The sequence below is a fragment of the Rhodanobacter denitrificans genome, from assembly GCF_000230695.2.
Classification (GTDB): domain Bacteria; phylum Pseudomonadota; class Gammaproteobacteria; order Xanthomonadales; family Rhodanobacteraceae; genus Rhodanobacter; species Rhodanobacter denitrificans.
Genome location: NC_020541.1, coordinates 111,017 through 341,702 on the forward strand (window position 1 = coordinate 111,017; position 230,686 = coordinate 341,702).

A 230,686-nucleotide genomic window follows, 5' to 3' on the forward strand; every position below is an offset into this window, starting at 1 on the left:
AACGCCGCTTCGAGGACTACGTCGGCCGCGGCGTGCCGTACGGCTTCGACGACGGCACGCTGGCGCCGTGGGTGGTGGCGGCCTCGCTGCCGTTCGCGCCGGAGATCGTTCTGCCCACCGTGCACCACTTCATCCACACGCTGCAGCTGCACGACGCGCATCCCTACGGCTTCAAGGCCAGCTTCAACCAGACCTGGGTCGACCCGTCCGGCCGGGCGCCGGGCGGCTGGGTCTCGCCGTATTTCTTCGGCCTCAACCTCGGCCCGATCGTGCTGATGGTGGAGAACCATCGCAGCGGCCTGCCGTGGCAACTGATGCGCGGCTGCCGCGCCATCGTCGACGGCCTGCGCCGCGCCGGCTTCGACGGCGGTTGGCTGGATGCCGGCCAGCAGCACGCATGAACACGACAACCTTTCCCGTTACGGAGTGAACACGATGGAACTTGGCATGGTGGGTCTCGGGCGCATGGGCGCGAACATGGCCGAACGCCTGGTGAAGGGCGGCCACAAGGTCGCGGGTTTCGACCCGAACGCGGACGCGCGCAAGGCAGCCGAAGCGAACGGCATCGCGCCGGTGGCCTCGCTGGAAGCGCTGGTCAAGGCGCTGCCGGCACCGCGCGTGCTGTGGCTGATGGTGCCGGCCGGCAAGATCACCGACGACACCGTCGACGCGCTGCTGCCGCTGCTGGCCAAGGGCGACACCGTGATCGACGGCGGCAATTCCAACTACAAGGACACGCTGCGCCGAGCGCAACGGTATGCCGAGCACGGCCTGGGCTACGTCGACTGCGGCACCAGCGGCGGCGTGTGGGGCCTCAAGGAGGGCTACAGCATGATGATCGGCGGCGACGAAAAAGCGGTCGAGGCGTTGCGGCCGATCTTCGAGGCGCTGGCGCCGGCGAAGGACCAGGGCTGGGGCCGGGTCGGCCCGGCCGGTTCCGGCCACTACACCAAGATGGTCCACAACGGCATCGAGTACGGCATGATGCAGGCCTACGCCGAAGGCTTCTCGATCCTCAAGCACAAGCAGGAGTTCGGCCTCGACCTGCACCAGGTCGGCGAGATCTGGCGCACCGGCAGCGTGGTGCGCTCGTGGCTGCTCGACCTGGCCACCGACGCGCTCGGCAAGAACCCGAACCTGGACGGCATCGCGCCCTACGTGGTCGATTCCGGCGAAGGCCGCTGGACCGTGAACGCCGCGCTGGAACTCAACGTCTCCGCCCCGGTGATCACGCTGTCGCTGATGGAGCGCTTCCGCTCGCGCGACAGCGACTCGTTCGCCGACAAGCTGCTGGCGTCGCTGCGCAACGAGTTCGGCGGGCACGCGGTCAAGAAGGAGTAGCGCGTTCCGCATCACTCCCCGCTGCCCCCGTAGGAGCCCGCTCGCGGGCGATGCCCTTGCGCCCCCCACGTCTGTGCCCGAACGGCTGACTTCCCCCACCGTTCGCACCGGCAGGCACGTCGTATCCTCACCTCGTCATGCCGCCGAAGGCAGGCCGTTCGCGCCGCATCTCCGCTCCTCGTCATGCCTGCGAAGGCAGGCATCGCACTTCATCCATCATGTCTGCGGCAGAGCCTGCAGGCAGAGCAAGAGCTGTCGCGCGCCTACGAGTCGTCTTCCTCTTGCGCTTCCCCGTGTAGGAGCGCGCTCGCGCGCGATGCTCTTGCCACTTCCACTCACATTCCCCGAACGGTCCGCCCCCGCCGATGACATCGACAAGCCTCACACTCCACTTCGTCATGCCTGCGCAGGCAGGCATCGCACTTCATCCATCATGTCTGCGACGGAGCCTGCAGGCAGAGCAAGAGCTATCGTGCGCCGTTGGTGCCCGAGTCACTTTCTCTTTGCGTGGCCACGCGCACGCAGGAAGCGTGCGCGAACAGCGAAGCTGGCCCGAAGGGCGTAGGGCAGGATGCCCGGAGTAAAGAGAAAGTAACCAAAGAGAAAGGCCACCCGCTTGGCGCTTGCCGCCCATCGGGCAACCGCTCCTGCGTTGCCTCAACTCGGGCATCCATGCCCTCGCCATGGTGCGTACTCGGTGTGCAACCGCTGCGCGGTTGCGAGAGCAAAGAGCCAAAGAGCTCTTGTTCCGGCTTTGCCGCTCTCGCCTTTCGATCTAAAGCAAACCGCCCTGCGCCGGCGCGTAGCTCAATTGGCCGTCCACGATGTGTGCTGGCGAGGTGTACGGGTGCACCGTGGCATGCGCGGCATCGATGATGTGGATCACCTCGATCCCGCGCAGCTTCAGCACGTCGGAAATGATCGAGCGGTGGCAGCGCCACCACACCGCCTCGGCGCACATCATGGCAGTACGTTTTTCGCGGGCGAGTGCCAGCAGTTCGGCGAGACCCTCGGCGAACTCTGCCGTGGCGGTGTAGTCGGCGTAGCCCTGGAACGAGGCGTTGCGCCACGCGGTGTTCGGCGAGCCGGGCTGCACCTTGCGGCGGCCGCCCAACTTGGGCATCCAGCGGTAGGCGATGCCGTGCGCGGGCAGCGTGGCGGCCAGCGCATCGCTGGCGAAATGCGGATGGCGACGCGAACCGGGAAAGCGCCGCACGTCGGCGACGGCCTCGATCCGGTAGGCGTCGAGCAGGCCGAAGAACTCCTGCAGCGTGCGGGTGGAATGGCCGATGGTCCAGAGCGTGGCAGGGTCGTCGGGCATCTCAGTCGATTTTGTGCAGCGCCGCGCCCTTGTGCATGGCGACGTGGTCGGTCTTGTCGCTCTGGATCTCGTACTGCGGATCGGCCTCGCTGCAGCGGCGCGTGTGGCCTTTGTAATCGGCGTCGCGCGTGTGCACCGCGATGATCCGGCCGGTCACGTAGCCGGCTTCCGAATTCCAGCGCACGTGGTCGCCGATCTTGTAGGGGTGGGCCATGCCGGCTCTCCTGGCGGTAGGTCAGCGGCCATTGAAGCACGCCGTTCGTTCAGCCCAGGTGGAGCGGGGCTGGCCGCATGGATTCCCAAACAAGCTAAACAAGGGTCCGGTTGCACTTTCGTGTGTGTGGCAATGGAAAGTTGACTGTGACCCTCCACTTTCAGCACGCAGCGCACTGACAGCGCGAGCAGAAATCCTAAAGGCCGCCGACTTCTGGAATCTCATTGGGAAGCAGGAGCGTGATACGTGCTTTTATTTCTCGTACTAAAAGGTGATAGTCCGCGATAATATTGAATACTTCGCGATGCGCCTCATTGGACATGCTGCCACAATTCTGTGTGTAGTTAGAAACTGAAACGAAATCGTTGTAACGAGCTACGGCGATGCGAAAGAACAGTAGCTCCTGGATGAGTTTACCCTCACGCTTGTAGCTAAGACAATTGCCTTCGATAAGTTTTTCAATGCTAGCAAATCGTAGTGTGTCTCGATGAAAAACCAGGCTTTCATCATATGTAGGAAACTCGTTCTTGACGCGACGTAGCTCGTACTTGAACATCCCAATTAGCAAATTACGCCGGGACCGGCTTTCCTGCCAACTTGAGAGTTTCGTTGCGACAAAACCCAATATCGCGCCGAGCACAACAAGTGATACGCTACCGACGACTTCCATGGTGCTCCTCGGTTACCCCGCTGTGATTGAACTTTCGAACGCACTCCAAGTCGGGTGCTTACACTAGAGTTAAGCGGCGGCGCAGCCGTCCGCCTCGAACGATTGGTCAACGCTCATTTGCGATCTCCCGTAGCGCCGGGCTGACGCCAGTTTTTGTACGACCGCACTGTGTACGAGCAAAGGCACACTTAATCTTGCGGCCTGTACTGGAGCGTGGAAGCTCGCTGTAAATTGACACAGAGCTGCGAGGCTCTAGACGCCGAGGCCAAGGGCCATGGTCTGCGAACACGGGATTGACGATGCTGCCTCGCTTGTTTGTACCCTGAAAGAACACGCCAGCGTCGTCAAGCGTTACGGCGAACTGGCTTAGGTTTGTGACTTGCACACAGAAGCGAATGTTTTGAGGTGCGCCACCATACGGAATGGCGTGAGCCGGAATAACCCTTAGCTTGACGCAATTCTGGTCGATTGCGCGCCATGTGTTGATGATACCGAGCACCGCACCAACAGCCGCGATAGCCAGTGTCACTGCTTGGAATACTGTGATGTCGGGCATGAGTGTTAACTCTTAGTAAGCCCCGGATCGGAACATATACGTCGGATATTCAGCTTTCGACCCTCGGTCGTCAAGCAAGCAAAACTGCATGGTTTCAATGCGTTGGTCGTAGGCGCCGGTCATGTCCGCCATGATCCTGCCAAGTTGGATATCCCACAAAGCGCAGCGCTATGTCTTATCTCCCACAAATCACGGTGATAACAATCATCGTTCCGGCTTGTTCGCGGGGTTTGGCAGCCGCGTGCATTCACCCCAGCCGCAGCAGCTTGCGCACTGCCGGCAGGTTGCGCCGGCTGATTTCGGGAGCGTGGTCGGTGCCGTCCAGCCGCGCCAGCACGCGGCCGTCGGCGAGGGTCTTGAGGCCGAGCAGGCGCGGCGGCGGGACGAGGCAGTTGCGGTGCAGGCGGATCAGCTGGTCGGGGTAGGCTTCTTCCAACTGGCGCAGTGAATCCTCGATCAGCAGCTCGCCGCGGCGGTGCTGCACGACTACGTATTTCTCGTCGGCGAGCAGGCAGATCACTTCGTCCAGTGCGATGCGTACCTGCTCGCCGCGCAGGCGGCCGTACAGGTAGGCGGCCGGTTCGCGCGGGGCGTCGGCGAAGCGGCGTTGCGCGCGCTGCAGCGCCTCGCGCAGGCGGTCGAGCCGCACCGGTTTCAGCAGGTAGTCGGCCGCGCCCAGCTCGAACGCCTTCAGCGCATGCGCCTCGTAGGCGGTGCAGAAGATCACCTGCGGCCGCGCGCGGCCGGCCAGGCGCTGCGCCAGCGCCACGCCGTCGATCCCGGGCATGTTGATGTCCAGCAGCAGCGCGTCCGGCTGCAGTTCGCCGAGCGCGGCCAGCGCGGCTTCGCCGTCGCCGACGTTGCCGACGACTTCCACGCCGGCGCAGTCACCGAGCAGCGCGGCCAGGCGCGCGCGTGCCAGCGGCTCGTCGTCGACCACCAGCACGCGCATCAGCTTTTTCCTCCGGGCAGCTGCAGCAGCACCACGAAGTGCTCGCCCTGCGCGCCGGCCTGCACCTTCGCCTGCGGCCCGTAGCGGTAGGCGACGCGCCGGCGCACGCTGTCCAGGCCATGGCCGTTGCCGGCAGCGGGCGGGGTGGCCGGCAGCGGGTTGATGATCTCGATGCGCACGCCGCGGCCTTCGCGCCGGCCGCGCAGGATCACCTCGCCGCCTGCGCGCAGCGGCTGGATGCCGTGGCGCACCGCGTTCTCCACCAGCGGCTGCAGCAGCAGGCGCGGCAGCGGGAAATCGGCGGGCAGCTCATCCAGCTCGCGGCGCACGCGCAGGCGTTCGCCCAGGCGCAGCTGCTCGATCGCCAGGTAGCGCTCGACCAGCGCCAGCTCCTCGCCCAGCGTGCCGTCGGCGTTGTCGTGCTGGCCCAGCGCGGCGCGGAACAGTTCGGAGAGGTCCTCCACCGTGCGCTCGGCGGCATCGGGGTCGACCCGGATCAGCGCCGCCACGGTGTTCATGCTGTTGAACAGGAAGTGCGGGCGGATGCGCGCCTGCAGTGCCTCGACCTGGGCGCGGGTGACCGCCGCCAGCCGCGCCTGCCACTGCGCCAGCACGTAGAAATAGCGCAGCATCGCGGCGCCGAGCAGGGCGGCGATCAGCACGTTGTCGCGCACGAACACGGGCAGGCTGCCGCGCACCAGATGCATCTGCAGTGCGCCGTCGAACCAGTGCGCCACGATGCTGGCGAGCAGCACCAGCAGCAGGATCAGCAGCCACACGCCGACATACGGCAGGTGTCCTGGCAGGCGCTGCAGCCACGGCCGCAGCCCGCACAGCGCCACCGCCGCCACCATCCCCAGCAGGGTCACGAACAGCATGCCGACGCTGTAGGCCGACCAGTCGCGCGGATCGTCGCGCGCCAGCCACATCACGGTCACCGTCAGCGCGCCCACCACCAGCAGCGCGAACAGCGCCGGCAGCTGGCAGAAATCCGGCAGCGGACTGTGTTCGGTGCGGCCGCGCGCGGCGCGGCGGGAGGTTGGTTCACGCATGCGGCAAGTATGCCGCAGCGCGGTCGCGCTTACGCCAGCCGCTGGCCCAGCCAGCGGCGCAGGTCGTCGATCTCCTCGGCGCAGACCGCGTGGGCCATCGGGTAAGTGTGCCAGTCCACCGGATAGCCCAGCGCCTGCAGCGCATCGCGCGAGGCGGCGCCGCGCGGCAGCGCGACCACCGGGTCGGCGCTGCCGTGGCCCTGGAAGATCGGCGTGGCCGCGTTTGCGGCGCTGCGCTCGGCGGCGAGCGTGGCGGAGATGGGCAGGTAGGTCGACAGCGCGATGATGCCGGCCAGCTCTTCCGCATGGCGCAGCCCCGCGGACAGCGCGATCGCGCCGCCCTGCGAGAAGCCGGCGAGGACGATCCGCTCGCTCGGCACGCCGCGCGCGTGCTCGCGTTCGATCAGCGTCCCGACGGCGGCGATCGAGGCGCGGATGCCGGCCTCGTCCTGTGGCGCGCGCGCGTCGAAGCCGATGATGTCGTACCACGCACGCATCGACATGCCGTTGTTGATCGTCACCGGTCGCACCGGCGCATGCGGAAACACGAAACGCAGCGCCGGCCATGCCGGGTCCACCAGCTCCGGCACGATCGGCGCGAAGTCGTGGCCGTCGGCACCGAGGCCGTGCAGCCAGATGATGCTGTAGCGGGGCGAGGAGCCGGTTTCGTGTTCGACGGTGGGCAGGGTCATGGCATGGATCAACAGCGAGGCGGGTTGCCATCGTAGCAGTCGCAATCATCCGGCTGGATTCGTAGAAGCCCGCCTGCGAGCGATGCTCTTCACGGAGTTCGGGATTCGGGATGCGGCGGTCTTCGCGTAAATCTAAAGATGCATCACTATCGGATTGATGGTGCGTGCCAGTAAGACACTTGAAATCTGCGGTGACGGGAGCTTTGTCTCGATGTCGATGTCCTTGAATCCGGCTTGAAGCAGGAGTTCCTTTTCTTTTGCGCTGTATGGCGCTTTACCCGTTCGCATTGCCTGAGCGCCGGCCATGTCGCCGAGCCGAAACGTGATGTATGTGGATATCCGAGCAGCTACGGGTCGGCCCTCCATGGTTTCCGGCACGACGTTGTGATGCAGGAACCAATCCTTGGCGGCTTTCTTCAAGAGAAGTCCGCCACCGCCCTCAAGCACGCCGCGAATGTCGGTGATGACGATCTTGCCGTCTTGGTGAAGATCGCCCGTCACCACGATGACGCCAGATTCATGATTGCGTACGGCATCTGTGGGATATGCCGGTGGCAAATGACGATCCCACGTCGGCCCATGCCGTATATAGCTGATTCGCAGGGAGTACCTGCCGTTGCCGTCAGGTATCGCTTCCAACTCCGTTTCGATGAATGTATGCGCGGGCACCGCTATTCCGTCTTTCTGTGCAGGTACAAATTGCCAATGCTTGAGCGCCAGATCGAGCGCAGCAGCGATCGGCTTGCTGACGCCTGCTTCGGGTTGCGTTTGCGTCACCTCTCCTTGGGCGTTCACGTCCGCGCCGACAACGAAGGTTTGTTCACGCCTCTCGGCGGCGTGCGCCGACAAGGCACAGATCAGCAGAAGCATGGCCGTACGGAGCATGACCTTTTTCATCGTGATTCCTCCTCCCAGTCAGCGTCGGCGCCCCGCGTCGCGCAAGCGGCCATCGTGCCGCACACGCGAGATGGGTAACAGGATGTCAGGGCGCATGGATGACCGTGGTCGCGGCGTCCGGCTTCAGCGGGCTGTCCACAGCCAGCTCCTGTTCGGAGGGCAGCGGGATGCCGGGTCGCGCATCGGCAGCGGTTTCCTTGCGTGCGGCCTCGTTGAGGATGCGGGCCTGCTTCGCAGTGAAAATCGGTTCGCTGATGGTGAAGGACACCGGGATGTGCATGCGGGTTGCCACCGGCTGGCCATCGACCTGTTCCGGTATCGCGCGCCATTGTCCGGCGGCGGCCAGTACGGCCTTGATGAATGAGGGGCGCAGCTGCCAGCCCGCGAACTGGCTGTGCGCCGTCATGTCGCCGAGGCTGCCATCCGGTTGTACCGTGGCGTCCAGCATGACGAACGCGCATTCCCGCGCACGGATGCCATCCATGGGGTAGCGCGGCTGGACGTTCTGTTTCAGCAGTCGGGGACCATTGCCCTCGAAGCTGATCCGCAGGCTGTAGCCGCCATGGGTATCCGGAACGACCTTCAATTTGGTGAAGACGAAGGTGTGCGCCGACGCCGGCTTGTCGTCGTGCCGGGCCGGTACGAAGTGCCACTGCCTCACCGTCGTCGCGAGCACCGTGGCGATCGAGGCGGGCACGTCGGCGTCGAATTGGGTGGCGGTGACGTGGCCGGCGGCGTCCACGTCGGTGCCGATCCTGTAGGTCCGCTCGCGGGTTTCCGCGGCGTGCGCCGGCAAGGCACAGACCAGCGCCAGCAGCGTGGCGCAGCACATGGTGGTTTTCATGGTGCCCCCATTGAAATACCGGCGCCCCGCGCCGCGCGTGCAGGCAACGTACCGCACGCGCGAGGCGGGAAACAGTGCCGTCAGTGGGCCACGGCCAAGCCCAGTTCGTGCGCGAAGAAGGCCAGTCCGATCGCGGTGTCGCCGATGCGCTGGCTGAACGGGGTGCCGACGTCGTGGCCGGCGTTGGCGAAGTCGGTCTCGTGGCGCAGCATGTCGTAGATGCCCACGCGTACCACCACGGCGCGGTAGTCGCCGGGGTGCTGCACGATCTGCGTGCCCATCAAAGGAGCGTCGGTGCCATGGCCCGAGTCCATGCCGGCGCTCGATCAGGCCGACACGCTGATCAGAGATGCATAGTTATCGGATTGACCACGCTCGGCTGCAACACGCTAGAAATTCCTGGACGCCAGGTCCGGTTGGCTTCGATACCTACAACAAAACCCGTTTGCTCCAGAAAAGCGAGATCTGCGTTCGTCGGTGGAGCCTCATCACGGGCCTTGGCGACGCTGCACCAAATCGGTATCGAATCGGGAGGGCCTCCTTTGCAATCGGTCGTGGTGACCTTGCTGCTCTCGTTGACGCGGAACGTCATGCGGGTGCGCAGGTACGCGGGAACCGGCTTGCCGTCCAGCGTCTCCGGTGTATACCGATCTCGCAGCAGTGCATCGTCGACGGCTTTGGTCAGCAGCCGGCCGCCACGACCTGGGTTGGAAGTGCGTGATTCCTTGATGATCAACTTGCCGTCTGCCTGAAGTTTGGCGGTAGCCTCGACGCTGCCTTGTGCGTGGATCTGCAAAGCCTCCGGAGAATAAACCGGCATGCTGGAAAGTTCCCACTTTGGACCCTGGCTGACGTAGCTGATGGTCAGTGTGTACTTGCCACCTGCATCGGGTACCACCTCTAGCGTCGTTGTGATGAACGTGTGCACGGGAACAGCTCTCCCATCCTTCTGCGCGGGCACAAATCGCCAGTGCCTGAGCGCTAGGTCCAGCACGGCGGCGATGGGTTTGGTAACCCCGGACTCAGGCTCGGTCTTTGTCACTTCACCTAGCGCGCTAACGTCGGCACCGATGACATAGGTCTGTTTCTGACGGTCAGCTGCCCGTGCCGGCAACGCGCAGGCCAGCAGCATGACGCCGGCACAATACATGACGCCTTTCATCGCCATCTTCTCCCCGTGAACGCGGGTGCCACCGCACCACGTGAGCGGTCATCATGCCGCAGCGGTGGCAGGTGAGATAGCCCCTGCGCAGTCGCTGCGCTCAAGGTTTGCCATCCAGCCCCAGCTCGTGCGCGAAGAAGGTCAGCCCGATCGCGGTGTCGCCGACGCGCTGGCTGAACGGGGCGCCGATGCCGTGGCCGGCGTTCATGCGGGTCAGCAGCAGGATCGGCCGCGTCGACGAGCTGGCGTTCTGCAGCGCGGCGGCGAACTTGCGCGATTGCCACGGCGCCACCCGCGGGTCGTTTTCGCCGGTGGTGAGCAGCACCGCCGGGTAGGCGGTGTTGGTCTCGACGTGCTGCAGCGGCGAGTAGGCCAGGGTGGCCTTGAACTGCGCCGGGTCGGCGATACTGCCGTACTCGGGGATGTTGTACGGGCCGTTGGCGAAGTGGGTTTCGTGGCGCAGCATGTCGTAGATGCCCACGCGCGCCACCACGGCGCGGTAGTCGGCCGGGTGCTGCACGATCTGCGCGCCCATCAGCAGGCCGCCGTTGCTGCCGCCGAGGATGCCGAGGTGCGCGCGGTCGGTCCAGCGCGCATGGATCAGCGCCAGCGCGGCGGCGTGGAAGTCGTCGAACACGTTCTGCTTGTCGAGCTGCTGCCCCTGCGCGTGCCAGCGCTGTCCGTTCTCGTTGCCGCCGCGGATGTTGGCGTAGGCGAGCACGCCGCCGCGCTCCAGCCAGGCCAGGTTCGGGCCGATGAAGCCGGGCTTGATCGGGATGTCGAAGCCGCCGTAGCTGTAGAGGATGGTGGGCCGCTTGCCGTTCGCCGTGGTGCCGCGCAGCGACAGCACGGTCACCGGGATCTTCGTGCCGTCCTTCGAGGTGCCTTCGATGCGTCGTGCGACCACCTTCGAATAGTCGGCGGCAGGCTTGACCTCGAACACGGTCTTCAGCGCGCCACTGCGGCCGTCGTACTCGGCCCAGCGCGTGGGCGTGCTCCAGCCGCCGTAGCTCACCAGTGCCTTGTTGCTGCCGGATTCGGAGGCGATCTCGCCGATGCCGATGCCATGTTCCGGCAGCGGTAGCCGGCGCACGAAGATCGCGCCGGCGTCGTACTGCTCGACCCACCAGTCGGGACCCCGGCTGCGCACCACCAGGAAGCCGTCGCCAAGCGGGGCGATCTGCTGGATCGCGCCTTCGCGCTCGGCCAGCACCGGCGCTGCCTTGCCGTCGTCGCCGATGGCCACGACCTTGCCGCGCGGCGCATCGCGGAACGCGGCGAGGTACAGACGTCCATTCACCCAGGCCGCGGTGCGCACGTTGGCGCTGCGATCGAGCACGCGGATGAAGCGATCGCCGTGCTGCAGGAACACTTCGGCCGGGCCGCCGTCGCCGTCGTAGGCGAGCACCGCGGCCTGCGCCGTGGCCGGCGCATTCACCAGCACGTACTCGGCGGTTTTCGAGTAGCCCTTGCCGAACACCACGCGATCCGTCGCGGCGGCCCGGCCCAGCGTGTGATACACTAGGGTGGCGTGGAACTGCTCCACTTCCTGCCCCGCCGCCGGCGGCGTGAAGCGCACGTAGCTGAAGCCGCGCTCGTCGGCATCCCAGGCCAGGCCTTGCGGCGTGGTGCCTCCGCCGGCCCAGGGCAGGGTGTCGGGCAGGGTCTTGCCGCTGGCCACCTCGAGCACGCGGATGGTGGTCAGCTCGCTGCCGCCCTCGGCGCTGCCGTAGGCGAGGTAGCGCCCGCGCGGCGAGGGCCAGTAGGCGGTGATCGCGGTGCCGGCGCCGCCGTGGTCGGCGTTCGGATCCGCCAGCACCTTCGCCGTGCCGTCCGGCCACGCCTGCGCGATCAGCACCGGCTGCGGCTGCGGCGGGGTCTGCTGCAGATAGAACAAGGTGCCGCCGGCCAGCGTGGGGCCGGAGCGCATGGTCGAGGTGATCGCCAGCTGCTGCACCCGCACGGTGAGCGCCTTGCCCTGCGGCATCGCCGCCAGGGTCGCCTCGGTGTACGCGTTCTGCGCGGCTATCCACCGCCGCACCGCCGGGTCGTCCGGGTTTTCCAGCCAGCGGTACGGGTCGGCCACGCTGACGCCGTGGAAGGTGCCGGACGCGGCCTGCTGCGACGTGGGCGGCGGCAGCGGCTGCGGCTCGCCAATCAGCGCCAGCTCGCGCGGCGGCTTCGTCGTCGGATTCACGGGCGGCAGCTGGGCGGCGGCAGCGGCGCCGGCGGCGAGCAGCAGGGTGGCGGCGAAGGACGCAAGGCGCATGGCGAGGGTTCCATGGGAAGACGTGGCAGCAAGCAGGGTAGCAACGCGCCGCCGCCGCTGCAGCCGCCGGCCGCTGACTTTCGGCAGGGGTGGCCGCGGATCGCCGTTGCGCTCGGTTATGCTGGCCTTTTTGCCCGGGAAGAATCCATGCGCCGATTGCTGCTGGCCGCCCTTGTCGCCTTCACCGTCGCGCCGCTGGCCGCGCTCGCCACGCCGGCATCGACGCCGCTGGACCTGGACACCGTGATGGCCAACCCGGACTGGATCGGCCAGGCGGTGGAGTCGCCGTACTGGAGCGTGGACGGGCGCAACCTGTACTACTCGCTGAAGCGCGATGGCAGCCCGCTGCGCGACCTGTACCGGGTCGACCCGGCTACCGGGCAAGGCGCGAAGCTGGACCCGGCCGCGCTGGCGCAGGCCGACGGCCCGGCGGTGTTCGACCGCACGCACCGGCATGCCGCCTTCATCCTGCACGGCGACGTGTTCGTGGTGGATCTGCAAAGCGGCCGGCGCCGCCAACTCACCCGCACGCCGCAGGACGAATCCGCGCCGCGTTTTTCCGCCGACGGCCGCGCGCTGCAGTTTCGCGACGGCAACGACTGGTACAGCCACGACCTGGCCAGCGGCGTCACCGCGCCCGCGGCGGTGCTGAAGTTCGCCGACGACCCGCAGGCGAAGCAGCCTGACGCGCTGGGCGAACGGCAGCTGGAATTGTTCAAGACGCTGCGCCGGCTCAAGGCCGACAAGCAGGCGAAGCGCGACGAGGAGCAGGCGCTGGCCGCCGCCGACCCGGGCCGCGCGCCGCTGCCGTTCTTCCTCGGCGACAAGATCACCCCGGTCGACAGCGAACTGTCGCCGGACGGCCGCTGGCTGCTGCTGGTCACCGCGCCGAAAGGCTACGAAGCCGGCAAGGCGCCGACGCTCGCCCACTACGTCACCGACTCCGGCTACCTCGAACCGCAGGAGGCGCGCGTGTATGTGGGCCGCAACGACCCGGCCCCGCAGTCGCTGCTGCTGCTCGACCTGGCCAATCACCAGTCATACCCGCTGGCCACCGACCCGCTGCCCGGCATCCACGACGATCCGCTGAAGGACCTGCGCACGCGCGCCGTCGCCGCGCTGCAGAAGGCCGGCAAGGCCGAGCAGGCCAAGGCGCTGAAGGCGCCGGAACGGCGCGCCGTGCGCATCGTCGGCAGTGCCGACGACGGCGGTGGCGGCGGCATCGCATGGAGCGACGACGGCCGCCAGCTCGCCATCCAGCTGCGCGCGATCGACAACAAGGACCGCTGGATCGCCAGCGTGGATTTCGCCAGGCACGCGCTGGTGCCGCAGCAGCGGTTGACCGACCCGGCGTGGATCAACTGGAACTTCAACGATTTCGGCTGGCTGAAGGACGGCCGCACGCTGTGGTACCTGAGCGAGCAGACCGGCTGGTCGCAGCTCTACGTCAAGCCGCTCGACGGCAAGGCGAAAGCACTCACCACCGGCCGATTCGAGGTGAGCCACCCGCAGCTCAGCGCGGACGGCCAGTGGTTCTACCTGCGCACGAACCGGGTGGCGCCCTACAGCTACGACGTCTACCGCGTGCCGTCCGCCGGCGGCGAGCTGGCGCGCGTGACGCACTACCAGGGCATGGACGACTTCGCGCTGTCACCCGACGGCACGCAGCTCGCCGTGCTGCATTCCGCGCCCTACGTGCTGCCGCAATTGGCCGTCCAGCCGTCCGCCGGCGGCACGCCGCGCGAGCTGACCAGCACCATGAAGGCGGCGTTCAGCGCGCACGACTGGATCGCGCCGAAGATCGTCGAGGTGCCGTCCTCGCACGGCGCGGGCGGCATCTGGGCGAAGTACTACGGCCCGGCCGACGAGGGTGCGTCGCCGAAGCCGGCGGTGATCTTCGTGCACGGTGCCGGCTACCTGCAGAACGTCACGTTGTCGTGGTCGCACTATTTCCGCGAGCAGATGTTCCACAACCTGCTGGTGAGCCAAGGTTACGTGGTGCTGGACATGGACTACCGCGCCTCCGAAGGCTACGGCCGCGCCTGGCGCACCGCGATCTACCGCCAGATGGGCCACCCGGAACTGGAAGACCTGCTCGACGGCAAGGCGTGGCTGGTCAAGAACCATCACGTCGATCCGCGCCGCGTGGGCATCTACGGCGGCAGCTACGGCGGCTTCATGACCGAGATGGCGCTGCTGCGCGCGCCGGGCGAGTTCGCCGCCGGCGCCGCGCTGCGCCCGGTCAGCGACTGGACGCTGTACAACCACGAGTACACCGCCAACATCCTCAACGATCCGCAGCTCGATCCCGACGCGTTCAAGGCCAGCTCGCCGATCGAATACGCCGACCAGTTGCAGGATCCGCTGCTGATCGAACACGGCCTGATCGACGACAACGTGCTGGCCGAGGACTCGATCCGCCTGTACCAGCGCTTCATCGAGCTGCACAAGAAGAACTTCTGGATGTCGCTGTACCCGCTGGAACGCCACGGCTTCGTGCACGCCGATGCCTGGTACGACGAGTACCGGCGCATCGACGAGCTGTTCGATACGTACGTGAAGCCGGTGAAGTAGGCGGCAGCGCGTGGCGGGGCGCCACTCGGCATGGGGGTGCGCCCGCGGGGGCTCTTGACCGGTTGAACCCTGCCAGCCGAAAGTACTTCGGCTGGCAGCACGTGGCCCGAGCGTTCGGCGGCATGCCGGGACGAGGTCTCTGCCGAGGGGGAAAACATGCGCAAGTTGCTGTGGATACTCGTGGCGTGCGGCCTGTTGCTGGCCGCTTGCGCCAAGCCGTTGCCGCCGGAGAAGCTGGCGTATGCCGGGCAGTGGCGGTCGACGACGATGTCGCTGCTGATCACCACCGGCGGCAACGTGAACTACCGGCGGGTGGGCGGCGGCATGAGCAAGTCCGTCAACGGTCCGCTGCAGGCGTTCGAGGGTGACAACTTCGTGGTGGGCATTGGCCCGGTCAAGACCACCTTTGTGGTCTCGATGCCGCCGCACGAGGATGGCGGCGCGTGGAAGATGACGGTGGACGGGGTGGAGCTGACCCGGGTGCCGCCGGGCGAGTAAGCCCGGAAAAACGGTCGCAGCGGGATCGTGCGGATCCCGTTGCGACCGGGGGACCGGCAGCACTGCAAGATCGCGGTAAGACGGCCTTGCCAGCTCGGGGGAGCGAGTGCTGCTGCCGGGTTACTTGGCGACCAGGGTGCCGGTCATGCCGGGGTGGAACTTGCAGAAGAACGCGAACGAGCCGGCCTTGGCCGTGGTGCGCACGGTGGCGCCCGGCTTCAGGTCGATGTCGAAGCTGCCGTCGCGCGCGGTGGCGCTGTGTTCGAAGATGTCGTGGTTGACCCATTCGATGACGTCACCGGCGCGCACGCCGGTGGGCATCGGGCCGAACATCATCTTGTCGAGCACGATCACGTGCACCGTCTTTGCCTGTGCCGTGGCCGTGGCCGGGGCGGCCGCGAACGCCGGCGCGGCGGCCACGCCCAGGCTCAGCAGGCCGAGGAACAGAAGCGTGCTGCGGAACATGACGTGCTCCTTACTTCAGGCTGGCAGCCAGGTGCTCGGCGTGCATCTCGTGCTCGTGGAACAGCTTCGAGCCGGTTTCCAGCAGCGACTTCAGCTCGGCGTTCTGCGTGGACGGGATCAGCGTGCCGTCGAGCGCGGCCAGCACGGCCTTGTGGAAGGCCACTTCGTTCTCGGCATAGGCCTTGTCGTAGGCCGCGCCGCTCAGCGCGGCCAGCTTGGTCTGCTCGGCGGCGGCGCCCTTGGCCAGTGACTGGCTGGTGCCGTTGTCGGCCGGCGTGACGCCGAGCTTCTTGGCCAGTGCCAGCGCCTGGTCGTTCACGGCGGCGTGGTCGCGCGCCATTTCCTCGGCGAACTGACGCACCGCCTGGTTGTGCGACTTGCTCAGCGCCTGCTTGGCGGCGGTGACGTCGATCGCGCCGGCGGTATAGGCGATGTGGGCGATCTGCGCGTCGTTGATGGCCGGCGCCGGGGTGGCGGCGTGCACGCTGGTGAGCGAGCCGAGGCCGAGCGCGACGACGAGGGCGAACAGGGATTTGTTCATGAGCGGTGTCTCCTTGGATGGATGAAGGGCGAGCGAAGCTTGCCGGTGCCCATGAGATGCAGCAGCGGCGCACAGGTTCCGGCGGGTGCGCGGAGTGCAGCGGGAACCTCGGCCGCGGCGCCTGCGTCGGATCGGCTGTCACCCCAGCGAAACCTCTCCCATGCTCGAACTCGATCAATCCATCGCTTCCACCGCCGCGCCGATGCCGGTCGCGGAAACCCCCCGCCCCACGCGCGCCGAGGCGGAGGCCGCCGTGCGCACGCTGATCCGCTGGGCCGGCGACGAGCCCGCGCGCGAGGGCCTGCTGGCCACCCCGGCGCGGGTGGTACGCGCCTACGAGGAATGGTTCGCCGGCTACCGGCAGGATCCGGCCGGCCTGCTCAGCCGTACCTTCAGCGAGGTCGGCGGCTACGACGAACTGGTGCTGCTGCGCGACATCCCGCTGCAGTCCACCTGCGAACACCACCTGGCGGCGATCCGCGGCGTGGTGCACATCGCCTACCTGCCGGATCGGCGCGTGGTGGGCATCTCCAAGCTGGCGCGGCTGGTCGAGGCGTTCGGCCGGCGCCTGCAGATCCAGGAGCGGCTGACTGTGGAGATCGCCGATACCCTGGCGCAGGTGCTGCATCCGCGCGGCGTGGCGGTGGTGGTCGAGGCCAGCCACGAATGCCTGTCCTCCCGCGGGGTCCGTTTGCACGGGGTATCGATGCAGACCCGGCGCCTGCTCGGCGAATTCGCTCAGGAACCGCGGCGCGGCGAGATCCTGGCCACGCTGGCCGGCTGACCCGGGAACCTCGGGCCACCCCGCTGCATCGGATCAGGTGTAAAAGGAGAAAGCCATGTCAGCCCATGCCCATGTTGCATCCGTCGATTACGCCGCGCTGGACGACCACGCGCTGGTGGCGCAGGTTCGCGCCGGCCATCGCGAGGCGTTCCGCCACATCATGCAGCGCTGCAACCAGCGGTTGTTCCGCGTGGCGCGCGCCGTGCTCGGCGAGGATGCGGAAGCGGAAGACGTGCTGCAGGAATCGTATATGCGTGCCTACCACAAGCTGGATTCGTTCCGTGGCGACTCGACCCTGCTGACCTGGCTGACCAGCATCGTGCTGAACGAGGCGCGGGGCCGGTTGCGCAAGCGCCACATCATGGTCGGCTTGGAGCAGGTCGACGCGGCGCCGGAGGATACCCACCAGATCGTGCAATTCCCCTCGAAGTTCGGCAGCGAGGATCCGGCGGTGTCGGCTGCGCGCACGCAGATCCGCCACCTGCTCGAACACGCCATCGACAAGCTGCCGGAGGCGTTCCGCACCGTCTACATGATGCGCGAGGTGGAGGAATGCTCGGTGGAGGAAACCGCCAGCCTGCTGGCGATCAAGCCGGAGACGGTGAAGACCCGCCTGCACCGCGCGCGCCGGCTGCTGCGCACGTCGCTGCAGGGCACTTTGGCCGAGACCATGAGTGGGGCGTTCCCGTTCATGGGCCAGCGCTGCGCCCGCGTCACCGACGCGGTGATGGCGCGGCTGGAGACCGAACAATCGGCCTGACCCGTGCGGTTGGGCAGGGCGGGCAGCGCCCGCCCTGCGCCGCCGCCCATGGCGATGTGATCAGCGTGGTGCGGCGGCGGGCGGGGTGATCCGCTGCAGCCGCTCGGCCAGCGTGGCACGCGACAGTTCGCCGATGTGCATGTCGCGCAGGCGGCCGTCGGCGTCGAGGAACAAGGTGGTCGGGTAGCCGCGGGCGTTGTAGTGGTTCGACAGGTCCAGGTTGCCGTCGATCAGCACGCCGTCCAGCACGAGGCGCTGCACCCGCATGAACTGCTTCACCGCGGCCGCCGATTCGCCCTGGTCGGCGAACACGAAGCGCACCTGCGTCGTCGTCCGCTGCGCCTCGGCCAGCACCGGCATCTCGCGCCGGCACGGGCCGCACCAGGTGGCCCACAGGTTGATCACGCTGGGCTGGCCGCGCAGCGTTTGCAGTGATACCTCGCGGCCGTCCAGGTCGCGCAGCGCCAGGGCCGGCAAACCGGGATGGCTGGCCGCGGTCAGCTTGTACGCGAGCAGTCCGGCGAAGGCCCAGGCCGCGATGCCGACCGCCACGCCGGCGGCCAGCGGCCGGCGCAGCGGCGGCCGGCGCCAGCCGATCAGCATCGCTGCCGCCAGCAGCCCGAGCGCGCCGGCGATCGGGTCGAAGCCCTGGTCGCGGATGTTCAGCATGCTCAGCGGCTGCTGCACGTACTGCGGCCACCAGCCGGCGACGTAGGCGATGCGCGCGGTCAGCAGACCGACGCCGAGTGCCAGATACAACGCATTGCCGGCGTCGGCGTAACCGCGCCGGGCCAGGAAGCCGGCCACGGCGAGTGCGGCGACGACGCCGAACAGCAGTGCCAGCAGCGCCGACGAGAGTGCCAGCGGTCCGATATTCACGTGCTTCCGTCCTTGCCGGTGAGGGCTCGCGCCGATGGCGACGAGTGTGTGCAAGCGGGAACCTTACCCGGTATCGCGTGGCCGGGCGGCGCAGGCCGCGTCAGTCCGCCCGGCGCAAGCCGGCTGCCTCGCGCGCCAGTCGCTCGATGCCGGCCCAGTCGCCGGCGGCGAGCCGGTCGGTGGGAGTGAGCCAGGAGCCGCCCACGCACAGCACGTTCGGCAGGGCGAGGAAATCCGGCGCGCTGCTCAGGCCGATGCCGCCGGTGGGGCAGAAGCGGATCTGCGGCAGCGGGCTGGCCCAGGCGCCGAGCAGCTTGTGGCCGCCGGCTGGTACGGCGGGGAAGAACTTCAGGTGGCGATAGCCGCGTTCGAGCAGGGCCATCGCCTCGCTGGCGGTGGCCACGCCGGGCAGCAGCGGCAGTTCGCTGTCGTCGGCGGCGTCGAGCAGGCGCGGCGAGGTGCCGGGCGAGACGGCGAAGCGGGCGCCGGCCTGCCGCGCCGCCTGCAGGTCGCGCGCGCTCAGCGCGGTGCCGCAGCCGACCACGGCGCCTTCCACCTCGGCGGCGATCGCGCGGATCGCCTCCAGTGCCGCCGGCGTGCGCAGGGTGACCTCGATGGTCGGGATGCCGCCGGCGACCAGCGCACGCGCCATCGGCACCGCAGCCTTCGCGTCGTCGATGATCACCACCGGGATCACCGGCGCCAGCCGCATGAGGGTTTCGACTTGCTGCTGCTTTTGTTCGATCGAACTCACGTCTGGCTCCTGGGGTTTGGCCCCTCCCCCTGCAGCGCAGGGGGAGGTTGGGAGGGGGTTGCTCAGGCTGGCGTGGAAGTGAAGATCAAGAGCGAACCCCACCCCAACCCTCCCCTGCAAAGCAGGGGAGGGAGCAAGGCTACAGCACGCCGGCGCCGAGGTCGGCGTTGGCGGCGGCCTGGCGGAACAGGCCGAACAGTTCGCGGCCCATGCCGCTGTGCTCGCCGGACAGGTCGGCGACGTGCGGCAGGCGGGCATCCAGTTCGTGCGCTTCCATCAGGACGTCCAGACGTCCGTTCGCCGCGTCCAGCCGGATCATGTCGCCGTCGCGGATCTTGGCGAGGTTGCCGCCGGCAACCGCCTCCGGGGTCACATGGATCGCCGCCGGCACGCGGCCGGAGGCGCCGGACATGCGGCCGTCGGTGAGCAGGGCGATGCGGTGGCCGCGGTCCTGCAGCAGCGCCAGCGTGGGGGTGAGCTTGTGCAGTTCGGGCATGCCGTTCGCGCGCGGGCCCTGGAAGCGCACCACCGCCACGAAGTCGCGGTTGAGTTCGCCGCGCTTGAACGCGCCGGCGACCTCGTCCTGATCGTCGAACACGATCGCCGGCGCCTCGATCAGCAGGCGGTCGTCCGGCACCGAGGAGACCTTGATCACCGCGCGGCCGAGATTGCCGTCGAGCATGCGCAGGCCGCCGTCGGGGCGGAACGGTTCGTCCACGCCGCGCAGCACGCCGCGGTTGCCGCTCTGCTTCGCCACCGGCTGCCAGTGCAGCGCACCGCCCGCGTCGAGCGCCGGCACCTGCGCATAGCCGTCCAGGCCGGTGCCGAAGATGGTCTGCACGTCGGCGTGCAGCAGGCCGGCGCCGAGCAACTGGTCGATCAGGAAGGCCATGCCGCCGGCGTCGTGGAACTGGTTCACGTCGGCGTAGCCGTTCGGGTACACGCGCGCCAGCAACGGGATCACGCCGGACAGTGCGTCGAAGTCGTCCCAGCGCAACTGGATGCCGGCCGCGTGCGCGATCGCGACCAGGTGCAGCAGGTGGTTGGTGGAACCGCCGGTGGCGTGCAGGCCGATCACGCCGTTGATGATCGCGCGCTCGTCGATGATGTGGCCGAGCGGCAGGGACGCGTCGCCCAGCGCGCTGTGGGCGGCGACGCGGCGCACCACCTCGGCGGTGAGCGCGTCGCGCAGCGGGGTGTCCGGCGCGGTGAAGCTGGCGCCGGGCAGGTGCAGGCCCATGATCTCCATCAGCATCTGGTTGGAGTTGGCGGTGCCGTAGAAGGTGCAGGTGCCGGGTGCGTGGTACGAGGCCGCCTCCGCTTCCAGCAGCTCGGCTTTGCTCGCCTTGCCGTCGGCGAACGCCTGGCGCACCTTCGACTTCTGCTCGTTCGGGATGCCGCTGGGCATCGGCCCCGACGGCACGAACGCGCCCGCCAGGTGGCCGAAGCTCAGCGCGCCGATCAAGAGGCCCGGCACGATCTTGTCGCAGATGCCGAGGAACAGCGCGCCGTCGAACATGTCGTGCGACAGCGCCACCGCGGTGGCCAGCGCCACCACGTCGCGCGAGAACAGCGACAGCTGCATGCCGGGGCGACCCTGGGTGATGCCGTCGCACATCGCCGGCACGCCGCCGGCGACCTGCGCAGTGAAGCCGGCGTCGCGCGCGACCTGGCGGATCAGCGCGGGATAGCGCTCGTACGGCTGGTGCGCCGACAGCATGTCGTTGTAGGCGGTGACGATGGCCAGGTTGGCGCGTCGGCCGCTGCGCAGCGCCGCCTTGTCCTCGCTGCCGCAGGCGGCGAAGCCGTGCGCCAGGTTGCCGCAGGACAGGTGCTCGCGCTGCGGCCCGCTGCGGTCGACCGCGTCGATCCGCCGGAGGTAGGCCGCGCGCGTGTCGCGGCTGCGCTCGCGCAGGCGTTCGGTGACTTCGGCGACGACGGGGTGCAGCGTGGTCATGATTTCTTACCTTGTCTGTAGGAGCGCACGCTGTCCGCAAGGGACTTCCTGCGGTCGTGCGCGATGCTCTTGTTGATGGTTCCCCGGGCGGGTATCGCCTGCCGTTCGCGCACAGGGCGTGCTCCTGCGGGCGATGCCGTTGGTGGTGGTCACGGACACCAGTACACCGCCACCGGTACGCGCGGCTGGGCCAGTACCGCGCGCACCGGGTAGTCCCGTGCGGCGCCGAGGCCGAGCCGCGCGTCAGCGAGCAGGTCGCGCTTCTTCTCGCCGGCCACCAGCAGGTACAGCGCGCGCGTTTGCAGCAGGGTCGGCAGGGTCAGCGTGATGCGCGGCTCGCCGGCGCCGGGCGCGTGCATCGGCAGCACGCGCGCCGTGCCGTCCAGGTCCAGCGCCTCGGCCAGGTGGTCGCCGCCGGGGAAGAACGAGGCGGTGTGGCCGTCCTCGCCCATGCCCAGCACCACCGCGTCGAACGGCAACGGCAACGCCTCGATGCGCGCGTCGGCGGCAGCCAGGCCAGCCTCGGGACTGGCGTCGCCGGTGTACAGCGGCACGAAGCGCGCCGCGGCGGCGGCATGCAGCAGCAGCCGCGATTTCACCAGCCGCGCGTTCGAGCGCTCGTCGGTGTCCGCGACCCAGCGCTCGTCGACCAGGGTCACCTGCACCCGGGCCCAGTCGAGCTGCTCATGCGACAGGCGCTCGAAAAAATCCTTCGGCGTGCTGCCGCCGGAAACCGCCAGCACGGCGTGGCCGCGTTCGGCCAGCCCGCGGCGCAGGCGTTCGGCGACGCGCTCGGCCAGCGCCGTGGCCTGCGCGCGGCAATCGGTGAAACTGTGCGTGGTGACGTTCAGGTGAGTAGTCATGGCGGCGGTCGCGACGGGCACGCGGGCGTGGCCGGGCGTAGCGTGGGGAAGGGACTGCCAGTCTGCCGCCGGCCGGTGCAGCGGCAGGTGAACCGGATCATTCACTGTCTTCGTTCCAGGTGCGGCCGTCGCGCTCGATCAGCGCCACCGCGGCGCTCGGGCCCCAGCTGCCGGCGGCGTACGGCCGCGGCGGCTCGCCGCTGTCGGCCCAGGCGGCGAGGATCGGGCCGGCCCAGCGCCACGCCGCCTCCACTTCGTCGCGGCGCATGAACAAGGTGGGGTTGCCGCGCACCACGTCCAGCAGCAGGCGTTCGTACGCGTCGGGCTGCTGCACGCCGAACGCCTGGGCGAAGCTCATGTCCAGCGGCACGTGGCGCAGGCGCAGGCCGCCGGGGCCGGGATGCTTGATGGTCAGCCACAGCTTCACCCCCTCGTCCGGCTGCAGCCGCAGCACCAGCCGGTTCTGCGACAAGGTGCCGGCGTCGGGGTTGAAGATCGAATGCGGCACCGGCTTGAAGGTCACCGCGATCTCCGACACCCGGCTCGGCAGCCGCTTGCCGGTGCGCAGGTAGAACGGCACGCCGGCCCAGCGCCAGTTGGCGATCTCCGCCTTCAGGGCGACGAAGGTCTCGGTGTTCGACTTGCTGTTGCCCAGTTCCTCCGGGTAGCCCGGCACGCCAGCGCCCTCGGCCACGCCGGCGCGGTACTGGCCGCGCACGGTGAGCTGGGCGGCGTTGCTGTCGTCGATGGCTTTCAGCGAATGCAGCACCTTCAGCTTCTCGTCGCGCACCGCGTCCGGCGCCAGTGACGACGGCGGCTCCATCGCCACCATGCACAGCAGCTGCAGCATGTGGTTCTGCACCATGTCGCGCAGCGCGCCGGCGCGGTCGTAGTAGGCGCCGCGATGGCCGACGCCGAGGGTTTCGGCCACGGTGATCTGCACGTGGTCGATGTGCCCGGCGTTCCACAGCGGCTCGAACAGCGCGTTGCCGAAGCGCAGCACCAGGAGGTTCTGCACGGTCTCCTTGCCGAGGTAGTGGTCGATGCGGAAGGTCTGCGATTCGCTGAACACCTTGCCGACCGCGTCGTTGATCTGGTTCGCGCTGGCCAGGTCGCGGCCGATCGGTTTTTCCAGCACCACGCGCGAGGCGCCCTGGTTGAGCCCGTGCTGGCCCAGCCGGGTGCAGATGTCGACGAACAGTTCCGGCGAGGTGGACAGGTAGAACACGCGCACGTGCTCGGGCTGGGCGCCGATGAACGCGGTGAAGTCGTTCCAGCCCTCGTCCTTGCGCGCGTCCAGCGGACGGTAGAACACCTGCTGCAGGAACACGTCGAGCTGCGCCGCCGCGCACACCCCGATCAGCGCCTCGCGCAGCTGCGCGCGGTAGCCGGCGTCGTCCAGCGCTTCGCGGGCGATGCCGACGATGCGGCTGCTGGCCGGGATCTGGCCGTCGAGGAAGCGGTGGAACAAGGCCGGCAGCAGCTTGCGTACGGCGAGGTCGCCGGTGCCGCCGAAGATCACCAGGTCGAACGGTTCGACCGATTGGGGGGAAGCAGTCACGCGGGTCACCTCGACTCGATGCCGGATGGCGGGCGGAAGGCCTGGCGGCGCGATCGCCCGGATTTCCGTCGATGGTACCAGTGAAATACCAGATCGACCACGGGTCTGCATACGAATTCATGCGATGAGGGTGGGCGTGATACGGGCTTGCAGCCAGTGGTTCGCTATTGGTATCGTTCGCGACATGGAAGCCGCCCTCGCCCATGAATACCGCCGGATCTGCCACGACCCGGCCACGCACCAGCCGCTGGCCTACCTGCGGCTGCGCCAGGCGATCCGCAACATCATCGGGCACCGCGACATCGAGCCGGGCCAGGCGCTGCCCAGCGAGCGCGACCTGTCGCAGACGCTGAAGCTGTCGCGGGTGACCGTGCGCAAGGCGATCGCCGGCCTGGTCGAGGAGGGCCTGCTGACCCAGCGCCACGGCGCCGGCACCTTCATCGCCGAGCGCATCGTCAAGCCGATGTCGCGGCTGACCAGCTTCACCGAGGATCTGCGCGAGCGCGGGCTGTCGCCGCGTTCGGAGTTCTTCGAGCGCGGCATCGGCGAGGTGACGCCGGAAGAATCGATGGCGCTGAACCTGTCGCCCGGCTCGCTGGTGGTGCGCCTGCACCGCGTGCGTTACGGCCAGGACGAGCCGCTGGCGATCGAGCGCAGCGTGGTGCCGGCCAGCGTGTTGCCGGACCCGCACCTGGTGCGCGATTCGCTGTACGAGGCACTGGAAAAACTCAACGCCCGCCCGCGTCGCGCGCTGCAGCGGCTGCGTGCGGTGTCGCTGAACGCGCAGCAGGCGCGGCTGCTGCACGTCAGCGTGGGCAGTGCCGGGCTGAACATCGAGCGGCGCAGCTTCCTCGACGACGGCCGCGTGGTCGAGTTCACCTGCTCCTGGTACCGCGGCGACATCTACGACTTCGTCGCCGAACTGCAGACCGATTGAAGGAACGCCATGGACGCCCGCGACACCCTGATGTACCAGGAGGCGCACGAGTCGGCCGATGTAGTCGCGCGCCAGTTCGCCGCCAACGAGGCGGTGGTCGGCGCGCTGGCGCAGTCGCTGCGTGCGCAGCCGCCGCGTTTCATCGTCACCTGTGCACGCGGCAGCTCCGACCATGCCGCGGCGTATGCGAAGTACGTGTTCGAGACCCAGCTCGGCATCGTCACCGCGTCGGCGTCGCCGTCGGTGACCTCGGTCTACGCGGCCGAGCAGCAGTGGCAGGGCGCGCTGTTCATCGCGATCTCGCAGTCGGGCAAGAGCCCCGACCTGCTGCGCAATGCGCAGGCGGCGAAGCTCGCCGGCGCGCGCGTGGTGGCGCTGGTGAACGTGGAGGATTCGCCGCTGGCGGCGCTGGCCGACACGGTGATCCCGCTGCACGCCGGGCCGGAGCGCAGCGTGGCGGCGACCAAGAGCTATCTTGCCGCGCTGGCCGCGGTGCTGCACCTGTGTGCGCGCTGGCGCGGCGACGGGGAACTGGGCGCCGCACTGCGCGCCTTGCCGGATGCGCTGCGCGCCGGCTGGGACGCCGACTGGTCGGCGCTGGTCGACGGCCTGGCCGCTGCGCACAACCTGTTCGTGGTCGGTCGCGGCTACGGCCTCGGCATCGCGCTGGAGGCGGCGCTGAAGTTCAAGGAAACCTGCGGCCTGCACGCCGAGGCGTTCAGCGCGGCCGAGGTGAGGCACGGCCCGATGGCGCTGGTCGGCCCCGACTTCCCGGTGCTGTGCTTCGCCCAGGACGACGACACGCTGGACAGCACGCTGGCGGTGGCGCGCGAGTTCCGCGGCCGCGGTGCGCAGGTGTTCGTGGCCGCGCCCGGCGTGCACGGTGCCGGCACGCTGGCGGTGGCCGGCGGCCTGCCGGCGCTGTGCACGCCGCTGCTGGTCATCCAGAGTTTCTACCGCGCCGCCAGCGCACTGGCGCTGCGCCGTGGCTTCAACCCCGACGTGCCGCCGCATCTCAACAAGGTCACCGAGACGGTCTGACCATGCAGGAGCGCACCCTGTGCGCGGTGCTCTTCGTTACGTTGCACAAAAGCAGCGTGCACAAGGTGCGCGCCTACACGTCGGCCTGTGAGTATTCGCCATGATCCAATCGCTTGCCAATGCCCGCGTACTCACCCCCGACGGCTGGCGCGACGACCTCGTCGTGCTGCTGGAGGGCGAGCGCATCGCCGACCTGCTGCCGCCATCCGATCCGCGCGTGCGTGATGCGCAACAGCACGATCTTGGCGGCGCGATGCTGGTGCCCGGCTTCATCGACGTGCAGGTCAATGGCGGCGGTGGCGTGCTGTTCAACGAGGCGCCCACGGTGGAAACATTGCGCCGGATCGGCGCCGCGCATCGGCGCTTCGGCACCACCGGCTTCCTGCCGACCCTGATCAGCGACCGCGTGGAGGTGATGCGCGCAGCGCTGGCCGCGGTGGAGCAGGCGCTGGCCGAAGGCGTGCCGGGCGTGCTCGGCATCCATCTGGAAGGCCCCTACCTGGCGCCGGCGCGCAAGGGCGTGCACGACGCAAAGTATTTCCACGCGCCGAACCGCGACGAGTTGGCGCTGCTGTGCGCACCGCACCGCGGCGTGCGTCTGCTCACGCTGGCGCCGGACCAGGTGCCGACGGCCAGCATCGGTGCGCTGGTTGACGCCGGGGTGATCGTCTGCGCCGGACATACCGCAGCCGACTACGCCACCACCCGTACCGCGCTCGCGGCCGGCGTGCGCGGCTTCACCCACCTGTTCAACGCGATGACCCCGTTCGGCAGCCGCGAGCCCGGCGTGGTCGGCGCCGCGCTGGAGGATGCCGACAGCTGGTGCGGCATCATCGTCGACGGCCACCACGTGCACCCGGCCAGCCTGCGCGTGGCGCTCGCCGCCAAGCCGCGCGGCAAGCTGCTGCTGGTCACCGACGCGATGCCGCCGGTCGGTGCGGATCGTCCCGACTACGTGCTGAATGGCGAAACGATCATCGTGAAAGACGGCATCTGCCAGACCGCGCAAGGCGTGCTGGCCGGCTCCGCGCTGGACATGGCCAGCGCCGTGCGCAACGGCGTGGAAATGCTCGGCCTGCCGCTGGACGAGGCCGTGCGCATGGCCAGCAGCTACCCGGCCGAGTTTCTCGGCCTGGCTGAAAGCCATGGCCGCATCGCGGTGGGCTGCCGCGCCGACCTGGTGACGCTGGATGACGACTACCGCGTGCGGTGGCGCTGGGTTGGCGGCGTGGGAGAGTAAGGCCGGAGCGTTCGCGCGTGCCGGAACGATGATTGCCTCGCCATGCGCGAGCGCGCTCAACCCACGCCAACCCCCTGTTCGGCGAGGGCCAGCCGCAGCGGTTCGAGTTGTTTGGCGTAGCGGCGCCACTGGCCCAGGTTGCGGGAATGCACCGGCTCGCGCACCTGCACGCTGCTTGGCGTGGCCACCGGGGCCGGGTTGTGCTCGGGATGCAGGCAGGCTTCTTCCATCGCCAGCCCGCAATGGTGCAGCACGCGGCGCATGGTCGCCTCGGGCTCGTTCACCAGGGCGGCATAGGAAACCTCGAGCATGGCCCCGGGCATGCTGGCCCGCCAGTGGTTCGTCAGGCGTACATACTGGCCGTAGTAATGGGCGAGCGCCTGCTGGTCGTAGCAGTAGGGCGAAGCCTTGCCGAACATGACCTTCAGGTTGGAATAGCACACGTCCATCGGCTCACGCGCCAGGTGCAGGATGGGCGCACGGGGCAGCGCCCGGCGTATGAACGGCACCATCCGCACGTTGATCGGCAACTTGTCGATGTAGAAGCGATGCCCGTGGGCACGCCATTGGGTCTGCTGCAGGTAGCGCGCGCCGAGTTCCGCAAAATCCATCCCCGCGCTGCGCTCGATGGCCTTCTGCATGCCTTGCGCGCTTCGTGGCGCAACATCGGCCATCCAGTGAAGCTGGTGCTGGAAGTCCGGGATCTCCCCGGCGGAAATCACCTGCGAATGACTGGACAGCATCTGGTCCAGCAGGGTCGATCCCGATCGGGGCATGCCGACGATGAAGATCGGCATGGGGCCGGCAAACTCCGCCGCGGCGTCGGTTACTGCCGCCGCGAGGGACTCCGGAATGCCGACCAGTGCGTCGGTCAGTGCCGCTTCGGCCTGCGCATCGTAGGGGTTGATGTCGTACATGAGGGCATTGCTGCGTGCCAGTGCCGACCACGCCTCGTCGTGGCGCCCGCAGTCGTCGTGCACCTTGAAGATCGCGGATTCGAACTCGGCGCGGGCGAACTTGTCGCGCCCATCGGTGCTTGCTGCGGAGATTCGTCCGAGCGATTCCCGGAAAAGCTCCAGATGGTTGGCTTCCGGTGTCTGCCGGCGCAGGTTCGCCAGGATCACCGCGGCATCGCCGTAGCGCGGCCAGCGTCGCAGACAGGCCAGCAGCACCGCTTCGGCTTCGGCAAGCCTGCCCAGGAACTGGTACAGCATGGCATCCAGGTAATACTCGCTGCTGGTGTCGACGCCAAGGGCCACGGCCCGATCCATCAGCGCCCGCGCCACCGGGATCTCGCCGAGTGCCCAGCGCAGGTGGGCCTGCTCGCTGAGCACTTCCGCCGGCGGGTTTGGCGCGCGTGCCAGGTGCGCGAGACAGGCGCGCGCACCCTGGATCTCGCCGTTCGTGGACAGACGCCATGCCAGTTGCGCGATCAGGCTGGCGTCGTTTGGCAGCAACGGGATGGCCTGCAGCAGATGCCGGGTTGCGGCACGCATCCTGCCCCGACGGAGAATCACGTCGGCCAGTGCCATGTGGATGGACACGTCGTGCGGCTCGTGCTGCGCGAGCGACTCGAGTGCGGCCTGCGCCGCATCCCATTGCCCGGCATCCATGGCTTGCTGGGCCTGGCGGCGAAGACGGTCAGCTGTCATCGGGATGTCCACGATGGGGATGGGGAGCGGGTATTCGCGCATGTCTTGGCTCGACCAATGCAGCAAGGCATGGCCCGTCGGGCGGCAGCCTGGACGATGCTGCCTCGCCCCATGGAAACCCGCCAGGGCCGGCGGTGCCGGGCATGCCTGCCACCTGCGTACAAGGCGGGCTCACGCAAGGCCATGGATCTGACGCGGCGCTCGCTCGAGCGCGAGTCGCAAGGGTTCCAGCGGCCCTGCATAACGCTGCCACTCGCCGAGGGTGCGCTGATGGATCGGTTCGCGCACCTGGGCGCTGCTTGGCGTAGCCACCGGGGCCATGTTGCGTTCGGGATGCAGGCAGCCCTCTTCGACCGCCAGTCCGCAGTGCTCCAGCACCCGGCGCAGGGTCGCTGCCGGCTCGCTCACCAGCGACGCGTAGGGAACGTCGAGCATCGCCCCGGGCATGCGCGTGTGCCAGTGATTGGTCAGTCGCACGTACTGTCCGTGGTAGTGGGCCAGCGTCTGCATGTCGTAGCTGTAGGCGGAGGCGGGGCCGAGCATGGCCTTGAAGTTGGAGAAGCACACGCCCATCGGTTCGCGGACCATGTGCAGGATCGGCGCATGCGGCAGCGCGCGGCTTATGAGATGCACCATGCGGATGTTGATCGGCAACTTGTCGATGTAGAACCGGCGCCCCTGCGCACGCCATTGCGTCTGCTGCAGGTAGCGGGCGCCCAGTTCCGCGAAGTCGATGCCCACGCTGCGCCGCTGTGCGGTCAGCATGCCTTGAACGCCACCCGGGGGAACGTCCGTCATCCAGCGCAGCTGTCGGCGGAAGTCGTTGATCTCGCCGGCCGAAACCACCTGCGAGTGGCTGGAGAGCATGCGGTCGAGCAGGGTCGTGCCGGATCGGGGCAGGCCGACGATGAAGATCGGCGTGGCGTCGCCGGGGGGCGGGGCCGGCCTGGCGAGCTTCGCCGCGAGGGCCTCGGATGCGTGGATGATCGCATCGGTCACGGCCGTCTCGCCTGCCGCGTCGTAGGGGTGCAGCGCGTGCATGATGGCATTGCTGCGCGCCAGCGCCTGCCATGCCTCGTCCGGGCAGCCGAGGTCGTCCAGCTCCTTGAAAAGCGCCGACTCGAATCCGGCACGGCTGGCCAGGATTTCCGCGGCATTGCTGTCTTGCGGCATCCGCCGAAGCCGCTCGCGCAACAACCCGAGGTCGTTGGCTTCCGGCGTTTGCCTGCGCACGTTCGCCAGCGCCACCGCCGCGTCGCCGAAATCCGGCCATCGCCGCAAGCACGTTTCAAGCATGCCGCGGGCCTGGGCGATGTTCCCGGTGAACTGCGACAGCATCGCGTGCAGGTAGCAGGCATCGGGTGTTTCGACCCCCGCTGCGCTTGCGCGCTCCATCAGGGCCATCGCCGCGGGTATCTCACCCAGCATCCAGCGCAATTGCGCCTGCTCGGCCAGCAGCGGAGCCGGCGGATCGGGTGCCCGCTCGAGGCGGTCGAGGCAGCTCCGTGCGGCCACGATTTCGCCATGGAAGTACAGCCGCCGTATCGTCTGCACGAGCAGGCGAACGTTGCCGGCGGGAAGCCGGGCGATTTGCAGGAGCTGGCGGGTCGACGCCTGCAACTGGCCGCGCCCGAGCAGCAGGTTGGCCAGTTCCATGCGGGCGGGGGCATCGTCGGGCACTCGCTCGAGCAGCGCCTCCAGGGTGATCTGCGCGGCGTCCGTCAGGCCGGCGTCCAGGTACTGTCTGGCGCGGCGGCGGAGGCGGCTTTCCGCGGCGGAGATGTCATCGGCGGTCATCGGGAGTGGCGGCCCTGGCGGGGTGGCGGCAGCGCTTCCGCGCCGTGGCGCCGGTCGGCGGTGCGGGCGGGCGTCGTCACGATGGCTGCGCCTGGCCGGGAAACTCGTCCAGCGCCTGGCACAGCGGTTGCAGTTGCGCGGCGTAGTTCTTCCACTGGTCGAGGCTGCGGGTATGGATGGCCTCGCGCACCTGGCCGCTGCTCGGCGTGGCCACCGGCGAGGTATTGAGCTCCGGCTGCAGGCAGCCTTCCTCCAGTGCCAGCCCGCAATGCTCGAGCACGCCTCGCAAGGTGTTCCCGGGATCGCGCACCAGGGCGGCATAGGGAACATCGAGCATGGCGTGCGGAAGCCGGGCATGCCAGTGCCGGGTCAGGCGCGCATATTGCCCGTGGTAATGGGCCAGCGCCGGCAGGTCGTAGCTGTACGGCGAGACGTTGCCGAACATCGCCTTGAAGTTGGAGAAGCAGGTGTCGATCGGATCGCGCACCATGTGCAGGATCGGCGCCTGCGGCAAGGCCCGACGGATGAACGCGACCATCCGGAAGTTGGCGGGCAGCTTGTCGATGTAGTACGTGCGCCCCTGGGCGCGCCACTGCGTCTGCCGCAGGTAGCGTGCGCCCAGCCCGGCGTAATCGATATCCGCACTGCGCCGAATGACTTCCAGCAGTTCGCGCGACCCGGCCGGAGCCACGTCGGTGACCCAGTGCAGTTGGCGCCAGAAGTCGATGATCTCGCCGGCGGAGGCGATCTGCGAATGGCGGGACAGCATCCGATCGAGCAGGGTCGTGCCCGAGCGCGGCATGCCGACGATGAAGATGGGCGTGGGGCCCTCGAACGCTGAGGCCGACGTCGCCTGGGACCTGTCGTCCGGCGTGGGCATGCCCATCAGCGCGTCGGTGACGGCGGCCTCGGCGTCGGCGTCGTACGGATTGAGCTCGTGCATGATGGCGTTGCACCGCGCCAGCGCGGGCCACGCCTCTGCGTAGCGCTGGAGATCGTCCAGTATCTTGAATTGCGCGTACTCGAACTCGGCACGGACGAACCGTGCGGCGGGATCCGGGTCGTCGGCGGGAAGGCGGCGCAGCTGCGCCTGCACGTGGCCCAGCGGATGGCTTTCCGGCCGCTGCCTGCGCAGGTTCACCAGCGCCATCACCGCGTCGCCGAATTGCGGCCAGCGCTCCAGGCAGCCTTCCAGTACGGTGCTGGCGCGGTCGATGTCGCCGCTGAACTGAAGCAGCATGGCGTACAGATGCAGTTCGCCTGGCGCATCGGCGCCGGCCGCGAGGGCTTTCTCGATCAGCGTCTTCGCCGCGGCGATCTCGCCGAGGCCGAAGCGCAGATGTGCCTGCGCGACCAGCAGCTCAGGGGGCGGGGCGGGGGCCCGGGCGAGGAGATCGAGGCAGCTGCGGGCGGCAGGAACTTCGCCAAAGGCGATCAGGCGTTTCGCCACGCCGACGATCAGCGGGCCATTCCGTGGCAGCCGGGCCGCGACCCGCAGCATCTGTGCGCTCGCTTCACGCAACCGGCCGCGCCTGAACAGGACATCGGCCAGCTCGACCATTACCGCAGCGTCGTGCGGCAGCTGTCGGGCAAGCGACTCCAGGACAGCCTGCGCAGCGCCCCATTGTCGGCCGTCGATGTGCTGCCGGGCGAGCATGCGCAGGCGGTTTTCCGCCGTGCCGGTGTCCTGAGGATTCATTCGGGCATAGTAACTTCAGGGGCGGGAAAACGTGCGCTCCACCGCGGTGTTCCACGTGCCTTGCCGAGGTCGCGCCCGCGCTGGCCGGGTCCCGCCGGATCGTCGTGGACGCGCGCCGCCGTGGCCACCTCAAAGAAAAAGCCACCGGCCGGAGCCGGTGGCTTTCAAGACGCGAATCAGCTCGTACGATCAGTAGTCGTAGGTTACCGACAGGCGAACCGTGCGCGGCGGCTGGAAGAAGATGCCGTCGCCGTAGCTGTTGTTGATGTTGAGGGTATTGGTGGTCCGGTTGTACGAGCTGTTGCCGGCCGGATCGGTCTGCACGGCCCTCTGCTGGTCCAGCGCGTTGAAGATGTCCAGATTGATCCCGAGCTTGTTGTCGGCAAACGCCGGCGCGTAGTGGATGCCGAGGTTGAGCTGCTCGGTCCACGGCGTATGGCCGAGGGTACCCGCCGGGTAGCGCACGCCATTGCACCAGTGATAGTTGCCGCTGCCGTAGTTGTTGTAACCGGACGGATCGCCCGGCTTGCCCGGGCCATAGTAGGCCTTGCCCGAACCACCCACGCCGTAGTAACCGAGGCACTCCTTCGGATAGCCGGACTGCGCCAGCAGCGTCGCGGACACCAGCCACTCCGGGGTGATCTGGTAGGCGCCGCGGATGCGCAGCTGGTGCTTGCGGACGTTGGCGAGCTCGCCGTTCGCGCCGTCCATGAGCTGCCAGGAATCCCAGTCTTCGGTCTTGGACACGTCGGCCTGGCCGAAGTCGGAGCGCACCTGGCCCTCGGTGTTGCCGAAGCCGCGGGTGTAGGTGTAGTCCACGCGCGCCTGCCACTTGCCGTCGAACGGATGCTCCAGGTACAGGTTCAGCGAGCCGGTCTTGCGCTTCACGCCCTGCTGGTAACCCCAATCCTTCTGGCTCATCGTGACGAGAAGGTCGGGATGGGTGCTGTCGCTCGACTTCACCAGAATGTCGTTGGTCAGGCCCGGGTTGATCAGGCGGCAGTAGCTGGCACCGTACAGTGAATCGTAGTAGGCGCCGCCCAATGCGGCCGGGTCCACGCCTTGGGCCACCATCTTGTTGCCGATCCGGCCCGGCGAGCACTCGTCGTCGATGGCGGTCTTCAGGTCGCGCCACATCGCCTTGGCGCCGTAGGTCCAGCTGTCGTTGAGCTTCTTGTCGAAACCGACGATGAACTCATCCAGGTACTCGGCCTTCAGGTTGCGCGCGGTGACCTGCTGCGGGTCCTTGGGCAGACCCTTCTCGCCATCCGGCGAAGTCGTCGCCGGGTCGTCCAGCGTCGCCAGGCCGGTCGGGATGCCGTTGGCGTCGATGCCGGTGTAGCTGTAGTTGGTGGTGAGGTAGGTCGAGATGTTTGCCGCGCGTTCCGCCGCGTTATCCGGCAGCGCAAGGTAGTAGCGCCCCGCGTTGCCGTAGATCTTGAACGAGGAGTCGCCGTTCACGTCCCAGCTGGCGCCGATGCGCGGTTCCCACTGGTTCTTCTCGTCGACGAACGCCTTGCCCACATCGTTGTAGTTGGTGAAGTGGTCATTGCGCACGCCGATGTCCAGCAGCAGGTTCGGCAGCACCTGCCAGCTGTCCTGCAGGTAGTAGGCCTTCTGGGTCATCGTCATGCTGGTCTGCCAGCCGATCTCGCGCTTCTGCACGACGCCGCCTGCGAGGTAGCGCCAGTAGTAGTTGATCGACGGGTTGAACGGGTTCTGCTGGTTCGGGCCCTGGTTGCGGGCCTTGTAGGTCATGTTGTCGATGCCGACGGCAAGGTCGTGGTCACCCAGCCGGTAATCGAAGTCGACGCGCAAACCATGGGTACCGTTGGTTGCGTTGCTCGCGGACCAGCTGGTGTTGGTCTGGTTGTTGGTGATGCCGTTCGGCCCCGTGCCCGGCGGCAGGTAGGCCGGGTTCTGGTTGTAGGGGCGGGAAATGAACGGCAACGGGCTGGTGTTGCCATAGATCGTCGGGTTCTGGAAATTCGCCTTGCCGTACAGGATGCTCAGCGTGGCCGCGTCGGTGATGTAGCTGGTGAAATGGCCAAGGTAGAACTGGGCGTTGTCCTTGGTCACGTCGTTGTTGGCGACGAAGGCACCCGACTTCAGCGTGTTGTAATCGAACGCGTAGGTGGCTCCTGCGCCGCTGCGGGAACGGTTGTTCAGCGCGGTCAGCTCGAGGATGTTGCTGTCGGTGATATTCCAGTCCAACTTGCCGTAGAACTTGGTGTCCTTGTCGTTGTTGTACTGCACCTTCTGGTTGGACGCGATTTCCACGTTGTTGGACTGCGTCTCGGAGGTCTCGGCCGCCAGGAACATGAACAGCTTGTCCTGAATCAGCGGGCCACCGACGTAAGCGGAGTAGATCGTCTGCCACTGCTTGTTGTCGTTGCGGTACTGGTGCAGCGTGCCCGCCAGGGCCGGTTTTTCCAGCGCGTAGTTGACCTGGCTGGTCGACGCCGGGACGGTCGGGTGGCCGTAATAGTTGTTGACCGGGGTCCCTTCGAGGAACCTCGGCTCCCAGGCCACCTGGGCGCCGAAATGCCACTCGTTGGTGCCGCGCCTGCCGAGCTGGTTGATCACGCCACCGTCGGAGCGGCCGTACTTGGCGTTGTAGCCGCCGGTGAGCGTTTCCTGCTGGTCGATCGCGCCGTAGGGCAGCTGGAAGCCGCCCAGGTTCTTGTACGGCTCGCCGGTGTTGTAGCCGTTCACGTAGTACGCATTCTCAGTCACGCTCGAACCGCCGAACGAGACCAGCGAGTGCCCGCCCGGGCCGTTGAAGAAGTTGCTGCCACTGGTGGTGCCTGGCGCCAGCAGGGCGATGGACTCCGCGTTGCGGCTGACCGGCAGCTTGCGCAGGTCGGCGGCGGTGATGACCGTGCTGGAACTCACGCTGGAGACGTCGATGGCCGGCAGCGCATTGGCCGAGACGGTGACCGCGCTCAGCGAGGTGGTTTCGGCGCTGAAGGTGACTGCCGTGCCGGCGCCGGGCGCCAGGGACACCTTGCGCGAGTCGACGACCGCGCCATCCTTCTTCAGCGAGACCGTATAGGTACCCACCGGCACGTTGCTGATCTGGAAACGCCCGGAGCTATCGACAGCAACCTCGCGCGTCAGGCCCGAAGCGTTGGTGGCGCTGACGGTTTCGCCCGCGGCCGCCGGAGCCTGGCCGAAGATCGAGCCCGTGGTGGACTGGGCCATGGCGACGCCGCCGAGACTCATGCTCAGGGCTACGGCCAGAGCGGTGTGGCGCCACCTCGGATTATGTATTTTGTTGTGCCTGCTCATTGGTAATGATTTCCCCAGAGTGAAAGGCCCATGAGGGCCGGGTGATGCAACGCAATTGATTCATCCCAAAACAGCAGGCCGGGCATATGTCGTCGACTGCCGCCAAGTGGCCAGCCAAACCTGCCAAGGCCCGTAGCCATGCCGTTTGGGCGACCTGCCTTCTGAACATAAGGCGATGTAAATACTGCAGTCAACAAAATCTTTATGATTAATCGCCAATTAGCAAGAAGTTACGTTTCGCTATTATTTTTCCGAAAGAATCTACGGTTATCGTTTCTCGATTTCAGCTATTTGCCGGTGCGTCGCGAAGCTGTAGATGGGCACCGGAACAATCGGGTGTGGCAGGGCGGACCAGCCGTTAACGCGGCGATTCGATTGCATGTGCTCCCCGGTCGGCGCTAGAGTCGCGCCGTTCAGGTGTCCCGACGGCGCATGGCCGGAGGGATGAAACGGGAAGCCGGTGCGTGGTGTGCGAACACACTGCAAGGCCGGCGCTGCCCCCGCAACGGTAAGCGAGATCACCGGCGGCGAACGCCACTGTGCATGGCACGGGAAGGCGCCGCTCGGGGCATGCAGGTCACCGCATGCCACTCGCCAGCCCGGAGACCGGCCCGAACGCTTCCTGGTGGCTCGCGGTGGGCGAGGCCGAACCACGTGTCGGTCGTTGCCGCCTGCCCGTCGTTCCGTCTTCCTCCCTCGCTTGCCGCCAGCTCATTGAACCCATGAGCCGTGCGCGGGTGCACGGCGTAGAGGAACGAACATGAAGAAGACCCTGCTGGCCGCGGCACTGCTCGGCGGCACGCTGGCCGCCCACGCGGCCGACCAGAACGCGGCGTCGGCGCTGGCGCCGGTGATCGTCACCGCCACGCGCACCGCGATCACCGCCGACCAGGCGCTGTCGTCGGTGACGGTGATCACCCGCGCCGACATCGAGCGGCTGCAGCCGCTGTCGGTGCCGGACCTGCTGGCCGGTCTGCCCGGCCTGAGCTTCGCCAACAGCGGCGGCTACGGCCAGCAGACCTCGCTGTTCCTGCGCGGCAGCAACTCCACCCACACCCTGCTGCTGGTCGACGGCGTGCGGGTGGCCTCGGTCAGCGCCGGGCTGGCGGCGTTCGAGCAGATCCCGGTGGAGCAGATCGAGCGCATCGAGGTGGTGCGCGGCCCGCGTTCGAGCCTGTACGGCGCCGACGCGATCGGCGGGGTGATCCAGATCTTCACCCGGCGTGGTACGCCGGGCGGCGGCCTGCAACCCTCGTTCAGCGTGACCACCGGCAGCAACCGCCTGCTGCGCGGCCAGGCTGGACTGTCCGGCGGCGATGGGCACGCCTGGTACAACCTCGGCGTCGGCGCCCAGTACACCCGTGGCATCAACGCGTGCCGCATCGGCGCGGCCGAAGCGTTCGCCGGCTGCTTCACCGACGAGCCGGACCGCGACGCCTTCCGCAACAAGAACCTCAGCGCCAGTGGCGGCTATCGCTGGGACAATGGCGCCGAGCTCACCGGCACCTGGCTGCGCAGCCTCGGCGAGATCCATTTCGACGGCAGCTACCAGAACCGCAGCCGCACCCTGCAGCAGGTTGCCGGCAGCAGCTTCAGCTTCAATCCGCTCCCGGCGTGGAAGACCACGCTGAGCGTGGGCCAGAACCTGGACCGCTACGACAACTACGAGAACCGGGACTTCGTCGGCTACATCTACTCGCGGCGCAACCAGGCGGCGTGGCAGAACGACCTCAGCATGGCCGACAACCAGCTGCTGACCCTGGGTGTCGACTGGCAGGGCGAGCACATCGACAGCGACACCGGCTTCCTCGCCAGCCGCCGCAACAACACCGGCGGCTACGTGCAGTACCAGGGCACGTTCGGCCGCCACGAGGTGCAGCTGTCGGCGCGGCGCGACCACAACGGCCAGTTCGGCGACCACAACACCGGCGCCGCGGCGTGGGGCTACCACTTCGATCATGGCCTGCGCCTGTCGGCCAGCTACGGCAGTGCGTTCCATGCGCCGACCTTCAACGACCTGTACTACCCGTACGGCAGCGGCAACCCGCAGCTGAAGCCGGAGCAATCGCGCAGCGCCGAACTGGGCCTGAGCCAGCAGCAGGATGCGTGGAACTGGGCGCTGAACGCCTACCAGACCCGCATCGACCAGCTGATCGCGCTGGACGCCAACTACTTCCCGTCCAACATCAGCAAGGCGCGCATCCGGGGCGTGGAAGGCCAGCTCGGCGCGACCCTCGCCGGCTGGCAGCTGCAGGGCTACCTGACCTGGCTGCAGCCGCGCAACGACGACGGCGGCGCCAACGACGGCAAGTGGCTGCCGCGCCGGCCCGGGCGCACCGCGCGACTGGACCTGGACCGGCGCTATGGTGCGTTCGGCGTGGGCGCCAGCGTCAACGCGGCCGGACGCAGCTACGACGACGCGGCCAACCGCCACCCGCTGGCCGGCTACACCACCGCCGACCTGCGCACCAGCTGGCACTTCGCGCCGGACTGGCAGCTCGAGGCGCGGCTGGCCAACGTGTTCGACCGCCACTACGAGACCGTGTGGTACTTCAACCAGCCCGGCCGCGGTGCGTTCCTGACCTTGCGCTACAGCCCGGCGCGCTGACCCCGCCGCGACGCCGGCAGGAGCCCGGTGGCGGGTTCCTGCCGGCGGGTGGACTTCAGGCACATGCGCCAGGAGCGCGGCAGCTGGCATAAAGCGGGCATGAATGGAACTCTCGTCATGCCGCGGGTCGTGTTGCTGGCCCTCACGCCACGCCGCTGCGCCAGGGAGGCTGTCTGAATATCTTCGCGCCGCTGGTCCGCCGTCCGGTCGGCACCTCGTTGCTCGCGATCGGCCTGATGCTGGGCGGCTTGTGGGCGTACCTGCTGCTCGGCGTGGCGGCGTTCCCGTCGATCGAGTTTCCCGGCGTGGCGGTGTTCGCGCAGATGCCCGGCGCCAGCGCGCAGACCATGGCCTCCACCGTGGTGGCGCCGCTGGAACGCCATCTCGGGCGCATCCCCGGGGTGCGCATGATGGCCTCCAGCGCCAGCGAGGGCGGCGCGCAGATCCAGGTCATCTTCAACATGGACCGCGGCGCCGACAAGGCTGCGCGCGACGTGCAGGCGGCGATCAACGCGGCCGCGCCGGACCTGCCGCCCGGGCTGCCCAGCCCGCCCGGCTACGTCAAGTTCGACACCTCGCAGATTCCGGTACTGCTGGTCTCGCTGACCTCCTCCAGCCTGCCGCCGGACCAGCTGTACGATCTCGCCGACACCTTGCTGAAGCCGGCGGTGGCGCAGATCGCCGGCGTGGCCCAGGTGCAGGTGGGCGGCGGCACGCCGCATGCGGTGCGCATCGTGCTGGACACCCGTGCGCTGGTGGGCATGGGCGTCACCGCCAACGACGTGGCCAATGCGCTGCGCGCGGCCAACGTCAGCTCGCCGCAGGGCATGCTCAGCAACGGCGTCACGCGCATGACGGTGAGCGCCAGCGACGCGCTGCACACGGTGCCGGACTTCGCCGCGCTGGTGGTCGCCAGCCGCAACGGCGTGCCGGTGCGCCTGGCCGACGTGGCGACGATCAGCGGCGGCCAGGAAAACAAGTACGCCGCGGCGTGGTTCAACGGCCAGCGTGCGGTGGTGATGCAGATCAACAAGCGGTCGGAGGCGAACGCGGTGGCCACCGTGCAAGCGGTCCGCGCACGCCTGCCCGAGCTGCGCGGCCTGCTGCCGGCCGACGCCACCATCACCCCGATCTTCGACTTCACCCCGACCACGCTGTCGGCGCTGCACGAGGTGCAGGTAGCGCTGCTGATGGGCATCGTGATGGTGGCGCTGGTGATGCTGGTGTTCCTGCGCCGGCTGCGGCCCACCGTGATCGCGATGTTCAGCGTGCCGCTGTCGCTGGCCGGCGCGTTCGTGGCGATGTGGATGCTCGGCTTCACCCTGAACATCTTCTCGCTGGTGGCGCTGGTGCTGTGCGTGGGTTTCGTGGTGGACGATGCGATCGTGGTGATCGAGAACATCGTGCGTCACATGGAACGCGGCGAGCCGCCGCTGCAGGCGGCGCTGACCGGCGTGCGCGAGATCGGCTTCACCGTGCTCTCGATCACGCTGTCGCTGATCGCCGTGTTCGGGCCGATGGTGTTCGGCAACAACATGTTCACCATGCTGATGCGCGAGTTCTCGGTGACCCTGATCGCCACCATCGTGATCTCCGCACTGGTCTCGCTCACGCTGACCCCGGCGTTGTGCGGCGCCTGGCTGGCGCACGAGCCCTCCGGCGCGCGCACAGCGGGGCGGCTGGAGCGGCTGGCCGAGCGTTTCGACAGCGGCATGCTGCGCATCTACGAGCGCGCGCTGGACTGGGCGATGCGGCACCGCCGGATCATGCGCTGGCAGCCGATCATCCTGCTGGTGCTTACCATCGGCCTGGCGGTGGTGGTGGTGATGACCGCCGGCGGCGGCCTGATGCCGAAGGAGGACACCGGCTTGCTGCAGGCGAGCATCACCGCCGACGCCAACGTCTCGCCGCTGCTGCTGTCCCGGCGCACGCAGGAGGTGGCGGCGAAGGTCAAGGCCGACCCGGCGGTGCGCGACGTCTCCGCCTTCCTCGGCGGCAACAACGGCGGCGGCGCGGTCGGCAACCAGGCCAGCCTGTTCGTCGACCTGAAGCCGCCGGGCGATCGGCCCGGCGACCGCCACGTCAGCTCCCAGGCGGTGGTCGACCGGCTGGACAAGGTCTTCAGGAACGTGCCGGACCTGGACGTGTCGCTCTCGGTCAACCAGTTCATCGGCGGCGGTGGTGGCGGTGGCGGCGGCAGCGGGCAGTATGCGTTCCAGCTCGACAGCGTGGACGGCGTGCCGCTGCAGCAGCCCACCCTGAAGCTGGCGCGGGTGATGCGCGGCATGAAGCAGTTCCGCAACGTCAGCACCAGCTTCGACAGCATCGGCAAGCAGCAGATGCTGCAGGTGGACCGCAACGCCGCCGCGCGGCTGCACGTCAGCCTGGCCCAGGTCGACACGGCGCTGGCCAACGCGTTCGGGCAGACCCCGGTTTCCACCATCTATTCGGACATCAACCAGTACCGCGTGGTGATCACCGCCGAGAGTGCCGAGTCGCTGAGCCCGGCCACCCTGCTCAATACCTACGTGCGCAACACGCAGGGAAAGATGATTCCGCTGTCCGCGCTGGCACAGATCCGGCCGCACATCGCGCCGGTCAGCATCAGCCACTTCGACCAGCTCGAATCGGCCGCGATCAACTACAACCTGGCCAAGGGCGTCACCCAGGCCGAGGGCCTGAAGCTGGTGGAGCAGGCGATGTTCGCCGCGCAGTTGCCGCCCGGCGTACACAAGAAGTACAGCGGCGACAACAAGAACCTGGTCGACGCGATGAACAACGCGCTGATCATGCTGCTGGCGGTGATCCTGGTGATGTACGTGGTGCTCGGCGTCCTCTACGAGAGCCTGGTCCACCCGCTGACCATCCTTTCCACCCTGCCGGCCGCCGGCATGGGCGCGTTCCTGGCGATGCTGGTGACGCATACCCAGCTGACCCTGATGTCGGTGATCGCGGTGCTGATGCTGATCGGCATCGTCAAGAAGAACGCGATCCTGATGGTCGACTTTGCGCTGGTCGCCGAGCGCGACCACGGCATGTCGCCGCCGGCGGCGATCCGCGAGGCGGCGCTGGTGCGCTTCCGCCCGATCACCATGACCACCCTGGTGGCGATGGGCGCGGCGCTGCCGCTGGCGATCGGCTTCGGCTACGGTTCGGAGATGCGCCAGCCGCTCGGCATCGCCATCCTCGGCGGCCTGCTGGTGTCGCAGCTGCTGACCCTGCTGAGCACCCCGGCGATCTACCTGTGGCAGCACGACCACCGCGAGCGCAAGGCGGCGCGGCGGCGGCTGCGTGCCGAGATCCGGCGCCAGCGACTGGTGCAGCAGCAGATGCCGGCGCTGCCGAGGTAGGGCAGGAGGCCACCCCTGCCTTCCGGCAGGGTGTGGACTTCAGGCACATACGCCGCGGGGCGCCGAAAGGCATAAAGTGGGCATGCACGGATTGCCCGCCACCTCCCCGACCCTCTCACGCCCGCCGCGCGCGCGGGCGGAAGCGCCATGAACATCTTCGCCCCGTTGATCCGCCGCCCGGTCGGCACCTCGCTGCTCGCGCTCGGCCTGATGCTGGCCGGGCTGTGGGCGTACCTGCTGCTCGGCGTGGCGGCGCTGCCGTCGCTGGATTTCCCCGGCGTGTACGTGGTGGCCAGCCAGCCCGGCGCCAGCGCGCAGACCATGGCCAACACCGTGCTGGCGCCGCTGGAGCGGCACCTGGGGCGCATTCCCGGCGTCGACGAGATGTACGGCAACGCCAGCGAGGGCCAGGCCTCGGTGATGGTGCGCTTCACCTTCGACCGCACCGCAGACAGCGCCGCGCGCGACGTGCAGGCGGCGATCAACGCGGCCGCGGTCGACCTGCCCAGCGGCATGCCGTCGCCACCGCAGTACTTCAAGTTCGACACCGCGCAGATCCCGATCCTGTTCCTCACGCTGACCTCGACCGGGCTGCCGCAGGACCAGCTGTTCGACCTGGCCGACACTATGCTGAAGCCGGCGGTGGCGCAGATCGACGGCGTGGCCCAGGTGCAGGTGTTCGGCGGCACCCCGCATGCGGTGCGCATCGAGCTGGACAACGGTGCGCTGGCGGCCAAGGGCCTCACCACCAACGACGTGGCCAACGCGCTGCGCGCGGCCAACGTCACCTCGCCGCAGGGCACGCTGAGCGACGGCCGCACGCAGATGACGGTGAGCGCCAGCGACGGCCTGCAGACGCCGGCCGAGTTCGCCCGCCTGCTGATCTCGGTGAAGAACGGCACGCCGGTGCGGCTGTCCGACGTGGCGAAGGTCTACAGCGGCCAGCAGGATGAGTACCAGGCGGCCTGGTTCAACGACGCGCGCGCGGTCGGCCTGCAGATCAGCAAGCGGCCGGAGGCGAATGCGGTGGCCACGGTGGAGGCGATCCGCGCGCGATTGCCGCAGCTGCGCGCTTCGCTGCCGCAGAACGTGACGATGACGCCGGTGTTCGACCTCACCCAGACCACCAAGTCGGCGCTGCACGAGGTGCAGGTGGCGCTGCTGATCTCGATTGCGATGGTGGTGCTGGTGATGCTGGTGTTCCTGCGCCGGCTGCGGCCCACGCTGATCGCCACGCTGAGCGTGCCGCTGTCGCTGGCCGGCGCGTTCGTGGTGATGTGGGCGCTGGGCTACACGCTCAACACGCTGTCGTTGGTGGCGCTGGTGCTGTGCATCGGCTTCGTGGTGGACGACGCGATCGTGGTGATCGAGAACATCGTGCGCCACATGGAGCGCGGCGAGCCGCCGATGCAGGCCGCGCTCACCGGCGTGCGCGAGATCGGCTTCACGGTGATCTCGATCACCTTGTCGCTGGTGGCGGTGTTCGCGCCGCTCCTGTTCGGCAACAACATGCTGATCATGCTGCTGCGCGAGTTCTCGGTGACGCTGACCGCGGCGGTGGTGATCTCGGCGCTGGTCTCGCTCACGCTGACCCCGGCGCTGTGCGCGTGGATGCTGACCCACGAGCCGGAGCGCAGCAGGCCGCCCGGGCGGATCGAGCAGGCGGTGGAGAACTTCGACCGCAAGCTGCTGCACGTCTACCAGCGTGCGCTGGACTGGGCGATGCACCATCGCCGGATCATGCGCTGGCAGCCGCTCACGCTGCTGGTGCTGACCTTCGTGCTCGGTTTCGCGGTGGCCAAGACCGCCGGCGGCACCTTCATGCCCGACGAGGACACCGGCCAGCTGCAGGTGGACATCAGCGCCGACGCCAACATCTCGCCGGCCGAACTGACCGCGCGTGCGCTGGCGGTGGCCAAGATCATGCAGGCCGACCCCGCCGTGCTCGACCAGCTCACCATGCTCGGCCGCGACGGTGGCGGTGGCGGCGCGGTGGGCAACAACGCGCAGATGTTCGTCGACCTCAAGCCGCGCGGCAGCGGGCCGGGCCAGCGCCGCGAAGGCATCAAGCAGGTGGTCGAGCGGCTGTCCAAGCAGTACGACAAGCTGGCCAACGTGAAGGTCTCGGTCAGCGCCGCGCAGTTCCTCGGCGGCGGCGGCAGCGGCGACAAGGGCGGCCAATACGAATTCCAGCTGGTCAGCAGCAACGGCGGCGACCTGCAGCCGTGGACGCTGAAGATGGTGCGGCAGCTGCGCGGCATGCAGCAGTTCCGCGACGTCAGCAGCAGCTTCGACCAGGTCGGCAAGCAGCAGCTGCTGCGGATCGACCGCGAGGCGGCCGCTCGCCTGCACGTGGGCGTCGGCACCATCGACTCGGCGCTGTACAACGCGTTCGGCCAGCGCCAGGTCTCGCAGATCTATTCCGACATCAACCAGTACGCGGTGGTACTCAGCACCGGCGCGGCCGAGCGGGTGAGCCCGGAGTCGCTGCTGGACGTGCGCGTGCGCAACGAGCAGGGGCGGATGATTCCGCTGTCGGCGCTGGCGACGATCGAGCCGAACATGAGTCCGCTGCGCGTGCGCCACCACAACCAGCTGGAGGCGGCCACGATCAGCTACAACCTGGCCAAGGACGTCACCCAGGACGTCGGCGTGAAGCTGGTCGAGCAGGCCGCCTACGCCGCGCGCCTGCCGGCCGGCATGCGGGTGGATTTCACCGGCGCCAACCAGCGCCTGAAGCAGGCCCAGTCCAACGGCATGGTGCTGCTGCTCGGCTCGATCCTGGCGATGTACATCGTGCTGGGCATCCTCTATGAAAGCCTCGGCCATCCGCTGACCATCCTGTCCACCCTGCCGGCGGCCGGCGCCGGTGCGTTCCTGGCGATGCTGGTGACGCAGACGCAGATCTCGATGATGGCGATCATCGCGATCCTGATGCTGATCGGCATCGTCAAGAAGAACGCGATCCTGATGGTCGACTTCGCGCTGGTCGCCGAACGCGAGCGGGGATTGCCCGCACCCGAGGCGATCCGCGAGGCGGCACTGGTGCGCTTTCGCCCGATCACCATGACCACCCTGGTGGCGATGGGTGCCGCGCTGCCGCTGGCGATCGGCTTCGGCATCGGCTCGGAAATGCGCCAGCCGCTCGGCATCGCCATCGTCGGCGGTTTGCTGGTGTCGCAGTTGCTGACCCTGCTGAGCACGCCGGCGATCTACCTGTGGAATTACGACCGCAAGATCCGCAAGGCGGCGCGCAGGGAGCGCAAGGCGGAGAAGAAACGCTTGAAGACGTTGGGCAAGGTGCAGACGGCGTCCTGACCCGGCGCCGCCACGGAACGTCAACTCGCTCCCGTCGCCCGGCGCCGCGCCGGAGATCTCATGCTGGCGCTGCCCCGGGCCGCGCCGCACCGATGCTGCGCAGCGCCGGGCTGGTCATGCAGGCGAGGGCGATCGCGCTCAGTGTCAGTCCCGCCGCGGTGAACAAGGTCGCCAGTGAGGCCACCTTCAACAGGCTGCCGGCGATCGCGGCCGCCAGCGGGCCCAGCCCCATGAAGGCGAACATCAGCACGCTCATGGTACGGCCCATCATCTCCGGGGCCACGCGGTGCTGGATCCAGCTGATGATGGCAATCTGCGCGATACCGGCGAGCACGCCGGTGCAGGCCAGCAGCATGGCGCCGGCGAAGGTCGAGTGCACCAGCGCCAGCGTGGCCAGCGCCAGCCCGGCGAGGCTGTCGATGCCCAGCACCATCAGGCCGAGCCGGCCGCGTACCAGCTTCGTCGCGACACCGGAGAGGACGCTGCCCAGCAGCATGCCGCCACCGTTCGCGGTCATCAGGATGCCCAGCGACGCAGCACCCAGGTCCAGCCGGGTATCGGCCAGCACCGGCAGGCCGACCTGGATCGGGCCACCCACGAACACCGATACCACGGCGGCATAGAGGATGAATGCGCGCAGCGGCAGGTCGGCCCAGATGTTGCGGATGCCGCTGGCGACGTTCGCCAGCACGCTGCCGACCGGGGCCTTCGGGTGGTGGTCGCTGTGGATGCGGATCAGCAGCAGCGAGCCGAGCGAGAACAGGAAGCTCACCGCATCGATGCCGAACGCGAGTCCGAGCCCGGCGGCATCGGCCACGCCGTTGCCGTGGCTACCGTGCGCGCCGACGCTGATCAGCAGGCCGGCGATCGCCGGGCCGACGATCATGCTCAGCTGGCGCGTGCCCATGAACAGCGCGTTGGCCGGCTGCAGCTGCTGCGGCGGGATCAGCTGCGGCAGGATCGCCGAACCCGCCGGATAGGCAAACGCGGTGGACAGGCCGATGCCCAGCGCGAGCGCGTAGACCGTCCACATCTGGATCGCCCCGGCCAGCACCAGCACGGCGAGCAGGCTGACCAGCAGCGCATTGACCGCGCGCGCGCCGAGCAGCACCCGCCGCGGCGACATGCGATCCACCACCGCACCACCGATCAGCATGAACAGCGCCCGCGGCAGCGCCATCGCGGCCAGCACCAGGCCGAGCGCGGCCGGGTCGCCGGTGAGTTTCAGCACCAGCCACGGCAACGCCACCAGGGTGAACTGGTCGCCGATCGCCGAGATCGTGCTGCCGCCGAACAGCAAAGTGAAGTTGTGGTTGGCGAACAGCGATGATCGAGCTGTTGTAGGCATCGAACGTCCCTCGATGATGGATTGGCAGTGCGCCGGCGCAGCGCAGCGGCAGGCCTGGCGTGCGTTTTTGCGGATCGTACAGGGCAATCAATCGTGGAAGTGGTGGCGCTGGGCATGCCACCAGCGACCCCAGAACACGCCGATCACTACGGAAATGCCGCCGAACACGACTGCCGGCACGCGCGCATCGCCGAGGTCGGTGCGTACGAGCGGGCTGATGATCGAGTAGACCATGCTTGCCGCCAGCAGCACGAAGCCCGACCACCAGGCGAACAGCATGCGTCGATAGATGCCGAGGGCGACGCCGAGCATCGCGATGGAGCCCGCGCCGGCGACCATGCGCAGCGTATCGTTCGCATAGTGTGTGATCACGGCTCCGTCAGGGCCGCCGCGATAGGTCTGGATGCCGCTGATCGCCGAGATGATGCCCAGGAGCCCGAACAGGGTGAACAGCCCGGTCAGCGTGTAGATGAATACGGGTGTCTTGCCACTCGCCGCCTGGCCGGCAAGGCCTGCACCCTGGCTCGGCGTGGCGGTGTCCGGCAGTACTTGCAGAGCGGTGCGCATGACATGGGTGAGCCAGGCGGCGTCGTTCCGTGAAAACCATTGACCCAGCGCCGTCAGCCCGACGCCGAAGCCCATCATCCCGACGGCCGCCAGCGGGAACATGGCGGCTTTCGGCGATGCCACGGCGGCCACCGAGCCGGCCACCGCGAACGATGCAAGCATGCCAAGCCAGAACGCCATGAACACCTTCACCAATAGCATCATGGTGAAACGGCCGCGCAGCACCACCTTGCCCTGCCGTTGCTCGAACCTGCCGATGAAGAACGGCTTGAACGAGTTGCCGACCATCGGAATGACCCGCTGCAACGACACGCGGTTTTCCTTCACCGTGCCAGCCGCGCATTCCTGCGTGGCGAACGGAAACGACCACCGGCGCGTCGCGGCTCGCAGTCGCTCCACGGATTCGTTCATGCCGAACGCGCTCACGAATTCAACGGGCTCGGAACCCGTCCAGACGTTCTTGATCCAGCGGAACATGCCACCCCCTCACGACAGGCTCGCGTTTGCCCATCATCGCAGATCGCCCGGTTCGCCATGTGGCTCGACCTCGGACAAGTCGAGCGGTATCCGGGCATGCCTGCGCGGACAGGCGGCAAGTCACGAGCATGGCTCGGCACGACTTGCTAAGGTTGAGCCCTTTCCACCAAAGGGACCGCCCATGCATCTGCGTCCGGCTGCCTTGCTCGCCCCGCTCGTCCTGCTGGCCGCGCTGGCTTCGCCGCCGCTGCTCGCGGCCGAACTGGCCATTCCGCCGATCCAGTACCACCAGCGCACCTTGCCGAACGGCTTGCAGGTGCTCAGCGTGGAGGATCACGCCAGCCCGAACGTGGCGGTGCAGGTGTGGTACCACGTCGGCTCGAAGGACGACCCGCAGGGGCGCTCCGGCTTCGCGCATCTGTTCGAGCACCTGATGTTCAAGAGCACCAAGCACATGCACGCCGAGCAGTTCGACCGGCTCACCGAGGACGTCGGCGGCGCCAACAACGCGTCCACCGGCGACGACGTCACCAACTACTTCGAGGTGGTGCCGAGCAACCACCTGCAGACCCTGCTGTGGGCCGAGGCCGAGCGGCTGTCCAACCTCAACGTGGACGAGGCGAATTTCAAGTCCGAGCGCGCGGTGGTGCAGGAGGAATACCGCCAGAGCGTGCTGGCCAACCCGTACGGCAAGCTGTTCAACGCGATCGACCCGCACTCGTACACCGTGCATCCGTACAAGCGCCCCACCATCGGCAGCATCGAGGACCTGGAGGCGGCCTCGCTGCCGGACGTGGTCGCGTTCCACCAGACCTTCTACCGACCGGACAACGCCACCCTGATCGTCGCCGGCGACTTCGACCCGAATCAGCTCGACGCCTGGGTCGACCAGTATTTCGGCTGGATCCCGAAACCGGCCGCGCCGATCCCGCAGGTCACCGCGCAGGAACCGAAGCGCAAGAAGAACCTGCGCTACACCGTCACCAGCGAAACCGCGCCGCTGCCCGCGGTGGCGCTCACCTGGCTGCTGCCGCCGGCGTCCGACACGGCCGACCGCATCCCGCTGCAGGTCGCCGCCGCGCTGCTTTCGCAGGGCGATTCCTCGCGGTTGTACCAGTCGCTGGTGTATCGCCACCAGGTTGCCCAGCGGGTCGGTGCCGATGCCGACGGCCGGGTCGGCCCGGGCCTGTTCACCGCCTATGCGATCCTCGCCAGCGGCCACCCGCCGGCCGAGGCGGAGAAGCTGCTGCACGAGGAGATCATCTGGCTGGCGACCCAGCCGATTCCCGCCGCCGAGCTGGACAAGGTGAAGACCCAGCTGCTGACCAGCGAGTTGAAGCAGCGGCAGACCGCGCAGGGCCTGGCGTTCGCGCTGGGCCAGGCGACGCTGATCGACGGCAATCCGGAACACGTCAACACCGACCTGGCCGCGCTGCAGAAAGTCAGCGAGCAGGACGTGCACCGCGTGCTGCAGAAATACGTCACCGGCGCCCACAGCGTCACTATCGACTACCTGCCGCAGCCCGCCGGGGCGGCGACGACCTCGGGAGCAGCGAAATGAGCCGCCGCAAGAACGCCTGCCGTCTGGCCGTCTTTACGGCCATCGCGATCGCCGCCGGCAACGTGGCGGCCGCCGAGTTTCCCGCCACGCCGCCTGCGCCGGGCCCCGCGCCGCAGCTGACCGTGCCGACGCCGTCGACGCAAACCCTGGCGAACGGCCTGCAGGTGATCAGCGTGCGCCGCGCCGGCCTGCCGCTGGTCACCGCGCAGCTGGTGTTGCGCAGCGGCGGCGAGATGGACCCGCCGGCGCTGGCCGGCCTGGCCGACCTCACCGCGAGCCTGCTGACCAAGGGCGCCGCCGGCCAGAGCGCGCCACAGATCGCCGCCGCCGCCGAGGCGTTGGGCGGTTCGCTGGATGCCGATGCCGGCTGGGACGAAAGTGCGGTCGGCATCACCGTGACTACGCCGAAGTTGCCGCAGGCGCTGGGCCTGCTCGCCGAAGTGGTGCGCCAGCCGGATTTCAGCGCGGCCGAGCTGAAACGGGCGCAGGCGCAGGCGATCGACGACCTGCGCCTGCTGCTGAGCCGGCCTACCGCGCTGGCCTCGCTGGCGGCCAGCCGTGGCGTGTTCGGCGATGGCGCCTACGGCCATTCGCGCGGCGGCACGCCGGCCTCGATCGCGCGGATCGGACGCGCCGACGTGCAGCGGCTGCATGCCGCGCTGTACCGGCCGGACAACGCGATCCTGATCCTCGCCGGCGACGTCACTGCGGCGCAGGCGCTTGCGCTGGGGCAGGCCAGCTTCGGCGACTGGGCCAGGCCGGCCACGCCGCTGCCGGCGCGACCGGCGGGCAAGGCCGCCAGCCGCGTGCCGGCGATCGTGCTGATCGACCAGCGCGGCGCCGGGCAGGCCGGCGTGGTCGCGGCACATGCGGCGCCGTCGCGCGGCGATGACGGCTACTACGTGGGCACGCTCGCCAACGCGGTGCTCGGCGGCTCGTACTCGGCGCGCCTGAACGAGGAGATCCGCATCAAGCGCGGCCTGTCCTATGGCGCCAACAGCCGGCTGCAGCCGTTGCGCGACGCCGGCCTGTGGCTGGCCGCGGCACAGACCAAGAATCCGTCCGCGGCGCAGGTGGTCGAGCTGATGCTGGGCGAGTTCAAACGCCTGGGCGACAACCGCGTCGGCGACGCCGAGCTGGCCGCGCGCAAGGCCACCCTGATCGGCGCCTACGGCCGCAGCCTGGAGACCACCGCGGGGCTGGCCGAACAGGTCGGCGAGCTGGCTGTCTACGGCGTGCCGCTGGACGAGATCGGTCGCTACATCGCCAAGGTGCAGGCGGTGACGCCGAAGCAGATCGAGAAGTACGCGGACAAGCATCTGAATGCCGGCGCCAGCACGGTGGTGGTGGTCGGCGACGCCGCGCAGTTCGCCGCGGACGTCCGCAAGGCGCATCCGCAGGCCGCGCTGCTGGAATCGACCGCGCTGGACCTGGACAGCCCGACCCTGCAGCCGGTGGTCGGCAAGTAGTTTTTCTCCAGCGCGGGCGGCACCCGAACCCCGGCCATCGTGCCGGGGTTTTTACATCGCGCGGGCAACAATCCGTTGCCGAAATCGCACCAAAGGAAAGCTGCGCCGGGCGTCGGCCATTTGTATACTATGCGGTACATAAAAAGAAACCTGCCGCGAGGTTGCCCCATGTCCCTTCGTCCCCTCATCCGCAGCGCGCTCGCGCTCGCCCTGGTCACCGCCGCGCTGCCTGCGACGGCCGCCCGCTTCGAGCTGCAGGCCGGCCGCAGCTATTCGAACAGCCACGGCGCGAACACCGCCTTCGTCGAGGCCGTGTTCGCGCCGCAGCCGCTGGGCCAGACCCGCTTCACTTGGGCGCCGGATGTCTCGCTCGGCTGGATCGACGGCCGCCCCGTGGCGACCGACGACAGCCGCTACACCAATCGCGACTCGGTGGCGTTGCTGGCCGCCGGCGCGCGCTTCCACTTCGGCGAGACCGGCGATTGGTACCAGCCGCTGTTCTTCAGCGAACAGCTCGCCGTCACCAATCACGCCACCCACGCGCTCTCCAGCCACTACCAGTTCGTCAGCACGCTGGGCTGGCAGGCGAAGCATTTCAGCGTGGCGCTGCGGCACGTCTCCAATGGCGGGCTGCACCGCCCGAACACCGGCGAGACGATGGCGCTGGTCGGCGTCGCGTTCGATCTCTGAGATCGCGGCGGACGGCTCCGTGCGGAGCCGTTCGTCGGTGCCAATGCGTGCCGGCGGCTTCAGTGGCCGCCGGAGACGCTGCGCGCCTTCGGCGTGAACGGCGGCTTGGCCAGCCAGATCACCAGCACCAGCGCGAGGAAGATCCAGCCCAGCGCGTGGAACACCTCGTTGAACGAGATCTGGTAGGCCTGCTGGGTGATGATGTCGTTGAGCACGCCGGCGGCAGCCTGCTGGTCGCCCTGGCCGAGCTGATGCATCGCGGCCTGCGTGGTCGGACTGTAGGCGGTGATGTGCTCGGTCAGCTGTTCGTGGTGGGTCACCGCGCGGCGCTCCCACAGCAAGGTGGTGAGCGAGGCGGAGAAGCTGCCGCCCAGCGTGCGCAGGAAGGTGGCCAGGCCGGAGCCGGAGGCGATCTCGTTCTGCTGCAGGTCCGACAGCAGGATGGTCAGCACCGGCATGAAGAACAGCGCCACGCCCAGGCCCTGCCACAGCTGCACCATCGCCACGTGGTAGAAGTCGATGCCGATGAAGAAATCCGAGCGCATGAAGCAGGTCAGGCCCATCACCACGAACGCGGCCGCCGCCAGCAGCCGCAGATCCATGCGCGGCCCGTACTTGCCGACGACGAAGGTCAGCAGCACCGGGATGATGCCCAGCGGTGCGCTGGCGTAGCCGGCCCAGATCGAGGTGTAGCCGAGGTTGCGCTGCAGCCACAGCGGCACCATCAGTGCGATCGCGAAGAACGCCGCGTAACCGAGGATCAGCGCAATCGTGCCGACGGTGAAGTTGCGGTGGCGGAACAGTTTCAGGTCGACGATCGGGTCCTTGTCGGTCAGCTCCCAGATCAGGAACACCGCAATGCCGATCGCCGCGACGATGCTGGTGACGACGATGAAGGTGGAATTGAACCAGTCCTCGTCGTTGCCCTTGTCCAGCACGATCTGCAGCGCGCCCACGCCGATGATCAGGCTGATCAGGCCGACGTAGTCGATCTTCGGCCGCTCGGTCTTCTCCACCTTCCCGCGCAGCTGGTCGGCCACCACCATGCTGGCGAAGATGCCGATCGGCACGTTGATGAAGAAGATCCACGGCCATGAATAGTTGTCGGTGATCCAGCCGCCGAGGATCGGGCCGGCGATCGGCGCCACCACCGTCACCATCGCCAGCAGCGCCAGCGCCATGCCGCGCTTGGCCGGCGGATAGATGCCGATCAGCAGGCTCTGCGTGATCGGGTACATCGGCCCGGCCACCGCGCCCTGCAGCGCGCGGAACAGGATCAGCATGCCCATGCTCTGCGACACGCCGCACAGGAACGAGGCCAGCGCGAACAGCAGCGTGCAGGCGGTGAACAGCCGCACCTCGCCGAAGCGGCGGCTGAGGAAGCCGGTCAGCGGCAGCGCGATCGCCATGCTCACCGCGAACGAGGTGATCACCCAGGTGCTCTGGTTGCTGCTCACGCCGAGGTTGCCGGCGATGGTCGGCAGCGACACGTTGGCGATGGTGGTGTCCAGCACCTGCATGAAGGTGGCCAGCGACAGGCCGATCGTGCTGAGCGCCAGGTTGGGTGGGCGGAATTCGGTAGTCATCGGAATCGGCCGGAGGTGGAAGATCTGCTCCTCCCCCTGCAACGCAGGGGGAGGTCGGGAGGGGGTTGCTCCTGGCCTGAAAGATCAAGAGCACCCCACCCCAACCCTCCCCTGCGCAGCAGGGGAGGGAGCTGCTGGAATTACTTGGTGCGGGCCATGTTGGCGTGGACGATCTGCGTGATCGCCGCGTCGGCTTTGGCCAGTTGCTGCCGATAGACGTCGGTGCTGAAGGCGGGCTTGCTCGGCGAGCGCTGCGACAGCATCGGGCCGCTGCGGTCGTGCAGGCTCACGTCCACGTCCAGCGACATGCCGATGCGCAGCGGGTGCTGGTCGAGCTGGGCCGGATCGTCGAACACGATGCGCACCGGGATGCGCTGCACGATCTTGATCCAGTTGCCGGTGGCGTTCTGCGCCGGCAGCAGCGAGAACGCGCTGCCGGTGCCGACGCCCAGGCTCTGCACCTTGCCCTTGTATTCCACCGCGCTGCCGTAGACGTCGGACCTGATCGTCACCGGCTGGCCGATGCGCATGTCGGTGAGCTGGGTTTCCTTGAAGTTCGCATCCACCCACACGCCATGCAGCGGCACCACCGCCATCAGCGCGGCGCCCGGCTGCACGCGCTGGCCGACCTGCACCGAGCGTTTGGCCACATAGCCATCCACCGGCGCGATCAGGGTGGCGCGCACGTCGTCGAGGAAGGCGGCGCGCAGGCGGGCCGAGGCGGCCTGCACGTCCGGGTGCGAGGCGACCACGGTGTCGTCGACCAGCACCTTGCTGGTCTGGTACTGCTGCTGCGCCGCGGTCAGCGCGCTCTCGGCGCTGGTCAGCGCGTCGCTGGCATGCGCCAGCTCCTCGGCCGAGATCGCGCCGGACCTGGCCAGCGCCACGCGCCGGTGGTAGTCCGCGCGCGCCTTGTCCACCGCAGTCTGGCGCGCGGCCACGTCGGCGCGGGCACCGCTGACGCTGGAGTACAGCCCGCGCACCTTGCGCACGGTGTTGGCCAGGTTGGCCTTCGCCTCGGCCAGCGCCACGTCGGCATCGCTGGGGTCGAGCCGCACCAGCACGTCGCCGGCGTGCACCCGGTCGCCGTCATCGGCGCCGATGCTGACCACGGTGCCGGGCACCTGCGGGGTGATCTGCACCACGTTGCCGTTGACGTAGGCGTCGTCGGTGCCTTCGTACCAGCGCCCGTCGAGGAAATACCACAGCGCCCAGCCGATCACGGCGAGCAGCACCACGACGGCGAGCAGGCGCAGCAGCGGGCCGCGCGGGTTCTTCCGCGCGGACGGGGCGAGCTCGGGCGCGGTTGGATTCTGGCTGGACATGGGGCTGCCTCAGGAATGTGACGGGGTGGGAGACGGGGTGTCGGCCTGCGGCTGGAAACCGCCGCCGAGGGCCTGGATCAGCTGCACCGACAGATCGATCTGCTGCGCCGCGAGCGCGGCGCTGCCGCGTTCGGCGGCGAGCAGCTGCTGGCGCACGCTGAGCGCTTCCAGGTAGCTGCCGATGCCGGCCCGGTAGCGTTGTTCGGCAAGCTCCCAGGCCTGTTGCGCGGCATCCTGCGCGCGTTGCTGCGCGGCAATCTGCGTCTGCAGCGAGTCGCGCGCGGACAGCTCGTCGGCGACCTGGTTGAGCGCGCCGACCAGGGTCTGGTTGTACTGCGCCACGGCGAGGTCGTATTGCGCATCCTTGCCGGACAGGTTCGCGCGCCGGCGGCCGCCGTCGAAGATCGGCAGGCTGAGCGATGGCCCGACCTGGTAGAACCGTCCGGCCAGGCTGAACGGGTTGGCGCCGCCCATGCTGACCACGCCGGCCATCGCGCCGATGCTGATGTTCGGCAGGAAAGTGGTCTTCGCCGCCTTGATGTCCTTGCCCGCCGCCTCGACGCGCCAGCGCGCGGCGACCAGGTCGGCGCGGTGGCCGAGCAGGTCCAGCGGCAGATTGGACGGCACCGCCAGCACGCCCGGCTGCAGCAATCGCGGCCGGGCGATCTGCAGCCCGCGGTCGGGGCCCTTGCCCAGCAGCACCGCCAGCGACGAGCGCGCAGCCTCGACCGCGCGGCTGGCCAGCGCCACCTGCTGCTCGGCGCTGGCCACCTCGGCGTCGCCCTGCTTCAGCGCGATCTGGTTGTCGATGCCGGCGGCGACGCGCTGGCGGGTCAGCTCGCGCGACTGCTGCGCGCGCTGCAGCTCGCCGGCGGTCAGGTCCTGCTGGGTGAACGCGTAGCCGAGCTGCGCATAGGCGCGGGCCAGGTTGCCGGAAAGTTCGATGCGTGCGGCGCGGGCGTCGACCTCGGCGGCGCGCGCCTGGCCCACGGCCGCTTCCCACGCGGCGCGCTTGCCGCCCCACAGGTCCAGGTCCCACTGAAAGCTGGCGTAGCCGTACTTGGCCAGCGCGAAGTGCGCCTTGTCGCCGAGCAGCGCGGCCGGCGGCCGGGCGCCGGCGATCGCGGCGCCGCCATTCACGCTGGGCCCGCGTGCGGCACCGGCGATGCCCGCCGCGGCCTGCGCCGCGCGGGCGCGGGCGTCGGCGACGCCGAGGCCGGGGTTGTCCTGCAGCGCCTCGGCGATCAGCGCGTCGAGCTGCGGGTCGCCCAGCCCGCGCCACCAGTCGGTGGTCGGCCACGCGGCCGCGGACAGGTGGGCCAGGCTGCGTCCGGCCTTCAGCGCAGCCGGATCGATCGGCGTGCCGTCGGGGTGCAGGCCGCCGCTGCTGGCGCAGGCGGCCAGCGCAAGGGTCAGGGCGGCCGCAGCCGCAAGTCGATGCAGACGCATGGGAAGGTCCAGGGTGGAAAGGGTCAATGCTTGTCGCGCAGCGCGTGCAGCACGCGCTCCAGGTAATCGTGCAGCCGCGCCTGCTCGGCTTCGTCCAGCGAGCGCTGGGCTGCCCTGAGCACGCGATCGTTGCAGTCGGTCAGCTCCTGCCACAGCGTGGTGCCGGCCGCGGTCAGCTCGATCCGCAGGGCGCGGCGATCCTGCTCATGCCGGCGGCGGCGCAGGTAGCCCTTGCCCTCGAGATGGTCGAGCTGGCGGGTCATCGCGCCGCCGTCCAGTTCGACCGAACGGGCCAACTCGCTGGCCGACATCGGGCCGAGCCGGGCCAGCCGCTTGAGGATCAGGAACTGGGTGAAGCTCAGGTTCAGGCCCTTCGCCGCCAGTTCGGCTTCCATCGCGCGCACGATCTCGGCGCGGACGAGCCCGAGCAGGATGCCGAGACTTTCCCGGGGGGTGGCGAAAGCTAGCGATTCGGAGTTCATGGCCGCGCATTCTATTGCCTAAAGTATATTTGTCAAGGCAAATATATGCTGAATTGCATTTGCTTCGGCAAGAGGTCAGGCGGCGCGCATCCGCTGGGCCTGCAGCTCGTCGTGCACCAGCGCGCGCAGCGCCGGATCGCGGAGGGTGAACAGCTCGAACACGCCCAGCGCCTGCAGGGTCGGCAGTTGCGCCAGCAGGCGGGGTTCGGCGTCGCGGCGTACCGATTCGGGGGTGGCCGGATCCAGCATCAACTGCGCGTGCACCACGAAGTCGGTGAGCGCGTCGCTGCGTGCGGCGTGCAGCGGGGCGGGGACGGGGACGGGGAGTAACGACATGTCGATCTCCTGCATGGATGGACACAAGGACGTCTGCGCGTGGCGCGCCGTGACAGGCTGTTGCCGCACGGGCTGGCGTGGCGAGCGGGGCGGCAGGCCGCAGACCGGGTGGGGCCGCACCGCCGGCGTCACGGTCACGTGCGGGCACATGACTTGGGGGACAGGCGACGGTAGGTCGCTGCCGCTAGCATGGGAAGGCAGTCCCCACTGCTGGTACTCCCACTACCACCCGGGCATGCCCATGCGCACCTCCCTGCAACGCACCGAGCTGAAGGCTTTCCTGCGCGCGCGCCGCGCCGCGCTCGTCCCCGAGGCGGTCGGCCTGCCGCGCGGGCCGCGCCGGCTGACGCCGGGGCTGCGTCGCGAGGAGGTGGCGGCGTTGGCCCAGGTCGGCGTCAGCTGGTACACGTGGCTGGAGCAGGGCCGCGCGATCAACGTGTCGGCCGCGGCGCTGACGCGGATCGCGCGTGCGCTGGCGCTGTCGCCGACCGACGAAGCCTACCTGTTCGCGCTGATGGGGCTGACCCGCACCGACGTGCCGGAGCACCACTTCAGCCTGCCGCCGGTCATGCGCGAGGTGCTGGACCTGTACCAGGCGCCGGCCTTCGTGCTGGACACGGTGTTCAACCTGCTGGCGTGGAACCGCATGGCCGAGCGCCTGTACGATTTCGGCGAATTCAGCGGGCCGTTCGCCGACAACCACCTGTGGAACGCGTTCATGAACCCGGCGCGGCGGCGGCTGTACCCGGGTTTCGAGAACGGCGCACTGAACCTGCTCGGCATGTTCCGCATGAACCAGGCGGCGCATCCGGAAGACCCGCGCTTCCACCAGCTGATCGAGGCGCTGAACGCGGCCAGCGCGGAGTTCGTCGCGCTGTGGCAGCGCTGCCACACCGCGCCGCTGAGCGCGATCACGGTGCCGTTCTTCCATCCCGAGTTCGGCGACCTCAGCATCCACTCGATGCGCCTGCCGATCCGCGACGGCGACCACGTCGACCGCGCCACCGCGTTCTTCTTCGCGCCGGCGAATGCCGAAACCGCCGCGAGCTTCGCCCGCGTCGCCCGCCGCCTTGCTGCGCAGCAGGCCGCACCGGCGCAGGCCTGAGCGTCGCGCCGCCGGCGTGGCGGCGTGACGCTCAGCCCGCGTCGTGGCCGGGCAGGTGGCGGCCGCCGCCGCGGGACAACCAGGCGTAGTACAGCAGCGGAATCACCAGCAGGGTCAGCACGGTCGATACCAGCACGCCGAACACCAGCGACACCGCCAGGCCCTGGAAGATCGGGTCGCCGAGGATGAAGAACGCGCCGAGCATCGCCGCCAGCGCGGTGAGGATGATCGGCTTGGCGCGCACCGCGCCGGCCTCGACCACGGCGGCTTCCAGGCTCAGCCCCGCCGCCAGCGAATGGTTGATGAAGTCCACCAGCAGGATCGAGTTGCGCACGATGATGCCGGCCAGCGCGATCATGCCGATCATCGAGGTGGCGGTGAACTGCGCGCCGAACAGCCAGTGGCCCGGCATCACGCCGATCACGGTCAGCGGGATCGGCGCCATGATGATCAGCGGCACCAGGTAGCTGCGGAATTGCCCGACCACCAGCAGGTAGATCAGCAGCAGTCCGATCGAGTAGGCGATGCCCATGTCGCGGAACGTCTCCAGGGTGATCTCCCACTCGCCGCTCCAGCGCACCAAGAAGCCGCTGTCGCCGGTCGGCGGCCCGGTGAACTCCTGCGCCAGCTGATGGCCGTGCAGGCGCGTCTGGCCGATCTTGCCGACCAGCCGGAACATGCCGTAGACCGGGCTGTCCTCGCTGCCGGCGTCGTCGCCGGTGACGAAGGCGTAGGGCAGCAAGTCCTTGTGGTAGACCGCGTCGGCCCACGGCCGGGCAACCACCTTCACCACCTCGGAGATCGGCACCAGCTGGCCCGCGGCGGAGCGCACGCGCAGCGTGAGCACGCTGTCCAGCGAGCCCAGCGCGGCCGGCGGCAGCCGCAGCACGATCGGCACCGCGTACTTGGCGTTCTCGTCCGCCACGTAGCTGGCCGGCATGCCGCCCAGGCCGGCGCGCAGGGCGTCGACGATGTCGGCCTGGCTGATGCCCAGCGCGGCCGCGCGCGCGCGGTCGATCTCGACCAGCCGGCGCGTCGCCTGCGGGTTCTCCGTGCTCAGGTTGACGTCGACGATGCCCGGCGTGCGCTCGAACAGCTGCGCCAGCGCCAGCGCGACGGCGCGCTGGTCGCGGTAGTCCGGCCCGTAGATCTCAGCCACGATCGGCGCCATCACCGGCGGCCCCGGCGGCACCTCGGCCACCACCAGCCGGGCGTGGAAGCGCTGCGCCACCGCCGCCAGCGCCGGGCGCGCCGCCAGCGCGATCTGGTGGCTCTGCCGCTGGCGCTCGCCCTTGTCGACCAGGTTGACCTGGATGTCGCCCTGGTACGGCTGGTTGCGCAGGTAGTACTGGCGCACCAGGCCGTTGAAGTTCATCGGCGCCGAAGTGCCGGCGTACAGCTGGTAGTCCTTCACCTCCGGCACGCCGTCCAGCACGCGGCCGAGCTCGACCAGCACGCGCTGGGTCTGCTCCAGGGTCGAGCCCTCGGGCATGTTCAGCACCACCTGGAACTCGGACTTGTTGTCGAACGGCAGCATCTTCAGCACCACCAGCTTGACCCCGGCCAAGCCGGCGGCCAGCAGCACCAGCACGGTCATGCCGAGGAACAGCCGGCGCCGGTTGCGCGCCGCCTTCGGGTGGCCGAGGAACGGACGCATTACGCGGGTGAACAGGTGCTGCAGGAAGCCGTCGATGCGCGAGTGCTCCGCCGCGCCGGCCGCCGGCGCGTGGCGGCGCAGCAGCTGGTAGGCCAGCCACGGCGTGACCACGAAGGCCACCGCCAGCGAGATCAGCATGCCGACCGAGGCGTTGATCGGGATCGGCCGCATGTACGGCCCCATCAGCCCGCCGACGAAGGCCATCGGCAGCAGCGCGGCGATCACCGTGAAGGTGGCCAGGATGGTCGGCCCGCCCACTTCGTCCACCGCGGCGGGAATCGCCTGCAGCAGGCTCTTGTCGCCGCGCGCCATGTGCCGGTGGATGTTCTCCACCACCACGATCGCGTCGTCGACCAGGATGCCGATCGAGAAGATCAGCGCGAACAGCGAGACGCGGTTGATGGTGAAGCCGATCGCCCACGAGGCGAACAGGGTCACCGCCAGCGTCACCACCACGGCGGTGCCGACCACCACCGCCTCGCGCCAGCCCAGCGCCAGCAGCACCAGCAGCACCACCGCCAGCGCGGCCAGGCCCAGGTGCAGCATCAGCTCGTCGGCCTTGTCGTTGGCGGTCTGCCCGTAGTCGCGGGTCACCGTGGCGTGCACGCCGGCGGGGATGTCCACCCCGCGCAAGGCGTCCAGCCGCTCGCGCACGGCGCCGGCGATGGTGTGGGCATTGCTGCCGGCCTTCTTGGCGATCGCCAGGGTCACCGCCGGCGCCAGCCCGGCCAGCGGCCCGGCCCGGCCCGGCGGCGTGCCGAACGAGGCCAGCCGCGTCACGTGGTTGCTGCCCGCTTCCACGCGGGCCACGTCGGACAGGTACAGCGGACGGCCGTCGCTCAGCCCGATCACCAGCTGCGCCACCTCGTCCGCATTCATCAGCAAGCTGCCGGCCTTGACCGGCAGGTCGCGGTTGCCGCCGATCTCGCTGCCGGCGTCGACCGCCACGTTGGCCGCCTTCAGCGTGCGCACCAGATCGGCGACGCCGAGCTGATGGGTGGCCAGTCTGGCCGGATCCAGCTCGACCATCACCGCCCGCTCCGGCGCGCCGATGGTGTAGACGTCGCGCGTGCCGGGCACGCGCTTGAGCTCGGTCTCCAGCGTGTGCGCCACCTTGGCCAGCTGCTCGGGCGTGGCCTCCGGGCGGTCGGACCACAGGGTCACCGCCATCATCGGCACATCGTCGATCCCGTACGGCTTCACCAGCGGCTGGCCGACGCCGAGCCCCGGCGGCACCCAGTCGGCGTTGGAGTACAGCTTGTTGTACAGGTCCACCAGCGCCTGCTGGCGCGGCACGCCGACGTCGAACTCCACCGTCACCACCGCCATGCCGGCGCGGCTCATCGAGTAGACGTGCTTGACGCCCTTGATCTCGCCGACCTTCTGCTCCAGCGGAAAACTCACCAGGTTCTCGACGCTCTGCACGCTGGCGCCGGGATACGGCACCAGCACGTTGGCCATGGTCACTTCGATCTGCGGGTCTTCCTCCTTCGGCGTGATGATCGTCGCGGCGATGCCCAGCAGCAGCCCGGCCAGCGCCAGCAGGGGCGTGATCTGCGAGGCCTGGAACGCGCGCGCGATGCGCCCGGAGATACCCAGTCGGGCCGGCTCAGTCATGGGCGGAGGCGCCGCTGGAAGGCTGGCCGGCCGCGTGCCGCGCGACCAGCCAGGCACGCGCCGCCTGCGGGTCGCGGGCCACGCGCTCGCCGTCGTCGAGCCCGGCCAGGATCTCGACCTGCTCGCCCTCGTGCGCGCCGAGGCGCAGCTGGCGCAGGCTCACCCCGTGCGCGTCGATCACGTAGGCGCCGACCAGCTCGCCGCGCCGCACCAGCGCCGAGGCGGGCAGCAGCAGGCGCTTCGCCGCACCGGTGGCGAACGCCACCTTCACCGTCATGCCCGGATACAGCCCGTCGCTGTCCGCCGGCAGCGGCAGCCGCACGTTGAAGGTGTGGGTCTGCGGGTCGGCATAGGGAAACACCTCGACCGCCGCGGCCGCGATGCGTCGGTCGCCGCTCAGCACCTGCGCCGAGTGGAACTGGCGGATCGCCTCGACCGCGCTCTGCGGCACCTGCACGTTGACCCGCAGCTGGTCCAGCGCCTGCAGCTGGATCAGCGGCTGCGGCGACGGCGGCCCGGCCTGCACCGCCTCGCCCACGTGCACGAACCGGCGCGTGATGATGCCGGCGAACGGCGCGCGCAGCACGGTGTAGTCCAGCTGCTGGCCGACGTTCGCCAGCTGGGCGCGCGCGGCGTCGCGCGCCGCCCGGGCCGCATCGCGCGCGGCGCGCTGCTGGTCCATCTGCGCGGCGGACACGTAGCCTTTCGCGTAGACCGCCTCGATGCGCTGGAAAGCAGCCTGCGCATCCTTGTAGGTGGCTTCGGCCGAGGCCAGCTGCGCCTGCGCGGCCTGGCGCGCGGATTGCTGCTCCACGTCGCTGAAGCGCACCAGCACGTCGCCCTTGGCCACCACGTCGTTGACGTCGTGCGGCAGTTCGCGCACGCGCGCATTGGTCTGCGCGGTGATGGTCACCTGCTGCACGGCCTCGACCACCCCGTCCCAGAGCTGCTGCCGCGGCGCGTCCTCCGCGTGCACGACTAGCGCCGCCAGGGCCGGCGGTTTCGCCGCGCCGGCGCCGGCGGATGGCTTGCCGCCGCAGCCGGCGAGCAGGCCGAGCGCCAGCAGCGCGGTGGGCAGCAGGCGGTGTCGGTGCATGCTCATGCGGCCTCGTCGATCATCCGCATCGTCGCGCTTTCGACCTCCTGCGCGATCGCGGCCAGCGAGGCATCCTGCGAGAGCATGCCGAGCATCGGCACCGGCTTGATCATGCCGATGCGCGTGCGGCCGTGTTCGGTGTACACCGAGATGCGGCAGGGCAGCGCCATGTTCATGCGCAGGTCGGTAGCCAGCACGCTGGCGGCGTGGCGCGGGCTGCACACCTCGAACACCTTGCATTGCTCGGCGAACGGAAAGCCCTTGCCGCGCAAGGTGGCGCCCAGGTCGTGCACGTGCAGCACGCCGAACTGGTGGCGTTTGACCGCGGCGTCGAGATCGCTGACCGCGTCCTCGAACGATTTTGCCGATTCCACAATGTAGTACATGGTGCCTGCCTCACTCGCGCGCGGCGCGTTCACGACTTGACCGCGCAGGCCGGCTTCAGGCCGAGCTTGCGCAGGACGGTGGCCAGCGGGCAGAAGCCGCTGAAGGCGGACTGGAACAGGTTCAGTCCGACAAAGGCGGTCAGCCACAACCAGCCGGGCGACACGAAGTGGGCGAGGCCCAGGCTGATCAGGATCACCGCGCCGGCGAAGGCTCGTACCGCGTTTTCGATGGTCATGTTGTTCTCCTGCAGTGGATGGAGGGTGGCGCGGCGTGTCGGCCCTTCATGGGGGCAGCCTCGCTGCGGGCGGTCATGGAGCCGGCGTCTCGTCGGCCTTGACGTCCGGTTTCAGGCGGTCGATGCCGAACGCCTCCATGATGGTTTTCTCGTAGATCGGGTCGGCCTGGCCCTTGCGCATCTTGCGCAGGAAGTACTTCTCGTAGGCGACCTTGGCCAGGTGCACCCATTTGCCGGTCATCGCCTTGGTCACGTTGCGCGGCGGAATCTGCGGCAGGGCGATGAAGGCGAAGCCGCGGTCGCCCATGTCGGCCAGGCACATCGCGTTCCAGGTGGCGCGCGCGTGCGGCGGCCGGCCGGCGATGGCGTCGCGCAGGTTGTGCGCGATGGCGGTGACCATCGACTCGATCATCAGCCCGGTCTTGGGCGCGCCGGTGGGCACCGGGGTCACTTCCACCGGCGGAATCGCCACGCACACGCCGGCGGCGTAGACGTTGGGGTAGCTCGGGTTGCGCTGGAATTCGTCGATCAGCACGAAGCCGCCCGGATTGACCAGGCCCTCGACGTCCTTCACCGCGTCGACGCCGGCAAACGAGGGCAGCAGCATCGAGAAGGCAAACGGCAGCTCGTGCTGCTGCTGCAGCTGGCCGCGTTCGTCCAGCTGCTCGACATGCATCTTGCCGGATTCGACCGAGGTCACCCGCGCGTTGGTGATCCACTTGATGTGGCGCTGGCGCAGTTCCGATTCGAGCAACCCCTTGGAGTCGCCGATGCCGCCCAGGCCCATGTGGCCGATGTACGGTTCGGCGCTGACGTAGGTCATCGGCACCCGGTCGCGCAGCTTGCGCCGGCGCAGGTCGGTGTCCACGATCATCGCAAACTCGTAGGCGGGGCCGAAGCAGCTGGCGCCCTGCGCTGCGCCGATCACGATCGGCCCCGGGTGCTTCAGGAACTCCTGGTAGGCCAGCCAGGCGCGATGCGCGTGCGGGCCGGTGCAGATCGACTGCGTGAACCCGTCCGGCCCGCTGCCCGGCACCCGCTCGAACGCCAGGCGCGGCCCGGTGGTGATCACCAGGTAGTCGTAATCGAGCGTGCGCCCGTCGCCCAGCTCGATCCGGTTGTCCGCCGGGCGCACCTTGCTGGCGCTGGCGTCGATGAAATGGATGTCGCGCCGGGCCAGCGGCTGGGCGACGTCCACCCGGATCTCGTCCTGCCCGCGCCAGCCCACCGCCACCCAGGGGTTGGACGGCGTGAAGTTGAATTGCGGCCCCTCGCCGACCACGGTGATCGCGTGTTCGCTGCCCACGGTGTCGCGGATCTCGTAGGCCGCCGACATGCCGCCCAGGCCTGCTCCAAGGATGATGATGTTTGCCATGGCTCGACACTCCTCTGGGGTGTGTGGAAACGGGACTGCTCATCTCGGCTGAAGCCAGTTGCCACGGTAGGCGCTGGTGCGGTGCGGCGGCTTGACCAGGGTCAACATCCGCTAATAGAAAAATCTACATTAGATATAGCTTATTTAGATGGCTGTGCTAAAGTCAAGCCCTGACATCCCGCGGACCGACCTGCCCGGAGGCGCAGCCATGCCGTTACCGAACCATGCGGACCTGGGCGCCATGCGTGCCTGCGCCGACGATGCGTCGCGGCTGCTCAAGGCGCTCGGCAACGCCCAGCGCCTGCGCGTGTTGTGCCTGCTGGTCGACCACGAAATGTCGGTGGGGCAGATCAATGAGCAGTTGCCCGACCTGGCCCAGTCCGCGCTCTCGCAGCACCTGGCCAGGCTGCGCGAGGAAGGCCTGGTGACCACGCGGCGCGAGTCGCAGACCATCTGGTACGCGCTCGCGCCGGGGCCGGCCGAACGGATCATCGACGCGCTGTATGGCATCTATTGCGCGCCTGCGGAAAAATCGCGCACACGGAAGTCGCGGGCCTGAGCCGCGCGCGGCCGCGCTTCGATCACCCAACGGGGGAGCCTCCATGCCACAGCCCGACGTGACGGCGTTCTTCCACGCCGCCAGCCACACCTTCAGCTACGTGGTGGCGGACCCGGCCACGCGCCGCGCCGCGGTGATCGACGCGGTGCTCGACTACGACGCGGCGTCCGGGCGCAGCGGGCACCCGTCGGCCGACGCGCTGGTGGCGTTCGTGCAGGCGCAGGGGCTGGCGGTCGACTGGATCATCGAGACGCACGTGCACGCCGACCACCTGTCGGCGGCGCCGTACGTGCAGGCGCAGCTTGGCGGCCGGATCGGCATCGGCGAGCACGTGCGCGCGGTGCAGGCGACCTTCGGCGAGCTGTTCAACGCCGGCGCCGGCTTCGCCCGCGACGGCAGCCAGTTCGACCACCTGTTCGCCGACGGCGAGCGCTACCTGGTCGGCGGCATCGAGGCGCAGGCGCTGCACACGCCCGGCCATACGCCGGCGTGCATGACGCACGTGATCGGCGATGCGGCATTCGTCGGCGACACCCTGTTCATGCCCGACTACGGCACCGCGCGCTGCGACTTTCCCGGCGGCGACGCGGCGACGCTGTACCGCTCGATCCGGCGCCTCTTCGAGCTGCCGGACCGCATGCGGATCTTCCTCTGCCACGACTACAAGGCGCCCGGCCGCGAGACGTTCGCGCACCAGACCACGGTGGCGGCCGAGCGCACCGGCAATGTCCACGTGCACGACGGCATCGGCGAGGCCGAGTTCGTCACCCTGCGCCGCGCGCGCGACGCCACGCTGGCCGTGCCGCCGCTGCTGCTGCCGGCAGTGCAGGTGAACATGCGCGCGGGCCGGCTGCCGCCGGCCGAGGACAACGGCGTGCATTACCTGAAAATCCCGCTGGATGCGTTCTGAGCAACGGCCACGCTGCGGCACAATGGCGGTTTGCCGCGGCCGGAGTGAGGGATGATCTACGTACTGCTCAGCGTGGCGTGCAGCGTGCTGGTGTCGGTGCTGCTGAAGCTGGCGCGGCGCTTCGACGTCGACGTGGGCCAGGCGATCGCCTGGAACTACGTAGTCGCCGCCGCGCTCACCGCGTGGCTGCTGCAGCCGTCGCTGGCCACGCTGTGCGCGCCGGGCGTGCCGAGGCTGGCACTGGCCGCACTGGGCATCCTGCTGCCCACGATCTTCCTGGCGCTGGCCGCGTCCGTGCGCCATGCCGGCATCGTGCGCAGCGACGCGGCGCAGCGCCTGTCGTTGCTGCTGTCGCTGCTGGCTGCGTTCGTGCTGTTCGGCGAACGGCTCACCGCATTCAAGGCGCTGGGCATCGCGCTGGGCCTGCTCGCCCTGCTGGGCATGGTCTGGCGCAGCGGGCACGGCACGGTGACGCGCGGCACGGCGGGGTGGCTGTATCCGTTGGCGGTATTCGCCGGCTTCGGCGTGATCGACATCCTGTTCAAGCGCGTGGCCCAGGCCGGCGTGCCGCTGGGCGCCTCGCTGCAGGCGATGTTCGCGCTGGCCCTGCTGGTCGCCTTCGCGCTGCAGCTGTGGCGGCGCGCGCGGGGGCAGGCCCGCTTCACCGCGCGCAGCGCGCTGGCCGGCGCGCTGCTCGGCCTGGCCAACTTCGGCAACATCCTGTTCTACCTGCGCGGCCACCGCGCGCTGCCGCAGCACCCGGCGCTGGTCTTCGCCAGCATGAACCTCGGCGTGGTCGCGCTGGGCGCGCTGGTCGGCCTGCTGCTGTTCCGCGAGCGGCTGAGCCGGCTCAACCTCGCTGGGGTGGGGCTGGCGTTGCTGGCGATCGGGGTGATCGCGCACGGTTGAGCTGTGACTTCTGGGCTATGAAATCGCGCGGCCGCGGTGCCTATGCTGTGACGCTCCGGGGCGGTGGTGCCCCAGCCATCGGGGATTCCGGCCGTGCGCAAGCTTCCTTTCGTCGTTGCATTGTCCGCGCTGCTGCTGAGCACGGTCGCGGTCGCCGCACCGGACAAGAAAGACGACAAGGCCAAGCCGGAGCAGCCCGACGCGGCGCTGGTCGAGCCGCAGTCGTCGGCCAGCGAGGGTTCGGTGTCGGTCGAGGGCCATCGCGTCGACTACAAGGCGGTGGCCGGCACGCTGGTGCTGCACGGCACGGGCGACAAGGAAGACGAGCCGCAGGTCAGCATGTTCTACGTCGCCTACTTCAAGAAAGGCGCGGCGGCGACCAAGCGGCCGATCACCTTCATCTACAACGGCGGCCCCGGTTCGGCCACGGTGTGGCTGCACATGGGCGCGTTCGGCCCGAAGCGCGTGGTCACCAGCGACGACAGCCACACGCCGGCGGCGCCGTACGGGCTGGTCAACAACGACTACAGCTTGCTCGACGCCTCCGACCTGGTGTTCATCGATGCGCCCGGCGCCGGTTTCAGCCGGCTGATCGCCGCCGACACGGACAAGTCCAAGCGCGACGAGCAGATGAAGGAGCGCAAGAAGGCGACCTACGGCGTCGACGGCGACGGGCATGCGTTCGCCCAGTTCGTCACCCGCTTCCTGTCGAAGTACGACCGCTGGAACTCGCCGAAGTACCTGTTCGGCGAAAGCTACGGCACCACCCGCTCGGCAGTGCTGGCCAACATCCTGGAGAACGAGGACAGCGTCGACCTCAACGGGGTGATCCTGCTCTCGCAGATCCTCAGTTTCGACACCAGCATCGACGGGCCGGAGTTCAACCCGGGCATCGACCTGCCGTACGAGCTGGCGCTGCCGACCTTCGCCGCCACCGCGTTCTACCACCACAAGCTGCCGCAGCAGCCGGCCGCGCTGGAGCCGTTCCTACGCGAGGTGGAGCAGTACGCGCTGGGCGACTACGCGCAGGCGCTGATGGCCGGCTCGCGCCTGGACGACGCGCGCAAGCAGGCGGTGGCGCAGAAACTGCACGAGTACACCGGCCTGCCGGTGGCCTACCTGCTGAAGGCGAACCTGCGCGTGACCGGCGGCATGTTCGAGCACGAACTGCAGACCGACGGTGACATCACCACCGGCCGGCTGGACAGCCGCTTCGCGGGGCCGTCGATCGACCCGCTGAGCAAGGATTCCGAGTACGACCCGCAGTCCTCGGCGATCAGCTCGGCCTACGTGGCCGCGTTCAACGACTACGTGCGGCGCGACCTCAAGTTCGGCCAGGGCCGGCAGTACCGGCTGTTCGCCGACATCGACCACTGGGACTTCTCGCACAAGGCGCCCGGCGTGCACGGCGAGGCGCTGCAGTCGTCGACCAACGTGATGCCGGACCTGGCCATGGCGATGAAGACCAACCCCAACCTCAAGGTCTATCTGCACGGCGGCTACTACGACCTGGCCACGCCGTACTTCGCCGCCGACTACGAGATGCACCACCTGCCGATCCCGGCCAGCCTGGAGGCCAACATCAGCTATGCGTGGTATCCGTCCGGGCACATGGTGTACGCGCACGAGACCTCGCTGAAGCTGCTGCACGACAACGTCGGGCGCTTCATCGGGCAGACCGACAACGTCAAGTAGCCGGCTTGCGCCTGGCGCCGCGCCCGGACGGCGCGCTGTGCCGCGGCGCAGTGGAGCCGCGCACCACCAGTTCCGGGCTGAAGCCTTCGTTGCGGCTGTCGATCGGCTCGCCGTTGGCTTCGCGCTGCAGGTCGCCGATCAGCCGCTGCGCGGCGTGCCGCGCGATGTCCTCGGTGGCCTGGCGCGCGGTGGTCAACGCGGGCCAGGACTGCTTGGAGAACGGGCTGTCCTCGAAGCCGGCGATCGACAGTTCGTACGGCACGTTGATGCCGTCCGAATGCGCGGCGGCCAGCACGCCGGCGGCGATCTCGTCGTTCGAGCCGAAGATCGCGCTGGGACGGTCCTTCAGCGCCAGCAGTTTGCGCGCACCGCGGAAGCCGTCGTCGAAGGTGTAGTCGCCGGGCACGATCAGCTTGCGGTCGAGCGCGATGCCGTAGTCCTTCAGCGCGTCGGCGTAGCCCTGGTAGCGTTCCTGGCTGGAGCGGTGTTCGCGGCCGCCCCACAGGAAACCGATGCGCTGGTGGCCGAGCTGGATCAGGTGCTCGGTGATCGCATAGGCCGCGTCGCGGTCGTCGACGTAGACGCAGGGCGAGCCGTCGGCGGGGTCCTCGCGCGCGGAGATGATGCGGATGAACGGCACCTTGGCCGCGCTCAGCGCGTGGATCAGCGCCGGCTGCTCGGACATCGGCGGCGCCAGCACCAGCCCGGCCAGGCGCGAGCGATGCACCAGCTCGCGCAGTTCATCGGCCAGCTTCGGCGAGGACGAGTCGCACGGATGGATCTGCAGGCCGAAGCCGCTCGAACGGCATGCCGCCAGCACGCCGCGCTGCAGGTTGATGATGTAGTGCGCGTTCGGGTTGTCGTAGACCAGGCCGATCGCGTAGGCGCGCGTGCTGCGCAGGCTGCGCGCGGACGGGTCGGGCTGGTAGCCGAGCGCGTCGATCTCGCGCTGCACCTTCTCGCGCGTGCGCGCGTGCACCGACGGTTCGTTGTTGATCACGCGCGAGACGGTCTTCAGCGAGACGCCGGCCCGTTCCGCGACATCCTTGATGGTGGCGCTGCGCACCCGCTGAACCTCGTGTATCGAAAGGAATGGTCGCCGGTCGCGCCATCGTGCCGGCGGCGCCGCACGCGTCGGTGCAGCGGCGTGAGCATCCTAGCCTAGAGCCCGGGCCGTAGCGAATCCGTGTGCTGGCCGACCCGGTGGCCGGCCAGTCCGTAGTACAGGATGTACAGGTAGCACGGCACCATCAGCAGGGCGAAGGCGAGCTGGAAATCGACGTGCTGCTTCAGGTGCACGAACAGCTGCGGCACCACCGCACCGCCGGCGATCGCCATGATCAGCAGCGCCGAGCCGCGCTCGGTCAGACTGCCCAGGCCCTTGATCGCCAGCGGGAAGATCGCCGGCCACATCATTGCGTTGGCGAAGCCGAGCGCGGCGACGAAGCCGACCGAGACGTAGCCGCGGCTGAGGTAGGCGCCGATCGAGAACAGCACGCCGAGCACCGCCGAGATCGCCAGGTAGCGCTGCTGCGAGACGAAGCGCGGGATCAGCAGCAGGCCGACGACATAGCCGATCAACATGCCGCTGAGGGTGAACGCGGTGAAGAACTTGGTCTGGTCGAGCGGCAGATGGAAGCTGGCGCCATACGTGCCGATCGCATCGCCGGCCATCACCTCGACGCCGACGTAGAGGAACAGGCACAGCACGCCCAGCCACAGGTGCGGGACCTGCAGAATGCCGGTGCGCGCCGCGCCGGCGCGGACGGGGGTGCTATTCGCCGTGGTCGCCTCGATGTCCGGCAGCGAGGAGCGCGCAATCCAGATCGCCAGCAGCGCGAGGATGCCGGCCATCACCAGGTACGGCGCGTGGATCTTCGCGGCAAATTCGTTGAGCAGCAGTTCACGTGCGGTCGGGTCGGCCGCCTTCACCTTCGCATCGAGATCGCCGATACCGTTCAGCACGAGCGTGCCGATCAGCAACGGCGCCAGGATGCCGGCGACCTTGTTGCAGATGCCCATGAACGCGATGCGTTGCGCCGCGCTGTCGATCGGCCCGAGGATGCTGATGTACGGGTTCGAGGCGGTCTGTAGCAGCGACAGCCCGGCGCCGATCACGAACAACCCGGTCAGCGCGCCGGCGAACTCGCGCCAGCTGACGAACTGGCCGAACAGCACCGCACCGATCGCCATCACGAACAGGCCCAGCGCCATGCCTTTCTTCATGCCGGTGCGGCGCAGGATCAGCGACGCGGGCAGCGAGAACACCAGGTACGACACGTAGAACGCCGACGGCACCAGGAACGCGTAGACGTCCTCGACCTGGAACGCCAGCTTGACGAAGGTGATCAGCGGCCCGTTGAGCCAGGTGACGAAGCCGAAGATGAAGAACAGCAGGCCGATGATCAGCATCGGGCCGAGGTGGGTGCGGTCGGACGGCGCCGCCGCCAGCGTGGTTGCCATGGATGGTGCTCCCCGGAGTCGCCGTGCCGCCCGGCCGGATGGCCGGGGCAGGCAGGAATGTCTCCTTAATTGCCGAAAAGTGCAACGTTGTCAATCCGTCGTCTGGATCGGCCCCCGGCAGGTGGTCGTGGCCGCACCGTTTGGACGGCCATCGCGAGCTACCCCTGTGGCGGTGCAGCAGGCCGCCGCCGCGTGGCGAAATTACATGCATATGCTCTACAAAAGGCCATTTGTACGATCTCATGACGAGCGGCTGCGGAGTGCCATGGCAGCTATGCTGCGTCGCCACATCGAATCTCCGGAAAATTTTTGCCCGCCCGGTTGACAACGTTGTCATTCCGACAGCAGACTCCGCCCGAATCAGGCCGTACCCGGCGCGCGTCCGCGCAGTCGGGTCGGGGAGTCACCGGCCACGGGAGAACGCAGTGGGGGAAGTCGCGAACCAGCGTCATGCGGCGGCGGCGGCGACGGCCGTGGCCGACGCGTCGGCAGCGAACGGGGTCGGTGCGCCAGGGCCGGGTCCGCAGCAGCCGTTCCTGGCCGCCGACGTCGGCGGCACGCATGCGCGCATCGGCCTGGTCGTCGGCAACACGAACGGCCCGTGCCCGGTCAGCGTGCTGCACTACCACCGCTACAGCTGCGCCGAGTGGCCCGGGCTCACCGCGATGCTGCGGGACTTCGTCGCGCAGCTGGCGAACACGCCGCACGCGGCGCTGCGCAGCCAGCTGCACCATGGCGCGGTGGCCTGCGCCGGCTACGTGCTGGACGACGCGATCGTCAACGGCAACCTGCCGTGGCCGGTGTCGATCCGCGAGATCCGCGACGGCCTCGGCATCCGGCGGCTGGCGGTGATCAACGATTTCGAGGCGCTCGCCTACGCCACCCAGTTCATCGCCACCGACGAGACCCGGCCGATCATCGAGACCGCGCAGCCGGCGGCCAGCGGGCCGGTGTTGGTGATGGGGCCGGGCACCGGGCTGGGTTCGGCGGTGCTGCTGCCGGGCCACCCGCGCGCGCAGGTGCTGGCCACCGAGGCGGGCCAGGTATCGCTGGCGCCGGGCAACGAACGCGAGATCGAGATCCTGCGCCTGTTCCGCCGCGAGCGTGCGCACGTGTCGTTCGAGGATGCGCTGTCCGGCCCCGGTCTGCTGAAACTCTACGGCGCGCTGTGCGAACTGCGCGGCAGCCCTTTGCGCCTGCTGACCCCGGCCGAAGTCACCATGGCCGCACTGGCCGGCAGCGATGGCGCCGCGGTGGAGGCGCTGGAAGTGTTCTGCGGTCTGCTCGGCAGCTTCGTCGGCGACCTGGTGCTGCTGTACGGCGCCCGCGGCGGGGTCTACCTGGCCGGCGGCATCCTGCCGCAGATCCAGCCGTTCCTGCTGGCCAGCCGCTTCGCCGAACGCTACTTCAACAAGGGCGTGATGCGCGCCTACCTGCAACAGGTTCCCGTACGACTGATCGAGCACGGCCAGCTTGGTGTCATTGGCGCCGCAGGCTGGTTTCTGGATGAGCGTTCAGGAGAGTGAGATGAACGCCATCCGGCGACACGGCGCCAAGCCAAACCACTACACAACGTCCGCGACCGTCGTCATGCCGGTCTTGATTCAAGCCAGCCTCTGAGGGGAGGAGATCATGAACTACCGCAAGACATTGCTAGCCGCGAGCATCGTCGCCAGCCTGTGTGCATCCGGCGTGCTGTACGCCCAGGACGCCGCGCAGGGCGGCCCCGCCAGCCAGAGTCGCGCCGACAAGGCCAAGGCGAAGGAGCTTGCCACCGTCACCGTCGTCGGCATCCGCGACAGCGAGGCCGAATCGCTGGCGCTGAAGAAGGATGCCGCCTCGCACGTCGAGGTGGTCACCGCCGAAGACATCGGCAAGCTGCCGGCCAAGAACGTGGCCGACACGCTGCAGCGCCTGCCCGGCGTCAACATCAGTTCGTCCAGTGCCAGCGAGGGCGGCTTCGACGAGAGCGACCGCGTCAGCCTGCGCGGCACCGCGCCCAGCCTCACCCAGACCCTGGTCAACGGGCACAGCGTGGGCACCGGCGACTGGTTCGTGCTGAGCCAGGTGCAGACCGTGGGGCGCAGCGTCAGCTACACCCTGCTGCCATCGGAGATCGTCAGCCAGGTGGTGGTGCACAAGACTTCCGAGGCCCGTATCGTCGAAGGCGGCAGCGCCGGCTCGGTCGACATCATCACCCGCAAGCCGCTGGAGTTCGCCAAGCCGGTCACTGCCGAGGCGTCGATCGGCGGCGTGTACTCGGACCTGCCCGGCGACACCAAGCCGCAGTTCAGCGGCCTGTTCAACTGGAAGAACGACGCCAACACCGTCGGCGTGCTGGTGCAGGCCTTCTACGAGAAGCGCAGCCTGCAGCGCAACGGCCAGGAGATCGTGGGCGGCTACAACCAGATCGGCGCCAACGACCCGATCGCCGTCGCCCATCCGGACCTGGCCGGCGTCTACTACCCCAACCTCACCGGCGCGGCGCTGTTCACCCAGCAGCGCGAGCGCAAGGGCGGTGTGATCGACTTCGAGATCAAGCCCACCGACAACCTCACGCTGGACCTGAGCGGTTTCTACTCCAAGCTCAAGGCCGACAACTACAACCGCAACTACCTGATGTGGGCCAGCCAGTTCGTGCCCTCGGGTGCGGGCCTGCAGCCGGGCTACACGGTCAGCAACAACGTGCTGACCAACGCGGTGTTCGCCCCGGTGGCCGGCAGCACCACGCCGTACGGCGTGTACGACCAGATCTCGCGTCCCGGCGCCTCGTCCGAGTCCAAGTACCTCACGCTGGGCGCCGACTGGCGCGTCACCGACCACTTCGACCTGAAGGGCCAGATCGGCACCACCCGCGGCAGCGGCGCCAGCCCGACCCAGGACGTGATCGAGCTGGGCACCGCCGTGGGCGCGGGCGCCAACTGGATGATGCGCGGCATCGGCCAGCCGACCAACTGGAACCTGGGCGGTGACAACAGCTCGCCGTCGGGCATCTATCCGCAGGCCGGCTGGATCTTCGGCGGCCAGGGCATCAAGGTGAAGGACAAGGAGGACTGGGCGCAGTTCGACGGCGAACTCAGCTTCGACGACGGCGCGCTCACCTCGCTGCAGTTCGGCGGCCGCTACGCCAAGCACGAGCGCAGCAACCCGTTCGAGGTGGCGCAGGGGCCGAACTGGGCCTCCGACTGGCAGAACCCGGCCGCCTATCCGACCAGCCACCAGAACTACCCCGGCGACTTCGGCAGCTCGCTCGGCGGCAGCTTCCCGTCCGACATCTGGTACTACACGCCGGGCCAGCTGGCGCAGATCGATGCGCAGTTCGCCAACCGCGACCCGGTCAGCCGCTTCTACTTCAACGACATCTACAAGGTGCAGGAGAAGGATTCGGCCGCCTACGTGCAGCTGAACTGGGAGTCGGGCATCGCCAGCGGCAACGTCGGCGTGCGCTACGTGAAGACCGACGAGACCATCGGCTACACCAGTACCGCACCGGACGCGGAAGCCAGCAGCGTCACCGGCCCGATCACCGGCTCGGCGTTCGGCGACTACTACTGGAACGTCTACAAGCACAGCTACGGCAAGCTGCTGCCCAGCGCCAACCTGAAGTTCGACATCAACGACCAGTGGGTGGCACGCTTCGCCGCCTCGCAGACGATGACCCGTCCGGACTACTCCGCGCTGGCCGGCTCGGTGTCGGCCGACGACCTGACCCACACCGGCAGCGGCGGTAACCCCAAGCTGAAGCCGCTGATCTCGACCAACTTCGATGCGGCGGTGGAGTGGTACTTCGCACCGCGCGGCCTGCTGTCGGCCGGCGTGTACGCGATGAACCTGAAGGACTACGTCAGCTTCGGCAACCAGGTGCGCAGCTTCAAGGACCTGCAGGCCACCCAGAACGCCGGCCACGACGTCTACTCGGACTACCTGATCAGCGTGCCGACCAACGTCAACGGCAAGGTGCGCGGCGTGGAGCTGAACTACATCCAGCCGATCGGCGACAACTTCGGCGTGCAGGCCAACTACACCTACGCCGACGGTCATGCCACCGGCGACAAGCCGCTGCAGGGCACCTCGAAGAACACCTACAACGTGTCGGGCTACTTCGAGAACCAGCGCTTCAACGCGCGCATCAGCTACACCTACCGCTCGCAGTTCTACGCCGGCGTGAGCCGCACCGACACCTACTTCCAGCAGGGCATCGGCAACCTCGCCGCCTCGTTCGGGGTGAACATCACCGACTGGATGGCGCTGTCGCTGGACGCGATGAACCTCAACAAGCCGAAGCTGAAGTACTACACGCAGAACGCGGCCTACGGCAAACAGCCGTACGCGTTCTACGACAACGGCCGGCAGTACTACCTCAACCTGCGCTTCAAGCTCTGACGCCGAAGTTCGACCCCGGGCCACGGACGGCCCGATCCTCCCCAACCGGGCCCGGACCGTGCGTTGCCGGGCCCGCTTTTTTGCTAGCGTGTTCCACTTGCCGCGACGGAGACCGCCGATGACCCGCCGTTTGATCCTGTTCGGCTGCGCGATTCTGGCGCTGGGCGGCGCCGGCTTCGTCCGTGCTGCCGCGCCGCCGGTGCCTGCGCTGTTGCCGCTGCCGGCGCAGCTGCACGTCGACGCCGGCCGCTTCACCGTCGATGCGCGCACGCCGATCGTGCTGGCCGACGATGCCGCCTCGACCCGGCGCACCGGCGCGTGGCTGGCCGGCCTGCTCGCGCACACCCGCGGCCTGCCGCTGCCGCTGCAACGCGGCGCGGCGACCACCGCACGCGCGATCGTGCTGCAACGCGATCCTGCTGCGCCGGTGGCGGACCGCGAGGGCTATGCGCTGGATATCACGCCGCAAGGCATCCGGGTCAGCGCGCGCGACGACGCCGGCCTGTTCTACGGCGCGGTAACCCTGTGGCAACTGCTCACGCCCGATGCGCAGCAGGGCGCGGTCGAGCTGCCGGCGCTGTCGATCCGCGACCAGCCGCGCTTCGCCTGGCGCGGGCTGATGCTGGATTCGGTGCGGCACTTCCAGAGCGTTGCCGAGATCGAGCGGTTGCTGGAGCAGATGGCCCAGCACAAGCTCAACACCTTCCACTGGCACCTCACCGACGACCAGGGCTGGCGCATCCAGATCAAGCGCTACCCCGAGCTCACCCGCATCGGCGCGTGGCGCACCTCGCCTGATGCCGGGCACGACGGCCAGCCGAGCCGCTACGGCGGCTACTACACCCAGGCGCAGATTCGCCGCATCGTCGCCTACGCCGCCGCGCGCCACATCACCGTGGTGCCGGAGATCGACATGCCGGGCCACGCGCAGGCTGCGGTGGCCGCGTATCCGCGGTTCGGCGTCACCGGCGCCCGTCCGCCGGTATCGGTCGACTGGGGTATCAACCCGTACCTGTACAACGTCGACGACGCCACCTTCACCTTCATCGAGAACGTGCTCGACGAAGTGATGGCGCTGTTCCCCTCGACCTACATCCACGTCGGTGGCGACGAGGCGATCAAGGACCAGTGGCAGGCCGCGCCGGCGGTGCAGGCGAAGATGCGCGCGCTCGGTATCGCCAGCGAAGACGCGCTGCAAGGCTGGTTCATCGGCCGCATCGGCCAGTACCTCGACAAGCATGGCCGCAAGCTGGTCGGCTGGGACGAGATCCTCGATGGCGACAACCTGCCGGCTGATGCCACCGTGATGTCCTGGCGCGGTACCGACGGCGCGATCAAGGCGGCGATGATGGGCCACGACGTGGTGCTGTCGCCCGCCCCGCAGCTGTATTTCGATCACGTGCAGGGCGACCTCGCTGACGAGTACGCCGGCCGCCTCGGCGTGGAATCGCTGCAGAGCGTGTACGCCTTCCCGACCGTGCCGGCCGTGCTGGGCGCGGCGCAGGCGAAGCACGTGCTGGGCGTGCAGGCCAACGTGTGGACCGAGCACATGCCCGCGTTCGCCCACGTGGAGCACGCCGTGTTCCCGCGGCTGGATGCGCTCAGCGAGGTGGCCTGGTCGCCAGCGACCGCGCTGAACTGGCCGGGCTTCCTCGCCCGTCTGCCGGTGCAGCTCGGGCGCTACCGCGCGCAGCACGTCAACGTGGCCGACAGCGCCTTCGCCGTGGAGATCGTCACCGAGCGCAACGTGGCGCTGGCCACCGGCCGCGCCACGGTGGCGCTGGCCAACCAGGCCGGCTTCGGCGTGATCCGCTACACCCTGGACGGCAGCGCGCCCACGGCCGACTCGCCGCGCTACGACGCGCCGCTGGTGCTGCAGCTGCCGGTCACCGTGCGGGCCGCCAGCTTCGCCGCCGACGGCAGCGCGCTGGCCGCCCCGCGCGAGCGCGTGCTCGATCGCGCCGGCCTGCTCGGCCTGCCCGGCGGCCTGCTGGCGAACTGCCCCGGCAGCGACTTCCGCCTGCGCCTGCAGCCCATGCCCGACGCGCCGAGCACCCAGCCGGTGTACGCGGTGAACGTGTTCGACGGCTGCCAGCTGTTCCCCGCCACGCGGATGGACGAGGTCGCCGCGATCCGCGTCGACGCGGTGCGGCTGCCGCGCAACTTCGCCCTGGCGCACGAGGCGAAGCTGGTGGTGTCGCGCCCGCGCGCCACGCCGTTCGGCGAGCTGGTGGTGCATGCCGACAGCTGCGCTGGCGTGGTGCTGGCCAGCATGCCGCTGCCCGATCCCGCCCGCGGCGCGCGCCGCTTCACGCTGCAGGCCGAGCTGCCGGCGCAGCAGGGTGAACGCGCGCTGTGCCTGATCTACACCGCGCCCACCGACGGGCCGCTGTACGCGATCGACCGCGTGGCGCTGGAGCCGTGAGTCGCGCCGTGCAGGCGGGCTCGGCTTGCTCCCTCCCCTGCTTGCAGGGGAGGGCCGGGGAGGGGTTCGCTTTTGATCTTTCCGGCGACCCCGAGCAACCCCCTCCCTGCCTCCCCCTTGCAGGGGGAGGTGTTCCCGCTCTTTTGTGCCTACTCGCTGCATGAAGCGCCTCGCCTCGCTCGACGCCCTGCGCGGCTGCACCGTGGCGGCGATGCTGCTGGTCAACGATCCCGGCGACTGGGGGCACGTCTACTGGCCGCTGGAGCACGCCGCGTGGCACGGCTGCACGCCGACCGATCTGGTGTTTCCGTTCTTCCTGTTCGTGGTCGGTGTATCGGTGGCGCTGGCGATCCTGCCGCGGCTGGAGCAGGGTGCTGCGCCGTCCGCACTGACCCGTGCCGCGACGTGGCGCGCACTGCGCATCCTCGCGCTCGGCGTGGCGATCAACCTGCTGGCGGCGTGGCTGTTGCCACAGGCGCACCTGCGCTTCCCCGGCGTGCTGCAGCGGATCGCGCTGTGCTTCGCCGGCGTGGCGCTGTTCGCGATCCACACGAAACCGCGCACGCAGTGGTGGGCAATCGCGGCACTGCTGATCGGTTACTGGGGACTGCTGCGGCTCGGCGGTTCGCTGGAGCCGTGGACCAACCTCGCCAGCCGCGTCGACAGCGCGGTGTTCGGTCGCTTCGTCTACCTGATCGATCCGGCGAGCGGCCGCGGCCATGACCCGGAAGGCCTGCTCTCCACCCTGCCGTCGCTGGCCGGCACCCTGCTCGGGCTGCGCATGGGGTGCTGGCTGCGCCGCGAGCAATTCCGGACGCTGCTGCTGGCCGGCATCGCCTGCCTGCTGCTCGGCGCGTTGTGGTCGCCGTGGCTGCCGTTCAACAAGAACCTGTGGACGCCCTCGTTCGTGCTGTGGACCACCGGCTGGGCCACACTGGCGCTGCTTGCCTTCCACGTACTGATCGACCGGCACGGCTGGCCCGCGCTGGGCCGCCGCTTCGGCGTCAACGCGATCGCCGCCTACGCCGGCTCCGAACTGATGCAGATCGCGCTGCCTGCGCTGGGCTGGCAGCAATCGCTCTACCAGCACGGGTTCGCCGGCTGGATGACGCCGCGCTTCGGCCCGTACCTGCCATCGCTGGCGTTCGCGCTGGCCTTCGTGGCGCTGTGGTGGCTGATCGTGTGGGCGATGGACCGGCGCGGCGTCTACCTCAAGCTTTAGGTGCATTGCGCTGACAGCGCGACAAGCTCGTGCTTCGTATAAAACGCGCGCGTGTCAGGTGCCGCCATACGTTACAAGCACGAAATCTTCCTATGGACGGCCATCGCCAGCGCGAGAACAATCGCCGTCGCCCGTCGCCGGCGGCAGTGCGAAGACGCAGCCCCGAGCGACCGATCGTATCGCCAGGGAGCGGATGGGTTTGTCACAGGGACTGTTTCGCCAGGAAGTCATCGACGCCCAACGCAGCGACTGGCTGGGATCGATCATCGTCGCCGCGCCATTGTCGCGCTGGTGGCTAAACCAATCGGGAGTTCCCCCGGCTCTGCCGGGGAGGCAGTAGAAGTTTGACGTTTACTGGAGTCCATCGGTGAAACTCCAATTCGTGAGCCGCCAAGCACACGAGAGGATAATCACCGATGGACGAGTACGAGAGCTTAAACCACACGCAATGGGAGTGCCTGCACCACGTGGTGTTCATACCGAAGTGTCGTCGTCGTACGTTATACGTCGAGCTTCGGAAGTAGCTGGGATAAGTGTTTCGCCGATTGGCCGAGCAGAAGGAGAGCCGGGTCGAAGAAGGCTATTTGATGTCGGATTACGTGCATATGATGCTGCGCATTCCGCCGAAGCATGCGGTGTCGCAGGTGGTGGGTTTCATCAAGGGAAAGAGCGATCCATCTGGCGCGAGTGTATGGGGAGCGCAAGCGCAACTTCGTGGGGCAGAGCTTTTGGGCGCGAGGATATCTCGTCTCGACTGTGGGTCGAGACGAGCAGGTGATCCGGGCGTACATCCGCAATCAAGAGGCAGAGGATCGACGGTTGGAGCAGCTTCAACTACTGAGATAGGCCAGCCGCCGTAAGGTGGCCATACCAGAGGGGCCGCGTCAGCGACCCCGCCCAAGCCGCTTTGAGCGGCTCACATAACTAAAGCCCCCGGCTTTGCCGGGGGATACTTACTTGGTTCTAATAGGCTAGCGGGGCCCGAGGGTACTCCTCGGGCTCTTTGTTGGAGTGCGCCGAGATGAGATTACGTCCCAACGAACTGGATAGGTACGCCTTCGTCATTGGCTTGATATTGACGATGGCAGTAGGTATGGCGTCCGGATGGGTGCGGAGTAGTGGTCATGAGTTGCTGGAGGCATTCGTGTATGTGGGGGCAACCATAGGCGCCTTCATGCTTTATCCGGAGCGAGTCAGGATCACCTCGACGGGTGGCATGTTGGGTGCAGCCGGAGTTGTGCTCGGCGGTTTTTTCTTTTTTTTGATCTACAGGCATGTGCGGCTTGAATACGCTTCTTCTGAGGCTTTGTTTGGTTTCCTGGCGCTAAGCGCGCTGGCGATTCCGGTTTTTGAAGAGAAGGTCGTCAGGCAAATCATGCTCGATGGTGCGCGGAAGCGGATTGGGCCTTACGCAGGATCTTTGCTTTGCTCGTTACTTTTTGCGTGGTCGCACCATGGTGCGAGGCTGGTCTTTCTTGTAGCTTTTTTTATATCTTTGGTACTTTGCGCAATGGCTCTAAAAGGGGTGGATACGATCCAGCGATCCATGTTTCATGGCGCCTATAATTTATCGCTGTTGGCTTTCGAGGCTTTCTATAAATGAGGGATGCATCGAACACCTGGTGCGGGCAGGTCAGTGGTGAGCATCATGGCCAGGCTGAAGTAGGGCGTTGCGCTTCGGAGCTGATCTCGCCGCTTAACTAAACGAGGGTTGCCATGAATCGCATGGTTGCCGGGTTGTCACTTGTGCCGGTGGGGCTGCTGTTAACGGTGCTTGGCCTGCTTTTCTCCAACGACTTGGGACGATACAAATATGTGCTGCTGTCAGGTGCGGTGTTCGTGTTGCTCTGCTCGATATTGCTGATACTCCTGAGTCTGATCAGGAAATCGTGATGGAATACAGAGGGCGCAGCAGGCTTTGCAAGGAGTGGCTCGGGCCATGTGCTGTCCAAGGCTTCCGGGATAGGTGAAGTGGATATGTTGCGGTCATCCAGCGGACCGTCAGGGGGGGTTATGAATGTTCGAAGGGCCGATGCCATCGCCATGGCGCTCGTGGCAATGAGCCTCATCCTCGTCATGTTTTGCCCGGACGAATCCGGCACCTTGAAGCAGGTGTGCCTGGTAGGCGCGATCGCGCTTCCATTCCTGGCCGTGGCCGTGAATGTCATTGCTCGAACGAAGTAGATGGCCCGGCGCCGTGCCTCAGCGCGCCGCCGCTCGAACCGGTGGCGGTGCCGGCGGATGTCGCAGCAGGGCGTGTTTCGCCAGCTGCAGGTCGGCGGCGGGGAGTTCGGTCAGGGGCACGAGTCTGCCGGCGACCAGTGCGGCGATCGGCGCGCCGTCGCGGTACAGCACGCGGGCGCCGGGCAGTGCCGGCACCTTGTCGCCAGCCAGCGCGGTGCCGACCAGGTTCAGCGGGTCGCTGCCGCTGAGGCAGACCAGTTCGCCGTCGTCGGCGCGCGTGCGCGCCGCGCGCAACGGCGCGATGGCCTCGGGCAGGGCGAACTGCTCACCGACCAGTCCTTCGACGAAGCGGCCGCCGCGGATCTCGCCGCGTGCCTCCAGCCGCTGATACACCCGCGACAGCTCGCGCCACGGCGGCAGCCACGGCGCCTCGCGCTCCAGCAGTTTCCAGAACACCACGCCGTAGCGGCGCAGCAAGGTGCGGGCGATGTGTTCGATGGCCTCGGGTGCGGCCTTGCCGTCGCCCGCCGTGGTGACGCGCGCCAGTGCCCAGCGCCCTGCATCCTCGATGCCGCTGAGCTGGTGCCGGCGCAACCGCCGATGCCGCCCGCCGTCGCGCTTCGCCGCCGGCAGCAGCAGGGCGCGCAGGCCGGCGAAGCTGTCGGCGCTGACGCGGCCGGTGGCGACCAGTTCGCCCAGCGCGTCCTCCAGTTCGGTGCGCAACAGCCGGGTGGTGTCCAGCAGCTCGTCGAAGAACAGCGCGCCGCGTTCTTGCAGCGCGTCGGCGACGGCTTGCGCGCGCGACGACAGCAGGATCTGCTGCGGGTCGTCGGCGGCGACGGACGTCCAGACGGCCATGTCGCGCCGTGGCAGCAGCACGATCGGCGTGCCGCGCACTGGGCCGCCGCCACCGCCGCTGCCGGTGCGCAGGCGGCTCCAGACGATGCGGCCGGCGCGGCACAGCTCGTCCAGCCAGTTGATCGAGTAATCCGCGATGCGCGCCGGCAGGATCTCCGCTTCCCAGGCGCCGGCGGCCGCCTCGTAGCCTTCCAGCTGCGCCAGCGTGGCGGCCAACGCGTCAGGCCCGCTCAGCTTCGTGGCCGAAGATACGTGTTGCCAGTCGAACAGAAAGCGCATCAGCGCGCGCCGACTCACCGGCTCGATCTCGCGGCGCAGCCGGCCGATGGTGTAGCGGTGGATGCGCGCCAGCAGATGTCGCTCGCACCATTCGGTGTCGACGGCGTCGGCGCTGAAGCGGCCCTGCATCACGTAACCTTCGGACTGCAGGCGCAGCAGCGCCGGTTCGACCTCGCCGGCATCGACGGCCAGCGAGGCGGCCAGGGTCTTCGCGGTGACCGGGCCAAGTCCGCCGAGGCGATGGCGCACCAGCTCCTGCAGCGCGCCATCGCGCGTCCATGGCTGCGCGGCGTACTCGGCCGGTGCGGCGATCGGCGGCTGCATCGCGGCGGCGGGATGCAGCGCCTGCCACAGCGGCAACTGCTCGGCCGTGGTCCAGACGTCGCCGAGCCGGGTCGCGCGCTTCGCCTTAGCCAGCGCCTGCAGCCGTTCCTGCCAGCCGGTGTTGGCAGCGGTTTCCTCGGCGGTGACGAAGCCCAGCAAGGTCAGCGCCTCGTGCATCTCGTCGGCGTCGCGCACCTGCGGCCACGCCTCTTCGCGCACGGCGGCGATCGCGTCGGGATCGAGCCGGCCGAGGTCGTCGGCGCTGTCGGCGTTCCAGCGGCGCGTCTGCACGGCCTGGGTGCGGCGTTCCTCCAGCGGCGCGTCGTCGAGGAAGGCGTACGGCGCGGCGTTCAGCACCTCGGTGGCGAGCGGGCTGGGTGCGCTGAGGTCGCGCGCCACGATGGCGATCTCGCCGGCCTCGAGGCGGCGCAGGATGGCCAGCAGGCCGTCCACGTCCATCGCCTCGCGCAGGCAGTCGTGCAGGGTCTGGTTGACCAGCGGGTGATCCGGCACCTCGCGCTCGCCCACGATGTTTTCCAGGCAGGCGACCTGGTCGGGGAACACCGCGGCGAGCAGGTCCTCACTTTTCATGCGCTGCAGCGGCGGCGGAGTCTTCTTGCCGCCGGTGAAGCGCGGCAGCGCCAGCGCGGTCACCGCGTTCCAGCGCCAGCGCGCGGGGAACAGCGGCGCGTCGAGCAGGGCCTGCACCAGCACGTGCTCGGCGGTATTGGAGTGCAGGTAGTGCGCCACTTCCTCCAGCGGGAAGCTGTGGCTGGTGGACAGCGACAGCACGATCGCGTCCTCGGTGGCCGCCGCCTGCAGCTCGAAGTTGAACTGACGGCAGAAGCGCTTGCGCAGCGCCAGCCCCCAGGCGCGGTTGATGCGGCTGCCCCACGGCGTGTGGACCACCAGCTGGGTGCCGCCGGATTCGTCGAAGAAGCGCTCCAGCACCAGCGTGCGCTGGCTGGGCAGCACGCCCAGCGCGGCTTTCGCGCGGGCCAGATAATCGGCCAGCTGCTGCGCGGCGGCTTCGTCGAGGCCGAGCTGATCGTGTAGCCAGGCGACCGCGGCCGGCACGCCGCCGGCGTCGAGTTGCGCGGAAATTTCCTCGCGCAGGCGCGATACGCCGAGCGACAGCTCGTCGCTGCGCCCCGGCGCCTCGCCCAGCCAGAACGGGATGCTCGGCGGTGCGCCGTGCGCGTCCTCCACGCGAAGGCGGTCGCGCTCGACGCGCTGGATGCGGTAGCTGGCGTTGCCGAGCTGGAAGATGTCGCCGGCCATGCTCTCGACCGCGAAATCCTCGTTCACCGTGCCCACGATGATCGCCTGCGGTTCCAGCACCACCTTGTAGTCGGCGGTGTCGGGGATGGTGCCGCCGGAGGTCAGCGCGGTGAGCCGCGCGCTGCGCCGCGGGCGTAGCTGGCGGTTCACCGCGTCGCGGTGGATGTAGGCCGCGCGCGGCCCCTGCCGTGTGGTGAAGCCTTCGGCCAGCATGCGCACCACCGCGTCGAAATCGGCGCGCGCGAGCTCGCGGTACGGATACGCGCGGCGTACCAGTGCGTACAGCGCGTCCTCGTCCCATTCGGCGCAGGCCACTTCGGCAACGATCTGCTGCGCCAGTACGTCGAGCGGCTGCGGCGGCATCACCAGCGCGTCCAGCTCGCCGCGGCGCACGCAGTCGAGCAGGGCGGTGCATTCGATCAGGTCGTCGCGGGTGGCCGGGAACAGCCGCGCCTTCGGCGTGCCGTCGATGCTGTGGCCGGAGCGGCCGGCGCGCTGCAGGAACGCGGCGATCGAGCGCGGCGAGCCGAGCTGGCAGACCAGGTCGACCTCGCCGATGTCGATGCCCAGCTCCAGTGAGGCGGTGGCCACCAGCACCTTGAGCTCGCCACGCTTCAGCCGCTGCTCGGCGTCCAGCCGCAGCTCCTTGGCCAGGCTGCCGTGGTGCGCCGCCACGTGTTCCTTGCCCAGCCGCTCGGACAGGTGCCGCGCGGCGCGCTCGGCCATCCGCCGCGTGTTGACGAACACCAGGGTGGTGCGATGCGCGCGCACCAGCTGGGCGAGGCGGTCGTAGACCGCCTCCCAGGCGTCGTTAGACATCACCGCTTCGAGCGGGACGGGCGGCACTTCGATGGCGAGGTCGCGGGGGCGGGTATGGCCCACGTCGATGATGGTGACCGGGTTCCCTCCCCTGCTTGCAGGGGAGGGTTGGGGTGGGGTGCTCTTGCTCTTGAGCTTGAGATCAAGGTCAAGATCAAGAGCCTCACCCCCTCCCAGCCTCCCCCTGCCAGCAGGGGGAGGGGCAAGAGCGGCGAGCGTGGCGTATTCACCGGCCCCCACGAGAAAGTCGGCGACTTTCTCGATCGGCTTCTGTGTTGCCGACAGCCCGATGCGCAACAGGCGCCGCTGGCACAGCGACTGCAGCCGCTCCAGCGACAGCGCCAGGTGCGAGCCGCGCTTGCTGCCGGCGATGGCATGGATCTCGTCGACGATCACCGTGCGCACGCTCGCCAGCATGGAACGCCCCGAGGCCGAGCCCAGCAGCACGTACAGCGATTCGGGCGTGGTCACCAGGATGTGCGGCGGCTGCTTGCGCAGCAGGTTGCGCTCGACCTGCGGGGTGTCGCCGGTGCGCACCGCGGTGCGGATCGCCACGTCGGGCAGGCCGAGTTTCTCGAGTTCCGCGCGGATGCTTTCCAGCGGTGCTTCCAGGTTCACGTGGATATCGTTCGACAGCGCCTTCAGCGGCGACACGTAGAGCACCGTGGTGGCATCGGCCAGCGTGCCGCCGTGCGCCACACCCTCGCGCACCAGTTCGTCGATCGCGGCGAGGAAGGCGGTCAGCGTCTTGCCCGAGCCGGTCGGCGCGGCGACCAGGGTGTGCCGGCCGGCGCGGATCGACGGCCACGCGGCGGCCTGCGCCGCGGTGGGCGCGGCGAACGCGCCGCGGAACCAGGCGGCGACGGCAGGATGGAAATCGGCGAGCGGGGACGACATGGTGCTCCGAAAGATGGGTACCATCGGCACTGCACGCAAGCGCGAGGCGCCGATTCGTGACGTCAGTGGCTTGCGCTGAAAACGTTACGTTAGCACTCTGCGCAGTGCCGTCAGCCGCCTTCCTTCTTCGCCCGAGGTCGCCCATGTCCCGTCGTCCGCGCCGTCTGTCCGCCTGTGCCTTCGCCCTGGCCGTGGTGGCCACTGCCACTGCGGCCGGAGAGCCGCCGGCGCGACCCTGGATGAACACTTCGCTGTCCCCCGATGCGCGCGCGGCGCTGGTGGTGCAGGCGATGAGCCAGGACGAGAAGTTCCAGCTGATCACCACCGCCTATGGCAGCGCCTCCGACGGCAAGCCGGCGCCGGCCTGCGCGCTGGGCTCGGCGGCTTGCGCGCCGGCGCTTTCGCGGCTGGGCCTGCCGGCACTGCAGGAGACCGACGCCGGGCTGGGCGTGGCGCGCCCGCTCAACGCGCACAGCCGCGACGTCGCCACGGCCTTGCCCTCCGGCCTGGCCACGGCGGCCAGCTGGGACCCGGCGGTGGCCGAGGCCGGCGGCGCGATGATCGGCCGCGAGGCGCACCGCAAGGGCTTCAACGTGCTGCTGGCCGGCGGCGTCAACCTGCTGCGCGACCCGCGCAACGGCCGCAACTTCGAGTACGCCGGCGAGGACCCGCTGCTGGCCGGCGTGATGGCCGGTCACGCGGTGCGCGGGATCCAGTCGCAGCACGTGGTGTCCACGCTCAAGCACTACGCCGTCAACGACCTGGAAACCGGCCGCAACACGATGAACGCGAAGCTCGACCGGGTCGCCGCGCGCGAATCGGACCTGCGTGCGTTCGAGATCGCGCTGGGCATCGGTGCGCCTGGCTCGGTGATGTGCGCGTACAACCGCGTCAACGGCACCTACGCCTGCGAGAACGCATGGCTGCTCGACCAGGTGCTCAAGCGCGACTGGGGCTACCAAGGTTTCGTGATGTCCGACTGGGGCGCGGTGCACAGCGCGGCGAAGTCGGCGCTGGCCGGGCTCGACCAGGAATCGGCCGGCGAGACGTTCGACCCGCAGGTGTTCTTCGCCGCGCCGCTGCGTGAGGCGATCGCCAAGGGCGAGGTGCCGCAGGCGCGGCTGGACGACATGGTGCGGCGCATCCTGCGCAGCCTGTTCGCGGTCGGCGCGATCGACCACCCCGCCAAGGCGGCGCCGATCGACTACGCCGCCGACGCGAAGGTGTCGCAGCACGCCGCCGAGGCCGGCGCGGTGCTGCTGCGCAATCAGGACAATCTGCTGCCGTTGGCACGCACGCTGGCCTCGGTGGCGGTGATCGGCGCGCACGCGGACCGGGGCGTGCTGGCCGGCGGCGGCTCGTCGGCGGTGACCGCCCAAGGCGGCAATGCGGTGCCGGGGCTGGCGCCGACCGTGTGGCCGGGCCCGGTGATGTACCACCCGTCCGCGCCGCTGGCGGCGATCGCCCGCCGCGTCGGTGGCAAGGCCAGCTACGCCAGCGGCGAGGACATCGCGGCCGCGGCGAAGCTGGCCGCCTCGTCCGCGGTGGCGGTGGTGTTCGTGCAGCAGTGGGCGGCCGAGTCGTTCGACCGCCCAAGCATGGCGCTGAACGGCCACCAGGATGCGCTGGTCGCCGCCGTCGCCAAGGCCAACCCACGCACCGTGGTGGTGCTGGAGAACAACGGCCCGGTGGCGATGCCATGGCTGGCGCAGACCGCGGCGGTGCTGGAGGCCTGGTACCCCGGCAACGCCGGCGGCGAGGCGATCGCGCGGCTGCTGTTCGGCGAAGTGGCCCCGTCCGGCCGGCTGCCGCTCAGCTGGCCGCGCGACGCGTCGCAGCTGCCGCGCCCGGCCATCGCCGGCGCCGGCCTGGCCGCGATCGGCCTGCCGCCGCAGGGCCAGCCCGCCGATACGGTGGACTACGACATCGAGGGTGCCGACGTCGGCTACCGCTGGTTCCAGCGCCGCGGCAGCGAGCCGCTGTTCCCGTTCGGCTATGGGCTGGGCTACACCACCTTCGGCTACGGCCCGCTGACCGTCACCACCGATGCGGCCGGCGCGGTGACGGCCTCATTCGCGGTCACCAACACCGGATCGCGCGCCGGCGCCGACGTGCCGCAGCTCTACGTGCAGTTGCCCGGCGAGCAGGTGTCGCGGCTGGTCGGCTGGCAGAAGCTGGCGCTGCGGCCGGGCGAGACGAAGCGGGTCCGCCTGGCGCTGCCGGCCGTGCGCTTCGCGCGCTACGACGACCGGGGCCACGGCTGGCGCGTCGCCGCCGGGACGTACCGACTGCTGCTCGGCCGCTCGTCCGCGCAGATCGAACAGCGGGCGGAACTGCGGCTGCCGGCGGTCTTTCCCGCCGGTGCGCAGCGCTGACCCGATCACACTTCCCTTTCACGCGGAAGTCCGCTGTATGACAATACGGCGGCGACGCGTGCCGGCGTGGACCGGCCGCGGCGTCCTCCCTCCGCCATTCAAGGACCGACCATGCACGTCGCCACTTCGTTGCGTCTCGCCGTACTCGCCGCCAGCATCGCCGCCGCGCTGCCGCTGGGCGCCGCCATGGCGCAGCAGGCCGCGCCGGCCAAGCCGCAGCCGGCCAAGACCACCGAACTGCAGACGGTGAACGTCACCGCCTCCAAGCGGGTGGAGAACATGCAGAAGGTGCCGATGGCGCTGACCGTGCTGACGCCGGACAAGCTGGCGGCGTTCGGCCAGTCCGGCGACACCGTGCTGCAGCTCGCCTCGCGCGCGCCCAGCGTATACGCCGAGACCTCCTACGGCCGCGAGTTCCCGCGCTTCTACATCCGCGGCCTGGGCAACAGCGACTTCGACCTCAACGCCTCGCAGCCGGTGTCGATGGTGTACGACGACATCGTGCAGGAGAACCCGATCCTGAAGGGCTTCCCGCTGTTCGACCTGGCCCAGGTCGAAGTGCTGCGCGGCCCGCAGGGCACGCTGTTCGGGCGCAACTCGCCGGCCGGCGTGATCAAGTTCGAGTCGGTGCGCCCGAGCCAGGAAACCAGCGGTTACGCGCGCGTCTCCTATGGCTCGCTCGGCACCGCGAATGCCGAGGCCGCGCTGGGCGGTTCGCTGGGCGGGCACTGGTCCGGCCGCGTCTCCGCACTGGCGCAGCACCGCAACGACTGGATCGACAACACCTTTACCGGCCAGAAAAACGCGCTGGGCGGCTACGACGACCGCGCCGTGCGGCTGCAGGCGCTGTACGAGGACGGCGGCTTCAGCGCGCTGATCAACGGCCACGCGCGTTGGCTGGAGGGCAGCGCGATGGTCAACCGCGCCAATGCGATCGAGCTGGGCGATCCCAGCTTCGTGCCCGGCTTCGACCGCGACAAGGTGGCGCAGGACGGCCGCAACAAGCAGCACCTGTTCAGCTGGGGCAGCAACCTGCATCTGGCATGGAACCTGGGCGACCTGACCTTCACCTCGATCACCGGGCTGGAACGCGCCACCACCTACAGCCTCGGCGACGTCGACGGCGGCTACGGCGCAGTGTTCCACCCGCCGATGGGCCCGGGCTTCATCCCGTTCCCGGTCGAGACCGCCGACGCGCTGCCGCACGACCGCCAGATCACCCAGGAATTCCGCCTGGCCAGCAACGGCCAGGACAAGCTGAACTGGCAGGTCGGCGCCTACTGGTTCGACGAAGACATCGCGATCAGCAACTTCGACTACGCCACGTTCAACAACCACGCGCTGGACGGCTACGCCATGCAGACCCAGCGCACCAAGGCGTGGGCGCTGTTCGGCTCGGCCAACTACCAGCTCGCCGACGACTTCGAGCTGCGCGCCGGCGCGCGCTGGTCGCACGACTCGCGCGACTTCAAGGTGGACCGCGTGCTGTCGCCGATCGGCGGCGGCCCGCTGCAATTGACCGCGCAGCCGCACGACGCGCGCTGGAGCGGCGACCTCACCGGCACCTGGACGCTGAACCCGAACGTCAACGTGTACGCGCGCGTCGCCAACGGCTTCCGCGCGCCCAGCGTGCAGGGCCGCGTGCTGTTCGCCGACTTCATCTCGCAAGCCAAGCCCGAGACGATCACCAGCTACGAGCTGGGCGTGAAGACCACCGGCATGGACAACCATGTGCGCTTCAACGCGGATGTGTACGGCTACAACATGCACAACCAGCAACTCACCGCGGTGGGCGGCGACATCAACGTCACCCGCCTGATCAACGCGAAGAAGACCGAGGGCTATGGCGCCGAGTTCGACCTGGAGGCCTACCTCACGCCGAACTTCGTGCTCACCGCCGGCGGCAGCTACAACTTCACCCAGCTGCAGGACCCGGGCCTGGCGGTGGCCGTGTGCGGCTCCGGCTGCACCGTGCTCGACCCGCTGAACGCCGCCGGCAATGCGCTGGTCGACGGCAACACCCTGCCGAACGCGCCGAAGTGGATCGGCACGCTCACCGCGCGCTACGGCATCCCCTACGGCGAGAGCGGCGAGTTCTTCGTCTACACCGACTGGAACTACCGCAGCGAAGTGAACTTCTTCCTGTACGACTCGGCCGAGTTCAGGGGCAAGCCGCTGCTCGAGGGCGGCGTGCGGCTCGGCTACAACTGGGACTACGGCCGCCGCGAGGTCGCCCTGTACGGCCGCAACATCACCGACAAGCGGGCGATCACCGGCGCGATCGACTTCAACAACCGCACCGCCTTCGTCAACGACCCGCGCATCATCGGCGTGGAGTTCCGCGCCGAGCTGTAAACCGTATCCCGCCGCGCCGGTGCCCGGCGCGGCGGCGCATCGCACCGCCCGCGCCGTGGCCCGCGCCCGCCATGCAAGCGGCGCGCGGCCATGCCAAGATGCAGGTCGGCCGCTGCCCGCGAGGATGCCGAGGGGAGTCCGCGGGGGGCGCCCGATGCAAGGGATTGAACACATGCGTACATGGTGCGAAGGGGCCATCCGCCGCTGCGGCATGCTGCTGCTGGCCGGCCTGGGGTTGGCGGGAATGTCGGCGGCACGCGCGGCCAGCCTCGATCCGGCGATGCTGCCGAAGATCCAGGCGGCCACCTTCGAGGTGGTGCAGGCCAAGCCGGCCGGCGACCCGCTGAGCTACGAGCGGCCGCTGCCGCTGGAGCAGCTGCCCTACCAGGAGCGTACCGACAAGTACTATTCGATCGGTACCGCGTTCGCGATCGGCCACAACCGCTACGTCACCGCCGGCCACGTGCTGCTGGCCGGCGCGGACAGCCTGTGGGGGCCGCCCGAACTGCGCGACGCCGCCGGCCGGGTGTACCCGATCGGCAAGATCGAGAAGTTCTCGCTGGGCAAGGATTTCGTGGTGTTCACGCTGGCGCAGCCACCGGCAGGCGACGCGGCGCTGGCGATCGAGACCAGTCCGGCGCTCAACCAGGTGGTCTACGCGGTGGGCAACGCGCTGGGCACCGGTGTGGTGATCCGCGATGGCCTGTACACCTCCGACACGCCGGAACAGGAGAACGGTGCCTGGAAGTGGATGCGCTTCTCCGCCGCCGCCTCGCCCGGCAACAGCGGCGGCCCGCTGCTGGACAAGGACGGCAAGCTGATCGGCGTGGTGCTGATGAAGTCGGCCAACGAGAACCTCAACTACGCGCTGCCGATCCACGAGGTGCTGGACGCACCGGCCGGCCGGGCCGTCATGGAGTCGCGCCTCGCCTACCAGCTCGACCTGTTCGACACGATCCAGAACGGCCAGCTCAAGGCGCAGTTCGCGCTGCCCGCCGGCCTGGGCGATTTCTACCGCGAATTCCAGTCGCGCATGGACGCCAACAGCGACGCGCAGCTGAAGGCGCTGCTGGCCAAGGAGTCCGCCAACCTGTTCCCGAACGGCGCGGGCTCGGCACGCCTGCTGCACCAGCAGACGCAACTGAACGGCTTTCCCACCCTGATCGTGCGTGGCAGCGACGGCGAATGGCGGCGTGTCGGCGAGCAGACGCAGTATTTCGCGCTGGACGGCAACGGCTACGTGGCGACCGGCGGGGTTGCCCGCAACGGGCTGGTCCGTCTGCGCCGGCCCGACGGGATGGCCGCGGCGACGTTCTACGGCGACGCGAAGTCGCGCATGGACCTGCTGGCGCGCACCGGCATGTTCCAGCGCGCGGTCGCCGGCGAAAAGGTGAAGATCACCTCGCTGGGCAAGCCTGTCCGCGAATCGACCCACGTCGACCGCTGGCAGCGATCCTGGCGCATCGGCGTGTGGCCGCTGCCCTACGCAAACGCCTTCGTGGTGACGTATTCGCTGCCGGTGCCGGACGGCAGCGTGATGCTGGTGCGCTTCACGCCGCCCTCCCACGAGCACGACACGATGCTCGACCTGGACGAGATCAGCAGCTTTGTCCACGTCACCTACCAGGGCACCCTGGCGCAGTGGAAGGACTTCCTCGGCAACCCGGCACTGCAGCCGGCCGCGCTCAGGAACATCCGCATCGGCTTCGACTATGACCGTCGTTTCAGCTATGCCTCGCAACGGGTGGCGTTCTCTTACCCGTCCTCGCTGCAGCCGGTCAAGCCGGACAACCTGCTGTGGCTCGGTTTCCGCTTCTTCCTGGACGGCGGCAAGCCGGTGTGGGACGTCGGCGACGTGGACATCTGGAAGGACTCGGCCTCCGACGACCACAACAACGTCAATGTCCAGCGCTACGTCGCGCCGCCGCCCGGGCTGGACGACGACCTGAGCAGCCGCTGGCGCAAGCTGTCGGAGCGGCAGTATCCCTACAATGCCGTGGCGCGCTACGAGAACGACCTGATGATGATCAACGCCGTGGTCGCCCCGGCCGGGCCGCCGTCCACGGTGCTGTACACCGCCTTCTACGGCACCGCGGGCACCCAGCCCCAAGCCGACATGAAAGGCAAGCTCGACCTGCTGACGAAGGACATGCGGGTCACGGAACATTGATGCCAGTCCCGGCCCGGCGCATGCGGCGGCGCCGGGCCACCAAAACGGACGCGGAACCACCCATGCGCGCGGCACTGCAGAACCGTCCTGCGGACGGCACCGAACACACGTCCTGGCTCGCCATGGCCGACGGCCAGCCGCTGTTCCTGCGCGACTGGCCGCTGGCCCGGTCGCGCGGCGCGGTGCTGCTGGTGCACGGGCTGGGCGAGCACGGCGGCCGCTACGAGCGCCTGGCGCAGTGGTTCAACCAGCGCGGCTACGCCGTGCGCGGCTACGACCAGCGCGGCCACGGCCAGACCCCGGGCCGGCGCGGCGGCCTGCGCCACGGCGACGACCTGCTGGAAGACCTCGCCACCGTCTACCACGACTACGCCAACGGCCTGCCGTATCCGCCGCTGCTGCTCGGCCACAGCATGGGTGGGCTGGTTGCCCTGCGCGCGGTGCTGGACGGCCGCGTCGCACCGCCGGCGCTGGTGCTGTCCTCGCCGGCGCTGCGCAGTTGGGAATCGCCGCGGATGATCGCGCTGGCGCGCCTGCTCGCCCGCCTCGCGCCGAGCTTGCCGCTGCGCAGCGGGCTGGATTTCGACCAGCTCTCGCACGACCGCCAGGTGGTCGCCGACTATCGTCGCGACCCGCTGCGGCACGGCTGGATCACGCCGCGGCTGGCCGACTTCATCTTCCGCGACGGCGCCCGCTGCATCGCCGACGCCGCCACGCTTGCGCTGCCGACCCTGCTGCTGGTGGCCGACAGCGACGGCCTGGTCGATCCCGCCGGCAGCCGCGCGTTCGCGCGCAAGGCCGCCTCCAGCGGGCGGCTGACCACCCGCTTCTTCTCCACGCTGTATCACGAGCTGTTCAACGAGGCCGAGCCAGGGCGCGGCCAGGTGCTGATGCAGCTGGGCGACTGGCTGGGCCGGCAGGACGTGTCGACGCCGCGTTGAACGCCGCCCCGCCGCAAGACGCGCGCCCGATCCACGCCTTCAAGGCGCCATGAATTGCGGCGATACTCCCATGCAAACCTACAGGGGGAAGGTTTCATGTCGCGTCGATCGTACGAGTGCCTTTCGCGCCGGGTCTTGTCCCGCGTCCTGATCAGCTTGCTGCTGGGCCTGCTGCTGGCGGCCTGCCATCGCGGACCCGACCACGGCAAGCCGGTCCTGCAGGGCGCGCCGGCCGGCAGCGCTTCCGCGCCGGCGCCGGCAAGAACGGAGTTCGCGCTGGTCTCGGCCAGTTCGCAGGCCAGCGATTCGCGCACCGCGCTGACCTTGCGCTTCAACGCCACGCTGGCCTCGGCGCAGGCGTTCGACACGCTGATCGCGGTGACCGGCCCGAACGGCGAAGCGGTCAGCGGCAGCTGGAGCCTCGACAACGACGGCAAGACGCTGAGCTTCCCGTTCGTGCAGGCGAATACGCGCTATGCGGTGCAGCTGAAGGCCGGCCTGCTTGCTGCCGACGGCCGCACCCTCGGCCACGAGGTGAAGCACGACGTGTACTCCGGCAACCTGCCGGCAGCGGTCGGCTTCGCCTCGCACGGCAGCGTGCTGCCGGCGCGCGGCACCCGCGGCCTGCCGCTGGTGTCGATGAACGTGCACGACGCCGACGTGGAGTTCTTCCGCGTGCGCGACGACGCGCTGTCGGACCTGTTCTGCAGCTACCCGCGCAACGGCCATCGCGACAGCTATGAACTCGACCACGACGTGGCCTACTACAACAGCTGCGGCGAGGGCGACGAGCGGCGCAGCCGGGTGCCGATCACCCAGCTGGCCGACTCGGTCTACGCCAACCACTACACGCTGGGCGGCGAGCCGAACGAGCGCACCGTGACCTACCTGCCGGTGCAGAACATCAAGGAACTGGCTACGCCTGGCGTGTACATGGCGGTGGTCAAGGCCGGCGGCACGTTCAAGGACGGCTACGACACTGCCACCTTCTTCGTCAGCGACCTCGGCCTGCACCTGCGCGTGTACCGCGACAACGTGCTGCTGCACGTGGCCTCGCTGCGCGACGGCACGCCGGTGAATGCGGTGGACATCGAGATCCGCGATGCGGCCGGGCGCAGCAAGCTCAAGGCCGTGACCGGCGCCGACGGCAACGCGCTGCTCGCGTACAAGGCCAAGGCCTCCGACGTGCTGGTGGCGCGCCACGGCAAGGACGTCTCGGTGCTGCCGTTCAACCGGCCGGCGCTGGACGTGTCCAACTTCGACATCAGCGGCCGCAGGCAGGCGCCGTTCGAGGTCTACGCCTGGTCCGGCCGCGACCTGTACCGTCCCGGCGAGACGCTGCGCGCCTCGGCGCTGCTGCGCGACGACGACGGCAAGCCGATGAAGGCGCAGTCGCTGTTCGTGCGGGTGAAGCAGCCGGACGGCCGTACCCTGGTGGAAAAGCGGCTGGAGCCGCAGCAGCTCAACTACTTCGAGCTGAGCCAGGCGATCCCGGCCGACGCGCCGACCGGTTTGTGGCAACTGGAATTTCGCCTCGATCCTTCGGCCAAGGAGACCGTGCAGGCGTTCCCGTTCCACGTCGAGGAGTTCCTGCCCGAGCGGCTCAAGGTGGATCTGTCCAGCCCGCAGCAGCGGCTGGCGCCGGGCGAGCCGCTGAAGCTGAAGGTCGCCTCCAGCTACCTGTACGGCGCGCCGGCCGACGGCAACCGTTTCACCGCGAAACTGCTGGTGGCGCCGGACGTGCATCCGGTGGCGGCGATGAAGGACACCTTCTTCGGCAACCCGCTGGTCGAGCTGCCGAAGAGCGCCGACGACGTGGTCGACGCCAAGCTCGACGCGCAAGGCGTGCTGGAGCAGGACGTGGCGCTGCCCGACGACGTGAAACCGGTCGCGCCGCTGGCGGTGACCCTGTCCGGCAGCGTGTACGAGAGCGGCGGCCGCGCGGTGACGCGGCTGCTCAAGCGCACCTACTGGCCGGCCGACGCGCTGGTCGGCGTGCGCCCGCTGTTCGATCCGAAGCAGGGCGCCGAGAGCGAGGCGCCGGCCGGCTTCGAGATCGTGCGCGCGAATGCGAATGGCGAACGGGTCGCCGGCGCGCATTTGAAAGTGCGCCTGCAGCGCGAGCTGCGCGATTTCTACTGGCTGTATGAGCGCAGCGGCGGCTGGCAGTCGAATGCGAACCAGCGCCTGCAGCTGATCGAGGAAAAGGACATCGACGTGGCCGCCGGCAAATCGGCCCACGTCGAATTCCCGGTGCAATGGGGCAGCTACCGCGTCGAGGTGTACGACCCGGCCACCAAGCTCACCACGGTGTTCCCGTTCTTCGCCGGCTACAGCTGGGACGACGAGAACCTGGGCAAGGAGGCACGCCCGGACAAGGTCAAGCTGCAGCTGGACAAGGCGCGCTACCGCGCCGGCGACCGCATGAAGGTCACGGTGACGCCGCCGCACGACGGGCCCGGTGTGCTGCTGGTGGAATCGGACCACCTGCTCTACACGAAGAACATCGACGCGAAAGCCGGTGCCACCTTCGAGATCCCGGTGACCAAGGAGTGGGAGCGCCACGACGTCTACGTGACCGCCCTGGTGTTCCGCGGCGGCGAGGCGGCCGAGCACACCACGCCGGCGCGCGCGATGGGCGTCGAGTACGTGGCGATGGACCGCAACGACCGGCGCGTCCCGCTGAAGCTCGACGCGCCCGCGCTGATGCGCCCGGGCAACCCGCTCGAGGTCGGCGTGCAGGCCACTGGCCTGGCCGGGCAGCAGGCCTTCGTCACGCTGTCCGCGGTCGACCAGGGCGTGCTCAACATCACCAATTACCCGGTGCCCGACGCGTGGGCGTGGCTGTTCGCCAAACGTGCATTGAGCGTGGATGCGTACGACCTGTACAGCCGCCTCATCGAGGCGATGGACGGCGCCGAGGCGAAGCTGCGCTACGGCGGCGACATGAGCGGCGCGGCGTTGCCGAAGGCCACCCGGCTCAACCCGAAGGTGCAGATCGTCGACCTGTTCGCCGGCCCGGTGGCGTTCGACGCGCAGGGCAAGGCCACGCTGCACGTCGACGTACCCGACTTCAACGGCAGCCTGCGCCTGGCCGCGCTGGCGTACACCGACAGCCGCTACGGCAACGCCGACGGCGCGGTCACCGTGCGTGCGCCGCTGGTGGTGGAGCCGAGCACGCCGCGGGTGATGGCGGCCGGCGACAAGGCGGTGATCAGCCTGGATCTGAAGAACCTGTCCGGCAAGGACGGCACGGCCAGGGTCAGCGTCAAGGGTGGCGGCCCGATCACGGTGGACAAGGCCGTGCAGAGCGTGCCGCTGAAGGACGGCGCCGGCACCACCGTGCGCATGCCGGTGACGGCGCAGGCGGGCGCCGCGGTGGCGGCGGTCGACATCCACGCCGAACTCAACGATTACCAGGTCGACCGCCACTTCGAATTCGCGGTGCGCCCGGCCTGGCCGGAAACGGTGAGCACCACGCCCATGGCGCTGGAAGCCGGCAAGCCCGAACGCTTCGGCGCCGCCGCGGTCGCCGGCCTGCTGCCGGCCACGGTGAACGCGCGGATCACCCTGAGCACCTTGCCGCCGCTGCCGTACGCGGCCGCGCTGCGCGACATGCTGCGCTACCCGTACGGCTGCATCGAGCAGACCACCAGCAAGGGCTATGCCGCGCTGATCCTGGACGGCCAGACGGCCAAGGCATTGGGCGCGCAAGTGATGAGCGACGCCGTGCGCAAGGCCGCGGTGGACGGCGCGCTGTCGCGGATCGCCTCGTTCCAGGCCAGCAACGGCCATTTCAGCTTCTGGGGCGGCAGCAGTCCGATCCAGACGTTCACCACGCCGTACGTGGTCGACTTCATGCTGGATGCACGCGACGCCGGCTTCGCGGTGCCGCAGGACGTGCTGCAGAAATCGCTGCAGCGGCTCAACGACGACCTGCTCGCCGGCGGCCATCCGTACTACGAGTACGAACAGCACGAGCACCTGCGCATCGCCGACGAGGCGTACTCCGGCTTCGTGCTGGCGCGCGTCAACCGTGCGCCGCTGGGCACGCTGCGCGCGATCTTCGACAACGAGCGGCAGAAGCTGGTCGCGCCGCTGCCGCTGGTGCATCTGGGCATCGCACTGAAGCTGATGGGCGACACCGAGCGCGCGCAGAAGGCCGTCGACGAGGCGTTCGCGTGGAGCAAGGAGCGCCCGTGGTACGTCGGCGACTACGGCTCGGACCTGCGCGACCTGGCGCTGATGGTCGCGCTCACCCACACCTACGGCATGAGCAAGCCCGCCTACGACGCCAAGCTGGTCGACTGGGCGCGCAATGCCACCGCCAACGTGCGCCTGCGCCAGCAGCAGGACAAGGATTACCGCTGGTCGTGGTCGTACCTGAGCACGCAGGAGCAGGCGGCGATCGCCCGCGTGGCGGCGGCGTTCGATGCGAAAAGCAATGCCCCCCTGGCCGCCACGCTCACGGTGAACGGCAAGACCGAACCGGCACCGGACCAGCGCGTGTGGAGCCGCGCGCTCAGCGTGGCCGAGTTCAGCGCCGGCGTCAGCGTGCAGCCGACCAGCGACGCGGCGATCTTCGCCACGCTCGACGTCGCTGGCATCCCGCAGCAGGCACCGCCGGCCGACGCCAGCCAGATCGATGTGCGGCGCAGCTGGTTCACCACCGACGGCAAGCCGTGGAGCGGCAACCAGTTGAAGGAAGGCGACACGCTGATCGTCGAACTGAGCATCGAGGCGCGCATGAACGTCCCCGACGCCCTGGTCACCGATCTGCTGCCGGGCGGGCTGGAGGTGGAGAACCTCAACCTCGGCGGCGCGCAGTCGTGGTCCGGCGTGGTGATCGACGGCATCGAGCTGGACCAGCACGCCGCCGCCGCGCAGATCGTGCACGAGGAATACCGCGACGACCGCTACGCCGCCGCCCTCAACCTCAGCCGCGGCGACCAGGCCCGCGTGTTCTACCTGGTGCGCGCGGTGACGCCGGGCACGTACAGCGTGCCGCCGCCGCTGGTGGAGGACATGTACCGCCCGGCCGTGCGCGGCATCGGCAAGGTCGAGCCGGCGAAGATCACCGTGGTGCAGCCGTGAGTCGGGCTCGATCCCTCGGGTTGAACCGGTGGATGGCCACGGTCATTGCCATGGTGGCTGTGTTCGCTTCGTTTTCCGCCTTGGCTGCGGATTCCAAGGCAGTGCATGTGGCGGATGGTCTCGATTACGCCATCCCACACGGCAGTCCAGTGCGGTTTGTGTCCCTAGGCGAATATGGGGTCGGGCTGTTCCAGGGTCGATTCGTGGTGTCTGGTACCTACCATTACGGATACTTGTCGAATAATCCCGAGGCTGATACCGAGTACGGACTCCTGGAGCTCTATTTCATTCCGGATGAAGAAACGGCCAACCATCTTCCCTACTGGAAGCAAAGAGGGCACGTACATGAAATCCGCTTCCGGAATGACACGGATTTTGTGAAGGCGCTCATTTCGCCCAAGACGCTCCGCGGTCTGAAGAAGAGGACCATTCTCTCCATCAGCGGCAAGGCGGTGGTCATTGCTGCGAACTACCGGATTTCTGTTGAATGCGATTACCCGACGTATTCAGCTTCGTTCGTCGCCGCTGAGCGTCCGGAAGCGCTGCTGGTCAGTCATGCACTCATCGAGCCGGGTGGATGCTGATTGAAACAACATGACGCAGCCCGGTGCGAGACGTGAAGACGGAAAAGCATAGACGCACGCGACAGTTCGTAGGCGGCTGCGGCGTCGCGATGATAGCCGTGCTGCTCGCTGCCGTGCTCCTCGACCGCCTGTTCCCGTTGCACTTGCCCGCACCCGACACCGGCAGCACGGTGGTGCTGGCGCGTGACGGCACGCCGTTGCGCGCGTTTGCCGACAGCGACGGCGTGTGGCGCTACCCGACCACGGCGAAGCAGGTCTCGCCGCTGTACCTGAAGGCGCTGCTGACCTACGAGGACTGCTGGTTCTACCGCCACCGCGGCGTCAATCCCTACGCCTTGCTGCGCGGTCTCGCCGGCGGGCTGAGCCACGGCCGCATCGTCTCGGGTGGTTCCACGCTGACCATGCAGGTGGCGCGGATCATCGAACCGATTCCGCATACGTTCCGTGGCAAGCTGTTGCAGATTTTCCGCGCGCTGCAGCTGGAAGCGCATCTGAGCAAGGCGCAGATCCTCGACCTGTATCTCAACCACGCGCCGTTCGGCGGTCCGATCGAAGGTGTCGAGGCGGCCTCGTGGGCGTACCTGGGCAAGCCGGCCGGCCGGCTGTCGCGCGCCGAGGCGGCGCTGCTCGCGGTATTGCCGCAATCGCCCAGCCGGCTGCGGCCGGACCGTCATCCCGAGGCCGCGCGCGCCGCGCGCGACAAGGTGCTCAAGCGCATGCGCGACCTCGGCGTGTGGAGCGCGGCGGCGGTGCGCGACGCGGCGATCGAGCCGGTGGTGGCGCGCTCGCTGCGCGCGCCGTTGTCCGCGGCCCTGCTGGCCGAACGCCTGCACCGGCAGCAGCCGCAGGCGCGACGCATCGCCAGCACCATCGACGCGAACCTGCAGCGTGCTGCCGAGGACCGGGTCAGCGCGTACCTGTCGCGCTTGCCGGCACACACGTCGGCGGCGCTGCTGGTGGTCGACAACGCCACGCTGGAGGCGCGCATCTACGTCGGCACCAGCGACTTCGCTGATCCGCAGCGGCACGGCTACATCGACATGGTGGACGCGCCGCGCTCGCCCGGCTCGACGCTGAAGCCGTTCCTGTACGGCCTGGCGCTGGACGACGGCCTGATCCACTCGCAGAGCCTGCTGGTCGACGCGCCGCAGGATTTCGGCGGCTACAAGCCAGGCAATTTCGACGAGGCGTTTTCCGGCCCGGTCAGCGCCGCCGAGGCGCTGCAGCGCTCGCTCAACGTGCCGGCGGTGGATGTGCTGGATCGGGTCGGGCCGAACCGCTTCGTGGCGCGGCTGGCCAACGGCGGCGTCGACCTGGGCCTGCCTGCGGGTGCGCAACCGAACCTGTCGATCATCCTCGGCGGCGCGTCCACCCGATTGGAGAACCTGGTCGGCGCGTACACCGCGTTCGCCAACGGCGGCCTCGCCGGCACGCCGCGCTACACCACGGAACAACCGGCGCGAGCGCGCCGGCTGCTGTCGCCCGGCGCGGCGTGGATCATCCGCGACATCCTCGCCAGCAACCCGGCCGACGTCGAGGGCGGCCCGCTCGCCGGCGCGATCAACCGGCATGCCACGGTGGCGTGGAAGACCGGCACCAGCTACGGCTACCGCGACGCCTGGTCGATCGGCGTCACCGATCGCTGGACCGTCGGCGTGTGGATCGGCCGTCCGGACGGCACGCCGTCGCCCGGCCAGTACGGCGCGGTGACCGCGTTGCCGCTGCTGTTCCAGATCGTCGACATGCTGCCCTCGCGCGGCGGCCACGCGCGGGCGCAACCGGCCAGCGTGAAGTCGGTCGACATCTGCTGGCCGCTCGGCGGCGCGGTCGCCGCCACCGATCCCGCGCTGTGTCGCCAGCGCCGCAGCGCATGGGTGCTCGACGACGCGCTGCCGCCCACGTTTGCCGAACGCGACCTCGGCGCGTGGTCGTCCGGCCTGCTCACCCTGCGCGTGAATACCAAAGGCCAGCGTCTGAGCGGTGCCTGTCACGCCAGCCACGAGCACACCATCCAGCTGGCGCGCTGGCCCGCGCTGGCCACGCCATGGCTGGGCGTGGACGACCGCGCCCGTTCCGCGCTGCCGCCGCTCGCGCCCGGCTGCGCGGCCGACTCGCTCGACCGCGCCGCGCCGATCCGCATCGCCGGCCTGGGCAACGGCGTCACCCTGCGGCGGGCGCCGAACAGCGAGCACCCGCTGCGCGTGACGCTGCGCGCGCTGGGTACGCAAACCGCCGTGCAGTGGCTGCTCAACGGTCGCCTGCAGGGCAGCAGCGACGCCGATGCCGCGATTGCGATCAGCCTGCCGCAGGCCGGCGATTACCGCATCACCGCGCTGGCTCGCGACGGCGCCTTCGCCACCCTCGCGCTGCGCGTGATGGGGCCGTCACCGTAAGCTGGCAGGCTCCGGTAGGCGGGCACGGCCCGCCGGTTGCTCTTGATCTGGCTCTTCTAAAAGGTACGCGCAGGATTGCGCGTTGCTCTAACCGGGGTCCCCTCTGAAGCGGCGGGCGGGTGGAGGATCAGCCCGCAGGGTGGCCGGCATGGATGCCGGCCAGTTTGGCGTCAGCACAGGATGTGCTGTCGACAAACCCCGGAACCCGGCCGCGGACCTTGCGGGCAGGATGCCCGCAAGGCGCGCAAGCGGGGTGCCCCTCTCTTTGGTTACTTTCTCTCGGGCAAGCGAGAGAAAGTAACTCGCCCTCCGCAGGAGGACGAAAGCTCTTCGCTCCGGCTCAATGTTCTTTGGTCACGCTCGGAACAAAAGCCGGCGAGGTTCGGTTAAGAAAGAACTAAGCGGCAGCTTCCAGAATGGCCGCATGCATGATGCCGGCCACCAGCGACATTCCCCCGCGACGAGATCCGGCCTGCACCTGACCTGTGTCGTCGCCGTCACGCTGATCGCGTCCGCCTGCGCCCGCTACGCGCCGTTGCCGCTGGGCCGGGGCGCGGGCGCGGCCGGCGTGGCGCAGCTCGTCGCACCCGGTGCCGACATGCCGCCATCGCTGGCGACGCATCGCTTCGATCCCGCCGACGGGCTGGACGTGACCGAGACGGCGATGCTGGCGGTGGCGAACAGCCCGGCGCTGAAGCTCAAGCGCGACGAACTGGGCGTGGCCCGCGCGCAGGCCTTTGCGGCCGGACTGCTGCCCGACCCGCAACTGAGCGTCGGCGAGGATTTTCCGCAGCACTCCGGCGGCGGTCTGACCACGGCGTTCAATCTCGGCCTCAGCGAAGACATCGGCGCCCTGCTGACGCGTTCGTCGCGCCAGGCGGCGGCGCGCAGCCAGGCCGGGCAGGTGAACCTCGAGCTGCTGTGGGCGGAGTGGCAGACCGTGGCGCAGGCGCGGCTGCTGTTCGACCAGGTGCTGAACCTGCGCGCGCAACAGGCCCGCCTGGCCAGCGAGCAGGCGGCGCTGGAGCAGGTCACGCCCTACATTCATGCCGCGCTGGCCGCCGGCAACCTCACCTACGACAGCGCCAGCGCCGGCCTCAACGCCGCCGCGGACGTGCGCAAGCAGCGGGCCGACAACGCGGTCGCCCTGCACCAGGCCGACAGCGACCTGCACGTGCTGCTCGGGCTGGCGCCGACCGCACCGCTGGAGCTGGTCGGCGCGCCGTACCGGGTCGCGCCCACGGCGGCGCAGTTGCAGCAGGCACTGGCCGACCTGCCGCGTCGTCGGCCGGACCTGCTGGCGCTGCAGGCAGGCTATCAATCGCAGGAAGCCAAACTGCGCGGCGCGGTGCGGGCGCAGTTTCCCGCGTTGAACATCGGCTTCAACAGCGCGCGCGACACCAGCGCCGTCTACACCCACGGCTTCAGCGTCGGCATCACGCTGCCGCTGTTCGACCGCAACCGCGGCAACATCGCGATCGAGCGGGCGACCCGGCAGCAGTTGAAGGACGACTACGCGTCGCGCGTGCTGACCACGCGCAGCGACATGCAGCGGCTCGCCGCCGATCTCGCCACGCTGGATCGGCAACGCGACGCCTTGACCGCCCACGCAAGGCAGCTGGCCGACGCCCGCCGCGCGGCCGAACCGGCGTGGCGGCAAGGCCTGCTGGACTGGCCGACCTGGCTGGCGATCCGCAGCCGGTCGCTGGCCGCCGACCTCGACCTGCTCGCCGTGCAACAGCAGCAGGCCACCCAGTCGATCGCGCTGGAAGCGCTGCTCGGCAACACCGATGTCGACATCGCCACCCATCCCGTTTCCACGCAGGCGCCCACGCCATGAACCGATCGCTGCTCTTGCCGCTGTTGTGCCTGCTGCTGGCCGCGTGCAGCCACGGCGCCGCCGATGACGAGGAAGCGGCCGCGGCGAAGGGCGAGGTGGCGGTGACCACCGCCACGCCGGTGCAGCGGACCTTCCACGACACCGTCGAGGCGTGGGGCAGCGCCGCGGGCGATCCGCAGCACGCACGTGCGATCAGCCTCGCGCATGGCGGCCAGGTCGTGGCGCTGGATGTGGCGGCCGGGCAGAGCGTGCGGCGCGGACAGCCGCTGCTGACGATCGCTCCCGATCCGGCCGCGCGCAGCGCGTACCAGCAGGCGCAGAGTGCGCTGGAGCTGGCCAGCGGCGAACTCCAGCGCACCGAGCAGCTGGCGGCGCAACGGCTGGCCACGCAGTCGCAACTGGCGACCGCGCGCAAGGCGTTGGCCGACGCGCAGGCCGCGCTGGCGGCGCAGCGCGCGCTCGGCGGCGGCAGCGCGCAGGAAACCGTCGGCGCGCCGGCCGATGGCGTGGTCAACGCACTCAGCGTGGGATTGGGCGAACGTTTCGCCGCGAACGCGCCGTTGCTGAGCTTCACCCCGGCGCATGCGCTGGTCGCACAGCTCGGCGTGCAGCCGGAAGACGGTGCGAGGCTGCATGCCGGCATGCCGGTGCAGTTGCGCAGCGTGTATGGCGACCAGGCCGCTTTCGTGGGCACGTTGCGCATGATCGGCCAGTCGATCGAGCCGCAGACCCATCTGCTCGGCGCGCAAGTCGAACTGCCGGCCGAAGCCGGCGCCGCGCTGGTCGCCGGTGCGGCACTGGAGGCGCAGATCCGCACCGCCGATTTCAGCGCGTGGGCGGTACCGCGTGCGGCGGTGCTGCACGACGAGCACGGTGATTATCTGTTCCAGATCGAGCACGGCCACGCCAAACGCGTCGACGTGACGCTGCGCAGCCCGGAGGGCGATCCCATCGGCGTGCAGGGTCCGCTCGATGCGCAGGCGAAGGTGATCGTGCTCGGCGCCTACGAACTGGCGGACGGCGATGCGGTGCGGGAGTCCGCCCGGTGAGCGTCACCGCATGGATGCAGCGGCATCGGCGTTCGCTGCTGTTCCTCGCCCTGATGCTGGCGATCGGCGGCATCGCCAGTGCGCTGCTGATGCCGGTGGCGTTGTTTCCCAACGTGGCGTTTCCGCGCGTGCAGGTGTCGCTGGATGCGGGCGACCGCCCGGCCGACCAGATGGCGATCGAGGTGACCACGCCGGTGGAGGAGGCGATCCGCCACGTGCGCGGCGTGCGCGACGTGCGCTCCACCACCAGCCGCGGCAGCGCCGAGGTGGCGGTGACGTTCGACTGGGGCGCGGACATGGCTGCGGCGCTGCAGGAAGTGAATGCGGCGGCCGGGCAGATCCTGCCGCAGCTGCCGGCCGGCACCCAGCTGAGCACGCGGCGGATGGACCCGACCACGTTCCCGGTACTGGCCTACAGCCTGCGCTCGCACACGCAGTCGCCGGGTGCGCTGCACGACCTGGCCGAGTACCAGCTGCGTCCGCTGCTGAGCGGCATCGGCGGCGTGGCCCAGGTCCAGGTGCAGGGCGGCGAGGTGGCCGAGTTCCACGCCGACGTCGATCCGGGCAAGCTGCGCGCGCTGCAGCTGAGCCTGGCCGACGTGGCCACGGCGGTCAGCCGTGCGGCGACGATCCAGGCGATGGGCCGCGTCGCCGATCACTACAAGTTGTACCTGCTGCTGGCCGACAACCAGCCGAAGACGCTCGCCGCGTTGCGCGGCATCGTGCTGCGCGCCGGCCCCGGCGGCGCGGTGCGGCTGGGCGACGTGGCGGCGCTCAGCCTCGACCACGTGCCGCAGTGGATCCGCGTCAACGCCGACGGCCAGGACGCGGTGCTGCTGCAGGTTTACCAGCAGCCCGACGGCAACAGCGTGCAGATCGCACGGGAAGTGAAGCAGCGGCTGGCCGACTACGCGCCGCAGATGCCGGCCGGCGTGCGCATCGCCAACTGGTACGACCAGACCCAGCTGGTGACCGGCGCGGCGGCCAGCGTGCGCGACGCGATCCTGATCGGCATCGTGCTGGCCGGGCTGGTGCTGTTCGTGTTCCTGCGCAACACGCGGGTGATCCTGGTCGCGCTGATCGTGGTGCCGGCGGTGCTGGCGATCACCGTGCTGCTGCTGTCGGTGCTCGGCATGAGCTTCAACATGATGACGCTGGGCGGCATGGCTGCGGCGGTCGGCTTGATCATCGACGACGTAATCGTGATGCTCGAACACATCATGCGTCGGCTGCATCCGGACGAAGGCGCAGGCGAAGTGCACGAACGCATCGCCGCCGCGGCGTGGGAGTTCACCCGCCCGTTGACCGGCTCCAGCGCCGCCACCGTGGTGATCTTCCTGCCGCTGGCGTTCCTGTCCGGGGTCACCGGTGCGTTCTTCAAGGCGCTGTCGCTGACCATGGCCAGCGCGCTGGTCATTTCGTACCTGCTGACCTGGATCGCGGTGCCGCTGCTGGCCGAGCGTTTCCTCGACGAGCGTCATCGCGCCGAGCATCCGCCGGGTCGTTTCACCCGGCGCATGATGCAGGGTTACCAGGGCATCCTGCAGCGCTGGTTGCGGCGGCCGTTGCTGGTGCTGCTGCTGGTCGTGCCGTTGCTGTTGGTCGGCGGGCTTGCGTATACCCGCGTCGGTACCGGTTTCATGCCGCAGATGGACGAGGGCGGTTTCATCCTCGACTACCTGTCGAAACCCGGCACCTCGCTGCAGGAAACCGACCGGCTGCTGCGCCAGGTCGAGACCATCATCCGCGCGAACCCTTATGTGGACACCTATTCGCGGCGCACCGGGCTGCAGCTCGGCGGCGGCCTCACCGAGGCGAACCAGGGCGACTTCTTCGTGCGCCTGAAAAGCGGCTCGCGCCCGGATACCGAGGCGGTGATGGGGCAGGTACGCGGCGAGGTCGAGAAGCATGTGCCGGGGCTGGACATCGAGCTGTCGCAGCTGATGGAGGACCTGATCGGCGACCTGGTGGCGGTGCCGCAGCCGATCGAGATCCAGCTGTACAGCGACGACCCGGCGCAGCTCTCCGCCACCGCTGGCAAGGTCGCCGCGGCGGTCGGCGGGATCGGCGGGGTGGTCGGCGTGCGCAATGGCATCAACCCGGCCGGCGATGCGCTGACCGTGCAGGTCGATCCGGCCAGGGCCGCGCTGGAGGGTCTCGACCCGGCCGGCGTTACCGACCAGGTCGCCGCGGCGATCGACGGCACCGTGGCCGCGCAGCTTCCCACCGACGGCAAGCGGGTGGGTGTGCGCGTGCGCCTGCCGGCCGCGACGCATCAGCGGCTGGAACAGGTCGCCGCCTTGCCGATCCGCGCCGGCGACGGCCACCTGCTGCCGCTGTCGCGGGTAGCCACCTTGCGAGAGGTGCAGGGCCAGCCGCAGATCACCCGCGACAACCTGAAGCGGATGGTCGCGGTGACCGGGCGCATCAGCGGGCGCAGCCTCGGCGCCACCATCGCCGACGTCAAGCGCGTGCTGGCCCGGCCCGGCCTGCTGCCCAAGGGCATGTACTACCAGCTCGGCGGCCTGTACCAGCAACAGCAGCAGGCGTTCCGCGGCCTCACCATCGTGATGCTCGCGGCGATCGCGCTGGTGTTCACCCTGCTGCTGTTCCTGTACGAGAGTTTCCGCGTCGCGCTGGTGATCCTGGCGATGCCGTTGCTGGCGATCCCGGCCGTGTTCGCCGGGCTGTGGCTGACCGGCATCGAGCTCAACATCTCGGCGATGATGGGCATGACGATGATCGTCGGCATCGTTACCGAAGTGGCGATCTTCTACTTCTCCGAACTCGAACAGGCCGCCGCCGGCATGCCGCTGCACGAGGCGCTGCACGAAGCCGGCCGGCACCGCACGCGGCCGATCCTGATGTCCACGCTGGCCGCGATGCTCACCTTGCTGCCGCTGGCGCTGGCGCTCGGCAGGGGCTCGCAGATGCAGCAGCCGCTGGCGGTGGCGATCATTTCCGGCCTGTTGGTGCAGGTGCCGCTGGTGCTGCTGCTGATGCCGGTGCTGTACACGCTGCTGCGCCGCCGCGATGGGCAAAAGGCGGCTGGCTAAGGCGCGCATAAGCGATCGCGCACATGCTGGCCGCCGTCCCTCTTCATCCAAGGTGCCGACCATGCCACGACCGATCCGCAAGCTGTTGCCCGCTGCGCTGTTGGCGCTGGTGATGCTCCCGCAAGCGGCGCCGGCCGCCACGCCGGCGCCGGCCCCACGCCTGCTTTCGCGACTGGCGCTGGGTGGCCCGGGCGGTTGGGACTATCTGGCGTTCGATGCGCCCAGCCGCCACCTGTTCGTCAGCCGCGGCGACCGCGTGCTGGTGATCGACGTCGATGCCGGCAAGCAGGTCGGCACGATCGCCGGCACCGCGGGCGTGCACGGCATCGCGCTGGCCGATGACCTGCAGCGCGGTTTCGTCAGCGACGGCAAGATCGCCTCGGTGACCGTGTTCGATCTGGCTTCGCTGAAGACGGTGGCGACGATCGCCGGCACCGGCCAGAATCCCGACGCGATCCTGTACGACGGCGCCTCGCACCACGTGCTGACCTTCAACGGCGGGAGCGCCAGCGCCAGCGTGATCGACCCGGCGAAGAACGCGGTGATCGGCAGCATCGCGCTGCCCGGCAAGCCGGAGTTCGCGGTGGCCGATGGCGCCGGCCATGTCTACGTGAACATCGAGGACCAGTCCGAGCTGGTCCAGCTCGATTCGCTCCGCGACAAGGTGCTGCAGGTGTGGCCGCTGGCGCCGTGCGCATCGCCGAGCGGGCTGGCGCTCGACAACCCGCACCATCGGCTGTTCGCGGTGTGCGACAACCGCACGATGGCCGTGCTCGATACGCTCGACGGCCACCGCGTGGCCGAGGTGCCGATCGGCGATGGTCCGGATGGCGTGGTGTTCGATCCGGCCGAGGCGATGATCTACAGCGCCAATGGCGGGAGCGGCACGCTCACCGCGGTGCACGAGGACGATCCGGACCACTACCGCGTGACCGCGACCGTTCCCACCCAGGCCAGCGCGCGCACGCTCGCGCTCGATCCGAAGCTGCACCGGCTGTACCTCTCCGCAGCGCGGCTGGGCGCCACCCGGCAGGCCAACGGCCGCCGCACGATCGAGCCGGACAGCTTCGGCATCCTCATCGTCGGGCGGCCTTGAGCCGGTCTCAGGACCGCAACGGAATCGCCACGCGTACGCGCAGGCCGCTACCGTAAGGCGAGTCGAGCAGTTCGATGGTGGCGTCGTGCAGCTGCGCCGCGCGCTGCACGATCGACAGGCCCAGGCCGTAGCCGTCGCCGTGGCTGACGGCTTCGCGATGGAAGCGGGCGAACACGCTGGCGCGGCGTTCGGCCGGGATGCCCGGGCCGTCGTCGATCACGTCGATCAGCGCGGCGTGTTCGCCCTGTTCGATCGACAGTTGCACCTGGCCGCCGGCCGAGGCGTGACGCAGCGCGTTCTCGAGCAGGTTGCGCAGCAGGGCCGCGAGGGCGGCTTCGTAACCCTGCACGGACACTTGCGGCGTCAGCCGCGCAAAGCTCAGCTCCACGCCGCTGTCGGCGATCAGTGGCGACAGTTCCTCGATCACGCCCATCGCTACGGCGACCAGGTCGACGCGGCTGCGCTGGCTCGACGCCGCGCCCGCTTCCAGCCGGGCCAGCGCCAGCAACTGTTCGATCCGGCGCGCCAGCCCGGCGATGCCGTGCTGCGCGCTGCCCAGGCCGGTCTTCAGCTCGGCCGGATCGGTGGTGGCCATCGCGCTTTCGAGATTGATCATGGCGCTGGCCAGCGGCGTGCGCAGTTCGTGCGCCACGTCCGCGCTGAAGCGGCGTTCGCGTTCCAGCGCATCCTCCAGTCGCGCCAGCTGGCCGTTCAACGCGGCCAGTACCGGCTGCAATTCCAGCGGCGCAGCGGGCAGCTGCACCGGCTCATGGCTGCCCGGCTCGCGGGCCGAGAGGGCGCGGGTCAGCACTTCGAGCGGACGCAATCCGCGCCGTACCGCCCAGCCCACCAGCAGGGCCAGCAGGGGCAGGCCGATCAGCAGCGGCAGGCTGTGCTCCAGCCACACCGCGTGCATGATGTCGTGGCGACTGTCGTAACGTTCGCCGGTGCGGATCACCATGCCGTCGGCGATGTCGCGCAGGGTGAACACGCGCCAGCGGTAGCCGCCCTGCTGCAGGTCCTGGAAGTCCGCGTCGCCGGCCGTCGGCGGCGGCATGGCGGCGAGGTTCGCGGTGGCCAGCAGCGTGCGCCCGGCACCGTCGAATACCTGGAAGCCGACCTCGGACTCGTAGGTGTTCCGGTGCCGCTCCGGCGGGTGGCTGCGGCCGGCTTCGATCGGCACCAGCGTGTCCACGTCGTCGCGTCCCTGCAGTGCCTGCATGTCGGCATGCTCGATCAGCACCTGCAGCGTCCGCGCCGACTGCGCCAGCCGCCCGTCGGACAGCTCGTCCACCTCGGTGATGGTGCGATGGAAGCTGAGCACGCCCAGCGGCAGCAGCACCGCCAGCAGCACCAGGATGATCAGCAGGCGCAACCGGCCATGCAGGCTGGCCGGCTTCAGCAGGCGCGCCAACCTCATTTCGGCTCCCGCGGGATCATGTAGCCGAAGCCGCGCACGGTCTGGATGGTGTCGAAGCTCAGCTTGCGGCGCAGCGTGTGCACCAGCACCTCCAGCGCGCTGGAGCCGACCATGTTGTCGAGGCCGTACAGCGAGTTCTCCAGGTTCTCGCGGCGCACCAGCCGGCCGGCGCGTTCCATCAGGATCTGCAGCAGGGCGAACTCGCGCTTGGTCAGCTCGACCCGCTCGCCGCGGAAGCTCACCTCGGAGGTGCCCAGGTCGAGGCTCAACGCACCCGCATCGATGCGGTTGGCGGCCAGGCCCTGCGCGCGCCGGGTCAGCGAGCGGATGCGTGCAGCCAGTTCCTCCAGGTGGAAGGGTTTGACCAGGTAATCGTCGGCACCGGCGTCGAGGCCGCGCACGCGGTCGTCCAGCGTATCGCGCGCGGTCATCACCAGCACCGGGGTCCTGACGTGCAGGCGGCGGGCCTCGACCAGCACGTCGAGCCCGTCCTTGCCGGGCAGGCCGAGGTCGAGCAGGATCAGGTCGGCGGTCTGGTCGCGCAGCGCGAGCAGCGCCTCGCGGCCGTCGCGCAGCCAGCTGACGGTATAGGCGAGGCGCTCCAGTGCGCGCTGGATCGCCGCGCCGAGCTGGGGATCGTCCTCGACCAGGATGATGTGCACGGACAGGCTCCTTCGATCGCGGGAACCGCGGGGCGGCGCGACTCGTGGGGAGATTATCCGTGCATCCGCTTACGAAGTGCTTAAACCCGCTGGCCGCCCTTGCGCCGTGCGTTTGCCGACCGGTCGGGCCGGCCTATAGAATCGAACGAAGCGGTGTGAGGTCATTCGGGCGATCGCAATGATTGCCCGCGCCACGATACGCACAGGCGTTGCATCGGCCGAGGCGTGCGAACGCTCATGAAGTGCCGGGGTGTCCGCCCCGGTTGCCGGAGACACCGACAACCCTGCCTTGCGAGCGCTGCAACCGATGCCCGACCACGCCCTGCCAAGCGCCATCATCTGCCTTCCGTTCGCGGCCAGCGTCGTGGTGTTCCTGCTGCGCGGCCGCGGTCGCGGCCACAACCTGGCGGCGTGGCTGATGACCGCCACGGCGCTGCTCGGTCTGCTGCTTTCCCTGTGGCTGTACCCGACGATTGCCGCCGGCCACGTGCTGCGCCAGGTGATCCCGTAGGTGCCGGGGCTGGGGCTGGACCTGGTGTTCCGGGTGGACGGCTTCAGCTGGCTGTTCATGCTGCTGATCTGCGGCATCGGCACGCTGGTGGGCCTGTACGCCCGCTACTACATGTCGCCGGACGATCCGCTGGCGCGCTTCTTCGCGCTGCTGCTGGCGTTCATGGGTTCGATGCTGGGCATCGTGATGTCCGGCAACGTGATCCAGCTGGTGTTCTTCTGGGAGCTGACCAGCCTGTTCTCGTTCCTGCTGATCGGCTACTGGCACCACGGCGCGTCGGCGCGCGACGGCGCGCGGATGGCGTTGATCGTCACCTCCGGCGGCGGCCTGTGCCTGTTCGCCGGCGTGCTGCTGCTGGGGCACGTGGTGGGCAGCTACGACCTCGACGCGATCCTCGCCGCGGGCAACGCGGTGCGCGCGCATGCGCTGTACACGCCGACGCTGCTGCTGATCCTGCTTGGCGCATTCACCAAGAGCGCGCAGTTCCCGTTCCATTTCTGGCTGCCGCAGGCGATGTCGGCGCCGACGCCGGTGTCGGCGTATCTGCATTCGGCGACGATGGTGAAGGCCGGCGTATTCCTGCTGGTGCGTTTCTGGCCGGTGCTGGGCGGCACCGACCAATGGTTCTGGGTCGTCGGCGGGGTGGGCCTGGTGACGCTGATCCTGGGCGCGTACTCGGCGATGTTCGAGCAGGACCTGAAAGGCGTGCTGGCCTATTCGACGATCAGCCACCTGGGCCTGATCACCATGCTGGTCGGCCTGGGCAGCGCGCTCGGCGTGGTCGCGGCGATCTTCCACATCGTCAACCACGCCACCTTCAAGGCCTCGCTGTTCATGGCCGCCGGCGCGGTCGACCATGAGGCCGGCACGCGCGACCTGCGCAAGCTTGGCGGGCTGCGCCGCTTCATGCCGGTCACCGCGACGCTGGCGCTGATCGCCGGCGCGGCGATGGCCGGCGTGCCGCTGCTGAACGGTTTCCTGTCGAAGGAGATGTTCTTCGCCGAGACGCTGGCCACCCGCCAGGGCCCGTTGCTCGACCTGGTGTCGGTGGTGATCGCGGTGGCCGCCAGTGCGTTCGGCGTGACCTATTCGATCCGCTTCGTGCGCGGCGTGTTCTTCGGCCGCGTGCCCGCCGACCTGCCGCGCCAGCCGCACGAGCCGCCGCTGTGGATGCGCTTCCCGATCGGCTTGCTGGCGCTGGCCTGCCTGCTGGTGGGCATGCTGCCGAGGCGGGTGATCGGGCCGTCGTTGCGCGCGGCCGCGAGCGCGGTGCTGGGCGCCGCCCACGTGCCGGATTACAGCCTGGCGGTGTGGCACGGGCTGACCGCGCCGCTGCTGATGAGCGTGTTTGCGTTCGTGGCCGGCTGCCTGCTGTTCGTCAGCCTGCGTCGCCGTTTCGATGCCATCGAGGCGGCGCCGCTGACCAGCCGCGTCAGTGGCAAGCGCCTCTTCGAGCGCGCGCTGGCGGTGTTCGCCGCGGACATCCCGCAGCGGATCGAGCGCCGCTACCCGAGCCGTCGGCTGCAGTCGCAGTTGCTGTGGATCGTGCTGCTGGCGCTGGTCGCCGGCACGCTGGCCGCGACCAGCGTGCCGTTCGGCTTCCGGCCGCGCTGGTCCAGCGTCGACCCGGCGTTCGCGCTGTTGTGGCTGCTCGGCGCGGCCTGCGCGATCGGCGCGGCGAGCCAGGCCAAGTTCCATCGCCTCGCCGCGCTGGTGCTCACCGGCGGCGCCGGGCTGGTGTCGTGCGTGAGCTTCGTGTGGCTGTCGGCGCCGGATCTGGCGGCGACCCAGCTGCTGGTCGAGGTGGTCACCACCATCCTGATCCTGCTCGGCCTACGCTGGCTGCCCAAGCGCATCGAGGGGCTGGCGGCGGAGAGCCGCGCACACCGCTTCCGGCGCCGGCGCGACGTGTTCATCGCGGTCGTGGTCGGCCTCGGCGTGGCCAGCCTCGCCTATGCGGCGATGATGCATCCGGTGGCCGACTCGATCTCGCACTTCTTCCTCGAACGCGCGTACACCGAGGGCGGCGGCCGCAACGTGGTCAACGTGATCCTGGTCGACTTCCGCGGCTTCGACACGCTGGGCGAGATCAGCGTGCTGGCGATCGTGGCGCTGACCGTGTTCGCCCTGCTGCGCCGCTTCCGCCCGGCCGCCGAGAGCATCAGCGCACCGCTGCAGCAGCAGCGGCAGGCTGCGCCCGACGCGGATCAGCCCAGCCGGGCGGTCGACCATTCGCTGACCGATTACCTGATGATCCCGGGCCTGATCATCCAGCTGATGTTCCCGGTGATCCTGCTGTTCGGGCTGCACCTGTTCCTGCGCGGGCACGACCTGCCGGGCGGCGGTTTCGTCGCCGGCATCACCGTGGCGGTGGCGCTGATCCTGTTGTACATGGCGCGTGGCGCGCGCTGGGTGGAGGCGCAGCTGCGCGTGCTGCCGCTGCGCTGGATCGGTGCGGGCCTGCTGCTAGCGGTGGGCACCGGGCTTGGCTCGCTGGCGTTTGGCCGTCCATTCATGACCAGCCATTTCCAGTACCTGGAGCTGCCGTGGCTGGGCCGCGTGCCGCTGGCCACGGCGCTGCTGTTCGACCTGGGCGTGTTCGCCGTGGTGGTCGGCGCCACCGTGCTGCTGCTGATCGCGCTGGCGCACCAGTCCTTGCGCCGGCCGCGCCAGCTGTCGGCGGCCGAGACGGGAGGGCCGCGCTGATGGAACTGGTGCTGGCCGCCGCGATCGGTATCCTCGCCGCCTCCGGCGTGTGGCTGCTGCTGCGCCCGCGCACCTTCCAGGTGATCATTGGACTGACCCTGATCTCCTACGCGGTGAATCTCTTCATCTTCTCGATCGGCGGCCTGCGCACCGGCGCCGACCCGGTGCTGCACGGCGGCGACATCGCGCAGTACGCCGACCCGCTGCCGCAGGCGCTGGTGCTCACCGCGATCGTCATTGGTTTTGCCACCACCGCGCTATTCCTGGTGGTGCTGCTGACCTCGCGTGGCTTGACCGGCAACGACCACGTCGACGGCGAGGACGGCACGCCGTGAGCAGCCAGCTGATCATCGCGCCGATCGTGCTGCCGCTGCTGGTCGCCGCGCTGCAGCTGCTGGTCGGCGAGAGGCACCGGCGCACGGTGCTGGCGCTGAGCATCGGCGCGTGCGTGGCGCTGGTGCTGCTGGCCGCCGCGCTGATGCGGACGGTGTCCGCCGACGGCGCGCTGGCGGCGGTGTACCGCATCGGCGACTGGCCGGCGCGCTTCGGCATCGTGCTGGTGGCCGACCGGCTCTCCGCGCTGATGGTGCTGCTGACCACCGTGCTGGCGCTGGCCGTGCTGCCGTACGCGCTGGGCCGCTGGCAGCATCGCGGCGGCCACTTCCAGCCGCTGCTGCAGTTCCTGCTGATGGGCCTGAACGGCGCGTTCCTCACCGGCGACCTGTTCAACCTGTTCGTGTTCTTCGAGGTGCTGCTGGCGGCATCCTACGGACTCGCCCTGCATGGCTCGGGCGCGCGCCGGGTCAGCGCGGGGCTGCACTACATCGCGGTCAACCTGACCGCCTCGATGCTGTTCCTGCTCGGGGTCAGCCTGATTTTCGGCGTCACCGGCACGCTGAACATGGCGGCGCTGGCCGAGCTGATTCCGCACGTGCCCGAGCGCACCCGCGCGCTGCTGCATGCGGGCGCGGCGCTGCTCGGCGTGGCGTTCCTGATCAAGACCGCGATGTGGCCGCTGGGCTTCTGGCTGCCGCGCACCTATGCGGCCGCATCGCCGGCGGTGGCCGCGATGTTCGCGCTGATGACCAAGGTCGGCATCTATGTATTGCTGCGCCTCGGCCTGCTGCTGTTCGGCGCCGGCGCCGGGCCGGCGTCGAGCCACTTCGGCAGCGGCTGGATGTTGTGGGGCGGGGTGGCCACGGTGGTCGCCGGCACCGTCGGCATGCTCGGTGCGCGCGACCTGGCCAGGCTGGCCGGCTACAACGTGCTGATCTCCTCCGGCACCCTGCTCGGCGCGATCGGCCTGCAACTGCCGGCGGTAACTGCCGGCGCGCTGGCCTATCTGGTGATCTCCACGCTGGCCATCGCCGCGTTCTTCCTGGTCGCCGGCCTGCTCGCCTCCGACGGCGACGACGATACCGACGACAGCCTGAGCCTGGAGCCGTACGAACAGCCGGGCGAAACGGCAGCGAACGAAAGCCTGTACGCGCAGGAGGACGAGCGGCCGGTGGTGATCCCCGCGCCGATCGCGATGCTGGGCGTGAGCTTCAGCGCCTGCGCACTGCTGCTGGCGGGATTGCCGCCGCTGTCCGGCTTCCTGGCCAAGTTCGCGCTGCTGGCGCCGATGCTCGACGGCGGCGCGCGGTCCGGTGCGGGCGTGCTGTTCGCGCTGGTCATCGTGGCCGGTTTCTGCACGGTGATCGCGTTGTGCCGCGCCGGCATCCAGATCTTCTGGGTCGAGCCGGAGCGGATCTTCCCGAAGGTGCGCCTGGTCGAGAGCGCCTCCATCGCGATCCTGCTCGGCCTGTGCCTGCTGCTCACCGTGCTGGTCGAGCGGCCGCTGCACTACCTGCGCGACACCGCCGGCCAGCTGCATGCGCCGGCCGGCTACATCCACGCGGTGCTGCCACCGGGGGAGGCCGCACCATGATCCGGCGCTGGCTGCCGTACCCGATCCTGTCCGCGCTGCTGCTGGCGGTCTGGCTGCTGCTGCAGCAGAGCGTGGCGCCGGGCACGATCCTGCTCGGCGCGCTGCTGGGCGCCGCGTTGGCGAAGGTGTTCGGCCTGCTGCGCCCGCCGAAGGCGCGGCTGCGCCACTATCCGCTGCTCGGCCGGCTGTTCCTGCGCGTGGTGCTGGACATCTTCCGCTCGAACCTCGCGGTGGCCCGGCTGGTCCTGCGCCGCGACAGCCGCACGCGCTCCGGCTTCGTGGCGATCCCGCTGACCCTCACCGACCGCTACGGCCTCGCCGTGCTGGCGTGCATCATCACCTCCACACCGGGCACGATCTGGGTCAGCTACGACTCCAATGCGAACATCCTGCTGATCCACGTGCTGGACCTGGTCGACGAGGCGGGCTGGATCGACTCGATCAAGCGGCGCTACGAGCGCCCCCTGCTGGAGATCTTCCAATGAGCCACGGCCTGCTGCACGCCGCCATCCTCGTCGCGCAGATCCTGCTGCTGCTGGCGATGAGCTTCTCGGTCATCCGCATGGTGCGCGGGCCGCGCGCGCAGGACCGCGTGCTGGCGCTGGACGCGCTGTACGTCAACGCGATGATCCTGCTGCTGACCATCGGCATCCGCAGCGGCAGCCTGCTCTACGTCGAGGCCGGCCTGATCATCGCGCTGCTCGGCTTCGCCGGCACGGTGGCGCTGTCGAAGTTCCTGATGCGCGGACAGGTGATCGAATGAGCCACCTCGACGCCCTGCCGCCGTGGGCGGCGATCCTGGTGGCGGCCCTCGTGCTGCTGGGGGCGCTGTTCGCCTTCGTCGGCTCGCTCGGCCTGCTGCGCCTGCAGAACTTCTACCAGCGCGTGCACGCGCCGACCCTGGGCACCACGCTGGGCACGTTCTTCATGCTGGCCGGCTCGATCACCTGCTTCTCGGTGCTGCACGGCCGGCCGATCGTCTACGAGATCCTGATCGGCGTGTTCCTCACCCTGACCACGCCGATCACCCTGATGCTGCTGGTGCGCGCCGCGCTGTACCGCGACCGCGAGGAAGGCTCGCAGGAGGTGCCGCAGCTGACGTCGCGGGACTGATTGGGCGAGAGCGCTTACGGAGCCGGACCGAGGCGAACGGGCCGGCCCGGCGATCCGATGCCACGGCGAACCGCCTGCCGTATCCGCTAGAACACCCTGTCGCCTGGCCTCATCACGCGCGATCCCGCGTGTGATGAGGCCAAGCCGTGGTCATGCATGCAATCGTTTTTCGAGATCGGGCACCGGAACGAACACGAAGGCCTTCCCTTCGCGGGATTGGCGCAGGAACCCTTCGGCCACCAGGGCAAGCAGGTCGGCCCTGGCGGTCTGGTATGACGTACCGTGGCTTCTGCGGTGCATTTCGATGGTGAAGACCTTTCCCGGGTTCTTGAGGGCGTTCAGAAGGAGCGCTCTTTGCCTATGATTGATCTGGTGAGCCCACGGGCTGCCGGGTTTGAGCAGCGCCGCGGCGGCTGCCTGTTCATTCTGTTTTCGCGTGATGTAGCGATGAACGCCGTCGATGGCTTCGAGAATGGCGGTCAGCTGGTGAGCCACGAAATAGGTGGTGTCCCCCTCGTCAGTCTCCGTATACAGGTATGACCGCATGTATTGAGCGGGGGCTCGCTTCAGGATGCTCGATATCGATAGATACTCGGCCATCCAGAAACCCGATCTCAGCAGCGCCCAGTAAAACAACGTCCTGGCGGTCCTGCCGTTTCCGTCGACGAACGGATGGTCGTAGCCGATCTGGAAGTGGATCAGGATCGCCCTGACCACCGGATGCACGAAGTGCTCGCTGTCGTCCGACTGGTTGGCGAAGTCGCAAAGGGACTGCAGGCGCTGCTCGAGTTCCCGTGCCGGTGGAGGCACGTGGAGAACGCGACCGGTCTCGTCCTCGATGACGATGTCTTCCGAGGGCAACCGGAACCTTCCCGCGCATCCCTCGTCGTCGAGCGTTCCATCGGTCAGCTTGCGGTGGATCTCGAACACCGCCGCAGGAGTCAGCGGCCGCTGCCTCCATGCTTTCAGTTCGCGCATGGCCAGGTAGTTGTTGTAGATCATGCGTTCGCCGTAATCCCGCGGCTCTCGCCCGCTGCGAAGCATGTCTTTTGCGACTTGGGTGGTCGTGGCAGCTCCTTCAAGCTGCGACGAAGTCATCGCTTCTTCCATCAGGGATCGAACGAGGTAGTGTTCGCGGGTGACTTCCGATTGGGAGGCCTCCTGGCCACGAAGCGCGCCGGCGGCATCACGGCCGATCAGGAACAGGTTTCGCTGGATGCTGTCGCTCAGAACGACGGTGAACGGGTTGCCTGCCTTGTCCTTCAACGGCATTTCCTGGCGCAGCCCGCGGCGCGCCATCTTGATTCCCAGCCACCATTCTTCCGGCGTCAGGTTCTCGGGTGGCGTGAGATGGCGTAGCTGATCCCAGTGCTCGTATCGTCCCTTGACCTCGGGGCCAAGCTTGCCGAGAAGTATCTTGCGGACGTCGGAACGCTCGAACAGGTCGCCGAGCGCCGGGGGTGGCATGGGGAGTTTCATGGGGCACCTGTCAATTTGCTACTAATTAATAGCGGAATTAGTAGCAAATTGACAGTGCCACGCGCCGGCTCCGCGGCGCCCGCGCCGTCCCGCGACTGCGAACGCTAAGAAGGCTCGCAGGGTGCCGCTGCTGACGCGAAAAGACTGAACGCGGCAGGGCCGAGACGAGGCTGCCGGCCCTATGCGATCGGGCGCGGCACTTACAGCGTGCGTTCGAACTCCATCACCTGGCGCTGCGCCCCGTCGCGCGCGATGCCGTAACGCTCCTGCACCTTGCCGACCAGGTATTCGGTATTGCCCTCGGCCCGGGTCAGGTCGTCGTCGGTCAGGTCGCCCCACTTGGCCTTGATCTTGCCGGTCAGCTGTTTCCAGTTGCCCTGGATACGGTCGTCGTTCATATCGTGTCACTCCGTTGCGAATAGGGATGCAAGGCGTGCCGTTGCAACCCGTCGCGGACCACTATCCGCATGGCGGCCTTAACCATTGAGCTGTAGGCCCGCGAGCGTGGGAGTTTATCGTAGGGCGCGGCGCGCCCACGAGATCGGACCTTCGCCGGAACCAAGAAGCCCTGCGTCGGCGGGGGTCCCTGGCGGGCGCGGCGGGTTGTTCGGTCATTGCCGGGCTTGCTGGGGCACCTTGCGCACCTTGTCCATCGGATAGCCCAGCGCCTGCACCCGGGCCAGCAACGCGTCATAGTCGGCCTGCGGAATGGTGGGCGTGCGCGCCATCACCCAGGTGTAGTCGCGCGCATCGCGGGCCACGATGACCTGGCTGTAGTCGTCCTTGAGGTAGGCCACGATGTACTGCGCCTTCAGCGGCCAGAACACCTGCACGCCCCATACCGCATTGCCGCTGCCGGGCTTGACGATGCCGGTGGAGTGGATGTCCTTCTTCTCGCCGTCGAAGCTGCCTTCGCGGAAATGGAACGAAGTGGCGACGTCGCCATTGGGCTTGAGTGTGTAGACCTCCAGCGCGTCATAGGCGTTTTTCTCGAAGCGGGTGGGGATGCTGGCGATCACGTACCAGTTGCCCATGAAGCGGGGCAGGTCGACGTGGGCCACCGGGGTGATCGGCGGCAGCTCGCTGGCGCAGGCGCCGGCGCTCAGCAGCACGGCACAGGCCATCAGCAGGCTCTTCGAAAGTTTCATGGTCACTCCGGGCGAAGGTGGTGAGGGGCGTGGAGTCACGGCCGCGCGAAGCGGTAGTGCGCCACCAGCCATTCCTGGCCGTCCGCGTAGCCGAACAGTTCGGCGCAGGACATCCAGAACATGCGCCAGCGCTGGAACCACAGCGGCGCCGCCTGGCGTCCGTAGGCTTCGGCGAGTACGTTCATCACCCGCTCGCGGTGGGCGTCCTGGTTGGCCAGCCAGTGGTTGGCGGTGCGCCGGTAGTGCGTGCCGTCGACGTGCCAGCGCTGCTCGAGGTGCAGCGCGGACTGGAACCACAGCAAGGTGTCCGATGCCGGCATCAGCCCGCCGGTGAAGAAATGCCGGCCCATCCAGTTGTCGTCGCCCGCGGTCTCGAACGGATACATCGCGGTCTTGTGCGCGAAGAGGTGCACGAACAGCTTGCCGCCGGGCCGCAGCCAGCCGGCGATGCGCTGCAGCAGGGTCTCGTAGTTGCGCATGTGCTCGAACATCTCGATCGACACGCAGCGATCGAACCGGGCTGCTTCCAGCTCCAGCCGGTTCACGTCGCAGGTGAGCACGCGCACGTTGAACAACCCGCGGCTGCGGCACTGCGCCTCGATGTATTCCCGTTGCTGGCTGGAATTGGAGACGGCCTTGATCCGCGCATTCGGATAGCGCTCGGCCATCCACAGGGTCAGCGAACCCCAGCCGCAGCCCAGCTCCAGGATCGTCTGCCCATCGGCCAGTTCGGCGCGTTCGCCGTACAGCGCCAGCATGGCCTCCTCGGCTTCGTCCAGCGACTCGTCGCCGCGCGGGTAGTGGCAGCCGGAGTATTTCAGCCGCTTGCCCAGGCACAGCTCGAAGAACGCCGGCGGCAGTTCGTAGTGCTGCGCGTTGGCCTTGTCGGCATGGATCGCCACCGGGCTGTGCCGCAGCATTGCGATGCGCTCGGCGTAGCGTGCGGCCTGGGCGTCGAGGCCGCCGGCCTGCTCTTCGCGCAGGCGTTGCGCGCACAGCCGGCGGATGCCCAGGCGCAGCAGGGCATCGGGGATGTGGCCACGTTCGGCCATGCCCAGCAGGCCCGGCGCCGGACGCTCGCCCGGCAGTTCGGTGATGGCGGTGGCGCTGGTATTCATCGGTCGTTCCTCCTGGGAAACCAGGGAATGAGCATCGGGGTGGTGCGCTGGTATTCGCGGTAGTCCTCGCCGCGACTGAGCAAGGCCTGCGCCTCGGTGTACGGCACGCCGCTGATCCAGCGCAGGAACACGTACATCAGCAGCGGCCCGGACCAGGCCAGCCAGGCGATCGGCGAACCGATGGCGAGGCAGACATGGGCGAACCAGTGCAGCCACTCGAAGAAGTAGTTCGGATGGCGCGAGTAACGCCAGAAACCCTGGCGGCAGGTGTGGCCCCGGTTGGCCGGGTCGCTGCGAAAACGCGCCAGTTGCGCGTCGGCGATCGACTCGCCGACCACGCCGAGCAGCCAGATCGCCGCGGCGACGAGCAGCCACGGGCCGGAAGCTGCCGGGTTGCGCGACACCGCCACGAACGGCAGCGCGAACAGCACGACCAGCACGGCCTGGAACTGGAAGAAGGCGAAGAACTTCCACTCGCTGCCGTGCCAGTGCGCGCGCAGGCTGCGGTAGCGTCCGTCCTCCGGCTCACCGCGAACCCGCCGCCACAAATGGACGGCCAGACGGCTGCCCCACAGGCCGCCGAGCACGGCCAGCAGCAGCCGTGTCCACGGTGCGCCGCTGCCGAGGACGGCCAGCAGCACGGCGCTGCCGCCCACGCCGGCGGCCCACAGCACGTCGACGATGCCCGCATTGGCGTGGGTGCGCTGCCAGCGCCAGCCCAGGCTCATCATGGCCGCCGCGAGTGTCCACACGATCAGCAGTTGCCAGCAGGCATTCATGCGGCATGTCCTCGTGCCGTGCGCGACGACGTCGAGACGCGCCTCGCCAGCCAGCCCAGCGCGGGGGTCGCCAGCGCCCAGCCGGCGGCAAGCACCAGCAGGCCGCGCCAGGCCGGCCCGGCGAAGCTCACCACCTGCCAGCCGCGCGCGGCGCCCAGATAGGCCAGCGGCCCGCCGATCAGCCCCAGCAGTGCCGCCAGCCCCAGCCGCTTCTGCAGATAGCGCAGCGACTGGCTGAAGGTCAGCGCGAAGGTGATCCACAGCGCCAGGATCCACGCCGGCGCCAGTCCCGGATTCAGCCAGCCGCTGGCATAGCTGGCCAGGCCATAGCGGATCATCCCGCCGTCGAGCAGGAAACCGAGCACCAGTGCGGCCGCCATCAGGCTGAGATCGACGCGGATATTCCGCGCCAGGGCCAACTGCGCCAACGCGTAGACCAGCATGCCGAGCACGCCGGGCCAGGCCGTGCCGTGGCCGGCACCGATCACCGCGGCAAACCACACCGCCTGGTAGCCGATCAGGCTGGGCCAGAAACTCATGCCGGCAACTCGACGTCGGCGGCCAGCCCGGGCAGCACGGCGGCGCGGCGATGGCCGGGCTTGGCCATCAGCAAATGCGCCACGCCGATCGAGCGCTCGCGGAAGCCGCCCTCGCAATACGCCAGGTAGAACTCCCACATCCGGATGAAGCGCTCGTCGAAGCCTTGCGCGCGCACCTGCGGCAGCGTGGCCATGAAGCGTTCGCGCCAGGCTTTCAGGGTCAGCGCGTAGGAGCTGCCGAAGTCCTCCAGTCGGGTCAGCGCCAGGTCGCTGGCGCGGGTCTTCGCCGCCAGCAGCGCGTTGATCGAGGGGATGAAGCTTCCGGGAAACACGTGGCGCTTGATGAAGTCGACCGATTTCAAGGCCTGCGCGTAGCGGTGATCCTCGATGGTGATCGCCTGCAGCAGGGCCAGGCCGTCCGGTTTCAGCAGGCTGCCCAGCTTTTCGAAATAGACGTCCAGGTAGGCCGCGCCGATCGCCTCGACCATCTCGATCGAGACCAGCTTGTCGTACTGGCCGTCGAGGTCGCGGTAGTCCTTGAGCAGCAGGGTGACGCGATCACCCAGGCCCGCGGCCGCGATGCGCGCGCTGGCCAGCGCATGCTGCTCGCGCGAGATCGTGGTGGTGGTGACATGGCAGCCGCAATGCGTGGCCGCGTACAGCGCGAAGCCGCCCCAGCCGGTGCCGATCTCGATCACCCGGTCGGTCGGCTTCAGGTCCAGCTTGCGGCAGATCCGCTCCAGCTTGCGCGCCGAAGCGGTCTCCAGCGTGTCGGTCGGGTCGGTCCAGAGCGCCGACGAATACATCAGGTCGCGCGACAGGAACAGGCCGAAGAAGTCGTTGCCGAGGTCGTAGTGCGCCGCGATGTTGCGCCGGCTGCCGTCGCGGGTGTTCCGGCGCAGCGCGTGCCAGGCGCGCATCGCCATGCCGCCGAGGCGGGCCAGCCCGCTTTCCATCCCGTCGAGCAGGTCGCGGTTGTGCAGCAGCAGCTGGATCAGCCCCACCAGATCGTCGCACCGCCAGTGGCCGTCCATGTACGACTCGCCGGCGCCGACGCTGCCGTTGCGCGCCACCGCGCGATAGAACTCGGCGTCCAGCACCCGCAGCTGGATCTGCAGGTCGGGATACGCACTGGCCGGGTCGCCCAGCTCGACCGTGCCGCAGGCGTCCTGGAGCACCAGCCGGCCGTGGCGCAGGCCGTTCAGCCGGTCGAGCAGTCGCTGGCGCAGGAAGCTGTCGATGGCGCCGAAGGGTGCGTTTTCACCCGCAAGGGTGGTGGCGATGTCGTTCATGTCAGGTCTCGGGAATGTCTTCACACAGAATCACGGGAATGCAGCGAAGGGTGGTCGTGCACCGGATTGCGCTTCAGCCACAGCCGCAGCGCCTGCCAGTGGATGGCGCCGACCACCTGCGCGGTCATCAGCGGGTAACGCCACAGCACGCGCGCCAGCGACGCGCCGCCGAGCGGCCGGCGCGTGAGGTTCAGCGTGGCGTCGAACGTGAGTGCGCCTTCGCGCAGCACGTTCATGTGCACGCGCAGGTCGTCGCCGGGCACGGTGAAGCGCCAGTCGTAGGCGCAGTCCATCGGCATGAACGGCGACACATGGAAGGTCTTGGCGAATGCCCAGTGCAGCGCGCGGCCGTGGATGCGCGCGTGCTCGATCGGCAGCACGTAGGCGTGGCGTTCCTTCCATGGCGTGTTGGTGATCTCGGCCAGCACCGCCACCAGGGTTTCGCCGTCCGGGGCGTAGCAGTAGTAGAAGCTGACCGGGTTGAACACCAAGCCGAAGTAGCGCAGGTGGGTGAGCAGGCGCACCGGTCCGACCGGGCGCTGGCCGGTGGCCTGCTCCACGCGGCGGCGCACCGCTTCGGCCAGCGGCACGTCGGCGGGGCCGAGATAGTCGCTGCGGCGGAACTGCGCCACGTTGCCGTGCGTGGTCGACCATAGCCAGCGCCGGGTGAACACCTGTTCGACCTCGTCCAGATCCAGATACAGCTGGGCCATGCGATAGGTGAACGCGTGCGGGTGCGGCGCGTGGCGGCGATGGCGCACCACGCCTTCATACACCGCGCTGCACGGCTGCCACCTCGTGCTGGCGGTTTGCGCCGTCACGCCACCAGCTCCGTTTCGCGCGCCGTCGTTGCCGGCATCGGTTCGGCGTGCGGCGGCCAGTGCGCGCCAAGCGCGGCGGCAACTTCGACCGCGCTACGCATGCCGTCCTCGTGGAAGCCCCAGCCCCAGTACGCGCCGGCAAACCAGGTGCGGCGCCAGCCCTGGATCTCGGCCTTGCGCGCCTGCGCGTTGACCGCGGCCTGGGTGTAGACCGGATGCTGGTAGCGCATGCGCGCCAGCAGCTTGTCCGGGTCGATCGCGTCGGCACGATTGAGCGTGACCACGAACGGTTCGGGTGAGTCGATGCCTTGCAGCAGGTTCATGCAGTAGCTGACCGTGCAGGGGGCTTCGGGATCGCGCGGCAGCCAGGCGTTCCACGCCGCCCACGCCTTGCGCCGGCGCGGCAGCACGCGGGCGTCGGTGTGCAGCACGGTGTCGTTGGCCTGGTAGGTCATCGCGCCGAGGATCGACCGCTCGCGCTCGCTGGGGTCGTCCAGCAGACGCAATGCCTGGTCGCTGTGGCAGGCCAGCACGACCTGGTCGAAATGCCCGATGCCGGCGACGCTGTCCACTTCGACCCGGTCGTAGTGGCGGCGAATCGAGAATACCGGGCAGTTCAGCCGCTCGCGCACCGGCCAGTGCGCGCGCAGCGCCGCCACGTAGGTCGACGAGCCGCCCTTCACCACGCGCCACTGCGGACGGTCGCCGAGCTGCAGCATCTGGTGGTTGGCCATGAACTGCACCAGGTAGCGCGCCGGGAACTGCAGGATCTGCGTGGGCGGCGACGACCACAGCGCCGAGGCCATCGGGATCAGGTGTTCGTCGCGGAACGCCGCGCCGTAGCGGTGCTGCTCCAGATAGGCCCCCAGCGTGGTCGTGTCATCACGCTGCGACAGCAGCGTCGGCGCCTCGCGATAGAAGCGGGCCAAGTCGCGCACCATGCCCAGGAAGCGCGGCGACAGCAGGTTGCGGCGCTGGCAGAACAGCGTGTCCAGCGTGGCCGCGTTGTACTCCAGCCCGCTCGCCTCGCTGTGCACCGAGAAGCTCATCGTGGTCGGCTGCGAGGCCACGCCCAGCTGCGCGAACATCTGCGTCAGCAGCGGGTAGTGCGCCGGGTTGTGCACGATGAAGCCGCTGTCGATGCGGTAGCGCTGGCCGGCCTGTTGCACCTCATGCGTATGCGTGTGCCCGCCGAGATAGTCGTTCGCCTCGAACAGGGTCACCTCATGCTTGCGCGACAGCAGCCACGCGGAGGCCAGCCCCGCGATGCCCGATCCCACCACGGCGATGCGCATGGCCTAGCTCCTCGCCCTGGCCAGCACCCAGGCGGGTACCGGCTTCAGTCCACGCACCAGGCCCAGCATCGCCATCAGTTTCAGGCCGTACCAGGTCAGGTCCACTTCCCACCAGCGGAAACCCTGCCGGCTGGAGCCGGGGAAGAAGTGATGGTTGTTGTGCCAGCCCTCGCCGAACGTGAGCAGGGCCAGCCACAGGTTGTTGCGGCTGTCGTCCTTCGTCTCGAAACGGCGCCTGCCGTAGCGATGCGCCAGCGAGTTGATCGTCACGGTGGCGTGGAACAGCACGATGGTGGAGACGAAGAAGCCCCACACCAGCATCTGTCCGCCGGAGGTACCCAGCTGCGGCGCCACATGCTGCAGCAGCGCGCCCAGCGCATACATGCCGATGGCGAGCAGCAACGGGATCGCGATGTCGAAGCGGTCCAGCCAGCGCAGCTCGGGATACTTCGCCAGATCCGGCACCCGCGCCAGGTCGGTGCGGAAATTGCGCGGGGTGAGGAACCAGCCGACGTGGCTCCACAGGAAGCCGTGCACGCCCGGCGAATGCGGATCGGCCGGCGTGTCGGTGACGCGATGATGATGGCGATGATGCGCCGCCCACCACAGCGGCCCGCGCTGCACGCAGGAGGCGCCGATGGTGGCGAATACGAACTGCACCGCGCGCGAGGTCTGGAACGTGCGATGCGAGAAGTAGCGGTGATAGAAGCCGGTGAGCGCGAACATGCGCAGCGCGTACAGCGCCACCGCCACGGCCAGCGCCACCGGCGCCACGCCGACCCAGATCACGCCGAGGCAAGCCAGGTGCATCGCCACGAACGGCGCTGCGCGCAGCCAGTCGATGCGATCCTCGCGCGCCTCGTCCACTTCCACCACCGCGCTGGTATCGAACCAGCGCCTTGCGGTGCGCACCGGCCAGGACCACCGGAGGCGGGTGCGACCGGCCCCGCCAACAGTCGAGGCATCGACCCGGTCAGGCGGTGCAATCACGAGTGGATCGGGGTTGACCATGGAAACATACCTGTCAGCGGTTCAATGACAGATACGCAGGAACCCCCGCGGCGGATGCATGCGCCGGCAAGATTGCCGGGCTTCACGTGGCCTCTCCCCGGCGCGTGCGAAGAAACGGATCCGGCAGGCCACCGCTTGCGTATCCGACCACATCACCGGGAGACATCATGTCAGGCATGAAACAGATCATCGGACTGATCGGCTGGCTGCTGCTCAGCTTCTCCGCCGCCGCGATCGGCTCGATCGCCTCGATACAGGCGGCCGCCTTCTACCGGCAGCTGGCGCAACCAACCTGGGCGCCACCCTCGGCGGTGTTCGGCCCGGTGTGGTCGTTGCTGTACGCGCTGATGGGTATCGCCGCCTGGCTGGTCTGGCGCGAAGGCGGCGGGCGCCGCCAGCGCGGCGTGCTCGCACTGTTCGTGCTCCAGCTGGCGATCAATGCGCTGTGGAGCTGGCTGTTCTTCGGCTGGCACCGCGGCGCCTTGGCGTTCGCCGACATCGTGCTGCTGTGGCTGCTGATCGGTGCCACCGCGATCGGCTTCTGGCGCGTGCGCCCCCTGGCTGGGGCGCTGCTGCTGCCGTACCTGGGCTGGGTCAGCTTTGCCGCGGCGCTCAATTTCGTGGTGTGGCAGTTGAATCCGCAGATCCTCGGCTGAGTCACCGTTGCCTTTGGCGGATCGGCACAGTTGCGGTGGGCTTGCCTTCGATGGCCTAGAGGTTCGCTTTGGCGGCAGCTGGCGGGGCATCGTCGGTGCCGCGCGCGCCGTGCTCGGGAACACTTCGTCCCGTCGCATCCCCGCCAGCACGGCGGCGAACAGCAGAAGGGCCGAACCCGCCGCCATTCCATCGGCGGCAGATCGACATGTCACCTGCCCGGCAGGCTCTGAAAGTTACCTCGGCCCTGCCATCGGGGTTTCAGCGTGCGAGCGCGGCGTAGGCATCCAGCGCTTGCTGGCGTGACTGCCCCAACTCCACCATCGGCGCCGGATACCCGCTGCGCTTGAGCAGGTCGGCATCCCTCCACGGCTCATGCAGCAATGCCAACGGCGCCTCCGCCAGCTCCGGCAACCAGCGCCGCAGATAGATGCCATCCGGATCGAACTTCTTCGCCTGCGTCACCGGATTGAACACGCGGAAGTACGGCGCGGCATCCGCGCCGCAGCCGGCCACCCATTGCCAGCCCAGCGTATTGTTGGCGAGGTCCGCGTCGACCAGGGTGTCCCAGAACCAGCGCGCGCCGTGCTGCCAGTGCTGGCGCAGGTTCTTGGTCAGGAAGCTGGCCACGATCATGCGCACGCGGTTGTGCATCCAGCCGGTGCGCCACAGCTCGCGCATGCCGGCGTCGACCAGCGGGATGCCGGTGCGGCCGCGCTGCCAGCGTTCGAGCAGTGCGTGGTCCGCGGGCGCCCACGGGAAATCGTCGAAGCGCGGATTGAAGTTGTCGGTCGGCGTGTGTGGAAAGTGATACAGCAGGTGATGGGCGAATTCGCGCCAGCCCAGTTCGCGCAGATAGGGTTCGAGGTCGGGGCGGCGTTTGGCGTCGGTGGCATGGGCGCGACGATCGAGTTCGAATTGGATCTGTCGCGGCGAGATTTCGCCGAAGTGCAGGTGCGGCGACAGGCGCGAAGTGCCGTGGCGCGCGGGCAGGTCGCGCGCGTGCGCGTAGTCGCCGATGGCGTCGTCACCGAAGATCTCCAGCAACTCCCGCGCACCGGCTTCGCCCGGTTGCCAGCGGGCGGCCAGCCCGCCGGCCCAGGCGATCCGCGGCAGCAGTTCGAGCGCGGCCAGTGGCAGGCCGTCGGGCAACTCGTGCCAGCCCGGCACGTGCGGCGCGGGCAGCGGTTCGACCGGCTGCAGCCGCGGGCGCAGGTTGCGCCAGTACGGCGTGAACACCTTGTACGGCGCAGCCTGCTGCGTGGCGATCGCCCACGGCTCGCACCACAGCGCGGCGTTGTGGCTGTGCACCGCGATGCCGTCGGCCCGCAGCGCGCTCTTGATCCGCGTGTCGCGCGCGATCGCGGCCGGTTCGTACAGCCGGTTCCAGTACACCGCACGGGCGCCGCTGCTTGCGATCAGCGCCCGCAGAATATCCAGCGGTTCGCCACGACGCAGGTGCAGGCCGGCGCTTGCGTCGTGCAGCTGCCGGGCGAGGGCGGCCAGTGAATGGTGCAGCCACCAGCGACTGGCGGCACCGGCCGACCACCGGCCTTCGTCGCCGCTGTGGATGAAAACCGGCAGCACCTGCGCGTGTTCCGCACAGGCCGCACTCCACGCCGGGTTGTCGGCCAGGCGCAGGTCGCGCCGGAACAGCACCAGCGCCGTGCTCATCGCGATGCGTTCCGGCAGAACCGCACGGCCACGCTCAAAAACCGAGCAATGGCTGCAGCGTGCGGGCGAACCAGCCGGAGAACACCAGCGGTGCGTCGGTGGCCGCCACGCAGATGCACGGCACGCCGGGCGAGGTCACCGGCTGATGGTTGATCTGGCCGTCGAGATCGGCCACGTCACCGGGGCCGAAATGGCCGAGCATGTCGTCGTAGGCGCCGTCCAGGATCATCGTCAACTCGCTGCCACCATGGCTGTGCAGCGGCAGCTTGCTGCCCGGCGCGATGCGCAGCAGCATCAGGTTTCCGCCGCCGATGCCGCTGGCGCGGATGCGCTGCACGCCGGGCGCCACGCGTTTCCAGCGCAGCGCGCGCAGCGAGTGGCCGAACCACGGCTGCAGCGCGCCCGGCAGTCGATCCGGATCGTCCCGTTCGACGATGTCGGCCGGCTGTGCCGGGTGTTCGGGCACAGGTTCGCGGTCGAGCAGCGCCAGCATGGCCGCGCGCGCGTCGTCGGTCGGCGCGTCGACGCGTTGCTGCTGCATCAGCACGCCACCGATCCGGTCGGCGGCGTGCTGGCTTTCGCGGCACTGCGCGCAGCGCTCCAGGTGGGCGGAAGCGACCACGGCGAGCGCCGGCGGCAGCGCGCCGGCGGAGTAGCTGAGCAGGGTGGCGTCGTCGAGATGGTGATGCGGTTTCATCGCGGAGCCCTCATGCTGCCCTGCAGTTTCGCGAACGCGCGCCGCAGCGAGGATTTGACCGAGCCCAGCGGCATGGCCAGTTCACCGGAGATCTCGCTGTGGCTTTTGCTTTCGAGGTAACACATGCGCACCAGCTTGGCCTGCATGGGCGGCAGGCGATCGATCGCCTGTTTCAGAAGGTCCTGGTCGAAGGACGACTCCGGTTGCGAGTCGAGCCGGGCGGACTCGAGGTGATCGAGCCGGTCCAGGCCTTCCTGGATCGGCAGCCAGTGCGGTTCGCGCCGCACCTGGTCGATGTACAGGTTGCGCGCCACCCGGTACAGCCAGGTGCCGAGGCTGGCGCGCGCCGGATCGAACAGGGCGGCCTTGCGCCACAACGTCAGCAGCGCCTCCTGCACCAGTTCGTCGGCGGTCGACTCGGCCACGCCGAGGTTGCGCAGGTAGCGCTGCAAGCGCGGTGCGAAATGGTCGTAGATGCGCATGAAGCTGGCGCGGTCACGCTGGGTCGACACGGCGGCCATCAGGAGCGACCAGTCGTGCGCATCGGGGGCGGCGTTGCTCGCGGGAGGGGCCACGTCTCGTTTCGCCCGGAAGGGCGCTACCTCGGCAGCGGCTTGGTCGGAATCCATCATACGCAACTTCCCGCCTGCGACGACCGCCGGACGATCCGGCCGCCTCGCGTGCTTCATGCCCATGGCATACGACGGGAACGGGAAATCGGATGCAGCGGGCGGCGGCCTGCGCGCCACGGCTGCACCGGCCGCGCTTGCCGGTCGGGCACGGGAGCGGTGAGCGGCACGGGGTGCGGCAGGCGCCGTGGCTAGTCGCCGGTCTCCGCTGCCGGGTCTTTCGCGGCGTCCAGCTGGTCGCGGTTGGACCACCCCCCGTACCAGGCGAGCGCCATCGTGGAGCCATGCGCGTAAGGGCACTTTTCCCGCGGTTCGCCGCAGTCGCGTGCGTAGTGGCCTTCGATCCAGGCCTGAAGCGGATACTGCATCGGGCTTTCCTTGACCATGCTGGCGTCCCCGGTGGGCGTCGTGCAGGCTTGGGTGAGGCCGGCAGGCCGAAGTTTCAAGCATGAAAAAGCCCGCCAGAGCGGGCTTGGATCCATCTATGCCGGGGGATGGCCGGGATGATCGCCTCACGGCGAGAGAGTGGCTGCACAGAGTGAAGCCGTTCACATTTTTCCATTTACCGACCGGGCAGGTCGTGATCTGTATCACGTTTAGGTGCCGCGGATGCCGGCCGCCTGCGGTCGGACGCGGTGCCGGCAGGCGTTTCGCGCGGGTCGCCGGTTTCGCTGCAGCGGATGCGGTGCACGTGTGCCGGAAACCACAAAATGGCCGCGGCTATAAGGCATGACCTGTCCGCCAGCCGGCACGTCCAGGAAATGGCAGCCTGCAGGCGAAGATCCTCAGCGGGCCCGGCTTTGCAACAGCCGCACCGCCCCACGCTTGAACTCGCTGCCGGATGTTCTTCTCGTGGCCATGCTTACGCACTCGCGTGGCGATTGTGCCGATGAATCTTCTGTAGGGAGAATCGCCGCGACCAAGCCAAAGAGGCCAGCGTAGCGCTGGCGACGTCACATTTGCCCATGCAGATGTGGCTCGCCCGCAGCGGCGGCACCGCGGCTGTCACGCATGCTGTTGCGCCATGCCGCCGCCGGGGCAGTCCTGACGCGTCCGCCGTCGCTGAGGTGATTGGCTCGCGTGAGCCTCGATGCACACAAGCGCTCGTCGACCTTGATCCAGGGCAGCGTCGCGCGGGACGGTTATGGATACAGTGGCACCGGTTGTTGAACCGGGTGGGGAACGCGATGGCCGTCAGGCCGCAATTGCATCGGGTAGTGGTAGTGGGGGGCGGTGTGGCGGGTCTTGAGATTGCCACCGCCTTGGGACGCCGTTTCCGCGGCGAACGGCAGCGGCACGGCGAGGGGCCGTCGGTCACGCTTGTCGATCACGACACCGCGCACGTGTGGAAGCCGATGTTGCACACCATTGCGGCCGGTACCAGCGATATTTCGCAGCAGCAGACCCCGTATCAGGCACAGGCGCATGCGGCCGGTTTTGCCTTTCAGATGGGCGAGTTTGCCGAGCTGGATCGCACGGCCCGGGAATTGCGCTTGTTGCCGCTACGCGATCGTCACGGTCGCGTGGTGATTCCGGAGCGGCGCGTTCGCTACGACACGCTCATCATTGCGGTCGGCAGCCTTGTCAATGATTTTGGCACGCCGGGCGTGGCCGAGTATTGCCGAGTGATCGACTCGCGCCGCCAGGCCAATGCCTTCAACCGCGAAATTCGTGTGCGCGTGGCCCAGTGCCTTACGCAGGGCAAGGACTTGTCCATCGGCATTGTGGGAGGCGGCGCCACCGGCGTGGAGCTGGCGGCCGAGTTGATTCGCTTGAAGGATGCGGTGGTGGCCTATGGCGGTGAGGAGTTGCCGACGTGCCTGTCCGTCACCTTGCTGGAGGCCGGGCCACGTTTGCTGCCGGCGTTTCCGACAAACATTTCGACGTCGGTGCAAGGGCAACTGGAAGCGTTGGGCGTTCGGGTGTTGACGCACACGGCCGTGAACTCGGTGACGGAGGATGCCTTCATCCTCAATACCAAGGACCGCATTCCAGCCTCGCTCAAAGTCTGGGCGGCCGGCGTGAAAGCGCCGGAGTTCCTGGCCGCGCTGGATGGGCTGGAGACCACGCGCGGCAATCAATTGGTGGTGACGGCGTCGTTGTGCACCACCAATGATCCGCATATTTTTGCCGTGGGCGATTGTTCCAGCTTGCGGCTCGCGGGGGCCGAACGGCCACTGCCGCCAACCGCGCAGGTGGCGCACCAGCAGGCCCAGCACCTGATTCGCTACTTGCCCGATGCGGTGCTCCACGGCAGGTCAGTACCACCGTTCCGCTATCACGATTTCGGCGCGCTGGTATCGCTGGCCGATTACGACGCGTTCGGCTCGCTCGGGGACTACGGTCTGATGAAGAGTGTCACGTTTCGCGGTCGCCTGGCGCACTTCAGCCACGTGTTGCTCTATCGCCGCCATCAGATGCAATTGCATGGCGTGTTGCGCGGCTGGCTGCTATGGCTGATCGACCGCTTGAACGCCAGCGCACGGCCCACGATACGGATGGATTAGATCGAACTGGCCGGTGACGGGGCCCGGTGCTTGGCCGGTTGGTCCGATCATGGACAATGGTTCGGCGCGCAAGCAGACACGCCGGAATGAGGCTTTGAACGAGGTGGTGCATGAGCGACAGCACGGCGATGGAATATGACGTGATCGTTGTGGGCGGCGGCCCGGGCGGGCTGGCTGCAGCCATTCGCCTGAAGCAGTTGGCCCGTGAACGCCAGCACGATATCAACGTGTGCGTACTGGAAAAGGCGCCGGAGATTGGCGCGCAGATCCTCTCCGGTTGCATCATGGATCCGCGCGCGCTCACCGAGTTGATTCCCGACTGGGCCGAGCGCGGAGCGCCGCTGACGCTGCCGGTGGCACAAGATCGCTTCGTGTTTCTCACCCAGACCGGCACACGCGCAACGCCGCATTGGCTGCTGCCGCCCTGTTTCCGCAATGCGGGCAACTACGTGGTGCAGCTGGGGCACGTGGTGCACTGGCTGGGCGTGCAGGCCGAAGCGCTGGGCGTGGATGTCTTTCCGGGGTTTGCCGCCGCCAAGGTGCTGTACGACGAGCATGGCGCGGTGTGCGGCGTGGAAACCGGCGAAACCGGCGTAGCCAAGGGCGGCACGCATACCGATGCCTACGAGTCCGGCACGCAGCTCGTGGCGCGCTACACGGTTTTTGCCGAGGGCTCGCGCGGGCATCTGGGCCGCCAGTTGATCGAGCGCTTTCATCTTGATGCCGATTGCGATCCGCAGAGCTATGCCATTGGCGTGAAGGAATTGTGGGAGGTCGATCCGGCAAAGGCGCATCCGGGTCTGGTCATGCACACGGCCGGTTGGCCACTCGACGCGCAGACCTATGGCGGTTCGTTCCTGTATCACCTGGAGCGCAATCTGGTGGCCGTCGGTTTCGTGATTGGCACCGACTACCGCAACCCCACGCTGTCGCCCTTCGAAGAGATGCAGCGCTACAAGACCCACCCGGCCATCCGCACGGTATTCGATGGCGGCAAACGGGTTGCCTACGGTGCGCGCTCGCTGACGGCTGGCGGCCTGGCGTCGCTGCCAAAAATGGTATTTCCGGGCGGCGCGTTGATCGGCTGTGAAGCCGGTGTGCTGAACGCGTCGCGCATCAAAGGCAGCCATGCGGCCATCAAAACCGGCATGCTGGCGGCCGACGCGGTGTTCGATGCGGTGGTGGCCGGACGCAGCCATGACGAACTCACGCGCTATCCCGAGGCGTTGCGTGCCTCGTGGCTGTATCGGGAGCTGCGCAAATCGCGCAACTTCAAGCAGTGGTTCCACTACGGCCGGCGCGTGGCCACGGTGATGACCGGAGTGGAGCAATGGCTGCTGCGCGGGCACATCCCGTGGAACCTGCATCACCACACGCCCGATCATGCCCGGCTGCGGCCGCTCTCGGAGTGCGTGAAGATCGAGTATCCGAAACCCGACGGCAAGCTCACGTTCGACCGCGCGAGCTCGGTGTTCTTGTCCAATACGCACCACGACGAGAACCAGCCGGCGCACCTCACGTTGAAGGATCCTGCGGTGCCGGTGCAAGTGAACCTGGCAAAATACGGCGGCCCGGAGGCCTTTTACTGCCCGGCGGGCGTGTACGAATTCGTGCATGGACCGGACGGCGCGGTGCGGTTGCAGATCAACGCCGCCAACTGCGTTCACTGCAAATTGTGCGATATCAAGGACCCGAAGCAAAACATCGTCTGGACGACGCCGCACGGTGGCGAAGGGCCGATCTACAACGGCATGTGAGCCGCTCGTGGCGTTGGACAGCCACACCGATACCCGGCAGGCGCAGAGCGCCAGTGGTGCTGGCATCTCGCCCGGGGTTTGCCGCATATAGCCGTACCGGACGTCGGAGCGCGGCAACGGATGCGCCAGCCCGGCAAAGGTGCCGGCCAGTGCCAGCGCGCCAACGCGCACCACCGCCCACGCCCACAGTGCGTTCAGGCCATACGGTGCGAGTGATGCGGCAGCACGAAGTGCCAACTCCGATCATGTTGCCGATGACCCGCGCCATGGCCGTCCACGGGGCACACGGTCGCGCTGCCGTGCTGGGCGCGTTCATGGGGCGGTACGGTGCCGGCAGGCGTGGTTTCCGACCCGCGCCCCGCGCCCTCAGATGGTGCGTTCGGCAATCAGGCGTTTGATTTTGGCAATCGCCTTGGCTGGGTTCAGGCCCTTCGGGCAAGTGTTGGTGCCATTCAGGATGGCGTGGCAGCGGTACAGTTTGAAGGGGTCGTTGAGCTCGTCCAGACGGTCACCGGTGGCCTCGTCGCGCGAGTCGGAAATCCAGCGGTAGGCCTGCAGCAAGACGGCCGGGCCGAGGAAACGATCCGGGTTCCACCAGTAGCTTGGGCACGAGGCCGTGCAGCAGGCGCACAGAATGCACTCGTAGAGGCCATCCAGCTGTTTGCGATCCTTGGGCGACTGCAGGCGCTCGCGTGAGCCCACCGGGCTGTCGGTCTTGAGCCAGGGCTGAATGGAGGCGTATTGCGCGTAGAAGTGGGTGAAGTCCGGCACCAGATCGCGGATGACCGGCATGTGCGGCAGCGGGTAGATATTCACCTGGCCCTCGCGCAAATCGTCCAGCGATTTGGTGCATGCCAGCGTGTTCTCGCCGTTGATGTTCATCGAGCACGAACCGCACACGCCTTCGCGGCATGAACGGCGCAGCGTCAACGTGGGTTCGATGGTGTTCTTGATTTTAAGCAGCACGTCCAAAACCATCGCGCAGTCGCTCACGTCGACCTCGTAGGTGTCGGTGCGCGGATTGCCCCCGACCTCCGGGTCCCAGCGGTAGACCTTGAACTTGCGGACTTTCTTGGCGCCCGGTTCGGCGGCAAAGTAGTTGCCCTTCTGTACCCGGGACATCTGCGGCAATCGAAACTGGGCCATGAAATTCTCCCTTGAACGAAACAGTTTGTCTGCCCGCGGCGGGTGCCGCGGTGCATCCGTCAGTACACGCGTTTGGCCGGCGGGATGGTTTCCACCTCGTCGTCGAGCGGCTGCATGTGTACCGGCCGGTAGTCGAGCGTGCATCGGCCCTTGTCATCGACTTTGACGAGGGTGTGCTTCATCCAGTTGACGTCGTCGCGCTCGGGAAAGTCGTCACGCGCGTGGGCGCCGCGGGTTTCCGGCCGCGCCGCCGCTGAATGCATGGTGCCTACGGCTTGCACCAGCAGGTTGTCGAGCTCGAAGCTTTCAATGAGGTCGGAGTTCCAGATCAGGGACGGATCGGACACGTGCACGTCCTCGAACTGGGCGTAGATCGCGTCAATCCGCTCGCAACCCTGCTGGAGCGTTTCGGCCGTGCGGAAGACCGCCGCGTCGTTTTGCATGGTGCGCTGCATTTTTTCGCGCAGCTGTGCCGTGGGCGTACCGCCTTTGGCGTGACGCACCTTGTCAAGCCGGGCCAGCGCCGGATCCAACGCGTCGGTCGGCAATCCGGCAAAGGGCGTGTTCGGCTTGATGAGCTCGGCGCAGCGCTGCGCGGCAGCGCGGCCAAACACGATCAAATCGAGCAGCGAGTTCGTGCCCAGGCGGTTGGCGCCGTGTACCGATACACACGCCGCTTCGCCGATGGCGAACAGGCCCGGCATGATGTGGTCGTTGTCCGAACCCACTTTTTGCACCACCTGGCCGTACATGTTGGTGGGTATGCCGCCCATGCAGTAATGCGCGGTCGGTAGCACCGGAATGGGCTCCTTGGTCACATCCACGCCGGCGAAAATGCGCGCGGTTTCGGAAATGCCCGGCAGACGTTCGTGCAGCGTGTCGCTGCCCAGATGCGCCAGGTTCAGCAGCACGTGATCCTTGTGTTCGCCCACGCCGCGGCCTTCCCGGATTTCGACCGTGATGGCGCGGCTGACGACGTCGCGTGAAGCCAGATCCTTCACGTGCGGCGCGTAGCGCTCCATGAACCGCTCGCCGTCGGCGTTGGTGAGATAACCACCTTCGCCACGCACGCCTTCGGTAATCAGGCAGCCGGAACCGTAAATGCCGGTAGGGTGGAATTGCACGAATTCCAGATCCTGCAGGGCCACTCCGGCACGTAGCGCCATGCCGCCGCCATCGCCCGTGCAGGTATGTGCCGAGGTGGAGGAAAAGTACGTGCGTCCGTAGCCGCCAGTTGCCAGGATGACCGCATGGCCGCGGAAAAAGTGCACGCTGCCTTCGGTGAGGTTGATGGCCAGCGCACCGGCAACGTCGCCGGTGCGCGGATCGGTCACCAGATCGGTAACAAAATATTCGACAAAGAATTTGACTTTGTGCTTCAACGCCTGCGTGTACAGGGTGTGCAAAATGGCGTGGCCGGTACGGTCGGCCGCTGCGCAGCTGCGTTGCGCCAGCGCTTCGCCGTGGCGAACCGTGTGACCGCCAAACGGGCGCTGGTAAATGTGCCCGTCTTCGGTGCGCGAGAACGGCACGCCAAAGTGTTCCAACTCGATGACGGCAGGAATCGCTTCGCGGCACATGTACTCGATGGCGTCCTGATCGCCCAGCCAATCGCCGCCCTTGACGGTGTCGTAGAAGTGATAGCGCCAATCATCTTCGCCCATGTTGCCGAGGGCCGCGGCAATGCCGCCCTGGGCAGCCACCGTATGTGAACGGGTGGGAAACACCTTGGTTACGCAGGCTACCGACAGCCCGGCCGCAGCCAGGCCCAGCGCTACGCGCAGGCCGGCGCCGCCCGCGCCGACAATCACCACGTCGTATTGATGCTTTTCAACCTTGTACGCTTCGGCAGGCATGTTGAACGTTGTCCTTTCAAATCAAAGTGGAATCAATGCAGGCGCGTGAACCAGACGGCGAGTACCGCCAGGATCGTGGCCAACGCACCGAGCAACGCACCGAAGCGCAAGGCAATCTGCAACGTGACTTCCTGCCCGCGCGCATGCACGTAGTCGCCAATGATTACGTCCAGCCCCAGCATGCCGTGCCAGTAGCTGCACACGGTCAGCACGATCAGCAGGAACGCGTGAACGGGTTGCCCGATCGACGCCAGCACGGCGTCATAGTCGGCGTGTAGCAGGCCGGCGACAAAAAACAAAAACCAGAGAGTCAGCGGAATCAGCGCCACCGCCGTCAGGCGCTGCACCCACCAGTGCTGAACGCCGGTGCGCGATGGCCCCCAGTGGCGGGCTGTCTTGAGCGGATCGCGCATGCCTGATTGGCCCGGAAACTCGCTCATGCCGCACCTCCCGTCAACTTGATGATCAACAACACCCAAGTCAGTACGGTCAATGCCGTGCTCACGCCCACTACCACCCAGCCGGTGGCCCAGTACGAGGGGTTGCGCGTGCGGTCACGGGTGTGCTGCGGGCCGTAATCCCAAGTCAGGCTGTGAAACAAATGCTGGATGCCGTTGCAAAGGTGGAACAGCAGTGCCCAGATCCACGCGAACCACACCATGAGGCCGATCCAGCTGCCGGAAAAATCCGCAAACAGTTGCCACGCATGGTGGCCGGCGGCGGCGGCGATCAGGCCCCACGTCAATACTGCGGCCCCGATGGAAAGAAACAGCCCGGTCAGGCGGTGCAAGGAAGACTGCACCATGTTGATGCGCCAGCGGTAGATGCCGAGGTGCGGTGAAAGGGGGCGTGGATTGTGCACGGCAAAAACCTCCTGAAGCTGTCCGGTCAGCCCGGCAATAACTCCGCCGACGCGGCTGCAGTCGGCGGCCGCTGAGCGTTTCGCACGTGAGTGCGGGATCCGGCGTTTCATCACCCGGCAGCGAGCGGCGCCGCGCGGCCCATTCGTCCTGACACGGGAACGTGCGTGTGAGAATGACGAACTCGACGTACACCGCAGCCACACCCGATCGGCACCGCCCATCGCACGCTCGCGCTGGTTGCTCGATGGTAGCGAGTGCCACCGGCGACGCCCTGACCTCCATCAAGCTCTTTCGTGCGCAACGTGGCGTATGCGCTGCAAACGCGCGATTCGAACCGGCTAACGACGCCATTTGGTGGCAATCGCGGCCAGCTCGTCGCGGATCGTGGGATCCAGCAATTCCGGGCATTCGGATACGCGCGCAATCAGGCCAAAAACCGTCACGGTGTCGCGAATCACGGTCGGGTCGCACGCCCAGATGTCGGTGGGGTCGTAGGCACCAAAGCTGTCGGCATCCGCCCAGGCGAGCAGAAAGTTGGCGCAGCGGCTGGCCTGGCCCGAGTTGCCGAGTGCCACTTCCGCCAAGTGATGCATGGCGGCAAGTTCCTCCGGCGTGGGTTGGGTCGGGTCGTGTTCGGCGGGCGCGGAGATGATGACGGACAAGTCAGGTATGGCCATGGGTGGTTCCGGGGCGGGGCGGGGTGGCCGGCCGGCGTTCTGCGCTTGCTGATGACAAACCCGCGAAGAGTTGGTGCACGGCGTGCGTTACTGCGGCACAGCCGGAGTCGTGCTCGTGGAACGGCACCTGGCGCACGAGGGCCAGCGCGATTTCGGCCGACTCGACCAGGTACTGGCAGGCGGCCTCGATGGCCCAGGTGCGGGCGCGCTGCATGGCGTCACCGGCGCTGGCGCAACCTTGCGCCAGCAGCATGACGGTGACGTCCGCGGTGCCGCGAACGATGCTTTCGCTGCGTATCGCCAGATGACCGATACGCCCGGTAAGCAGCCAGAGTTCACCGGCCGGTGCCTGGGTGGCCGGATGATGTGCGCGGTCCACGCCGATGGCATCGAGAAAACAGCCAAGGCGTTGATGGAAGCGGGCCGTAATCCTGCGGGGCGGTTGCCATTGCCAGGTATCGGATCCGTGCGCGACAAGCTCCATCCCGACGGCATGGACGGCTTCGTCCGTGACGGGATCGTCGTCGGCCGCCGCTGCCGCGTCCGTAGCGGTGGCCACGCAACCGAGCGCGTTGCGCAGTCGTGCGACATCCACGGCAAGACCGGTTGCCGTGGGCAGCCGCATGGCAATGTCCTGGGTGGACCACGCGATAGCGCGGCTGGTGGCCGGCCCGAACTGGGCACCATCGCTGATGCGCACACAGTGGCCAGTAACCGGATCGATCGACCAGCCGCTCGGGAGCGGCGTGCTCGGTAGGAGAAGCGGAAGCGACACGGGCACCTTCGCGCATGACAAGCCACTGCACGGTAGCGGGTGGGCGCACCGGCGCCATGACCTGAATCAGCTTCGGCGCTGGAACGGCCGCCGGGCGTGCAGAGCCAGCCGCTCGGCACGACTGCGATGGCGGGGCTTGTGCCAGGTCATGGAAGAATTTGTACAACGTCGCATAGTTGTCCCATGCAGTCGATTGGGCAGGCCGGCATGACAACAACGAGTGGCGCCGAAAGCGATCCCATTTTGCGCGCGCGCGGCGAGGTGATGGTGCACCGCGCGCAGGCGGCGGAAGCGCTGTACCGCAAGGCGCTCGAAACGCAGCCGGACAACGCGGAAGCGCTGAACTTCGTTGCGATGTGCGAGCTGGGTCGGGGCGAGTTTGACAGCGCCCGCGAGCACCTCGAAAAGGCCGTGCACATCGACCCGGAGGAAGCCAATTTCCGCAAGAACCTCGGCATCCTGCAGCTGGCACTGGGCCACGCGCAGGATGCCATCGACACCTTCGATCAAGTGATCGCGATGGATCCGAAGGAGCTCTCGGCGCCGCTGCATCGGGCGGCCGCGCTGGAACAGCTGGGCAGCACCTACGACGCTACGGCGGCGTACTACCACGCTATCGCTACCGCGCAGGCGGCGTTTAGCTGGCGTAACCGCAACACTACGCCACCGGTGCTGCAGCCGGTGGTGCGGCACGCCATCGATTACATTCAGCGCAACCAGCAGCAGATTTTCATGGAACTCATGCAACCGGTGCGCGCGCAGTACGGAGCCGCAGCACTTGCGCGCGTGGAGCAGGGCCTTGCCATTTACCTCAAGCACGCAGCGGCGCAATACCCCGATCCGCGGCAAAGTTGCGCGTTTTTCTACATACCGGGCCTGTCCGCCGAACCGATGCTGGATGCCGCGCACATGCCAGGCATGGTGGCGCTGGCGACCGCCGGCGACACCTGGCTGGCCGAGCTGGATACAGCTGCCGCCGAGCAGTTGGGTGAGCCCTATTTCGGCACGCATGACCTGGCGCTGTTGCGTGAACAGGGCGTGCTCGACGGCGACACCGGCGCGCGGCTCACCGCGTGGTTCCTTTATCGTAATGGCGACCGGGAGCCGGCCGCGCGGCAACATTTGCCACGCTCGTTGGCGGCGGTGGAATCGCTGCCGCAACGCGTGCAGGTGGAGAACCTCGGCCCCAACGTGTATTTCGCCACGCTTGCTCCCGGTACGCATATCTTGCCAAGCCGTGGCATCACCAACGCCCGGGTCAACATGGAGATTCCTCTGCAAGTGGACGGCCGTTGCGTGCGCAGCGTTGCCGGTCATGAGGAAACCTGGCGCATGGGGGCGTGCGTGGCGTACGACGGCAGCTTTGCGCATGAATTATGGAACCACGGCCCTGGCCCGTGCACGGCCCTGGTGCTGGACGCCTGGCACCCGGAGCTGAGTGCGGCCGAACGCGCGGCGTTGCCCCTGCTGTTCGAGGGCATCAGTCAATTTCATATGGCAGCGGGTGTGGAGCCGCCGTTTGGCAATTAGCGGGCGGCTGCCCAACGCCACGCCACGAAACCACCATGAGCGCCAACCAACCTTCGCACGTGAAACTTGATCCGCAACCCCCGTGGGCGCGCTTTCAGGACATCATCGTGCAACTGGATACCGATGCGCTGATCGCCGTGGGGATCGAAACCATGGCCGAGCTGACCGGTGCCACCCATGTCAACGCGCGCGCCCGGGCCGTGGATGCCGATGGCAACACGCTGCGCGACGCGGCCGGTTTGCCTGTCACTACGCAGGTCAGCCATCCCTACGAGACGTCCGACCTCACTGCGAACGGTCTACGTGTGGTCGATTTGCAGCGTGATTGTGTACGCGTGGTGCTGGGCGAGCCGACCGTACATTTCTTCATCGGCGCCGATACGGCCGAATGCCGGGCGAGGGCATCGATCCGCATGCGTCTCGCGCGGGCACAGGATGCGTAAGGCGGGCAGCTGCAGGCCGCGCCGCGCGTCGAGACGGGATGCATGCGCAACCTCGATCGACCGTGGCGGAAACTTTCGTCATCCCAAGCGGGCACTTCAGTCGGGTGGCCTCATAGAAATGAAAAAGCACACCCACAATGCGAAAATGCAAAAGAGACCAGGCACGATGAGCCACACCTTTCTTGTAACGAACAGCCGCTGCATTAGCGCAGTGGCTCCAACCAGCTGCAAGAAGAATCCCCATCCTGGCACGCATTGCCAGAAGTTGATTGGCGCGACCAACAACAATGATTGACTAGGTTTGGAGGGATCGTAGTGCACCGTCACGCGGTCACCGAACGACAAGTGCGCCAAGTGGTCACGGGGCCACTGGGGATCGGTAGAGCCATTCAGCGAAGGGCCATGCATCAGATCCAAGTAGCCAATATTGTGGCCCTTATGATCTACGCCTTGAACTTGGTACGCATAGACGAGTTTTGGCCAATAACGACCACCAACCTGATTTACTTGTGCCACCTCAACGACTCCGGAAGTGGTTGGCCAGGTCAGACTTGCTGCCGCATGCGTGTATTCGACGTATCCAGCTATTAGCGCAATAGCTATTGTGCCTAGCCAAAGTAACAACCAAATTCCCAACTTTCGCATCCATCCCCCCTGCTTCCGCCATTCTGGCAAAGGCCTCTGGCCATGAAGTCCATGATCGCATATCAGGTAGGAGCTGATGTGCTGAGTGATATTCTTGGCACCGACGGCGGCGGCGTTCGTCGCTGGCCCGTTGGCATGCGCGCTCGACCCGAAGCAGGCGTTTTCGCGTCGACAAGTCGCCACATTTCGGCCAAGCAGAGGGAACAGCGGATGCGTTACATCGTCGTAGTCGTCATGGCATGGATGTTGAGTGCGTGTGCCTCCGTCGCACCGGCATGTCGCGGGCAGCAATTCGGTGCGATCAAGGTTGAACCAGTCGGCGTAACAGGCAAAGTCTTCGGACTTCCGCCTGAGATCCCTGAGATCACGCGTGGCATGGCCTTTGAGTCTTCTGGCTTCAGCTGCGGATCCACTGTGGCAGCGGATATCGAACGCCGAGTGGCGTACTCGGCTAGGGATTGTTCAAAGGAAGGCTCTGAACCTCTCCCCGAGGCTCCCGCCCCATCGGACAAGTTCGCTGCGAGTTTCACTCGTACGGAGAGCGGTGTCACCCATATCATCGTGGTACGTTGGGTCAAACTCAGCGAATCCGACGTAGCTAGGCTGGTGTGCGCGGGTAACGCCGTGTGGACCGCAAAATCTAAATTTCGAGAGTATGTGGTGCCGCCGCACTCCGTATCTTACGTACGGCTACGCGATCAACAAAGCTACAAGGATCAGGGAGGCGCCACCGAAATGGGCCCAGAGGCTAAAGAATTGATCCGGGCTCTTGAGCACGTGGCCCCCGCGAACCGCTGAATCACTATGCCGCTCTTATCGCAGTGATTGGCATTCACCTGTTTTGATCAAAATGCTTGCATTCGGTGAATTTGTCTCCGATTTCTAATGTCGGCTTCCGCCGATGGTTGCCCTTGCAGTGCTGGTGATGGCCGGGCAAGCTGCTACGGGCATAGGTCGACCCGAAGCGGACCTTGCGAACAGAACGGCGGAATGACTTGATGGAGCGGAAGCCGTGGATGAAGAAACATCGACTTTAGAAGCGGTGTTCCTAGGTAAAGTGCGGGCGGCGCTCGACAACTTGTTTGAGCGCACACGAGCCAAGGACGAGTTGACACCTGCCGCCGACGCGAAGCAGCTAAAGTAACTCCGGACTCTAAACCGTCCCGCTACTCAAAGCGGGGGGCGTCGTGCTTTCAACGAGATCATAAAGTGGCCAAAGTGGCCACTTTATGGTTTCTCGCACAAAGCCTGGGCTTGCGCAAATTCGTGGTGGGCCCACCAGGACTCGAACCTGGAACCAAAGGATTATGAGTCCTCTGCTCTAACCATTGAGCTATAGGCCCATGCAAGGGCGGCAGTTTACCGTAGGTGCGGATGGCGTAGCGGCGATTGGGCGGCGCCGGAGGAGGCGCGGGGCGGACTGCATGCCGGTCGGCGGTGAGTTTCGAGTCGGCCGCCGGACCTCGCCCGGACGATCAGGATCGGCGCGTACCGTGTGGACGGCGGCAACGACGTTCGTCGCTGCCGCCGTGCCGGTCACGGTGGCAGCGTCTTCTGTACGCTGAGCAGGATGCTCTGGTTGTCGCGGCTCGTGTTGTCCAGCTGGTTCTGGTATTCCGCGCGCAGCGACCAGCCCTTGAGCGTCTGCAGCGCGATGCCTGCGCCGAGCAAGGTGTGGTTGCGGGATTGGCGGGCCAGCGTGGCCTGGTACAGCGGACCGGACGGCAGGTCCGCATAGCGCATCGCCGCCTGGCTGGAGCCTTGCAAGTCGTGGCCGAACTCCGCGCGCAGCTGCGGCGCCCATACGCCGTAGTCGCGCTGGACCGTCCATCGCGCCAGCAGGCCCACGGTGGCGGTGCTGGTCTTGACGGTCTGGTCCCGGTAGCTCAGTGCGAACACGGCGTCGCCGGTTTCGGTGTAGCCGTCGAGCGTCGCGCGGGCGATGTCCAGCCTGCCGTAGGGCGTGAGCAGCATGTCGTCCGCCTGGTGCCGGTAGCCCACCGAGAACGAGGCGAACCACTGCTTGCCGTCGCGGCTGCCGCGCACCGTGTTGCCGTTGTCGGTGACGAAGCGGCGCGCGTCGAACTGCAGCCACTGGTAGCCGACCAGCGCGTCCATGTAGGCCGATTCACCGGGCCGGTAACTGCCGTAGGCGGCGACGTTGTAGCTGTCCACGGTGCTGCGGCTGCCATGCTGGCCGATGTCGGAAGCATCGTGGCCGTAGCCGACGCCCAGGCCCAGCGCGAGCGACTGGGTCAGCTGCTTGTCCGCGCCCAGGCTGAGGCCCGAGGTGGTGAAGTCGACGCCGTTGTAGCTGGCGCCGGGCTTCAGCTTGCCGAAGTTCATCGCGCCACCGGCCCAGAAGGCAAGGCCGTCCGGCGCGCCGCTACTGGAGGCTGCAGGAACGGTTGCCGGGGCGTCTGCGGGCGCCAGGAAGGGATCGCCGCCGCCGCCCATCACCTGCTGCTGCAGGCCGGCTAGCGTGTCGCTGCGCCGCTGGCTGCTGGCGGAACTCATGGTGATGCCGTTGCTGAAGCCGGCGCGGCTGCCGCTGTCGTGCAGGCTTTCCAGGCGGCGCTGGAAGTTGCCGATCTGGCCCATCGCCATGCGGCGTGCCGCCTCGGCCTGGGCTTCCAGCACGCCCAGCACTTCGGCGTTCTTCGACGGATCGCCGCGCAGCATGACGGTAACGTCGACCGTGCCCGGTGCGGAGGTAGCGAACGCGTTGCTCAGCGTATAGGCGATCTGCGCCACGCCATCGAAGCTGGCGGCGGAGGTGAACGCCAGCGCGTAGCCACCGCCGCCGGTGGATACGATGGTGGCCGAACCGGCGTTCGCCGGCGAAATGGACACCACATTCGCAGCCGTGAACGGACCGCCGTGCGCTTGCGCGACAAGGTCGACCTGTACCGTGGTGCCGGCGTTCGCCGTTGCCGTCAGCGCGGCTGCCACCGGACGCGGGTTGACCGTCACCGTGACGTGGGCCGGTGGCGAGGTGCCGAAGACGTTGCTCAGCGTGTAGTCGAAGCCGAACGTGCCCGAGGCGTTCGCGGCGGCGGTGTAGACGATGTCGGTGCCCTGTGTCGTCGCCGTACCCGAGGCTGGCGTGTTCACCACCGCAGCGGCGGTGAATGGACCGTTGCTTGCACCCGTGGCCGCATGGATCGTGACCGACGCGCCGGCCAGTACTGAGACGCTCTGCGCCGCCGCGACCGGCACGGCCAGCGGCGTCACCGAGACGCTGACCGTGGCCGGCGACGAAATCCCGCCAGGGCCAGTCGCGGTGTAGGTGAAGCTGTCGCTGCCGAAGAAGCTGGCCGACGGCGTGTACACCACATGCAGGCCGCTGACCGCCGCCGTGCCGTGCGCAGGCGCCTGCGCCACCGCGATGCTGGTGATCGGGCCGGCGTCATTGGCCGTGACCGCGATGGTGACCGGCGAGTTGGCCGGTGTCGTGGCGGTGTCGTTCACCGTGACCGGCACGGGCTGGTCGATGCCCAGCGAGTAGGCCTGGCTGCCGGTGAAGCCGAAGCCGTCGGTTGCGCTGACGGTGAAGTTGTAGTTGCCGGCCGTGGTCGGCGTGCCGGACACCGTGCCGGCGCTGCTCAAGGCGATGCCCGGCGGCAGCGCGCCGGAGGCGAGGCTGTAGGTATAGCTGCCGTTGCCGCCGCTCGCGCCCAGCGCCTGACTGTAGGCGACGTTGGCCTGGCCGTTCGGCAACGTGGCCGGGGTGATGGTGATGGTCGGTGCGGCCACGGTGAACGTGTAGGCCTGGCTGCCGCTGAAGCCGAGGCCATCGGTCGCGGTGACGGTGAAACTGTAGTTGCCCACCGTGGTCGGCGTGCCGGACACCGTGCCCGAGCTGCTCAAGGCGATGCCGGGCGGCAGTGCGCCAGAGGCGAGGCTGTAGGTGTAGCTGCCGCTGCCGCCGCTGGCGCTCAACGCCTGGCTGTAGGCGACGCCGCCGCCGCCCGCCGGCAGCGTCGCCGGCGTGATCGCGATGGTCGGCGCGGCCACGGTGAGCGTGTAGATCCGGCTGCCCGAGAACGGTGCGCTGGTGCCAGTGCTGCTGTCAGTGGCCCTGAGCGTGAAGTTGAAGCTGCCCGCTGCCGTCGGCGTGCCGGACAACGTGCCTGTGGACGACAGTGCCAGACCCGACGGCAACGTGCCGGCGACGACGGAATAGGTATACGGTGCCGTGCCGCCGCTGGCGGTGAAGGCATGAGTGTAGGGGGTTTCCGCTGTGGCGTTGGCCAGCGCGCCTGGGTCGAGCACCACCGTGCCCGCGCCGACCGTGACGCTGTAGGCCTGGCTGCCGGTGAAGCCACTGCCGTCCGTTGCGGTGATGGTGAAGTTATAGGTTCCCGCAGCTGTGGGCGTGCCGCTCATGACGCCGGAGTTGACGTCCAGCGACAGGCCTATCGGCAGTGCGCCGGAGCTCACATTGTAGGTAAAGGTGGCTGGTTGGCCTTCCGATGCGGTGATGGTCTGGTTGTACGCGACGCCGACCGCCGGTGCCGGCAGGATGCCCGGCGACAGCGTGATGGTCGGCACGGCCACGGTGAACGTGTAGGCCTGGCTGCCGGTGAAGCCGAAGCCGTCGGTCGCGGTGATGGTGAAGTTGTAGTTGCCGGCCGTGGTCGGCCTACCGGACACGGTGCCGGCGCTGCCCAAGGCGATGCCGGGCGGCAGCGCGCCGGAGGCGAGGCTGTAGATGTAGCTGCCGTTGCCGCCGCTCGCGCCCAGCGCCTGACTGTAGGCGACGTTGGCCTGGCCGTTCGGCAACGTGGCCGGGGTGATGGTGATGGTCGGTGCGGCCACGATGAAGGTATAAGCCCGGCTGCCGGTGAAGCCGAAGCCGTCGGTCGCGCTGACGGTGAAGTTGTAGTTGCCGGCCGTGGTCGGCGTGCCGGACACCGTGCCCGAGCTGCTCAAGGTGACGCCGGGCGGCAGCGCGCCGGAGGCGAGGCTGTAGGTATAGCTGCCGTTGCCGCCGCTCGCGCCCAGCGCCTGACTGTAGGCGACGTTGGCCTGGCCGTTCGGCAATGTGGCTGGGGTGATGGTGATGGTCGGCGCGGCCACGGTGAACGTGTAGGCCCGGCTGCCGGTGAAGCCGAAGCCGTCGGTCGCGCTGACGGTGAAGTTGTAGTTGCCGGCCGTGGTCGGCGTGCCGGACACGGTGCCGGCGCTGCTCAAGGTGATGCCGGGCGGCAGCGCGCCGGAGGCGAGGCTGTAGGTGTAGCTGCCGTTGCCGTTGCCGCCGCTCGCGCCCAGCGCCTGACTGTAGGCGACGTTGGCCTGGCCGTTCGGCAACGTGGCCGGGGTGATGGTGATAGTCGGTGCGGCCACGATGAAGGTATAAGCCCGGCTGCCGGTGAAGCCGAAGCCGTCGGTCGCGCTGACGGTGAAGTTGTAGTTGCCCACCGTGGTCAGCGTGCCGGACACCGTGCCCGAGCTGCTCAAGGTGATGCCGGGCGGCAGCGCGCCGGAGGCGAGGCTGAAGGTGTAGCCGCCGCTGCCGCCGGCGGCACTCAAGCTCTGGCTATAGGCAGCGCCACCGGTGCCCGCCGGCAGTGTGGTCGGCGTGATCGCGATGGTCGGTGCGGCCACGGTGAGAGCGTAGCTCTGGCTGGCCGTGAATGGCGCGCCGGTGCCGGTCGAGCTGTCCGTGGCCTGCACGGTGAAGTTGAAGCTGCCGGCGGCGGTGGGCGTGCCGGACAGCACGCCGCCGGAGGATAGCGCCAGGCCCGCCGGCAGCGCGCCCGCCGTCAGCGTGTAGGCATACGGCGCGGTGCCGCCGTTGGCGGTGAAGGTGTGCGTGTAGGGCGTTTCCGCCGTGGCGTTGGCCAGCGCCGCCGGGGCCAGCACCACCGTGCCGGCGCCGACCGTGACGCTGTAGGCCTGGCTGCCGGTGAAGCCGCCGCTGTCAGTCGCGGTGAGCGTGAAGTTGAAACTGCCCCCCGCGGTCGGCGTGCCGCTGATCACTCCCGAGTTGGCGCCCAGCGACAGGCCCGTCGGCAGCAGGCCGGAGCTCACGTTGTAGGTGAAGGTGGATGGGCTGGCTTCGGATGCGGTGATCGCCTGGCTGTACGCGTTACCGACCGCCGGTGCCGGTAGGGTGCCCGGCGACAGCGTGATGGTCGGCGCGGCCACGGCGAGGGTGTAGTTGCCCGACACGGTGAAGGGCGCGCCGGTGCCGGTCGAGCTGTCCGTGGCCCGCACGGTGAAGTTGAAGTTGCCCGCCGCGGTCGCCGTGCCGGACAGCGCGCCCGCGGACGACAGCGTCACGCCCGGCGGCAGGGCGCCCGCGACGATCGCATAGCTGTATGGCGCGGTACCGTTGGCGGCGGCGAACGTGGCGCTTGCCGGCGAGCCGGCGGTGCCGTTGATGGTCGTCCCGGATGCGGGCGCCAGCGTCAGCGTGGGTGCGCCCACGGTGATGCCGTAGGCGCGGCTGCCCGTGTAGGGGCCAGTGCCGGTACTGCTGTCGGTCGCGGTAATGACGAAATTGAAGCTGCCGGCGGCCGTCGGCGTGCCGGTGATCGCGCCGGTGCTGCTGACGGTCAGGCCAGGCGGCAGCGCGCCGGCGGTGACGGCATAGGCATACGGAGCGGCGCCGCCGGATGCCGTCACGTTCTGCGAATACGCCGCGGCCACGCCAGGGTTGGTCAGCGAGGCAGGCGCAATCGAAATAGTCGGGGCGTTCACCGTCAGCGCCAGCGAGCCGCTGGTGGCGCTGAACGGACCGGTGCCGGTGCTGCTGTCGGTGGCGGTCACGGTGAAATTGAAGCTTCCACCCGCGGTGGCCGTACCCGACAGCGAGCCGTTGCTGGCCAGCGTGATGCCCGCCGGCAGGCTGCCGGAGGCGATGGCGTAGGTGTACGGCGCCGTGCCGCCGCTCGCGCTGGCGAGCGACTGGCTGTAGGCCGCGCCGACGGTGGCCGCCGGCGGACTGGCCGGCGTGTAGCTGATGGTCGGCGGCGGTACGGTGATGGTCACCGTGGCCGGTGATGACGTGCCGCTGGCGTTGGTGCCGGTATAGGTGAAGCTGTCCGGGCCGGCGTAGCCGGCGGCGGGAGTGTAGGTGATCGAGGTGCCGCTGGCGGTGGCGGTGCCGTGCGCAGCCTGTGTAGCGACGGCGACCGAGGCCGGCGCACCGCCGGTGAAGTTGAGGGTGATCGGGTTGCTGGTACTGCCGTAGGCCACCGTGGCACTCACCGGGTTGGCGACCGGGGGCGGCAGGTTCTGCACGGTGATGGACAGGTTGTTGGCCGAGAAGTACGGCCCGGGGGCGCCGCTGCTGTCCGTGACGCGCACGGTGAAGTTGGTAGTGCCGCTCGCAGTGGGCGTGCCGCTGATGGTGCCGTTGCTGGCCAGGGTCAGGCCGGCTGGCAGCGTGGTGCCGCCGTCCAGCGTGTAGGTGTACGGCGGCGTGCCGCCGGCGGCGGTCAGCGTGAAACCGTAGGGTCGGTTGATGACCGCCGCCGTGGGCGTGTTGGTGACGACGACGCTCGGCGCACCGATGGAGACCGAATAGCTCGCCGTACCAGTGACGCTGGCGCTGTCGGTGGCCGTGATCGAGAACGCATAGCTGCCCTGCGTGGTCGGCGTGCCGGAGATCGTGTTGCCGCTGAGTGTCAGGCCCGGCGGCAGGGAAGAACCGCTGGTGACGGCGAAGGTGTACGGCGCGGTGCCGCCGGTGGCGCTCAGGGTCTGGGTGGCGTAGCTGACGGCTACGGTGCCCGAGGGCATCGTCGCCGGCGAGAGCGTGATGGGCGAGGTCTTCGGGGCGATGTGTACCGTCACCGTGACGAAATTGATGCCCGAGCCATCGTCGTACCGGAAGGTATCCGTCGTGGCGCCGTCGTTGTTGTTGGAGTAGCTGATCTGCGAGGCCGCGTTGCTGGTGACTGTCGCCGTGCCGTGGTTTGCCAGCGACGTGATGTTGCCGATGCCGAAACCGGGGCTGGCGCTGCACGCCGTGACGTCCATGCTGATCGTCGTGCCGGGCGCCATCGGCGATCCGGAGGAGGCATTGGACGGCGTATAGGCCGTGCAGACCGCACGCGACAGGCCCGGCAGCGCCAGCATGCCGCACACCAGCAGGAAACTTGTCCACCGGCCGAATACGCTACGGCCGAGCCCATGGCGCATCGCGTCGCGATGCTTCGACTCCGGATGCCACATGACTTGTCCCCTGTTTGCCCGTGTTCCGTTGGGCGGACGCCTGGCGGCGCGTTGTGAAAGCTGCCGTGGCTCGCGAACGAGCAGCCACGGTACCGGACCTCTTCGCCGGACGGTCGTGAGCCCTGCCTGGCGGTTCTGTCTTTTCCTTTCAGTGCCCCTCGAGGGCGGCCGCGGCATATTGTGGCTTTGTGCACGAAGAGCTTGTCAAGCCGTCGGGTATGCGCAAGAGTGCGCGGGCCGGCCGGGGACCTGTCGCCGGAACCATCCAAGGGGAGAATCACTCATGTCGCAACCCTTTCTCGGGCAGGTGATGCCGGTGGCGTTCAACTTTGCGCCCAAGGGATTCGCTTTCTGCAACGGCCAGTTGCTGCCGATCAACCAGTATCAGGCGCTGTTCTCGCTGCTGGGTACCCAGTTCGGCGGCAACGGCACAACGAACTTTGCCTTGCCCGACCTGCGCAGCCGCACCCCGCTGGGTTCCAGCAACGGCACGGATGTCGGCCAGGCCGGCGGCGTCGAGAACGTCGCGCTGTCGAGCGGGCAGATTCCTGCGCACAATCACGCCTTCAACGCGAACACCGCCGCGGGCACCACGCGCATTCCCGGCAACGGCGTGCTGGGTGCCGCCGGCTCGCTCAGCATCTACGGCAGCTCCGGTGGCCCGCAGATTCCGCTGAACGTGCTCGACGACGCTGGGCAGACGCTGCCGCATTCGAACCTGCAGCCATACACGGTGCTGAACTTCTGCATCGCGCTCAATGGCATCTTCCCCTCGCGCAGCTGACCGGAGCTCCCGCCATGTCCACACCTTACGTTGGCGAGATCCGCCTGTTTCCCTACAACTTCGCACCGAATGGCTGGTTCGACTGCGACGGCCGCCTGCTGCCCATCTCGGAATACGATGTCCTGTTCAGCCTGGTCGGCACCGTCTACGGTGGCGACGGCGTGAATACCTTTGCGCTGCCCGACCTGCGCGGCCGCGTGCCGATCCACCAGGGTGCGGGGCCGGGCATGGGAACCTACGTGCTGGGCCAGCTGGCCGGCACCGAGACGGTCACGCTGCTGCCGAACCAGCTGCCGGCCCACAGCCATGTCTTCTACGCGGCGGATTCGGCGGCAAGCTCCGCCGCGCCGTCCGCCACACTCCAGCTGGGGGCCGTCAGCGGAGACACGCTGTACACGAACAGCACCGCAGGCATCGCCAGCGGCGACCTGGCCGCGACGGCCGTCGGTTCCGTGGGGGGCAGTCAGCCGCACGACAACACCATGCCCACGCTGACCGCGCGTTTCTGCATCGCCTGGGCCGGCGTCTACCCGTCGCAGGGTTGAGCGCCGTCGACCGACTACAAGGACATCATTCATGAGCGATCCCTTCATTGGCGAGATCCAGATCTACGGCTTCAACTTCGCGCCCCAGAACTGGGCCCTGTGCCAGGGCCAGTTGATGCCGATCCAGCAGAACACGGCGCTGTTCTCGCTGCTCGGTATCCAGTTCGGCGGCAACGGCACCACCAATTACCAGTTGCCGAACTTCACCGGCAACGTGGCGTGTGGCCAGGGTCAGGGCGCCGGGCTGACGCCACGCATGGTCGGCGAAACCTTCGGCTCGGACAGCGTCACCCTGCTGCTCAATGAGATGCCGGCACATGCCCACGGCGCGCGCGTCTACAACCAGCCGACGGCCGCCAATCGGGCCGGCGTTCCGGCCAGCGGCGATGCCGTCATCACGCCGCAGTCGGTGGCGATGCTGACCAATACCAACGCGGTCAACACCACCTTGCCGATCCAGACGGTCGGCATGACCGGTGGCGGCCAGCCGCACGAAAACCGGCAGCCGTACCTGACGCTGAATTTCTGCATCGCGCTGTCGGGGGTGTTTCCTCAGCGCCCGTGAGCGCAGCCGGGACGTTGAACTTTCCCCCGAGCCGGGCGGCCTGGCTGCCCGCCTCGGGGGAAAGCCTTCCGGCAGGGGTGGGCTGGCGCGACGCGCATGACCAGGATCTGCCGTTCCTCCGCCGCCTCTACGGCGAGGTGCGCGCCGCCGAACTGGCCGCGGTGCCGTGGCCCGACGCCGTGCGGCAGGCTTTCCTGGACAGCCAGTTCGCACTGCAGCACCTGCACTACGCCACGCATTTCCAGCCGGCGGATTACCTGGTGATCGAGGATGCGGGGAGGCCCATCGGCCGCCTGTACCTGTACCGCGACCCGCGGGAGGTCCATGTCATCGACATCGCGCTGCTCGCCGCAGCGCGAGGACGCGGCATCGGTTCGGCGCTGCTGCGGCAGGTGCAGCAAAGTACGCTGCGCGATGGCCTGGGCAGCGTCATGCTGCATGTCGAGCAGCGCAATGCCGCGGCGCGCAGGCTCTACGAACGCCTGGGATTCGCCGTCGAGGAGGGCATCGGCGGCCACCTGCGCATGCGCTGGATCGCCGCCATGCTCAGTTGAACAGCGCCTGGTAGATGAAGCCATCGCGGTCGCGCGCGATCGGCACCAGGAAGATGCCGAACTCGCCCACGCCGTCGTGGCGCATGGTGTAGGTGCGCTGCGGGAAAAGCACCGCCGATTCGTGGCGGAACAGCAGGGAGAATGGCTCGCGCACCATGCCGGCGACCGGCTGGTACGGCAGTGGCCGCGCCTCGACCAGGACGAAGGGCGTGCTCATCTGGTCGATCTCGACCCTGAAGGTCTCGTTGAGATGGCCCGCGAAGTGGTCCAACCGAAAAAATTGCATGACGTTCCCCCTGGCCGTCGAGCATGCCCAAGCCGGGCCGGGCTTTCAACACGTGTCCGGTGCGCGCCGTCGCTGAAGGACGAGCCGCGCCTTCCTGGCGAGCCGGTCGTGCGTTCCCGGGGCGACAACAAGAAGCCCCGCGTCGGCGGGGCTTCTTCGTCATGCCGGCGTCGCCGCTTACTCGACGTCGAGGAACGAGCGCAGCTGTTCCGAACGGCTGGGGTGGCGCAGCTTGCGCAGCGCCTTGGCTTCGATCTGGCGGATCCGCTCACGGGTGACGTCGAACTGCTTGCCGACTTCCTCCAGCGTGTGGTCGGTGTTCATGTCGATGCCGAAGCGCATGCGCAGCACCTTCGCTTCGCGCGGAGTGAGGCCGGCGAGCACGTCGCGCACGGTTTCCATCAGGCCGGTCTCGGTGGCCGAGTCGATCGGCGAGCTGGCGTTGCCGTCCTCGATGAAGTCGCCCAGGTGGGAATCCTCGTCGTCGCCGATCGGGGTTTCCATCGAGATCGGTTCCTTGGCGATCTTCAGCACCTTGCGGATCTTGTCCTCGGGCATCTCCATTTCCTTGGCCAGTTCCTCCGGCGTGGCCTCGCGGCCGAACTGCTGCAGCATCTGGCGGGAAATGCGGTTCAACTTGTTGATCGTCTCGATCATGTGCACCGGGATGCGGATGGTGCGCGCCTGGTCGGCGATCGAGCGGGTGATCGCCTGGCGGATCCACCAGGTGGCGTAGGTCGAGAACTTGTAGCCGCGGCGGTATTCGAACTTGTCGACCGCCTTCATCAGGCCGATGTTGCCTTCCTGGATCAGGTCGAGGAACTGCAGGCCGCGGTTGGTGTACTTCTTGGCGATCGAGATCACCAGGCGCAGGTTCGCCTCGACCATTTCCTTCTTGGCGCGGCGCGCCTTGGCCTCGCCCGAAGCCATGGCGCGGTTGATGTCCTTGATGTCGATCAGCGGCAGGAACAGCTTGCGCTCGATCGCGGCGAGCTTCTCCTGCTCGGCGTCGATCGCCTCGCGGTGGACCTTGATGTTCGGCGACCACTTCTGCCGCTTGCGGCTCAGCTCGGCGACCCACTCGAGGTTGCCCTCGTTGCTGGGGAACGCCTTGATGAACTCGGCCTTGGGCATCTTCACCTGCTTGACGAAGATGTCCATCAGCACGCGCTCGTGGTGACGGATGTCGTTGACCACCTCGCGCAGCTTGCGCACGAAGCCGTCGATCAGCGCGCTGGGCAGCTTGAGCTTGAGGAACTCCTCGGCCATCAGGTCGCGCAGCTTGACGATCTTCCTGTCGGTGATGCTGGCGGCTTTCGGCGCGGCCTTCTGGAACTTGGCGTAGTGCTCGCGCAGCAGTTCCATGCGGCGCTTGACCTCTTCCGGGTCGGGGCCGCTGGGGCCGGCTTCTTCCTCGTCCTCGGTGGCGGTGTCATCGTCGTCGGTGTCGGCATCGTCGTCACCGACCTCGGGCTCGGGCGCCAGCAGCGCGGCGGCTTCCTTTTCCTTGCGCGCGAGGTCGGCGGCTTCCTCCAGGTCGAGGAAGCCGGCCAGGATCTCGCTGAGACGGCGCTTGCCGTCCAGATGCTGGTCGTATTCCTCCAGCAGCAGCTCGATGGTCAGCGGGAAGCTGGCCAGCGCGGTCTGCACCTGGCCCAGGCCTTCCTCGATGCGCTTGGCGATGGCGATCTCGCCCTCGCGGGTCAGCAGCTCGACGGTGCCCATTTCGCGCATGTACATGCGCACCGGGTCGGTGGTGCGGCCCACTTCGGAATCCACTGCGGAGAGCAGCGCCACGGCTTCTTCGGCGGCGGCCTCGTCGTCGGTGCTGCTGCCGGCCTTGTCGGCCAGCGGGTCGGTGTCCGGCGCGGCGTCGTGCACTTCGATGCCGACGCCCTTGAGCACCGCCATGATGTCTTCGATCTGCTCGGGGTCGACGATGTCGTCGGGCAGGTGGTCGTTGATCTCGGCGTAAGTCAGGTAGCCCTGCTCCAGGCCCTTGGAGATGAGCGCCTTGATCTCAGACTGTTGCTCGTGGGGAGCTTTGCTATTCATTCACCGACCGCCGCAGGGTTCAAGAACCGGACATTATAGCGATGTGCTGCTTTTTTGACCAGTTTTCAAGTGGAAAAAGATCGCTGGAGGACACGCAAAAATCGCGCCAGACCGCCGTATTGCCGTGCATCGCCGGGCTCGATCCGGCGAGGCGTCGCACCCGCCGTTCAGCCGGTGTCGAGCCGGAAGGTCACCGGGCCGTCGTTCACCAGCCGGATCACCATATGGGCGCCGAAGCGCCCGGTTTCCACCCCCGGGTGTGCGGCGCGGGCCAGTTCCAGCAGCCGCTCGAACCAGCGCCGGCCGTGCTCGGGCGACGCCGCGCCGGTGAAACTGGGGCGCATGCCGGAGCGGGTGTCGGCGGCGAGGGTGAACTGGCTGACCAGCAGCAGGTCGCCGCCGGTGTCGGTGAGCGAGCGGTTCATCTTGCCGTCCGCATCGGCGAACACGCGGTAACCGAGCAGGCGCTCCAGCATGCGCTTCGCCTGCGCCTCGCCGTCGTCGGGTTGCACCGCCACCAGGGCCAGCAGGCCGGGGCCGATCGCGCCGACCGTTTCGTCGCCGACACTGACGCTGGCGGACAGGACGCGCTGGATCAGGGCGATCATTCTCTGGCGGCGGGGCGAGGCGAAGGACCGGCAAAGCATACGAGGTTGCCGGTTCGGCGCAAGTCGGCGGGTCGCGGCGCGCCGCCCGCTACACTGGCGACCCTATGCGTATCGACATGTACCTCGTCTACCTGCTGCTGCGCCTGCTGGCGCTGCTGCCGCTGCGCACGCTGCATGGCCTGGGCGCAGCGCTGGGCCGGCTGCTGCTGTGGCGTGGCGGCCGCACGGTGCAAAACACCGCGGCAAACCTGGCGATCGCGCGCCCGCAGCTGGATGACAGGGCGCAGGTCGCGCTGTTGCGCGAGGTGATGGCCGAGAGCGGCAAGTCGGCCAGCGAGATCGTCAAGGTCTGGGGCGCCGGCGCCGAACGCGCGCTGGGGCTGGTACGCGAAGTGCGCGGCGAGGCGCTGCTGGATGCCGCGCTGGCCGCGGGCAAGGGCGTGATCATCGCCGCGCCACACCTGGGCTGCTGGGAGCTGCTGAACTACTGGCTGTGCCGCAAGACGCCGATGGCGATCCTGTACCGGCCGCCGCGGATTGCCGCGATCGAGGGCCTGCTGCGCAAGGTGCGCGGTGCGCTGGCGCCAGAGCAGGTGCGTGCCGACGGTGCCGGCGTGCGCACGCTGTACAAGCGGCTGGCCGCCGGCGGCACGGTCGGCATCCTGCCGGACCAGAAGCCGCGCGCGGGCGAAGGCCAGATCGCGCCGTTCTTCGGCCGCGACGCGCTGACCATGGTGCTGCTGCCGCGGCTGGCCGCGCGCACCGGGGCGACCGTGCTGTTCGCATTCGCCGAACGGCTGCCGCGTGGCGCCGGCTACCGCATCCACCTGCTGCCGGCGCCGGCGGGGCTGACCGAGCCCAGTCTGGACACGGCTTGCGCGGCTCTCAACCGCGGTGTGCAGGCATGCGTGGAGCTGGCTTTCACGCAGTACCAGTGGCAATACAAACGCTATTCGGCGGACGGCCTGGTCAGTCCGTACGACCGCCAGGACGGCTAGCCGCGTTCCGAAGGGCGGCAGCGTCGGGCCGCGGTGGAACGTGCCGCACCACTCACACCGACAGGGTGCGTCCGCCGTCCACGCGGATGACCTGCCCGGTGACGTACGGCGCATCGCGCAACAGCCACAGCACGGCGCCGGCGACGTCCTCGGGCGTGCCGGCGCGCTGCAGCGGCGTGCGCGCCAGCATCGCCTGCTGGTCGGCGTACGGCTTGCCGTCGCTGGGCCACAGCACCGCGCCGGGCGCCACGCCGTTGACGCGTATGTGCGGGGCCAGCTCCAGCGCCAGCGAGCGGGTCATCGCGGCCAGCGCGGCCTTCGCCATGCAGTACACGGTGTGCTGCGCCAGCGGCCGCTCGGCGTAGATGTCGACCAGGTTGACGATGCCGCCGCGCGCCTGGTGCAGCGCCGGGATCGCCGCCTGGCTGAGAAAGAATGGCGCCTGCGCGTTGGAGGCGAACAGCGTGTTCCACTGCGCCGGCGTCGCCGTGCCCAGCGGGGTGGGGAAGAACGCCGAGGCGTTGTTGACCAGCGCGTCGAGCCGGCCGTAGCGCGCCAGCAGTTGTTCGAGCAACGCCGGCAGGGCCGGCAAGTCGGCCAGCTCGGCCTGCAGCAGCAAGGTGCTGCCGCTACGCCGGCGTTCGAGTTCGTCGGCCAGCGCGCGGGCGTCGTCGCCGGAACAGCGGTAGTGCAGCGCCAGGTCGTACCCCGCCGCGTGCAGCGTGCGCGCCGTCACTGCACCGACGCGGCGGCTGGCGCCGGTGATCAGCGCGACGGGACGATCGTGGCGTGGCGGCATCGGGCGGCTCCGGCGATTGCACAAGTCCCAGCTTGCCGCAAAGCCGGCAGCGCGTCATCCGCGACGGTGCTCAGCTGTCATCCTCGAGGGCGATCTCGCCTTCGAACAACGCGATCGCGGTGGCGGCGACCTGCCCGGTGTCGTAGTACGCATACGCACCGACGCCGAGCGCGCCGACCACCGGCAACCAGCGCGAGACGCCCTTGCCGAGCGTGCGCCGCGTCAGCTTGATGCCGATCTGCTTCGCCACGCGCTCGACCACCGCGTAGGACATGCGCCGGAACACCAGCCGGTCGCCCATGCGCACCACCAGGTCGCGGAACGCCTGCGCTGCGGTGTGGCGGAACAGGCACCACAGCATCTGCTCGCGGCCCAGCGTGGCGTGGTGGCCATAGGCGGCGGCAATGTCGCTGACCATCTGCGCCTGGAGCTTCCAGATCGCGATCAGCTCCGGCAGCAGGGTCAGCCAGCCCAGCGGCCCCGGCGGCAAGGCCAGCGAGCCGGCGGCGAGTGCGGCGCGCCGGGCCGCGTGGTTGGCCAGGCGGCGTGCCTCGCCGGCGGGATCCTGGCTGTTGCCGACCCTGCTGTCGGGCACCTGGCTCACGAAATCCAGGATCGCCTCGGCGATCCGGCCGTGCTCAGCCGGCGCAATGACGGCGGGTACCTGCTGGCTGCGCTGGGGCATGCGTGGTTCCGGGGGAGTCGCTGTTGGCGGCATGTGCCCTTGCCAGTCTAGGGGTGTCGCATGAAGCAGGGATCAACCGATTCGCCGGCAGGCGTGACTTGTGGCGCAGGCGGGGCGGGAAATTATTCAGTAATGTTATAACATTACCGAATAAACCAATCGTCTACCTCTGCCGGAACTGCCGATGAAGCCTTCCCTGCTCGCCGCGAGCCTCGCCATCGCCCTGGGCACGAGCGCCGTCCATGCCACCGACGTGCCGCCGCCAACCAGTGCCGCCACCCCCGTCGCCGCCGCGAACGCAGACGACCCGACCGACGGCGGCAACCGCAACAGGCAGCCGGTCAAGGTGCAGGACCTGGGCGCGGTCTCGGTCTCGGCCGCGCTGGACCAGGCGCGCAATGGGCTGTCGCCGGATACCGGCTCCAGCCAGTACGTGATCGACCAAAAGGCGATCGCGCAGTTGCCGCTGGGCGCCTCCACGCCGGTGAACCAGGTGCTGCTGCAGGCGCCGGGCGTGGTGCAGGATTCCTACGGCGGCGTGCACGTGCGCGGCGACCACGCCAACCTGCAGTACCGCATCAACGGCGTGATCATCCCCGAGTCGATCGGCGGCTTCGGCCAGAGCCTCGACGCGCGCACCATCCGCACCGTCAAGCTGCTCGACGGCGCGCTGCCGGCGCAGTACGGCCTGCGCACTGCGGCCGTGGTCGACATCACCACCAGGAGCGGCAGCGAGCTGGGCAACGGCGGCAGCGTGGGCATCACCGGCGGCAGCAACGGCACGCTCAACCCGAACGCATCGGTGTGGGGCAGCAACGAGCGCTGGAGCTGGTTCCTCACCGGCAACTACCTGGAGAACGACGCCGGCATCGAGAACCCCACGCCGGGCAAAAAGCCGATCCACGACCATACCAACCAGGCCAAGGGCTTCGGCGACATCAGCTACCTGATCGACAACGACACCCGTCTGAGCTTCCTGTTCGGGGTGGCCAACAACCGCTTCCAGATCCCCAACCAGCCGGGGCTGCAGCCGCAGTTCGGCTACCTCGGCCAGGTGGGCTTCGACTCCGCCGATCTCGATGGGCGCCAGCGCGAGAACACCCGCTTCGGCGTGCTGGCGCTGCAGGGCAAGCTGGGCGCGACCGACTACCAGGTGTCGGTGGGCCAGCGCTACAGCAGTCTCGCCTACAGCCCGGACCGGATCGGCGAGCTGATGTTCAACGGCGTCGCCTCCGCCGTCAGCCGCAGCAACCGCGCCAGCACCCTGCAGGCCGATTTCGCCACGCCGCTGGGCGACCGCCATACCCTGCGCTACGGCATCTACGGCAGCTTCGAGCGCGCCATCAGCGGCAACAATGCCTGGGTGTTCCCCGCCGACGCCGGCGGCAACCAGACCAGCACCACGCCGATCAACATTCTCGACGGCAGCCGCCTCGTGGCGAAGACCTGGTCGGCCTACGTGCAGGACGAATGGAGCATCGGCGACGACTGGACGCTGAACTACGGCCTGCGCGGCGACCGTTACCAGCTGGTGCGCAGCGAGAGCCAGCTGAGCCCGCGCCTGGGCCTGGTCTGGCAGGCCACCGGCAGCACCACCGTGCACGCCGGCTACTCGCGCTACTTCACTCCGCCGGCCACCGAGATGATCGCCAGCTCGAACATCGCCAAGTTCGACGGCACCACCAATGCCGTGTCGGACATGGGCAACAACACGCCGCTGGCCGAGCGCTCGGATTATTTCGACGCCGGCATCTCGCAGAACATCGGTTCGGCCTGGACCGTCGGCGTGGACGCCTATTACCGCAAGGTGCGGCGCCTGCAGGACGAAGGCCAGTTCGGCTCCGCGCTGGTCTACTCCACCTTCAACTACGAAGCGGGCCGGGTGAAGGGCGTGGAGTTCACCGCCAACTACGAGCAGGGGCCGCTGTCCGCCTGGTTCAACGCATCGCTCGGCAAGGCCATCGGCAAGCGCATCGTCACCAGCCAGTACAACTTCGCGCCGGACGACCTGGCCTGGGTCAACAACCACTGGATCTTCCTCGACCACGATCAGAAGCTCACTTCGTCCGGCGGAATCCATTACGCGTTGAACGACAGCACCGGGGTCGGCGCCGACTATCTGTTCGGCAGCGGTCTGCGCAAGGACGGCGACGTGCCGAACGGCGCCTCGCTGCCGGCGTACTTCCAGTTGAACCTCAACCTGTCGCACGACTTCGCCTTCGACCGCTTCGGCAAGCTGCACACCCAGCTGGCCGTGCTCAACGTGCTGGACCGCACCTACGAGCTGCGCGACGGCAGCGGCATCGGCGTCGGCGCGCCGCAGTTCGGCCCGCGCCGCGGCGTGTACCTGAGCCTGCAGAAGGATTTCTGAAGGACGGGAATGGGGAATGGAACCGGCAAGAGCGGCGAGTTGCGTCCATGCATCCCGGGCGTTAGATCCCGCTCCTGCAGGTGGAGACGAGGGCTGCGGTCCATCCGTTATGCTTGCCGCGTTTTCATGACCGGCAACCGCCATGCCCTCCCGCCTGCCCGAACCGAGCGCCGACGAACGCGCCCATGCCGACCGTCTGCTGCAGCTGCTGCGCGAACAGATCGCCTCGCACGGGCCGATGCCGTTCTCGCAGTACATGGAGCGCTGCCTGTACGCGCCGGGGCTGGGCTACTACAGCGCCGGGCGCACCAAGTTCGGCGCTGCCGGCGACTTCGTCACCGCGCCGGAGCTGGGTGACCTGTTCGCCGGCTGCGTGGTGAATGCGGTGCAGCCGGTGCTGGCGATGCTCGGCGACGAGGCGGATTTCCTCGAACTGGGCGGCGGCAGCGGCGCGTTCGCCGAGGCGGCGCTGAAGGCGCTGGCGGCCGGCGGCACGCTGCCGCGGCAATACCTGATCCTGGAGCCCAGCGCCGACTTGCGCGAACGCCAGCGCGAGCGGCTTGCCGCGAACCTGCCGGCCGATCTGCATGCCCGCGTGCAATGGCTGGATCGCCCGCCCGAGCAGGACTGGCGTGGCGTGCTGTTCGCCAACGAAGTGATCGACGCGCTGCCGGCCACCCGCTTCGCGATACGCCAGGGCGAGGTCTACGAGGAATACGTGGCGCTCGACGGCGAAGGCCGGCTGATCCGCGTCGACCGCCCGGCCGACGCGCTGGTGACCGGTGCGGTGCGCCACGTCGAGCGCGACCTCGGCATCGAGTTCGCCAATGGCTACCGCTCGGAGATCCTGCCGCAGCTGCCGTACTGGATCCAGGCGGTGGCTGGTGCGCTCACCGCCGGGCTGATGCTGTTCATCGACTACGGCTACGTGCGCCGCGAGTACTACCTGCCCGAGCGTGACGACGGTACGCTGATGGCGCATTACCGCCACCATGCGCACGCCGATCCGCTGTACCTGCCGGGGCTGAACGACCTCACCGCCTCGGTCGATTTCACCGCGCTGGCCGAGGCCGGCAACAGCGCCGGCTTCGGCGTCGTGGGCTACCTGCCGCAGGCGCAGCTCCTGATCGGTGCCGGCTTGCAGGACGTGTTCGAGCGCGAGCACGCGGCGATCGCCGACGAGCACGGCCGCTACCGGCTGGCGCAGCAGGCGAAGCGGCTGATGCTGCCCGAGCAGATGGGCGAGCGCTTCCAGGCCATGCTGCTGGCGCGTGGCCTCGATGCCCTGCCGCTGCCGGCCGAACTGCTCGCCGCCGACCAGGGTGGGCGGCTCTGACCGGCGCCATGGACGTCCAGACGTCCGCACGGCTGCGCTGGCATCGCGCCTGGGTCGCGCTGGGCGGCGCGATCATGCTGTGGACGCTGTGGATGGCGCTGACGCCGGATCCGGACATCACGCTGGCGTTTCCGTACGGCGACAAGCTGCTGCACGCCACCACCTTCACCTGCCTGATGGGCTGGTGGGGCAATGTCTACCGCGCGCGTCGCCCGCGCGGCTGGGCCACGCTGGGCTGCCTGGCGTTTGGCGTCTTCATCGAGTTCGCGCAGTGGCTGGACCCGCCGCGCGACGCCGATGCGCTGGACGTGCTCGCCGATGGCGCCGGCATCGTCATCGCGCTGCTGCTGCTGCGCACACCGCTCGCCAACGTGCTGGCGAGCGTGGAAGCGTGGTCAGTGCGCCGGCGCGGGGGCTGAGCCGGGCGCTGCCGGCGCCACCGTCGAGCCGGCGGACGCAGGCACCGAACCGGGCGCTGCCGGCAGCGGTTCCACCGGCGTCGCATCGGTTGGCCGGCGCAGCAGCTGGCCGCGCTTGAACAGCTCGCTGGCGACCTGGTAGTAGGCGATCGTCTGTGCGATCTGCTCCTCGTTCTGCGGCACCAGCGGCACGGCGTCGCCGCTGGCATAGTCCGGCTTCATCTGCTCCAGCTTGCGCCCGGGTTCCAGCACGGTGAGCACGTCCTCGTGCAGGTAGCCGAGCTTCTCGTAGGTGGCCGGAAACGCGCGTTCACGGCCGGGTTCCAGCTGGAACAGGTCGTAGCCGAAGAAGCGCGAGCGGTAGCTGAAGTTGAGCAGGCCGAGCAGGGTCGGCGCGATGTCGACCTGGCCCATCAGGCGGTCCACCCGCCGCGGCTGGATGTGCTTCGGCGCGTAGATCCACAGCGGCACGTGGTAGCGGTTCACCGGCACGCTGGTCTTGCCTGCGCTGGAGGCGCAGTGGTCGGCGGTGATCACGAACACGGTATCGTCGAAGTACGGCTTCGCGCGCGCGCGCCGAATGAAGTCGCCGATCGCCCAGTCGGTATAGGCCACCGCGCCCTGGCGGGTGCCGTTGGCCTGCTTCACGCGGCCTTCCGGGAAGGTGAACGGCCGGTGGTTGGAGGTGGTCATGATGTGCAGGAAGAACGGCTTGCCGGAGGCCGCGATCTGGTCCATCTGGCCCATCGCCAGCGTGTACAGGTCCTCGTCGGCGACGCCCCATACGTTCTCGCGGTGGATCGTGGCGGTCTTCGGGATGTCGCGCCGGTCGACCGCGCGATAGCCGTTGTGGCTGAAGAAATAGTTCATGTTGTCGAACTCGCCGTAGCCGCCGTAGACGAAGTCCGACTGGTAGCCGCGGTCGTTGAACACGCTGGCCAGCGAGAACAGGTTCTCGTTGCCGCGCTCCTTCAGCAGCGAATCGCCGGGCGTGGGCGGCACCGACAGCGCCAGTGCTTCCAGCCCGCGCACGGTGCGCGTGCCGTTCGCGTAGAGATTGTCGAAGAACAGGCTTTGCCCGGCCAGCGCATCCAGGTACGGCGTGATCTTTTCCTGGTTGCCGAACGTGCCCAGATAGTCGCCAGACAGGCTCTCCACGCTGATCAGCACCACGTTGAGGCGCTTCTCCGGGCCGGCGTGGCGGATCGCGCGGGTGAGGTCGCGCGGGTCGTCGCTGACGTAGCTCGCCTCGGGCGTCTTCAGCATCTCGCGCACGCGGCGGAACGCCTCGTCGTCCGGCAGCGTGCGGTAGAACTTCGCGTAGTCGAGGTGGCTGCTGCGGAACGCATTGAAGAACTGGTAGATGCCGTTGCCGGCCAGCTCGTTGACGTAGTTGTTGCCGGTGCGGTCCTTCATGCCGCCGTTCACCGCGGCGACCGAAACCACCGTCAACACCAGCCACAGCAGCGCCACCTTGCCGCGCTGCCAGAAGCGGCTGCCGTCGTCGCGCACGCGCAGGGCGCGCCGGCCGAGCGCGAACAACACCAGCGCCAGCGCCGCCAGCAGCGTCAGCCAGCGGCCGATCGGATAGGACTCGCGGATGTTGCCGATCACCTCGGTGGTGTAGACGAGGTAGTCCACCGCGATGAAGTTGAAGCGCACGCTGAACTCGTTCCAGAACACCAGCTCGGACGCCGCCACGAACAGCAGTCCGTACAGCAGCAGCAGGGCGAAGCCGTACAGCACCCACTGGCCGGCGCGCGAGGTGTAGGTGAACGCGGTCAACGGCAGCACGAACAGGAACGGCAGCAGCGCCGGCCAGGTGGTCTTGAGCGTGGCGTGGTACATCAGGTGCAGCACGCCCAGGCAGATCGCGCAGGCCAGCACCAGGCCGGCGGCGGACAACAGCCAGCGCCACAGTCCCGGCATGCGCCCGGAGCGCGTCGGCACGATCCACAGCAACAGCACCAGCGGCCACGCCACGTAGATGCAGGTGACCAGGTCGTAGCCCAGCCCCACGCCGAACGCGTACAGCAGGTTCAGCGCCGTGTGCGGCACCTCGCTGCCGGACATCACCAGCAGCACCACGCGGGTGGCGAACGAGATCGCCAGGTAGGTGATCGCCAGCCACCACAGCGGGCGGAAACGCTGACGCAAGGGAGAGGTCGGGGTGAACGCACTCGACACGGGCAACTCCAGCAGGAAGGGATCGACGGGTGCCCGCAGCGGGCGTCGTCATCCGGGCTTTATACCGCGGATCCGCTTGGCGAAGGCTGAGTTTTCAGACTGGCGATGGCGTGGATCCGCGCCGTTTGCATCGCCTGGCCGATCGCCGGGCCGGCCAGGCCGCGGGCGACGAAGTCGGCGGACTCGACCGCCGCGGCGGCAGCGCGTGCCGCGCGCAGGTAGTCCGCCTGCGGGTAGGCGTCGTGCTCGCGGCCCAGCCGGCCGCGCTGGTCCGCCTCGCAGGCGGCGAGGAAAAGCTCCAGTCGCGCCGGCCGGCGCAGGGCATCCAGCGCGCCCAGCAGCTTCAGCACGGTGGCCGGCTTCAGCTCGAACGCGCGGTGCACGTTCAGATGCTCGCGGCAGACCAGCGCGGCCAGCGTCGCGTGCTCGGTCGGCACCTTCAGCCGCGCGGCCAGCGCGAGCAGCGGCGCTACGCCGCGATGCTCGTGGCCGATGTGGCGCGGCAGCTCGGCGGCCGGGGTCAGCGCCTTGCCGAGATCGTGGGTCAGTGCGCAGAAGCCCACCACGTCGTTGCCCGGCGCCAGCCGCGCCGCCGCGTCCAGCACCAGCTCCACGTGCACGCCGGTGTCGATCTCCGGGTGGAACTCGGCGCGCTGCGGCACACCGTACAGCGCGTCGACCTCGGGAAACAGCACGGCCAACGCGCCGCACTCGCGCAGCACGCGCAGGAACGCGGACGGCTGCGGCTCGCCCAGCGCCTTGCGCGTTTCCGCCCACACGCGCTCCGGCACCAGGTGGTCGACCTCGCTGTCGGCCACCATCTGCCGCATCAGCGCCATCGTCTCGTCGGCCACCGCGAAGCCCAGCGGCGCGAAGCGCGCGGCGAAGCGCGCCACCCGCAGCACTCGCACCGGGTCCTCCACGAACGCTGGCGACACGTGGCGCAGCACGCGCGCCTCGATGTCGCGCACGCCGCCGAACGGGTCGGTCAATGCGCCGTGCTCGTCCTCGGCGATTGCATTGATGGTGAGGTCGCGCCGGGCCAGGTCCTGCTCCAGCGTGATCGTCGGGTCGGCCTGAAACACGAAGCCGTGGTAGCCGCGCCCGCTCTTGCGCTCGGTGCGCGCCAGCGCGTACTCCTCGCCGGTGTCGGGATGCAGGAACACCGGGAAATCCTTGCCCACCGGCTTGTAGCCAAGCACCAGCAGTTCCTCCGGCAACGCGCCGACCACCACGTGGTCACGGTCGACCACCGGGCGGTTCAACAGTTTGTCGCGGACCGCGCCGCCGACTAGATAGGTTTGCATGGGGGGATTCTGCCACGCGCCCGTGTTGTACGTAGGATCCGGCGGGCATTTGGAAAATCATTGTGCCTAACTTCATGGTGTTCGGTTATATGGACATAATGGGTTCGTTATTTTTTTAGGAATTAAAGCGTAACAACTTGCTTGTTGACATTGCTGTTATCGAAGCTCAAGTCTACAACTGGGACTTTGGTGTCATACCGGATAGGGGAAAGACATGAAGTTGAATCGGCAAAGGAACTGCCTGTCGGCAGCCGCACGGGCTTCGACTGCGATGCAAGACAACGGAGGAGACTTCAGAGCCAGTACGCTATGGCCACAGGTTCGAGTGAGTTCCTTGCCGCGTTTTTTCTTGTTCCTTGCTTTAGCTCTGGGGCTACTCGCCTCGCCTCATCAGGCCAAGGCAGTCATGGTAGCCCACCCGGTGATTTGCACTACTGGCACCCCTGGGTATCAGCAAAGCTACGTGTGCGATGTGACATGGATTGATGATGGCGATGGCGGCGGCGGTGGAAATGGTTCCGTTGGCGTTGGCGGCGGGGGCGGCGGTTCTCCGCATACCTCCGTCAACACGCAAAGTACCGTCAACCAGAACAACAGCAAGAACCCGAAATTGCCCTGCGATAAAACAACCACAACAAGCGTAGTCACTGCCTCCGACCCCATCGATACCAGTTCAGGTAGCAAAATAGAAAAAGTCACCGATTTCGCCGAGCCCGGCGAAATGGGTCTGACCTTCGAAAGGTATTACAACTCCCGTTTTTCCTGCGCTGGATCCAACGCTCCATGCACGACAAACGTGGGAACGTGGACCACCAATCTGGATTACGAACTGGATGTCATCTGTTACTACCAGAGTACGGGAGGTAATCCGGATCGTCCCATTCGTTGCGGGCCAGTGACCTTTACACGACCCGATGGATCCAGTCTGAATTTCGTATCCACGACGGCCTTCTTCGGGACGACGAACGGAGCCCCGAATCCCGGGCCCTTTTCTCCCGTGGGTACCGCCACGTTGACGAACAATGGCAACAGCACCTACACCTTGCGCGACGAGGACGCCCAGGTGCTGACCTTCGACAGCCAGGGCAATCTGCTTTCGATCAAAGACCCTTCGGGCATCGGCTGGACGCTGACCCATCCCGACGGCAACACCACTGTCGTTACGCACACCAATGGAACGTCATTCAAGGTCGCCTTGGTCGCTGGATCGGGTGGAACCTACGGGTCGGCCAAGCAGATCAATGTGACTGATCCCGCCGGTGGCGTGTATGTCTACCAGTCGACCGTCGGGGTATGGGATTCCTTCACGAACCCCGTCAGTCACCTCGGTGTCGTCAGCTCCGAAACGCTCCCTGGTTCGCCTAGCACCACCGTGGCGTACAAATATCTGCCGGACAACTCTGCCACCGGCTCGTATGCTCAATTGGCCGAGGTCGACTACAACGGCGTGGCCCACGACGTCACCACCTACGACGGCGCCGGCCGCGCCAACTTATCCAGCATGGCCGATGGCACCCAGAAAACCACGATCGTTTACGGCGGCAACGGCATAGGCCCGACGGCGACGGTGACCAATCCTCTGGGGCATATCGCGGTGTATCAGTACAACGGCAGCCAGTTGTTGCTGTCGGTGACGGGGACGGGCAATGCTGCCTTGCATTGCGACGCTTCGTTTGCCCAGAACACCTACGACGCCAACGGCAACCTGGCGACCTCCGCCGACAACAACGGCAATACCACCCAGTACGTCTACGCGGCCACTGGCTTGCTGCAGAAGAAGACCGAGGCAGCAGGAACGGCATCACAGCGCATAACGGATTTTACGTGGGATACCACGGCAGGCATGGACCGGCCGCTGTCGATCAAGATTGAGGGGCTATCCGAAACCGACTTCGCCTACGACAGCAACAACAGGCTGGCCGCGCAGACGCTGAAGAACCTAACGACGGTCGGAACGCAGCCGGCGCTGACGACCACCTATGCCTATACGTATTACGCCAACGGCATGCTCAAAACTCGTTCTGTGACTCACCCCTCGTTGAACGGAAGCAACACGGACGTTTACACGTACGACACTCTCGGCAATCTAGCCACGGTCGCCGACGGGCTGGGGCATACCACGACGTATAGCAGTTACAGTCTGCTGGGCCGTCCCGGCCAGATCAGCGGCCCTAACGGTGATGTGACCAATTACACCTACGATGCGCGTGGCCGGGTGGCCAGCATTGTCCGGCATCCCAACGGCGTGGCGGCGACGTGGACCTACACCTATGACGGATTCGGGCTGCCCGCTGGCGTAACGGCTCCCGACAATTCGGTGTCCGGCATCACCCGCAATGCCTATATGCAGGTCACCAGCGTCACGCACAACGACAAGGATGGCACATCCACCGAAAGCTTTTCTTACGATGCCAACGGCGATGTCGTCACGCGTATTGTTGCGAGAGGTGGCGACATCGGTGTCGAGGCGACGGCGAGCTACGACGGGCTGGGTCGCATGTACCAGAAGCATGGCATGCACGGGCAAACCCTCACGTATGCCTACGACAAGAACGACAATGTAGTGTCGGTGACCGATGCGCTCGGTCATGCCATCACGTATCAATACGATGCGCTGAATCGTGTGACCCAGTCGACCGACCCGAACGCCGGCGTCACGAAGTACACGTACGACCTCGCCGGCCATGTCATCACGGTCACCGATCCCCGGGGCTTGGTCACCACGTACGCTTACGACGGTCTCGGGCAACTCTGGAGCCAGTCCAGTCCGGACACCGGCACCACGACCTTCGCCTACGACGCCTACGGACGTCGCTATAGCATGACGCGGGCCGATGGCGTGCAGACGATCTATGGCTATGACACGCTCAATCGTCCCACCAGCGTCAGTGCCGGTGGCTTGACGCAGAGCACCGCCTATGACAGCTGCACGCACGGTATCGGCCGGCCATGCAGTGTGAGCGATGCCAACAGCACCACGTCGTACACCTACACGCCGGAAGGCTGGATCACGGGTCGCGGCTTCTCGATCGGCGGCACCAGTTATGCGTTGGGCTACGGCTACGACAGCGTGGGCCATGTGGCGAGCGTGGTGTACCCCGACGGCAACAGCGCCGCGTACAGCTACATCAACGGGGCGGTGTCGGGCGTCACCGTCACGGTGGGTGGCACCTCGGCCAGCGCGGTCAGTGCGGTGACCTACCGGCCCGGTGGTACGGCGATGGCGTCGTGGACCTCCAGCAATGGGCTGACCAACACACTGGTCTACGACAGCGATGGCCGGCTGGGTAGCATCAACGTGCCTGGCGTGCAGAATCTGGCTTTCACTTACGATGCCGCGGACCGGATCACACAGATCACCAACGGACTCGATGGTTCGATGACCGAGACTATTGGCTACGATGCGATGAGCCATCTCACCACGGAAACCTCCGGCGCTGACAACGAGAGTTACACCTACGATGCCGCCGGTAACCGCACCCACCAGGTGGTCAACGGCAACACGACCACTTATTCCATGGCAGCCACGAGCAACCGTCTGGCCACCCTGTCGGGCACTTGGAATACCACATGGGGCTACGATGCCGAGGGCGCCATCACGACGGCCAACGGTACCACGGTGTACCAGTACGACCCGTTCCACCGTCTGGTCAACGCGAACGGGACGAGCTATGTGATCGGTCCGGAAGGCCAGCGGTTGCGCAAGATGAGTGCGTCGGGGGTCACCACGTATTTTGCGCCCGATCGAAGCGGGACGTTGCTGGCTGAGAACCAGAGCGGGACGTGGATGGATTACGTGTGGTTGAACGGGCGGCTGGTGACGGCGATTGTCAATGGCGGGAAGTATCCGGTGCATGCCGATCAGACGGGACGGCCGATGGCGGTGACCAACTCGAACAGTCAAGCCATCGTGTGGCAGGCGCAGGGCCTTCCCTTCACAAATCAGGTCACGACCAATGTGTGGCGCACCTTCAATCTCGGGTTTCCCGGCCAGTACCATGACCTCGAGAGCGGGATGTGGCAGAACGGTGCGCGGGACTACAATCCTTACATCGGGCGCTACGTCGAGAGCGATCCGATCGGGTTGGGAGGGGGAATCAACACCTATGCCTATGTCGGCAATAATCCGCTCAGCAACATCGATCCTTTTGGCTTGCAGGATACTAGCAAGGAACAGAAGGAGAACGCTGTTCAAGGCGCCACGAATCTCGCAGGAGCAGCCGTCCTTCCTGACAGTGCAGGAGCGGTTTCGGATATCGGAGGCGCACTCGGGCAAGGCGCGGTGGCGATCAGTTCGGGAATACAAACGTTGGCGCAGCAGGACTACAACGCCTTTACGGCACCCGAAGGCGGCACACACATTTATCCAAAATTGTTTGGGGACATGAATTGGTCGCAGTACCCCACTTTTGCCGAAGCATGGAAGGCCTATTTGATGAAGCGGCTTGGAAAATGCCCATGAGCCTGCCGCCTGAAGCCCTTGTAGATTCGACTGATGGCGCCTTTCGGTTGGTGCTGTGTCTGTGGTTCTCTGCATTGCAGGCCAGTGTATGACTGGCATGTCATCGTGGACGCTTCTGGCACAAATACTGCGGCCGTGGCCATACCGTCTGTTGTTCTTTGGGCTCGCTATTGTCGCTCTGTCTGTCTTCACCTATAGATTCAATGACAAGTATAGTGTCCCCCTCATCGCTGCGAAACGCTTCGGAGCTGCCTTATTGGGCGGTCAATTTCTAGCAGCGGCCGCAACGATCTTATTTTTCGGTTGGAACATCGGGTGGCGGATTCACCCTGATCCCGTAATTGTCGAAGACTGGGTTGGAGCGTTTTGGCACTTTTATGTAGACGATTTCTTTTCTAAAGTCGGCCTCGGCTTGGCGGTGCTCGGTCTTGTATTGGCGGGTGGTGTGACGTGGAAATCCATCGGGATTAGACGTCCCAGTCTTTCGATCCCATCGGTATTAGTTATCGTTGCTGTGGCCTATCTTGTTTTGCATTTTTTGGTAGCGCCAGTCAGCTTGAACCTTTGGGAATGGTGCCTCAGATTTTTTGGCGCCGATTTAAGTCAAGGCAATGATGGTATTGATCCACTGCAGTGGGAAGTGTGGAGCTTAAGACAAGTCGCCAGTCAGATCGGCATTCTTGGGCCTGCACTAATCGTGCTTTGTATAGGGATTTTGGCGCCAGTTATCGAGGAGATGTTCTTTCGAGGCATGCTGTTTACGGCCTTGTTAGAGAGGTTACCGACTTGGGGTGCGTTGATCGGCCAAGCACTACTATTTGCAGTGATACACCTCGATTTGGTGCGATTGCCCTATCTGATTGTGCTTGGTCTGGTACTTGGTTACTTGGTAAAGCGAACATCTTCTCTGCTGCCCGCAGTGCTTTTGCATATCATTATCAATGTCCTTTCATTGATCGCCGTGATGACTTAGGAATTCGGAACCCTATGAGTATGAGCACGCATCTCTCCTAAGTAAGATCTATACCATGGTTTACGAGAGGATTTGGAAATCACATGGTTCATCGCGTGATTGGTGGTGTCGTTGTGTTGATATGGCTGTGGATGGGTTGCCATATGCATCACTGGGTTCCTAGCCTGGGGGTCGCTGCGTCCTCCGATATCAGCTTGTATGCGGGTCGAGGCGGTGGAGTCTTTTATGTCCTGCTTATGCCGCTGCTCGCGGCAACCTTGCTGATCTTTCCCGATTTCTTTGTAGACCATTTCAGCCCTTCCTCAGAGATGACCAACGAGCCGCTACTCGAAGCGAGCTTCTGGCGGCTCTGTGGCTATTTCACCCTGTTGGTGAGTTGGGGCTTGTTACAGCTGTTTCGTTAAATGGAGGAGCCGAAGTTGGCTCACCACCATACGGAGCTTACGGGGGTTACGCCGAACACCGCATGCCCTCCGTGCAGGCCCAACGTAATGCCTCCGCATCTACTCCTGCGTGATGATGTCGCGACGCAGCATTCGGATGCTCATCGAAGTAGCGCTCAATCAGCGGAGCGATGTCGTCACGCAGTACCAAGGTTTGATTGACAACATGAGGCGCCCCGAGATTCATCTGCAAACTGAAACCTTCCAGCGCGCAGCGAAAAAGCTTGCCATCATTGACGTGGTCGTAGAGCACAAACGAACGAGGGCCTCGGGGTCGTGCCTTGTGAAACCTCGGATAAGGGGCCGGAAGCTGAGGTTTCCCCACGAATCTTCTCGTTCAATCAACACGTTGCATGCTGGTTGAAGGAACAGTGCGCGCATGATGCGGTCAATCCTCACGGGTTACGAAGCCAGAGGAGACCACACCATGCACGCCACCAAAGTATTGCAAAAGTGCCTGGGCGATGCACTGCAGCCGATGCATGGTAAGCGTCCGCCCACCTCATATTCCCCAAGTACTTCGTAGCCGCTGCACTACGCGCCTGTTCAACCAGGAACGTAGCGATGAGCATGAAGCGGAGTGGAGTGGGCGGCACAGGTCGACCGTGCGCATGGTGGCTGGTGAGTGCGCCGGTAGATTTTCGCTGTGGTGCGGATCGGCTGCTGGTGCACGTGCGCGAAGTGCTGGGGCGGGAACCGTTGGACGGTTCAGCGTATGTGTTCCGCAACCGCCGCGCCACACGCATCAAGGTGCTGATGGTGGACGCGCAGGGCGTGTGGCTCTCGGTGCGTCGATTGCATCAGGGGCGATTCGTCTGGCCGTCGGCGGGTGAGACGCTGTGGTCGCTCGGTCACGCGCAGTTCGCATGGTTGTGTGCGGGAGTGGACTGGCAGCGTTTGAGCGCGCCGATGCCGCTTGAAAAATGCGTGTAACCCGTTACGCTGCGCGACCATGGATCACGCAGCGATCAACGACATCACGGACGTCCAAACGCTGCGTGCGATGCTGGCCGATTGCGGTGCGGTGATTGCCGCCCACGAGCAAACCATCGCCCAGCGCGACCACACGATCGCGTTCAAAGACGCGAAGATCGACAAGCTCACCCACGAGATCGCGCGCCTGCGCCGCGTGCAGTTCGCAGCCAAGTCCGAACGCATGGATCCGGCCCAGCGCGAGCTGTTTGACGAGGCGATGGCCGCGGATATCGCGGCGCTGGAGACGGAACTGGCCGCCTTGCGCGAGCCCGCCCAACCGGCGGCTCGCCCACCCCGCCAGCCGGTTCGCCGCACGCTGCCGCCGGAGCTGCCGCGTATCGAGACGATCCACGAACCGGCCTCCTGCGACTGCGGCACCTGCGGTGCCGCCTTGGTGAAGATCGGCGAACACGTCAGTGAAAAGCTGGACATCGAGCCGATGACCTTCTTCGTGCGCCGCGACGTGCATCCGCAATACGCCTGCCGCACGTGCGAGACCATCGTCGCCGAGCCAGTCGCACCCAGCATCCTCGACCGCGGCCTCGCCGCCCCGGGCCTGCTGGCCCAGGTCGCGATCCAGAAATACACCGACCACCTGCCGCTGTACCGGCAGGAAGCGATCTTCGCGCGCGCCGGCATCACGCTATCGCGCACGACACTGGCCGAATGGATCGGCGCGGTCGGCGTGGCGCTGCAACCGCTGGTGGATGCGCTGCGCACCAAGCTGCTTGCCTCGCACGTCCTGCACGCTGACGAAACCCCGGTCGCCCAGCTCGACCCCGGTGCCGGCAAAACCAAACGCGCTTATTTGTTTGCGTATCGCAACACCGGCGAGCAGCCCATCGTCCTCTTCGACTACTGCCCCAGTCGCGCCGGCAAGCATGCCGCCGCGTTCCTCGGGAACTGGCGCGGAGCGCTGATGGTGGACGACTACGCCGGCTACAAGGCGCTGTTTACCTCCGGGATCACCGAACTGGCCTGCTGGGCGCATGCGCGACGCACCTTCGTCGACGCTCACAAGGCCAGCGGCAGCCCGATCGCCGAAGACGCCGTGCGGCGTATCGGCGAGCTCTACGCCATCGAAGCCAAACTGCGCGACCTCGACGACGAAGTGCGCACGCGCGAACGACGAAGACACCTCGCGCCCAAACTCGACGCACTCAAGCACTGGCTGGACGACCTTCAACCCAAGGCGCTGGGCAACAGCGGCCTAAGCCGGGCCGTCGATTACACGCTCCGACGCTGGAGCGCACTCGTGCGCGTCCTCGACGACGGCGCCTGGCCGATCGACAACAACCCCATCGAAAATGCCATCCGGCCGATCGCCATCGGTCGCAAGAACTGGCTGTTCGCCGGTTCCCAAAGCGCCGGCCAACGTGCCGCCGCCCTCATGAGCCTGATCGCCACCGCCAAAGCCAACGGCCTCGAACCCCACGCCTGGCTCACCGACGTCCTCACCCGCCTGCCCACCACCAAAGACCGCGACATCATCACGCTGTTGCCGCTGGCATAGCCCGCGGCATCCTTCAAGGTGGGGTGGGTGGACGCTTACGATGCATGCACTGCGCCGTCGCGTGCTGTTGCGTGCCGTGGAAGCATTGATCCATGGCCGTCGTCTAACCCTGATTGATGTCGCCCGCGGGTGGCCCGGTGCGGAGCGCATCCGCGCGCCGCTGAAGGCACTGGATCGACTGCTGGGTAATCGACATCTGCACGCTGAGCGTGAACACGTGCACGGAGCCATGGCGCGCTGGTTATTGCGCGGCCCGCATCCGGTCATCGTGCTGGACTGGTGTGACCTGAAAGCGGATCGGTGCTGGCATCTGTTGCGCGCGGCGGTTCCCGTCGGCGGGCGGACCCTGACGATACTGGACATGGTATTTCCCGATGGACAACAAGGTTCGCCAGCGGCAGAGAAACGATTTCTGCAGCGATTGGCGGCGCTGATTCCCCAGGATGTGCGGCCGATTCTGGTGACCGATGCTGGCTTTCGCGCGCCATGGTTTCGCGCTGTCGAAGCAATGGGCTGGCACTGGCTGGGACGGCTGCGCCACCGCACGCTGGTGAAGCCCACTGATGCAGTGGATACGCCGGATGCATGGGTGCCGTGCCGAGCGCTCTACGAGCTGGCCGTCGCCGCACCGCGCGACTTGGGGCTGATGGATACGGTGCGTGCCAAGCCCTGGTGCTGTCGCGTGGTGGTGCATGCCAGACCACCGAAGGGACGCAGACAACGCAACCGTCAGGGCATGCCGTCACGCACCAAGAAGAGCCAAGAGAACGCGGCCCGCGAACGCGAGCCATGGCTTCTCATCGCTTCGCCTGCACGGAGGCACCTGAGCGCCCGACAAATGGTGGCGCTGTATGCCCGGCGCACGCAGATTGAACTGTCCTTCCACGACTTGAAATCACACCGCTACGGCCACGCCTTTGAGGACAGTTTGACTCGCAAGGGCAAGCGCATCGAAGTGTTGCTGCTGCTCCATACGATGGCGGCGTTCGCCAGTTGGCTGGTCGGCATGGCGTGCGAAACGGCAGGTATCGACCAATGGTTGGCACCCTTTCGATCGAAGCGACGGCTGTACTCGATCATGCGACTTGGCCGTGAGGCGCTGGTGCGACGATGGTCAAACGTCAGGCTCGACGAACTCATGGAACAGATACGAAAGCCATCTCCGGCGCTGCTCGATCAGATGGCTGTGACAGCATGAAAACGTGGGGAAACCTCAGGGACGGAGGGAATTAAGCGATCACTTATTCCATGGCAGCCACGAGCAACCGTCTGGCCACCCCGTCGGGCACTTGGAACACCACATGGGGCTACGATGCCGATGGCGCCATTACCACGGTCAACGGCACCACGGTGTACCAGCGGGACGTGCAGGCGGAGCCGAGGAGGCTGGGGGGCATGGCGATGATCTTCATGCGCGCTTGTGCAGGAAGACGTGGCAGGCGCGTTCGCCTATCACCTGCCGGGTGCAGGCGTAGCCCAGCGCGGGCAGGTCGAGGCCGCCAAGCAGGTGTTCGCCGGTACCTAGCAGTACGGGCCGCAGGGCCAGGTGCAGTTCGTCGATCAGGCCGGCGCGCAGGTATTCGCGCACCGTAGCTACGCCGCCGCCGAGGCGCACGTCGAGGCCTCCGGCAGCGGCGCGAGCCTGCCGAAGCGCGGCCTCGATGCCTTCGGTGACGAAATGGAACTCGGTGCCGCCGGCCATGCGCAGGCTGGGGCGCGGGTGGTGGGTGAGCACGAACACCGGCGTGTGGTACGGCGGCTCGTCGCCCCACCAGCCTTGCCAGCTCTCGTCCGGCCAGGGGCCGCGCACGGGGCCGAACATGTTGCGCCCGAGGATCCACGCGCCGATGCCGGCGAAACCCTGCTCGGCGAGGTCGTTGTCGACGCCGGTCTCGCCGCCGTCCTGGCCCTGCATGCGCCGCCACAGCCGGGTGGGGAAGAACCATTCCATCAGTTCCGGGCCGCCGACGCCGAGCGGGTGCTCGAGGTCCTGGCCCGGCCCGGCGCCGTAGCCGTCGATGGAAAGCGCAAAGCTCTGCACGCGAAGTTTTGACATGGCTGGTCCGCCGTGCCGCCCGAGGTCGCTGCAGTCTACCCGTCACAGCAGCCGCAGGTCGTGCGGCCGCGCCTGCGGGAACACCGTCTGCAGCTGATTGACGGATAGCCCCCACAGCCGCGCGAACAGCCCGCCCAGCACGTCGCGGCAGTCGTTGAGCACGCGGTAGTCGCGGTCCTGCAGCAGGTTCTGCCGGTTCACCGCGAGCTGTTCGCCGACGATGCGGCCGCCGGCGACCCTGCCGCCCAGCACCCAGTGCACGGTGCCGTGGCCGTGGTCGGTGCCGCGGTCGCCGTTCTCGCGGAAGGTGCGGCCGAACTCGGAGAGCACCACTACGGTGGTGTCGTGCCAGGCGTCGCCCAAGGTGTCGGCGTAGGCGGCGAGGCCTTCGCCGAGGTTCTTCAGGTTGTTGGCCAGGTCACCCTGGGTGCTGCCCTGGTTGACGTGGGTGTCCCAGCCGCCCACGTCGACGAAGCCCAGCCGATACTGCTCGCGCATCAGGGTGGCGATGCGCCGCGTCTCGGCGGCGAAGCTGCGCGCGCCGGGCGCGCCGCGGCTGGCCGCCAGCATCTCGTCGCGCAGGTCGGCGGAGATGGTGCGCGGCAGGGTCAGGCCGTCGGCGCTGGCCTGGGCCAGCGGCGTGCCTGCGTACATGCCGGAGAGGATCGCCGCCTGGCGCGGGTCGAAGTGTGCCTTGGGGTCGACCTTCAGCGAGATGTTGGGAATGTCGCGCCCGGCGCCCTGGAAAGAGAGCGGCAAGTTGTTGGTGAAGGCGATCGGCGGTACCCCGGTGAGCAGTCCGGACAACCGTGCGAGGAAGCCGGAGCGGTAATCGCCGGCGTGGCCCTGCGGCTGGCCGCGCTCGATGTGGTCCTGCGTCTCGAAGTGGCTGCGCGAGAGGTCGTCGGTGCCGGCGAACGGGATGAAGGCGAGTTGCTTCTTCTGCCACAGTGGCAGCAGCGTGTCGCGCACCACCGGGTTGAGGCCCCAGTCTGCGTCCAGCCCGACGGCGCTGTCGGGATTGCTGGCATCGGGTTTCGCGATCGCGAGGGTGGGGCGCGATGCGTAGTAGAAGTCGCTGGTGCAGGGCACCAGCAGGTTGTTGCAGTCGTAGCCGCCGCGCAGGAACACCAGCAGGAAGCGCGGCGAGCCGGCGGGCGCGGCGAACAGCCGGCCGGAGAACGACAGCGTGGCCGCGGCGGCGCAGGTGCCGGCAGCGGCGAGCAGGAACTGGCGACGGTTCATGGCAGGTATCTCGGCGGTGGCAGATTTTGATTCGTCATTCCAGCGCAAGCTGGAATCCAGTGCCTTGCAGCCTGGTTTGAAGTCGCTGGATCCCAGCTTGCGCTGGGATGACGAGTAAAAAAACGGATATCCCTAGCGGTAGTTGAAATCGGGCGAGGACAACAGGAAGGTGTTCCACTCCGCCAGCGACTTCGCCTGCGCCAGCGCGTGGCGGGTGGCCTCGGACAGCCGCGGTGCGATGGTGTCGCGGTACAGCGCCGAGTCGCGCAGCGCGGGCGGGTCGGCCGGCGCGCCGCCGCCGTCGTCGGCGAACAGCCGGTTGCGCCCGCTGCCGATCACACCGGCGAAGTCGAAGCGCTTGCCCAGCTGGCCCGAGCCGGTCCAGCTGGCCGAGTCCAGCGGCCAGCCGTCCGGGGTGACGCGGCCGTACAGCGGCTCGCCCATCTGCTGCAGCCAGTTCGCCAGCGGCGCGGTGTTCGGCACCGGCTGGCCGTCGTAGGCCAGGCGCAGCGACGAGACCACGAAGCGCATCGGGTCCTTGAACTTGCGCGGGTCCGGCGCGGCGGCCTCCGTCGACAGCAGCATGGTGCGCAGCACTGCCGCGATGTCGCCGTCGCTGCGCCGGAAGGTGTCGGCCATCGCGTCCACCAGCGCGGGCGGAGGCCGGTCGGCGACGAAGTACTCGGCCAGCCGCTGCGAGATGAAGTGCGCGCAGGCGGGCTGGCGCACGATCAGGTCCACCGCCTGGCCGATCTCGGCGTAGCCGCGGCCTTCGATGGTGTGGCCGAGGAAGGTCTTGTCGCCGAAGTCGTGCCGATTCGGATTGAACACGAACAGGCCGCCGCGCACCATGCCGGGCCGCTCGCGGCCGCGGCGCGCAAGGCGCCGCGGCGGCTGCAGTTGCAGGCCGGCGCCGGTGAGCACGCGCATCAGCTGCTGCACGTCGGCCTGGCTGTAACCGGCGCCCACGCCCAGCGTGTGCAGCTCCATCAGCTCGCGCGCGTAGTTCTCGTTGGTCCGGTCGCGGGCGTTGCGCGCGTTGTCGAGGAACGCCAGCATGGCCGGACTCTGCAGCGTGGCCATCACCAGGTCGCGGAACTTGCCCAGCGCGTGCGGGCGGATCACGTTCTCCTCGTAGTCGGCGGCAAACACGCGCACCGGGCCCTTGCCGGCGTACACGCTGAAGTGGTTGAGCCAGAACCACACCAGCTGCTCCTTCAGCTGGTTGCCGCCGCGGATCGCGTGCAGCAGCTCGGCCTGCGCGGCCTGCTGCACCAGTTCGCGACGGTACTGGCCGAGTGCCTGCTTGGCCGCGTCCTTGGCCGGGCCGGCCGGGGTGTCCTTGTACTGCTGCTGCCGTGCGCGGAAGTCGGCCAGCAGCTCGGGCAGCGGCGTGGCCAGCAGCGGCAGCGCCCGGATCTGCGCGGCGACCGCGGGCGGCAGGCGGTCGTCGCCGGCCAGCTGCTCGTCGAGGAAGCGCACGCGGCCCAGCTGGCGGTAGCGCGCCAGGGTGGCGCTGTCCAGGCCGAAGCCGTCGCGGCGCAACCAGGCGATGTCGCCGGGGGCGAGTTCGCCCGCGATGGCGCGGGAGGCGGGCAGCCGGTCCGGTGGCGTCTGTCCGGCGCCGGCCAGCGTGGGCGGCATGGTCAACAACAGGCCAAGCATGGGTGCGAGGCGGCAAAGCGTGTTGGGCACGTGGCGATTCCGGCAGGGCAATGCAGGAAGCAACGCCAGACGCATTCGCCGGATGACCCTCCTGCGGTGGTGGCCGGGCGGCTGTTTTCGTTGCGTTCAGATGGAAGGGTCCGCAGCTTTATGCAGCCGCCCCGCTCACGTAAGCTGGCAAGCCGAGACCGGCGGCAGGCAAGGGGCCCATCGACGATGGTGGCAAGTCAGGTTCATCCGCTGCTGCGCGACCGCGTCGCGGGCCTGTCGCCGGAGGTGGTGCGGCTGCTGGGCGAGGCCGGTGATGCGATGACCGGCGGCGAGCTGGAGCGCGCCGCGGCGGCGCTGGCCGCGGCGCTGGCGCTGGCGCCGGACAGCACGGAGGCGTTGCGCCTGTCGGCCCAGCTGCAGCAGTTGCGCGGCGAGCACGCGCAGGCGGTGGCGATCCTGCGCGAGGCGCTGGCGAAGGATCCGCGCGATGCCGTGCTGCATATCAGCCTGGGTGTTGCGCTGCAGTCCAGCGGCGAGAACGAGGCCGCGTTGTCGGCGCTGCAGCGGGCCTGTGAACTGGCGCCCGACTTCGCTCCGGCATGGTTCAACCGGGGCCGGATGTTCCAGCTGCTGGGCCGCCCGGCCGGGGCAATCACCGCGCTGCACCGCGCACTGGATGTCGACCCGGGGCACCTGGCGGCGCGGCTGCTGCTGGCTTCGGCGCAGGCCGACCTCGGTGCCGAGGTGCAGGCGGCCGCGAACTATCGCGAGGTGCTGCGGCGTGAGCCCGGCCAGCCGGAGGCCTGGAGCGGCCTGGCCGCGCTGGACGCCGAGCGCTTCGGCAGCGACGACGTGGCCCGTCTGCAGCAGGTGCTGCAGGCGCCGCAGCCGACGCCGCGCGCGCGCATCCAGCTCGGCTTCGCGCTGGCCCGCGCGCTGGAAGACCAGGCCGATTACCGCGCGGCCTTCCGCGCCTTGCGCAAGGCCAACGGGTGGCGGCACCGGCAGCTGAACTGGAACGCGGCAAGCATGTGCGCGCACGTCGACGCCATGCTCGCCGCATTCGCCGAACCGCTGGCCGGGGCCGCGGATGCCGCACTCGGCGAGCAGGTGATCTTCCTCATGGCGCTGCCGCACGCCGGCGCCGCATTGACCGGGCAGATCCTTGCCGCCCACCCGTACGTGGGCGGCGTCGACGAGTCGCCCGACCTGCAGCGGGTGATCGGCGAGGAGTCGGCGCGGCGCGGACGACCGCTGCTGCAGTGGATCGGTGCGGCCACGCCGGCGGACTGGGCGCGGCTGGGCCGGGACTACCTGGCGCGTACCGGGCCCGTGTGCCGCGGCCGGCCGCGCTTCGTCGACGCATACCGGCTGAACTGGCGCGTGGCCGGCGTGGCGCTGGCGATGCTGCCCGGCGCGCGGGTGGTGCATTGCCGGCGCGATGCGCTGGAAACCTGCTTCGCCTGTTACCGCCAGCTGTTCGCCAGCGGCCACGATTTCAGCTACGACCTGGACGACATCGCCAGCTACTGGCGCGACCACGAGCGGCTCGGCCGGCATTGGCAGCGGCTGTTCCCGCAGCGCTACCTCGAGCACGACTACGAGGCGCTGCTGGCCGAGCCCGAGGCGCAGGTGCAGCGGTTGCTGGCGTTCTGCGGGCTGGAGGTCGCCCCGGCCTGCCTGGCGGGCTTCCGGCACGGGCCGGCGCAGGCGCGCACGGCACTGCGCGGGCGCCAGCCCTGGCCGCGCGAACCGGCGCTGGCCGCGCGCTACGGCGCCGAGCTGGATCGCCTGCGGCTGTTGCTGGGCGCGCGCTGATCCGCGCGCTGTTCAACGTTGCGGCGAACGCGCCGCGGCCAGCCGGCGTTGCCGCGGCGGTTCGCCGAGCAGCACCGGCAGCCACGGCGTGAACGGCTGCGGCACGATGCCGAGCGCGGCGTAGCCGTCCACCTTGCCGACCGAATCGGTGCGCAGCGAGCGGAAGTTGTCCAGCGAAAAAGGCTTGCCGGGCAGCAGCTCGGCGAACTGCGCCTGCAGCCGGCCGAGGCTGTCGGGCAGTGCCACGACCGGCGTGCGCAGGCCGGCGGCAGCGCGGATCTTGCGCACGATCTCGCCCAGCGTGAGCACCTCCGGACCGTACAGCTCGAAGCTGCGCCGTTGACCCAGCTTCGCGTGGTCGACGCAGCGGGCGATCGCCTCGGCCACGTCGCCGACCCAGGTGGGCGCCATCCGTGCCTTCGCGCGTGCCAGCGGCAGCACCGGCATCTGTCGCAGCAGCTTGGCGAAGCGGCTGACCAGGCCGTCGCCGGGGCCGAAGATCACGCTGGGCTGGTAGATCGTCCAGTCCAGCGCGGAGGCCTTGACCAGCGCCTCGGCCTCGCCGCGACTCTTCAGGTACTGCGACAGGCCCTGGCCGGCCTTCAGCGAGCTCATCTGGTGCAGGCGGCCCACGCCGCTGGCGTGGCAGGCGGCGATCAGCCGGCGGGCAAGTTCCACGTGCACCCGCTGGAAGCCGTCGCGGCCGTGCGGGTTGAGGATGCCGACCAGGTTGATCACCGCGTCGGCGCCGGCCAGCTGCCGGCGCAGCACGTCGTCGTCGTGGATGTCGGCGTTGCGCACGCTGACCGTGGGCAGCACGCCGAGTTCGCGGTGCTGCTCGCGGTTGCGGCTGAGCAGCACGATGCGGTGGCCGTCGGCGGCCAGTCGCGGCACCAGGCGGCTGCCGACGAAACCGGTGCCGCCGAGGATGACGAGTTGCTGTGCGGCCATGGGATTTCCTCGATGGAGCTTCAGGGCGAGACGCTGCCGGCGACGGCCGCTGCCGACGCCGCCTCGGCGGGACAGTCGACTGCCCGGCGCGCCGTCGCGGCGGTCGGCACGGCATACGGCTGGCCGATCGGACTCATGCGGGTGGCCAGCGGCACCACCGTGTCGCCGCTCAGGCGCCAATCGTAGATCACGCTGAAAGCCATCACCCGCGCCACGTACTCGCGGGTTTCCCGGTACGGGATGGTGGCGACGAACAGGTCCGGCGCCAGCATGCCGCGCGTGGCCAGCCACTGGTCGACCTTGTTCGGGCCGGCGTTGTAGGCGGCGCTGGCCAGCCACGGCGAGCCGTTGAAGCGTGCGGCCATCTGCGCCAGGTAGCGCGTGCCCAGCGCGATGTTGGTGGCCGGGTCGTACAGCGTGTCGCCGCCGCCCCAGTCGAGCCCGTTGCGCTTCGCCACCAGCGCGGCGGTGGCCGGCAGCAGCTGCATCAGGCCGCGCGCGTCGGCACCGGATTGGGCATCGCTCATCCAGGCGCTTTCCGCGCGCAGGATGCCGTAGGCCCAGGCCGGCTCGATCCCGGCTTGCCCGGCCTGCGGCACCAGGCCGTCCTGGCTGGCCAGCGGGAAGCGCAGGTCGTACAGCCGCAGGGCGTCGCCGCTGCTCAGGGTGAAGACGGCGCGGTCGTACCAGCCGCGGCGGTTGGCCATGTCGGCGGCGACCCGCTGGGTATCCGGGTCGGCGTCCTGCAAGGCGCGCGCCCACTCGCGCCGGGCGAACTTGGGCAGATCCACCGCATACAACTCGAACGCACGCAACAGGCCGGGATTGGCCAGCAGGGCCTGTTCGCGTTGCGGGTCGTCGGCCAGGGTCAACGGACAGATCGCGTACGGCCGGTCGAGCCGGTCGGCGGACAGGAAGCCGAAGAAGGTGGGCTTGTCGGCCTGGGCCTCGAACAGCCGGCGGGCCTCGTCGTCACGGCCCAGCGCGGCCAGCGCTCGGCCGCGGAAATACTGCCATTCGCTGTCCTGCCGCTGGTCGGCGGGCATCGCGTCGAGGCCGGCCAGCACCGCACTCCAGTCCTGCTGCGCCAGCGCCACGCGCACCCGCCATTCGCGGGTGCCGTCGGTCTGCGCGGCGGCAGGCAGGGCGATCAGCCGGGCCAGCGCGCCGTCGTCGAAATCGGTGGCGTGGTACAGCGCCAGCGCCTGCAGGATCTGGTTGCGCTGCGCCTCGCTGAAGCCGAAGCGGGACTGCAGTTGCTGCCAGGCGGCGTCGGCGGCGTCGACATCGCGCCGGGCCTGGCGGGTCAGCGCCAGCGCGGCGGCCTGGCGCTGGCGCGGCTGGTTGGGCCAGCTGCGCGCGGCGTCCAGCGCGGCGGCCGGATCGCGCAGTGCCAGCGCCAGCTGCAGCGCGCTGGCGCGGCCGGGTTCGGCGAGCCAACCGGCCAGGCTGGCGATGGTGCCGGCCTGGCCGGCGTCGGCGGCGCGGTCGATCCGCGTCCACAGTCGCGCCTCGGTCAACAGGCCCTGCGTGTGCGCGGCGGCGAGCACCGGGTCGCAGGCGTCGGGCAGGCTTGGCTTGGCCCACAGCGCGGCGAGGTCGCGCTCGAACTCCAGCGTGCCGCCGCCGGCCAGCCGCGCCTGCAGCGCGTCGCAGGCGAGCGTGTCGCCGAGGCCGCTCTGGTACAGCGCGAGGAACGTGCTCCAGTCCTGCCGCCGCGCCAGCTCCCGCAGGAACGCGCGGCGCAGGTCGGCGGCGGGGATCCAGTCCGGGTATTGCGCCAGGTACGCCTCCACGCTGGCGCGGTCGAGCTGCTGGATGTCGTGCTGCAGGGCCGCCGCCGCCAGGTACGGGTACAGCGGGTAGTCGTGCAGGTTGGCCGCCAACTGCCGCCAGCCATCGCCGCCTTGCTGGGCGGCGGCATAGGCCTGCCGGAAGGCCGCGCGCTGGGCGGCGTCGGGGGCGGCGGCTCGCGCCGGCACGCTCGTCAGCAGCCAGCCGGCGAGCAGCAGCCCGGTGAGCAGGATGCGCCGCGGCGAGAGGAAGACGGACATGGAGGCTCCTGCGGTGGATCACGGGCAGTGTAGTCGATGCGCCTGAACCGCTTGTCGCGCGGCGGTGAGGGTGTGCCGGCGCGCCTGCTAAGCTGGCACGCTTGGTTTCCACACCTTCACGGGATCGGCATGTCGCCAGCAGCTCCGCCTGTCTTTCGTCGCGTCTGGCCGGCGTGGCTGGCGCTGCTGCTGGCGGCGTTGGCCGGGGCGGCCTGGTGGTGGGCGATCGGCCGGCCGGTGGCGTTGCCGGAGGCGCCATCGGCACGGATCGCCTGCGTCTCCTACGCGCCGTTTCGCCAGGCCGGCGAGACGCCGCTGGATGCGAACGCCTACATCAGCCCCGAGCGCATCGACGCGGACCTGCGCGCGTTGTCGCAGCGCTTCGACTGCGTGCGCACGTACTCGCAGGGGCAAGGCCTCAGCGCGGTGCCCGCGATCGCCGGGCGCTACGGCATGAAAGTGTTGCTGGGCATCTGGCTGAGCGGCGACGCAAAGGCGAACGCGCAGCAGGTCGCACTGGGCATCGCCACCGCGAACAAGTACCCGCAGGTGCTGCGCGGGGTGATCGTGGGCAACGAGGTGCTGCTGCGCGGCGAGCTGACTTCGGCGCAACTGGCCGGCTACCTGCGCGAGGTGCGCGCGGCGGTCCACGTGCCGGTGACCTATGCCGACGTGTGGGAATTCTGGCTGCGCCATCCCGAGCTGGCCGGCTCGGTGGACTACCTCACCATCCACATCCTGCCGTACTGGGAAGACCAGCCGGTGCCGCCCGAGCGCGCGGTGCAGCATGTGGCGACGGTGTACGCGAAGGTGCAGCAGGCGTTTCCCGGCCGCCGCGTGATGATCGGCGAGACCGGCTGGCCCAGCGCCGGACGGCCGCGCCAGGCGGCCAGCGCCAGCGTGGTCAACGAGGCGCGCTACCTGCGCGAGTTCCTGCGCTACGCGGCCACCGTGCACATGCCGTACAACGTGATCGAGGCGTTCGACCAGCCGTGGAAACGCGCGCAGGAAGGCACCGCCGGCGGTTACTGGGGCATCTTCGACGCGCAGGCGCGGCCGAAGTTCGCCATGCAGGGGCCGGTGATCGAGGAGCCGCGCTGGTGGCTCGGCTGGCTCGCCGGCGCGGCCGGCGTCGCGCTGTTCGTGCTGGCCGGCGGCCGCCAGCGACGCCGGCGCGGCTCTCTGGCGCTGGCGCTGGCCGGCATGGCCAGCGGCGGCGCGCTGGCATGGCAATTCCGGCAGATGCTGTACGCCTGCCGCGACGGCTGGGAGTGGGCGGTGTCGCTCGCTGCCTGCGCACTGGCCCTGTTCACCGCGTTGCGGCTGGCGCGCCGGATCGCCGCGCGGCTGGCCGGCACGACCGCGTCCGCCGCACCGCCGCGCTGGCTGCGCGCCGGCTGGCTGTTCGCGTTGGCCTATTACGGCCTGCTGCTGGCGGTCGACGGCCGCTACCGGGATTTCCCGCTGGGCCTGTTCTGGCTGCCGTGCCTGGGCTACGCGCTGCTCGGCTGGCTGGGCGAGCGTCACGCGCCGGCGCTGCCGCTGCCGGAGGAGCGCTTCCTCGCGCCGTGGCTGCCCTTGCTGGCCGCGGTCGTGCTGCTGCAGGAAGCCGGGCTCACCGCGGTGGCGTGGCTATGGCTGGGGATGAACCTGCTGCTGGCCTTGCCGGTGCTGGTCGAGTGGCACCGCGCGCGGCGCCTGCAGCCGCAGCAGACGCAGGCAGCCGGCCAGTAGCGCCAGCGCGCCGCTCTCGAAGCAGTACAGCTGCAGCGCGAGAATGCCGAGCGCGGTGGCCAGCCAGGCCAGCCAGGCATGCCGGCGCAGCAGCGCCAGCGCGGTGGCGGCGAGCGCCGCGATGCCGTAGACGTCGTGCAGAAACCCGAGCACCAGCGCTTGCCGCCAGCGGCACCACCACGGGCCGTCGGCGCTGCACAGCTGGCCGATCGCGCTGGATTCGACCACGCCATAGCGCAGCCATGTCGCCAGCAGCGCCACCAGCAGCAGGGCCAGCCACGGCCAGGCCCTTCGCCATGCCGGCGCGGTCATTGTGCGCGGCCCGGCGGGGCCTTGCCGCCGACGGTCGCCGGCAGGCTGATTTCGGCCGCCAGCGGCAGGTGGTCGGAGAACGCCTGCGGCAGCGCCCAGGTCTTCTCCAGCCGGATCGCCGGCGAGGTGAGGATGTGGTCCAGCGCACGCCGCGGCTTCCAGCTGGGGAAGGTCGGCGTCGGTTGCGCCGGCGGCTGCAGGGTGGACTTGGCGAACAGCTGCTGCATCTCGCTGCTGCCGGGCTCGGCGTTGAGGTCGCCCATCAGCACCGCGTGCGGGAAATCCTGCAGCAGTTCGGCGATGAAGCCGAGCTGGCGCGCGCGCGCCGGTGCGCTCAGCGAGAGGTGCGCGATCATCACCGCCAGCGCGTTGTCGCCTTCGCCGAACTGGGCCAGCAGCGCGCCGCGGCCGGGGATCCGGCTGGGCAGCGGGTAATCCAGCACCGTGTGCGGCTCCAGCCGGCTGATCAGGCCGTTCGCCGAGTGCGCCAGCCGGGCCATCGCGCGGTTCGGCTGGTGGCTCCAGAACGGCAGGCCGGCGGTCTCGGCGAGGTAGCGGGTCTGGTTGAGGAAGCCCGAACGCAGGCTGCCGGCATCGGCCTCCTGCAGGCCGATCACGTCGAACTGCGCCAGCACCTCGGCCAGGCGGTCGAGGTTGTCCATCTTGCTGCGCCCCGGCAGCAGCGCGTTGAGGCTGCGGGTGACGTACTGGCGGTAGCGCTGCACGCTGGCGCCGGCCAGGATATTGCAGCTCAGCAGACGCAGGCGGCGCTCGACGGGGGCGGCTTGGGGAGTGGCGGCGCGGCTCATGGCAACACACTACACGGGAAGGGGATGCCGGCGGCCATGTTCATGGGTCATGCTCACGCGCCGGGTACGCCGCCCAGCATGATCCACCGCAGATGAACAGCGCGCCAGTCGGGTCGCCCGGCGCCGCGGCCGTCGCCTACTTGCCGGCCAGCTCGCGCTTGACCAGCCATTGCGTCACCGCAACCATCTCGTCGAACGAGTGCATGGTGATCACGCGGTACTTGCCGTTGACCACGATGGTCGGGGTGCCGTCCACCTGCCAGCGCTGGATCAGCGCGAGATCTTCCTTCAGCTTCGCGGTGGCCTCCGCCGAGGTGGCCAGGCGCATGAAGGCGGCGCGGTCGACGCCTTCGTGGGCGTAGAAGTCGGCCAGTTCGTCCAGCGAGTTGACCGGGTAATGCTGGGCGAACTTGGCGTCGAACAGCTTCAGATGAGTGCGCTCGACCACGCCCAGCTGCTTTGCCGCGTAGTACGCACGCGCATACGGCAGCCACTCGGCGCTGAACGGCGCCGGCACCAGCTTGAATGCCACGCCGGCCGGCAGCTGCTGGCGCAGCTTCTCGGCAGTCGGCGCGAACTGCGCGCAATGGATGCAGCCGTAGGAGAACACCTCGACCACTTCCACCTTGCCCTCGCTGCTGTAGCGCTGGTGCGGAGCGGGCAGGGTGACGTACTCGGTACCCTCGGTATACGGTGCCGGCGCGCCGGACTGCGCGGTGCAGGCACTGGCCAGCAACAGGCCGACGAGCAGGGTGAGCAGGCGCGGGTGGGCGAATCGCTTGAACATGGGGTCTCTCTTCGCGGGTTGGCGGTGGGGCCGCCGTACGGGTCAGATTAACCGAACCGCCTACTTGCCGGCGGCTTCCTTGGCGACCAGCCACTGGGTCAGCTCGATCGACTGCGCGTAGCCACCGGCGGAACTGGCCGTGAAGCGGTACTTGCCGTTGACGATCATGGTCGGCGTGCTGTCCACCCCGTAGGCCTTCATCAGGTCGTCGGCACGCTTCATCCGGGTGTTGACCGTGAACGAGTTGGCGACGCCGACGAACTCCTTCGGATCGACGCCGTACTTGGCGTAGAACTTCGCCGCGTCCTCGATCGTCGGCCACGCCTCGTGCGGCTTCAGCCCGCTGGCCTTCAGGTTGTAGGTGGACAGCTCGCCGCTCTTCCATACCGCGTCGAACATCGCGTCGTGGGTCTTGCCGACCAGGTCCAGCGCCTGCGCCGCGTAGAACGCGCGCTGGTACATCGGCCAGTTCTCGTCCGGGCGGAACGAGGCGGCCAGGTAGTTCATCACCGCGTTCGGCGGCAGGCTCTTGGCGATCTGGTCGACGGTGGCATGGAAGCCATTGCAGGCCGGGCAGCCGTAGGAGAACACCTCGGTCACCTCGATCTTGCCGGGGTGGCTGGTCGGCTGCGCCGGATCGATCAGGAAGTAGTGCTTGCCCTCGACCCACTTGCCGTTGTCGACGAACGGCACCGCGGCCACGGCCGGGGTGCTCGCCGCCGGCGCGGGTTCGCCGGGGGCGGTCGCGGCGGCCGTGCCGGTGCTGGCGGGCGCCGTGCTGCCGGCCGCTGCCGGTGCGGTGCTGGTGGCGGGGCTGGCCGGCGCGGCGGCTTCGGCGCTGCTGCTGGCGACCGGCGCCGTCGCCGGGGCCGTGCTGCCGCTGTCGCGGTCATGGCTGCAGGCGGCGAGCGCGAGCAGGGCGGCACACAGGAACGACAGACGCTTCAACATGGCGGACCTCGAAAAGGCGGAACGCAAAATGACAGCGCCGACACTTCGGTCGGCGCGGGTTCGGTCAGGGGGCACTGGCCGGCTGGCTGTCGGTGCCGTGCAAGCCCTCGATGTAGCTGGCGAGGGCGGCAATGTCGTCGGCGCTCAGCTGCTTGGCGATCGCCGGCATGACCTGCGCATGGGCGTCGTCGCCCCAGGTGGTGCCGTCGTGCCAGGCCTTCAGCGTGGCCTCGATGTACTGCGCGTGCTGGCTGGCCAGCTGCGGGTACATCGCGCCCGGATTGCCGCGGCCGTCGATGCTGTGGCAGGCCATGCAGGCCGGGATGCCGCGCGCGGCGTCGCCCTGGCGGAACAGCGTCTGGCCGCGTTCCACCAGCGCCTGGTCGGCCACGCCGGGCAGCGCGGTCTTGCTGGCGAAGTAGGCGCCGAGGTCGTGCATGTCCTGCTCGGACAGCGGCGCGGCCATGCCCATCATGATCGGGTTCTGCCGCTTGGCCGCCTTGAAGCTGGTCAGCTGGCGCACGATGTACTGCTCGCTCTGGCCGGCCAGCTTCGGGAACTGCGCGTTCGTCGAATTGCCGTCCATGCCGTGGCAGGCGCCGCAGACGGCGGCCTTGGCTTGGCCGGCGGTGGCGTCACCCGGCTTGGCCGCAGCTGCGGTGGCCGCCGGTGCAGGCGCGGCGGCAGTGGCTGCGCCTGCAGGCGTTGCCGCGGTGCTGACGGCGGCTGGCGTGGCAGTCTCCGGTTTGGCGTCTTGTGCCATCACGGCGCTGGCGGACAGTGCCAGCACGAGGGCCAGGGCAGACCCGAGAACCGTGGGTCGAAAACCAGCAGACCGAAAACTCATACACTTGACTCCCGAGAGACTTGCGAACACTGCCAGGGATGGCGGCCATGCGGCCAGCCACAGGCAGAAACCTCGGAATTATCCCTGTGCCACCATAGCTTGGTCAAACCATCCCCATGTCCAATCCCCTGCAAGGCAGGTCCAATCCCCTGCAAGGCGCGCAATTCGTGCTCGCCGCCCATCGCGTCGATCAGCTTCCCGCCGACGAGGGTGCCGAGGTGGCGTTCGCCGGACGTTCGAACGCCGGCAAGTCCAGCGCACTGAATGCGCTGACCGGGCACAAGGGCCTGGCGCGCACCTCGAAGACGCCTGGCCGCACCCAGCAGATGGTGGCGTTCAGCCTGCCGCCGCTGCGGGACGTGCCGGCGCGAGCATCCGTCACCGTCGACGGCCAGCACGTATCCGACTGGCGGCTGATCGACCTGCCGGGCTACGGCTACGCCAAGGTGCCGCTGGAGATGCGCGAGCACTGGAAGCAGGAAATCGACCGCTACCTGCACCAGCGGCGCAGCCTGCGCGGCGTGGTGCTGATCGCCGACATCCGCCATCCGCTGAAGGAGTTCGACCGGATGATGCTGGACTTCTGCTTCGCCAGCGGCCTGCCCTGCCACCTGCTGCTGACCAAGGCCGACAAGCTCTCGCGCAACCAGGCCGCGCAGGCACTGGCGGCGATGCGCAAGAGTTTTCCCGACGGCCTGCACGCCACCGCGCAGGTGTTCTCTTCCACCGCCGGCACCGGCGTGGACGAGGCGCGGCAGGCGGTGGCGGCGCTGCTGCGGCAGCCGCGTGAAGCGTGAGTCCCGGCCGGGTGGTCGCGGGCTGGCGGCTGCACCGAAGTCACGCCGACCGTAGCGGACAGGGCGCGTGCGCCGTGGCGCATCGCACGAACAAACGGGCCGACAGTGTTGCTGCCGGCCCGTTCGCCGCTATGAAACTCGCCCTGTGGTTATTCCTGGCGTGGGGGTGAGATAACCTTCATGCAGTTGTCGTAGGCATCTTTTGCTTTGCCGTATTCGCCCACGGCGATAGCGCACATCAAGCCACCGCCCCCAGAGCATGCCGCTACTGCAGCGTCGGCAGCATCCAGCAAGCGCTGCAGTTCTGTAGAACAAGTGCCGCCGAGTGCTGCCATCAGCGGCGCATGGGTGGACTTTCTGTGCTGCATCAACCACGTCCGCGCATTTTGGATCTTGAGTGCCAGATCAGGATGCGACTTCAGCCAAGCAGTGTTGGCGTCGAGATCGACGACCTTGGTCGTCGTCGAAATGCCGTCATCAGTCTGGATAATCGCCGCGTGCCCAACCACCCGAATGGTGATGTGGGTGGTCAGACCGGGTTCCGCGTTCTGTGCTTCGATCGTTCCGTCGCTGCGTACCGCAACTTGCTGAGTCCCGGTACTGGACGTGGTGGTGAACTGTTTGGGGAGTGATGATTGCTCGGCGGCAATAACACCGGATGCCAAGCCGATGAACGCCACGCCCATGACTACCTTGCAAAGCTTATGCATGTCGTGCTCCCTGCTGATATTGAGGTGCCAGTGAAGCAGTACTTCCCCTCGTGTCCGCCAAGGGAAAATCAGTCACTACCTGTCCATATCCCACGAATGATCGTGGGTCAAGGTTCCTTGGCCCGAGGCCATCGATTCGTCTCGCGTCAGCCGTCCACCGACGCCATGAACACCGCGCACAGCGCTTCCATGCCAGCGCGGTCGTCGTCGTCGAAGCGGTCGGTGACCGGGCTGTCCACGTCCCACACGCCGAGCAGGCTGCCGTCGGCCTTCACCAGCGGCACCACGATTTCCGATTGCGAGGCGGCGTCGCAGGCGATGTGCCCGTCGAACGCGTTGACGTCGCGCACCAGCTGGGTCTGGCGGGTCTGCGCGGCGGTGCCGCAGACGCCGCGGCCGAGCGCGATGCGGATGCACGCCGGCTTGCCCTGGAACGGGCCGACCACCAGCTCGGTGCCGTCGTACAGGTAGAAACCGGCCCAGTTCAGCTGCGGCAGGCTGTGGTAGACCAGTGCGCCGAAGTTCGCCGCATTCGCGATCAGGTCGCGCTCGCCGGCGAGGATGCCGCGCGCCTGCCGCACCAGGTCGTCGTAGTGCTCGCGCTTGCTGGCGTAGGCGTGGGTTTTCAGTTCGAACATGCGGCGTGTCCTGCAGCAAAGCCCGTATTATGCGCGCACCGATGCAGGGGAGAGCCGGATGGGTCCGACCGGGCAAGGCGAGGCGATCGAGGCGGGGCGGCTGGGCATCTGCGCGGGCGGCGTCTTCGTGCCGGCCCCGCGGTGGCGGATCGTACCGCCCGGCGCGCGCTTGCGGCGCCGTGGCCGGACGGCCTGAGGACAGCGCATGCCGGCCCACCCGCCCACTGTAGTGCTCGATGCCGAACACGTCCGCTTCGTCGAGGGCGCGGCGTCGATCATCGTGGCTTCGCGCAACGCCGCCAACATGCCGGAGCTGGTGCGCGCGCAGGGCTGCCGGGTCAGCCGCGATCGCCGCCGGGTGCAGCTGTTCGTGCAGGCCAGCCAGGCGCAGGCGCTGTTCGACGACCTGCGCCGCAACGGGCGCCTCGCGGTGGTGTTCACCAGCCCGAGCACGCACCGCTCGCTGCAGCTCAAGGGCGACGACGCCAGCATCGCGCGGGCGCGCCCGGCGGATGCCGCGCGGGTGGCGGCGTACCGCGCGGCGTTGGTGGCCGAGCTGGGCGGCATCGGCATCAGCGAGGCGCTGGCGCGGGCGCTGCTGGCCGGCGACGACGACACGCTGAGCGTGGTGGCGTTCACTCCCGTGGCGGCGTTCGTGCAGACGCCCGGCCCCGACGCCGGCCGCCCGCTGGAGCCGGCGCCATGAACCTGGACGCGATCCGCGAATGCTTCGACGGCAGCATCCCCGGCGTGATGGCCACCTGCGCGCCGGACGGCACGCCAAACGTGGCCTACCTGTCGCAGATCGAGTACCTCGACGGCAGCCACCTGGCGCTGTCGTTCCAGTTCTTCAACAAGACCCGGCAGAACATCCTGGCCAACCCGCAGGCGCGGCTGCTGCTGATCCACCCGCAGACCGCGACGATGTACCGGCTGTCGCTGCACTACCTGCGCACCGAGACCGAGGGACCGCTGTTCGAACGCATGCGCGCCAAGCTGGCGGGGATCGCCTCGCACGTCGGCATGGGCGGAGTGTTCCGCCTGAAGGGTTCGGACGTCTATCGCGTGCAGGCGATCGAGCAGGTGCCGGGCCGGCCGCTGCCGCCCGCGCCGCCGCGGTGCAACCTGCTGGCGGCGACGCGGCACGCCGCGCAGCGGCTGGCCGCGGCGGCCGACCTGGAAAGCCTGCTGGAGGCCATGCTCGCCTCGCTGCGCGAGGACTTCGACGTGCGCCATGCGATGGTGCTGCTGCTCGACGGCGGCGGGCGCAAGCTGTTCACGCTGGCCAGTTGCGGCTACGAGCAGTCCGGCGTCGGCTCGGAGATCCCGCTGGGCGAGGGCGTGATCGGCGTGGCGGCGCGCGAGGGCACGCCGATCCGCATCGCACACATGACCAGCGAGTACGCCTACGGCCGCGCGATCCGCGAGGCGGTGGCGCAGGGCGGCGAGGCCGACCGGCTGGAAACCGAAATCCCGCCGCCGGGCCTGGCCGAATCGCGCAGCCAGCTGGCGGTGCCGATCGGCGCCGGCCGCCGCCTGCTCGGCGTGCTGTATGTGGAAAGCCCGCAGGACCTGCGCTTCGGCTACGACGACGAGGACGCGCTGGTCACCCTGGCCGCGCAGCTCGGCCTGGCGATCAACCTGTTCCGCGAGGCCGCCGAGGGCGCGGCAGAGCCGTTGCCGGCGCAGGAGCGTCGCCGCCGCGTCGCCGGGCCGCCGGTGACGGTGCGCCACTACGCCGAAAACGACAGCGTGTTCTTCGGCGACGACTACCTGATCAAGGGCGTGGCCGGCGCGATCCTGTGGACCCTGCTGCGCGACCACGAGGCCGGCCGCAGCAGCTTCGCCAACCGCGAGCTGCGGCTCGACCCGCGCATCCGCCTGCCGGACATCAGCGACAACCTGGAGGCGCGGCTGATCCTGCTGCAGCGGCGGCTGCTCGAACGCGGGGCCTGCGTGCGCATCGAGAAGACCGGGCGCGGCCGCTTCCGCCTGTGCGTGGAGCGGCCGCTGCAGCTGGTCGACGTGCCCGCCGGCTAGGCCGCCTGCGCCGCCGGCAGCGCCAGCGCCGTGGACAGCTTGCGCCAGTCGTGCTCGTCCAGGTGGGCGCGGGCCAGCGCCAGCGCGCCGCCGAACACGTGGTCGGGGGCGTTGGCGCGGATGCCGCCCAGCAGCTGCAGGCGCTCGGCGTGGCTGAGCGAGGGCAGCATCCAGCGCAACCCGAGCGCACTGGCCTGCGGCGGCAACGAGGCGACCAGCGCGCCTTCGATCGCCAGCAGCTCGGCGTCGCTGTAGTGCGCCCACAGCACCGCGTTGTGCTCGCGCTCCTCGTAGTCCATGTGCTGGAAGTTCTCGCCGACGAACAGCGCGAACCAGCGGTAGAGGTTGTTGGCGGCCTCGCCGGCGGCGTCGTCGACGCGCCGCTGCTCCAGCGCGTCGACCTGCTCGAGCAGCAGCGCAATGTCTCCCTCGTGATGCACGTGCTCGCCGGCGATGCGTGCCGCCGAGCCCGGCTCGCACGCTTCCAGCGCCGGGTGCACGAAGCGGTTCTCGTCGTCCAGGTGCACCCGGCAGAAGCCGAGCAGCTCGCGCGCCTGCCGCAGCGTGGCGTCGACCTCGCGCTCGTCGGCGAGGTCCATGCGGCCCAGCCGCAGCAGGGTATCGGCCATGAAGGCGCGCAGCGCCTTGTGGATGAAGCCGTACATGTTGTAGCGCACGGGCGCGGACGCGGCCGCGACGGATCGGGGGGATAAGTGGTGCATGATGGCCTGCCGTGATGGGATGGGGGGAACGACGGCGCTGCACGATGCAGCGCGTCGGGAATGGTCAGTCTAGGCAGGCGCGCCGCGCGCGTTTCCTAAAACTTCGCTGCGGATTTCCTAAGAAATTCCTAAGTGCCGCGCCGGCGTATGCCATACGTCATGCTTGCCACGCCGGCGCAGCGGCGCCGACCATCGCGCCCGGCTCGACCACGGAGGAAACACGGATGCACAACGTAGAAACGGGCTGGCGGACAACGAAGGAGCGCCGCGCATGAGCCGCGCGGTGTTCATCGCCGGCACCGACACCGGCATCGGCAAGACCCACGCGGCCTGCACCCTGCTGCACGCGTTGCGCGCGGCCGGCCACGACGCCTGCGGCATGAAGCCGGTGGCCAGCGGTTGCGCGGAAACGCCCGACGGCCTGCGCAACGACGACGCGCTGGCGCTGCTGGCCGCCGGCGGCGTGGAACTGCCGTACGCGCAGCTCAACCCGGTGGCGCTGCGCGAGCCGCTGTCGCCGCACCTGGCGGCGGCGCACGACGGCGTGACGATCACCCTGGCGCCGTTGCGCGAGGCGTTCGGGCGGCTGCAGGCGGCGCACGGCACGGTGGTGGTCGAGGGCGTCGGCGGCTGGCTGGTGCCGCTGGCGCCGGGGCTGTTCGCCGCGGACATCGCGAAACAGTGGCAGCTGCCGGTGATCCTGGTGGTGGGCCTGCGGCTGGGCTGCCTCAACCATGCCCTGCTCAGCGCGCGCACGATCGTGGCCGACGGCTGCCGCCTGCTCGGCTGGATCGGCAACCACGTCGACCCGGCGATGGACGCGCCGGAGGAGAACCTGGCCACACTGTGCGAGCTGCTGCCGGCGCCGTGCCTGGGCGTGCTGCCGCACGGCGTGGCGCCGGTGCGGGCCGCCGGCTATCTGCGCGCGGCGGTAGCGGCGTTGGACTGAACTTCACGTGCGGCGTGCTGGGATAAGTACCTGCCCGAAGTCCGGAGACGTTATGGCCCGCAACCACTATTACCTTTCGATCGCCGACCTGGCCCATGCGCGCGGCGATGATCCGCGTTTCGCCTGGGACGGCGCCGGCCCGATCGACTTTGCCGCGGCGCTGCAGCAGGCGCTGCGCGACGACACCCTGTTCCGGCGCTGGCGCGCGGCGCAGCCCGACCCCGACGCGGTCGACGCCGGCCTCGGCGCGACCGATCCGGCCGCGCAGGTGCAGGTGCAGGTCGCCGACCTGCGCACCGACGTGGACCTCATCACCGACCTGCCGATGAGCGTGGTGCGCCACCGCTTGTACCTGCTGATCGGCGCGGCGTGGCAACTGCGCGACCTGCGCGCGGCCTGAAGCCGATTCCCCGCGCGGTTTGGAAAACTGCCCGCGCTGCCGCTACAGTCGGCGGCCATGACTTGCCGTACCCGCTGACGGGTACCTCTCAACCTGGGGAAACCGGATGCTTCGTCTGCGCACGATTGTGATTGCCACCACGATGGCCCTGGCTGCCTGCTCGCAGCAGCCGCACGAGGCCGCTAACCCACCCGCCCCGACCGCCCCGGCCGCCGCCAGCAGCACCGCCACCGCCATGACCAGCAACCCGTTCTACAGCGCCAGCACGCTGCCGTTCCAGGCGCCGCCGTTCGACAAGATCCACGACGCCGATTACCAACCGGCCATCGAGGAAGGCATGCGCCAGCAACTGGCCGAGATCGAGAAGATCGCCAACGACCCGGCCGCGCCCACGTTCGAGAACACCTACGTGGCGATGGAGAAATCCGGCGCGATGCTGCACCGGGTGATGGCGGCATTCAACGCCGTCACCGGCGCCAACACCAACGACACGCTGCAGAAGGTGCAGGAACAGGAAGCGCCGAAGCTGGCCGCGCACGAGGACGCGATCCACCTCGACGGCAAGCTGTTCCAGCGCGTGCAGACGATTTACGACCAGCGCGACACGCTCAAGCTCGATCCGGAATCCGCGCGCCTGGTCGAGGTGGTCTACAAGAACTTCGTGCACGCCGGCGCCAAGCTCTCCGATGCCGACAAGGCGAAGCTGAAAGACCTCAACAAGGAAGAGTCCACGCTGAGCACCGCCTTCACCAACAAGCTGCTGACCGCCACCAAGGACGCCGCGCCGGTGATCGCCGACAAGGCGCAGCTGGCCGGCCTGTCCGACGCCGAGCTGGCCGCCGCCGCGCAGGCCGGCAAGGAGCGCAAGCAGGACGGCAAGTACGTGCTGACCTTGCAGAACACCACCCAGCAGCCGGAGCTGCAGGATCTCACCGACCGCGCCACCCGCCAGGCGCTGTTCGAAGCCTCGTGGACCCGTGCCGAGCGGGGCGACGCGAACGACACCCGCAAGACCATCGAGCGGCTGGCGCAGATCCGCGCGGAGCAGGCGAAGCTGCTCGGTTATCCCGACTACGCCGCGTGGAAGCTCGACGACCAGATGGCGAAGACGCCGGAAACGGCGCTGAAGTTCATGCAGGATCTGGTGCCCGCGGTCACCGCGCGCGCGAAGACCGAGGCAGGCGACATCCAGGCCGTGATCGACCAGCAGCACGGCGATTTCAAGTTGGCGCCGTGGGACTGGAACTTCTACGCCGAGCAGGTGCGCAAGGCGAAGTTCGACCTCGACGAGAACCAGATCAAGCCGTACTTCGAGCTGGACGACGTGCTGCAGAACGGCGTGTTCTACGCCGCCAACCAGCTGTACGGGCTGACCTTCAAGGAGCGCCACGACATCCCGGTGTACCAGCCGGACATGCGCGTATTCGAGGTGTTCGACCAGGACGGCAAGTCGCTGGCGCTGTTCTACACCGACTACTTCAAGCGCGACAACAAGGGCGGCGGCGCCTGGATGGACAACCTGGTCACGCAGTCGAAACTGCTCGGCAGCAAGCCGGTGATCTTCAACGTGTGCAACTTCAGCAAGCCGGCCGCGGGTCAGCCGGCGCTGCTGTCGTTCGACGACGTGACCACCATGTTCCACGAGTTCGGCCATGCGCTGCACGGCATCTTCGCCGACGAGCAGTACCCGACCCTGTCCGGCACCAACACCGCGCGCGACTTCGTCGAGTTCCCCTCGCAGTTCAACGAGCACTGGGCCACCGACCCCAAGGTGTTCGCCCACTACGCGAAGCACTACCAGACCGGTGAGCCGATGCCGCAGGCGCTGGTCGACAAGATGAAGAAGGCCGGCAAGTTCAACAAGGGCTACGAGATGACCGAGCTGGTCGCCGCCGCCCTGCTCGACATGAACTGGCACATGCTCGGCGCCGACGCGCCGCTGCAGGACGCCGACCAGTTCGAGGCCGCCGCGCTGAAGAAGGACGGCATCGACCTCAGCTACGTGCCGCCGCGCTACCGCTCCAGCTACTTCCAGCACATCTGGGGCAACGGCTACGCCGCCGGCTACTACGCCTACCTGTGGACGCAGATGCTGGCCGACGACGCCTTCATCGGCTTCAAGGAACACGGTGGCCTGACCCGCGAGAACGGCGACCGCTTCCGCGCGATGGTGCTGTCGCGCGGCAACACCGAGGAGCTGGCGAAGATGTACCGCGACTGGCGCGGCCACGACCCGGAGATCGAGCCGATGCTGGAGAACCGCGGGCTGAAGGACGCGCCGAAACCGTAAGCGGCGCGCCGCCCTTGCATCAGGATCAGGCCCGCCACGTGCGGGCCTGATCTTTTCCGGCAACCGCGTCATGGAAACGCTGCGGGGATGCCGTGCAGTCATCCGTCGCGTGGAATAATCGGGCATCGCCGACCGGAGTTGCCCAGCGCGTGGACAGCCATCATTTCCTGCAGACTGCGGTGGTGTTCCTGCTCGCCGCGGTGATCGCGGTGCCGCTGACCAAGCGCTTCCGGCTGGGTGCGGTGCTCGGCTACCTGATCGCCGGCGTGGCGATCGGGCCGCAGCTGCTGGGGCTGGTCAACGACACCGAAGGGGTGGCGACGATCTCCGAGTTCGGCGTCGAGCTGATGCTGTTCGTGATCGGCCTGGAATTGTCGCCGCAACGCCTGTGGGTGATGCGCCGCTCGGTGTTCGGCACCGGCCTGCTGCAGGTGCTCTCGACCAGCGTGGCGATCGCGGCGGCCGGCTATTTCCTGTTCGGCCTCACCGGCAAGGGCGCGGCGATCGTGGGCGGCAGCCTGGCGCTGTCGTCCACCGCGTTCGGCCTGCAGATCCTGGCCGAGCGCAAGGAGGCCGGTTCGGCCTACGGCCGCCAGGTGTTCTCGATCCTGCTGTTCCAGGACCTGGCGGCGATCCCGCTGATCGCCGCAGTGCCGCTGCTGGCCTCGTCCACCGCGCAGGATTTCAACCTGTTCGCGGTGCTGCGCACGGTCGGCGTGATCGTGGCGGTGATCGTCGGCGGCCGTTACCTGTTGCGCCCGGTGTTCCGCTTCGTCGCCAAGGCGGATTCGGTGGAAGTGTTCACCGCCACCGCGCTGCTGGTGGTGATGGGCGTGGCGCTGCTGATGGAGATGGCTGGCGTGTCGGCGACGCTGGGTGCGTTCCTGGCCGGCATGCTGCTGGCCGATTCGGAATACCGGCACGAACTGGAATCGAACATCGAGCCGTTCAAGGGCCTGCTGCTGGGCCTGTTCTTTATCAGCGTGGGCATGTCGATGGACCTGTCGCTGCTGCTGCATCGTCCCGGGCTGATGTTCGGATTGGTCTGCGCCTTGCTGCTGCTGAAGAGCGTGCTGCTGTGGCCGCTGGGGCGCTTGCTGGGCGGGCTCAACCGTTCGGACACCTTGCGTCTGGTGGTGCTGCTGGCCTGCGGCGGCGAGTTTGCGTTCGTGGTGCTGCGCCAAGCGGCCGAGCAGCGGCTGATCGGCGTGGTTCAGCGTGACGCGCTGGTGCTGGCGATCACCTTGTCGATGGCGCTGACCCCGCTGCTGGTGGTACTGGCGGCGAAGGCGCTGAACGTGAGGCCGAACAAGCCGTCGCGCGAGTTCGATGCGATCGAGGCCGGCACGCCGCGGGTGATCATCGCCGGCTTCGGCCGCGTCGGCCAGATCATCGCCCGCGTGCTGCGCGCGCAGAACATCCCGTTCGTGGCGCTGGAGCATTCGGCCGACCAGGTGGACCAGTCGCGCCGCTTCGGCAGCGTCAACCTGTTCTTCGGCGATCCGGCGCGGCCGGAACTGCTGCGCGCGGCGCGGGCCGACAAGGCCGAGGTGTTCGTGCTGGCCACCGACGATCCGGAAGCGAACCTGCGCACCGCGCGGCTGGTGCGGCGGCAGTACCCGCACCTGAAGATCATCGCCCGCGCGCGCAACCGCCAGCACGTGTTCCGGCTGATGGACATGGGCGTCGAGGAACCGGTCCGCGAGACGTTCCACTCCAGCCTCAAGATGACCCGCAAGACGCTGGAGGCGCTGGGCCTGTCGCACGAGCTGGCAGCCGACCGGGTCGAGCGCTTCCGTCGCTACGACGAGGAACTGCTGAAGAAGCAGGCGCTGGTCTACGACGACGAGACCAAGCTGATCCAGAGCACGCGCGAGGCGATGATCGACCTGCAACGATTGTTCGAGGCGGATGCCGAGCGCAGTGCGGAACGCGAACGCCAGCGCGATGCGGGCACGCCGCTGACCAGCGACGAGGAAGAGGAATAGACCGGCGCTTCTGGGGCGTCCCTAATCCGACGGCTGCGCCGGCTGGCGCAGGGTCTGCCGCACGCTGGGGATCGCGCTGCTGCGTGCGGCCAGTTCGTGGGCGATGTCGACGTAGCCCAGCTGCCGCGCCACGTCGGCGGCGGTGCGCCCGAACGCATCGGCCGCGTTGCGGTCGGCGCCGCGCGACAGCAGCACGCGCGCCGGCGGCAGCAGTGCGTGCATGGCGCAGGCGTGCAGCGCGGTGACGCCGCGCTGGTCGGCGTGTTCCGCCCTGGCGCCGGCCTCCAGCAGCAGCGGCACCAGTGCGCCGATATGGGTGGCGTCGCATTCGCTGCCCGGGCGCAGCTGTGCACCGAGCAACAGCAGTAGCGGCGTCTTGCCTTCGTTGTCCGCATGGTTGATGTCGGCGCCGCGCTTGAGCAGGCCATCGAACAGGCGCCGCGCGCGCAGGCTGTCGTTGTGTTCGAAGCCGAACTGGGCGGCGGCGTGCAGCGCGCTGCGGCCGGCGTCGTCGACTGCGTTGACGTCGGCGCCGGCGTCCAGCAGTTGTTCGGCGATGTCCGGATAACCCATGGCTGCGGCCACCATCAAGGCGGTGGCCTGGTTCGGCAGGCGCTGGTCGACCGCGACTTCATGTTGCAGCAGCAGCGCAACCAGGGCCTCGCGGCGCGCCGCCACCGCGGCGGCCAGCGGGGTGACGCCGCTGCGGGCCGGAAGCGCGGCGTCCGCGCCGGCGTCGAGCAGGCAGGCGGCGATGTCGCGGTGGCCGGCGCCGCAGGCGTGCAGCAGCGCGGTGGCGCCCTGGTCGTCGCGGGTGTCCACGGCGAAGCCCAGTTCCAGCAGGCGCTGCACGCTGGCCAGCGCGCCGGCCCTGGCGACGGCGGGCAGGTCGTCGGCGCGCAGCGCGCGGTTCGGCCGCGGCCAGTCGCGCCAGTCCAGCCAGCGTTCCACCGCCGGGTGCTCCAGTGCCAGGCCCAGCGGGGTTTCGCCGTTGGCGTCGGTCGCCTCGGGATTCGCGCCGTGCGCGATCAGCGCGCGCACCAGCGGCAGTGCCTGCGCGCCGTGTTCCAGTGCGGCGAACAGCGGCGTGCGGCCGTCGCGGTCGCGCGTGTTTGGATCGCCGCCGCGCGCCAGCAGGGCCTGCAGCAGCGGTAACTGCCCGTTGACCACGGCCAGCTGCAGCGGGGTGCGCCCATGGGCGTCCGCGCCGAACGGGTCGGCGCCGCGTTCGAGCAGGCTGAGCGGCAGTGCGGCGCCCTCGGCGGCCCCGTTCAAATGCGCCAGCGCCTGCGCCAGCAGGCCGGCACCGGCCGGGCTGGCGCCGGCCTGCAGCAGGTCGTCCAGCGCCTCGGTGGCATCCGGCAACTGCGGCAGCAAGGCGTCGAACAGACGCTGGCCCAGCGGCGGCAGGCTCGGCGCGTCGGCAGTTTCGGCGTCGTCGATGCGCGGCGCTTCCAGCCGCGCCTCGGCATCCAGGCCGTGGTCGAGCAGCCAGCGGCGCGCCGCGCCCAGGCCCGGCTCGGCCAGTTCCAGATATAGCCGGGCCAGCTCCGTCTGCGGCCAGTCGCGCACGCGCTCGACGAAGCCGGAGACGATCGCCCAGTGGCCGAAGCGCAGCGCGTCCAGCAGATGCGCGGGGGTGTCGCTGCCTTCGCCCAGCACGTCCTGGCTGAGGCTGGCCGGCAGCGGCGTGTCGGGGTCGAGTAGGGCAACCAGGTCCCAGCGCCCGGCGCCGGCGGCATGATCGAGCGCACTGCGGCCGTCGCCGCCGGCGGCCTTCGGTTCGGCGCCCAGCGCCAGCAGTGCGCGCACGGTGTCGGCGTGCGCACGCGGCGACTGGCAGGCCAGGGTCAGCGCGTCGCGGCCGTGGCCGTCGCGCAGGCCGGCATCGGCCTGCGCCTCGGCCAGCCGTTGCACGATGCCGCCGGCGCCGGCGCGCGCGGCTTCCATCAGGGCGCTGCTGCCATGACGGTCGACCAGGTTGACGTCGGCGCCGGCGGCGCACAGCGCACGGGCGATCTGTTCGTGGCCTTCGGCCGCAGCGGCGAGCAGTGCATGCCGGTGCCGCGCATCGACCGCGTTGACCGCGGCGCGATGCTTGAGCAGCAGCTTCACCCCTTCGGCATCGTCATCCGCGATGCCGGCGGCGGCCACCAGCGCCGGCTCGCCGTCGGCCGGGGCCGGCTTGGCACCGCGTTCCAGCAGGAATTTCACCAGCGGCCAGTTGGCGGCGCGGCAGGCGGTGGCCAGCGGGCTGACGCCGGCCTTGTTCAAGGCGTTGATCGGTGCGGCCGCGTCCAGCAGCATCGCGGCGACGCCGGCGTCGGCACTGAGCACGGCGCCGTGCAGCGGCGTGTTGCCCTCGGCGTCGGTGACCAGCGGGCTGGCGCCGTTGGCAAGCAGGGTCAGCACCGCCTCGGCGCGGCCGTGCCAGCTGTCGCGGGTGGCGGCCAGCAGCGCGGTGATGCCGCCGCTGGCGCGGTTGACGTCGGCGCCCTTGGCGATCAGCGCGCGCAGCAGGCGGGTGTCGGGCAGCAGGGCGGCCAGCATCAGCACCGGACGCTGGTCGCGGTCGTCGCCGGGCGGCGCGGTGTCGGGATCGGCGCCGGCCTCGACCAGCGCCAGCGCGCGCTCGATGTCGCCGTCGCGGGTGGCGGCCAGCAGCGCGGCGGCCTGCTCCGGCGTGCCGGCGGTGCGTTCCTGCTCGCTCAGCACCGGGCGCGGCGCGGTGGCGGCGTGCGGGTCGTGGTCGCCGCGGCGGCGCGGCTGCTGGCGTTCGCACAGCAGCGCGCGCAGCGTGCGGTTGGCGATCACCAGGCAGCCCAGCGGCAGCAGCAGCACGCCGTAGATCGCCAGCGCGGCGACGCGCGGCTCCGGCGGCAGCACGCCGTACAGGCCGGTCAGCGCGATCGCGCCGAACGCCAGCACCAGTAGCGCGAACGCGGCCGGCAGGAAGTGGCTGAAGAAGCGCTCTTCGCGCGACAGGTGGCGGCCGAACGCGATGCTGCGCAGGGTGGCGGTGAAGATCCACGAGCCGTCGCGCTGGCTCGGGTAGGCGTCGTCCCACACGAACACCAGGCCGAACGCCGGCCACAGCCGCCACAGCGCGACCAGCGCCAGTACCAGCGCCGCGGCCAGCACCAGCGCGGCGCTGAGGCTGGGTTGGTGGGTCAGCTGCAGCATCGGCCAGGCGACCAGCACGAACACCAGCACGGTGTAGCCGGTGAACATCACCAGGTGTGCGGCGCCACGGCGCAGCACGGTGCGACCGAAGCGCGGCTCGGGGTCGAAGCCGATCGCATGGCAGATCGCCGCCATGGTCAGCGCGTTCGCCAGCAGCAGCGGAACCAGGGTCAGCGGGTGGGTGACCAGCCCGGCGACGGCCACCGCGAACCATCCGGGGATGAACCAGGCCAGGGCGTGCAGGAGGGGCGGACGGCGGCGCGATTTGGGCTGGGTCATGGAGACAGTATAGAAATCGTTGGCGGTGCAGGCGGTAACCAAGTGTTAACGCGAGCCCGATGATGCGCGATTCACTCGTCCCGATCATCCCGCGGCGAATGGGTATAGGCGGGGTGATTGGCGGCAGCCAGGGTTTCCTGCGGCGGCAACTGCAGGTGCCAGCCTTGTGCGCGCAGGTGTTCGAGCACCTGCGCGGCATCCTCGACCGGCAGCTTGCGCTGCTCGTCCAGCTGCACCTCCATCACGAAACGCAGTTCGCCCAGCAGCAATACCAGCGGCTCGGGCAGCGTCTCGAACGCATCACGCTGCGCCAGCCACAGGTAGCTGTCGATCTTGCGCAGGCTGGCATAGACGAAACATTGCATGGCAGCACCGTGTGGGCAGATGGGGCGCGGGGGAGGCGAGCGTAACAGCGCCTGCCGGTGAACCGGCTTCCGAGTGTGCCGGTTCGAGTGAAATGCGGTCGTTAGTTATTTGTTGCGACCGCACTTGCAACACCTTGTGCAAGAGGGCAAAGTTCAGCGCAGGAAGTTCAAACGCACGTATGAATCTGTTCTTCCGCCCGGCATACCGAAGATTACCCCGAGCTGCACCAACAACATGCAGGAGCTAGCGATGCACACGTCTTTCCGTTCCCTCACGGGCACCGCCCGTCCACTGGCGCTCGCCGCGCTGAGCATTGCGGTTGTGGGCGCCCTGGTCGCGCCTGCGAGCGCGGATGCCAGTGCGTTCCAGCTCAAGGAGAACAGCGCCAAAGGCCTGGGCCGCGCCTATGCGGGCTCCGCCACCGCCGGCGGCGACGCCTCGGTGGTGGTCAACAACCCGGCCGCGATGTCCGAGTTGAAGGGCACCTACCTGCAGGCCGATGTCACCGCCATCAATTTCAGCGCCAAGTTCGATGGCAGCGCGCATGACGTGCTGGGCCGCCCGATCAGTGGCGGCAACGGCGGCGACGCCGGCACCACCTTGCCGGTGCCGGCACTGTTCTTCGCCACCCAGGTCAGCGACCGCGTGCATGTGGGCGCCGGCTTCTCGGTGCCGTTCGGCTTCCAGACCGAATACGACAGGGACTGGGTCGGCCGCTACCACGGCATCAAGTCCAAGTTCCAGTCGCTCGATGCCACGCTGTCGGCGTCGTTCGACGTCACCGACAACTTCAGTCTCGGCGCCAGCTTCATCGCGCAGAAGACCAGCGCCGAGCTGACCAGTGCGATCAACTTCAATGCCGTGGGCCTGGGCATCCAGCGGGGCATCGGGGCGCAGACCGCCGCCGGCGTCGCACAGATCCAGGCCGCGGCGGCCGCCGGCCAGATCTCGCCGGCCCAGGCTGCCACCATGATCCAGGCAGCCGTGCAGCAGGGCCAGGCCGCCGCCGCCGGCGTGGCGGCGGTGACGCCGCCGGGTGTGGACGGCTATGCCCGCATCAAGGGCGACGACTGGGGCTACGGCTGGCAGCTGGGCGGTTACTGGAAGCTGACCGCGAACGACAAGCTGGCGCTGAACTACCGCTCCAAGATCAGCCACCGGCTGGAAGGTACCGGCAACTTCACCACCACGCCTGGCTACGACCTGCTGCTCGCCAACCCGGCGCTGGCCAGCTCGATTCCGCCGTTCTCCCACACCACCGGTACCGCCGACTTCACCACCCCCGCGGTGGTCAGCGCGAGCTACTGGCACCAGGCGGAGAAGTTCGGCTTCGGCGCCGACGTGGCCTGGACCAAGTGGGATGTGTTCAAGAACCTGACCGTGAACTACGGCAACGCGCAGCCTTCGACCAGCGAGAAGTACAACTGGCGCAACACCATCTACGCCTCGATCGGCGGCGACTACTACCTCAACGACAAGCTGACCCTGCGTGGCGGCATCGCGGTCGACAGCAGCCCGACCTACCTGGCTACGCGCAGCCCGCGCGTGCCGGACTCGACCCGCAAGATGGCCACCGTCGGCATCGGCTACAAGGCCAGCGAGCACTTCGAGATCAACGCCTCGTATGCGCACATCTTCGTCAACAACGCGCACGTCAACATCACCAGTGGCACCGGCGACACGCTGACCGGCAACTTCGACGACTACGGCAACCTGCTGAGCCTGTCGGCGATGTACAAGTTCTGACGCCCGACATGCGGTAACCGTGCAGATGAAACCTCCCCGCCGCGGCGGGGAGGTTTTTTTGTGTGCGGGGGAAGGTCAGCCGCGGCGCAGCAGCAGGTCGAGCATGTGCCGGAAGCGCGCGCCGTACGGCGGGTTGAGCAGCCCGGTGCCATTCCAGCGCGCCTGGCGGAATACCGGCTTCAAATGCGAGAACGTACGGAAGCCGGCCTCGCCATGGTAGCCGCCCATGCCGGAGGCGCCGACACCGCCGAACGGCAGGCCGTGCTGCGCGATGTGGTACAGCGTGTCGTTGAGCGTGACGCCGCCGGCGTGGGTCTGCGCCAGCACGCGCTCGATCAGGGCGCGATCCGTCTCGAACAGGTACAGCGCCAGTGGATGCGGGCGGGCGGCGATGCGGGCGATCGCCTCGTCCAGCGTGTCGTAGGGCAGCAGCGGCAGCAGCGGGCCGAAGATCTCCTCGCGCATCACCGCCATGCCGTCGTCGACCTCGGTCAGCAGCTGCGGCGGCAGCAGCCGGCGCGCGGGATCTTCCGCCGCCTCGCCCAGCGCGTACGCACTTGCGCCGGCCGCCAGCGCGCCGTCGCGCAGCGCCGTGAGGCGCTGGTACTGGCGGTCGGAGACGATGCTGGCGTACTGCGTGCTTCGCTCCAGCTGCGGGTACATCCGCGCCACCGCCTTGCCGGCCAGCGCGATGAACTCCGCCACGCGCGCGCGCGGCAGCAGCACGTAGTCCGGCGCGATGCAGGTCTGCCCGGCATTGACCAGCTTGCCGAACACGATGCGCTCCACCGCGTGCTCGAAGCGTGCGCCCGGGCCGATGATCGCCGGCGACTTGCCGCCCAGCTCCAGCGTCACCGGGGTGAGGTTGGCCGCGGCCGCGCGCATCACGTGGTGGCCGACCGCGGTGGAGCCGGTGAACAGCAGGTGGTCGAACGGCAGCGCGGCGAACGCCTGCGCCACGTTGGCGTCGCCGTTCACCACGACCACTTGGTCGGGCTGGAAGTACTTCGTCGCCTGTTCGGCGAACAGCGCCGAGAAGCGCGGCGTGAACTCGCTCATCTTCAGCATCGCGCGGTTGCCGGCGGCCAGCGCGTCGACCAGCGGGCCGACCGCCAGGTACAGCGGGTAGTTCCACGGCACGATGATGCCGACCACGCCGCGTGGCTGCGGTCGCAGTTCGGTGCGTGCGGGCAGGAACAGCCAGTCGGCCAGGCGCCGCCGCGGCTTCATCCAGCGCCGGCCATGCGCGAGCGCGTGGCGGACCGCCGACAGACTGGGGAAGATCTCCAGCAGATCGGTTTCCTCCCGCGGGCGCTGGCCGAAGTCGGCGTCGATCGCCGTGGCGAACGCCGCGCGCTGCTCCAGCAGCATCTTCTCCAGTTGGCGCAGGCGTTGCGCGCGGCGGGGCCAGTCAGGCATCGGCTCGCGCGCCTGCGCATCGCGCAGGCGCTGCAGCATGCCGGCAAGATCGGTGTGCGTGGCGTCGTGCATGGCGTTTCGCTCAGGAGTCGTCCATCCGGCGAGTAAATCCGGTCAGTTCTCTTTAACGTGCGGCATGCCAACGCTCCGTGCCATGGCATGCAACGTACTCGCTGCATCGGCACCATGGCAATGCCGGAGCGCCCACGCACGCCAGCTTCGCCCAAACCGGGCTTGGGAGCGAGGGGGAAGGTGCGGGTTTTCCGAGCCCCGGCGCCTACTCCCCGATGGTCAGCAGCGACGCGTTGCCGCCGGCGGCGGTGGTGTTGATGGTGAGCGTGCGTTCGCCGGCGAAGCGCAAGAGGTAGTGCGGGCCGCCGGCCTTGGGGCCGGTGCCGGAGAGGCTTTCGCCGCCGAACGGCTGCACACCGACCACCGCGCCGATCTGGTTGCGGTTGACGTAGCAGTTGCCGACGCGGGCGTGGCTGCGGATGTATTCCACGGTGTCGTCGATGCGGCTGTGCACGCCGAGGGTGAGGCCGTAGCCGGTGGCGTTGATCTGCTCGACCACCTGGGCCAGTTCGCTGCCCTTCCAGCGCACGATGTGCAGCACCGGGCCGAACACTTCGCGGGTCAGCGTGGCCAGCGCGGGGATTTCGTAGGCGCGCGGGGCGAAGAAGGTGCCGTGGGCGGCGACCTCGGCGTCGAGCTTTGCTTCGGCGATCTTCTTCGCCTCCTTGTCCATGCGCGCGGCGTGCTCGACCAGGATCTGCTTCGCGTCTTCGTCGATCACCGGACCGACGTCGGTGGACAGCTGGCCGGGGTCGCCGACCTTCAGCTCGGCCATTGCGCCGGCGAGCATGCCGATCACCTTGTCGGCGATGTCCTCCTGCACGAACAGCACGCGCGCGGCCGAGCAGCGCTGGCCGGCGGACTGGAAGGCGGAGGCGATCACGTCCTTGACGATCTGCTCGGGCAGCGCGGAGGAGTCGGCGATCATCGCATTCTGCCCGCCGGTCTCGGCCACCAGCGCGGCGATCGGCGCATTGCGTGCGGCGAGCGTACGGTTGATCGCCCAGGCGGTTTCGGTGGAACCGGTGAAGGCCACGCCGGCCACGCGCGGATCGCGAGTGAGCGCGGCGCCGACCACGGCGCCGTCGCCGGGCAGGTACTGCAGCACGTCGAGCGGCACGCCGGCCTCGTGCAGCAGCTTCACCGCGGCGTAGCCGATCAGGCTGGTCTGCTCGGCCGGCTTGGCGATCACGCTGTTGCCGGCGGCCAGCGCAGCGCTGACCTGGCCCAGGAAGATCGCCAGCGGGAAGTTCCACGGGCTGATGCAGACGAACACGCCGCGGCCGTTGAGGAACAATTGATTGCTCTCGCCGGTGGGGCCGGGCAACTGCTCGGGCTGGCCGAACAAGCGGCGCGCCATCGTCGCGTAGTAGCGCAGGAAGTCGGCGGCCTCGCGGACCTCGGCGATCGCGTCGGGCAGGCTCTTGCCGGCCTCGCGCACGCACAGCGCGATGAACTCGGCGCGGCGTGCTTCGAGCTGCTCCGCCGCGTGTTCGAGAATCGCGGCGCGGCTGGCCGCGGGCAGGCGGTCCCAGCCGGGCTGGGTGGCGACGGCGTTGGCCAGCGCCTGGTCCACCAGCGCGGCGTCGGCGCTGACGTAGCTGCCCACGGCCTGGCGGCGGTCGGCCGGGTTGGTCACCGGCACGGTCGGGCCGTTGCCCTTGGCGCCGGGCACCAGCGGTTCGGCGGTCCACGGGCCGGCCTTGGTGGCGACCGCCTCGGCGAGGGCCTTCAGTTCGTTGTCGTTGGAGAAGTTGATGCCCATGGAATTCTTCCGCAGTTCGCCATAGAGGTTGACCGGCAAGGGGATGCGCGGGTGGGGAATGGACGCGAAGCGGCGCACCGTTTCGCACGGGTCGGCGACCAGCTCGCGCACCGGCAGGGTCTCGTCCACCACGCGGTTGACGAAGCTGGTGTTGGCGCCGTTTTCCAGCAGGCGGCGCACCAGGTACGGCAGCAGGTCCTCGTGGGTGCCGACCGGCGCGTACACGCGGCACGGCACGTTCAGGTTCTGCGGGCCGATCACCTCGGCGTACAGGTCGGTGCCCATGCCGTGCAGGCGCTGGAACTCGAACGGGCGGCCGCGCGCGATGTGGTGCACGGCGGCGATCGAGTGTGCGTTGTGGGTGGCGAACTGCGGATAGATCAGCTCGACCCCGGCGTCGAACAGCTTGCGCGCGCAGGCCAGGTAGGACACGTCGGTGTTCGGCTTGCGCGTGTACAGCGGGTAGCCGGCCAGGCCCTGTTCCTGCGCGCGCTTGATCTCGGCATCCCAGTAGGCACCCTTGACCAGGCGCACGTACCAGCGGCGGCCGGCAGCGCGCGCGGTCTCGACCAGCCAGTCGATCACGAACGGGGTGCGCTTGGAGTACGCCTGCACCACGATGCCGAGGCCGTTCCAGCCTTCCAGCGAGGGGTGCGCGAAGACGTCGCCGAGGATGTCCAGCGAGAGTTCGAGCCGGTCGGCTTCCTCGGCATCGACCGACAGCGCGATGCCCTGCTGCATCGCCAGCTGCGACAGCTCCAGCAGTTTCGCGGTCAGCATGCGGCGTGCGTCTTCGCGCTTGGCCACCTCGTAGCGTGGGTGCAGCGCGGACAGCTTGACCGAGATCGAGGGCGCATCGGTGTGGTTGGCGAACGGGCCGCGCGCGCCGATGCGGGCGATCGCGCGGCGGTAGTCTTCCTGGTAGCGCTCGGCGGTCTCGGCGGTGAGCGCGGACTCGCCCAGCATGTCGTAGGAGTAGCGGTAGACCGCGTATTCCTTCTTCGCGCAGCGGTCCAGCGCCTCGTCGATGCTGCGGCCCATCACGAACTGGTGGCCCATGATGCGCATCGCCTGGCGCACCGCCAGGCGGATCGCCGGCTCGCCGGCGCGGCCGACCAGCCGCTTCAGCGCGCCGGTGAAATCATGGCGGGTGTCCTCGGCGAGGTTCACCAGGCGGCCGGTGAGCATCAACCCCCAGGTCGAGGCGTTGACGAACAGCGATTCGCTCTGGCCCAGGTGCTTCTTCCAGTCCGCCTCGCCGAGCTTGTCGCGGATCAGCTTGTCGGCGGTGGCCTTGTCCGGGATGCGCAGCAGCGCCTCGGCCACGCACATCAGCAGTACGCCTTCCTCGGAGGACAGGTCGTACTGGCGCATGAAGGACTCGACCGCGCTCTGGTCCTTCGCACGTGCCCGCACGCGGGTGACCAGGCCGGCGGCGACGTCGATCACCTGCTCGCGCTCGGCTGGCGGCAGGGTGGCCTGGGTCAGCAGGTCGTTGACCGCTTCGGTCTCGTCGCGCAGCCAGGCGGCGGTGATGCGCGCGCGGGCCGGCGTGCCGTCGGCGGGGAGTTCGGGGTGGAGAATGGCTTGGGTCACGGGCTTGTCGCTGGGATGCGCGGAGGCGGAGGAGAACGCGGAATTGTACGCGTGCCGTGCAATGCGCGGGAGCCGAAGCCGTCGCCGGGGTGCAACCCTTCAACGCAACACGATTCCTTGATCCAGGTCAAGCCGGTGCGACATTGTTGCCCGTTGCGCCGCCGCGGCCTATCATTCCGGCGTTCCAGGCACGCCGGATCTCCATGATCGTGCTTCGACCAGCTACCGCCGGCTTGCCCCGCGTGACGATGTGGCTCAAGCCCAACCGCACGCTCAGCCGGCGCGGTCTGTGTCGGCTGATCGTGGTTCTGGCGGCGCTGGTGCTGATGACGGCTGGACTGGTGGCGTGGCAGGGGAATGTGTTCGCTCCGCTGTTTGCCCTGATGGAATCCGTTGCCATGGCCATTGCCTTGCGCGTGGCCTGGCGGGCCGGCGATCGCAGCGAGCGCATCACCCTCGACGCCGAGTCGCTGGAGGTGCAATCCCTGCCGGGCCGGCGCTGCACGCGTTTCCCGTCGTACTGGGTGCGCGTGTTGCTGGAGCCGGGCAGCGGGCGTCAGCGGTTGTTGCTGTCGTCGCATGGACGCGAGCTGGAGATCGGCGCTTTCCTGGCGGAACAGGAACGCACCGCGCTGTCGAAGAAACTCATGGTGTTGCTGGCCGACTTCAACGGACAGCCACGCAAGTAGGTTCAACAAAGGTGCAAGACATGACATCTGGCGGCATCAGGCGATCATTCACGGCAGCGGCGGCTCTGGCCCTTGCCTCGTTCGGCAGCGTGGCGCTGGCCGCCCCCGGTCCGTGGCAGCTGAACCTGCAGCGCGGCGCGAGTACCTGGTCGTCGGTGCCGTACCACCTGAACAACGTGGCGCTGGCCGTGTGCACGGTGATCGGCGTGCTGGTGTTCGGCGCGATGTTCATCGCCATGTTCCGCTTCCGCAAATCGCGCGGCGCGGTGGCCGAGAAGTGGTCGCACAACACCACCGTGGAGGTGGTCTGGACCACCATCCCGGTGCTGATCCTGATCACCCTGGCCTATCTGGCCACCAGCGGCCTGACCACCTGGGCCGACACCACCGGTTCGCAGATGACCGTCAAGGTCACCGGCTACCAGTGGAAGTGGCGCTACGACTATGTCGACTACCTGGGCAAGTCGATCGACAAGGTCGGCTTCATGTCCAAACTGGATACGCGCAGCGACCAGACCCGCCAGCTCGGTTCGGGCATGGACCCGTACGCGGTCAAGGTCGGCGACGAGAACACCTACCTGCTCGACGTCGACAAGCCGCTGGTGGTGCCAGTGGACACCAAGATCCGCTTCGTGATCACCAGCGGCGACGTGATCCACTCCTGGTGGGTGCCGGCGACGGGCTGGAAGATCGACGCGATCCCCGGAATCATCAATGCGGCGTGGGCCAACTTCACCACGCCGGGCACCTATCGCGGGCAGTGCGCCGAATTGTGCGGCCAGGACCACGGCTTCATGCCGATCGTGGTGGTGGTGAAGTCGAAGGCCGATTTCGCCAAGTGGCTGGCCGGGCAGGAGGCGCAGTCCGCCGCGCCCGCCGCCGCGCCGCAAACCGCGCAGGTCGCCGCCCCGGTCACCGGCAAGCAGGGCTGAGGCCGTTTGCCGCCCGTCCGGCACAGGTTTTTTTGCAGTCGCATTCCATTTTCAGGTTAGAGGTGCAAGGCCATGTCCTACGCAGCCACCCATGATCAGCACGACGATCACCACGGCGCGCCGAAAGGTTTCTTCCAGCGCTGGTGCATGTCCACCAACCACAAGGACATCGGCACGCTGTATCTGATTTTCTCGCTGACGATGCTGTTCATCGGCGGCAGTTTCGCCATGCTGATCCGCGCCGAGCTGTTCAAGCCGGGCATGCAGCTGATGCAGCCGTATTTCTTCAACGAAATGACGGCGATGCACGCGCTGGTGATGATTTTCGGCGCGATCATGCCGGCCTTCGTGGGCCTCGGCAACTGGATGATCCCGCTGATGGTCGGCGCGCCGGACATGGCGCTGCCGCGCATGAACAACCTGTCGTTCTGGATCCTGCCGTTCGCGTTCGTGCTGCTGCTGTCCACCCTGTTCCTGCCCGGTGGCGGCCCGGCCGGCGGCTGGACCATGTACCCGCCGCTGTCGTTGCAGAGCGGTTCGCTGGCCTATGCGGTGTTCGCGATCCACCTGATGGGCATCAGCTCGATCATGGGTGCGATCAACATCATCGCCACCATCCTCAACATGCGCGCGCCCGGCATGGACCTGATGAAGATGCCGGTGTTCGTGTGGAGCTGGCTGATCACCGCGTTCCTGCTGATCGCGGTGATGCCGGCGCTGGCCGGTGCGGTGACCATGCTGCTCACCGACAAGTACTTCGGCACCAACTTCTTCAACCCCGGCGGCGGCGGCGACCCGGTGCTGTACCAGCACATCTTCTGGTTCTTCGGCCACCCCGAAGTCTACATCATGATCCTGCCCGCGTTCGGGATCATCTCGGAGATCGTGCCGACCTTCGCGCGCAAGCCGATCTTCGGCTACAAGGCGATGGTGTTTGCGATTGCCTGCATCGCGTTCCTGTCGTTCATCGTGTGGGCGCACCACATGTTCGCGGTGGGCCTGCCGCTGGGCGCCGAAGTCTTCTTCATGTACGCCACCATGCTGATCTCGGTGCCGACCGGCGTGAAGGTGTTCAACTGGGTGGCCACCATGTGGGGCGGCTCGATGACGTTCGAGACGCCGATGCTGTTCGCCATCGCCTTCATCATCCTGTTCACCATCGGCGGCTTCTCCGGCCTGATGATGGCGCTGGTGCCGGCCGACTTCCAGTATCACGACACCTACTTCATCGTGGCGCATTTCCACTACGTGCTGGTCACCGGTGCGCTGTTCGCGATCATCGGCGCCGCGTACTACTGGATGCCGAAGTGGACCGGCAACATGTACAACGAGTTCTGGGGCAAGGTGCACTTCTGGAACAGCGTGATCTGGGTCAACGTGCTGTTCTTCCCGCAGCACTTCCTGGGCCTGGCCGGCATGCCGCGCCGCATCCCCGACTACAACGTGGCGTTCGCCAACTTCAACATGATCAGCTCGATCGGCGGCTTCCTGTTCGGCGCCACCCAGCTGATCTTCGTGGGCGTGTTGATCCACTGCGTGTTCTTCTCGAAGAAGAAGGCCACCGACCGCGTATGGGAAGGGGCCAAGGGCCTGGAGTGGACCATCCCGTCGCCGGCGCCGCACCATACCTTCGAAGTGCCGCCGGTGATCAACGACGATGAACTGGCCCACGGCCACGTCAACGATTGACCGTCCATCCAGCATGCCGGCCGCGCAGCCGGCATGCTCTCGGGAGCAAACTGACATGGCGCAGCAGACGATTCATGCGGCAACGGCCCAGCCGGACGGGAAAGCCCGTCGCGGCGTGCGGCGCACGGTCACGATACTTGCCGTGGTCGCACTGGCGGTCTACCTGTCGACGTTCCTGCAGATTCTGCTGATGAAATAGCATTCCGCGCGTTCCACGTGTCCTTCCACCGGCCGGGTTCGACGACCGGCGTGCAGTTCCCCGGTCGCTGCGACGGGGCAAAGTCATCAAGAGACATCCACGGGGTTACACCATGGGTCAGCAACACGACGCTTATTTCGTTCCGACCAAGAGCTACTGGCCGTTCGTGGCCGCAGTGGTCATGTTCACCACCGTGTTCGGTGCCGCGCACTGGTTGAACGCGGATCCCGGCGAGAGCGGCTTCGGCAAGTCCGTACTGACCATCGGCGTGCTCGGCGTGCTCGGCATGTTCTTCGGCTGGTTCCGCTCGGTGATCAACGAGTCGCTGGCCGGCAGCTACAACCACCAGGTGGACACCTCGTTCCGCATGGGCATGATGTGGTTCATCTTCTCCGAGGTGATGTTCTTCGGCGCGTTCTTCGGTGCGTTGTTCTACGTGCGCATGTTCTCGGTGCCGTGGCTCGGCGGCCACGGCCACGGCGTGCTGACCCACGAGTTCCTGTGGAGCGACTACACCGCGGCCTGGGGCGCCAATGGCGGCAACGGCCCGGAACAGGCCGGCGGTGCGTTCCGCACCGTGCCGGCGTGGGGGCTGCCGTTGCTGAACACGCTGATCCTGCTCACCTCCAGCGTCACCGTGACCATCGCGCACCATGCGCTGCGCGCCGGCCACCGCGGCAAGATCCTGCTGTTCCTGGGCCTGACCGTGCTGCTCGGTGCCACCTTCCTGTACTTCCAGGCACACGAGTACATCGAGGCGTACAAGGAACTGAACCTGACCCTGCACAGCGGCGTCTACGGCTCGACCTTCTTCCTGCTCACCGGTTTCCACGGCCTGCATGTGACGCTGGGCACGATCATGCTGGCGGTGATCTGGCTGCGCGTGCTGAAGGGTCACTTCAACAAGGAGCACCACTTCGGCTTCGAGGCCGTGGCGTGGTACTGGCACTTCGTCGACGTGGTCTGGCTGGGCCTGTTCATGTTCGTGTATATACTTTGACTGTACGCGACGTCCTGTCGCGAAGGGCGAAGGTCAAGAAACCGGCCATCCTTGGCCGGACTATTCAAAAAGGCAGGACTTCACGCGACGTCCTGTCGCGGAGAGCGAAGGTCAAGAACCGGCCATCCGTGGCCGGACTCTTCAAAAAAGCGTCGCTCCGGTGAAGTTCAGATGCGAAGAAGCCCGCCGGATGGCGGGCTTCTTCTTTTGGCGGCGAACAGTCAGTGTGTCGTGGCGGTTACAATCACTGGCCGACGTCGTGCGGGTGCAGCCAGCCCATCCAGATGCCGAATGCGACCATGGCGATGAACAGCAGCGACAGGCCGATGCGACGGGTCAGCGCCCACACGGTGCGCTTGTCGTCGTCCTTGTCGGTCATCATGAAGTACAGCGCCTGGCCGAGGCTGAAGATCACCACCAGCAGCACCACGACCAGCGCAATTTTATAGATGGTTTCCACGTGATTGATCCGATCCAGTTCGACATGGCGAGTATAGCGGCCGCCGGCAGGCGCCCGGCGTGAGCGGATTCCGTCGTCCGTCATGGTGGGCGCTGCTGCTGACTTTGGCCGGAGCGCTGCTGTTCGTGCGCCTGGGCGTCTGGCAGCTGCATCGCGCCGACTTCAAGGAAGACCTTCTGCGACGGTATGCCGCGGCCGCTGCGGCGCCGCTGCAGGACTTTGCCGGGGTCGCCGACACGCCGCCGGCGGACGGCTTTCCGCGGGTGAAGGTCGACGGCCACTACCTGGCCGACCGCGTATACCTGCTGGACAACCCGAAGCACGACCGCCGCGGCGGCGTGCAGGTGTACGCGCCGCTGGCGCTGGACGGCCACTCGCCGCTGCTGCTGGTCGACCTTGGTTTCCTGCCCGGCAACGGCAGCGACAAGTCGCCTCAGGTACCGCCGCTGCCGACCGGCAAGGTGAGCCTGCAGGGGCTGTACGTGCCGCCGCCGCCGGTCGGTTTCGAGATGGGCGGCAATGCGCTGGCGCGGCAGACGCAGTGGCCGAAGAGCTCGATCTTCCTGGACCCCGCGCAGGTCGCTGCCGACCTCGGGCGGGGGCTGTATCCGCGCGTGCTGGCGCTGGATCCCGATCCGGCGGCGATCTACGAGCGCGAGCGCAACCTCGATTTTTCCTCGATGCCGCCGGCGCGGCATCGCGCCTATGCGTTCCAGTGGTTCACTTTCGCGCTCGCTGCGGTGGTGATCCTGCTGGTCGTCCATCGCAAGCGCAAGCCGCGCCAATCCTAGATTCCACGAAGGTCGATGAAGTCCGATGAAAGCTGCCGATCCCGCCGCCGTGCGCAAGAGCCGACTCTTCCTGCTGCTGATCGTGCTGGCGTTCGTCGCGCCGATGATCGCCGCCGGCCTGCTCAGCTGGAGCGGCTGGCAGCCCGGCACCAAGGGCAACGGCGAACCAATCCTGCCGCAGCGCAATTTCGTCGCCGAGCAGTTGCGCGTGCAGCTGGCGAATGGCCAGCCCTACGCTTGGCGCGACAGCCAGCCGCGGCTGACCCTGGTGGCGCTGGCCGGCCCCGGCTGCGCCGCGCGCTGCCTGGCTACGTTGACCAACATGGCCGCGGCGCGGGTCACGCTGAACCGCAACCAGTCGCGGCTGCGCCTGCTCTACCTGGGTGCGCCGCCCGTGGACGATGCGCGCGACGGCATGCGCAACTACTGGCAGCTTGGCACCGACGTCGACGGCAAGCTGGCCGGGTTTCGGCCGGACGCGCCGGACAGCGTGAGCGCGCTGCTGGTGGAGTCCAACGGCACCGCGTTGTCGCTGTATCGCGTCGGCTTCGATCCGAACGGCTTGCGCAAGGACCTGCAGAAGGTGATCAAGTGATGTCGTCGCATGCGCCGCGGGTGTTGCGCTGGCTGGCCCTGTTCGCGGCGGTGTTCGCGTTCGGGCTGGTGATGTTCGGTGCGTTCGTGCGGCTGTCCAACGCCGGCCTGTCCTGCCCGGACTGGCCGACCTGCTACGGCCAGGTGACCTGGCCGCAGCATGCGCAGGCGGTGGCGCATGCCGACGCGGCGTTCCCGGATCGCCCGTACGAGGCGCACAAGGCCTGGCGCGAGCAGGTGCACCGCTTCCTCGCCGGCACGCTCGGCGTGCTGGTGCTGCTGCTGGCGCTGATCGCCGGCTGGCGCCGGCGCGGCACGTTGCTGGCGGTGGTCGGCGGCGCCGTGTTCGCGGCGCTCGGGGTGGGCCTGTACATGCGCGGCGAACACTTGTGGTCGTCGCTGCTGGCGGCCTGTGCGATCGTGCTGCCGCTGCTCGCCGCGCTCCGGCTGCCGCGGCCCGGCGCGTGGAAGATCTGCGTGCTGGCGCTGGCGGTGATCATCTTCCAGGCGATGCTCGGCATGTGGACGGTGACCTTGCTGCTCAAGCCGGTGGTGGTGATGGGCCACCTGCTCGGTGGCATGAGCACGTTCGCGCTGCTGGCCTACGCCGCGCTGCGTTTCGCCGGCGTGGCGGCGCCGGACGACGGTCTTGCCGACCTGCGCCGGCTGGTGGCGATCGGCATCATGTTGCTGCTGTGCCAGATCGCGCTGGGCGGCTGGACCTCGGCGAACTACGCCGCGCTGGCCTGCGGCTACGGCCCGGGCTCGTTCCCCGAGTGTCTCGGCCAGTGGGCGCCGCCCACCGATTTTCGCGAGGGCTTCGTGCTGTGGCGCGGGATCGGCGTGAACTACGAGGGCGGCGTGCTCGACATGGCCGCGCGCAGCGCGATCCAGATCGCGCACCGCATCGGCGCGCTGGTGGTGTTCTGCTACCTCGGCTGGCTGGCGGTCCGCACGGCGCGGCATGGCCTGCGCGCGCTGGGCCTGGCGATCGCGCTGGCGCTGGCGGGCCAGGTGCTGCTGGGTATCAGCAACGTGTACTTCGGTCTGCCGCTGGCGGTGGCGACCGCGCACAATGGTGTGGCGGCGCTGCTGCTGACCACCCTGCTGGCCACGCTGGCGCGCACGCAGCGGCGGCATGACGAATCGATGTTCCTGTCGTTGGGGCGGCACTGAAATGAGCGTTCTTCACGAGTACCTGCTGTTGACCAAACCGCGCATCGTCGCCTTGCTGGTGTTCTGCGCGGTGATCGGCATGTTCCTCGCTGTGCCCGGCATGCCGCCGTGGCGCGCGCTGGTGTTCGGCACGCTGGGCATCTGGCTGGCCTCGTCCTCGGCGGCCGCGTTCAACCAGCTGATCGACCAGCGCATCGACAAGGTGATGGTGCGCACGGCGCACCGGCCGCTGGCCACCGGGCATCTCAACGCGCGCCAGGTGTTCGTGTTCGCGCTGGCGCTAGGCATCGCCTCGATGCTGGTGCTGGTGCTGTGGGTCAACACGCTGACCGCGGTGCTGACCTTTGCCGGGCTGATCGGTTATGCGGTGATCTATACCGCGTTCCTCAAGCGCGCCTCGCCGCAGAACATCGTGATCGGCGGCCTCGCGGGCGCGATCCCGCCGGTGCTGGGCTGGACCGCGGTCACCGGCGCGCTGCACCCGTACGCGCTGCAGCTGTGCCTGATCATCTTCGTGTGGACGCCGCCGCACTTCTGGGCGCTGGCGATCTTCCGCCGCGACGACTACTCGCGCGCGCAGGTGCCGATGCTGCCGGTGACCCACGGCGTGGTGTTCACCCGCTGGCACATCCTGTTCTACACCGTGCTGCTGGTGCTGGTGACCCTGCTGCCGGTGCTGACCGGGATGAGCGGCCTGGTCTACCTGGGTGGCGCCGCGGTGCTGGGCGGCGCGTTCCTGTATTACGCGGTGCGCCTGCTTAACCCGCCGGATGAGCTGTACGCGATGAAGGTGTTCAGCTACTCCATCGTCTACCTGATGGCACTGTTCGCGTTCCTGCTGGTCGACCACTGGCTGCTGCCGCCGCTGGTGCCTTCCGGCCCGCCGCCGGTGCCGTTCGGCTGAGCAGCGATCGTGCGAACTTTCGTCGCCGCAGGCATTGACAGCACGCTGCTGCAGCACAACAATGCGCGCGCCATCCGGCGCGCTCGCGCCGGCCGGCTCCCTGTCCTGACTAACCAAGGCATATGGACGTTTACCCTAGTCGCAACGTCGACATCCGCTCGCATCGGGTGCCGGCATTGCATAACAAGCTGATGATCTGCGGCGACCGCCTGCGGTCGGCCGGCGCTTTCCTCGACTAGGGAAGACCGGCCCACCTCCTCCGGCGCCGCGGGCGCCGTAACGAGGAGATGGGCTATGAAGCTCCTTCGCGATTCCGTTTTGCTGCGCATGCTGCGCCGGCTGCTGGCTGGCCGCCGCGAGGCCGTGCGCGCCACCTACACCATCACCGTGCCCGCCCCGCTGGAGCGGTCGGCCGGCAGCAACGTGGTCGAACTGCACCGCCGCGCCGACGCCGGCGGCCGCACGTCGGCGGCAACGAAGGCCCGCGGCGACGCGCTGCCATCCTCCGGCCATCTCGCACTGGTATCCAGTCGCTGATGGTCGCCATGACGTCATGCAAGGGATGGCCTCCGCCAGTGGCGGAACCGTTCCGGCCGCATGCGCGGCCAGGCACACCGGCGCCGGCGAAGTTGGCGGATTGATTCCGCGGACTCGCATCGGCGGCAGGCATCGGCGAATTCACGGAAGCGGGTCATGATCAAGCAATCCATCCAGGGTGCCCTGCCGAGGGCGGCCGACAGGGGTGCGTCGGCACCCTTGCACGTGGCGGTGGCGCAGGAGGCATTCCGCGCGAACAGCGAACTGCTGGCGTCGCTGGAGACCACCCCGGCCGGTCTCGACGAGGAACAGATCGAGGCGCGGCTGCATCGCGACGGCATCAACGAGGTTTCGTACGAGAAGCCGCCGCACTGGTCGCGGCAATTGCTGCGTGCGTTCAAGAACCCGTTCATCATCGTGCTGCTGGTGCTGGCGGTGGTGCAGATGTTCGCCACGCCGGATGACCTGTCCGGGCCGATCATCATTGCGGCGATGGTGGGCATCAGCGTGCTGCTGAGCTTCACTCAGGAGTACCGCTCCTCGAAGGCGGCGGAGAAGCTGAAGGCGATGGTGCGCAACACCGCCACGGTGACGCGGCGCGCCTCCGACGGCCACAGCGAGCGCATCGAGGTGCCGGTGGGCGAGCTGGTCGCCGGCGACATCGTGCACCTGGCCGCGGGCGACATGGTGCCCGCCGACCTGCGCCTGCTGCATGCGAAGGACCTGTTCATCAGCCAGGCGATCCTCACCGGCGAGTCGTTGCCGGTGGAGAAGGCCGCGCCGGGAGCGCACGGCGCGGCCGAGGCGGACCACGCCAATCCGCTGGACCTGCCGACGATCTGCTACATGGGCACCAACGTGGTCAGCGGCACCGCCACCGCGGTGGCGGTGGCGACCGGCCCGCGCAGCTATCTCGGCTCGCTGGCGCACAGCATCGTGGGCCAGCGCGTGCAGACCAGCTTCGACCGCGGCGTGAACAGCGTCAGCTGGCTGCTGATCCGCTTCATGGCGGTGATGGTGCCGGTGGTGTTCCTGATCAACGGCTTCGACAAGCACGACTGGCTGCAGGCGTTCATGTTCGCGCTGTCGGTGGCGGTCGGCCTCACCCCGGAGATGCTGCCGCTGATCGTCACCGCGAACCTGGCCAAGGGCGCGCTGGCGATGTCCCGGCGCAAGGTGGTGGTGAAGCGGCTCAACGCGATCCAGAACTTCGGCGCGATGGACGTGCTGTGCACCGACAAGACCGGCACCTTGACGCTGGACAAGATCGTGCTGGAGCGGCATCTCGACCTGCACGGCGAGGAGTCCGACGAGGCGCTGGAATACGGCTACCTCAACAGCCGCTTCCAGACCGGCCTGAAGAACCTGATGGACAAGGCGGTGCTGGCGCATCGCGACCTGGAGCCGGCCGCGGCGCACTACCGCATCGTCGACGAGATCCCGTTCGACTTCCAGCGCCGGCGCATGTCCGTCGTGCTCGGCAACGGCGACGGCCACGACCTGATCGTGTGCAAGGGCGCGGTGGAGGAGATGCTGTCGATCTGCACCTGGGCGAAGACCGGCGACCAGATCGTGCCGATGACCGACGCGCAGCGCGACGAGATCAAGGAGATGACGCGCGGGCTCAATGAGGACGGCCTGCGCGTGCTGGTGGTGGCGGTGAAGCAGCAGCCGCCGGCCGGGCGTCCGTACGGCGTCGCCGACGAGAGCGGGCTGACCGCGGTGGGTTGCCTGGCCTTCCTCGATCCGCCGAAGGATTCGGCGGCCACCGCGATCGCCGCGCTGCATCACCATGGCGTGCAGGTGAAGGTGATCACCGGCGACAACGAGGCGGTGACGCGCAAGATCTGCCGCGAAGTGGGGCTGGACGTGGAGCATTCGGCGCAGGGCCGGCAGATCGAGCCGCTGGACGATGCGGCGCTGGACGAGCTGGTCAAGCGCACCACCGTGTTCGCCAAGATGTCGCCGCTGCAGAAGGCGCGCGTGGTGAAGTCGCTGCAGCGCCAGGGCCACACGGTGGGCTTCCTCGGCGACGGCATCAACGACGCGCCGGCGCTGCGCGAGGCGGACGTGGGCATCTCGGTGGATACCGCCACCGACATCGCCAAAGAATCGGCCGACATCATCCTGCTCGAAAAGAACCTGATGGTGCTGGAGGAGGGCGTGATCGAGGGCCGCATCACCTTCGGCAACATCATCAAGTACATCAAGATGACCGCCAGCTCGAACTTCGGCAACATGTTCTCGGTGCTGGTGGCGAGCGCGTTCCTGCCGTTCCTGCCGATGCTGCCGCTGCAGATCCTGGTGCTGAACCTGCTGTACGACATCTCGCAGCTGTCGATCCCGTTCGACCGCATGGACGACGAGTACCTGCGCAAGCCGCGCAAGTGGGACGCCAGCGATATCGGCCGCTTCATGGTGTGGATCGGCCCGGTCAGCTCGATCTTCGACATCACCACGTTCCTGCTGCTGTGGCACGTGTTCGGCGCGAACTCGATGGCGCACCAGCCGTTCTTCCAGTCCGGCTGGTTCATCGAGAGCCTGCTGACGCAGACGCTGATCGTGCACATGATCCGCACGCGCCGGATCCCGTTCCTGCAGAGCATCGCCTCGGCCCCGGTGCTGGCGCTGACCACCGCGGTCATCCTGATCGGCCTGTTTGTGCCGTTCACCGGGCTGGGCGCCAAGATCGGCATGGTAGCGCTGCCGCCGGCGTTCTTCGGCTGGGTGGCGCTGACCGTGCTCACCTACGGCGTGCTGACCCAGCTGATGAAGCTGGTGTACATCCGCCGCTACGGCCGCTGGCTGTGACCATGGCCGGGAGCAGCGACCATGCGCCGCCTTGCCGTGTCATTCGTGGTGGCTGCCATGCTGCTGTCGCCGTGTGCGGCGCGGGCGGGAACCAGTCTGCTGGTAGATGACGCCGGCACCCTGCCGGATGGCCGCTGCCAGCTCGAATCCTGGCTGCGCTTGCGCGGCGGTGGCGAGGCCACGGCCGTGCCGGCCTGCGGCCTGGGCGGGGTGGAGTACAGCCTGGGCGGCAGCGCCAACGCCGGGGCGCCGTCGGGGCCGTGGCTGAGCGCTGGCCTCAAGCGCACGCTGCGCGACATGGACGAAGCCACCCCGGGCGTCGCCGTTTCGCTGGGCGGCAGCTGGCGCCGCTCCGATCACCGCCTGGCGGCGGGCACGGCCAACCTCGTCGTCAGCCTGCCGCTGGATCCGTCCTGGACCGTGCACGTCAACATGAGCTGGAACACCGCACGCGGCGGGCCGCCGTGGCCGGGCGGCGGCGTGGGCATGCAGTACGCACTGGGAGCGCACTGGAGCGGCCTCGCCGAGCTCTATGCCGCGCGCGGCGCCGGTGGCACGGCTCAGGCCGGGCTGCGGCGGTCGTTTGCGCGCGGTCTCAGCTTCGAGCTGCTCGCCGGCCACGACCGCGACGGGCACTGGCTCACCTTCGGCTTCAACTACGCGCCGGGCGACTCCTGACGGCCGGGCGAGCGGCGCCGGCGTCAGTCCGCTTCCAGCGTGTCATCCGTCACCGCCGCCCGCGTGGCGTAGCGCTGCGCCACCACCGCGCACACCATCAGCTGCAACTGGTGGAAGATCATCAGCGGCAGCACCAGCGCGCCGAGGCCGCCGAGCTGGCCGGCGAACAGGATTTTCGCCATCGGGATGCCGCTGGCCATGCTCTTCTTGGAGCCGCAGAACACGATGGTGATCTCGTCCTCGCGCGAAAAGCCGAGCCGGCGCGCGGCCCAGCTCAGCGTCGGCATCACCAGCGCCAGCAGCAGCGCGCACATCGCCAGGGTGGCGAGCAGCGCCGAGACCGGCGTGTCGCGCCACAGGCCGCCGACCACAGCGGCGCTGAACGCGGTGTACACCACCAGCAGGATCGTGCCCTGGTCGGTGTAGCCGAGCAGCGGCTTGTGGCGGTCGACCCAGCCGCCGATCCAGCGTCGCGCGGCATGGCCGAGCGCAAACGGCAGCAGCAGTTGCAGCATGATGTCCAGCACGCCCCGCCACGAGGCGCCGCCGCCGTGGCTGGCCAGCAGCAGGCCGACCAGCAGCGGGGTCAGCACGATGCCGATGAGGTTCGACATCGACGCGCTGACCACCGCGGCGGAGACGTTGCCGCCGGCGATCGAGGTGAACGCGATCGACGACTGCACGGTGGACGGCAGCGTGCAGACGAACAGCACGCCGAGGTACAGCTCCGGCGTCAGCAGCACCTGTCCGAGCGGCCGCAGCGCCAGCCCCAGCAGCGGGAACAGTACGAAGGTGCCGGCGAATACGGTCAGGTGCAGTCGCCAGTGGGTCAGCCCCTGCATGATCGCCGCGCGCGGCAGCTTGGCGCCGTGCAGGAAGAACAGCAACGCGATCGCCGCATCGGTGATCGCGTCGAAGACCTGCGCGGTGCCGTCGCGGCAGGGCAGCAGCGAGGCCAGCGCCACGGTGGCGAGCAAGGCGAGGGTGAACTTGTCCGGACGGACGCGGCGCGGCGACATGTGGAACCGCTCAATCCAGCCCGCAGCGCGTGCGCCGCCGATGCTTCCACCACAGCACCAGTACGGTCAGCAGCAGCAGCCCGATCAGCACCCACAGGCTGCTCTGGCCACGGTGCATCCATTTCACCAGCCACTCGTGGTTGTTGGCGCCGAAGTAGCCCAGGTAGACCCAGAACGGCACGCTGATCAGCGCCGCCATGGTGTCGATCAGCAGAAAGCGTAGGAACGACACCCGGTGGGTGGTGCCGGCGGTGAGGTAGACGGTGGTGCGCATGCCGGGCAGGAAGCGCGCGAAGAACAACATGCGGTTGCCGTAGTGGTCGAACTTCTCCTGCACCTTGACGTAGCGCGACGGGGTCAGCACGCGCGCCACGAAGCGCCATTGCAGGATGCGTGCGCCGTAGTGGTGGCCGAGCAGGAAGATGGCGCAGTCGCCCAGCAGCACGCCGAACATGGTCAGTGCGAACATCACGTGCACGTTCGCGTAGCCGAGCCCGGCGATCACGCCGCCGGCGACCAGGGTGATGTCTTCCGGCAGCGGCAGGCCGGCACCGCAGATCATCAGCGCGATGAACACGGCCACGTAGCCGTTCTCGGCGAAGATCGTCACCAGTTGCTGCAGCAGATCCATCAGTGTCCTTGCGCTTGGTGCGGATCCTGCCCGGCCGCAGCCCGGCAGGATCCCGCAGCCGGATGGAATCCGGCGGCCGGTGCAGGGCGGGCGGGCAGGCGGCACATCATCGCGGTCAGGCCGAGGCCACCGGCGGCCGCACGCGGGCAGCCAGCAGCTCGCGCAACTCCGTCTTCTCGGAGGGGTCCAGCGCCGCCTCGCGGCTCTTCGCGGTGAGTGCATCGCGGCGCTGGGTGATGGCCTGGTCTTCCATCCGCGCCAGCGCATCGAAGAATTCGCTGCGCTGCGCCTCCAGCTCGCCCACCGCCAGCGCCGCCATCAGCTTCTGCAGCGAAGGGTATTCCGGCCGCTCGGCGAAGTGCTCCACCAGCATCGCGGAGTTGATGCCGGGACGCGCGCGTGCGAGGTCGAGCAGTTCGGCCAGCAGTTCCACGCCGGGCTTGTCCAGGCGCAGGAAGCGGTAGGGCTTCTCCACCTGGTCGGCCATGCCCGGCTGCGCCAGCAGCAGCGAGATCGCGCTGCGCACCAGGCTGCGCTGCACTGCCGTGGGTCGCTGCATGGCGCGGTGGGCGGCGGGGTCGGCCTGCAGCACCGCGCGGGCACCGCTGCGCTTCTCCAGCTCCTGCGCCATCAGGTCGCGGAACGCGCCGTCGGGCAGTTTCGCGATCAGCGGGCGCGCGCGCTCGGCCAGCCGGGCGCGGCCGTCGAGGCTGGCCATGTCGACGTCGTGCGACAGTTCATTGAAGAAATAGTCCGACAGCGGCATCGCGTCCCTGATGCGTTGCTCGAAGCCGGCCTTGCCTTCCTTGCGCACCAGCGAATCCGGATCCTCGCCGTCGGGCAGGAACAGGAAGTACGCCTGGCGGCCGTCGCGCAGCCGCGGCAGCGCGGATTCCAGTGCCTTCCACGCCGCCGCGCGGCCGGCGCGGTCGCCATCGAAGCAGAACACCACGTCCGGCGCGGCGCGGAACAGCACCTCGGTGTGCTCGGGCGTGGTCGCCGTGCCCAGCGTGGCTACCGCAATCGGCAGCCCGGCCTGGTGCAGTGCGATCACGTCCATATAGCCCTCGACCACCACGATGCGAGCCAGCGTCGGGTTGGCCTGCTTCACCTGCCACAGCGCGAACAGCTCGCGGCCCTTGTGGAACAGCGGGGTTTCCGGCGAGTTGAGGTACTTGGGGCCGTCGCTTTTGCGCGCGTCCTGCGTGCGAGCATCAGGCGCCGGCGATCCCTCGCCGGACCGTTCGATAATCCGCCCGCCGAACGCGATGACGCGGTCGCGGCGATCGAGGATCGGAAACATCAGCCGTTCGCGGAAACGGTCGTACTTGCTGCCGCGCTCGCTCGAGGCGACCATGCCGGCCTCGTTCAGCAGCTCCATCCGCCGCGGCGTGTTGCCCAGCGCCTTGATCACACCGTCGTAGCCGGCCGGCGCCCAGCCGAGGCGGAAGCGCCGGATCGTCTCCGCGTCCAGCCCGCGCTTCCTGCAGTACGCCTGGGCGTCGGCATTGCGCGGCAGCTCGCCCTCGTACCAGGCCGCGGCGGCGTCGAGCAGCGCGTAAAGGTCGGTCTTGTCCTCGCGCGGCGCCGCCTCGCGGCCGCCCTCGCGCGGCACGGTCAGGCCCACCGTCTGCGCCAGTTCCTCCACCGCGTCCGGAAACTCCAGCCGCTCGTAGTCCATCAGGAACTTCACCGCGCTGCCGTGTGCACCGCAGCCGAAGCAGTGGAAGAACTGCTTGGCCGGGCTGACATAGAACGACGGCGTACGCTCGTTGTGGAACGGGCAGCACGCGGTCCACTCGCGCCCGGCCTTCTTCAGCGGCACGCGCCGCTCGATCACGTCGACGATGTCGACGCGGGCAAGCAGTTCGTCGATGAAGCTGTCGGGAATCAGGCCGCGCATAGACCGCCTAGTCTAGTCGGTCGCCGCCGGGGAGGCTCGGGCGGATTGCGCTGGGCTGAGGCGAAATGTCGCAGGCAGGGCGGCGAGCAAGCCTAGAACAGGCTGATCACGCCGATCAGCGCCAGCACGGCCAGCAGGAACAGGATCACGAAGCACGCGAACAGCACCTTGGCGATGGTGGCGGTCACGCCGGCGACACCGCCGAAACCGAGCCAGCCGGTGACCAGCGAAATGATGGCGAAGATGATGGCCCACTTCAGCATGCGTTTCTCCTGCAGCGACGATCGCCCGTGCGGCGGGAGCCGCGAGTCAGGCTGTTGTAGCGGGACGGGCGTGAACGCGATGCATGGCGCCTTGCCAGTGCGGGCGCGGCGCGGCAAGCTTCCAGGCCGGCGCCGGGAGTGACGAATCATGGTGATCAGTACGGTGATGATGCTGAGGCAGCGCGCGATTGTGCGCGCGTTCGAGCGGGCCGCCGCCACTACCGCGGCAACCGCCTGCACGGCGCAGCAGCTGGAACTGAAACCGGGCATGGCCTGGCACCGGCTGGTCGTCCTTGCGGTGCTGCGTTGCCCGGGCGAGGGCCGCTATTTCCTCGACGTGGCGAACTGGCAGCGGTTGCGCCGGCGTCGCCATTGCATCGCGCTGGCGGTGGTCGCCGGCGTGCTGGTGCTGCTGGGGTTGCTGCTGGTGGCCGGCACGCTCAGCCGGCCAGGCGCGCCTTGATCTTGCCCGAGACCACGCCCATGTCGGCGCGGCCGGCGGCCTTTTCCTTCACCGCGGCCACCACCTTGCCCATGTCGCGCGGCGAGCTGGCGCCGGTGTCGGCGATCGCGGCGCTGATCAGGGCATCGATCTCGGCGTCGCCGAGCTTGGCCGGCAGATAGCCCTCGATCACCGTCATCTCGGCGCGTTCCACGTCGGCCAGGTCCTCGCGGCCGGCGGCGGCGTACTGGCTGACCGAGTCCTTGCGCTGCTTCAGCATCTTCTCCAGCACGCCGAGCAGCTGCGCGTCGTCCAGCTCGATGCGCTCGTCCACTTCGCGCTGCTTGATCGCCGCCAGCATCAGCCGGATCACGCCCAGCCGCTGCTTGTCGCCGCCGCGCATGGCGGTCTTCATGTCTTCGGTGATCTGCTGCTTGAGCGTCATGGCGGGAGCCTCGGGATCGGGTGGGTCATTCTACGGAAACGACAAAGCCGGCGTTGTCCTGGGGACAACACCGGCCGAGGTCGAATCCGGAGTGCTTGCGGCGGCTGCGAGAACCCGCGCCGACCGTGTTTCCTGCATGCGCCGCGTGAAGACGCGGGCGGCCCGCCGATGAACGGCGAGCGGAAACTCAGTACAGGCGGACCTTGCGCGAGACGTCGCGCGACAGCCGGCGCAGGTGGCGCTTCACCGCGGCGGCACGCTTGCGCTTGCGCTCCTGGGTCGGCTTTTCGTAGAACTCGCGCTTGCGCGTTTCAGCCAGCACGCCGGCCTTCTCGCAGGTACGCTTGAAACGACGCAGTGCGATCTCGAACGGCTCGTTCTCGCGAACTTTTACGTTGGGCATGGAAACTCCGAGTGGTAATCTGCCCCGATGACGGGACTGTTGAACAGGGCGAGCCGCGAAGTATACCGTGGAAACTGACGAACTTTCAAAGCCCGTGCTGGGCATCGAGACCTCCTGCGACGAGACCGGGGTGGCGCTGCTGCGCTGGGAGCCGGACGCGCCGGGCCGCGGCCTGCTGGCGCACACCCTGTACAGCCAGATCAAGCTGCACGCCGACTACGGCGGGGTGGTGCCGGAACTGGCCAGCCGCGACCACGTGCGCAAGCTGCTGCCGCTGATCCGCGAGGCGCTGGCCCAGGCCGGCTTGGGCGTGCGCGACCTGGGCGGGGTGGCCTACACCGCCGGCCCCGGCCTGGTCGGCGCCCTGCTGGTGGGGGCCTCGGTCGGGCGCGCGCTGGCCTGGGCGCTGGGCGTGCCGGCGATCGGGGTGCACCACATGGAAGGCCACCTGCTGGCGCCGCTGCTGGAGGCCGATCCGCCGGAGCCGCCGTTCGTGGCCCTGCTGGTTTCCGGCGGTCACTCGATGCTGGTCGAGGTCAAGGCGATCGGCCGCTACACGATCCTGGGCGACACCCTGGACGACGCCGCCGGCGAGGCGTTCGACAAGACCGCCAAGCTGATGGGTCTGCCCTACCCCGGCGGCCCGGCGCTGGCGAAGCTGGCCGCGCAGGGCATGGCCGGCGCGTTCCGCTTCTCCCGCCCGATGACCGACCGGCCGGGGCTGGATTTCAGCTTCTCCGGCCTGAAGACCCAGGTGCTGCTGGCCTGGCAGAAGTCGGATCAAGGCGAGCAGACCCGCGCCGACGTCGCCCGCGCATTCGAGGAGGCGATCGTCGACACGCTGGTCATCAAGTGCCGTCGCGCGCTGGAGGCCACCGGCACGCAGCGGCTGGTGATTGCCGGCGGCGTGGGTGCGAACCGCCACCTGCGCAGCGAGCTGGCCAAAGCCGGCGAAAAGGATGGTTTCCGGGTGTATTTCCCGCGGCTGGACTTCTGCACCGACAACGGCGCGATGATCGCGCTGGCCGGCGCGATCCGCCTGGCCAGCGGCCAGCGTCAGGACGAGACCGTGCAAGTGCGGCCGCGCTGGGATTTGCAGAGCCTGCCCGCCGCCTGAGGCTTGCCGGTGCCACTCCCTCCCCTGCTTGCAGGGGAGGGTTGGGGTGGGGTGATTTGCAGCAAGAGCCTCACCCCCTCCCAGCCTCCCCCTGCAAGCAGGGGGAGGCGAGAATCACCATTGAGTGCGCCCGGGCAACAGCCCCTTCAACTCGGCCTCGGTGAGGTTGCGCCACTGGCCGACCTTGAGGTGGCCGAGCTTCACGTTGACGATGCGCACGCGGCGCAATTGCGTGACCCGGTAGCCGAACGCGGCAGCCATCAGGCGGATCTGCCGGTTCAGGCCCTGGGTCAGCACGATCGAGAAGCCGAACCTGGCGATGCGGCGGGTGCGGCAGGGTCGGGTCATCTGGCCGTGGATGCGCACGCCCTTGGCCATGCCGGCCAGGAATTCGTCGGTGACCGCCTTGTTCACGCCGACCAGGTATTCCTTCTCGTGGTGGTTTTCCGCGCGCAGGATCTCGTTGACGATGTCGCCGTTGCTGGTCAGCAGGATCAGCCCTTCGGAATCCTTGTCGAGCCGGCCGACCGGGAAGATCCGCTGCGGGTGGTCGACGAAGTCCACGATGTTGCCGGACACGCCCGGATCGGTGGTGCAGGTGATCCCGACCGGTTTGTTCAGCGCGATGTAGACGGCCTTCTTCGCCGCCGGCGTGGCGGCCAGCATGCGCGCCTTGACGATCTCGCCGTCCACGCGCACCTCGTCGCCGTCCAGCGCCTTGGCACCGGTGGTGACTACCGCGCCGTTGATGCTGACGCGCCCGGCCAGCAGCAGCTCGTCCGCCTCGCGGCGCGAGCACAGGCCGGTTTCGCTGATGTATTTGTTGACGCGCATTTCCACCCTCGATGCAGGGGTGCACCCTGTGCGCGATGGCTCTTCGTCACGTCATGCAAGAGCGTCGCGCACAGGGTGCACCCCTGCAGCTTTTTCAGGAGCGCAGCCCCACGCCGCGCTTGAGCAGCTGCAGCGCGAACACGGTAAGCGCCGCCACGAAGCCGAGCATCACCACGAAGGCCCAGCCCACGTGCACGTCGCTGATGCCGAGCACGCCGTAGCGGAACGCGTTGACCATGTACAGGATCGGGTTGGCGCGCGAGATCGCCTGCCACGGCTCGCCCAGCATCGTGACGGAATAGAACACGCCGCCGAGGTAGGTCAGCGGAGTGAGGATGAAGGTAGGCACCAGCGCGATGTCGTCGAACTTCTTCGCGTACACCGCGTTGACGAAGCCGGCCAGCGAAAAGATGGTGGCGCCCAGCAGTACCGAGGCGAACGTGATCAGCGGGTGCATCACGTGCAGGTCGGTGAAGAACAGCGCGATGACCAGCACCAGCACGCCGACCACCAGGCCGCGCACCACCGCGCCGGCCACGTAGCCGGTGAGGATCACCCAGTTCGGCATCGGCGACACCAGCATTTCTTCCACCGCGCGGCTGAACTTGGCGCCGAAGAACGAGCTGGAGATGTTGCCGTAGCTGTTGGTGATGATGCTCATCATCACCAGTCCCGGCACGATGTACTGCATGTAGCTGAAACCGCCCTGGATGCTGCCGATGCGGCTGCCGATCAGCTTGCCGAAGATCACGAAGTACAGCGTCATGGTGATCGCCGGCGGGATCAGCGTCTGCGTCCAGATGCGCATGATGCGCACGATCTCGCGGCGCACGAGGGTGTTGAGGGCGACCAGGTTGGCGGCGGCGTTGCGGCTCATGCGGCGCGCTCCCGGCCCGGTTCGTGCCGGCCGTTCTCCACCAGCCGCACGAACAGCTCCTCCAGCCGGTTGGTCTTGTTGCGCATCGAGGTCACTGCGATGCCGTGCGCGGACAGCGTCGCGAACAGCGAATTGAGGTCGTGCGAGCGGGCCATCTCGGCCTCCAGCGTGTGGTCGTCGCGGCGGCGCAGGGTGACGTTGGGAATGCTCGGCAGCTCGGCCGGGATGGTGGTCACGTCCAGCACGAAGGTTTCCACGTCCAGCGTCGCCAGCAGGCGCTTCATGCTGGTGTTCTCGATGATCGTGCCGTGGTCGATGATCGCGATGTTGCGGCACAACGACTCGGCCTCCTCCAGGTAATGCGTGGTCAGGATCACCGTGGTGCCGGCCGCGTTGATGGCGCTGACGAACTGCCACATCGAGCGGCGGATCTCGATGTCGACGCCAGCGGTGGGCTCGTCGAGGATCAGCAGCCTGGGCTCGTTCATCATCGCGCGGGCGATCATCAGCCGCCGCTTCATGCCGCCGGACAGCGTGCGTGCCTGCATCTGCGCCTTGTCCCACAGGCGCAGCTCCTTCAGGTATTTCTCCGCGCGCTCGGCGGCGATCTTGCGCGGGATGCCGTAGAAGCCCGCCTCGTTCACGCAGATGTCGAACGGCTTCTCGAACTGGTTGAAGTTGATCTCCTGCGGCACCAGTCCGATCAGCCGCATCGCCTCGCTGCGCTGCCGGTTCACCGAGATGCCGAATACCCGCGCGTCGCCGGAAGTGGAGTTCACCAGCGAGGACAGGATGCCGATCAGGGTGGACTTGCCGGCGCCGTTGGGGCCGAGCAGGGCGAAAAAGTCGCCGGGCTGCACGGTCAGGCTGATGCCCTTCAGCGCCTCGACGCCGTTGCCGTAGGTCTTGCGCAGGTTGTCG

The 230,686-nt window shown here is 68.3% G+C and carries 185 protein-coding genes, 1 tRNA gene, 2 pseudogenes and 1 riboswitch (2 of these 189 cut by a window edge); of the genes and pseudogenes, 90 read left to right on the plus strand and 98 right to left on the minus strand.

The genetic code is table 11. The features are described from left to right. Positions 1-401: the final stretch of a glucoamylase family protein gene (locus tag R2APBS1_RS00520; protein WP_015446424.1), read on the plus strand. It extends 934 nt beyond the left edge of the window; the window shows 401 of its 1,335 coding nt (coding positions 935-1,335); the start codon falls outside the window, past its left edge; it ends in the stop codon at positions 399-401. Positions 402-435: 34 nt separating this feature from the next. Further along, positions 436-1,341 carry a phosphogluconate dehydrogenase (NAD(+)-dependent, decarboxylating) gene (gene gnd / locus R2APBS1_RS00525; protein WP_015446425.1) on the plus strand — a complete coding sequence of 302 codons (906 nt, stop codon included), beginning with the start codon at positions 436-438 and terminating at the stop codon, positions 1,339-1,341. A 775-nt stretch (positions 1,342-2,116) separates the two neighbouring features. Here gnd and R2APBS1_RS00530 read toward each other — a convergent pair. The 12 genes from R2APBS1_RS00530 to R2APBS1_RS00575 all read right to left on the minus strand — a co-directional run bounded on the left by R2APBS1_RS00530 (position 2,117) and on the right by R2APBS1_RS00575 (position 11,970). Continuing rightward, the gene (locus R2APBS1_RS00530) at positions 2,117-2,662 is read right to left on the minus strand and encodes a DUF488 domain-containing protein (RefSeq protein ID WP_015446426.1); all 546 of its coding nucleotides are present in this window, start codon (positions 2,660-2,662) and stop codon (positions 2,117-2,119) included. 1 nt (position 2,663) lies between these two features. Then, the gene (locus R2APBS1_RS00535) at positions 2,664-2,876 is read right to left on the minus strand and encodes a hypervirulence associated TUDOR domain-containing protein (RefSeq protein WP_015446427.1); all 213 of its coding nucleotides are present in this window, start codon (positions 2,874-2,876) and stop codon (positions 2,664-2,666) included. Between the two features lie 196 nt (positions 2,877-3,072). Continuing rightward, positions 3,073-3,546, minus strand: coding sequence for a hypothetical protein (locus tag R2APBS1_RS19950; RefSeq protein ID WP_015446428.1), 474 nt, complete (start codon positions 3,544-3,546; stop codon positions 3,073-3,075). Positions 3,547-3,652: 106 nt separating this feature from the next. Continuing rightward, the gene (locus R2APBS1_RS19955; RefSeq protein WP_015446429.1) at positions 3,653-4,102 is read right to left on the minus strand and encodes a hypothetical protein; all 450 of its coding nucleotides are present in this window, start codon (positions 4,100-4,102) and stop codon (positions 3,653-3,655) included. A 247-nt stretch (positions 4,103-4,349) separates the two neighbouring features. Then, on the minus strand, positions 4,350-5,054 hold the full coding sequence (locus R2APBS1_RS00540) for a LytR/AlgR family response regulator transcription factor (RefSeq protein WP_015446430.1): 705 nt from the start codon (positions 5,052-5,054) through the stop codon (positions 4,350-4,352). Then, complete coding sequence (locus R2APBS1_RS00545; protein ID WP_015446431.1) at positions 5,054-6,106, minus strand: sensor histidine kinase; 1,053 nt, start codon at positions 6,104-6,106, stop codon at positions 5,054-5,056. Before R2APBS1_RS00545 ends, R2APBS1_RS00540 begins: the two co-directional genes overlap by 1 nt. Before the next feature lie 29 nt (positions 6,107-6,135). Beyond that, positions 6,136-6,798, minus strand: coding sequence for an alpha/beta hydrolase (locus R2APBS1_RS00550; RefSeq protein WP_015446432.1), 663 nt, complete (start codon positions 6,796-6,798; stop codon positions 6,136-6,138). A 132-nt stretch (positions 6,799-6,930) separates the two neighbouring features. Beyond that, on the minus strand, positions 6,931-7,695 hold the full coding sequence (locus R2APBS1_RS00555; RefSeq protein WP_015446433.1) for an energy transducer TonB: 765 nt from the start codon (positions 7,693-7,695) through the stop codon (positions 6,931-6,933). Positions 7,696-7,780: 85 nt separating this feature from the next. Further along, positions 7,781-8,539, minus strand: a complete 759-nt coding sequence (locus R2APBS1_RS00560) for an energy transducer TonB (protein WP_015446434.1) — start codon at positions 8,537-8,539, stop codon at positions 7,781-7,783. 80 nt (positions 8,540-8,619) lie between these two features. Continuing rightward, positions 8,620-8,853, minus strand: coding sequence for a hypothetical protein (locus R2APBS1_RS00565; protein WP_157769686.1), 234 nt, complete (start codon positions 8,851-8,853; stop codon positions 8,620-8,622). 29 nt (positions 8,854-8,882) lie between these two features. After that, positions 8,883-9,701 (minus strand): TonB C-terminal domain-containing protein, encoded by an 819-nt coding sequence (locus R2APBS1_RS00570; protein ID WP_015446435.1) that lies wholly within the window; start codon positions 9,699-9,701, stop codon positions 8,883-8,885. Positions 9,702-9,801: 100 nt separating this feature from the next. Further along, positions 9,802-11,970 (minus strand): prolyl oligopeptidase family serine peptidase, encoded by a 2,169-nt coding sequence (locus R2APBS1_RS00575; protein WP_015446436.1) that lies wholly within the window; start codon positions 11,968-11,970, stop codon positions 9,802-9,804. Positions 11,971-12,117: 147 nt separating this feature from the next. Between R2APBS1_RS00575 and R2APBS1_RS00580 the strand changes: the two genes are divergently transcribed. Together R2APBS1_RS00580 and R2APBS1_RS00585 are read left to right on the plus strand one after the other, a co-directional pair. Then, positions 12,118-14,544 carry a S9 family peptidase gene (locus tag R2APBS1_RS00580; protein WP_015446437.1) on the plus strand — a complete coding sequence of 809 codons (2,427 nt, stop codon included), beginning with the start codon at positions 12,118-12,120 and terminating at the stop codon, positions 14,542-14,544. Positions 14,545-14,700: 156 nt separating this feature from the next. Next, positions 14,701-15,042 carry a hypothetical protein gene (locus R2APBS1_RS00585; RefSeq protein WP_015446438.1) on the plus strand — a complete coding sequence of 114 codons (342 nt, stop codon included), beginning with the start codon at positions 14,701-14,703 and terminating at the stop codon, positions 15,040-15,042. Positions 15,043-15,162: 120 nt separating this feature from the next. Here the strand turns inward: R2APBS1_RS00585 and R2APBS1_RS00590 are convergent, their stop codons facing one another. Both R2APBS1_RS00590 and R2APBS1_RS00595 read right to left on the minus strand, forming a co-directional pair. Then, a complete protein-coding gene (locus tag R2APBS1_RS00590; RefSeq protein ID WP_007510267.1) occupies positions 15,163-15,507 on the minus strand; it encodes a cupredoxin domain-containing protein in 345 nt (114 codons plus the stop codon). 10 nt (positions 15,508-15,517) lie between these two features. Next, positions 15,518-16,048: a DUF4142 domain-containing protein gene (locus R2APBS1_RS00595; RefSeq protein ID WP_015446439.1), complete on the minus strand. Its 531-nt coding sequence runs from the start codon at positions 16,046-16,048 to the stop codon at positions 15,518-15,520. Positions 16,049-16,208: 160 nt separating this feature from the next. On the opposite strand from R2APBS1_RS00595, the gene folE reads away from it, so the two are divergent. Then, entirely contained in the window at positions 16,209-16,832 is a 624-nt protein-coding gene (gene folE / locus R2APBS1_RS00600; RefSeq protein ID WP_015446440.1) for a GTP cyclohydrolase I, read from the plus strand. Positions 16,833-16,887: 55 nt separating this feature from the next. After that, positions 16,888-17,592 carry an RNA polymerase sigma factor gene (locus R2APBS1_RS00605; RefSeq protein ID WP_015446441.1) on the plus strand — a complete coding sequence of 235 codons (705 nt, stop codon included), beginning with the start codon at positions 16,888-16,890 and terminating at the stop codon, positions 17,590-17,592. A 60-nt stretch (positions 17,593-17,652) separates the two neighbouring features. Here the strand turns inward: R2APBS1_RS00605 and R2APBS1_RS00610 are convergent, their stop codons facing one another. The 5 genes from R2APBS1_RS00610 to zwf form a co-directional block, all read right to left on the minus strand. Further along, positions 17,653-18,471 carry a TlpA family protein disulfide reductase gene (locus tag R2APBS1_RS00610; protein WP_015446442.1) on the minus strand — a complete coding sequence of 273 codons (819 nt, stop codon included), beginning with the start codon at positions 18,469-18,471 and terminating at the stop codon, positions 17,653-17,655. A 100-nt stretch (positions 18,472-18,571) separates the two neighbouring features. Then, positions 18,572-19,183, minus strand: coding sequence for a bifunctional 4-hydroxy-2-oxoglutarate aldolase/2-dehydro-3-deoxy-phosphogluconate aldolase (gene eda / locus R2APBS1_RS00615; RefSeq protein WP_236127031.1), 612 nt, complete (start codon positions 19,181-19,183; stop codon positions 18,572-18,574). Positions 19,184-19,364: 181 nt separating this feature from the next. Continuing rightward, positions 19,365-21,182, minus strand: coding sequence for a phosphogluconate dehydratase (edd, locus tag R2APBS1_RS00620; protein WP_015446444.1), 1,818 nt, complete (start codon positions 21,180-21,182; stop codon positions 19,365-19,367). Between the two features lie 149 nt (positions 21,183-21,331). Beyond that, the gene (gene pgl, locus R2APBS1_RS00625) at positions 21,332-22,045 is read right to left on the minus strand and encodes a 6-phosphogluconolactonase (protein WP_015446445.1); all 714 of its coding nucleotides are present in this window, start codon (positions 22,043-22,045) and stop codon (positions 21,332-21,334) included. Between the two features lie 97 nt (positions 22,046-22,142). Beyond that, entirely contained in the window at positions 22,143-23,606 is a 1,464-nt protein-coding gene (gene zwf, locus R2APBS1_RS00630; protein ID WP_015446446.1) for a glucose-6-phosphate dehydrogenase, read from the minus strand. 184 nt (positions 23,607-23,790) lie between these two features. On the opposite strand from zwf, the gene R2APBS1_RS00635 reads away from it, so the two are divergent. The 3 genes from R2APBS1_RS00635 to nagA all read left to right on the plus strand — a co-directional run bounded on the left by R2APBS1_RS00635 (position 23,791) and on the right by nagA (position 26,824). Next, positions 23,791-24,543 carry a GntR family transcriptional regulator gene (locus tag R2APBS1_RS00635; RefSeq protein WP_007510286.1) on the plus strand — a complete coding sequence of 251 codons (753 nt, stop codon included), beginning with the start codon at positions 23,791-23,793 and terminating at the stop codon, positions 24,541-24,543. Between the two features lie 9 nt (positions 24,544-24,552). Further along, positions 24,553-25,584 (plus strand): SIS domain-containing protein, encoded by a 1,032-nt coding sequence (locus tag R2APBS1_RS00640; protein WP_015446447.1) that lies wholly within the window; start codon positions 24,553-24,555, stop codon positions 25,582-25,584. 100 nt (positions 25,585-25,684) lie between these two features. After that, the gene (gene nagA / locus R2APBS1_RS00645; RefSeq protein WP_015446449.1) at positions 25,685-26,824 is read left to right on the plus strand and encodes an N-acetylglucosamine-6-phosphate deacetylase; all 1,140 of its coding nucleotides are present in this window, start codon (positions 25,685-25,687) and stop codon (positions 26,822-26,824) included. A 56-nt stretch (positions 26,825-26,880) separates the two neighbouring features. On the opposite strand, the gene R2APBS1_RS00650 is transcribed toward nagA, so the two are convergent. From R2APBS1_RS00650 to R2APBS1_RS00665, 4 genes are all read right to left on the minus strand, one after another. Then, the gene (locus R2APBS1_RS00650; RefSeq protein ID WP_041676838.1) at positions 26,881-28,476 is read right to left on the minus strand and encodes a tetratricopeptide repeat-containing sulfotransferase family protein; all 1,596 of its coding nucleotides are present in this window, start codon (positions 28,474-28,476) and stop codon (positions 26,881-26,883) included. 171 nt (positions 28,477-28,647) lie between these two features. Continuing rightward, on the minus strand, positions 28,648-30,273 hold the full coding sequence (locus R2APBS1_RS00655; protein WP_015446451.1) for a tetratricopeptide repeat-containing sulfotransferase family protein: 1,626 nt from the start codon (positions 30,271-30,273) through the stop codon (positions 28,648-28,650). A gap of 76 nt (positions 30,274-30,349) precedes the next feature. Next, complete coding sequence (locus R2APBS1_RS00660) at positions 30,350-31,972, minus strand: tetratricopeptide repeat-containing sulfotransferase family protein (protein WP_015446452.1); 1,623 nt, start codon at positions 31,970-31,972, stop codon at positions 30,350-30,352. 189 nt (positions 31,973-32,161) lie between these two features. After that, positions 32,162-35,176 carry a TonB-dependent receptor gene (locus R2APBS1_RS00665; protein ID WP_007510299.1) on the minus strand — a complete coding sequence of 1,005 codons (3,015 nt, stop codon included), beginning with the start codon at positions 35,174-35,176 and terminating at the stop codon, positions 32,162-32,164. A gap of 485 nt (positions 35,177-35,661) precedes the next feature. Then, positions 35,662-35,892, plus strand: a riboswitch (cobalamin riboswitch). 131 nt (positions 35,893-36,023) lie between these two features. Here R2APBS1_RS00665 and btuB point away from each other — a divergent pair. The 3 genes from btuB (at position 36,024) to R2APBS1_RS00680 (ending at position 44,539) form a co-directional block, all read left to right on the plus strand. Next, positions 36,024-37,871, plus strand: coding sequence for a TonB-dependent vitamin B12 receptor (gene btuB, locus R2APBS1_RS00670; protein ID WP_015446454.1), 1,848 nt, complete (start codon positions 36,024-36,026; stop codon positions 37,869-37,871). 173 nt (positions 37,872-38,044) lie between these two features. Beyond that, the gene (locus R2APBS1_RS00675; RefSeq protein WP_015446455.1) at positions 38,045-41,221 is read left to right on the plus strand and encodes an efflux RND transporter permease subunit; all 3,177 of its coding nucleotides are present in this window, start codon (positions 38,045-38,047) and stop codon (positions 41,219-41,221) included. A 147-nt stretch (positions 41,222-41,368) separates the two neighbouring features. After that, a complete protein-coding gene (locus tag R2APBS1_RS00680; protein WP_015446456.1) occupies positions 41,369-44,539 on the plus strand; it encodes an efflux RND transporter permease subunit in 3,171 nt (1,056 codons plus the stop codon). 58 nt (positions 44,540-44,597) lie between these two features. Here R2APBS1_RS00680 and R2APBS1_RS00685 read toward each other — a convergent pair whose 3' ends face one another. Continuing rightward, positions 44,598-45,887, minus strand: a complete 1,290-nt coding sequence (locus R2APBS1_RS00685) for an MFS transporter (RefSeq protein WP_015446457.1) — start codon at positions 45,885-45,887, stop codon at positions 44,598-44,600. An 87-nt stretch (positions 45,888-45,974) separates the two neighbouring features. Then, entirely contained in the window at positions 45,975-46,931 is a 957-nt protein-coding gene (locus R2APBS1_RS00690; RefSeq protein WP_015446458.1) for a hypothetical protein, read from the minus strand. A 181-nt stretch (positions 46,932-47,112) separates the two neighbouring features. Between R2APBS1_RS00690 and R2APBS1_RS00695 the strand changes: the two genes are divergently transcribed. From R2APBS1_RS00695 to R2APBS1_RS00705, 3 genes are all read left to right on the plus strand, one after another. Beyond that, complete coding sequence (locus R2APBS1_RS00695; RefSeq protein ID WP_015446459.1) at positions 47,113-48,492, plus strand: M16 family metallopeptidase; 1,380 nt, start codon at positions 47,113-47,115, stop codon at positions 48,490-48,492. After that, entirely contained in the window at positions 48,489-49,961 is a 1,473-nt protein-coding gene (locus R2APBS1_RS00700) for a M16 family metallopeptidase (protein ID WP_015446460.1), read from the plus strand. The genes R2APBS1_RS00695 and R2APBS1_RS00700 overlap by 4 nt, the downstream gene beginning before the upstream one ends. 168 nt (positions 49,962-50,129) lie before the next feature. Continuing rightward, entirely contained in the window at positions 50,130-50,651 is a 522-nt protein-coding gene (locus R2APBS1_RS00705; protein WP_015446461.1) for an acyloxyacyl hydrolase, read from the plus strand. Positions 50,652-50,710: 59 nt separating this feature from the next. On the opposite strand, the gene R2APBS1_RS00710 is transcribed toward R2APBS1_RS00705, so the two are convergent. The 5 genes from R2APBS1_RS00710 to R2APBS1_RS00730 all read right to left on the minus strand — a co-directional run bounded on the left by R2APBS1_RS00710 (position 50,711) and on the right by R2APBS1_RS00730 (position 55,829). Next, positions 50,711-52,237, minus strand: coding sequence for a DHA2 family efflux MFS transporter permease subunit (locus R2APBS1_RS00710; protein ID WP_015446462.1), 1,527 nt, complete (start codon positions 52,235-52,237; stop codon positions 50,711-50,713). A gap of 140 nt (positions 52,238-52,377) precedes the next feature. Further along, on the minus strand, positions 52,378-53,562 hold the full coding sequence (locus R2APBS1_RS00715; protein ID WP_015446463.1) for an HlyD/EmrA/EmrK family protein: 1,185 nt from the start codon (positions 53,560-53,562) through the stop codon (positions 52,378-52,380). Between the two features lie 9 nt (positions 53,563-53,571). Then, the gene (locus tag R2APBS1_RS00720) at positions 53,572-55,011 is read right to left on the minus strand and encodes an efflux transporter outer membrane subunit (protein WP_015446464.1); all 1,440 of its coding nucleotides are present in this window, start codon (positions 55,009-55,011) and stop codon (positions 53,572-53,574) included. A gap of 23 nt (positions 55,012-55,034) precedes the next feature. Continuing rightward, entirely contained in the window at positions 55,035-55,493 is a 459-nt protein-coding gene (locus R2APBS1_RS00725; RefSeq protein WP_015446465.1) for a MarR family winged helix-turn-helix transcriptional regulator, read from the minus strand. A 75-nt stretch (positions 55,494-55,568) separates the two neighbouring features. Beyond that, entirely contained in the window at positions 55,569-55,829 is a 261-nt protein-coding gene (locus R2APBS1_RS00730; RefSeq protein WP_015446466.1) for a hypothetical protein, read from the minus strand. 241 nt (positions 55,830-56,070) lie between these two features. Between R2APBS1_RS00730 and R2APBS1_RS00735 the strand changes: the two genes are divergently transcribed. Then, positions 56,071-56,934, plus strand: a complete 864-nt coding sequence (locus R2APBS1_RS00735) for a helix-turn-helix transcriptional regulator (protein ID WP_015446467.1) — start codon at positions 56,071-56,073, stop codon at positions 56,932-56,934. A 31-nt stretch (positions 56,935-56,965) separates the two neighbouring features. On the opposite strand, the gene R2APBS1_RS00740 is transcribed toward R2APBS1_RS00735, so the two are convergent. The 5 genes from R2APBS1_RS00740 to R2APBS1_RS00760 all read right to left on the minus strand — a co-directional run bounded on the left by R2APBS1_RS00740 (position 56,966) and on the right by R2APBS1_RS00760 (position 63,301). Then, complete coding sequence (locus tag R2APBS1_RS00740) at positions 56,966-60,208, minus strand: efflux RND transporter permease subunit (RefSeq protein ID WP_015446468.1); 3,243 nt, start codon at positions 60,206-60,208, stop codon at positions 56,966-56,968. Then, complete coding sequence (locus tag R2APBS1_RS00745) at positions 60,201-61,310, minus strand: efflux RND transporter periplasmic adaptor subunit (RefSeq protein WP_007510327.1); 1,110 nt, start codon at positions 61,308-61,310, stop codon at positions 60,201-60,203. Before R2APBS1_RS00745 ends, R2APBS1_RS00740 begins: the two co-directional genes overlap by 8 nt. Continuing rightward, positions 61,307-61,690, minus strand: a complete 384-nt coding sequence (locus tag R2APBS1_RS00750) for a DUF302 domain-containing protein (RefSeq protein WP_007510329.1) — start codon at positions 61,688-61,690, stop codon at positions 61,307-61,309. Before R2APBS1_RS00750 ends, R2APBS1_RS00745 begins: the two co-directional genes overlap by 4 nt. Before the next feature lie 29 nt (positions 61,691-61,719). Next, positions 61,720-61,926 carry a YgaP family membrane protein gene (locus R2APBS1_RS00755; protein WP_007510330.1) on the minus strand — a complete coding sequence of 69 codons (207 nt, stop codon included), beginning with the start codon at positions 61,924-61,926 and terminating at the stop codon, positions 61,720-61,722. 73 nt (positions 61,927-61,999) lie between these two features. Beyond that, positions 62,000-63,301 carry an NAD(P)/FAD-dependent oxidoreductase gene (locus tag R2APBS1_RS00760; protein ID WP_007510333.1) on the minus strand — a complete coding sequence of 434 codons (1,302 nt, stop codon included), beginning with the start codon at positions 63,299-63,301 and terminating at the stop codon, positions 62,000-62,002. A 208-nt stretch (positions 63,302-63,509) separates the two neighbouring features. Between R2APBS1_RS00760 and R2APBS1_RS00765 the strand changes: the two genes are divergently transcribed. The 4 genes from R2APBS1_RS00765 (at position 63,510) to R2APBS1_RS00780 (ending at position 67,374) form a co-directional block, all read left to right on the plus strand. Next, the gene (locus R2APBS1_RS00765; protein WP_007510335.1) at positions 63,510-63,860 is read left to right on the plus strand and encodes an ArsR/SmtB family transcription factor; all 351 of its coding nucleotides are present in this window, start codon (positions 63,510-63,512) and stop codon (positions 63,858-63,860) included. Positions 63,861-63,903: 43 nt separating this feature from the next. Next, positions 63,904-64,770 (plus strand): MBL fold metallo-hydrolase, encoded by an 867-nt coding sequence (locus R2APBS1_RS00770; protein WP_015446470.1) that lies wholly within the window; start codon positions 63,904-63,906, stop codon positions 64,768-64,770. Positions 64,771-64,821: 51 nt separating this feature from the next. Then, complete coding sequence (locus R2APBS1_RS00775) at positions 64,822-65,679, plus strand: EamA family transporter (protein ID WP_015446471.1); 858 nt, start codon at positions 64,822-64,824, stop codon at positions 65,677-65,679. A 93-nt stretch (positions 65,680-65,772) separates the two neighbouring features. Further along, a complete protein-coding gene (locus R2APBS1_RS00780) occupies positions 65,773-67,374 on the plus strand; it encodes a S10 family peptidase (protein WP_007510341.1) in 1,602 nt (533 codons plus the stop codon). On the opposite strand, the gene R2APBS1_RS00785 is transcribed toward R2APBS1_RS00780, so the two are convergent. Beyond that, positions 67,367-68,440: a LacI family DNA-binding transcriptional regulator gene (locus R2APBS1_RS00785; protein WP_015446472.1), complete on the minus strand. Its 1,074-nt coding sequence runs from the start codon at positions 68,438-68,440 to the stop codon at positions 67,367-67,369. The genes R2APBS1_RS00780 and R2APBS1_RS00785 overlap by 8 nt on opposite strands. Positions 68,441-68,535: 95 nt before the next feature. Then, positions 68,536-69,837, minus strand: a complete 1,302-nt coding sequence (locus tag R2APBS1_RS00790; protein WP_007510345.1) for a sugar MFS transporter — start codon at positions 69,835-69,837, stop codon at positions 68,536-68,538. Positions 69,838-70,262: 425 nt separating this feature from the next. Between R2APBS1_RS00790 and glk the strand changes: the two genes are divergently transcribed. From glk to R2APBS1_RS20610, 8 genes and pseudogenes are all read left to right on the plus strand, one after another. Continuing rightward, the gene (gene glk / locus R2APBS1_RS00795) at positions 70,263-71,363 is read left to right on the plus strand and encodes a glucokinase (RefSeq protein WP_007510347.1); all 1,101 of its coding nucleotides are present in this window, start codon (positions 70,263-70,265) and stop codon (positions 71,361-71,363) included. A gap of 106 nt (positions 71,364-71,469) precedes the next feature. Continuing rightward, positions 71,470-74,220 (plus strand): TonB-dependent receptor, encoded by a 2,751-nt coding sequence (locus R2APBS1_RS00800; protein ID WP_007510349.1) that lies wholly within the window; start codon positions 71,470-71,472, stop codon positions 74,218-74,220. A gap of 118 nt (positions 74,221-74,338) precedes the next feature. Next, positions 74,339-76,645, plus strand: coding sequence for a beta-N-acetylhexosaminidase (locus tag R2APBS1_RS00805; RefSeq protein WP_015446473.1), 2,307 nt, complete (start codon positions 74,339-74,341; stop codon positions 76,643-76,645). A 160-nt stretch (positions 76,646-76,805) separates the two neighbouring features. Further along, on the plus strand, positions 76,806-77,867 hold the full coding sequence (locus R2APBS1_RS00810; protein WP_015446474.1) for an acyltransferase family protein: 1,062 nt from the start codon (positions 76,806-76,808) through the stop codon (positions 77,865-77,867). A 416-nt stretch (positions 77,868-78,283) separates the two neighbouring features. Beyond that, positions 78,284-78,713: pseudogene (gene tnpA, locus R2APBS1_RS19460) on the plus strand (IS200/IS605 family transposase). A gap of 175 nt (positions 78,714-78,888) precedes the next feature. Next, positions 78,889-79,470, plus strand: a complete 582-nt coding sequence (locus R2APBS1_RS00815) for a CPBP family intramembrane glutamic endopeptidase (RefSeq protein ID WP_007514303.1) — start codon at positions 78,889-78,891, stop codon at positions 79,468-79,470. 113 nt (positions 79,471-79,583) lie between these two features. After that, positions 79,584-79,760: a hypothetical protein gene (locus R2APBS1_RS19960; protein ID WP_015446475.1), complete on the plus strand. Its 177-nt coding sequence runs from the start codon at positions 79,584-79,586 to the stop codon at positions 79,758-79,760. A gap of 165 nt (positions 79,761-79,925) precedes the next feature. Next, positions 79,926-80,051 (plus strand): hypothetical protein, encoded by a 126-nt coding sequence (locus tag R2APBS1_RS20610; RefSeq protein WP_275113294.1) that lies wholly within the window; start codon positions 79,926-79,928, stop codon positions 80,049-80,051. Between the two features lie 18 nt (positions 80,052-80,069). Here the strand turns inward: R2APBS1_RS20610 and R2APBS1_RS00820 are convergent, their stop codons facing one another. Then, a complete protein-coding gene (locus tag R2APBS1_RS00820; protein ID WP_015446477.1) occupies positions 80,070-84,509 on the minus strand; it encodes a DEAD/DEAH box helicase in 4,440 nt (1,479 codons plus the stop codon). 143 nt (positions 84,510-84,652) lie between these two features. Between R2APBS1_RS00820 and R2APBS1_RS00825 the strand changes: the two genes are divergently transcribed. The 11 genes from R2APBS1_RS00825 (at position 84,653) to R2APBS1_RS00875 (ending at position 107,462) form a co-directional block, all read left to right on the plus strand. Then, positions 84,653-86,884 carry a beta-glucosidase family protein gene (locus R2APBS1_RS00825; protein ID WP_015446478.1) on the plus strand — a complete coding sequence of 744 codons (2,232 nt, stop codon included), beginning with the start codon at positions 84,653-84,655 and terminating at the stop codon, positions 86,882-86,884. Between the two features lie 111 nt (positions 86,885-86,995). Then, positions 86,996-89,239 (plus strand): TonB-dependent receptor, encoded by a 2,244-nt coding sequence (locus tag R2APBS1_RS00830; RefSeq protein ID WP_015446479.1) that lies wholly within the window; start codon positions 86,996-86,998, stop codon positions 89,237-89,239. 172 nt (positions 89,240-89,411) lie between these two features. Continuing rightward, positions 89,412-91,409, plus strand: a complete 1,998-nt coding sequence (locus tag R2APBS1_RS00835) for a S1 family peptidase (protein WP_007508776.1) — start codon at positions 89,412-89,414, stop codon at positions 91,407-91,409. A 62-nt stretch (positions 91,410-91,471) separates the two neighbouring features. Next, positions 91,472-92,350 (plus strand): alpha/beta hydrolase, encoded by an 879-nt coding sequence (locus R2APBS1_RS00840; RefSeq protein ID WP_007508779.1) that lies wholly within the window; start codon positions 91,472-91,474, stop codon positions 92,348-92,350. A 96-nt stretch (positions 92,351-92,446) separates the two neighbouring features. Next, positions 92,447-97,444, plus strand: a complete 4,998-nt coding sequence (locus tag R2APBS1_RS00845) for an alpha-2-macroglobulin family protein (RefSeq protein WP_015446480.1) — start codon at positions 92,447-92,449, stop codon at positions 97,442-97,444. Between the two features lie 32 nt (positions 97,445-97,476). Continuing rightward, positions 97,477-98,028, plus strand: coding sequence for a hypothetical protein (locus R2APBS1_RS00850; protein ID WP_015446481.1), 552 nt, complete (start codon positions 97,477-97,479; stop codon positions 98,026-98,028). An 89-nt stretch (positions 98,029-98,117) separates the two neighbouring features. Further along, positions 98,118-100,421, plus strand: a complete 2,304-nt coding sequence (gene pbpC, locus R2APBS1_RS00855) for a penicillin-binding protein 1C (protein WP_015446482.1) — start codon at positions 98,118-98,120, stop codon at positions 100,419-100,421. Positions 100,422-100,845: 424 nt separating this feature from the next. Continuing rightward, positions 100,846-102,261 (plus strand): TolC family protein, encoded by a 1,416-nt coding sequence (locus tag R2APBS1_RS00860; RefSeq protein ID WP_015446483.1) that lies wholly within the window; start codon positions 100,846-100,848, stop codon positions 102,259-102,261. After that, positions 102,258-103,310: an efflux RND transporter periplasmic adaptor subunit gene (locus tag R2APBS1_RS00865; RefSeq protein ID WP_015446484.1), complete on the plus strand. Its 1,053-nt coding sequence runs from the start codon at positions 102,258-102,260 to the stop codon at positions 103,308-103,310. The genes R2APBS1_RS00860 and R2APBS1_RS00865 overlap by 4 nt, the downstream gene beginning before the upstream one ends. Continuing rightward, positions 103,307-106,366, plus strand: a complete 3,060-nt coding sequence (locus tag R2APBS1_RS00870; RefSeq protein WP_015446485.1) for an efflux RND transporter permease subunit — start codon at positions 103,307-103,309, stop codon at positions 106,364-106,366. The genes R2APBS1_RS00865 and R2APBS1_RS00870 overlap by 4 nt, the downstream gene beginning before the upstream one ends. Positions 106,367-106,427: 61 nt before the next feature. Further along, positions 106,428-107,462, plus strand: coding sequence for a YncE family protein (locus R2APBS1_RS00875; RefSeq protein ID WP_015446486.1), 1,035 nt, complete (start codon positions 106,428-106,430; stop codon positions 107,460-107,462). A gap of 7 nt (positions 107,463-107,469) precedes the next feature. Here the strand turns inward: R2APBS1_RS00875 and R2APBS1_RS00880 are convergent, their stop codons facing one another. After that, the gene (locus R2APBS1_RS00880) at positions 107,470-108,882 is read right to left on the minus strand and encodes a sensor histidine kinase (protein WP_015446487.1); all 1,413 of its coding nucleotides are present in this window, start codon (positions 108,880-108,882) and stop codon (positions 107,470-107,472) included. Beyond that, the gene (locus R2APBS1_RS00885; RefSeq protein WP_007508797.1) at positions 108,879-109,544 is read right to left on the minus strand and encodes a response regulator; all 666 of its coding nucleotides are present in this window, start codon (positions 109,542-109,544) and stop codon (positions 108,879-108,881) included. Before R2APBS1_RS00885 ends, R2APBS1_RS00880 begins: the two co-directional genes overlap by 4 nt. Before the next feature lie 307 nt (positions 109,545-109,851). Here R2APBS1_RS00885 and R2APBS1_RS00890 point away from each other — a divergent pair. From R2APBS1_RS00890 to mnhG, 6 genes and pseudogenes are all read left to right on the plus strand, one after another. After that, positions 109,852-112,761: pseudogene (locus R2APBS1_RS00890) on the plus strand (monovalent cation/H+ antiporter subunit A). Next, entirely contained in the window at positions 112,761-113,096 is a 336-nt protein-coding gene (locus tag R2APBS1_RS00895; RefSeq protein ID WP_015446488.1) for a Na+/H+ antiporter subunit C, read from the plus strand. Before R2APBS1_RS00890 ends, R2APBS1_RS00895 begins: the two are co-directional and overlap by 1 nt. Then, positions 113,093-114,691: a monovalent cation/H+ antiporter subunit D gene (locus R2APBS1_RS00900; protein ID WP_015446489.1), complete on the plus strand. Its 1,599-nt coding sequence runs from the start codon at positions 113,093-113,095 to the stop codon at positions 114,689-114,691. Before R2APBS1_RS00895 ends, R2APBS1_RS00900 begins: the two co-directional genes overlap by 4 nt. After that, positions 114,688-115,176, plus strand: a complete 489-nt coding sequence (locus tag R2APBS1_RS00905; RefSeq protein WP_015446490.1) for a Na+/H+ antiporter subunit E — start codon at positions 114,688-114,690, stop codon at positions 115,174-115,176. The genes R2APBS1_RS00900 and R2APBS1_RS00905 overlap by 4 nt, the downstream gene beginning before the upstream one ends. Further along, positions 115,173-115,454, plus strand: a complete 282-nt coding sequence (locus R2APBS1_RS00910; protein WP_015446491.1) for a K+/H+ antiporter subunit F — start codon at positions 115,173-115,175, stop codon at positions 115,452-115,454. Before R2APBS1_RS00905 ends, R2APBS1_RS00910 begins: the two co-directional genes overlap by 4 nt. Further along, entirely contained in the window at positions 115,451-115,804 is a 354-nt protein-coding gene (gene mnhG, locus R2APBS1_RS00915; protein ID WP_015446492.1) for a monovalent cation/H(+) antiporter subunit G, read from the plus strand. Before R2APBS1_RS00910 ends, mnhG begins: the two co-directional genes overlap by 4 nt. Before the next feature lie 150 nt (positions 115,805-115,954). Here the strand turns inward: mnhG and R2APBS1_RS00920 are convergent, their stop codons facing one another. From R2APBS1_RS00920 to R2APBS1_RS00965, 10 genes are all read right to left on the minus strand, one after another. Then, a complete protein-coding gene (locus R2APBS1_RS00920) occupies positions 115,955-117,283 on the minus strand; it encodes a Fic family protein (protein WP_015446493.1) in 1,329 nt (442 codons plus the stop codon). A 200-nt stretch (positions 117,284-117,483) separates the two neighbouring features. Continuing rightward, positions 117,484-117,681: a CsbD family protein gene (locus tag R2APBS1_RS00925; RefSeq protein WP_015446494.1), complete on the minus strand. Its 198-nt coding sequence runs from the start codon at positions 117,679-117,681 to the stop codon at positions 117,484-117,486. A gap of 213 nt (positions 117,682-117,894) precedes the next feature. Continuing rightward, positions 117,895-118,431, minus strand: coding sequence for a lipocalin family protein (locus R2APBS1_RS00930; protein ID WP_015446495.1), 537 nt, complete (start codon positions 118,429-118,431; stop codon positions 117,895-117,897). A 35-nt stretch (positions 118,432-118,466) separates the two neighbouring features. Further along, positions 118,467-119,549: an SAM-dependent methyltransferase gene (locus R2APBS1_RS00935; protein WP_015446496.1), complete on the minus strand. Its 1,083-nt coding sequence runs from the start codon at positions 119,547-119,549 to the stop codon at positions 118,467-118,469. Further along, complete coding sequence (locus R2APBS1_RS00940) at positions 119,546-120,328, minus strand: DUF1295 domain-containing protein (protein ID WP_015446497.1); 783 nt, start codon at positions 120,326-120,328, stop codon at positions 119,546-119,548. Before R2APBS1_RS00940 ends, R2APBS1_RS00935 begins: the two co-directional genes overlap by 4 nt. Further along, positions 120,325-120,867 carry a DUF2878 domain-containing protein gene (locus R2APBS1_RS00945; RefSeq protein WP_015446498.1) on the minus strand — a complete coding sequence of 181 codons (543 nt, stop codon included), beginning with the start codon at positions 120,865-120,867 and terminating at the stop codon, positions 120,325-120,327. The genes R2APBS1_RS00940 and R2APBS1_RS00945 overlap by 4 nt, the downstream gene beginning before the upstream one ends. Then, positions 120,864-122,159, minus strand: a complete 1,296-nt coding sequence (locus R2APBS1_RS00950; protein WP_015446499.1) for an SAM-dependent methyltransferase — start codon at positions 122,157-122,159, stop codon at positions 120,864-120,866. Before R2APBS1_RS00950 ends, R2APBS1_RS00945 begins: the two co-directional genes overlap by 4 nt. A 20-nt stretch (positions 122,160-122,179) precedes the next feature. Then, complete coding sequence (locus tag R2APBS1_RS00955) at positions 122,180-122,980, minus strand: DUF1365 domain-containing protein (RefSeq protein WP_015446500.1); 801 nt, start codon at positions 122,978-122,980, stop codon at positions 122,180-122,182. Beyond that, complete coding sequence (locus tag R2APBS1_RS00960; protein WP_015446501.1) at positions 122,977-124,275, minus strand: NAD(P)/FAD-dependent oxidoreductase; 1,299 nt, start codon at positions 124,273-124,275, stop codon at positions 122,977-122,979. Before R2APBS1_RS00960 ends, R2APBS1_RS00955 begins: the two co-directional genes overlap by 4 nt. 3 nt (positions 124,276-124,278) lie before the next feature. Further along, the gene (locus R2APBS1_RS00965; protein WP_015446502.1) at positions 124,279-125,286 is read right to left on the minus strand and encodes an acyl-CoA desaturase; all 1,008 of its coding nucleotides are present in this window, start codon (positions 125,284-125,286) and stop codon (positions 124,279-124,281) included. Between the two features lie 167 nt (positions 125,287-125,453). Here R2APBS1_RS00965 and R2APBS1_RS00970 point away from each other — a divergent pair, with 167 nt between their 5' ends. After that, a complete protein-coding gene (locus tag R2APBS1_RS00970; RefSeq protein ID WP_015446503.1) occupies positions 125,454-125,942 on the plus strand; it encodes a TspO/MBR family protein in 489 nt (162 codons plus the stop codon). Positions 125,943-126,201: 259 nt separating this feature from the next. Here the strand turns inward: R2APBS1_RS00970 and R2APBS1_RS00975 are convergent, their stop codons facing one another. From R2APBS1_RS00975 to R2APBS1_RS00990, 4 genes are all read right to left on the minus strand, one after another. Next, the gene (locus R2APBS1_RS00975; RefSeq protein WP_015446504.1) at positions 126,202-127,614 is read right to left on the minus strand and encodes a cryptochrome/photolyase family protein; all 1,413 of its coding nucleotides are present in this window, start codon (positions 127,612-127,614) and stop codon (positions 126,202-126,204) included. 34 nt (positions 127,615-127,648) lie between these two features. Further along, positions 127,649-128,311, minus strand: a complete 663-nt coding sequence (locus R2APBS1_RS00980; RefSeq protein ID WP_015446505.1) for a ChrR family anti-sigma-E factor — start codon at positions 128,309-128,311, stop codon at positions 127,649-127,651. Next, positions 128,308-128,886, minus strand: a complete 579-nt coding sequence (locus R2APBS1_RS00985) for a sigma-70 family RNA polymerase sigma factor (protein WP_236126984.1) — start codon at positions 128,884-128,886, stop codon at positions 128,308-128,310. The genes R2APBS1_RS00980 and R2APBS1_RS00985 overlap by 4 nt, the downstream gene beginning before the upstream one ends. A 245-nt stretch (positions 128,887-129,131) precedes the next feature. Then, positions 129,132-129,308 carry a hypothetical protein gene (locus tag R2APBS1_RS00990; protein WP_231381817.1) on the minus strand — a complete coding sequence of 59 codons (177 nt, stop codon included), beginning with the start codon at positions 129,306-129,308 and terminating at the stop codon, positions 129,132-129,134. 819 nt (positions 129,309-130,127) lie between these two features. Between R2APBS1_RS00990 and R2APBS1_RS00995 the strand changes: the two genes are divergently transcribed. Next, positions 130,128-131,447: an NAD(P)/FAD-dependent oxidoreductase gene (locus tag R2APBS1_RS00995; protein WP_015446508.1), complete on the plus strand. Its 1,320-nt coding sequence runs from the start codon at positions 130,128-130,130 to the stop codon at positions 131,445-131,447. 110 nt (positions 131,448-131,557) lie between these two features. Beyond that, positions 131,558-133,204 (plus strand): electron transfer flavoprotein-ubiquinone oxidoreductase, encoded by a 1,647-nt coding sequence (locus tag R2APBS1_RS01000; protein WP_015446509.1) that lies wholly within the window; start codon positions 131,558-131,560, stop codon positions 133,202-133,204. A gap of 366 nt (positions 133,205-133,570) precedes the next feature. On the opposite strand, the gene R2APBS1_RS01005 is transcribed toward R2APBS1_RS01000, so the two are convergent. From R2APBS1_RS01005 to R2APBS1_RS01030, 6 genes are all read right to left on the minus strand, one after another. Continuing rightward, positions 133,571-134,350, minus strand: a complete 780-nt coding sequence (locus R2APBS1_RS01005) for a succinate dehydrogenase iron-sulfur subunit (protein WP_015446510.1) — start codon at positions 134,348-134,350, stop codon at positions 133,571-133,573. A 59-nt stretch (positions 134,351-134,409) separates the two neighbouring features. Beyond that, a complete protein-coding gene (gene sdhA / locus R2APBS1_RS01010; protein ID WP_015446511.1) occupies positions 134,410-136,206 on the minus strand; it encodes a succinate dehydrogenase flavoprotein subunit in 1,797 nt (598 codons plus the stop codon). 32 nt (positions 136,207-136,238) lie between these two features. Further along, positions 136,239-136,646, minus strand: coding sequence for a succinate dehydrogenase, hydrophobic membrane anchor protein (gene sdhD, locus R2APBS1_RS01015; protein ID WP_007508846.1), 408 nt, complete (start codon positions 136,644-136,646; stop codon positions 136,239-136,241). Continuing rightward, positions 136,643-137,179 carry a succinate dehydrogenase, cytochrome b556 subunit gene (gene sdhC / locus R2APBS1_RS01020; protein ID WP_231381816.1) on the minus strand — a complete coding sequence of 179 codons (537 nt, stop codon included), beginning with the start codon at positions 137,177-137,179 and terminating at the stop codon, positions 136,643-136,645. The genes sdhD and sdhC overlap by 4 nt, the downstream gene beginning before the upstream one ends. 228 nt (positions 137,180-137,407) lie before the next feature. Continuing rightward, entirely contained in the window at positions 137,408-137,746 is a 339-nt protein-coding gene (locus R2APBS1_RS01025) for a DUF7673 family protein (RefSeq protein ID WP_015446513.1), read from the minus strand. Continuing rightward, the gene (locus R2APBS1_RS01030; RefSeq protein WP_231381815.1) at positions 137,733-138,521 is read right to left on the minus strand and encodes a hypothetical protein; all 789 of its coding nucleotides are present in this window, start codon (positions 138,519-138,521) and stop codon (positions 137,733-137,735) included. Before R2APBS1_RS01030 ends, R2APBS1_RS01025 begins: the two co-directional genes overlap by 14 nt. 183 nt (positions 138,522-138,704) lie before the next feature. On the opposite strand from R2APBS1_RS01030, the gene R2APBS1_RS01035 reads away from it, so the two are divergent. Both R2APBS1_RS01035 and R2APBS1_RS01040 read left to right on the plus strand, forming a co-directional pair. After that, complete coding sequence (locus tag R2APBS1_RS01035) at positions 138,705-140,051, plus strand: aspartyl/asparaginyl beta-hydroxylase domain-containing protein (protein ID WP_015446515.1); 1,347 nt, start codon at positions 138,705-138,707, stop codon at positions 140,049-140,051. A 35-nt stretch (positions 140,052-140,086) separates the two neighbouring features. Then, positions 140,087-140,494 carry a hypothetical protein gene (locus tag R2APBS1_RS01040; protein WP_015446516.1) on the plus strand — a complete coding sequence of 136 codons (408 nt, stop codon included), beginning with the start codon at positions 140,087-140,089 and terminating at the stop codon, positions 140,492-140,494. 96 nt (positions 140,495-140,590) lie between these two features. On the opposite strand, the gene R2APBS1_RS20675 is transcribed toward R2APBS1_RS01040, so the two are convergent. After that, positions 140,591-141,139, minus strand: a complete 549-nt coding sequence (locus tag R2APBS1_RS20675; protein WP_015446517.1) for a DUF3592 domain-containing protein — start codon at positions 141,137-141,139, stop codon at positions 140,591-140,593. A 42-nt stretch (positions 141,140-141,181) separates the two neighbouring features. Between R2APBS1_RS20675 and R2APBS1_RS19965 the strand changes: the two genes are divergently transcribed. Further along, entirely contained in the window at positions 141,182-141,937 is a 756-nt protein-coding gene (locus tag R2APBS1_RS19965) for a hypothetical protein (protein ID WP_015446518.1), read from the plus strand. 214 nt (positions 141,938-142,151) lie between these two features. Beyond that, a complete protein-coding gene (locus tag R2APBS1_RS20615; protein ID WP_255325567.1) occupies positions 142,152-142,283 on the plus strand; it encodes a hypothetical protein in 132 nt (43 codons plus the stop codon). Between the two features lie 123 nt (positions 142,284-142,406). Here the strand turns inward: R2APBS1_RS20615 and R2APBS1_RS01045 are convergent. Beyond that, a tRNA-Ile gene (locus R2APBS1_RS01045) sits at positions 142,407-142,482 on the minus strand. 193 nt (positions 142,483-142,675) lie between these two features. Beyond that, positions 142,676-149,326 (minus strand): putative Ig domain-containing protein, encoded by a 6,651-nt coding sequence (locus R2APBS1_RS01050; protein ID WP_015446519.1) that lies wholly within the window; start codon positions 149,324-149,326, stop codon positions 142,676-142,678. Between the two features lie 283 nt (positions 149,327-149,609). Here R2APBS1_RS01050 and R2APBS1_RS01055 point away from each other — a divergent pair, with 283 nt between their 5' ends. The 4 genes from R2APBS1_RS01055 to R2APBS1_RS01070 are packed head-to-tail and all read left to right on the plus strand — an operon-like array spanning position 149,610 to position 151,774. Continuing rightward, on the plus strand, positions 149,610-150,110 hold the full coding sequence (locus R2APBS1_RS01055; RefSeq protein ID WP_015446520.1) for a phage tail protein: 501 nt from the start codon (positions 149,610-149,612) through the stop codon (positions 150,108-150,110). Positions 150,111-150,124: 14 nt separating this feature from the next. Next, a complete protein-coding gene (locus R2APBS1_RS01060; RefSeq protein WP_015446521.1) occupies positions 150,125-150,655 on the plus strand; it encodes a phage tail protein in 531 nt (176 codons plus the stop codon). A gap of 31 nt (positions 150,656-150,686) precedes the next feature. Then, positions 150,687-151,220: a phage tail protein gene (locus R2APBS1_RS01065; RefSeq protein ID WP_007508865.1), complete on the plus strand. Its 534-nt coding sequence runs from the start codon at positions 150,687-150,689 to the stop codon at positions 151,218-151,220. Beyond that, positions 151,217-151,774 carry a GNAT family N-acetyltransferase gene (locus R2APBS1_RS01070; RefSeq protein ID WP_015446522.1) on the plus strand — a complete coding sequence of 186 codons (558 nt, stop codon included), beginning with the start codon at positions 151,217-151,219 and terminating at the stop codon, positions 151,772-151,774. The genes R2APBS1_RS01065 and R2APBS1_RS01070 overlap by 4 nt, the downstream gene beginning before the upstream one ends. On the opposite strand, the gene R2APBS1_RS01075 is transcribed toward R2APBS1_RS01070, so the two are convergent. The 3 genes from R2APBS1_RS01075 to dtd all read right to left on the minus strand — a co-directional run bounded on the left by R2APBS1_RS01075 (position 151,767) and on the right by dtd (position 154,723). Beyond that, positions 151,767-152,060, minus strand: a complete 294-nt coding sequence (locus R2APBS1_RS01075) for a DUF6916 family protein (RefSeq protein WP_007508868.1) — start codon at positions 152,058-152,060, stop codon at positions 151,767-151,769. The genes R2APBS1_RS01070 and R2APBS1_RS01075 overlap by 8 nt on opposite strands. Positions 152,061-152,237: 177 nt before the next feature. Continuing rightward, the gene (gene rpoD, locus R2APBS1_RS01080; protein ID WP_007508871.1) at positions 152,238-154,115 is read right to left on the minus strand and encodes an RNA polymerase sigma factor RpoD; all 1,878 of its coding nucleotides are present in this window, start codon (positions 154,113-154,115) and stop codon (positions 152,238-152,240) included. 167 nt (positions 154,116-154,282) lie between these two features. Then, entirely contained in the window at positions 154,283-154,723 is a 441-nt protein-coding gene (gene dtd / locus R2APBS1_RS01085) for a D-aminoacyl-tRNA deacylase (protein ID WP_007508873.1), read from the minus strand. 104 nt (positions 154,724-154,827) lie between these two features. Between dtd and R2APBS1_RS01090 the strand changes: the two genes are divergently transcribed. Beyond that, positions 154,828-155,721 carry an LpxL/LpxP family acyltransferase gene (locus R2APBS1_RS01090; protein WP_015446523.1) on the plus strand — a complete coding sequence of 298 codons (894 nt, stop codon included), beginning with the start codon at positions 154,828-154,830 and terminating at the stop codon, positions 155,719-155,721. 52 nt (positions 155,722-155,773) lie between these two features. Here R2APBS1_RS01090 and R2APBS1_RS01095 read toward each other — a convergent pair whose 3' ends face one another. Both R2APBS1_RS01095 and R2APBS1_RS01100 read right to left on the minus strand, forming a co-directional pair. Next, positions 155,774-156,520 carry a pteridine reductase gene (locus R2APBS1_RS01095; RefSeq protein WP_015446524.1) on the minus strand — a complete coding sequence of 249 codons (747 nt, stop codon included), beginning with the start codon at positions 156,518-156,520 and terminating at the stop codon, positions 155,774-155,776. A 70-nt stretch (positions 156,521-156,590) separates the two neighbouring features. Then, a complete protein-coding gene (locus tag R2APBS1_RS01100) occupies positions 156,591-157,205 on the minus strand; it encodes a hypothetical protein (protein ID WP_015446525.1) in 615 nt (204 codons plus the stop codon). A 184-nt stretch (positions 157,206-157,389) separates the two neighbouring features. Between R2APBS1_RS01100 and R2APBS1_RS01105 the strand changes: the two genes are divergently transcribed. The 3 genes from R2APBS1_RS01105 to R2APBS1_RS01115 all read left to right on the plus strand — a co-directional run bounded on the left by R2APBS1_RS01105 (position 157,390) and on the right by R2APBS1_RS01115 (position 161,331). Continuing rightward, positions 157,390-159,576, plus strand: coding sequence for a TonB-dependent receptor (locus R2APBS1_RS01105; RefSeq protein ID WP_015446526.1), 2,187 nt, complete (start codon positions 157,390-157,392; stop codon positions 159,574-159,576). Between the two features lie 142 nt (positions 159,577-159,718). Then, the gene (locus R2APBS1_RS01110; protein ID WP_015446527.1) at positions 159,719-160,912 is read left to right on the plus strand and encodes a class I SAM-dependent methyltransferase; all 1,194 of its coding nucleotides are present in this window, start codon (positions 159,719-159,721) and stop codon (positions 160,910-160,912) included. Positions 160,913-160,920: 8 nt separating this feature from the next. Continuing rightward, on the plus strand, positions 160,921-161,331 hold the full coding sequence (locus R2APBS1_RS01115; RefSeq protein WP_007508886.1) for a VanZ family protein: 411 nt from the start codon (positions 160,921-160,923) through the stop codon (positions 161,329-161,331). Here R2APBS1_RS01115 and R2APBS1_RS01120 read toward each other — a convergent pair. Beyond that, positions 161,308-163,518: an LTA synthase family protein gene (locus R2APBS1_RS01120; protein WP_015446528.1), complete on the minus strand. Its 2,211-nt coding sequence runs from the start codon at positions 163,516-163,518 to the stop codon at positions 161,308-161,310. The two genes, R2APBS1_RS01115 and R2APBS1_RS01120, sit on opposite strands and share 24 nt — an antisense overlap. A 59-nt stretch (positions 163,519-163,577) precedes the next feature. Further along, positions 163,578-164,825: a multifunctional CCA addition/repair protein gene (locus R2APBS1_RS01125; protein ID WP_007508890.1), complete on the minus strand. Its 1,248-nt coding sequence runs from the start codon at positions 164,823-164,825 to the stop codon at positions 163,578-163,580. Positions 164,826-165,159: 334 nt separating this feature from the next. Between R2APBS1_RS01125 and R2APBS1_RS01130 the strand changes: the two genes are divergently transcribed. The 3 genes from R2APBS1_RS01130 to R2APBS1_RS01140 all read left to right on the plus strand — a co-directional run bounded on the left by R2APBS1_RS01130 (position 165,160) and on the right by R2APBS1_RS01140 (position 170,664). Next, positions 165,160-169,287 carry an RHS repeat-associated core domain-containing protein gene (locus R2APBS1_RS01130; protein ID WP_236126985.1) on the plus strand — a complete coding sequence of 1,376 codons (4,128 nt, stop codon included), beginning with the start codon at positions 165,160-165,162 and terminating at the stop codon, positions 169,285-169,287. A gap of 97 nt (positions 169,288-169,384) precedes the next feature. Continuing rightward, entirely contained in the window at positions 169,385-170,260 is an 876-nt protein-coding gene (locus tag R2APBS1_RS19470) for a CPBP family intramembrane glutamic endopeptidase (protein ID WP_157769689.1), read from the plus strand. Between the two features lie 83 nt (positions 170,261-170,343). Then, positions 170,344-170,664, plus strand: coding sequence for a hypothetical protein (locus R2APBS1_RS01140; protein ID WP_007508893.1), 321 nt, complete (start codon positions 170,344-170,346; stop codon positions 170,662-170,664). A gap of 46 nt (positions 170,665-170,710) precedes the next feature. Here the strand turns inward: R2APBS1_RS01140 and R2APBS1_RS19970 are convergent, their stop codons facing one another. Continuing rightward, the gene (locus R2APBS1_RS19970) at positions 170,711-170,956 is read right to left on the minus strand and encodes a hypothetical protein (protein WP_155950937.1); all 246 of its coding nucleotides are present in this window, start codon (positions 170,954-170,956) and stop codon (positions 170,711-170,713) included. A 311-nt stretch (positions 170,957-171,267) separates the two neighbouring features. On the opposite strand from R2APBS1_RS19970, the gene tnpB reads away from it, so the two are divergent. From tnpB to R2APBS1_RS01160, 3 genes are read left to right on the plus strand one after another with little or no spacing between them, the layout of a single operon-like run. After that, positions 171,268-171,636, plus strand: coding sequence for an IS66 family insertion sequence element accessory protein TnpB (tnpB, locus tag R2APBS1_RS01150; protein WP_015446531.1), 369 nt, complete (start codon positions 171,268-171,270; stop codon positions 171,634-171,636). Positions 171,637-171,655: 19 nt separating this feature from the next. Then, the gene (gene tnpC, locus R2APBS1_RS01155) at positions 171,656-173,191 is read left to right on the plus strand and encodes an IS66 family transposase (RefSeq protein ID WP_015446532.1); all 1,536 of its coding nucleotides are present in this window, start codon (positions 171,656-171,658) and stop codon (positions 173,189-173,191) included. Between the two features lie 40 nt (positions 173,192-173,231). Further along, the gene (locus tag R2APBS1_RS01160; protein ID WP_015446533.1) at positions 173,232-174,389 is read left to right on the plus strand and encodes an IS4 family transposase; all 1,158 of its coding nucleotides are present in this window, start codon (positions 173,232-173,234) and stop codon (positions 174,387-174,389) included. 210 nt (positions 174,390-174,599) lie between these two features. Here R2APBS1_RS01160 and R2APBS1_RS01165 read toward each other — a convergent pair whose 3' ends face one another. The 3 genes from R2APBS1_RS01165 to R2APBS1_RS01175 form a co-directional block, all read right to left on the minus strand. Further along, a complete protein-coding gene (locus R2APBS1_RS01165; RefSeq protein WP_007508897.1) occupies positions 174,600-175,247 on the minus strand; it encodes a dihydrofolate reductase family protein in 648 nt (215 codons plus the stop codon). Between the two features lie 42 nt (positions 175,248-175,289). Further along, positions 175,290-176,492 carry a DUF1501 domain-containing protein gene (locus tag R2APBS1_RS01170; protein WP_015446535.1) on the minus strand — a complete coding sequence of 401 codons (1,203 nt, stop codon included), beginning with the start codon at positions 176,490-176,492 and terminating at the stop codon, positions 175,290-175,292. Positions 176,493-176,624: 132 nt separating this feature from the next. Next, a complete protein-coding gene (locus tag R2APBS1_RS01175; RefSeq protein ID WP_015446536.1) occupies positions 176,625-178,157 on the minus strand; it encodes a DUF1800 domain-containing protein in 1,533 nt (510 codons plus the stop codon). 216 nt (positions 178,158-178,373) lie between these two features. Between R2APBS1_RS01175 and R2APBS1_RS01180 the strand changes: the two genes are divergently transcribed. Further along, positions 178,374-179,966 (plus strand): tetratricopeptide repeat-containing sulfotransferase family protein, encoded by a 1,593-nt coding sequence (locus tag R2APBS1_RS01180; protein WP_015446537.1) that lies wholly within the window; start codon positions 178,374-178,376, stop codon positions 179,964-179,966. 12 nt (positions 179,967-179,978) lie between these two features. Here R2APBS1_RS01180 and R2APBS1_RS01185 read toward each other — a convergent pair whose 3' ends face one another. Further along, the gene (locus R2APBS1_RS01185) at positions 179,979-180,917 is read right to left on the minus strand and encodes a complex I NDUFA9 subunit family protein (protein WP_007508907.1); all 939 of its coding nucleotides are present in this window, start codon (positions 180,915-180,917) and stop codon (positions 179,979-179,981) included. A 20-nt stretch (positions 180,918-180,937) separates the two neighbouring features. Then, complete coding sequence (locus R2APBS1_RS01190; RefSeq protein WP_015446538.1) at positions 180,938-182,971, minus strand: transglycosylase SLT domain-containing protein; 2,034 nt, start codon at positions 182,969-182,971, stop codon at positions 180,938-180,940. A gap of 129 nt (positions 182,972-183,100) precedes the next feature. Here R2APBS1_RS01190 and R2APBS1_RS01195 point away from each other — a divergent pair, with 129 nt between their 5' ends. Beyond that, positions 183,101-184,705 carry a glycoside hydrolase family 17 protein gene (locus R2APBS1_RS01195; protein WP_015446539.1) on the plus strand — a complete coding sequence of 535 codons (1,605 nt, stop codon included), beginning with the start codon at positions 183,101-183,103 and terminating at the stop codon, positions 184,703-184,705. On the opposite strand, the gene R2APBS1_RS01200 is transcribed toward R2APBS1_RS01195, so the two are convergent. The 5 genes from R2APBS1_RS01200 to R2APBS1_RS01220 all read right to left on the minus strand — a co-directional run bounded on the left by R2APBS1_RS01200 (position 184,604) and on the right by R2APBS1_RS01220 (position 188,411). Further along, a complete protein-coding gene (locus R2APBS1_RS01200) occupies positions 184,604-185,017 on the minus strand; it encodes a hypothetical protein (RefSeq protein ID WP_015446540.1) in 414 nt (137 codons plus the stop codon). The genes R2APBS1_RS01195 and R2APBS1_RS01200 overlap by 102 nt on opposite strands. Beyond that, entirely contained in the window at positions 185,014-185,826 is an 813-nt protein-coding gene (locus R2APBS1_RS01205) for an endonuclease/exonuclease/phosphatase family protein (RefSeq protein ID WP_007515090.1), read from the minus strand. Before R2APBS1_RS01205 ends, R2APBS1_RS01200 begins: the two co-directional genes overlap by 4 nt. Before the next feature lie 136 nt (positions 185,827-185,962). Next, positions 185,963-186,613, minus strand: a complete 651-nt coding sequence (locus R2APBS1_RS01210) for a thiol:disulfide interchange protein DsbA/DsbL (protein WP_007515092.1) — start codon at positions 186,611-186,613, stop codon at positions 185,963-185,965. Between the two features lie 60 nt (positions 186,614-186,673). Next, entirely contained in the window at positions 186,674-187,564 is an 891-nt protein-coding gene (locus tag R2APBS1_RS01215; RefSeq protein WP_015446541.1) for a thiol:disulfide interchange protein DsbA/DsbL, read from the minus strand. Between the two features lie 64 nt (positions 187,565-187,628). Beyond that, positions 187,629-188,411: a c-type cytochrome gene (locus R2APBS1_RS01220; RefSeq protein ID WP_015446542.1), complete on the minus strand. Its 783-nt coding sequence runs from the start codon at positions 188,409-188,411 to the stop codon at positions 187,629-187,631. 116 nt (positions 188,412-188,527) lie between these two features. On the opposite strand from R2APBS1_RS01220, the gene yihA reads away from it, so the two are divergent. Further along, positions 188,528-189,208, plus strand: a complete 681-nt coding sequence (gene yihA / locus R2APBS1_RS01225; protein ID WP_015446543.1) for a ribosome biogenesis GTP-binding protein YihA/YsxC — start codon at positions 188,528-188,530, stop codon at positions 189,206-189,208. Positions 189,209-189,357: 149 nt separating this feature from the next. Here the strand turns inward: yihA and R2APBS1_RS01230 are convergent, their stop codons facing one another. After that, the gene (locus tag R2APBS1_RS01230; protein WP_007511018.1) at positions 189,358-189,918 is read right to left on the minus strand and encodes a hypothetical protein; all 561 of its coding nucleotides are present in this window, start codon (positions 189,916-189,918) and stop codon (positions 189,358-189,360) included. Positions 189,919-190,064: 146 nt separating this feature from the next. Next, entirely contained in the window at positions 190,065-190,556 is a 492-nt protein-coding gene (locus R2APBS1_RS01235) for a GAF domain-containing protein (protein WP_015446544.1), read from the minus strand. Between the two features lie 205 nt (positions 190,557-190,761). On the opposite strand from R2APBS1_RS01235, the gene R2APBS1_RS01245 reads away from it, so the two are divergent. Together R2APBS1_RS01245 and R2APBS1_RS01250 are read left to right on the plus strand one after the other, a co-directional pair. After that, complete coding sequence (locus R2APBS1_RS01245) at positions 190,762-191,262, plus strand: hypothetical protein (RefSeq protein ID WP_015446546.1); 501 nt, start codon at positions 190,762-190,764, stop codon at positions 191,260-191,262. Beyond that, complete coding sequence (locus R2APBS1_RS01250) at positions 191,259-192,596, plus strand: GAF domain-containing protein (RefSeq protein WP_015446547.1); 1,338 nt, start codon at positions 191,259-191,261, stop codon at positions 192,594-192,596. Before R2APBS1_RS01245 ends, R2APBS1_RS01250 begins: the two co-directional genes overlap by 4 nt. On the opposite strand, the gene R2APBS1_RS01255 is transcribed toward R2APBS1_RS01250, so the two are convergent. Further along, positions 192,593-193,273 carry a hemerythrin domain-containing protein gene (locus R2APBS1_RS01255; protein WP_157769690.1) on the minus strand — a complete coding sequence of 227 codons (681 nt, stop codon included), beginning with the start codon at positions 193,271-193,273 and terminating at the stop codon, positions 192,593-192,595. The two genes, R2APBS1_RS01250 and R2APBS1_RS01255, sit on opposite strands and share 4 nt — an antisense overlap. A gap of 316 nt (positions 193,274-193,589) precedes the next feature. Between R2APBS1_RS01255 and bioD the strand changes: the two genes are divergently transcribed. From bioD to R2APBS1_RS01275, 4 genes are all read left to right on the plus strand, one after another. Beyond that, on the plus strand, positions 193,590-194,267 hold the full coding sequence (gene bioD, locus R2APBS1_RS01260; RefSeq protein WP_015446549.1) for a dethiobiotin synthase: 678 nt from the start codon (positions 193,590-193,592) through the stop codon (positions 194,265-194,267). Between the two features lie 52 nt (positions 194,268-194,319). After that, the gene (locus tag R2APBS1_RS01265) at positions 194,320-194,667 is read left to right on the plus strand and encodes a hypothetical protein (RefSeq protein ID WP_015446550.1); all 348 of its coding nucleotides are present in this window, start codon (positions 194,320-194,322) and stop codon (positions 194,665-194,667) included. Positions 194,668-194,773: 106 nt separating this feature from the next. After that, complete coding sequence (gene dcp, locus R2APBS1_RS01270) at positions 194,774-196,957, plus strand: peptidyl-dipeptidase Dcp (RefSeq protein WP_015446551.1); 2,184 nt, start codon at positions 194,774-194,776, stop codon at positions 196,955-196,957. 149 nt (positions 196,958-197,106) lie between these two features. Further along, the gene (locus tag R2APBS1_RS01275) at positions 197,107-198,945 is read left to right on the plus strand and encodes a monovalent cation:proton antiporter-2 (CPA2) family protein (RefSeq protein ID WP_015446552.1); all 1,839 of its coding nucleotides are present in this window, start codon (positions 197,107-197,109) and stop codon (positions 198,943-198,945) included. Positions 198,946-198,966: 21 nt separating this feature from the next. Here R2APBS1_RS01275 and R2APBS1_RS01280 read toward each other — a convergent pair whose 3' ends face one another. Both R2APBS1_RS01280 and R2APBS1_RS01285 read right to left on the minus strand, forming a co-directional pair. After that, the gene (locus R2APBS1_RS01280) at positions 198,967-202,407 is read right to left on the minus strand and encodes an ankyrin repeat domain-containing protein (RefSeq protein ID WP_015446553.1); all 3,441 of its coding nucleotides are present in this window, start codon (positions 202,405-202,407) and stop codon (positions 198,967-198,969) included. A 71-nt stretch (positions 202,408-202,478) separates the two neighbouring features. Beyond that, on the minus strand, positions 202,479-202,772 hold the full coding sequence (locus tag R2APBS1_RS01285) for a YcgL domain-containing protein (RefSeq protein ID WP_007514095.1): 294 nt from the start codon (positions 202,770-202,772) through the stop codon (positions 202,479-202,481). A 250-nt stretch (positions 202,773-203,022) separates the two neighbouring features. Between R2APBS1_RS01285 and R2APBS1_RS01290 the strand changes: the two genes are divergently transcribed. Then, complete coding sequence (locus R2APBS1_RS01290) at positions 203,023-204,519, plus strand: OmpP1/FadL family transporter (RefSeq protein WP_015446554.1); 1,497 nt, start codon at positions 203,023-203,025, stop codon at positions 204,517-204,519. Between the two features lie 75 nt (positions 204,520-204,594). Here the strand turns inward: R2APBS1_RS01290 and R2APBS1_RS01295 are convergent, their stop codons facing one another. Together R2APBS1_RS01295 and putA are read right to left on the minus strand one after the other, a co-directional pair. Then, positions 204,595-206,010: a coniferyl aldehyde dehydrogenase gene (locus R2APBS1_RS01295; protein ID WP_015446555.1), complete on the minus strand. Its 1,416-nt coding sequence runs from the start codon at positions 206,008-206,010 to the stop codon at positions 204,595-204,597. A gap of 205 nt (positions 206,011-206,215) precedes the next feature. Beyond that, positions 206,216-209,371: a bifunctional proline dehydrogenase/L-glutamate gamma-semialdehyde dehydrogenase PutA gene (putA, locus tag R2APBS1_RS01300; RefSeq protein ID WP_015446556.1), complete on the minus strand. Its 3,156-nt coding sequence runs from the start codon at positions 209,369-209,371 to the stop codon at positions 206,216-206,218. 248 nt (positions 209,372-209,619) lie between these two features. Between putA and R2APBS1_RS01305 the strand changes: the two genes are divergently transcribed. The 5 genes from R2APBS1_RS01305 to R2APBS1_RS01325 all read left to right on the plus strand — a co-directional run bounded on the left by R2APBS1_RS01305 (position 209,620) and on the right by R2APBS1_RS01325 (position 213,880). Further along, positions 209,620-210,060, plus strand: coding sequence for a DUF2244 domain-containing protein (locus R2APBS1_RS01305; protein ID WP_041676648.1), 441 nt, complete (start codon positions 209,620-209,622; stop codon positions 210,058-210,060). 20 nt (positions 210,061-210,080) lie between these two features. After that, complete coding sequence (coxB, locus tag R2APBS1_RS01310) at positions 210,081-210,992, plus strand: cytochrome c oxidase subunit II (RefSeq protein WP_015446558.1); 912 nt, start codon at positions 210,081-210,083, stop codon at positions 210,990-210,992. A 72-nt stretch (positions 210,993-211,064) separates the two neighbouring features. Next, positions 211,065-212,681: a cytochrome c oxidase subunit I gene (ctaD, locus tag R2APBS1_RS01315; RefSeq protein ID WP_007514065.1), complete on the plus strand. Its 1,617-nt coding sequence runs from the start codon at positions 211,065-211,067 to the stop codon at positions 212,679-212,681. A gap of 55 nt (positions 212,682-212,736) precedes the next feature. Beyond that, a complete protein-coding gene (locus tag R2APBS1_RS01320; RefSeq protein WP_015446559.1) occupies positions 212,737-212,880 on the plus strand; it encodes a hypothetical protein in 144 nt (47 codons plus the stop codon). 112 nt (positions 212,881-212,992) lie between these two features. Further along, positions 212,993-213,880 carry a cytochrome c oxidase subunit 3 gene (locus R2APBS1_RS01325; RefSeq protein ID WP_015446560.1) on the plus strand — a complete coding sequence of 296 codons (888 nt, stop codon included), beginning with the start codon at positions 212,993-212,995 and terminating at the stop codon, positions 213,878-213,880. Between the two features lie 244 nt (positions 213,881-214,124). Here R2APBS1_RS01325 and R2APBS1_RS01330 read toward each other — a convergent pair whose 3' ends face one another. Continuing rightward, positions 214,125-214,340 carry a twin transmembrane helix small protein gene (locus R2APBS1_RS01330; RefSeq protein WP_007514059.1) on the minus strand — a complete coding sequence of 72 codons (216 nt, stop codon included), beginning with the start codon at positions 214,338-214,340 and terminating at the stop codon, positions 214,125-214,127. Positions 214,341-214,399: 59 nt separating this feature from the next. On the opposite strand from R2APBS1_RS01330, the gene R2APBS1_RS01335 reads away from it, so the two are divergent. The 7 genes from R2APBS1_RS01335 to R2APBS1_RS01365 all read left to right on the plus strand — a co-directional run bounded on the left by R2APBS1_RS01335 (position 214,400) and on the right by R2APBS1_RS01365 (position 221,831). Beyond that, entirely contained in the window at positions 214,400-215,131 is a 732-nt protein-coding gene (locus R2APBS1_RS01335) for an SURF1 family cytochrome oxidase biogenesis protein (RefSeq protein WP_041676649.1), read from the plus strand. A gap of 25 nt (positions 215,132-215,156) precedes the next feature. Then, positions 215,157-215,726 carry a hypothetical protein gene (locus R2APBS1_RS01340; protein WP_015446563.1) on the plus strand — a complete coding sequence of 190 codons (570 nt, stop codon included), beginning with the start codon at positions 215,157-215,159 and terminating at the stop codon, positions 215,724-215,726. Continuing rightward, entirely contained in the window at positions 215,726-216,901 is a 1,176-nt protein-coding gene (locus tag R2APBS1_RS01345; RefSeq protein ID WP_015446564.1) for a COX15/CtaA family protein, read from the plus strand. The genes R2APBS1_RS01340 and R2APBS1_RS01345 overlap by 1 nt, the downstream gene beginning before the upstream one ends. Before the next feature lies 1 nt (position 216,902). Next, positions 216,903-217,805, plus strand: a complete 903-nt coding sequence (gene cyoE, locus R2APBS1_RS01350; RefSeq protein WP_015446565.1) for a heme o synthase — start codon at positions 216,903-216,905, stop codon at positions 217,803-217,805. Between the two features lie 294 nt (positions 217,806-218,099). Then, on the plus strand, positions 218,100-218,342 hold the full coding sequence (locus R2APBS1_RS01355) for a hypothetical protein (RefSeq protein ID WP_007514053.1): 243 nt from the start codon (positions 218,100-218,102) through the stop codon (positions 218,340-218,342). Between the two features lie 156 nt (positions 218,343-218,498). Further along, positions 218,499-221,153, plus strand: coding sequence for a magnesium-translocating P-type ATPase (gene mgtA, locus R2APBS1_RS01360; RefSeq protein ID WP_015446566.1), 2,655 nt, complete (start codon positions 218,499-218,501; stop codon positions 221,151-221,153). A gap of 21 nt (positions 221,154-221,174) precedes the next feature. Next, entirely contained in the window at positions 221,175-221,831 is a 657-nt protein-coding gene (locus R2APBS1_RS01365; protein ID WP_007514051.1) for a hypothetical protein, read from the plus strand. A 23-nt stretch (positions 221,832-221,854) separates the two neighbouring features. On the opposite strand, the gene R2APBS1_RS01370 is transcribed toward R2APBS1_RS01365, so the two are convergent. From R2APBS1_RS01370 to R2APBS1_RS19475, 4 genes are all read right to left on the minus strand, one after another. Continuing rightward, complete coding sequence (locus tag R2APBS1_RS01370; RefSeq protein ID WP_007514050.1) at positions 221,855-222,850, minus strand: bile acid:sodium symporter family protein; 996 nt, start codon at positions 222,848-222,850, stop codon at positions 221,855-221,857. 10 nt (positions 222,851-222,860) lie between these two features. After that, complete coding sequence (locus tag R2APBS1_RS01375) at positions 222,861-223,481, minus strand: DedA family protein (protein ID WP_007514049.1); 621 nt, start codon at positions 223,479-223,481, stop codon at positions 222,861-222,863. 115 nt (positions 223,482-223,596) lie between these two features. Beyond that, complete coding sequence (dnaG, locus tag R2APBS1_RS01380) at positions 223,597-225,384, minus strand: DNA primase (RefSeq protein ID WP_015446567.1); 1,788 nt, start codon at positions 225,382-225,384, stop codon at positions 223,597-223,599. Positions 225,385-225,476: 92 nt separating this feature from the next. Beyond that, the gene (locus tag R2APBS1_RS19475) at positions 225,477-225,647 is read right to left on the minus strand and encodes a DUF1328 domain-containing protein (protein ID WP_007514046.1); all 171 of its coding nucleotides are present in this window, start codon (positions 225,645-225,647) and stop codon (positions 225,477-225,479) included. 148 nt (positions 225,648-225,795) lie between these two features. Here R2APBS1_RS19475 and R2APBS1_RS01390 point away from each other — a divergent pair, with 148 nt between their 5' ends. Next, positions 225,796-226,110, plus strand: a complete 315-nt coding sequence (locus R2APBS1_RS01390) for a hypothetical protein (protein WP_007514044.1) — start codon at positions 225,796-225,798, stop codon at positions 226,108-226,110. On the opposite strand, the gene R2APBS1_RS01395 is transcribed toward R2APBS1_RS01390, so the two are convergent. Continuing rightward, positions 226,088-226,534, minus strand: a complete 447-nt coding sequence (locus R2APBS1_RS01395; RefSeq protein WP_015446568.1) for a GatB/YqeY domain-containing protein — start codon at positions 226,532-226,534, stop codon at positions 226,088-226,090. The genes R2APBS1_RS01390 and R2APBS1_RS01395 overlap by 23 nt on opposite strands. 187 nt (positions 226,535-226,721) lie before the next feature. Further along, positions 226,722-226,937, minus strand: coding sequence for a 30S ribosomal protein S21 (gene rpsU, locus R2APBS1_RS01400; protein ID WP_007081639.1), 216 nt, complete (start codon positions 226,935-226,937; stop codon positions 226,722-226,724). A 67-nt stretch (positions 226,938-227,004) separates the two neighbouring features. Between rpsU and tsaD the strand changes: the two genes are divergently transcribed. After that, complete coding sequence (gene tsaD / locus R2APBS1_RS01405; RefSeq protein WP_015446569.1) at positions 227,005-228,054, plus strand: tRNA (adenosine(37)-N6)-threonylcarbamoyltransferase complex transferase subunit TsaD; 1,050 nt, start codon at positions 227,005-227,007, stop codon at positions 228,052-228,054. Between the two features lie 114 nt (positions 228,055-228,168). On the opposite strand, the gene R2APBS1_RS01410 is transcribed toward tsaD, so the two are convergent. The 3 genes from R2APBS1_RS01410 to R2APBS1_RS01420 form a co-directional block, all read right to left on the minus strand. Then, on the minus strand, positions 228,169-228,888 hold the full coding sequence (locus R2APBS1_RS01410) for a pseudouridine synthase (protein ID WP_015446570.1): 720 nt from the start codon (positions 228,886-228,888) through the stop codon (positions 228,169-228,171). A 94-nt stretch (positions 228,889-228,982) separates the two neighbouring features. Further along, positions 228,983-229,765 (minus strand): ABC transporter permease, encoded by a 783-nt coding sequence (locus R2APBS1_RS01415; RefSeq protein WP_015446571.1) that lies wholly within the window; start codon positions 229,763-229,765, stop codon positions 228,983-228,985. After that, positions 229,762-230,686 carry the 3' portion of an ABC transporter ATP-binding protein gene (locus tag R2APBS1_RS01420; RefSeq protein ID WP_015446572.1) on the minus strand. Its footprint extends 41 nt past the window's final position, so the window shows 925 of its 966 coding nt (coding positions 42-966); its start codon lies off the right edge, out of view; the stop codon is at positions 229,762-229,764. Before R2APBS1_RS01420 ends, R2APBS1_RS01415 begins: the two co-directional genes overlap by 4 nt.

Excerpts from the sequence above, each read along its gene's own strand:
- gnd (WP_015446425.1), top strand. The coding sequence starts at position 436 with ATGGAACTTGGCATGGTGGGTCTCGGGCGCATGGGCGCGAACATGGCC.
- R2APBS1_RS00530 (WP_015446426.1), bottom strand. The coding sequence starts at position 2,662 with ATGCCCGACGACCCTGCCACGCTCTGGACCATCGGCCATTCCACCCGC.
- R2APBS1_RS00535 (WP_015446427.1), bottom strand. The coding sequence starts at position 2,876 with ATGGCCCACCCCTACAAGATCGGCGACCACGTGCGCTGGAATTCGGAA.
- R2APBS1_RS19950 (WP_015446428.1), bottom strand. The coding sequence starts at position 3,546 with ATGGAAGTCGTCGGTAGCGTATCACTTGTTGTGCTCGGCGCGATATTG.
- R2APBS1_RS19955 (WP_015446429.1), bottom strand. The coding sequence starts at position 4,102 with ATGCCCGACATCACAGTATTCCAAGCAGTGACACTGGCTATCGCGGCT.
- R2APBS1_RS00540 (WP_015446430.1), bottom strand. The coding sequence starts at position 5,054 with ATGCGCGTGCTGGTGGTCGACGACGAGCCGCTGGCACGCGCGCGCCTG.
- R2APBS1_RS00545 (WP_015446431.1), bottom strand. The coding sequence starts at position 6,106 with ATGCGTGAACCAACCTCCCGCCGCGCCGCGCGCGGCCGCACCGAACAC.
- R2APBS1_RS00550 (WP_015446432.1), bottom strand. The coding sequence starts at position 6,798 with ATGACCCTGCCCACCGTCGAACACGAAACCGGCTCCTCGCCCCGCTAC.
- R2APBS1_RS00555 (WP_015446433.1), bottom strand. The coding sequence starts at position 7,695 with ATGAAAAAGGTCATGCTCCGTACGGCCATGCTTCTGCTGATCTGTGCC.
- R2APBS1_RS00560 (WP_015446434.1), bottom strand. The coding sequence starts at position 8,539 with ATGAAAACCACCATGTGCTGCGCCACGCTGCTGGCGCTGGTCTGTGCC.
- R2APBS1_RS00565 (WP_157769686.1), bottom strand. The coding sequence starts at position 8,853 with ATGGACTCGGGCCATGGCACCGACGCTCCTTTGATGGGCACGCAGATC.
- R2APBS1_RS00570 (WP_015446435.1), bottom strand. The coding sequence starts at position 9,701 with ATGAAAGGCGTCATGTATTGTGCCGGCGTCATGCTGCTGGCCTGCGCG.
- R2APBS1_RS00575 (WP_015446436.1), bottom strand. The coding sequence starts at position 11,970 with ATGCGCCTTGCGTCCTTCGCCGCCACCCTGCTGCTCGCCGCCGGCGCC.
- R2APBS1_RS00580 (WP_015446437.1), top strand. The coding sequence starts at position 12,118 with ATGCGCCGATTGCTGCTGGCCGCCCTTGTCGCCTTCACCGTCGCGCCG.
- R2APBS1_RS00585 (WP_015446438.1), top strand. The coding sequence starts at position 14,701 with ATGCGCAAGTTGCTGTGGATACTCGTGGCGTGCGGCCTGTTGCTGGCC.
- R2APBS1_RS00590 (WP_007510267.1), bottom strand. The coding sequence starts at position 15,507 with ATGTTCCGCAGCACGCTTCTGTTCCTCGGCCTGCTGAGCCTGGGCGTG.
- R2APBS1_RS00595 (WP_015446439.1), bottom strand. The coding sequence starts at position 16,048 with ATGAACAAATCCCTGTTCGCCCTCGTCGTCGCGCTCGGCCTCGGCTCG.
- folE (WP_015446440.1), top strand. The coding sequence starts at position 16,209 with ATGCTCGAACTCGATCAATCCATCGCTTCCACCGCCGCGCCGATGCCG.
- R2APBS1_RS00605 (WP_015446441.1), top strand. The coding sequence starts at position 16,888 with ATGTCAGCCCATGCCCATGTTGCATCCGTCGATTACGCCGCGCTGGAC.
- eda (WP_236127031.1), bottom strand. The coding sequence starts at position 19,183 with ATGCGGCTGGCGCCGGTGATCCCGGTGGTGATCATCGACGACGCGAAG.
- edd (WP_015446444.1), bottom strand. The coding sequence starts at position 21,182 with ATGACCACGCTGCACCCCGTCGTCGCCGAAGTCACCGAACGCCTGCGC.
- pgl (WP_015446445.1), bottom strand. The coding sequence starts at position 22,045 with ATGACTACTCACCTGAACGTCACCACGCACAGTTTCACCGATTGCCGC.
- R2APBS1_RS00635 (WP_007510286.1), top strand. The coding sequence starts at position 23,791 with ATGGAAGCCGCCCTCGCCCATGAATACCGCCGGATCTGCCACGACCCG.
- R2APBS1_RS00640 (WP_015446447.1), top strand. The coding sequence starts at position 24,553 with ATGGACGCCCGCGACACCCTGATGTACCAGGAGGCGCACGAGTCGGCC.
- nagA (WP_015446449.1), top strand. The coding sequence starts at position 25,685 with ATGATCCAATCGCTTGCCAATGCCCGCGTACTCACCCCCGACGGCTGG.
- R2APBS1_RS00650 (WP_041676838.1), bottom strand. The coding sequence starts at position 28,476 with ATGACAGCTGACCGTCTTCGCCGCCAGGCCCAGCAAGCCATGGATGCC.
- R2APBS1_RS00655 (WP_015446451.1), bottom strand. The coding sequence starts at position 30,273 with ATGACCGCCGATGACATCTCCGCCGCGGAAAGCCGCCTCCGCCGCCGC.
- R2APBS1_RS00660 (WP_015446452.1), bottom strand. The coding sequence starts at position 31,972 with ATGAATCCTCAGGACACCGGCACGGCGGAAAACCGCCTGCGCATGCTC.
- R2APBS1_RS00665 (WP_007510299.1), bottom strand. The coding sequence starts at position 35,176 with ATGGCCCAGTCCACCACGGGCTCGATCTTCGGCCAGGCTCCGGCGGCC.
- btuB (WP_015446454.1), top strand. The coding sequence starts at position 36,024 with ATGAAGAAGACCCTGCTGGCCGCGGCACTGCTCGGCGGCACGCTGGCC.
- R2APBS1_RS00680 (WP_015446456.1), top strand. The coding sequence starts at position 41,369 with ATGAACATCTTCGCCCCGTTGATCCGCCGCCCGGTCGGCACCTCGCTG.
- R2APBS1_RS00685 (WP_015446457.1), bottom strand. The coding sequence starts at position 45,887 with ATGCCTACAACAGCTCGATCATCGCTGTTCGCCAACCACAACTTCACT.
- R2APBS1_RS00690 (WP_015446458.1), bottom strand. The coding sequence starts at position 46,931 with ATGTTCCGCTGGATCAAGAACGTCTGGACGGGTTCCGAGCCCGTTGAA.
- R2APBS1_RS00695 (WP_015446459.1), top strand. The coding sequence starts at position 47,113 with ATGCATCTGCGTCCGGCTGCCTTGCTCGCCCCGCTCGTCCTGCTGGCC.
- R2APBS1_RS00700 (WP_015446460.1), top strand. The coding sequence starts at position 48,489 with ATGAGCCGCCGCAAGAACGCCTGCCGTCTGGCCGTCTTTACGGCCATC.
- R2APBS1_RS00705 (WP_015446461.1), top strand. The coding sequence starts at position 50,130 with ATGTCCCTTCGTCCCCTCATCCGCAGCGCGCTCGCGCTCGCCCTGGTC.
- R2APBS1_RS00710 (WP_015446462.1), bottom strand. The coding sequence starts at position 52,237 with ATGACTACCGAATTCCGCCCACCCAACCTGGCGCTCAGCACGATCGGC.
- R2APBS1_RS00715 (WP_015446463.1), bottom strand. The coding sequence starts at position 53,562 with ATGTCCAGCCAGAATCCAACCGCGCCCGAGCTCGCCCCGTCCGCGCGG.
- R2APBS1_RS00720 (WP_015446464.1), bottom strand. The coding sequence starts at position 55,011 with ATGCGTCTGCATCGACTTGCGGCTGCGGCCGCCCTGACCCTTGCGCTG.
- R2APBS1_RS00725 (WP_015446465.1), bottom strand. The coding sequence starts at position 55,493 with ATGAACTCCGAATCGCTAGCTTTCGCCACCCCCCGGGAAAGTCTCGGC.
- R2APBS1_RS00730 (WP_015446466.1), bottom strand. The coding sequence starts at position 55,829 with ATGTCGTTACTCCCCGTCCCCGTCCCCGCCCCGCTGCACGCCGCACGC.
- R2APBS1_RS00735 (WP_015446467.1), top strand. The coding sequence starts at position 56,071 with ATGCGCACCTCCCTGCAACGCACCGAGCTGAAGGCTTTCCTGCGCGCG.
- R2APBS1_RS00740 (WP_015446468.1), bottom strand. The coding sequence starts at position 60,208 with ATGACTGAGCCGGCCCGACTGGGTATCTCCGGGCGCATCGCGCGCGCG.
- R2APBS1_RS00745 (WP_007510327.1), bottom strand. The coding sequence starts at position 61,310 with ATGAGCATGCACCGACACCGCCTGCTGCCCACCGCGCTGCTGGCGCTC.
- R2APBS1_RS00750 (WP_007510329.1), bottom strand. The coding sequence starts at position 61,690 with ATGTACTACATTGTGGAATCGGCAAAATCGTTCGAGGACGCGGTCAGC.
- R2APBS1_RS00755 (WP_007510330.1), bottom strand. The coding sequence starts at position 61,926 with ATGACCATCGAAAACGCGGTACGAGCCTTCGCCGGCGCGGTGATCCTG.
- R2APBS1_RS00760 (WP_007510333.1), bottom strand. The coding sequence starts at position 63,301 with ATGGCAAACATCATCATCCTTGGAGCAGGCCTGGGCGGCATGTCGGCG.
- R2APBS1_RS00765 (WP_007510335.1), top strand. The coding sequence starts at position 63,510 with ATGCCGTTACCGAACCATGCGGACCTGGGCGCCATGCGTGCCTGCGCC.
- R2APBS1_RS00770 (WP_015446470.1), top strand. The coding sequence starts at position 63,904 with ATGCCACAGCCCGACGTGACGGCGTTCTTCCACGCCGCCAGCCACACC.
- R2APBS1_RS00775 (WP_015446471.1), top strand. The coding sequence starts at position 64,822 with ATGATCTACGTACTGCTCAGCGTGGCGTGCAGCGTGCTGGTGTCGGTG.
- R2APBS1_RS00790 (WP_007510345.1), bottom strand. The coding sequence starts at position 69,837 with ATGGCAACCACGCTGGCGGCGGCGCCGTCCGACCGCACCCACCTCGGC.
- R2APBS1_RS00800 (WP_007510349.1), top strand. The coding sequence starts at position 71,470 with ATGAACTACCGCAAGACATTGCTAGCCGCGAGCATCGTCGCCAGCCTG.
- R2APBS1_RS00805 (WP_015446473.1), top strand. The coding sequence starts at position 74,339 with ATGACCCGCCGTTTGATCCTGTTCGGCTGCGCGATTCTGGCGCTGGGC.
- R2APBS1_RS00810 (WP_015446474.1), top strand. The coding sequence starts at position 76,806 with ATGAAGCGCCTCGCCTCGCTCGACGCCCTGCGCGGCTGCACCGTGGCG.
- R2APBS1_RS00815 (WP_007514303.1), top strand. The coding sequence starts at position 78,889 with ATGAGATTACGTCCCAACGAACTGGATAGGTACGCCTTCGTCATTGGC.
- R2APBS1_RS19960 (WP_015446475.1), top strand. The coding sequence starts at position 79,584 with ATGAATCGCATGGTTGCCGGGTTGTCACTTGTGCCGGTGGGGCTGCTG.
- R2APBS1_RS20610 (WP_275113294.1), top strand. The coding sequence starts at position 79,926 with ATGAGCCTCATCCTCGTCATGTTTTGCCCGGACGAATCCGGCACCTTG.
- R2APBS1_RS00820 (WP_015446477.1), bottom strand. The coding sequence starts at position 84,509 with ATGTCGTCCCCGCTCGCCGATTTCCATCCTGCCGTCGCCGCCTGGTTC.
- R2APBS1_RS00825 (WP_015446478.1), top strand. The coding sequence starts at position 84,653 with ATGTCCCGTCGTCCGCGCCGTCTGTCCGCCTGTGCCTTCGCCCTGGCC.
- R2APBS1_RS00830 (WP_015446479.1), top strand. The coding sequence starts at position 86,996 with ATGCACGTCGCCACTTCGTTGCGTCTCGCCGTACTCGCCGCCAGCATC.
- R2APBS1_RS00835 (WP_007508776.1), top strand. The coding sequence starts at position 89,412 with ATGCGTACATGGTGCGAAGGGGCCATCCGCCGCTGCGGCATGCTGCTG.
- R2APBS1_RS00840 (WP_007508779.1), top strand. The coding sequence starts at position 91,472 with ATGCGCGCGGCACTGCAGAACCGTCCTGCGGACGGCACCGAACACACG.
- R2APBS1_RS00845 (WP_015446480.1), top strand. The coding sequence starts at position 92,447 with ATGTCGCGTCGATCGTACGAGTGCCTTTCGCGCCGGGTCTTGTCCCGC.
- R2APBS1_RS00850 (WP_015446481.1), top strand. The coding sequence starts at position 97,477 with ATGGCCACGGTCATTGCCATGGTGGCTGTGTTCGCTTCGTTTTCCGCC.
- pbpC (WP_015446482.1), top strand. The coding sequence starts at position 98,118 with ATGATAGCCGTGCTGCTCGCTGCCGTGCTCCTCGACCGCCTGTTCCCG.
- R2APBS1_RS00860 (WP_015446483.1), top strand. The coding sequence starts at position 100,846 with ATGCATGATGCCGGCCACCAGCGACATTCCCCCGCGACGAGATCCGGC.
- R2APBS1_RS00865 (WP_015446484.1), top strand. The coding sequence starts at position 102,258 with ATGAACCGATCGCTGCTCTTGCCGCTGTTGTGCCTGCTGCTGGCCGCG.
- R2APBS1_RS00875 (WP_015446486.1), top strand. The coding sequence starts at position 106,428 with ATGCCACGACCGATCCGCAAGCTGTTGCCCGCTGCGCTGTTGGCGCTG.
- R2APBS1_RS00880 (WP_015446487.1), bottom strand. The coding sequence starts at position 108,882 with ATGAGGTTGGCGCGCCTGCTGAAGCCGGCCAGCCTGCATGGCCGGTTG.
- R2APBS1_RS00895 (WP_015446488.1), top strand. The coding sequence starts at position 112,761 with ATGGAACTGGTGCTGGCCGCCGCGATCGGTATCCTCGCCGCCTCCGGC.
- R2APBS1_RS00905 (WP_015446490.1), top strand. The coding sequence starts at position 114,688 with ATGATCCGGCGCTGGCTGCCGTACCCGATCCTGTCCGCGCTGCTGCTG.
- R2APBS1_RS00910 (WP_015446491.1), top strand. The coding sequence starts at position 115,173 with ATGAGCCACGGCCTGCTGCACGCCGCCATCCTCGTCGCGCAGATCCTG.
- mnhG (WP_015446492.1), top strand. The coding sequence starts at position 115,451 with ATGAGCCACCTCGACGCCCTGCCGCCGTGGGCGGCGATCCTGGTGGCG.
- R2APBS1_RS00920 (WP_015446493.1), bottom strand. The coding sequence starts at position 117,283 with ATGAAACTCCCCATGCCACCCCCGGCGCTCGGCGACCTGTTCGAGCGT.
- R2APBS1_RS00925 (WP_015446494.1), bottom strand. The coding sequence starts at position 117,681 with ATGAACGACGACCGTATCCAGGGCAACTGGAAACAGCTGACCGGCAAG.
- R2APBS1_RS00930 (WP_015446495.1), bottom strand. The coding sequence starts at position 118,431 with ATGAAACTTTCGAAGAGCCTGCTGATGGCCTGTGCCGTGCTGCTGAGC.
- R2APBS1_RS00935 (WP_015446496.1), bottom strand. The coding sequence starts at position 119,549 with ATGAATACCAGCGCCACCGCCATCACCGAACTGCCGGGCGAGCGTCCG.
- R2APBS1_RS00940 (WP_015446497.1), bottom strand. The coding sequence starts at position 120,328 with ATGAATGCCTGCTGGCAACTGCTGATCGTGTGGACACTCGCGGCGGCC.
- R2APBS1_RS00945 (WP_015446498.1), bottom strand. The coding sequence starts at position 120,867 with ATGAGTTTCTGGCCCAGCCTGATCGGCTACCAGGCGGTGTGGTTTGCC.
- R2APBS1_RS00950 (WP_015446499.1), bottom strand. The coding sequence starts at position 122,159 with ATGAACGACATCGCCACCACCCTTGCGGGTGAAAACGCACCCTTCGGC.
- R2APBS1_RS00960 (WP_015446501.1), bottom strand. The coding sequence starts at position 124,275 with ATGCGCATCGCCGTGGTGGGATCGGGCATCGCGGGGCTGGCCTCCGCG.
- R2APBS1_RS00965 (WP_015446502.1), bottom strand. The coding sequence starts at position 125,286 with ATGGTCAACCCCGATCCACTCGTGATTGCACCGCCTGACCGGGTCGAT.
- R2APBS1_RS00970 (WP_015446503.1), top strand. The coding sequence starts at position 125,454 with ATGTCAGGCATGAAACAGATCATCGGACTGATCGGCTGGCTGCTGCTC.
- R2APBS1_RS00975 (WP_015446504.1), bottom strand. The coding sequence starts at position 127,614 with ATGAGCACGGCGCTGGTGCTGTTCCGGCGCGACCTGCGCCTGGCCGAC.
- R2APBS1_RS00980 (WP_015446505.1), bottom strand. The coding sequence starts at position 128,311 with ATGAAACCGCATCACCATCTCGACGACGCCACCCTGCTCAGCTACTCC.
- R2APBS1_RS00990 (WP_231381817.1), bottom strand. The coding sequence starts at position 129,308 with ATGCAGTATCCGCTTCAGGCCTGGATCGAAGGCCACTACGCACGCGAC.
- R2APBS1_RS00995 (WP_015446508.1), top strand. The coding sequence starts at position 130,128 with ATGGCCGTCAGGCCGCAATTGCATCGGGTAGTGGTAGTGGGGGGCGGT.
- R2APBS1_RS01000 (WP_015446509.1), top strand. The coding sequence starts at position 131,558 with ATGAGCGACAGCACGGCGATGGAATATGACGTGATCGTTGTGGGCGGC.
- R2APBS1_RS01005 (WP_015446510.1), bottom strand. The coding sequence starts at position 134,350 with ATGGCCCAGTTTCGATTGCCGCAGATGTCCCGGGTACAGAAGGGCAAC.
- sdhA (WP_015446511.1), bottom strand. The coding sequence starts at position 136,206 with ATGCCTGCCGAAGCGTACAAGGTTGAAAAGCATCAATACGACGTGGTG.
- sdhD (WP_007508846.1), bottom strand. The coding sequence starts at position 136,646 with ATGAGCGAGTTTCCGGGCCAATCAGGCATGCGCGATCCGCTCAAGACA.
- sdhC (WP_231381816.1), bottom strand. The coding sequence starts at position 137,179 with ATGAAACGCCGGATCCCGCACTCACGTGCGAAACGCTCAGCGGCCGCC.
- R2APBS1_RS01025 (WP_015446513.1), bottom strand. The coding sequence starts at position 137,746 with ATGGCCATACCTGACTTGTCCGTCATCATCTCCGCGCCCGCCGAACAC.
- R2APBS1_RS01035 (WP_015446515.1), top strand. The coding sequence starts at position 138,705 with ATGCAGTCGATTGGGCAGGCCGGCATGACAACAACGAGTGGCGCCGAA.
- R2APBS1_RS01040 (WP_015446516.1), top strand. The coding sequence starts at position 140,087 with ATGAGCGCCAACCAACCTTCGCACGTGAAACTTGATCCGCAACCCCCG.
- R2APBS1_RS20675 (WP_015446517.1), bottom strand. The coding sequence starts at position 141,139 with ATGCGAAAGTTGGGAATTTGGTTGTTACTTTGGCTAGGCACAATAGCT.
- R2APBS1_RS19965 (WP_015446518.1), top strand. The coding sequence starts at position 141,182 with ATGAAGTCCATGATCGCATATCAGGTAGGAGCTGATGTGCTGAGTGAT.
- R2APBS1_RS01050 (WP_015446519.1), bottom strand. The coding sequence starts at position 149,326 with ATGTGGCATCCGGAGTCGAAGCATCGCGACGCGATGCGCCATGGGCTC.
- R2APBS1_RS01055 (WP_015446520.1), top strand. The coding sequence starts at position 149,610 with ATGTCGCAACCCTTTCTCGGGCAGGTGATGCCGGTGGCGTTCAACTTT.
- R2APBS1_RS01060 (WP_015446521.1), top strand. The coding sequence starts at position 150,125 with ATGTCCACACCTTACGTTGGCGAGATCCGCCTGTTTCCCTACAACTTC.
- R2APBS1_RS01065 (WP_007508865.1), top strand. The coding sequence starts at position 150,687 with ATGAGCGATCCCTTCATTGGCGAGATCCAGATCTACGGCTTCAACTTC.
- R2APBS1_RS01075 (WP_007508868.1), bottom strand. The coding sequence starts at position 152,060 with ATGCAATTTTTTCGGTTGGACCACTTCGCGGGCCATCTCAACGAGACC.
- rpoD (WP_007508871.1), bottom strand. The coding sequence starts at position 154,115 with ATGAATAGCAAAGCTCCCCACGAGCAACAGTCTGAGATCAAGGCGCTC.
- dtd (WP_007508873.1), bottom strand. The coding sequence starts at position 154,723 with ATGATCGCCCTGATCCAGCGCGTCCTGTCCGCCAGCGTCAGTGTCGGC.
- R2APBS1_RS01090 (WP_015446523.1), top strand. The coding sequence starts at position 154,828 with ATGCGTATCGACATGTACCTCGTCTACCTGCTGCTGCGCCTGCTGGCG.
- R2APBS1_RS01095 (WP_015446524.1), bottom strand. The coding sequence starts at position 156,520 with ATGCCGCCACGCCACGATCGTCCCGTCGCGCTGATCACCGGCGCCAGC.
- R2APBS1_RS01100 (WP_015446525.1), bottom strand. The coding sequence starts at position 157,205 with ATGCCCCAGCGCAGCCAGCAGGTACCCGCCGTCATTGCGCCGGCTGAG.
- R2APBS1_RS01105 (WP_015446526.1), top strand. The coding sequence starts at position 157,390 with ATGAAGCCTTCCCTGCTCGCCGCGAGCCTCGCCATCGCCCTGGGCACG.
- R2APBS1_RS01110 (WP_015446527.1), top strand. The coding sequence starts at position 159,719 with ATGCCCTCCCGCCTGCCCGAACCGAGCGCCGACGAACGCGCCCATGCC.
- R2APBS1_RS01115 (WP_007508886.1), top strand. The coding sequence starts at position 160,921 with ATGGACGTCCAGACGTCCGCACGGCTGCGCTGGCATCGCGCCTGGGTC.
- R2APBS1_RS01125 (WP_007508890.1), bottom strand. The coding sequence starts at position 164,825 with ATGCAAACCTATCTAGTCGGCGGCGCGGTCCGCGACAAACTGTTGAAC.
- R2APBS1_RS19470 (WP_157769689.1), top strand. The coding sequence starts at position 169,385 with ATGTCATCGTGGACGCTTCTGGCACAAATACTGCGGCCGTGGCCATAC.
- R2APBS1_RS01140 (WP_007508893.1), top strand. The coding sequence starts at position 170,344 with ATGGTTCATCGCGTGATTGGTGGTGTCGTTGTGTTGATATGGCTGTGG.
- tnpB (WP_015446531.1), top strand. The coding sequence starts at position 171,268 with ATGAGCATGAAGCGGAGTGGAGTGGGCGGCACAGGTCGACCGTGCGCA.
- tnpC (WP_015446532.1), top strand. The coding sequence starts at position 171,656 with ATGGATCACGCAGCGATCAACGACATCACGGACGTCCAAACGCTGCGT.
- R2APBS1_RS01160 (WP_015446533.1), top strand. The coding sequence starts at position 173,232 with ATGCATGCACTGCGCCGTCGCGTGCTGTTGCGTGCCGTGGAAGCATTG.
- R2APBS1_RS01165 (WP_007508897.1), bottom strand. The coding sequence starts at position 175,247 with ATGTCAAAACTTCGCGTGCAGAGCTTTGCGCTTTCCATCGACGGCTAC.
- R2APBS1_RS01170 (WP_015446535.1), bottom strand. The coding sequence starts at position 176,492 with ATGAACCGTCGCCAGTTCCTGCTCGCCGCTGCCGGCACCTGCGCCGCC.
- R2APBS1_RS01175 (WP_015446536.1), bottom strand. The coding sequence starts at position 178,157 with ATGCTTGGCCTGTTGTTGACCATGCCGCCCACGCTGGCCGGCGCCGGA.
- R2APBS1_RS01180 (WP_015446537.1), top strand. The coding sequence starts at position 178,374 with ATGGTGGCAAGTCAGGTTCATCCGCTGCTGCGCGACCGCGTCGCGGGC.
- R2APBS1_RS01185 (WP_007508907.1), bottom strand. The coding sequence starts at position 180,917 with ATGGCCGCACAGCAACTCGTCATCCTCGGCGGCACCGGTTTCGTCGGC.
- R2APBS1_RS01190 (WP_015446538.1), bottom strand. The coding sequence starts at position 182,971 with ATGTCCGTCTTCCTCTCGCCGCGGCGCATCCTGCTCACCGGGCTGCTG.
- R2APBS1_RS01195 (WP_015446539.1), top strand. The coding sequence starts at position 183,101 with ATGTCGCCAGCAGCTCCGCCTGTCTTTCGTCGCGTCTGGCCGGCGTGG.
- R2APBS1_RS01200 (WP_015446540.1), bottom strand. The coding sequence starts at position 185,017 with ATGACCGCGCCGGCATGGCGAAGGGCCTGGCCGTGGCTGGCCCTGCTG.
- R2APBS1_RS01205 (WP_007515090.1), bottom strand. The coding sequence starts at position 185,826 with ATGAGCCGCGCCGCCACTCCCCAAGCCGCCCCCGTCGAGCGCCGCCTG.
- R2APBS1_RS01210 (WP_007515092.1), bottom strand. The coding sequence starts at position 186,613 with ATGTTCAAGCGATTCGCCCACCCGCGCCTGCTCACCCTGCTCGTCGGC.
- R2APBS1_RS01215 (WP_015446541.1), bottom strand. The coding sequence starts at position 187,564 with ATGTTGAAGCGTCTGTCGTTCCTGTGTGCCGCCCTGCTCGCGCTCGCC.
- R2APBS1_RS01220 (WP_015446542.1), bottom strand. The coding sequence starts at position 188,411 with ATGAGTTTTCGGTCTGCTGGTTTTCGACCCACGGTTCTCGGGTCTGCC.
- yihA (WP_015446543.1), top strand. The coding sequence starts at position 188,528 with ATGTCCAATCCCCTGCAAGGCAGGTCCAATCCCCTGCAAGGCGCGCAA.
- R2APBS1_RS01230 (WP_007511018.1), bottom strand. The coding sequence starts at position 189,918 with ATGCATAAGCTTTGCAAGGTAGTCATGGGCGTGGCGTTCATCGGCTTG.
- R2APBS1_RS01235 (WP_015446544.1), bottom strand. The coding sequence starts at position 190,556 with ATGTTCGAACTGAAAACCCACGCCTACGCCAGCAAGCGCGAGCACTAC.
- R2APBS1_RS01245 (WP_015446546.1), top strand. The coding sequence starts at position 190,762 with ATGCCGGCCCACCCGCCCACTGTAGTGCTCGATGCCGAACACGTCCGC.
- R2APBS1_RS01250 (WP_015446547.1), top strand. The coding sequence starts at position 191,259 with ATGAACCTGGACGCGATCCGCGAATGCTTCGACGGCAGCATCCCCGGC.
- bioD (WP_015446549.1), top strand. The coding sequence starts at position 193,590 with ATGAGCCGCGCGGTGTTCATCGCCGGCACCGACACCGGCATCGGCAAG.
- R2APBS1_RS01265 (WP_015446550.1), top strand. The coding sequence starts at position 194,320 with ATGGCCCGCAACCACTATTACCTTTCGATCGCCGACCTGGCCCATGCG.
- dcp (WP_015446551.1), top strand. The coding sequence starts at position 194,774 with ATGCTTCGTCTGCGCACGATTGTGATTGCCACCACGATGGCCCTGGCT.
- R2APBS1_RS01280 (WP_015446553.1), bottom strand. The coding sequence starts at position 202,407 with ATGACCCAGCCCAAATCGCGCCGCCGTCCGCCCCTCCTGCACGCCCTG.
- R2APBS1_RS01285 (WP_007514095.1), bottom strand. The coding sequence starts at position 202,772 with ATGCAATGTTTCGTCTATGCCAGCCTGCGCAAGATCGACAGCTACCTG.
- R2APBS1_RS01290 (WP_015446554.1), top strand. The coding sequence starts at position 203,023 with ATGCACACGTCTTTCCGTTCCCTCACGGGCACCGCCCGTCCACTGGCG.
- R2APBS1_RS01295 (WP_015446555.1), bottom strand. The coding sequence starts at position 206,010 with ATGCACGACGCCACGCACACCGATCTTGCCGGCATGCTGCAGCGCCTG.
- R2APBS1_RS01305 (WP_041676648.1), top strand. The coding sequence starts at position 209,620 with ATGTGGCTCAAGCCCAACCGCACGCTCAGCCGGCGCGGTCTGTGTCGG.
- coxB (WP_015446558.1), top strand. The coding sequence starts at position 210,081 with ATGACATCTGGCGGCATCAGGCGATCATTCACGGCAGCGGCGGCTCTG.
- ctaD (WP_007514065.1), top strand. The coding sequence starts at position 211,065 with ATGTCCTACGCAGCCACCCATGATCAGCACGACGATCACCACGGCGCG.
- R2APBS1_RS01320 (WP_015446559.1), top strand. The coding sequence starts at position 212,737 with ATGGCGCAGCAGACGATTCATGCGGCAACGGCCCAGCCGGACGGGAAA.
- R2APBS1_RS01325 (WP_015446560.1), top strand. The coding sequence starts at position 212,993 with ATGGGTCAGCAACACGACGCTTATTTCGTTCCGACCAAGAGCTACTGG.
- R2APBS1_RS01340 (WP_015446563.1), top strand. The coding sequence starts at position 215,157 with ATGAAAGCTGCCGATCCCGCCGCCGTGCGCAAGAGCCGACTCTTCCTG.
- R2APBS1_RS01345 (WP_015446564.1), top strand. The coding sequence starts at position 215,726 with ATGTCGTCGCATGCGCCGCGGGTGTTGCGCTGGCTGGCCCTGTTCGCG.
- cyoE (WP_015446565.1), top strand. The coding sequence starts at position 216,903 with ATGAGCGTTCTTCACGAGTACCTGCTGTTGACCAAACCGCGCATCGTC.
- R2APBS1_RS01355 (WP_007514053.1), top strand. The coding sequence starts at position 218,100 with ATGAAGCTCCTTCGCGATTCCGTTTTGCTGCGCATGCTGCGCCGGCTG.
- mgtA (WP_015446566.1), top strand. The coding sequence starts at position 218,499 with ATGATCAAGCAATCCATCCAGGGTGCCCTGCCGAGGGCGGCCGACAGG.
- R2APBS1_RS01365 (WP_007514051.1), top strand. The coding sequence starts at position 221,175 with ATGCGCCGCCTTGCCGTGTCATTCGTGGTGGCTGCCATGCTGCTGTCG.
- R2APBS1_RS01370 (WP_007514050.1), bottom strand. The coding sequence starts at position 222,850 with ATGTCGCCGCGCCGCGTCCGTCCGGACAAGTTCACCCTCGCCTTGCTC.
- R2APBS1_RS01375 (WP_007514049.1), bottom strand. The coding sequence starts at position 223,481 with ATGGATCTGCTGCAGCAACTGGTGACGATCTTCGCCGAGAACGGCTAC.
- dnaG (WP_015446567.1), bottom strand. The coding sequence starts at position 225,384 with ATGCGCGGCCTGATTCCCGACAGCTTCATCGACGAACTGCTTGCCCGC.
- R2APBS1_RS19475 (WP_007514046.1), bottom strand. The coding sequence starts at position 225,647 with ATGCTGAAGTGGGCCATCATCTTCGCCATCATTTCGCTGGTCACCGGC.
- R2APBS1_RS01390 (WP_007514044.1), top strand. The coding sequence starts at position 225,796 with ATGGTGATCAGTACGGTGATGATGCTGAGGCAGCGCGCGATTGTGCGC.
- R2APBS1_RS01395 (WP_015446568.1), bottom strand. The coding sequence starts at position 226,534 with ATGACGCTCAAGCAGCAGATCACCGAAGACATGAAGACCGCCATGCGC.
- rpsU (WP_007081639.1), bottom strand. The coding sequence starts at position 226,937 with ATGCCCAACGTAAAAGTTCGCGAGAACGAGCCGTTCGAGATCGCACTG.
- R2APBS1_RS01410 (WP_015446570.1), bottom strand. The coding sequence starts at position 228,888 with ATGCGCGTCAACAAATACATCAGCGAAACCGGCCTGTGCTCGCGCCGC.
- R2APBS1_RS01415 (WP_015446571.1), bottom strand. The coding sequence starts at position 229,765 with ATGAGCCGCAACGCCGCCGCCAACCTGGTCGCCCTCAACACCCTCGTG.